This is a genomic window from Mesorhizobium sp. WSM1497, from assembly GCF_001672455.2.
GTDB classification, from domain to species: Bacteria; Pseudomonadota; Alphaproteobacteria; order Rhizobiales; family Rhizobiaceae; genus Mesorhizobium; species Mesorhizobium ciceri.
This window is the reverse complement of record NZ_CP021070.1, coordinates 4,026,635-4,251,593: the sequence shown is the minus strand read 5'-3', so window position 1 is coordinate 4,251,593 and position 224,959 is coordinate 4,026,635. Positions and strand designations below refer to the sequence as shown.

The following is a 224,959-nucleotide window of genomic DNA, read 5'->3' as shown; positions in this document are numbered from 1 at the left end:
CACGCTGATCTCTTTCGTGACAACGCGTTGTTTGATGGTGGTCAGCTAACCGGCGTCTTTGATTTCTACTTCGCCGGATGCGACGCCTTCCTTTTCGATATTGCTGTGTGCCTCAACGACTGGTGTGTCGATGACTGCACCGGCCGCCAAGACAGTGAGCGAGCAGCCGCTTTCTTAGGCGCTTATGGGTCCGTTCGAGCGCTTGCACCAGCCGAACGCATATTGCTTCCCGCGATGCAACGCGCTGGAGCATTTCGCTTTTGGCTATCGCGTCTGTGGGATCTGTACCAGCCTCGGGAGGCTGCAATCCTCAAAGCGCACGATCCAAGCTACTTCGAGCGTATGTTATGCGTGCACAGGGGAGAAATCGTATGAGCAAGGCTGCGAAGATCATCAGTGGAAGCGAAGGCAGGATGGCACCGTCTCTCAACGACCACGTTCGCGAGCTGCTTTCGCAGATCGAGACGGAGGGCCTGTACAAACGCGAGCGCGTCATCACCTCGTCCCAGTCGTCCGAGATCGAGGTTGGCGGCCGCAAGCTGCTCAATTTCTGTGCCAACAACTATCTCGGCCTCGCCGACAGCGAAGAGCTGCGTGAGGCGGCGAAGGCCGCGCTCGACCGATACGGCTATGGCATGGCGTCGGTGCGATTCATCTGCGGCACACAAGAGGAACACAAGCAGCTCGAGGCAAAGATATCGAGCTTCCTCGGCATGGAAGACACGATCCTCTATGGTTCCTGCTTCGACGCCAATGGCGGCCTGTTCGAGACGCTGCTTTCGGAAGAGGATGCGATCATCTCCGACGCGCTCAACCATGCCTCGATCATCGACGGCGTGCGGCTCTCCAAAGCGAAACGCTTCCGCTACACCAACAACAACATGGAGAGCCTCGAGGAAGAACTGAAAAAGGCTGAAGGCAGCCGCTTCAAGCTCATCGCCACCGACGGCGTCTTCTCGATGGACGGCATCATCGCGAATTTGGCGGGCGTCTGCGACCTCGCGGAAAAATATGATGCAATGGTGATGGTGGACGACAGCCACGCTGTCGGCTTCGTCGGTGAGCATGGCCGTGGCACGCCGGAATATTGCGGCGTCGAGGGCAGGGTGGACATCATCACGGGTACGCTGGGCAAGGCGCTGGGGGGTGCCTCGGGTGGCTATACGGCGGCGAGCAGGCCGGTGGTTGACTGGCTGCGCCAGCGCTCACGGCCTTACCTCTTCTCCAACACACTGATGCCAGCGATCGCGGCAGCGTCCCTCAAGGTGTTCGACATCATCGAGAGGGGCGACGGGCTGCGTGAACGTCTCTACGAGAACGCGCAGCGCTTCCGCTCCGGGATGGAAAAGCTCGGCTTCACATTGGCCGGAGCTGACCACCCGATCATTCCGGTGATGATCGGCGATGCTGCGCTGGCTTCGCAGATGGCCGACATGCTGCTTGAGCGCGGCATCTATGTGATCGGCTTTTCCTTCCCGGTCGTGCCCAAGGGCCAGGCCCGGATCAGGACGCAGATGTCGGCGGCCCATTCGGCAGCCGATATCGACCGGGCAGTTGCAGCGTTCGGTGAGGTCGGCCTCGAACTCGGAGTGATTGGCTGATGTCCAACATGATGCGCGCACTCGTCAAAGCCAAGGCCGAACCGGGCATCTGGATGGAAGAGGTGCCGGTGCCGGAAATCGGCCCTAACGACGTGCTGATCAAGATCAAGAAGACGGCGATCTGCGGCACCGACGTGCATATCTACAATTGGGACCAGTGGGCGCAAAAGACGGTGCCGGTGCCGATGGTGACGGGCCATGAATTCGTCGGCACCGTTGCCGATTTCGGCGCAGCGGTCACCGAATACAAGCTCGGCCAGCGCGTGTCGGGCGAAGGCCACATCGTCTGCGGTCATTGCCGCAACTGTCGCGCCGGGCGAGGGCATCTGTGCCGCAACACGCTCGGCGTCGGCGTCAATCGTCCGGGCGCCTTCGGTGAGTATCTGGCTATCCCGCAGCACAATGTCGTGCCGATCCCCGATGATGTGCCGGACGAGATCGCCGCCATCTTCGATCCGTTGGGCAATGCCGTGCACACCGCACTCTCCTTCGATCTGGTCGGCGAGGATGTGCTGGTGACCGGTGCCGGGCCGATCGGCATCATGGGCGCGCTCGTCGCCCAATGCGTCGGCGCGCGAAAAGTCGTCATCACCGACATCAATCCGGTGCGGCTGGCGCTGGCGAAAAAGCTCGGCGTCCAGCATGTCGTCGACGCGTCCAAGGAAAAGCTGCGCGATGTCATGCCGGCACTCGGCATGACCGAGGGTTTTGATGTCGGCCTCGAAATGTCGGGCGCAGCCCCCGCCTTCCGCGACATGATCGACACCATGAACAATGGCGGCAAGATCGCCATTCTGGGCATCGCGCCGACTGGCTTCGAGATCGACTGGAACGAAGTCATCTTCAAGATGCTGCATCTCAAGGGCATCTACGGCCGCGAGATGTTCGAGACCTGGTACAAGATGATCGCCTTGGTGCAAGGCCCGCTGGATGTCAGCGGCCTGATCACGCACCGCATCGGGATCGATGATTTTCAGACGGGGTTTGATGCGATGCGCAGTGGCAGTTCGGGCAAGGTGGTGATGGACTGGTAGGCGGCGGTCAGGACTAGTCTCGAGAGGCGCGATCTACGGCATGAACTTCCGGGGCAACGCGTTTTCCGATTCCTGAGGATTTCCCACTCAGGGCTGCCGTGTGTGGTTGCGCTCGTACGGGGCCGCGGAGCTCTGTCGTATGGCTCTTTGTTCCAGTGCAGCCGCACCATCGAGGCGGGGACTTCTCGGTGCGAAGCTGATCAGCGGTCGGGCGTCTTGGCGCGGATCAGCACGTCAGCCATGTAGAGGTCCTGGAGGGAGATACCGGAGCTGTCGAAGACAGTGATTTCGGTATCGGAGAGGCGCCCGGACACACGCTTGGCAATGACGTCGCCGATTGGTGTTACTGTAAGCACGCCGGCGTCGATCTCGTCGCGCACGTGTTGGAACTCGCCGATCTGAACGGACTGGGAAAGCAGATCACAAAACAGATGTGCGTTGGGAAATAGTTCGCTCGGCAATTCGCGCTTGCCTGGAGCATCCGACCCCATGCTGACGATATGGGTTCCGGGTCCCACCCAAGCGGCATCGAATAGCGGTTCGCGTGAGGGTGTCGCCGTGACCACGATGTCGGCCGCACGCACGGCTTCTTCGGGCAAGGCAGCACGCGCCTGCAGGCCCCATTCGCCGATCTGATCGACAAAAGCGTCGCGCCGCAGCGAAGGCGGGGCCACCACCAACACGCTTTCGATTGCGCGAATGCGTGCCAGCGCCTTCACTTCGAAGCCCGCCTGGTTGCCGGCGCCGAATATCGCCAGAACCTTGGCCTGCTTGCGCGCAAGAAGATCAGCTGCAACCGCGTCGGCTGCGGCCGTCCTGTAGGCGTTCACCTTTCCGGCCTCGATTACGGCGCGGAGCCGTCCTGTATTGTGATCGAGCAGCACGATGGTGGAGTTGTGGCGGGGAAGGCCACGTGCGGGGTTGCCCGACCAGAAGGAGCCGATTTTCACTCCGGTCAGGTCGTTTGACGACCCGGATTTGATAGAGAAGGTATTGTTCGCCTCCTTTGTGCGCCCGATCACAGCAGGAAAGACCCAGCTCTGCCTCGATGCTGCTGCCACGAGAGCCTCCCGCGCCGCCTCGAAGGCAAGTTCATGCGTGACAAGGGCGGCTGACTCTTCTTCGCTGATGTAGATCATCCAAAACCCATGAGCATCAGGCTTCCATCGCTGGGGAGCATTGCGGCTATGTCATTGCAGAGCGTGAGATCACACCCATTGCGAACGGTGCGGATGTCGGCCGATCGCGGGGCAACCACGAGCTAGCGATTCCAGGTGCTAGATAGTCCTCGCCTGATTTGCGCAATTTGAGATGCCGAGGAACTGCTTAAAACGAACAATCCCGCTGAATTGAAAGGGCAAAACAGCATCGAAATCTGTCCGCCAGACGCGACTCTAAGGTGCGACTTCAATTCTGGATAAAATGACAGCGTTACACTTATGGCCATTGAGCATGACACAGACACCGTCAGCAACCCGATGGAGCTGATGAAATTGGAAACCCGTCATTTGCCGGGCGCGCTGAAGCTGTCGCAGGAGATGGGATGGCCCTATCGCCTTGAGGATTGGGAATTCGCCGCCACTGTCGGCAGGGGGCTGGTTCTCGAGCAGGCAGGGCAGGTGATTGGCACCGCCATGTCGTGGATTTACGGCAAGGCTTTTGCCGCCCTCGGCATGATCATCGTCACTGGCCCTGCGCAAGGCGGGGGCAACGGTTCGCGGCTGTTTGATGGATTGCTTGAGGCGGCGCAGGGTCGCAACGTGCTGCTCACGTCCACCGAAGAAGGGCTCGCGCTTTACAAGCGTCGCGGCTTCACTGCCTGGGGCACGGTGCTCCAGCACCAAGGCCTGCTGACCACTGCGGTGACGCGGGAGGGCGGTGACGGTGTGCGTCAGGCGACGATCTCCGACCTCGCCGCTATCCAGGCATTGGATGAACGGGCCACGGGCATGCCGCGACCATCGATGGTCGCGGCACTCGCCGATGTGGGCAAGGTCGTCGTAGTCGAACGCGACGGGCGGATTGCCGGCTACGCCATCAGCAGGAGGTTCGGCCGTGGCTATGTCATCGGCCCCTGTGCGGCCGAGAGTGACCAGGATGCGCGGCTTTTGATCTTGGCGCAGCTTTCCAAGCTTCATGATCAATTCGTTCGCATCGATATCTATGCCGAAGATGGTTTGGGCGATTGGCTCGAGAGCCTCGGCCTCCAGCAGGTCAGCTCGGCGACCGCCATGGTCAAGGGGCAGCGGCCTGTCTCCGAGGGCTCAGCCCATATGTACGCGCTGGCAAACCAGTCGTTCACCTAGGAAACGAGATGATGAACAAGATGGCGGCAAACCTGGCAGCGAGCGAGACGACTGAGACGATCGACGCCTTGATTACCCCATCGCTGCTTTTGGATCGCGGACGGCTCGAGCGCAATATTCAACGGCTGGCTGAGCGCGCCAAGGAGCTTGGCGTGGTGCTGCGCCCGCATATGAAGACGGCCAAAAGCATCGACGTCGCCCGATACGCGTTCCCTCGCGAGCCCGGTCCGATCACGGTCTCGACCATCGCCGAGGCGGAATATTTCGCGGACCACGGCTTTCACGACATCACCTATGCGGTTGGCATCTCGCCGGCTTCGGCCAGGCGCGCCATGGAGCTTTGTCGCCGTACCGGCGCTGATGTGAAGCTGTTGCTCGATACTGTGGAGCAGGCCGATGTCTTGGCCGACGCGCGCCAAGTCACCGGCATGACGCCATCGGTCTTCATAGAATTGGACTGCGATGACCATCGCGGCGGATTGAAGCCGGACGACCCGAGATTGCCCGACGTGGCCAGCAGGGTCGTCGCTGCCGGTGCCAAGCTCGTCGGGGCTCTCGCTCATGCAGGCGAATCCTATGGCTTGAACACGCCCGATGCGCTGGTCAGGGCAGCGGAGAACGAGCGTTCGGCCACCGTGCGCGCTGCTGAAATCTTACGCGCCCATGGCCATGCCTGTCCGATCGTCAGCGTCGGCTCGACGCCAACCGCGCATTTCGCCCAGGATCTCGAGGGTGTCACGGAATTGCGCGCTGGGGTCTACATGTTCTTCGATCTCGTTCAGCACGGGGTTGGCGTCTGCGACCGCGACGATATCGCGATTTCCGTATTGGCCACTGTGATCGGCTCCAAGCCGGAAAAGGGATGGGTGCTGGTTGATGCCGGGTGGATGGCACTTTCGCGCGACAGAGGAACCGCAAACCAGCAGATCGACCAGGGTTACGGTGTGGTCTGCGACGAGAAGGGGCGGGTTCTGGAAGATGTGATCGTGGCCCAGGCCAGCCAGGAACACGGTATTCTTGCAATGCGTGCCGGTTCTGGGAGATCCATGCCCGAACTGCCGCTCGGGTCTCGGGTCCGGATCCTGCCCAACCATGCGTGTGCGATGGCCGCGCAGCATGATTTCTACAGTGTCGTTAACGGGGACAGCCCCGGGATTGAAGCGCGTTGGGAGCGGATGCGCGGCTGGTAGGCGCGCAACTATGCCTTGGATGCCGCCCACTCAAATCAGCATTGGTGGTCAAGAAAATGAAGTCTACCTCTTACGGGCTAGATATGTCGACGCTGATGGGCAGCACCACGACTGATGTCATGGATGGGCGCCCTGACTTGAACCCCTGGAAGGATTTCAACTGGCAGGCGATCCCCGGCTATTTCGGGCGCCTCTGGTTCCTGCCGGTTCTGGGTGGCTATGACCGCATGAAGGGTCTTGTCGCGTGATGACACCCCTCGAACATCTGTCGCGCAACGGCCACCTGGACAAGTTTTTCATCGACGGTCAATGGGTCGAGCCGAGCGGCACCGCCAAGGGCGTCGTGGTGAACCCCTCCACCGAAGAGGTTGTGGCTCGGTTTCCGCTCGGAAACAGCCTTGACGTGGATGTGGCCGTTGCTGCGGCCCGCCATGCATTCGCCGCCTGGAGCCGGACCACGCCGGAATATCGTGCCGGTCTGCTCGATCGCCTGCAGGTGATGCTCGAGGCGCGGGGCGAACTGATGGCTCAATGCCTTACCCTCGAAATGGGCGCGGCGATCGGCTATGCGCGCAGCGCTCAGGTGCCGCTGGCGATCGCGCATGTTAAGGCTGCGCGTGATGTGCTGACAGCCTTTCCCTTCGTCAAGCAGCGGGGGCAAACCGCCATCACCCACGAACCGATCGGTGTCTGCGCACTGATTACGCCGTGGAACTGGCCGCTTTACCAGATCACCGCCAAGGTTTCGCCGGCGCTCGCGGCAGGCTGCACGGTCGTGTTGAAGCCGAGCGAGCTTTCTCCCCTGAACGCTCTGCTGTTCGCCGAGGCGATCGAGGAAGCCGGCTTCCCTGCCGGAGTGTTCAATCTGGTGCAAGGGGATGGCGCATGCGTGGGTGCTAGTCTGGCATCCCATCCGAATGTCGATATGATCTCCATTACCGGGTCCACCCGCGCGGGCATTGCGGTGGCCCAGGCGGCAGCGCCGACCATCAAGCGTGTCGCCCAGGAACTCGGTGGCAAGTCCCCGAACGTGATCCTGCCGGACGCCGATCTCGACCGCGCCGTTTCCCTGGGCATAGCCGCCGCCTTTCGCAATCTCGGCCAGTCATGCAGCGCTCCGACGCGCATGATCGTGCCACGCGAGCGGCTGTCCGAGATCGAGGCAATCGCCAAGAGGGTCGCGGCCCAGATCGTCGTCGGCGATCCTCTTTCGGAAGCCACCACTCACGGTGCGATCGCCAATCGTACCCAATTCGACCGAATACAAACCATGATCGACGTGGGCATTTCGGAAGGCGCCAGGCTCATGATCGGCGGACCGGGTCGTGCACACGATCTGAACGTCGGCCTCTACGTGAAGCCGACGATCTTTTCGGACGTGCGCACCCATATGCGCGTTGCCCAGGAAGAAGTTTTTGGGCCGGTCCTCTGCATTATCCCCTATGACACAGTCGAAGAGGCCGTCACCATCGCCAACGACACGGTGTACGGCTTGGGGGCCCATGTGCAAGGCGAGGACTTGGAGGTCGTCAGGGACGTCGCGTCGCGCATTCGGTCCGGTCAGATTCATCTCAACTACCCGGCCTGGGATCCGCATGCCCCGTTTGGCGGTTTCAAGCAGTCCGGAAACGGACGAGAATATGGTCTTGAGGGCATGCTGGAATATCTCGAGGTCAAATCCATCCTCGGCTACTTCTAGGTGGCATCCTAGCCGTGGCGCTGAGGCCGCGGCGGAGGCCATGATGTGGCTTCGGAAAGGCCGCTACCTCAACCGACACTGCTCGGTCCCGATCAATATCGCTGAGCGAGCCGTCTCTTGGAAACCCGAAGCCAGTCGTGATCCCACCGCCAGCAGGAAATATCCAAGCGCCGCGGCAAACAGAGGCTCGCTAACCCGAAACGTCTGAGCGCGTGAGGTTGGCTGCACCCATAGTTCGAAGACCGTGCGACGCCAATGCGGTCCCCTTCCGGAGCAGCGGGAGAGGACGGAAATCATGATCGGGTTTTGGACAGGCCAAGCGGTCGGCCGGCCTCTTGCTGTCGTTCCGGAATGGTCTGGATCGCACCTCTCCATATCTCGTCACAGTAGGCCGAGTGTTCCAAGGAAAGGGTAAAAAAACGCATAGAACTCGGCGCCCCGCAGAAAGGGCCAGAGCGGACCGTAGCGTATCGAAGAGAATCAGCCGCTGCCGGCTTTTGGAAGAATTGCAGCGGCGTGACGGGGCAGATACCTAAGGAAATCGGCAAGTTGTGAGATGCCTCGTGCAAAATCGCACGCGAACGTTCAGTTCCATCACGGAGCCGCCGACAACGGGCGGCTAGCGGTTCGCGTCAGATAGTCAACGGCTTTCGGCTATCCAGTCCTTGACTACACCAATGAGAGAAGGGTCTCCAGACCGGTTCGGCGCCGTCAGCAAAGCACAAATCTTCTTAAGCCAAACAGCGCCCTTGATCAGAGATCATGAGAAATCATCGGGGTCGATCGGAACGGAGAAGCCGACTTTGACACGGTCCATGATCACCGTGTCGCCGCGGGCGAAGTTTTCCACGATCGCCTGCAGCGCCATTTCATTGTCGTCGATCTTGACGAACCTCGCAGAGAATGTCGGCCGCCTCGATCATCTGGTGAGCGCGCCAGCGGCGCTCACCACCAACGATCATGAATTTGCCGTCGACCGGGCGAACCGTGATGGTCTGGATAAGGCCGCGCTCGCGGATCGATTCCGCCAGCTCGCGAAGCTTCACCGGGTCGAAATGCTTGCGCGGCTGGTCGGGGTTCGGGATGAGCTGGCTGAGGGGGATACGCTGGTGCGAGAAACGAAGCCGTGAGATAGAAATCTTGCCTCGGCGTGCTCGCTGCAGGTCAATTCGGCACCAAAGTTACCCACCAACAACAGCGCTCAAGGAAGCGGCAGCGGTGCATCACTCAAAGTCCGAAGGTAGGCAATGAGGTCGGCCCGCTTGTTCTCGTCCTTCAATCCCGGGAAAGACATCTCCGTGCCGGGCAACGCGAGCGCGGGATTCGAGATGAAGAGATTGAGTTCCTCAAAGCTCCAATTACCACCAGCGTCCTTCATAGCAGATGAATACTGGACATCCGCTTGTGAACCCTTCTGGCGCCCAACGATGCTCCACAGACTGACCTTTTTGGGTATCCTGACGCCCGGCGAAAGATGACAGGCCACGCAGGTGCTGTCGTATATTACTTTGCCCGATTGAGCGTTTGCTGAGGCAAGCCGTGGTGAAATCGGCGCGATGGCCGGTTTTGCGGCGCCATGACTGCGCAAATAGGCTGCGACGTCCTCGTGCCCTGCGACCTTGGCCAGATGTAGCGGGGGACTTCCATTCGATGTCAGCGCGTTAACATCTGCTCCGACTTCTACAAGATGGACGACGCATGGGAGGCAGCCATTTTCGGCAGCAACGTGCAGCGGCGTCTGCGCTTTCGTCACCCGATTTGGGTCGGCCCCGTTGTCTAGCAGCAGCTTGACGATGTCAGCATGGCCGCCCTTGTTGGCGGCGTAGAGCGGCGTTCGCTGCCAGCTGACAGGTAGGTTGACGTCTGCCCCATGCCTGATCAGCAGCGCTGCCAACTCGACATTCCCGGCTTCTGAGGCGATGTAAAGTGCCGTCACGCCGTCGATTTCGTTGACATCGAGGCCCTTGTCCAAGGCGGCAGTGACCGCTGGCAAGTCGCCATTCTTGACTAGATCACCCAATCTGCTCGCTTGCGCGGGCAGGGCCAGAAGCCAAAGGGCACACGAACCCCATAGCATCCATTTGCGTCCGGGCTTAACCATTGCATCCTCCCTGAGGCTGCTCGTCTCGACCATACAAATTGACCTGCAATCTAACCCAAAGCAGAGTGTGAGTACACGCTAATGTACCTAGTATCGGCTTGGACGGTGGTGGTGATGCCGATGTTCCTGGCCAATGTCATTGCCTTTTCCCACCAAATTAATGGCCTGCTCTCGGCGCTTGAGCCGGAACGGGCCAGGGACAAACGGTAACTAGCTAAAATCGCAAGACGACCGAAGGACCACGTCGGCGATAGCAGCGGACGCGACGTCGACCATGGCGCCAGCAACTACGGCAAACCCCTCTCCAACCCCGCCGGCGGCGGTGCGGTTGCTCCGCACTGGTTGATCACAAGGCGGAAATACAGCGTTCCAGCCGTTGGAGTCGCGACTTGCAGGAATGAATCTTATAGCCGACCTCGGTAGCCCTCCTATGGCTTATCTTCGCCATGTAAACAAAAAGAGAACGACGCGTCGAGTATGCTCTTGACGGGAGAGGAATATGTTCCTTATTTCAGCGTGATCTGGAGCAGCAAGGGGACCAAGGCTCGGCGTCAATCGCGCTGGCCGGCGAAGCTATGGCAAAGACAGCGGAAGACAATTTTCGGATCGAGGTCTGGGATCGCGAAGAGCAGGCTTTGGCGGAAACCATTTCGCGTTCTCCCGATTCAGCGGTGAGTCAGGCAGCCTGGCAAGCCGCTATCCGGCGCCGGCCAGGCATGTTGCTGATCCACTACAACAGTCGCCATGTGATGGAGAAAATCCTGACGCCGGGCGAGGTGAAGATCCCGCCGCAGACCATCATTGATGGCAGTGTCCATGCCGGCCTCGATGTGGCGCTCGGCGATCTTCGCGAATGGCATGTGTTGCGGGCATGGTGCAGATCCTGTTCGCACCATGCAACGGTAAAGCCTGCCGGGCTCATCAAGCGCTATGGAAAGGACGCTCTGTTCAGTTCGGTCGAGCGAGCGCTTTTCTGCACGAGCTGTAACAGAGGCGGGCCTGTCCGGCTCGAAATTCACAAGCTCCCACGTAATTGAGCAGAGCCGAAGGCAAGACCTGACCAATTCTTTCAGGCAAACTCGCCCCGTATCGGCCGATCCTATCGTGCCAATTAGCGGCGAGACCGTCGAGACGAGGAAATGCGCGCGAACGATGCCGGCCGCTTCCATCCTGAATGCAAACCATGCGGACCGCCGCGGACGGGGACAGTCGGTCCCGCGTCCCGTCCTGCGGCCGGCGCTATGCTGACGCTCCTACGGCTGTCCCGTTCACCGCCCGCAGCGGGGGCGAATTTCCTCCGTCCTGCGCGCGACAATGTCCGCTGTTGCCGACGCGCGCAGGACTGCGGCTTATACGCCGTTCTTCCTTAGAGCGCCGACGGTCGCCGGCGCGTGGATGGTTGAGCATGGAACTGAATCCCAAGCAGGGTGTTGAATCGAACCATGTATCTCAGTTCCGCATGTCGCCTGTAGATGGCACCCTAAGCATCGGCAAAAGGCGCACACGGCGCAGAGACTCAGAATCTGTTCCTGCATATCCGCTGCCGGGGTTTCGGCCATTCCAGCTCTGCACATTGACAGACCACATACCGGTGGGCGGGGATTGGCTCTTCGAGATGAAGTTCGACGGCTATCGTGCCCAGGCCGCCATCTCCGGCTCGAATGTCGTCGTCTATACCCGCAATGGCCACGACTGGACCCGGCAGTTCAAGGTGATCCTGCCGCCACTTCAGAGACTGACCAAGGGCTCGGTACTGATCGATGGTGAAATCGTCTCCATCGACAGCCAGGGCCGCACGAACTTCTCCATGCTGAAAACCGGCATTGCCGCGGGTCTGCCGCTCAAATTCTACGCCTTCGACCTGCTTGAATTGGATGGCCAAGATCTGTCGAACCAGCCGCTCCTCGCGCGCAAGGAGCGGCTGGAGTCCCTGCTGGGCACTCGCCTGCCAGAGGACTGCCTGCAATTCTCCAGCCACATCGTCGACCAGGGCAAAAGGGTGTTCGACGCCATGTGCGAGGGCGGCCACGAAGGTATCATCGCCAAACGCGCCGACAGCTCCTACGTCGGCGATCGCACCAGGAGTTGGCTCAAGATCAAGTGCACGAAGCGACAGGAATTCGTTGTCGGCGGCTATCGCCCGAGTGACACAGGACATGGCATGGCCTCGCTTATCCTCGGCACTTACGACAATGGCAAACTCATCTATCGCGGCCGTGTCGGCACGGGGTTCTCCGCGGCGATGCGCAAGGACATCCTGGCGAAGCTCGAGAAGCGCCATATTGAGAAACCGGCTTTCGCTTCTGTTCCGAGGGACATTGCCCGCCGTGCTCGGTGGGTGAGGCCCGAGCTTGTCGCCGAAGTCACCTATGCCGAAGTGACACCGGACGGCAGCTTGCGACATCCAAGCTTTGAGGGCATGCGCGAAGACAAGCCAGCCGACCAGGTCGTGATGGAAATGCCGCAGACGCCGGCAACTCTTGGCTCCGCCAATCTCGATCCGGGAATCGGCAAGGAGATCGCCGCTGCTGTCGGCGTCCAGCTGACGCATCCGAACAAGGTTATGTATCCCGGGACCAAGGTGACCAAGGCCACGCTCGCCGCCTACTACGCCGTGGTCGCCGAGAAGATGCTGCCGCACATACTGGATCGGCCGCTGTCGCTGGTGCGCGATACCGACGGCGACCTACAACAGACCTTTTTTCAGAAGCACAGACTGCCAGGCATGCCCAAGGCCATCCATGACGGCCAGTTGGCGAAGATGTCCGGTAAGGAAAGCCGCATCTTGTGGGTCGATGACCTGGCTGGGCTGATCGCAGGCGTCCAGATGAACGTGCTCGAATTCCACATCTGGGGAAGCCTGCGCCAGCAGCCGGATCTGCCGCACCGCATGATCTTCGACATCGACCCCGACGAGGACTTGGGCTTCACTGCCGTCAAGCAGGCAGCCCTCGACATTCGGGGCATTCTGGAAGCGCTTGGACTGCAGTCGTGGCCGTTGCTGTCCGGCGGCAAGGGCGTTCATGTGGTCGTGCCGCTCGTCCCGGAGGCAGACTGGGACGAGGTCAAGAGCTTCTGCCAAGACTTCGCCGAACTATTGGCCCGTACAGATCCGTCACGCTTCGTCGCCAACATGAGCAAGGCGAAGCGCAAGGGCCGAATGTTTCTCGATTACCTGCGCAACGGCCAGGGCTCCACTGCAATCTGTCCCTGGTCGACTCGGGCACGCGCGGGGGCGTCGTGCGCGGTGCCCGTCAGTTGGGAGGAGTTGCCCACCTGCGAAAGCGCCAACGGTTTCGATGTTTTCGCCGCCGCCGCGCGGGCTCAGTTGCCCGAAGCCTGGGAGGGCTATTTCGACGTCGAACAAACGCTTACCGACCGCATCCGACACGCAGTCCGGGAACAATAACCATACCAGAGGGTCGCCGACATTTGCCGATTTGGCGCGGACCGCCTGTGCCCAAATTCGAGAGCGTCCTCCCTTTGCGGGAGGCCCTCGCAAAGCCGTCTAGAGTGAGAGTACGGACCGGTTGCCGAGACGGGTTGAGAGCTGGAGGAGGGCCTCCGGCGCCCGTCGCGGAGAACCGCGATGTCCAGACATTACGCTCGCGCCGGCGCCGACCGGGCAAGCCTTCATCGCCGAGCTGGAGGGTGGGCGCTTTCCCTGGGTGCAGCCTTGGGGCACGACGGCGACGAAAGCTCCTCTCGCTATGCCGGCCAACGCCGCGACCGGCCGCGCCTATTCCGGGATCAATGTGCTAATCCTGTGGGGTGCGGTCATCGAGCATGGCTTTCCCGTCCAGAGCTGGCTAACCTTTCGCCAGGCGCTATCGCTGGGCGGCCATGTCCGCAAGGGCGAACACGGGACCACTCTCGTCTATGCCGATCGCTTCATCCCTGACGACGAGAAGAATCGCGCGCGGGAAACCGGCGAGGCGGCACATGCCATACCTTTCCTGAAGCGCTTCATCGTGTTCAACGTGGCGCAATGTGAAAATCTGCCTGACGATCTGGCCGTGGCTCCGCCTGCACCAGAGCCTGGACTGATCGAGCCGGCCGTCGACGCGCTGATCAAGGCAACCGGGATCGATTTCCGCATCGGTGGCGATCGCGCCTATTATGCTCCGGCGCATGACTATGTTCGGGTGCCGCCGCCGCAGGCCTATTTCGAGACCATCGACTGGCACCGCACCGCCCTGCACGAGCTCGGGCATGCTACCGGCCATGCCTCCCGCGTCGGCCGTGACCTCAGCGGCGCCTTGGGCACCAAGAAATATGCTTTCGAGGAACTGGTCGCCGAGATGAACGCAGCCTTTTGCTGCGCCTCGCTTGGCATCGTGCCGACCGTGCGCCACGCCGACTACCTGGCCTCCTGGCTTCAGGTTCTTCGCGAAGACAACCGCGCCATCGTGCGTGCCGCCTCCCAGGCCAGCAGGGCGGCTGACTGGCTGCTCTCCTTCCTGCCGCAACCTGACGGGACATCCAGGACGGGCCCAGGGGAGGTCGATGAGACCGATATCGACAGGAGGGCGGCGTGATCCTCCTCACGTGCCTCGGATCTTCCGTGTGCGGCGCGGTCCGTAGAGTGAGAGGGCTGTGCCGGTCTTTGTGACGGGTTTGGAGGTCGAGAGAGTCTCGGCCGCCCGTTGCGGAGATAATCAAGATGGCTACCGTCAAGCAGAAGATCACCCTCAACGCTTCGCGCGACATCCCGTTCAACAAGCTGATGCTGAGCCAGTCCAACGTCCGGCGCATCAAGCGCGGGGAAACGATCGAGGACCTCGCCGCCTCGATTGGACGGCGCGGCCTGCTCCAGAGTCTCAACGTCCGGCCAGTGTTGGATGGTGAGGGCAACGAGACCGGCATGTTTGAGGTGCCGGCTGGTGGCCGCCGCTATCGCGCCCTTGAGCTGCTGATCAAGCGGAAGCGCATGGTCAAAACCGAGCCTGTGCCTTGCGTCGTCACCAACGCCGATAGCGAGGTGCCGATCGAGGAGGATTCGCTGGCCGAGAACTTCCAGCGTGAGGGTCTCCATCCTCTCGACATGTTCCGTGCCTTCCAGACCCTGCACGATCAGGGCGCGAGCCACGAGGAGATTGCGGCACGCTTCTTCGTGTCCGCGACCTTTGTCCAGCAACGCCTGCGGCTCGCGAAGGTCTCGCCCAAGCTGCACGATATCTACGGGCAGGACGGGATGAAGCTCGATCAGCTCATGGCCTTCACCGTGGCCGACGATCACGCCCGTCAGGAACAGGTCTGGGAGGCGCTCGAACATTCGTGGTCGAAGGAGCCGCATCAAATCCGGCGCATGCTGACCGAAACCACGGTGCGGGCAAGCGATCGCCGTGCGCTGTTCGTCGGTGTGGAGGCCTATGTCGCAGCCGGCGGCGTGATGCTGCGCGACTTGTTTGAGGCCGACAATGGCGGCTGGCTGCAGGACCCTGTGCTGCTTGACCGCCTGGTCTGCGACAAACTGAAGTCGATCGCAGATGAGATCGCCGCCGAAGGCTGGAAGTGGATCGTGGTCGATGTCGATCTGCCTTATGGCCACGGTCACGGCCTGAGGGCGCTCGCCGGCACGCCCACCGATCTGACCGAAGCGGAGCGGGCACAACGTGAAGCGCTGCGCAAGGAATACGATCGGCTGGAAGCCGAGTATTGCGAAGCCGACGAACTCCCCGACGAGGTCGATCAGCGCCTCGGCGAGATCGAGTCCGCGCTCGAGGCCCTTGAGAGCCGGCCGATGATCTACGATGCGGCCGAGATCGCTCGCGCCGGCGTGTTCATCAGCATCGATCGTGATGGCAATCTCGTCATCGATCGGGGCCATGTGCGCCCCGAGGATGAAGCGACACAGGCAGTCGGCGGCGACTCCGCCCAGCCCTGCGGTGCGACCGGGAGCGAGGATGGCAGCGACGATCTTTCCGTTCGCGGCCCCACCATCACCATCGGCGCGCAGGCGTCCGAGCCCGAGGAGGATGAGGGCGACACCATCAAGCCGCTGCCCGAGCGCCTGGTCATCGAACTCACCGCCCATCGCACGTTGGCGTTGCGCAATGCCGTGGCCGAGAACCAGCATGTGGCCATCACAGCACTCTTGCATCGGCTCGTCCTCGACACATTCGGTCAGCGTTCCGCGACGGGCTGCGTCGAGGCGTTTATCCGGCATGTCCACCTGCCGGCGCAGGCTGCCGACCTCAAAGACAGCCCAGCGGCCAAGGCGGTCGATGAGCGCCATGCGGCTTGGAAGGGCGACATCCCGCTCGGTGACGACCAGACTCTGTGGATCTGGCTCGAAAGTCTCGATGAAGCCAGCCGGCAGGCGCTGCTGGCACACTGCGTCAGCTATGGCATCAACGCCCTGTTCGAACGGCCCAACCCCTATGGCAGCGGCGTCTCCCAGCGCGGGCTGGATCAGCGGCTGCGCGAGGCCGATCGGCTGTCTCTTGCCACCGGGCTCGACATGGTGGCTGCGGGTTGGCGCCCAACCGTCGCAAACTATCTCGGCCGGGTCACCAAGTCCCGGATCCTCGAAGCCGTGCGTGAGGGCGCTGGCGAGCAGGCGGCCCAGCTCATCGATCATCTCAAGAAGGGCGACATGGCAAAGGAGGCCGAACGCCTCCTGGCCGATAGTGGCTGGCTGCCTGAACCGCTCCGTCTGACCGCTCACGACGCACCGGCCATGCAGCCGGACAAGGGCGAGGAGGGTGACTTGCCCGAATTCCTCGCCAGCGATGATGAAGACGACTCGGTGGCAGCCGATGAGGTCACCGCTCACGCGGTCGCAGCCGAATAGCACCTATCGACAGCGCGGCTCCGGTCGCGACGTTCCCCTTCACCTCACGGCCCGGCTCCCAGCCGGGCCATTTTCGTTTCAGGAGATATGTCCATGTCAGCCCACATCGTCTACGATAACGCCCCGCTCGGTTCGCTCATCCGCTATTCGGACGGTGCGCCGAAGCCGCCAGCGCGCTTCACCCGCAAGCTCGCGGACTGGGAGCGCCGCAACGGTCTCGGCCGGCTGGTCCGCAAGTCACCCCCGCGCGACCATCCGACCTACAGCGCTCCTGCCTCAATCACGCTCAACGAAGGGAATTTTTCCTCCGGCGGCATCATGCTCGTGACCACTATGTGCATCCACTCGCTCAATAGCGCGCTCAGCTTCGAGATCGTCGAGCGGCCCGCGATCGGCATGGTCCGGGTCCTGCATCAGATCGCCGACCACGACGAGTTGCTGCACCTCGCCGAGAGCCGCGATGCGGCCGAACTCTGGACGGCCAAGACCGGATACCGCAATGCGCGTCTTGAAGACATCACCGCCGACGAGGTCGGCGCCGATGTGGTCGAAGGGCGGGCGGCGGCCTGACTCGCGCGGCGTCACACCGCACACCCAAAGCGTCGATCCTTCCACCATCGTGGCCCGGATTCGGACGAGTGCCGGGTGCTTTTCAGGATCAGCACGACGACCGCAACGGTTTCCTGCGGAAGTCGAAGCCTGACGGCGGAACATGATTGAGATCGGTTGATAAACCGGCAAGCGCTCCACCTCATGGCGGGGCGCTTGTTTCATTTTGGCTTCGGCCGGCGCCTGAGAGGGAGAGGTAGGCCGGGATGGGTTTGAATCCGCGCGGTCCAGAGAGAGCGCCGCGCGGCTCGATCCTGTCCCCGCTCTCCCGAGGTTCAAATCATGACCATGATCTCGCCCGCCGTCGCGGCTCCCGCTGCCGCGTCGATCCCACTAGCCCAAGCCGGTGCGGCCGCAAGCATCTTCGCTGCGGCCGGCCTTTTACTTCCCCATCTCGAACGCGGCGAGCGCATTGACGCGCCAAAACTGCGCGCGGCGATGGAAGCCGCGTTCGGGGCTTCCGATGCAGCCGGCGCCTGGGACTGGAAGCAGGCTTACGATGCCTGCGAAGCCGCGACGGTCCTGTTCCTTCGCAAGTATGGAAAGTCGCTGTTCCGCAAAGCCGCGTCTCCGGCTCTCCGGCTTTCCGCATTGTCGAAGATGGCCGGGCTCATGCCAACGCATACCCGCCGATCCGAAGAGGCGCAGACCTTCCAGCAGTTCTCGACCCCCATCCCGCTCGGCCTGGTCGCGGCCACAGCCGCCGCCATTACGCCGGCCGACCGAGTGCTGGAGCCTTCCGCCGGCACCGGGCTGCTGGCCATCCTGGCCGAGATCGCCGGCGCCTCGCTCGTCCTCAATGAGTTTGCCGAGACGCGCGCGGCACTTCTCTCCTTCCTCTTTCCCGCGGTCTCCGCCAGCCGCTTCGACGCCGCCCAGATCGACGACCATCTCGATCCCGGTGCCGTGCCGAGCGTGGTGCTAATGAACCCGCCGTTTTCTGTCATGGCTAACGTCGAGGGCCGCATGGCCGACGCGGCCTGGCGGCATATCACCTCGGCGCTGGCGCGCCTTGCGCCCGGCGGGCGGCTGGTAACAATCACCGGTGAGAACTTCGCGCCCAACCATCCGGCCTGGACTGCCGCGTTCACGCGCCTGCAGGAACGTGGGCGCGTCGTCTTCTCCGCCGCCATCGACGGCTCGGCCTACGCCAAGCATGGCACGACCTTTCCGACACGCCTCACCGTCATCGACAAGCTCCCGGCGGACGATCCCACCGTCTTCGCGGATGCTCCCGGCATCGCTCCGGATGCGGCGACGCTCCTCTCGTGGATTGAGGAGCGCCTTCCCGGCGGCCGCAGGTCGCAATGGCCGCCGTTTCCAGCGCGGCATCGGCGGTCGCCGCGCCCCAAACCGTGCATGGCTATCCCACACGTGCGGCGAGAACCACGCCACGCATGTCGATCGCCGGACCGGAAGCCATCGACCTCGTCTATGAGGCTGTCGACGGGCAGGCGGCCGAGGACGGCCAGATCAGCGACGCCATCTATGAGGCCTACGGGCTTCAGGCGATCCGCATCCCCGGCTCTCGGGCTCACCCCACCCAGCTCGTTCAATCGGCGGCCATGGCCTCGGTGGCGCCACCCAAGCCGAGCCATCGGCCGCGCCTGCCGAAGAACGTCCTTGACCTGCTCTCGGACGCGCAACTCGAGACCGTCATCTATGCCGGCGAGGCCCACACCGAATATCTGGCCGGCGCCTGGACCCTCGACGACACTTTCGACGTGGTGAGCGCCGCAGCCGACGACGCAGCAGGTACCGTTCGCTTCAGGCAAGGCTTCATGATTGGCGACGGCACCGGTGTAGGCAAGGGCCGCGAGTCTGCCGCAGTAATCCTCGACAATTGGATGCATGGCCGTCGCAGGGCGGTCTGGATCTCGAAGTCCGACAAGCTCATCGAGGATGCGCAGCGCGACTGGTCCGCGCTCGGCATGGAGCGCTTGCTGGTCACCCCGCTCTCCCGCTTCCCGCAGGGCAGGCCGATCGTGCTGCCGGAAGGCGTCCTGTTCACCACCTATGCCACGCTACGTTCCGAAGACCGCGGCGAGAAGGTTTCGCGGGTCAAACAAATCGTCGAATGGTTGGGTCCGGATTTCGATGGGGTCATCATTTTCGACGAGGCGCACGCCATGCAAAACGCCGGCGGCGGCAAGGGCGAACGCGGCGACGCCGCTCCCTCCCAGCAAGGCCGTGCCGGCCTGAGGCTCCAGCACGCCCTGCCGAATGCCCGCATCGTCTATGTGTCGGCGACTGGCGCCACGACCGTGCACAATCTCGCCTATGCCCAGCGGCTCGGCCTCTGGGGCGGCGAGCATTTTCCATTCTCGACGCGCGCCGAGTTCGTCGAGGCGATCGAGGCCGGCGGCGTGGCGGCCATGGAGGTGCTGGCACGCGACCTCAGGGCACTCGGCCTCTATACGGCCCGCTCGCTTTCCTTCAACGGCGTCGAATACGAGCTGATCGAGCATGAGCTGACGCCGGAACAGATCCGCATCTATGATGCCTATGCCGACGCCTTCGGCATCATTCATAACAATCTCGATGCGGCCATGCAGGCGGCCAACATCACCGGCAGCACCGGCACGCTCAATGCCCAGGCCAAGTCGGCCGCGCGCAGCGCCTTTGAAAGCGCCAAGCAGCGCTTCTTCGGTCATTTGTTGACCAGCATGAAGACGCCGACCCTGATCCGCTCCATCACCCGCGATCTGGAGGCGAGCCATGCGGCGGTTGTCCAAATCGTCTCGACGGGCGAGGCACTGATGGAACGGCGGCTGGCCGAGCTGCCGACCGAGGAATGGAACGACGTCCGAGTCGACATCACGCCGCGCGAATACGTCCTCGACTATCTCGCCCATTCCTTTCCGGTGCAGCTCTATGAGCCCTTCACCGACTCCGAAGGCAATCTGTCGTCGCGTGCGGTCTACCGCGAAGGCCAGCCCGTCGAGAGCCGCGAGGCGGTCGCCCGGCGCGACGAGCTGATCGGCAAACTCGCCAGCTTGACGCCTGTCCCCGGCGCGCTCGACCAGATCGTCCAGCATTTCGGGGTGGACATCGTGGCCGAGGTCACCGGCGGCTCGCGCCGCATTGTCCGCAAGGGCGAGCGCCTTGTCGTTGAAAACCGCGCCGCGTCAGCCAACCTCGCCGAGACGCAGGCCTTCATGGATGACCAGAAACGCGTTCTGGTTTTTTCGGACGCGGGCGGGACGGGGAGGAGCTACCACGCCGAACTGTCGGCCCGGAACACGCGGCTGCGTGTGCATTACCTGCTCGAAGCCGGCTGGAAGGCCGATATCGCGATCCAGGGCCTGGGCAGCACGCATCGCACCAATCAGGCGCAGCCGCCGCTCTTCCGGCCGATCTCGACCAATGTGAAGGCGGAAAAGCGCTTCCTCTCGACGATCGCGCGGCGGCTCGACACTTTGGGTGCGATCACCCGCGGCCAGCGGCAGACCGGCGGCCAGGGCCTGTTCCGGCCTGAGGAAAATCTGGAAAGCCACTATGCCCGCGATGCGCTACGGCAACTCTATCTGCTGATCGTACGCGGCAAGGTCGAGGGCTGCTCGCTCGAGCGTTTCGAGGCGGCGACGGGTCTCAAGCTGATGGATGCCAATGGCATCAAGGACGAGTTGCCGCCGATCACCACCTTCCTCAATCGCCTGCTCGTACTGACCATTGCGCTGCAGGGCGTGCTGTTCGGTGCCTTCGAGCAATTGCTGGCGTCGCGCATCGAGGGCGCGATCGCGTCAGGCACCTACGACGCGGGGCTGGAGACGCTGCAGGCAGAAAACTTCGTCGTCACCGATCGGCAGGTGATCTACACCCATCCGCGCACCGGCGCCGAAAGCCGCCTGCTCACAATCACCGAACGCAAGCGCAATCGGCCCGTCACGCTCAATGCGGCGCTCGATCATCTCCGCGATCCGCGTGCCGTACTGCTCATCAACGAGCAATCAGGCCGCGCCGCCGTGCAGATCCCGACCCCCAGCGTCATGCTCGACGATGGCGAGGTCGAGCGACGTGTCCGCCTGATCCGGTCGATGGAAGGCCAGAACATGCCGCTCAAGGCCATGGGCGAAACACGCTGGGTCGAGGCCGACCGCGAGGCTTTCTCAACTGCCTGGGCGGCCGAAATCGCCGGGATGCCGGAGTTTTCGGACTCGGTCTTGCACATGGTCACCGGCCTGCTGCTGCCGATCTGGAAACGACTGCCCAACGAGACGACCCGCGTTTATCGACTTCGGACCGACGAGGGCGAGCGCCTCATCGGCCGCCGTGTCTCGCCGGCATGGGCGGCCAAGGGCTCTGCGACGAACGTGGTTACGCTATCGCCGGAGCAGGCTTTTGCGGCTCTAATGGACGGCCGGACCATCCTCGATCTTGCCGAGGATCTCCAGCTCCGCCGCAGCCGTGTCATGGGCGCATGGCGCATCGAACTGTCGGGCTTCACCGACACGATGCGCGAGCGCCTCACCGCCTACGGTCTCTTCCACGAGATCATTTCGTGGAAGCTCAGGATGTTCGTGCCGATCGACGCTAGCGGGCTCGCCGTGCTGGAGCGCGTGCTCGACCGCTTCCCAATCGATCGGGTCAGTGAGCGGGAGGCTGCATGATTGCGCGTCACGCTGCATGATTGCGCGTCACGCTGCATCCGACCTCGCACACCGCCTCGGCGAACACGCCGAGGCGGTGTGCCGCCACTACCTCTCCAATGGCTGTCGCCAAGGCAACTATTGGACCGTTGGCGACGTCCGCAATGCGCCGGGCCGCTCGATGTTCGTGCGTCTGCAGCCATCCCCGAAGGGACCGCCAGGCAAATGGACCGACGCCGCTACCGGCGAGCATGGCGACCTGCTCGATGTCATCCGCGAATCCCTCGGGCTGGTCAATTTCCGGGACGTCGCCGACGAGGCGCGCGTGTTTCTCGCTATGCCAGATGCCATGCCACCCCGACCGGCCGAGCCGATCACGCGGGTCCCCATTGGATCTCCGGAATCGGCTCGCCGACTGGTCGCCATGTCGAAGCCCATTATCGGCACCGTCGTGGAAACGTATTTGCGTGGACGTGGCATTACGACTTTGCACGGAACCGCAGCCTTGCAGTTCCATCCACACTGCTACTACCGGCCAGACGATCATGGACCGACCAAGACCTTGCCCGCGATGATCGCCGCTGTCACCGACCTCGATGGACATCTGACCGGCGCGCACCGCACCTGGCTCGCACCGGACGGCGCCGGCAAGGCACTTGTCGACACGCCGCGCAGGGCAATGGGTAATCTCCTCGGTCACGCCGTCCGCTTCGGCGATTGGCTGGCGCAGCCTGCGCGCGGAATTCCGGCCGGGGAGTTTTGCACATCCGCTGCTCGAAACGATGTCGGAAGCTGACGATTCCGGCCGTGCCCTGTTTTCTGGTGTGCTCGCCCAATGCAGGTCGGACGGTGCGGATCTGGAGTTTTCCATCAACGGGAAGCAGGTGGATCCACTTTCAGCCGAAGTCTGGGCTGTGCCTTGGGGAGAGGTCTCCCTGGCTCTCCGTCGCGGTATGCTTGCGATCAACACCGGCGATGACGCCCAGGATGAGGCACTGCTGTTTCAGTGGACGGCGCGGCTCGCAGCCGCCGTGCTTGCCCTTCTGCCGCTAGAGCCCATAGAGGAACCGGAGAATCCACTCGGTTTGCCCGAAGGTGCCGTGTCACGGATTGAAGTGAACAGGTACGAGCGTGACCGCCGCAATCGCGCAGCTGCCCTCGCCATTCATGGCCTGAGTTGCAAGGCCTGTGAGCTGGATATGTCGAAACGGTATGGGGCTGCCGCAGCCGGCTTCATCGAGGTTCACCACACTACACCGGTGTCTACTGTCGGGGCGGGCTATATTATCAACCCTAGGACCGACCTGCTGCCGCTCTGCCCGAATTGCCACGGGGTCGCTCATCGCAGGACGCCGCCTTATTCCCTGGAAGAGATCCGTCTGATGCTTGCCACCCAGAAAGCCCAGACAGGCGTCGGATAGCAGCGCGGCGCTCCTAACGGGGGATGGCCTTCTGGTACAGTCGCGAGACAGGTACGTCTCCGGCCGACTTGACCAGATTGCAAGGCTCACACAGCAACTGAAGATTGGTCACGTCATTGGCTCCAAAACGGGCCAAGGCCACGATATGGTCGTATCGCTCCGTGTCGAGCTGGTTGATTATTGCTGCCAGGCTTTTCTTACAGGTACGGCATTCGCCCTTGTCCCGGTGGAAAATCGCCAGGCGTGCCCATACGGGAATGGCCGTTCGCTTCAGCCTGCCAGCGCGCGTGGTTAGTGCCTCGCCGCAGGCCGCATATTCAATGTAATCAGCGCAAAGCTTGTTGAATGACTGGAGAAAGCCCACGTCGTTAAAGAGGATATGGAAAACCTCGTCGGTGATCTCGTCGATGGCATCGTGAAAGCGGTCGGATTCGGCTGTGAAGGCAGAAAACGTGTCGGCGTCTTCCAGGGAGCCTGGGGGGCAGACATCATAGACTGCCAGGAATCGCTGCAGAGCGGACATCGCCATCCTCCCGCTCGACATCCTCATAAATGATGTCGAGCGAGATGCACCGGATGAACTCGTGGAGGTTGGTGTATTTCTTAAACGGGCGCATGAAAAATTCGGTTTTCAGATCGCCCATTATCTCCTCGATCCCGCGCAGGTAGGCGCTGTGCGACGACACGATGTTGAAGATAGCGTTCGCGAAATAGTAAACGCTGAAACCACGCGCCTCATAGTACCCGTTGCCGCCTCTCTCCATGGCGTCTACCTGTCCTGACGGCCGCTCACCAGATGCACGAAATCATCAAGCGACATAAGCCATGACCGCTGGCTGTCGCGGTAGGTCTCGTGAAGCTTTGCTGGCAGCACGAGCTGCAGCTTCTCGGCCTTCATCTGGTCGGTCTGGTTCTCGGAGATGGCGGGTTCCAGTGTAAGCAGGTGCTTTTCAGGGATACGCATTGCCTCCGGAAGCACCTGGCGCCAGCGATCTTTTAAGGTGGACTTGGAAGCGAGCATGGTCAGCAGGGCAGGGGGAAAGCCGGGATCATGATACTCGACATGGCCAGGGAACAGGAAGTCCGGCTTGTTCCGGTTCTCTGTCTCCGCACCACGGGAAAACCGGATCGAGCGTGCCTGAAACAGCGCTTCCAGATGGTGCTCCAGCGACTGTCCTGCCCGGGATTTCCTGCGGTTCTGCACGCTGAGCGAGAACGCAAGAAAGCCATCGACATCGGCGCTATCATCGCCACCGACAAACCCGCTACGCAGTCGCCCGGCGACAATATGGCGTTCGAGGCGCCTGAACAGGAGCTCTTCCCGTTCGAGCCACGCCATGAGAACCGCGTCCGGATTGTCCATCGGAGAGACGCGGGTAAGAGAAGCTCGTGCCAGTTCGGAGAATTCTCTCGTTCCGGGGAATTTCGTACCGAATTTTTCAATGAGCGTATCAAGCTCGTCAGTGTCGGGTCAAGCTCTATGCCCAGTTCGTCGAGGATGTAGCGGGCGGCGAAGTCCAGGGTGGCGGAGTGGTCCTGCGTGATCTCGCGGCCGGTAAATTGGAGCTCCGGCTGGTCTTCGAGACCGAAGAGCCAAAGCAGCTGGCTCTGCACGGTACTTTCAGCGGGCGTGACGATCGCCATTGCCGTGCCGTCGCGGCGCAGGGCAACAAAAAGCGTATCACCCTCTTTCATCAGGTCAGTCACGTCGTTCGTATAGTAGTAGAGATGGTATTCGGTGCGTGTGGCATGCCGCCTTCGCGCATCGTACCAGCTCAGCATGCTATCAGCCGCGACACCCTCCTGCTCTTCACCAAGCCAGACGAAACGCGTCGGGATTTTTTTCCTGTCATCATCACCCATGAGCCTTCGCAGGGTACGGGAACTGTTAAATTCATGCTGGTGGGAACCTTCTGGCGACGTTTCCACCATGCTCAGCCGCTTTACGGCTACGCCTTCGAAGTAATCGGAGAGCAGGCCGCGTCTGATCACTCCACCCCCCGGATTGTGAGCCGGGACTGCCCGGACTCAAGCCAAGCTGCACACCGCACTATAAGGTCCGCAAAGGGCAGGGCGGTCCTGCCGCGTAAGGCGCATTCCCAGACAACACCACAGCGCCAGCCGTTTTCTATTAGTGCACGCTCGGAGGTTTCATCCCGCTGTCGGTTACCGGCAATCTTTTCACGCCAGAATTCTGGCCGTGTCGCAGGCAGCCTGAAGAGATGGCAGTCGTGTCCGTGCCAGAAACAGCCGTGAGCGAACAGGACGGCACGCCGGCGAGGAAACACCATGTCCGGCCGGCCGGGCAATCTTCGATCATGCAGTCGATAGCGGAATCCACCAGCATGAAGAGCGAGCCGCAGCATCATTTCCGGCTTGGTGTTGACACCCTTGATGCCAGCCATCATCCGGCTGCGCACCTCGGGCGAAACGATGTCAGCCATGTGCCGCTAGGATCCTATCGGCGTCGGGTCGGGTGACGCGGCGGACCAGTGGCGAAGGACCAGCCGTCGGCGCGCGGCCCAGCGCCGTTTCAAGGTAAGGACGAATGGCTTGGGCGACAAACTCGACAACCGGCACCACTACGGCGTTACCGAACTGACGATATGCCTGCGTGTCGGACACGTTGATGCGGAACGGCCGGCCGGGGCGCTCAAAACCCATAAGCCTTGCGCATTCCAGTGGTGTCAGACGCCGCGGCCGTTTGCCGGGCTGTTCAATCAAGACCTCGGATCCATCCTTGTAGTAGCGTGCCGACAGGGTTCGGGAAACGTCATTCGGGCCGAACAGGCTAAAGCCGAAGCCGTTGCCTGCAGCACGGTGCTTCTCCTTATACGCCTGCAGGTATTCCCAAAGCCGCGGGGTCAGGGTGTACTTCGGGTCGACGTCTTCATGATCCTCCAGGATGGTCCGCAACTTTGGCCCCGAGCCCGGTTTCGGCAATACCAGCGCTTCGAAATCGAAATCTGTCGGCTCTCTGAATCCGACGATAAAGATGCGCTCCCGTTTCTGGGGCACCCAAGGCTCCGAGCTGATGACACGATGCTGGACGTGATAGCCCAGCTCGTTTCGGAGGACGTTGATGATGGTGGCAAACGTGCGTCCCTGGTCATGGCTCTCCAGGTTTTTGACATTCTCCAGGACAAACGCAGCTGGCCTGTGGTGCGCAATGATCTGCGCGGTATCGAAAAACAGGGTGCCCTGCGTATCGCACAGAAAGCCGTGCGGACGGCCTAAGGCGTTCTTCTTCGATACACCGGCGATGGAGAACGGCTGGCATGGAAAACCGGCCAAGAGTACGTCGTGCTCGGGCACCTTCTCGGGATTCTTTGAATACTCCCTAACGTCGCCGCCGATCGCGTGATTGTCCGGAAAATTCAGCGCGTAGGTCTTCTGGCAGCCAACGTCCCATTCCGAGGTAAACACGCAGCGGCCGCCGATGCTTTCAAAACCCATCCGGAGGCCGCCGATACCGGCGAAGAGGTCAATAAACCGGAACCCGGCCGGGGATTTGTCGACAGTTGCTAGCCGCTGACGGGCCACCTCCTTGAGGGTTCGCATTGCGAGCCTGCTTGGCTCGCTCTTGCCTTCCTCGTAGCGATAGACGCTCCGAAGGCCTACCTCAAGGAGGGTTGCTGCCTCTTCTTTGGTCAGGCCTGCCTGCTCACGAAGTCTGGTGAATTCTGTACGTTTCATGCGCATGAGTGTCCGATTCGTTGCTGTGTCAATTTTTGACACTTTGGCACCGGATGTCCTAATGGGCAATGAACTTTGTTCCGTTTATGTTCCCTATTGACGCAGATATCACACGTTTAAATTTCTGGCTGCTGCCTGGCTGGGGAGTGACCCGCCAGCTGCTTTCCGCCTGCCTTCGAAGCTGAAGGTTTATTGTCCCTTCTCGCATCGATCAAAACCACGTCAGGATGGTCGGTGAGCTTCAGGTCCTTCAGAACGCTTTTCACCTTCGCCATCTCCGAGACGTTGAAGTAAATTATGGCCTTAATGGCCTTTTTGGCGTCGCTGGCAGCCTGATAAAGCTCCACCTGATTCTCGAGGTTTTTCTTCAACTTGGTATTCTTGGCGAGCTTCATCTCGACCAAGGTTTTGTCGTTGCGGCCCCTGCTGGCTTTGAAGTCCACGGGGCCTCGGCCGTCATTGGCCTCGGCACCAAAATCTGAAGGTGTTCCGAACCACACCAGTCGGTAAAGGACGTGCAGGTCCTTCTCCCGTTCGATGGGCTTTCCCTCATCGTCATAAAAAAAGCGATGGCTTGTTCTCGATCACGTCTTTCAAATAGGCAAGGCGTGCGTGGGCTTCCTCGTAGGTTGATTTCCCGACACCATAAAAATTGGTGTTGGCCACCAAGAGGGATTGAAGCGCCTGGAGCTGCTCGATGAACAGATATTCGATCGCCAGAACTTTTTCGGCGCTCACACCGGCCGCCTCATCCCCGCGTTGCTCCTTGAGCTTGATGTAGTAGTCGATGATCTGCGGGTACTGCCGCATCGTCGCCACCACGGCCTCGGCGCGTTCCTGCTGGGTGGGCTCCTTAGCCTTCTTGCCGCGCTCCGGAGGGCGCCGTTTGAGAAGCGCCTCGAAGTAGTTAAATACGGCGGCTCTCAACTGCACATCGGGAATTGCAGTGGGAACCTCCTCGAATCCGCTGATGAAGTCGTCTTTGTTGATCCAGTTTTCGTCCCGGGTGAGCATGTCTTTCGGGGTCAGAAGCACAAAGTCGCCGTCGACCCATGGCAGTCGATATTTGGCGCGCATCCAAGCCTGCATACTATAGTCGAATCGAGCGCGTTCGACCCATACTTCCCGAACCGCCTCGGCTGGGAGATGGGCTGCGGCAAACGCCTCAGTGTATTTGCAGAGGAAGTCCTTGATCAGGTTTGTCGTAAAGTCGCTGATGTTGTCCCGGCCGACACCATCGGCCACCAAACACACTTTCTCAAGGTGGCTGCTTTCCGTGATCTTTTCGTCCCCGAAATCGGAGAAGATCACGTTGAGGTTGGAATGCAGGCCTCGAGCAAACTTGATCCCCAGCCCGGCGCCGTCGTTTCCGGATACGGAGAACCCGAGCCAATTCTGCTTCACTTCCTTGAAGCAGTACCAGTTGAGCAGATTGCCTTCCGTGACCGGACCTCCGGCAGCCCTGTCGCGAAGAAACACCAGATAATTGATGATTTCCTCGTGAAGAGCCACGTACTCCGGCTTTTCACTATGGAAAAGTAGGAAAGGGTCGATGAAAAGCGGCAGGTCGTTGACGACGGAAATGTTGAGAGCGCCGTATTCCTCAAATACTGCTTCATCAACGCCAAAATAGTCGCTTATGAAAGTAGCCACTGATTTGATCCCCCGCTTCATAGTACGGCCCGGCGGGGTTCAAAAACAACAACTATCCGAGTCAGGCCGCTACCTTGCGGTAATAGGTGTTCCAAGCCAATCGAATGTCGACAAATGCCCATTCCCCGTCGCCGGCGCATTGCGAACAATCTCATCCGATCCTAAATAACTGACCAAGGGCAGCGGGAGGATTCAGCCAATGGCCGATGAGATTATTTCTGGCCGCGAGTTTGCGAGCCTTCCTTCCGAGCCGGATGCGAAATTCGCCGCACTTGAGGAAATTTGCCGTCGCAACATGAATGCCATGATAACGGGGGAAAGTCCCGAGCACTATGATCGGGGGATCAGAACTCAGTACATGGCTGTCATAGCGGCTGCTGCCGAAGAGCTGGGGTTTGTGGGCTTTCCCTACCCATCTGACATGCAAAATCCCATGGAAGAGTTTGATGATTTCCTGTTGAAGGCGACCGCCACGACAACACGAATTCGTCTTCGCAGCACGGTGGGAGCCCCGGAAACTTCAGTTCGCTTGGCGAGCAAAACAAGGGGACGCATCGAGCAGCAGCTTAACAAGCTGCGTCAGATTATATCGGCCGGCGATCTACCCGAAGACCGTCGGAAACGACTACTCCGCAAGCTGGACGAACTATCGGTGGAACTCTCTCAGCCGCGCGTTAGTTTTGCGAAGGTCTTGGCAGTCATTGCTGCAGTCAGCGTCGGCGTCGGTGGGGCCACCGGTTTCCTAGCTGAGGCGCCGCAGGCCATTGCTACTATCACAAGCTTAATCGGCGCCGACAAAGAGGCAGAAGACGCTGAGACCACGAGGCTTGGACCTCCGCCATCACCCAAGGCTCTTCCTGCGCCAGCCAGGCAGATCGCCCCTCCGGCGGTCAAGCAAAGAGAGCTTGATGATGAGATCCCGTTTTGAAGTTGTTTCAAAGCAGCGCGATTGTAGCCGCAGCCATCCATCAGAGGCGTTCAACGCCGCCCGAGATTGCGGACTGATACCGTCACTCGCGTCAACTATGCAGCCCTCGCTGCTTTGATAGTGTGGAGCATTTCCGGCTTGAGGTGCGTATAGCGCCGCAACATCTTCCAATCCTTGTGACCAGTAACCAGCGCCACTTGTTCAATCGTGAATCCAGCTTCGAAAAGGCGGCTCGTGCCCTCGTGACGCAAGTCATGAAAATGAAGATCGTGGATTCCCAAGTCAGCACATCCTCGACGGAAGGCAGTTCCAACTGACCGATGGTTGAACGGGAAAATTCGATCGTCGTCATTGCTGCGCTTTGTCCGCCGCTCTTCAACGATGGCCCACGCATCATAGCCATTGGCTGCGAACAGCGGTATGCGCTGATTGTTGCCGTTCTTGTATCGAGGGTCCTTCCTGTCGCGGACAAGGAGCATCCGCGTGCGAGATTCCAAATCGGACCAACGCGCCTTGCAGATCTCTTCTTGGCGCATCGCGGTTGCGACAGCGAACTGAATGATCTGGCTAATCGGTGCAATCTGGCGAGGGTTTGCCTCGAAGTGAGCGATGAGACTGTCGAGTTCATCCTGTGTCGGTCGTCTATCTCGCTGTTGGCCTTTGCCAACGAGACCGAGCCTGGTTAGGGCGACACGCGCGAAATCAACCGGTTCGACCTTGACGGGCAGGCCGTGCACCGCAGCGGCGTGAGTAAGAACAAGTTTTATAAAGCCGATGTCGATACCGAGGGTCATCGGTCCAGCACCTTGGGCGGCGCGGTCACGACCAAAACGAATGAGCCGTTCGCGATCGAGTGCTGCTAGGTTGCACTTCCCCAAATGACGTTGGAGCATATCGAGGGCCGCGGCCTTGGAGCGGCGAGGGGACTTGCCTACATCGCACATGTCGTCGATATGAAGGTCTATAAGTTCGCCGAAGGTTTTCAGGCGCGCTATGCGGGACTTGGTGGGCGTCTCTCCGCGATCGACCTGGCGCTCGGTTTCGTTTGCCCAGCGCCGTGCGTCGTCTCGGCGCAGGAAGGTCTCGCTGACGTAGCGACCTTTGCGCCGGACCTGGACGCGCCAGGAACCAGATGAGAGCTTCGTGTAGGTGGCCATTTTTCGTGTGCGCTCCGTGTGCACTGAGAGATCGAAACGTGGCGAAAAGGGTCGTATTCTGGCGTAAATTCGTGTGCACTTGGTAGGTTCTAACGATTTGATGTTAAAGAAAAAATGATGAAAAATCAAGATCATAGAGTGGCCGTGGCCCCGATGATGGACTGGACGGACCGGCATTGCCGGTTCTTCCACCGCCAGTTGACGAGCCATGCGCTGCTTTACACCGAGATGGTGGTGGCCGACGCCGTCATCCATGGCGCACGCGAGCGTCTGCTCGGCTTCGATGCGTCAGAACATCCGGTCGCGCTGCAGCTCGGCGGCTCGGATCGCGAAAAACTTGCCGAGGCGGCGCGCATCGGCGAGGCCTTTGGCTATGACGAGATCAACCTCAATGTCGGCTGTCCGTCAGACCGCGTCCAGTCGGGCACGTTCGGCGCCTGCCTGATGAAGGTGCCGGACCTCGTTGCCGGCTGTGTCGCGGCGATGAAGGCGGCGGTGACAATTCCCGTGACCGTCAAATGCCGCATCGGCGTCGACGAGCAGGATCCGGAGCCGGCCCTCGATGCGCTGGCGGATGGGGTTTTCGACGCCGGCGCCGACGCATTGTGGGTGCATGCGCGCAAGGCGTGGCTGGAAGGGCTGAGCCCCAAGGAAAACCGTGACATCCCGCCGCTCGATTACAACAGGGTTTATCGGCTGAAGGCTAGAAAACATATCGAATTCATTGGCATCAATGGCGGCATTCAGACGATCGAAGAGGCGTTGGCGCATCTGGACCATGTCGATGGCGCCATGCTTGGCCGCGCCGCCTACCACACACCCGGCATTCTGGCTGGCGTCGATGCCGCTTTCTACGGCGTCCAGTCCGAGCCGTTCGATTTCGCCGCGCTGATCGATACGATGGCGGACTATGCGGCACGTCATATCGAGCAGGGTGGGCGGCTTGGACATGTCACCCGCCACATGGTCGGACTGTTCCATGGCTTGCCCGGCGCGCGCCGCTATCGGCAGATCCTGTCCACCGACGCGACAAAACCCGGCGCCGGCCCGGACGTGCTGAAGGCGGCTTTCGCGGCCGTCGAGCTCGGCGGAGCGGCAGCCGAAGCGGCTTGAGATTCGGGGATCAGTCCCTGAGGATCATGCGGTCGCCGCGCACGTCAAAACCCGACAATGAACCGATGAAGTTCATGCCGAGCAGGCTCTGGCTGAGCATGCCGGGTGCGGCGATCATCACCGACATATCCCTGCGCGTGATGCCGCCGATCGCAATCTGATCGGTTTTCACGGCCGCGGCGCGTGCCATGCCGTTGGCGGTCGAAACCGGTATGGTGTAGTTGAGCGCCGCTGGATTGAATCCGGCGGCTTGTGCGTCTTCGGACGTCAGCACGGTGCTGGTCGCGCCGGTATCCACCACGGCCCGGACCGGGTTGCCGTTGATCAGGATGCGCGCTTCGAAATGGCCGTTGTCCGCCTTGTCGAGCGTCACCGTGGCGTGGCCGTCCTCGACGCCAAGCGCAAGCGGACTGCCGGGAACAAGGCCCGCGGTCACCCGGCTGGCGACATCCTGCAGTTCGTAGCGATACTGGTAACCGGCGATCAGCGCGAGCGCGATGGCCGCCCAGGCGCCTAAGTTGCGGGCCATGGCGCCCAGGGGTCGGCCCGAGCGAAGCAGGCCGGCGCCGATAAGGGCGCCAAAGGCGCCGAGCCAGATCAGCCGGCTGAAATCGTTGTTCTCCACGCCGAGGGTGCTGCCGGCGGAATCGTTGAGCATGAGCAGGACTGCTCCCACCCCGATCGCGGCCATCAATATCCAGAACAACCGGCTCATCCGCACCTCACGACAGCGCGTCGCGTTCGCGCGCCATGCGGGTGCGGCGCGTTTCCCGGCGCGGCCGGCGCTCGACCGTTTCCAGCCGGGCCGGCAATTCAGCCATGACGCTGCGGCGCGTTTCCGGCGTCATCCCGATCCAAGCGCCGATTTCCTCGCGCGTGCGGCCGCACCCGAAACAGAAGCCGGTTTTCATGTCGATCGAGCAGACCAGGATGCACGGGGATTCGATGGCCGTCATGACTTTCTCTTGGGCTTCCATCCGCAATCCCTTGTTCCACCTCCACATGGTGCAACGGCAAAGCCAATGCAAGCCCTCGCGATTGCGCCCTGCGGGGCCGGCTTTGCGGCAAATGCAGGCCCATCATCCCAGAGGTTGTGCCAACCCCGCAAGGCGGCTATGCCGCTTACCAACTCCAGGGAATGATCGATAACAAGATGACCAGCGCACTGCCTTTCGACGATTTTCGCAACCTATTGGCCAATCTGCCGGCGGCCGACACGGCAGCCGAGACCCGCGTGCGCACGCTGTTTGCCAAGGCCGACAAACCAGGCGATTCGCTTGGCCGCATCGAAGACATCGCCGCCTGGCTGGCCGTGTGGAGCGGGCGGGCTCCGCCCGCGGTGACAAGACCGCTGATGGCGGTCTTTGCCGGCAATCACGGCGTCACGCGCCACGGCATCTCGCCACGGCCAGTGGCGGCGACCGCCAACGCGGTCGAACTTTGCGCCGCCGGAGGTGCCGCGATCAACCAGATCTGCATTGCCTACGATCTCGGGCTGAAGGTCTTCGATCTTGCCCTGCACATCCCGACCGCCGACATCACCGAAGAGGCCGCGCTGGACGAGCGTGGCTGTGCCGCCACCATGGCCTTCGGCATGGAAGCGATCGCCGGCGGCACCGACCTTTTGTGTCTCGGCGATCTCGGCGTCGGCAACTCCACCGTCGCCGCCACCCTGTTTGCGGCGTTGTTCGGGGGCAGGGGCGCCGATTGGATCGGCCCGGGGTCAGGCGCCGATGCGGCGATGCAGGCACGCAAGGCGGACGTGGTCGATGCGGCGCTGGCTTTTCATGGCGGCCATCTCGGCGACCCGCTCGAGGCGCTGCGCCGGGTCGGCGGCCGGGAATTCGCGGCGATCGCCGGTGCCATCCTGGCCGCGCGGATGCAGAAGATCCCGGTGCTGCTCGACGGATTGGCGGCGACGGCAACCGCAGCGGTACTGCATGGCGTCAATCCCGCCGCGCTCGACCATTGCCTGCTGGCCAGCCTTTCGCCAGAACCCGCGCATGCACACGCCGCCCAACGGCTCGGGCTGCGCCCGTTGCTTGATCTGGGCATCAGCCATGGCGAAGGGGCAGGAGCCGCCCTTGCCGCGGGTCTGGTCAAGGCCGCCGCGCTGACCAGTTCGGGCATGGCTGCGGCGGTACGCGATTAGCGTCTTGACCTGCTAGCGCCGGAGATTGGGAATACGATAGACGACGGCGTTGTATTTTGGGTTGGAGCGGCTGCCGACTATTACGCCTCCAAGGCGTTCCGCTATTCTTCTGCTGGCCACGTTCCTTTCGGCAACCGGATATTCGAAGCAGTCCGGTTCGAGCGCCTCGGAGGCCCACTCCGCGACAGCAGCAATTGCCTCTTGGCCAATGCCGTTTCCTTGAGCGTCCTCTCTGATCCAGATCCCGAGTTCGGGACACACGGTCTTCGCTGCATGAAGGCCGACAAGCCCCAGACAGCGAGCGTCCGCCAAGGCACGCACAACAAAGTGCAAATCCGATCCGTCCTGGATTGGCGCCAGCCAGGATCGCCATACTTCGGCAAAGGCCGCCAGTGATCGAGGTGGCTCCCACTGCATGAAACGGGTGATGGCGGGAGTGATGGCGACAAAGAGGTCTTCAGCGTCGTCGGCTGTAAACAGCCTCAAGCGAAGGCGGTCCGAGTTGATGTCTATGCCACCGACCATGCCAGTCACCTTCTGCCATCGTGGGGTGCCGTCCTTCTTGCTGGCCATCGACACAGTCCGCCGCGACGCCTACCGCCGTCGAGCCGCCACCGCTGCTGTCGGCAGTGCTGGCAATTCCTCCATCACCCGGCTCAGCGGGAAGATGGCGATCGCCTCGGTGCCTTCGCGCAGCTTGGAATGAAGTTCGAACTCGCCGCCATGCATGGCGAGCAGCCCTTGCACGATCGGCAGGCCAAGCCCGGTGCCTTGCTCGGCGCTCTTGATGGCGATGGAGCCCTGGCCGAAGGCGGAAAGCACAATCGGGATCTCGTCTTCCGGTATGCCCGGGCCATTGTCCTTGATCGAAATGTATTGTCCGCCGCCCGCCGTCCAACCGACACGGACACGGATTTCGCCGCCGGTGGCGGTGAATTTTATCGCGTTCGACAGAAGGTTGAGCGTGATCTGCCGCACGGCCCGTTCATCGGCGAACAGCCGAGGCAGCTCGTGCTCGAAATCCTGGACGACACGGATATCCTTGTTGCGCGCTCTCAACTCCATCATGTGACAGCAGTCCTCGACGATACCAAGCAGCATCACCGGCTCTTCATTGAGCTGGTAGCGGCCGGCCTCGATGCGTGACAGGTCGAGAATCTCGTTGATCAGGTCGAGCAGATGCTGGCCGGATTCGTGCACGTCATGGGCGTAGTCACGATAGGTGGGATTGCTCATCGGTCCCAGCACCTCGTTCGACATCACCTCGGAAAAACCGAGAATGGCGTTGAGCGGCGTGCGCAATTCGTGGCTCATCGAGGCGAGGAACCGCGATTTCGCCAGATTAGCGTCCTCGGCCCGCCGCCGCGCTTCGTCCGACATCGATTTCGCCGTCTCCAGTTCGGCGATCAGCGCATCCTTTTCGGAGCGGAACGACAGCATCATCAGGGACGAGTGGTTCAGATGACGGGCCACATAGGCGAAAAACGGCAGCGACACGACCAGCAGCGCGGCCATGATCGCCTCGACCGGCATCCATAGCTTGGCGCCGGCATAGGCGTAGAGCGCCACGGGAACGGCAAAGGTCGCCAGCAGCGCGCCCCGCAGAGACGAGGTCATCACCGCGGTCGCCGCCATGGCGAACAACAGCACCACGGCCTTGACGATGTGGAACGGATCGACCTCGCAGACGCTGCAGCCAAGCCACACGAACCAAGCCCAGCCGAGACCGCACAGGAAATGGCCGATCAGGAATTCCCGCCGTGCTTGCAAAGGGTTGAGCTCGGAAGCTTCAGTGCGCTCGATGCGCCGCGCCATGAAGGCAACGATAGTGTAGCAGGTTAGCGTGAACAGCGCCCAAAGCCCGATCTCATTGCCGATTCCGGCCAGCCGGCCACCCGCGGCAATCGCCAGCACGAGAAGCGGGATGGCGATGGCGCCGCTTGTCATCGCTCGGGCATGCAGCTTCAGCAGTTCGCGATCGAAATCGGGATTGCCGGCCTGCTGCGAAAGACGGTCACGCGTCTTGCGCACCGCGCGCGCGACATCGCTGTTGCGATGGCGTTTCCTGCGGTCCACAATGAACTTGTCCGCTGTGTTCGAGCGTTGCAAGGGCATCAAAACTTCAATTTATGCGAGCAGCGGTTTCCAAGTGTTAAGCTACGTTCGAATGATTAACCAACCGTTTGCCATATGAGCCGTTCATGGTCGCCGAGGCCGCGCCGGCGATACGTTGCGCGCCCCAGAAGCCTGTGGCGCCGGCTGGTGGATTACGGGCTTGCCGTCATCATCCTCGGACTGCTGATCCTGCTGGCGGCCCGCCTCGACCGGGTGGAGACACGCAAGACGCAAGGCGTGGCAATCATCAACGACGGCGATTCGATCACGCTTGGCACCGAGCGTATCCGCATGCGCGGCATCGATGCTCCGGAATATACGCAGACCTGCCGCAAGAACGGCGCGGACTATTCCTGCGGCACGCTTGCGCGTCAGTCGCTCGTTCGCCTGATCGCCGGCAAGCCCGTCTCTTGTACCGGCTGGCAGCGTGATCGTTATGGCCGGCTGCTCGGCGACTGCACCGCCGGCGGCAAGGATCTCAACCGCGCGCAGGTCGAGGCGGGCTGGGCGGTTGCCTATGGCGACTTCGAGAGCGAGGAAGCCATCGCCCGCGCGGCAAAGGCCGGCATCTGGGCGGGAACGTTCGATCAGCCGCAGAATTGGCGAGACAGCCATCACGGCGAAGTCGTCGAGAAGAAGCACGGCACACTGGCGTCGATCGGCGATGCCGTGCGCGAGATTTTTCGCTTCTGGTGATGCGCATCCTGGAACTGGAACCGAGGACGAACAGGAGGATGGAATGAAGCTCTTCGACGGTGGCCGGGCGCCCAATCCAAGGCGGGTCCGCGTTTTCCTGGCCGAGAAAGGCATCGAGGTTCCGCAGGTGCCCATCGATATGGGCGCGTTGGAACACAGGCAACAGGCGGTCAGCTCGCGCAACCCCTTGCAGCGTCTGCCGGTGCTGGAGCTCGACGACGGCACCGTCATCACCGAATCCGTCGCCATCTGCCGCTATTTCGAGGAGCTGCATCCCGAACCGGCCCTGTTCGGGCGTGGCGCACTCGGCAAGGCGCAGGTCGAGATGTGGCAGAGGCGGATGGAGTTCAATTTGCTCAGCTGCGTCACGCAGGCCTTCCGGCACATCCATCCGGCCATGAAGGAATGGGAAATCCCGCAGGTCCCTGAATGGGGTGAGGCCAACAAGCCGAAGGCCGTGGCGTTCCTCAGGCTGCTGGACGGCGAACTGGGCAGCCGGGAGTTCATCGCCGGTGACAGCTATTCGATCGCCGACATCACCGGCCTGATCGCTGTCGACTTCATGAAGCCGGCACGCATCAAGGTACCGGATGAGTGCGCGAATGTGTTGCGCTGGCATCAAGCCGTTTCCAGCCGGCCGAGCGCATCAGCCTGAGAATGACTGCCGAACTCGAAAACCTCGTCGCCAGGGTCCGCGCCTGCCGCATCTGCGTGGAAAATCCGGCCGGCAAGCCGTTGCCGCATGAGCCGCGACCAGTGCTGCGCCCATCATCCACCGCCCGGATCCTGATCGCCAGCCAGGCGCCCGGCACCAAAGTGCATCTGTCGGGCATGCCGTTCACCGACGCTTCCGGCGACCGCCTGCGCAGCTGGCTTGGCGTGACGAGCGACGAATTCTACGACATCGAAAAATTCGCCATCGTCCCGATGGGTTTCTGCTTTCCCGGCCAGGATGCCAAGGGGGGAGATCTGCCGCCGAGGCGCGAATGCGCGGCGGCCTGGCGCGCACCTTTGATGGCCTCTATGCCACGGATCGATCTGGTGCTGACGATCGGTATCTACGCGCAGTCCTGGCACATGGGTGCGGCGCGCCGGCCCTCACTGACGGAAACGGTCATGGGCTGGCGCTCCATCTGGGAGAATTCCGTCGGTCCGAAAGTGCTGCCGCTGCCGCATCCCTCGTGGCGCAACACGGGCTGGCTGAAGAAGAATCCGTGGTTTGAAATGGATTTGCTGCCTTTTCTGCGTTCGGAAATCCGCTATCGCCTCGGCTGACCTTCCAGCAAGAAATCACTCGCTTTTTGCCCGATCAGCAGAATTTCTTTCTTGTGAAAGGCCTGGATAAGGCAGAGTATAGGCATTCTATTCCTTTGGGAGCACGATATGGATCGCCTCGATAGAAAAATTCTCCGCCTCTTGCAGGAGGACGCGACACTCGCGGTCGCCGATGTCGCCAAGAAAGTCGGGCTGTCGACGACGCCTTGCTGGAGACGCATCCAGAAGCTCGAGGAAGAGGGCGTCATCAAGCGGCGCGTTGCCATTCTCGACCATGAAAAGGTCAATGTGCGCGTCACCGTCTTCGTGTCGATCCGCACCAATTCGCATAGCCATGAATGGCTGCGGCGTTTCTCGGAAGTCATCCAGGAGTTTCCCGAGGTGGTCGAGTTCTACCGCATGAGCGGCGACGTCGATTATCTCCTGCGCGTCGTGGTGCCCGACATCGCCGCCTATGACGCCTTCTACAAACGGCTGATCGCCAAGATCGAAATCCGTGATGTGTCGTCGTCCTTCGCCATGGAGCAGATCAAGTACACGACCGAAATCCCGCTCGACTACATGGTTCTGGACAAGGAATCGGGTGCCAACGCTGCCTGAGCTGAACGTCACATTAAGTCATCCCGCTTAGTTCTTCTTTTTGTTGAGGAAACTCCAGGGTGAGTTCACCGGCAGCGTGATCGTATCCGGCACGGTCTCGACGCTCACCACATCTGCCTTGCGCACGCTGTAGCCAGACTGGATGATGCTGACGCCGTCGAGGATGAACAGCTGGCTCTTCTCCATGTCCGGCTTCAGCGCGCCGGTGACCGCTACAGGCTGATAGGCCTCGGACATCTTGTAGGGATGGGCCGGCGTAACCAAGACAATCTGGTTGGGCGGCGGCGTCGGCATGTGACTGCAGGCACCCGTCCAGGGTACCAGCAGGAACTGATAGACAAGATCACCGTCGCGATCGACCGGCAATGCGTAGCCGGCTAGCTGAATGCTTTTGTCCTGAAGATTGACGGACAGCGTTTCGCCATGGTCGGGCAATTTTGCCGCGATCATCGGCAGCCCGACGTTTTCGGCGGCGGATTGCGTAGCCGGACGCAGATCCTTCCAGAATATGTGCGCAGTCTCGGCCGAGGCATCGGCGGCAGCGGACACAAACAAAGCGGCAGCGAGCGCCAGGGTTGATTTTAGAGGATTGCTCATCGGCCGCTTCCTTTGAGCCTCAAGTAAAGACGCCGCTGCCAAAGACGTCAACGCTCGAGGCACATCACATGTCGGCAGCCACTTCACATGTCGGCGAGATCCTGACATGGCGGAACGCGCGCCGTCAGCCTTTCCTGGCGGCGATCCGCGCGAGCGTCTCGGCATTGGTCAGCTCCCTTACGGCGTCCTTGCCGATCCAGCGCGCCGTCTTGTCTGCCGACTGCGCCAGTCGTTCGGCGACAGCCAGGGCGGCACAGTGCATGTTCATCGATCGCTTACCGATCGACCGAAGCGCCCAGTTCACGGCTTTCTTCACGAAATTGCGGCTGTCGTTCGCGTGCGTTTCGATGATCGGCAGGAAGGAGAGGAAGGTCGCCCCTGGCTCCTGCTTCCGGTGGACGACAGACCAGGCCATCATGGCGAAGGCCGTGCGCCGAACGAACTCCCGCTCGTCGGCCGCAAACTCGGCGATCAGTTCTTTCCAGGCGTCCGTATCGACAAAGAGATCCGAGACGCCGTCGACGATGTCCCAGGAGTCGAAACTAGCCGCCCATCGCCTTGCATCTTCAGCAGAAAACCGTTTCGGGTCAGCTGTGACGGAGGCAATGAACTGCGCCTCCATGATGCCGGTGTCCCACAGCTCGAAGGCGCGCTCGTGGTTGCGTTTGATCTTCCTGGCGATCTGCCGCTGCATACCGTGCGAGATGCCAAGTGCACGGTCGATCTTGATGCCGTAGCGCAACATGCCGAGGCGGTTCTGCTCGGATCCGATGGCGCGAAGATGGGCGACGATTTCCGCGGCACTGGATTGAGGCGAGAGCTCTGCCACGGCAGAGACCTATTTTTCGAGACGGGCGAGCAGCGAGGACGTGTCCCAGCGCTTGCCGCCCATCGCCTGCACATCCTTGTAGAACTGGTCGACGAGTGCGGTGACCGGCAGTCTGGCGCCATTGCGGTCGGCCTCGGCCAGGCAGATGCCGAGATCCTTGCGCATCCAGTCGACGGCGAAGCCGAAATCATATTTGCCGGCGTTCATCGTCTTGTGGCGGTTCTCCATCTGCCAGGAGCCCGCGGCGCCCTTGGAAATCACCTCGATCACCTTCTCGATGTCGAGCCCGGCCTTCTTGCCGAAATGGATGCCTTCGGCCAAGCCCTGGACGAGACCGGCTATGGTGATCTGGTTGATCATTTTGGTGAGCTGGCCGGCACCGGCCGACCCCATCAAGCCGACCATGCGGGCAAAAGCGTCGATGACAGGCTTCGCTTTGTCGAAAGCGTCCTGCTCGCCGCCGACCATCACGGTCAGCACGCCGTTCTCGGCGCCGGCCTGGCCGCCCGAGACCGGCGCATCGAGAAACGAAAACCCGCCGGCTAGCGCCGCCGCCGCCAGCTCGCGAGCGACCTCGGCCGAGGCGGTGGTGTTGTCGATGAAGACCGAACCCTTCTTCATCGATTTGAAGGCGCCTTCCGGACCGGTCGTCACCGAACGCAGATCGTCGTCATTGCCGACACAGGAGAACACAAAATCCTTGCCCTCGGCGGCCTGCGCAGGGGTCGCCGCCAGGCTACCGCCATGCTGGCCAACCCATTGCTCGGCCTTGGCCTTGGTGCGGTTGTAGACGGTGACGTCATGGCCGCCCTTGTTCTTCAAGTGTCCGGCCATCGGATAGCCCATCACGCCAAGACCGAGAAATGCCACAGATGCCATGAGCTTGCCCTTCAGAATGGAAACGGAATTTGCTGCGAAAGCTCTAGGCTCTGCGCTCAATTCGTCAAGACGCGTATAGCCTGATCGACTGGTGCAGCCGAATTGAAAATCGTCAGCGTTTCAGGTGAACGGTGATCCGGCGCTCGATCCATTCGACGCCATGCCGCAAGATCTCGACCATCACCAGATAGACGAGGGCGACCCAGATATAGGCCTGGATGTCGAACGAGTTGGCGAAGGCGAGCTTGGCATTGCCCATCAGATCATAGACCGTGATGATGGCGACGATGGCGGACGCCTTGACCATCAGGATCAGTTCATTGCCATAGGGCCGCAAGGCAACGATCAGGGCTTGCGGCAGGATGATCTTGCGCAACGTCTGCAGTTTATGCAGGCCAAGCGAGGCCGCCCCTTCCCATTGCCCTCTTGGCACGCTCTCTATGGCGCCGCGCAGGATCTCCGCCTGGTAGGCGGCCGTGTTGAGCGCAAAGGCAAAGACGCCGCAATTGAACGCGTCCTTGAAAAAATCCCAGAGGCCGACCGACTGGAGTTCGACGCGGAACGAGCCCAATCCGTAGTAGACCAGATAGGTCTGGACCAGCAGCGGCGTGCCGCGGAAGAAATAGACGTAGCAATAGGCGAGGCCGGACAGGATCCGGTTGCTGGACATGCGCCCGTAAGCGACGGGCACCGACAGGATCGCGCCGAGTACCATCGATATGGAAACCAGCGCCAGCGTGACCCCAAGCCCGCTCAGATAAGCCGGCGCATATTTGGCAAAGAAATCGGGATTCCAGGCAAGGAAGAGATAGCTGACGATGCCGATACCGAACAAAATCCATAGGCCCACCAGCGCGTAACCGGCGATACGCCTGCGCGGCCAGCCGCGCGCCCGTGGCGGCGGACGTTCGACCATGGTGGCCGTGGCGCTCATCGCTGCGCCTCCCGCCGGCCAAGCGAGCGCAGGATCGCGTTGGTGGCGAAGGACGACAGGACGGCAAGGCCAAGAAAGACCAGCGAGGCGACGCCGAAGAACAGGAAAGCGTGCTTGGTGACGCGGGCCGCAATGCTGGCATTGCGCAGCGTCTCGGCCAGGCCGACGACCGACACCAGCGACGTGTCCTTCAGCAGGCTGAGCCAGCAGTTCTCCAGTCCGGGAAACGCGATGCGCAGCAGCTGCGGCACGATCACCTTGCGCATGGTCAGCCAGTTCGAAAGACCGATGGCATAGCCGCCCTCATACTGGCCTTTGGGAATGGCGCGGAAGGCGGAAAGGAAAACCTCACTGGCATAGGAGGAGAAGATCAGTGCAAGCACGATCATGCCGGCGACAAAGCTGTTGACGTCGATGGTGACGTCAGGCCGGAAATACCTGACGAGATGCTGCAGCAGGATCGGCATGCCAAAAAAGAACAGGAAGAGCGTCACCAGTTCCGGCAGGCCGCGAAAGACCGTGGTGTAGATGTTGGCGGCAAGGCGCAGCGACGGTTCTTCGGACTGCTTGGCGAGTGCAATGAAAAAGCCGATCGTCAATCCGATGGGCAGCGTGGCAAGCGCCAGCGCAATGGTGATCAGTGCGCCATAGGCAATATCGTCAAGCCAGCCTTCAGGTCCCCAACTGAGAAGTGTCCATATGCTCTGGGCTGGCATCGACCGGTCTTATCCCCACGGCATTCCCAAGACGAATAGAAAGACGGCGGGGAAATTCCCCGCCGTCTTGACCTGGCTTATCAGGACTCGGCGCCGTAGACGTCGAACTTGAAATACTTGTCGTTGATTTCCTTGTATTTTCCATTGGCGCGAATGGCGGCGATGGCCGAATTGAGCTTGTTGACCAGGTCGGTTTCGCCCTTGCGTACGGCAATGCCGGCACCAGGCCCGAAAATCTCGACCGGCTGCGGCGAAGGTTGGCCGAGGATCTTGCAGCAGGCGCCGTCAGGCGAGTCCAGAAACTGCTGCAGCACGACGATATCGTCCTCGATGGCGTCGAGACGACCATTGGCAAGATCGGCCTGCTCCTCGGGGCTGCTCGGATAGCCCTTCACGGTGCTGTCGGTGTAGGTCTTCGAGGCATAGTTGAAATGCGTGGTGGTGGTGGCGACGCCGATGGTCTTGCCGGCGAGATCTTCCTTGGTCACGCCTTTCAGCGTGCTGTCCTTCGGCACGGCGATCGCCGAGGGCGTGTTGTAGTATTTGTTCGAGAAGTCGACCTTCTCCTTGCGCTCCGGCGTGATCGACATCGAGGCGACGATGGCGTCGAATTTACCGGCCTGGAGGGCTGGAATGATGCCGTCCCAATCCTGGGCGACGAAGGTGCACTTGACCTTCATCTCATCACAAAGCGCCTTGGCGATGTCGATATCGAAGCCCACGAGCTGGCCATCGGCGGTAAGGTTGTTGAAGGGCGGGTAGGCGCCTTCGGTGCCGATCCTCAGGGTCTTTTCCTGGGCCTGGGCGACGCCGAGCGTCAGCAGCGCGGCCGATGCGGCAAGCGCGATACGCAGTGAAATACGCATGATGGTCCTCTCTTTATGGTCCCGGCCGTCGTTCCGAACGGCTCTGTGGGGCGGTGCTTTTGACCGCCCGCTGGCGCGATACTCCCACTCTTTCCAAGAAAAAAGCAACTGCAAAACCATAAAAATGGGCAAGGCTATTCTGCCGTTGCGTCAGCGCTCAAGCAACGAGCCCGGTGGTGCGCTCGATGAAGTCGGCTATCGATTTTGCATCGTCGAGATCGAATACCGGCAGCAGCTCGCCTTCAATGGCAAAATCGGCGGCAACAGCGACGATGTTGGGATCCCCCGCCGAAAGCGGCGTACGGTCCTTCGCATCCAGCCGGCGGGTTTCGATCTTGCTGTGGGCTTCGCGCTTGTAGCCCTCGACCAGCACGAGGTCGCAAGGGGCAAGCCGCGACAGGACAGTCTCCAATGTCGGCTCATCCTCGCCGCGCAGCTCGTGCATCAGTGCCCAGCGAACGCCGGAGACGATCGCGACTTCGGTGGCGCCGGCCTGCCGGTGGCGAAAGCTGTCCGCGCCAGGTTTGTCGATGTCGAAGTCATGGTGGGCATGTTTCACCGTCGACACCTTCCAGCCGCGCCGGACCAATTCGCTGACCAACCTCTCGGTCAAAGTCGTCTTGCCGGAATTCTTCCAGCCGGTGATGCCGAAGACACGTCTGTTCATGGCTTGATGCTCTGCAACAGACGCTCGGCAGACACAAGATCGTCCGGCTCGTTGATGTTGAAGAAAGGGTCGATCCCCGCCGATGGCGGAACCGGGAACTCCACCTCGACAAAACCGTGCCGGTCGATGAAAGCCGAAACCCGCCTGATATCTTCATCGACCAGAAAGTGCCGCAAGGCATCGCGGCAGCCGATCGGCCACAGCGCGAAGGTCGGATGCCGCTTGCCGGCCGAGCGGGCAACGGCAATAGAACCGGGGCTTTGATCGGCGGCCCCTGCCAGACGCTCGACAAGGTCCAACGGCAGGAAAGGCGTGTCACCGGCAGCGCTGACGATCGCCTTGCAAGACCTGTTGGCCGCGGCCCATTCGAGGCCGGTCAGGATTCCGGCGAGCGGACCGGCAAAGCCGGGCACGCTGTCGGCAAGCACCGGCAGTCCAAAGCGCAGGAATCGTGCAGGGTCGCCATTGGCGCTGAGCGCCATCGATTCTATTTGCGGGGCGAAGCGCGACACGACCTGGTCAAGCAGGCAGCCATCGCCAAGCGGCAACAGGCTCTTGTCGCCGCCGCCCATCCGCCTCGACTGGCCACCGGCCAGAACAATCCCCGCAATGTCTCGCTTCATGCCACGAAGCCTGTACGCCAGCCGTCGGAAATCACAAGAACCTTCAATGATCTGGCTAGATTCCGTCCGGAACCATGCTTGGCCCCGTGCTTTCGGCGACGATCTTGCGCCGGCCGACGACCCGCTCGCGGTAGAGCGCATAGAGGCCGGAGCCGATGATGATGGTGGCGCCGACGATCATCGGCAGATCGGGAATGTCCGCGAAGATGAACAGGCCAAGCAGGATCGACCAGATCAGAGCCGTATAGCGGAACGGCGCGATGAAGGAGATGTCGCCCGCCCGCATCGCCATGATAATGAACTGGTAGCCGATAGTCACCAGCACAGCAGCCAGGGCCAGCAGGGCCGTGCTGTTGCCCGTCATCGGCGTCCAGCCGCCCATTGCCGGCAACAGCGCCGCGCCGACGATGGTCATGGCAAGCGCGGTCGCGGTCGACACCAGCAATGTCGGAATGGCCTTGGGGATCCGCTTGGTGGCGAGATCGCGCACCGCGCAGCAGGCGACGCTGGCCAGCGCCGACAGCGAGTAGACGCTGAACCCTTCGAAGCCCGGCCGCACGATGATCAGCACGCCGGCAAATCCGATGGCGATGGCCAGCCAACGCCGCCAGCCGACAGTCTCGCCAAAGACAAGTGCCGCTCCCATCGTCACCGCCAGCGGCAGCGCCTGCAGCACCGCTGAAACATTGGCGATCGGCAGATGGGCGAGGGCGACGAGGAAACTCACCGTTGCGCCGGCCTCGCTGATCACGCGCAAGGCGACCAGAGGCTGCAGCATCGAGCCCGGGCGAGCGAGAGCGCCGCGCTGCCAGGCCAGCAGGCCGACGAAAAGCGAAGCGAAAGCCCCACGGATCAACATGACCTGCGCCATGTTCATCGATTGCGACGAGTATTTGGTGATGGCGTCGTTGAGGGTGAAGCCGGCCATCGCCACCATCATGAACAACGCGCCGCGAAGATTTGGAGACAGGGGCAAGACGGCTACCGGTTCTGCTAATACATATCGCCCAAAAGTGACCTCGGTTTGGGGAAACGACATGCATAAGAAACAAAGACCTGAAGCGCGTGGCTGAATCCGTTCAAACGCGACGCGCTTTAGGCAGCAAGCCTGTAACAGTCGGGCATGAAACAGCAACAGCAAAGGACTGGGCCACAGCCTTGTTTGTGGCCCGGAATATCGCTGCGATGGCGAACTTACTTCTTCGGCGTAAGCACCTCGGTGCCATTGCCTTCCTTGCCGGCGATCGTCCAAAGACCGTGCAGCGAACCGTCCGCCGCCACCTTGTAGACGACGAGGCCAATATCCTTGTCCATGACATAGCCGGCGGAGAAGGCATCATCGTTGCGCATGCAGATGCCGTCGGAAGATGAGCCACCAGTTTCCCAATGGATCGCGCAGGTCGTCCCGCTGGTCAGCGTGATGGTGGCTTCGCCGCCATAGGCCGAGCCGTCGAAATTGGTGCCGGCGACCGTATAAGTGCCGCCGATCGACTGCGCCGCCGCGGGCACGGCCGCGAGGCCAAGCAGTGCCAGAAAAAGAACGAGTTTGCGCATGGTGTATCCCCCTGTGAGCGAAGAGCAGCTTCCAGGGGAAGGCTAGGCTGGAACAGACTGGCCGTAAATCCGGCTGCGGTTCGCGAACAAGACTTTTTCTGGGGTGTGGTCCGAAACCGTCATGGCCCCTTGAGACTGCCGGCGATGGCGCCGACCAGCGGATCGTATTTCGACTTCAGCGCCGGCGGGTAGTCGACCCAGACCGTACGGATGATACCGTCTTTCCCAAACAGACGTCGCTCGTAGAATATCTTTCCATCCCTCAGGCCCGACAGCGCGGCCCAGTCCTTTCCGGCCTTGCTGTAGGTGACCTTGTAGCCCGGCTCCTTGCTCGCCTTCTCCGCCGCGACAAAGCCTTTCGGCGTGTCGTCGTCGACGTTGAGGATGCCCGAGCAGATCAGGCTGGCGCCATCGGCGCTCAGCCATTGCTGTCCGTCGCCATTGTCGGGCTCCGGCTGGCGATCGGTGAAGACGTCGTCGGGAAAGGTGCAGACAGTGCCGAAGCGATCGTTCACATAGGTGAACGGCGCGGCAACCGCACTGGTTGCTGCCATTGTCGCAATGACCAGGAATGAAGAGTGCAGCCGCATGCTCGCCTCGAAGTCATGATCCCGAAGCGATATTGCATGAATTTCACGGAAAGATCAGCCGCCAGTGACGCTCATGTGGCGCGACACCGATGGGCGGCTGGTGCGGCGGTCGATGATGAAGTCATGGCCCTTGGGCTTGCGGCCGATGGCTTCGTCTATTGCTTCGGCGACCAGCTCGTTGCCTTCCGAGGCGCGCAAGGGCGCGCGCAGATCGGCGGCATCTTCCTGGCCGAGACACATATAGAGGGTGCCGGTGCAGGTCAGCCGGACGCGGTTGCAGCTCTCACAGAAATTATGCGTCATCGGCGTGATGAAGCCGAGCCGTCCGCCGGTCTCGGCGACCTGGACGTAGCGCGCCGGGCCGCCGGTCTTGAAGGGAATGTCGGTCAGCGTGAACTGGCGTTCGAGCGACGCGCGCAGCAGCGACAGCGGCAAATACTGGTCGGTTCGGTCGGCATCGATCTCGCCCATTGGCATGGTTTCGATGACCGTCAGGTCCATGCCGCGGCCATGCGCCCAGCGCATCATCTCGGGCAGCTCGGCGTCGTTGAAATCCTTCAACGCCACTGCGTTGAGCTTGACCTTGAGCCCGGCCGCCTGCGCGGCATCGATGCCTTGCATGACCTTGTCGAGATGGCCCCAGCGGGTGATCTTGTGGAATTTGTCGGCATCGAGCGTATCGAGCGAGACGTTGATGCGCCTGACGCCGCAATCGGCGAGTTCGGCGGCAAAGCGCGACAGCTGCGAGCCGTTGGTGGTCAGCGTCAGTTCTTCCAGCGCGCCGCTTTCGAGATGCCGCGACAGCTGGCGCACCAGATGCATGATGTTCTTGCGCACCAGCGGCTCACCGCCGGTCAGCCGCAATCGCCTGACGCCCTTTTCGATGAAAACCGTGCACAGCCGGTCGAGCTCTTCCAGCGACAGCAGGTCCTTCTTCGGCAGGAAGGCCATGTCCTCGGCCATGCAATAGGTGCAGCGGAAATCGCAGCGGTCGGTAACCGACACGCGGAGATAGCTGATCGTGCGGCCGAAAGGATCAATCATGTCCATGCTTCAAGCGCTTCCCGTGGCCGTGAACGGCTTCGTTATATACCGCTATGTGATACGATCCGGCCTGCTGTTCAAGATAGCGCCTCTCGATCTTTGGTAACATCTCTCAGCCGACATCGCATGTCGGTCGGTCTCATCAGACCTTTTCCCGTTTGGCGAAGCGGCGTAGGGAAGGGCGGATGACACGGGATCGAACAGCATGACCGCACCGAAAGAACTCAGGGTTTCCAAGGACCGCAAACTTCTGTCCGTCACCTTTCCCGACCACCATCCGTTCGAACTGCCGGCGGAACTGCTGCGCGTCGCCTCGCCATCGGCCGAAGTGCAGGGCCATTCGCCGGATCAGCGGGTGACGGTCCCCGGCAAGCGCAATGTGGCGATCCTGAAGATCGAGCCGGTCGGCAACTACGCCGTGCGCATCACCTTCGACGATTTCCACGACACCGGCATCTTCACCTGGAATTACCTGCATACGCTCGGCCACGAGAAGGATGCGCGCTGGGAAGCCTATCTCGCGGAGCTTGCGGAAAAGGGATTGAGCCGGGACCGCTAGATTGATTCCTCTCGCTGTCGTCAAAACGTCATCGAGATGGCGCAGCGCCGGCAAAGGTTTGGAGGCGAAAACATGTCCGTCATCACCACGGTCGAGCAGCTCGAGGCACTCTATGGCGTTCCAGGCGAGGCCTCGCTGGTCAAGGAACTCGACCACATCATTCCCGAATACGCCGCCTTTATCGAAGCCTCGCCCTTTGTCGCACTGGCGACCAGCGGACCGGAGGGGCTGGACTGTTCGCCGCGCGGCGATCTCGCCGGCTTCGTGCGCATCCATGATCCGAAAACGCTGATGATGCCGGACCGTCGCGGCAACAACCGCGCCGATTCGCTGAAAAACATCATCCGCGACCCACGCGTCGGCCTGCTGTTCCTGGTGCCGGGCTCCGGTACGACGCTGCGCGTCAATGGCCGCGCCCACATCACAACGGATACAGCGCTGTGCGCGTCATTTGCGGTGGACGGCAAGGCGGCGCGATCGGTAACCGTCGTCGACATCGATGCGGTCTATTTCCAATGCGCCCGGGCCATCGTCCGCTCCGAGCTCTGGAACCCGGCAAGGCATGTCGAGCCGAAGTCGCTGCCGACGCCCGGACAGATCCTGGAAATCACCAGCCGCAAGAACATCGACGGCGAAACCTACGACAAGGAATGGCCGGAACGGGCGAAGAAGACGATGTGGTAGGGTTGGGCTGAAGGGCGCTCAAGCCTCATTCAGCACATCATAGATCTTGCGCATCTGCTCACCGATCATGTCGCATTGCTCCGGCGTCGACTGGCTCATCGCCTTCTCGATCAGCGCCATATGCACTTTCAGCGCCTGCATCAGCAGCGCCTCGCCGGCCTCGGTGAGCGCGAGCCGCAGGATGCGCTTGTCCTTCTCGTCGCCTTCGCGGCGCAGCAGGCCACGCGCTTCCAGCTGCGGCAACAGCATGGTGATGTTGGAGCGGCCGACGAGCAGCTTGCGGGCAAGATCGTGCTGCGACATTCCGGGGTGGCGATAGAGGTTCATCAGCACGTCGAGCTGCGCCGGCTTCAAATCGAGCGGCGCAAGTTTCACCGCCAGCGTGCGCTCAAGCACATGGCAGGCGCGCGCCACCGCGACCCAGTTGCGGAAACGCGGGTTGTCCCAAGGCAGCTCTTGTTTATTGTTCATCTTTGAACTATTATGTTCATGCTTGAACGTATGGATGGATTCTCACTATGGCATCATTCGGGCTGAAGGTCATCCGGGGCGTGTTCGGTGCGGCAGAGCGTGTCGCGCCGCGGCTCAGCGGACGCGCGGCGTTCGAATTGTTCTGCCGCACCCCGAATGTCAAGGCGCTCAGCGATGGCGAGCGCCGCGCTGTCGAGCGTGCGGCGGGGTTCATGACCGAGGCGCGTCATCACCGGCTGAAGACCGCGACCGGCTGCGTCATGGTGCACGAGTTCCGGCCCGAGCCGGGCAGGGCGGCCGTCGGCACGGTGCTCGTCGTCCATGGCTGGCGCTCGCGCACCGAATATATGCGCGCCTTGATCGAAGGCTATCGCGCCGCCGGCTACAGGGTCGTTTCGCTCGACCTGCCTGGCCACGGCCAGTCGCAGGGCCGGCGCCTGAACATGGTCAATGCGGTGGATGCGGTGCGGGTTGCCGGCGAATGGTTCGGCCCGTTCGCGGCGGCGGTTGGCCATTCCTTCGGCGGCGCCGTCGCCGCCAATGCCATCGCCGGTTCGGTCAAGAACATCCCGCCGCTGGCGGCGGGACGCCTGGTGCTGATCGCGGCGCCAAGTTCCCTGCCGGCGATCTTTGCCGACTTCAGTCATATGTTGAATGTCGGCCCGCGCTCGCAAGCCGCCATGGCGGACCGGGTCGAGCATCTTTCCGGCCGGCCGCTGCACGAATTCACCGGCGACCGCCAGCTCGCCCAGGCACCGGTGCCGACCCTGGTCATCCACGCGCCGGACGACCGCGAAGTCTCGGCCGATCACGCAAGGCGCTATGCCGGTGCCGGCGGCCATGTGCGGCTCTACTGGGCCGACGGGCTTGGCCATCGCCGCATTCTTGCCGACAAGGGCGTGGTCGAACGCGCGGTCGGCTTCGTGACGCATCGCGAGCCATTGCTGCTGCATTGAGCGGCGGTCGAGATTATTTCTTCTTCTCGCCGGGTTCGACCGGCAGTCCGGCGGCCTTCCAGGCAGTGTAGCCGCCAAGGATGTGCTTGACCGGCGAAAGCCCCATGTCCTGCGCCGTCTTTGTGGCCAGGGCAGAGCGCCAACCGCCGGCGCAGAAGAACACGAAGCTCTTTCCCGAGGCAAAGAACGGCTTGTGGTAAGGGCTTTCGGGGTCGATCCAGAATTCCAGCATGCCGCGCGTGACATGCTTGGCGCCCGGAATCCGGCCGTCGCGTTCCACTTCGCGTGGATCGCGCAGATCGACGAAGATGGTGTCTTCATCGTCGAGCAGCCCGGCCGCTTCCTCCGGCGAAACCACCTCGATCACGGCGTTCGCCTCGTCCAGCAGCTCGCGATAACCCTTTTTCACGCTCTCGTCCCTCCCGGCCTTGCTGGCGGATTTCGAGCACACCAGCCGGCGTTTGTCACGCCGCGTTGCCGCCGGCCAACGTCTGCCAGGCAGCCATGGCCCCGGCAACCGTCGCCAGCAGGGCAGCGTGCGAGGCGCCGTCTCGCGCCTGGATCGACATGCCGTGCTGGACCGTGGCGAAGAAGGTCGCGGCAGCGCTCGCGTCGAAATCCGCCGGCAATTCGCCTTCGGCAATACCGCGCTCCAGACGTTTTTGCAGGGCGGTGTGGTTTTCGGCACGACGGCGGCGCAGATCGTCGCAGATGGCGCCGCGGCTCGAATCCTGATGCAGTGCGCCCAGCGTGATCAGGCAGCCCTGCGGGCGATCGCTCTGCGCATAGGCTTTCGCCGTCAGGCAAAGGAATTGTTCGATCGCCTGCCGCGCGGTCGGAGCCTCGTCCAATGCCAGCCAGATGTCGGCACCCTCGGTGTGCGAGTAAAAATCCGTCGCCTCCAGGAACAGCGCCTCCTTGCTGCCGAAGGCAGCGTAGAGGCTGGGCGAGTTGATGCCCATGGCGGCGGTCAGCTCGCTCATCGATGCGCCTTCGTAACCACGCGCCCAAAACACCTGCATCGCGCGGCGCAGGGCTCCGGTTCGATCGAAGGTGCGGGGACGGCCTCGTTCCGACATGACGCTCTTTCTGTGTTGATCGATACATAATTTAGTTGACGCCAGCGGGCAAGGCTGACAGATATTTATGTATCGATCATTACATAAAAGGAGAATTCGATGTCTTCCAGCAAATTGAACGGCAAGGCCGCGCTCGTCACCGGCGGCAGTCGCGGCATCGGCGCGGCGATTGCGCGGAGGCTGGCGGCCGATGGCGCCAGCGTCGCGCTGACCTATGTGCATGGCGAGGAACAGGCCCGCGCCGTCGTCGCCGAGATCGAGGCCAAGGGCGGCCGCGCCATCGCGATCAAAGCCGACAACCGCGATGCGGTCGCCCTAGACAAGGCAGTCGACGACGCCGTAACCGCCTTCGGCCGGCTCGACATCCTGGTCAACAGCGCCGGCATCTGGCGCGCCGCCCCAATCGACACGCTGTCGCTCGCCGATTTCGACGAGACCATGGAGGTCAATCTCCGGGCCCCGTTCATCGCTTCCAAGGCCGCGGCCGCCCATATGGGTGAGGGCGGCAGCATCATCTCGATCGGCAGCAACCTTGCCGAGCGGGCGACCGACGGCAGCCTCACGGCCTATTCAGCCAGCAAGGCGGCGCTGGTCGGCCTGACCAAGGCGCTGGCGCGCGACCTCGGCCCGCGCGGCATCACCGCCAATGTCGTCCACCCCGGTTCGACCGACACCGACATGAACCCGGCCGACGGCCCGCATGCCGAGCATCAGCGCCGGAAGATGGCAACGCCGCGCTTCGGCAAGGCCGACGACATTGCCGGCATGGTCGCCTGGCTCGCAGGCCCGGAAGGCCGCTTCGTCACCGGCGCTGCCCTGACCATCGATGGCGGCGCCAACGCCTGATCCCGCGGGGATTCCGGCTGGGGCGGAACCACCCTCCGCTCCAGCCGTCACGATCTTGTGAAACCGTTCTGCAACAGGCTTTCCAAAATTTATGAAAGCTTAACGAAATCGGTATGAATCAGTATAGTCGCGCCTTACATCCGCCATGCGGTGAGCGGGACGATCTAGCGTGCGGAACGGGAACCGGCTGCGGCCGGAGCGGGTGATCCATGAAATTCCTCGGAAACAAAGCAACCGTGATGCCGCTGGTGGCAGTCACGGCAACGCTGGCTTTCGGTGTACCCCACGCAGGCGCGCAGGGACTCTTCGACATGCTTTTCGGCGGCGGCGTCAGGCATGCGCCGAAAGGCGAGTTTCCGCCCCCGCCACCGAAGAACAAGCCAAAGCCGAAAGTGTCCGGTGGCGGCGGCGGCAATGTGAAGATCAGCAGCCCGTCCTACTACACCTACAAGGCCGACCGGCTGGTTCGCGTCGACTTCTCGGCATTGGCCGCGACGCCGGCGCCGGCGACACCGCAGGACGCCGCCTTCGTCCCGTCGGTTACGGGTGCCGCGTTTCGTGATGCGGTTGCCAGCTTGGGCGACTACGAACTCTTAGCCGAGCCCGATATCGCCAAGGCGCTGATCGCGTACTACTCGGCCAATCCGGATTTCATCTGGATAAGCGGAACGAGCCTCAACAGCCGTGCGCAGGATGCGGTGCGGGTGCTTGGCGAGGCTTCAAGCTATGGCCTCACGCCCTCCGACTATACGGTCGAAGTGCCCGCTGCCGGCGCATCGACGACCGATGCCAATGCGCAACTGAAAGAACTCGTCCGTTGCGAGATGGCGCTTTCGGCGCGTGTGCTGCGCTATGCCCACGACGCCCAGAACGGCCGCGTCGATCCCAACCGCATGACCGGCTATTATGATTTCCCGGCCAAGCCGCTCGATCTGCAAGGCGTGCTGAAAACGCTGGCGCATACCCAGCAGGTGCGCACCTATCTCGAATCGCGGCACCCGCAGAATGCGGAATACCAGGCGCTGCGCGTCGAACTGGAAGCGCTGCAGGCCAGTGCGGAAAACGAAATCGTCGTCGACCCCAAACTGCTGCTGAAGCCGGGCGAAACCAGCCCCGAACTGCCGAAGCTGCTGACCCTGATCGCGCGCAATCTCGACGACGAGATGGGCGGCGCCTATGGCGAGGTCCTGTCCAGGCTGGCCACCAGCGACGTCTATGATCCGGAATTGGTCCCGGTCATCAAGGCCGTGCAGCAGAAGGCAGGCATGAAGGGCGACGGCGTCATCGGCCCGCGCACCGTCGCGACGCTGGCCGGAACATCCAAGGCCGACAAGCTGCTGAAGGTGGAAGTGGCGCTGGAGGAACTGCGCTGGCTGCCCTCCGATCTCGGCAGCCCGCGCGTCTTCATCAACCAGCCGGCCTTCACCGCGAGCTACATCGACAATGGCGAGGAAAAGCTCAAGACGCGTGCCGTCATTGGCCGGACCACCAACCAGACCTCCTTCTTCTACGACCAGATCAAGCAGGTCGATTTCCATCCCTATTGGGGCGTGCCCCAGTCGATCATCGTCAACGAGATGCTGCCGAGATTGCGCAACGATCCGGGCTATCTCGACCGGTCCGGCTATGAGGTGACGGATTCGCGCGGCAAGCGCATTCCTTCGTCGGCGGTCAACTGGGGCGCCTATGGCTCGAACATCCCCTACAGCGTGCGCCAGCAGCCGAGCGAGGCCAACGCGCTGGGCGAGTTGAAGATCCTGTTCCCCAACAAGCATGCGATCTACATGCACGACACGCCGCAGAAATCGTTTTTCCAGCGCGATATGCGCGCGCTCAGCCATGGCTGCGTGCGGCTGCAGGATCCGCGCGGCATGGCGGCGGCGGTGCTTGGCACCTCCGTGGACTATATCGCCGAGAAGCTGAAGCACGGCCACGCGACCGAGAACGTGACACGCACGATCCCGGTCTATGTCGCCTATTTCACCGCATGGCCCGATCTGTCGGGCAAGGTCGAATATTTCGGCGACGTCTACGACCGCGACTCGCGGCTGAAGCAGGCCCTGGATGCCACGGAGGCGGTTCGCTCGCCTTCGAGTTGATTTAGCGCTCGAACAGTGGCCGTCGGAAGCCGGCGTCGCGCCCGGCGATCAGCCAATAGAGCAACCCGGCGACAAGGCCGGCAGCGGCAATGATGCCGATGTCGACCCAACGCTCCGGGTCCATGTCCTCCGGTGCGCTCGGCCAGATCAGGGCGAAGCCGCCGACTGCGGCGCCAGCGCCGAAAACCATGTGCAGCAGGACATTGCGCAGCGAGAAGAACTCTGCGATCAGCGCGAAGATCAACGTTTGCAGCGCGGTCACCACGATCGTCAGGAAATAGACGAACATGCCGAGCGGCGGCACCAGCAGCACCGCGATCGGCGAAACGCCCATGACGTCGAAATAGTTGGGCGCATTGGGCAAGGAACTGAGCACGCCATAGATCACCGCCACGGCGATCAGGCCGACCAGCACCGATACGAAGTAGCCGGCCAACATCATCAATATGCGCTTCATCACGTGCTTTGCCGTCGCCATCCCCATCCCCCAATGCGGCGCCCGGAGCTATTCCAGGGAACGACAGTCAGCCATCAAAGCACGACTGACGCAAGGGGAGGCGCCCGCGCCAGGGCGATCGCCGAAGTTAGCGCCGGGAGCCTGTGACGCAGCCGAGAACGAATTCGCGTCGGAGCGTCCCTATTTCGGCTCCGCCGTCACAGGATCATAGGTGATTTCGACCTTCGCCTTGTCCGCCGTGTAATAGGTGACGGTGTAGGCGCCGCTGTCCCAGTCGACCTCGTCCACATAGCGAAAGCCGTCGCGCTGCTCGACCTTGGCGATGATCTCCGACAGCTTCTTGGCATTGGGCGGCGGCAGCGGCTTGTCGTCCGCGGCCAAGGCCGGCGCGACGGCGAAAAGAACGGCGACGCTGGTCGCCAGCAGAAATCTGGACATGGCTTTCCCTCAAGTTTCGTCGGGGAGAAACTCGCTGGCGTACCGGTTTGTTCCGCGGGTGGAATGCGTGCCGATTCAGTCCACCGGTTTGCAGCTGCCCGAACGAGGGGCCGCTGCCCGCTTGACTTACGCGGCGCGTCGTTGAGCGGGGTGGAGACCTGAACGGGTTCGGCGAGGGTCGACGGCGGTCACGATGCTGTGGTGGTGATCGCAATAGACGCGATCCGCCGAAGTTGGCCCGGCACAAAAACGATAACCGCCGGGTACCGACCGGTCTTCGCTTACCGGGAAGCGGCACTGATAGACGCCTAGCTGAATGAGGGGGACGTCTTTCGAAATTGGTCTGACATTTTCAGGCATGGTTTTTCAGGTTCCTGGTTCATAGCCATTGCCGGCTGACGGCCGCTGTGCGACCGCGTCAAAGCGAGCTTCTCTCGTTTTGGAGGGCTGTGGATCACCATATGGTGTCGATCGCAGCGTCAATGAAGCCCGAAACCCTGCTTTCGCAAGCCAATGATTGCGACTTAAGGCCACACTTACCGCTGGGAAGGCGGGCTCGGCAGCGAATACATTTTGTCAGCAGACAGTGTGGTCGCGTCCCGGAGCACCTCTGCGAACCGCTTCGCCAGTGCTAAAGTGTGCCTGCACTCACCAAACTGCAGGGATATGAGGCATGCCCGAAATCACACGCCGTACACTTCTTGCGTTCACCGCCGTGGCCTCGGTTGTTGAACCGACGTTTGCCGAAGCGGAAGGGGCCTCACCCGAATTGCGGGCGCTGATCGGAGCCCATGAAGCCAGCTATGTCGGGCTTCACAGGGTTGTTCATCAAGCGGGCAGCAGCAGCCACGATCGCAAGAGGGCAGACCGGATTGAACAGGAAGCATTGCTTGCCATCTGCTCCTATCCTGCGATCAGCCGAGGCGACCGCCGGGCTAAGGCGGATTACCTGTTGACCGCTGAGGCTCGGGGTGAACTCGACCTGGGAGAGCACATGCAGGCCATCCTGCACTCGATGAAGAACTGATCGCGGCTCGATGAGGCGCAGTGCAGAGCTTGGCCCCATCGACAGGAGTTCATGCGCTCGGCTATCTCGCCACCTTCCGGTGAGCGGCCTGTCGGGCCAATGGCAGGTGAGGCTCGATGAAGCCCCGTGCCGGTGCAGAAAGCCCGAGCGCTGGAACCTGAACGCTGCTTCGTCTACTGCGCCGACGACCGCATCGGATCTCGAGCAGATGAAGGCCCGAAACGGCTCCGACGTTTGCCAGTTCCAGAGCTAAACGAGCTACAGTAGCGCCTTGAACTTCGCCCAGAAGAATTTTGGCGGGAAGGGGCGGGGTGTAGCTGCTAGGTGTCTGGCTTGGAGTACTTTCAGGACGCGTGAAACATCGCCGATCATTTATGCCTTGTTGAGGAACCGTTGTGCTGACATTTTCAATCGATCACCCAAGGTTGTAAGCCGAAATGAGCCCCAGAAACGGGTATATGTGAAGGCAAGAACCGCAGTACAAACGGCCACGCATGAGAACAATATGGTCTGGTAACGCAGAAGCTCGGCCTTTCCGGTTTCGCTCATCGGCAAAAACCCCAGCAGGTTCGGAAGTAGGAAGCCGATAGCGACGGCAAAGATGCCGAGAATAGCAAGAGACTGCACCCTTGTTTGGCCCGCCCTCCGCAATGCACTGTAGCGTTCAACCACGCCAATCCGCGCCAAGCGTTCAAGCCCGTGTTGTTCGGCTTGGTGGCGAGGTATTGCCCAGCCTGACCCGGTGTTGAGCAGGAGGATGGCATCACGACGCTCCATGGCTTTGAGCGCCTGCATCATTTCCTGAATATCGTCTCCATCGCGATAGATTTCGCTCAAAAGGCCTTCCCAAAGCGCGGAGAGTTCCTTGTCGCGCTCAGGTTCAATCTTCTCGGCGCCCTCAGCCCACTCCTCTGCATATTCGAACTGCCGCTCTGTTGGACCATCGGAGTCGAGATCAGGCGGGTCGAGGCGCAGCACTCTGTCCCTATGGTGTATAAGGTTTCGGGTCTTCTTGGCCTTGCGCCGGGCAACCCATTCATCCGTCTGTTCGCCCCAGTAATTGCCAAGCGAAGTCGCAGCCGGAGTTAAAAGAGCTGTGAAGGGCTTAGTGTTCACGACAGATGTGACGGCACCCAATGCACCGATGACCGGCATTCCGCCGCCACTTTCTTCCGGTTCGTTCGAATCCGCCATAGACTTATCCCCCCTGGTGCAACCTACCTGCGGGCTCCGCCGACAGCAATACAATGGCCGCATCAGTATTTCGCAAACAAAAGCGGTCGAGGTCCTTGTGGAGGGCTGGCATGGCAACCCTGCCGAATAGGGCAGGAATATATTCCTGCCGTGGTCCTGAGTGTCAATAGCTAGAAATTGCCATTCTTGACCAGCAATGCCGCTGTCATCTTCTCCAGTCGACTCTTTCGACCGTCGACCAAATCCTTGAGCATCTCCTGCAAAATCTCGAAGCAGTTGATCAGGGTTTCGAACTTTGCCTTGCCTTGGTGGCTGCCAAAGTTTCCGACGTTGCGCATGGCGTTGAACGCGTCCTTGTGGCCCGGCTTCTTGTCTTCCAGGTATTCGATACGCTGAGCCAGCGTCATATCATAATCCCGGCCCTTGTTGTTCACGCCCATGTAGGGGACCTCGAACTGGTCAAGCAAGCGTTCGAGGAAGATCCGAATACGGTTGGCGCACGACGCTGGGTCCACCCACAGCAGCTCGAATGCCTTCCGGAGATGGGCGGCGCATTCCTTGCTAAGCTTCGGGGATAAGGGAAATACTGGCGGGGCAGGGTACATTTGAGTGGGCGAATAGTAGGTGGAGTTGTAGCTTACCATCTCCCCCAAATCCTCCTCGTACTGCTCGTGATGTGCATGGGTAACCCGCCCGCAGACAGCCACAACCTCTCCGCAGACCTTGTTCCCGCACACTAAAAGGCAGATGAAGCGCTCCGTTACCCACTCCGGTTCCCAGCTAGAGTCAGATTGCTCGGCCCTAGAATATGCGGTTTCCAGCGTTCGGCGGCTGTCTTTAAGCAGAGCAAGTTGCCCTGACCTACATCGCGGGCAGGGGAATTTTGGAAATGCGCTGTAGTAGGGACGCCAAAGATTTCGTTCCACGGGTCACCAAATTCTGATCGAGCGCTCCTGCATAGAACAGTTGCCGTCCACCATCCAGCTAGCAGGGCTATTGTTGGTGCGAGGCAGGCCATGTGCAAGCCAGGCTCGCCAAAAGCTGAGAAGTTGGCAGCGGACCTTGCCCGGGCTTTCCAGGGCGGCATGGCCGATGAACCTGCTCATAGCGGCGCGCCCGCGTTCGGGACCTTAGGCAGGCAGGCTGACCAAGCGCCGCTGGCGTTCCAACACATTGTGTCAGATCGCCGGTCTGACATCCGACAAGAAGTTGCCCGAGATCGTCACCGTTCGGCAGGCGTTCGTTCAGATCTTGATGTCCAACGGAGTTGGGCGATCGCTATCCGTACCGCCTCGACCAGTGCCTCCGTGCGCTGACGGGTGTCAGCGCCTTTCCAGTCAAGATTCCGCACTAGGCCGAGGTCATTTTCGAGTTGCGCGCCGGTGCCGATTTTCAGGGAGTTCTGTTGAAACCAATTCATCCCGAGGGTTAGATGGTGGGCGATGCAGGGATTGAACCTGCGACCCCACCCGTGTGAAGGGTGTGCTCTCCCGCTGAGCTAATCGCCCGCTCGTTGCCCGAAGGCCAAGCGAGCCGCGATATAAGGGAGGCGGGTGCGGTAAGTCAAGGCGGTGTCGGGCGTTCCGACGAGGATCGGATTGTCGGCCTATTCGGCCTTGTCTTCGACGGAGATGCTGATCGCTTCCTTATAGCCAATCGATATAGATTCTTGCGAAGAGGACCCCCACCCTAACCCTCCCCACAAGGGGGAGGGAAGCTGCCGCGCGCCTTTTCACTATACTTGGCGTCCAACTTCGGTGGTTTGCCGAGATCAGCGCCTGCGAGAGTCTCCCTCCTCCTTGTGGGGAGGGGTTAGGGGTGGGGGTATTCGTAGGGCGAAAAACTTCTGCACATTTGCCATTGGCTTGTGCGCTTTCCGATCAGCCTCCAGCGGCAGCGATCAGCCTTTGCGCCAGTTCCAGCGTCAGCGCGTCGAAATGCGAGATCACCGCCGAGGGCTCGAACTCGCGGACATGGCGGTCGGTGTAGCCGAAATCGACCGCCACCACCGGGATGCCAGCGGCTTTCGCCGTGTCGATGTCGGTTTGCGAATCGCCGACCATCAGCGCGCGGTGCGGGTCGCCGCCGGCCAGCTTGATGGTCTCGATGAGATGGCGCGGGTCGGGCTTGCGGAAGGCGAACGTGTCCTGTCCGGCGATCGCCGCGAAATGCCTGGTCAGGCCGAGTGCCTCGATCAGCGCCAACGAGTTGGCTTCGTATTTGTTGGTGCAGATGGCGAGGATATAGCCGGCCTCCTCGAAGCGCGCGATCGCCTCGATGACACCGGGGTAGGGGCGTGACTTGCCGGGGATGTTCAGGGTGTAGTGGTCGAGGAAGAGTTTCAGCAGCCGGTCGTGCTCCTCGACGGCAAGCGATCGCTGATGGGCGGCGTGCGCCCGCTCGATCATCACCCGGCCGCCGTGACCGACAAAGCGCCTGAAGCCGGCTTCGTCGACCGCCGCGATCTCGCTGGCGGCCAGGCTGTGGTTGAGGCTGTCGAGCAGGTCCGGCGCTGTGTCGATCAGCGTACCGTCGAGGTCGAACACGATGATCGGTCGGGTCATGGTCTGTCCTGGGGCAAGTTTCTACAGGGGCAGGCGATAAAGGCTGCGGCGCGTCAAGGCAAGCGCGGGGCCAGTTCGTTCAGGCGGGGGCTGCTTATCAGGCCGGGCATTCGCGGCTGGACGCCGCTATGAAAAAAACCGCCTCGACGGCGGGCTGTTGGCGCAAATCAGCACCATAGGCAAAAATGTAGCATAGCTGCGCTCACCCGTCAAGGAAATAATTCCTATACTGAGCATCACCTGGAGAAGCGCCGTCCAGGGCTTTGACCGGATCGGCAAAAATGCTACGAGCCCGGCAGCGAATTTCCGGGGCAATAACCGACATGGATGCAAGGCAGTTGAAGGTCGAAGCCGCGCGGGCAGCACTTGCCCATGTGAATGACGGCATGCGGCTCGGCATCGGCACCGGCACAACGGCCGAGGAGTTCGTGCGGCTGCTTGCCGAAAAGGTCGCAACCGGCATGACCGTCATCGGCGTACCGACTTCGGAGCGCACCGCGTTGCTCTGCCGCGAGCTTGGCGTGCCCCTGTCGACGCTGGAGGAAACGCCAGAGCTGGATCTCACCGTCGACGGCGCCGACGAAGTCGACCCGGAACTGACCCTGGTCAAGGGCGGCGGCGGCGCGCTGCTGCGCGAGAAGATCGTCGCCGCGGCGTCCCAGCGCATGATCGTCATCGCCGACCGCTCCAAGATGGTCGAGACGCTCGGCCGTTTTCCCCTGCCGATCGAAGTCAATCCGTTCGGCCTGCGCGCCACTGAAATCGCGGTTGCCGCGGCGGCTGAAAAGCTCGGTCTTTCCGGACCGGTCACATTGAGGATGACGGGCGGGCAGGCTTTTGTTACAGACGGCGGCCATTTTATCCTCGATGCATCTTTTGGCCGCATTCCGGATACAAGAGCGCTTTCGAATGCTCTCCACGCCATTCCGGGCGTGGTCGAGCATGGTCTTTTCATCGGGCTGGCTTCAGCGGCCATCATCGCCGGCGGCGACGGTATCCAAACCGTCCATGCCGCCCGAAAACCAGGGAGTTCTACCGATCATGACGTTGCATAACCGGGTTCGCAGCCTTTCCGTCCTTCTGGCGGCCTCGGCCGTTTTCGCCTTCTCGTCGCCGGCGTTTTCGCAGGATGTCACGGAAGCGCACCTGAAGGCCGCCCGCGCGGCGGTCGCTGCGATCCACGCGACCGACCCGTTCGACAACATCCTGCCGCAGGCAGCCGCGGCGCTCGAATCGCAGCTGATCCAGAAGAACCCGGACATGCAGGAACTGATCGGCAAGACCATCAACGAGAAGGCTCTGGCGCTGGCCTCGCGCCGCGCCGACCTCGAGAAGGAAGCAGCACTCGCCTACGCGAAAGTGTTCTCCGAAAAGGAACTGACCGACATCGCCGCCTTCTACAATTCCGATTCGGGCAAGAAGCTGCTCGATAGCGGCCCGACGGTAACCCGCGAATTGGTCAAGGCAGCCGACATCTGGCAGAACGGCCTCGGCCGCGATCTCGCCCAGCAGGTCGGCGAAACGCTGGCCGCAGCCGCCAAGGCAAAGGCGCAGGCAGCACCTGCCGCGCCCGCCGACGGAGCCGCCGCTCCGGCCGATGGCGCAGCGCCCGCCGACGGCGCGGCCCCCGCGGACAACAACTGACCCCGCATTTTTCAAATGGCCTTGCGGCCTACTGCGAAAGCCCGGCCTGTCCGGGCTTTTCTTTTGCCGTTTTGCGGCCTACCTGTCTGACACATTTCTGAAGCCTGGGAGCCGCGTCATGGCCGGTTACGACTACGATCTTTTCGTCATCGGCGGCGGCTCGGGCGGGGTGAGGGCGGCGCGCGTCGCCGCGGCACTCGGCAAGCGTGTCGGCATCGCCGAGGAATACCGCTATGGCGGCACCTGCGTCATCCGCGGCTGCGTACCGAAAAAGCTCTACGTCTATGCCTCGCAATTTCCCGAGCACTTCGCCGACGCCGCCGGCTATGGCTGGACGGTGCCGGAAGCCAGTTTCGACTGGCAGACGCTGGTCGCCAACAAGGATCGCGAGATCAGCCGGCTGGAGGCGATCTACGTCAGGAACGTCGAGGGCGCCGGCGGCGAGACCTTCCACTCGCGCGCCATGATCGTCGATCCGCATGTCGTGCATCTCCTGGGTGAGGATCGCACCGTCACAGCAGACCAGATCCTGATTGCCACCGGCGGCCGCCCGGCGGCGCATCCGGCGCTGCCCGGCCACGAACATTGCATCTTTTCCAACGAAGCTTTCGACCTCAAGGAGTTGCCCAGGGCGATCATGATCGAGGGCGGCGGTTACATCGCCGTCGAGTTCGCCAACATTTTTCATGGTCTCGGCGTCGACACGACGCTGGTCTATCGCGGCAAGGAGATCCTCAGCCGGTTCGACATGGACCTGCGGCGCATGCTGCACGAAACCATGGAAAAGAAGGGGATAAGGATCCTTTGCCATTCCGTGTCCGAATGGATCCGGAAGCGGCCGGACGGCCGGCTCGATGCGCTGGTCAGCGGCGGCGAGGTGCTGACCGTCGACCAGGTGATGCTGGCCATCGGCCGCATTCCCAACACCGAGAATATGGGCCTGGAAGGCATCGGACTGGAGATGACCAAGACCGGCGCCATCGCCGTCGACCAATACTCCCGTACCAACGTCGACAACGTCTGGGCGATCGGCGACGTCACCAACCGCGTGCAGCTGACGCCGGTGGCGATCCATGAGGCGATGTGTTTCATCGAAACCGCCTTCAAGGGAAATCCGACCGCGCCCGATCACGAGACGATCGCGACCGCCGTCTTTTCACAGCCCGAGATCGGCACTGTCGGCCTGTCGGAGGACGACGCCGTCAAACGCTTTTCCGACATCGAGATCTACCGCGCCACATTCCGGCCGATGCGGCACACCCTGTCCGGGCGCGACGAGAAGATGCTGATAAAGCTGGTGGTCGATGGCGCGTCGAAGAAAGTGCTTGGCGCCCACATATTGGGGCCGGACGCCGGCGAAATGGCGCAGCTTCTTGGCATCCCGCTGAAGGCCGGCCTGACCAAGGGCGATTTCGACCGTACGATGGCCGTGCATCCGACGGCGGCGGAAGAACTGGTCACCATGTACAAGCCGACCTATCGCGTGAAGGACGGCGAGCGGGTCGATTGACGGCAAAGCCGGTTTGAGGAACTCCGCCGCGGCAAGGACATGCCACGGCGGAGATGGTTGCTACAGCAGCGTGCCGCGCAGGATCACCAGCGCCACCGAGAAGTAGATCACCAGCCCGGTGACATCGACCAGCGTGGCAACGAACGGCGCCGATGCGCTGGCCGGATCGAAGCCGATGCGCTTCAAGGCGAACGGCAGCATCGACCCCGACAGCGAACCGAAGGTGACGATGCCGACCAGTGCAGCACCCACCGTGGTGGCGATCAGCGGCCAGTGCGGGCCATAGTCGTAGAAGCCCATATACTGCCAGAGCGCGATGCGGCAGACGCCGACCACGCCGAGCATGGCGCCCAGCACCAGGCCGGTGGGCAGCTCGCGCAGCGCCACCCGCCACCAGTCGCCAAGGCCGATCTCGCGCAGCGCCAGCGCACGGATGACCAGCGAGGTCGCCTGCGAGCCGGAATTGCCGCCGGAGCTCATGATCAGCGGGATGAACAGCGTCAGCACGATCGCCTTCTCCAGCTCGCCCTCATAGCTCTGCATGGCGTTGGCCGTCAGCATCTCCGAGATGAACAGCGCGCACAGCCAGCCGCCGCGTTTCCTGATCATGGCGAGGAAGCTCATCTTCATGTACGGCTCGTCCAGCGCCTCCATGCCGCCGAAACGGTGCACGTCCTCGGTCGTCTCCGCGATCATCGTATCGATGATGTCGTCGATGGTGACGATGCCGAGGATCTTGCCATGGTCGACGACCGGAACGGCGAGCAGATCGTATTTGGAGATCGTCTGCGCCAGCGTTTCGCGATCGGTCAGCGGGCCGACCGTCACCGGAAGATGATCCGGCGCCACCGTCATGATCGAATCGTCCGGCTCACCGGTGATCAGCCGGCGCAGACCCGTCGAGCGCACAAGCAGGTGCGTCTGCGGATCGACGATATAGATCGCATAGACGGTCTCGCGCGTCCGCTCCACCTTGCGGATGTAGTCGAGCGTTTGCCCGACGCTCCAGTCCGAGGGCACGCTGACGAACTCCGTCGTCATGATCGATGCGGCACTGCCTTCGGGATAGCCGAGGATGGAGAGCAGCGTTGCGCGCAGCGGCGGCGCAAGTCCGCCGAGCAGCTCGGAACGCGCCGGCTCGTCGAGCTCGCGCAAAATGTCGGCGGCACGGTCGACCGACATGGCGGTGAGCAGCTTGCCCGCCTTGGCGCGCGGCAGCGCCTCCATGAGTTCCGACGCGCCGTCGAGTTCCGGCTGATCGAAGATCTCGACCAGACGTTCGAACGTCACTTCACAGAGCAGTTCCGTCGCGGTCTCTCGAGGCTCCCTGTTCAGGGCCTCGACAATGTCGGCGACGTGATCGTTGGCTAGGATACGGGCAATCGCGACGGCCTCGTCGCTTGCCACCGTGGTAAATTCGTTCATGGCTCACTCCTTGCCGTCCGGCAGGACATGAACCATGTGAGGTCACGTCAGGGCGGACGGCTGTTGCGTTCGACTGTGACTGTCGCCAGGCATGGCGCGGTGACCTTTCTGCTTGCGGGTTCGCGTTTGATTGTCTGCAAGCTGGCGCAACATAGGAGCGCGCCTTGCCGTGTCAATCGCGGTGAGGAGGGAAAATGCCGACGAGCGGGCAAGATCGCGAGACTGTGATCACCGGCCGCCGTTCGACTAGGCAGACCGGGGTGGAATAACCGTTATTTCTGCTTCAGCCGGCGCGAGAAGCGCAGCCACTTGTCTTCGACCGGCCTTGGGACCGGCCTTGGCTGCACGAGAATGGTGGTGAGTTCGGCGGGCAGGGTCGGAACCAGCGGCTTCTTGGTGGCGACGCCGTCGGCGATCGCGACGATGCTGTGATAGAATTCGCTGCCCGTCATCGATCTCGGCGCCACCGCCTCGTGCATGACGCTGATCACCGTGACATCGGGGCAGTTGTCCTTGATGGCCTGGTGGAAGGCGACCTTGCCATCGGGGTCGAGCGCGCCGGTCGCCTCGTCGAGGAACAGCAATCCCGGCTGCTGCAGCACGATGCGGGCCACCACCAGCTTCTGTTTCTGGCCGCCCGACAGAACCTGGTCCCAGCTTTTGCCTTCGCGGCTTTCGTCGGCCATGTGCTCGATAAAGTCGCCGAGCCCCGCCTTGTGCAGCGCCGACGCCACCTGCGCATCGCCATGGTCGTGCTCGGAGCCGGGCAGGCAGACCAACTGCTTCAGCGACACCGGCTGCAGCTTGACCTCCTGGGCGGCATAGAAACTCTTGACGCCCTCCGGGAAGACGATGGTGCCGCGGCCATATGGCCACAGGCCGTTGATCGCCTTGATCAGCGAGGTCTTGCCGCAACCGGACTCGCCTTTCAGGAAAGTCCATTCGCCGCGCCGGAAGCGCAGATTGGCGGCGCTGAGAAAGGGCGTCGCGTCCTCGCCCTGATGCGCCAGTTCGAGCTTCTGGATGGTCAGGCCGAAAACCGGGTTCTGGCTGGCATAGTGGAAGTCGGAGCGGCCGGTCTGGCTGTAGAATTCCTGCGGATGCTGGACATTCTCGATCGCATTGGCCAGCTCGGTGACACGCTGGCTGTTGGCGCGCAACGTGGCGATGGCGGGCATGACGTGGATGAACCACGAACACTGGCCGATCAGCGAATTGACCAGTTCGGAGCCGGTTATGTAGCCCTTGAGGTCGAGACCGTTGTGGATGAACGGCACCAGGCCCGGTCCGTAGGCGACAATGCGGGCACCGATGAAATTGTAGATCAGCTCGAACGACATATAGACGGTGTTGACGATGTTCAGCCGCGTCCAGGTGCCGTCGATGTCGACATAAAGCCGGCCATGCATGGTCCTTTGCACGCCTTCGCCCTGAGACGCCGCGACATGGAAGGAGCGGCGCAGGAATGTCGTCAGCTCGCCGCGATAGCTGCCCTCGGCCTGCTGCATCCTGACGTTGAGGCGCTCGAGCAGGCCGCCGAGCTTGACCGCGATCCAAGTGTTCAGCGGCACGTAGGTGGCGACGGCCAGGAAGGCGAGGATGGCGCTGCCATAGCTGCCGAGGAATTCCAGCCCCTTCACCTCGACGGAGTTTTCGAGCAGCTTCTGGCCGACGAAATAGAGCGATGTGGCAACGCCAAGCACGCCCATGGCGAGCCCGATGGCGCCACCGGTCATGTCCTTGATGGATTCCTGGACGCGCTGGTCGATGTTGTCGGGGGCCGGTGCGCCGCTGCCGGTCGACGCGTGCTGGGCATGGAAATGCGTATGATTGCCGTCCAGCAGCGCTTCATTGAAGCGGCTGTCCAGCCAACCGCGCCATTTGCGGTGCAACGTCGCCGAGACAAGGTTGCGGATGCCGGTGAAGCCAGCGTCCTTGAGTACGACCAGCAGCACGAGGACGCCGGCATTGACCAAAAGCGAGCGAAGCGGCGTGGTGTTGGCGGCGTCATGGAAGAAGGCGATGGAATTGACCAGTTCGCCCGAGGCTTCGGCGAACCAGACACCGGCCTTGCTGGACAGCGCCGTGAGCAGCGCGATCACCAGCGTCAGCGTCCAGGCTTCCTTCCAGCGGTCGGAAACCCAGTAGGCCCGCATCAGGCCCCAGAAGCTGCGCATCGACGACACCGGCGTCAGAAGCGATCGCCCTGCGGCATCGCGAGGTGTTTTTTCCGGTACTGACTCTTGCGATGGTCTACCGACCCGAATCACTATCCCGCCCAAACCTTTTTTCTTTTGTTACGGATGGTAACACCAATTGATCATTTTCCATTAATTTAAAACCGGGCCGACCGGATTGCCCCGGCAGCCGTTGCCGTGAGGCAACAGATTACATGCTGAAATATAGCGACAACAGTCGACAAAAATCCGGATATTGCTTTTAATTTCATGTGCTTGATATATCGAGGCGTGGCGTTGGCACGGCTTCCCCTAGGGAAGGCTTTCACACGGTTTCGTGAACTCGAAATCATATCGAGCGACCGGTTTTCTCACTGTGGACGGCTCAAAGAGCTCGAAAATCTGCGGCTCGTGACTCGCCAGGATTGCCGTGGTCATCCCTGCCGGGGGCAGGAATTGACGAGAGAATCGATCGAGCGGCGCGTTCCGTCTTGTCGGATCGGCTGAGGGACTGCGTTTGACAATTCATCCGCCTGGGATTGAACCTTGCCCGGCATCGGCGACACTCATGCATGTCCGGTTCTCCAATAAGGAAGCTCCCAATGCTTGCACGCGCGGCCGCAATCCTGTCCCTCTTTGCCTTTGTACCTTTGGCGCATGCCGGCGAGCAAAGCATTCCGGCCAGCGCCGAGGGCCAGATCGAGTTCAACACGCCGTCCGGCAACATCGGCTGCATCTACACGCCCAAAGGCGGCACCGGCACCTATGAGCCGAGGGATGGCGGCCCGGAACTGAGCTGCTCGCGCGTCGAGCCGAGCTACCTTACGATTATCCTGGGTCCGAAGGGGCCAGCAACGCTGATCAAGAACCCAGGCGAGCAGGGCTGCTGCAGCGATGTCGATAAGCTTGGCTACGGCAACAGCTGGAGCGCCGGGCCGTTCTCGTGCCAGTCGTCAACCAAGGGACTGACCTGCACGGCCACGAACGGCCATGGATTTTTCATCAGCAAGGCCAAGGCGACGGCGAAGTAACGTCTGCCGCTGTCGCGGAGAGGAGAGGCCGGCCGGCCTCAGCCGGCCTTGTCCAGTTCGCCGCGCGCCTTGGCGGCCGCCACCTGGCGAATGGCATCGGCCAGCGTATCGGCATCCTGCGCGCCCATGACGGCGTATTTGTCCTCGAGCAGGAAGCACGGCACGCCAGAAATGCCCATGCGCGACGCGGTGGCGATCTCGGTGCGCACCGCCTCGACATCGGCCTCGGTCGGCAAAAGCGAGGCGACCACGGACGCATCCATGCCGGCCTCGCGCGCCGCCTCGACCAGCACGGCATGATCGCCAATGTTGGCGCCTTCCTCGAAATTCAGCTGGAACAGCCGCCGTACAAGCCTGTTCTGAATGGCTTCGCCGGCGGCCCCTGCCCAGCGGATCAGCCGGTGCGCATCCAGCGTGTTCGGCGCCACCTTGATGGCGTCGAAGGCAAAGGAAATGTCTTCCGCTTCGCCCAGCGGCTCGATGCGGGCGTGAATTTCGCGGATGCGCTCGTCGCTGCCGAATTTTGCCAGCATGTATTCGCGCCGGTCCTTGCCTTCGGGCGGAATGGTCGGATCGAGCTGGAACGGCCGCCAGCGGACATGCACGTCGACATCGCCGACGGCGGCGATTGCCCTGTCGAGCCGCTTCTGGCCGATGAAGCACCAGGGGCAGACGACATCGGACACCACATCGACGGTGATGGCGTTCAATTCGCTCATCTCGATCTCCTGATCCCTCAGTTGGGTTTGCGCCACCATGTTGGCAGTTGATATCCGAATATGGGCGTCTTTTGCGGATGTTCCAGGTAGTTCCAGTAGGCGATCCATTGCTGCGTGTTGTACTGCATCGGCACCATGTAGTTGCCGGAGATCAGCAGCCGGTCGAGAACGCGAACGGCGGCAACATAATCCTCCTTGGAGCGGGCGCGCAGCATCGCCTCGATTGCCGCGTCCACAGCCGGATCGGCGACGCCGGCGAGATTGAACGAGCCTTCCGTCCGGGCGGCAGTCGAACTCCAGCGCCCGCTCTGCTCAATGCCGGGTGACAACGAATTGTTGAAGCCGCTCGATCCGACCAAGACCTCGAAATCGAAGCGCTGCTTGCGCGACTGGATCTGATCGCCGTCGAGGCTGCGAATGGTGAGATTGATGCCGATCTTCTCCAGCGTGCGCTGGTAGATGCCGGCAAGGCGCTCCTCGTCCTGCGAAGCGGTCAGGATCTCGAAGCCGAAGGGTTTGCCTTCGGAATCGAGCATCGTTCCGTTCTGCACGTGGTAGCCGACACTTTTCAAAAGATCGAAAGCTGCCTTCAAGACGCGCCGATCCTGGCCCGATCCGTCGGTCACCGGCGGCCGCCATGTGCCGTCCATGACATCGGCCGGCACGCGGCCGGAGTAGGGCGCCAGAAGCGCTTTCTCCCTGTCGTCGGCCGGATGGCCGAGCGCGGAAAGCTCGGAATTCTGCCAGTAACTCATCGTGCGCGTGTATTTGCCGCCGAACAGGTTCTTGTTGGCCCATTCGAAGTCGTAGAGCATGCCGAGCGCGCGCCGCACGACCGGGTTGGCGAATTTCGGCAACCGCGTGTTGAACAGGAAACCGGTCACCACCGGCGGAATGCCGGTGTCGAAGGTTTCGGCGATCACGTCCCCCTTGTGGAAGGCCGGAAAATCGAGATCGCGCTCGCGCTTCACCGGATCGCTGTCGTCATCGATGGCGCAGAGGCCTTTCTTGAACGCTTCGAGCTTGGCGTTGGCGTTGAGGAAATACTCGATGGTGATCTGGTCGTAATTGTCGAAACCGCGCTTGGCGGGGACATCCTTGCCCCAATAGTCCGGGTTGCGCTTGAAGACGATGCGCTGGCCTGGCTGCACCTGCGCGATCGTATACGGACCGCTGCCGATCACCGGCTTGAGCGTCGTCCTGTCGAAAGTCTCCTTGTCGAAGGCGTGCTTCGGGATGATCGGGGTCAGCGCGATGATCAGCGGGAATTCGCGATCGGCCTTGTCGTTGAAGGTGAAACGCACGCTGTGGTCGCCGGTCTTTTCGAGCTTGGCGACCCTGGCCATGCGGTCGCTGTAAGGCGGGCGGCCTTTGTCGGTGTAGACATCATAACTGAACAGCACGTCCTCCGGCGTCACCGGCTGACCGTCCGACCATTTGGCCCTCGGATTGAGATGGAACTCGATGCTCTTGCGCTCCGGATCCATGTCGGCGCTGTCGGCCAACAAACCGTAGAGCGTGAAAGCCTCGTCGGCATTGCGCTGCATCAACGGCTCGAAGACCAGATTGCCGAAGATCGTATCCATCATGCCGCGCGCCGTGGTGCGCAGGCTCTTGAGGATGAAAGGGTTGAGATTGTCGAAGCTGCCGACGACGCAATAGGTGATCGAGCCACCCTTCGGCGCGTCGGGATTGACGTAGTTGAAATGCGTATAGTCGGGCGGCAGCGCCGGCTCGCCCTGCATGGCGATGGCGTGCTTCGGCTCCGATGCGGCCGGCTGATGCGAAAGGGCGAGAAACGATATCGCGGTGATCAGCCAAACAAGAACGCGGCCCATGACCGTCTCCTTACTGGGCGGCTTGATGATTCGGACTGCACCCTAGCATGGCGCCACCGCGCTCCGGCCAGATACATCAGCCCAAATCGCACGGCCCAAATCGCACGGCCAAGAATCGCAGGCGCCGGGCTGGATTCGGCCTCGCTTGCAGTGTAACACGCCCTCCGAAGTCATTCTGTTGCCTCATTTCGGCAACAGGTAGCTGGACCACACGGCACGAAGAAGCCGGTCCCGGGATCATTTGAGAGGAAGTGCACGACATGACGAGCCTGAACAGCAACGCGTACCGCCTGTCGGTCATGGCCGCTGGCGTGGTCGGCTTTCTCGGCGCAGGACTTCCCGCCGCTTCCGCACAGCAGCAGCAGCAGATTCCGCAAGGCTGGTTCAAGGCCTGCACCAAGCAGGAAGATGTCGACATCTGCAACGTCCAGAACATCACCACTGCCGGCAATGGCCAGCTGGTCACCGGCGTCAGCCTGATCGAGCTCAAGGGCAAGGTGAACCGCAAGGTGTTCCAGGTGACGGTTCCGACCGGCCGTCTGGTGCCTCCCGGCATCGGCCTGCAGATCGACACCGGCAAGGCGCAGAAGCTCGACTATGTGATTTGCTTCCCGGATCGTTGCGTGGCCGAAGTGCCGCTGACCGATCAGCTCGTCGCGGCATTCAAGAAAGGCCAGGCGATCACGCTGACTTCCGTCAATTTCCAGAACCAGCCCAATCCGATCAAGATCGCCCTGCAGGGCTTCAGCGGCGCCTATGACGGCCCGGCGCTGCAGCAGTCGGACATCGAGGACAGGCAGAAGAAGCTTCAGGACTTCGTCGCCAAGAACAACCAGGATTTCGCCAAGAAGCTCAAGGAAGAGCAGGACAAGGCGAAGACCGCCAACTGATCGGCCGATATCGCCGAGCCAACAAAAAAGCGGGGTTCATGCCCCGCTTTTTTTGTGATTGTCTTCCAGTAGGCTAATGCGTGGACTGCCGTTTCGGCTGGTAGCCGCCGTCCGGCCTCTTGTCGAACATCTCTTTGATCTGCGGATGCCGGACCGGCTCACCCGACTGATCCTCAAGCAGATTCTGCTCGGAGACGTAGGCGATGTATTCGGTCTCCGAATTCTCGGCGAGCAGATGATAGAAAGGCTGATCCTTGCGCGGCCGCACGTCGGCGGGGATGGCTTCGTACCATTCGTCGGTGTTGGCGAATTGCGGATCGACATCGAAAATGATGCCCCTGAATGGAAACAGCCGGTGGCGAACCACCTGTCCGATTGCGAATTTGGCTGTTTTCATCGTACTCACCACTCAATTCCTTGAGCTTATTTGGCGCAGACCGCGCATCAATTCAATCCCGAGGCGCTTGACGCCCTATTAAGCAACGGGCTAGCCCGGCGCCAGGGTTTCGGACCAGCATAAAAATGTCTGACGTCATCGGTCTTGTTCTTCCGTTCTTCGGCTTGATTTTTGTCGGGTTTCTGGTGGCGCGCATCACCAGGCAGCCGCTGGACGCGCTCGGCTGGATGAACACGTTCATCGTCTATGTCGCGCTGCCGGCACTTTTCTTCCAGCTGCTTGCCAAGACGCCGTTTGAAGACCTGACGGAATGGCGCTTCATCTTCGGTTCGGTCGTCTCGACCTTCATGATATTTTCCTTGATGTTCATGGGGTCGGTCCTGACGTCGCGCGGCGAGATAGCGCAATCGACCATCAAGGCGCTCGCGGCTGCCTATTGCAATATCGGCTATATGGGGCCGGGGCTGGCGCTGCTGGCCTTCGGCGAGGAGGCGGCTGTGCCGGTCGCCTTGATCTTCTGTTTCGAGAACATCATGCATTTCGCCATCGCGCCCATGATGATGGCGCTGTCTGGCGACGAGAAGACCACTCCTCTCCGGCTTGCGCTCGGCGTCGTGCGCAAGATCGTGCTGCATCCGTTCATCATCGCAACCACCCTGGGTGTCGGCGCCGCCTATATCGGCTTTCGACCGCCCGTGCCGGTGGAGCGATTTCTAGAATATCTTTCCCGTGCGGCCGCACCTTGCGCGCTGTTTGCCATGGGCGTCACGCTGGCGCTCAGGCCGCTCAATCGCGTCCCGCATGAGATGGTTCCGATCGCCGCGCTGAAGCTGATCCTGCACCCGTTGCTCTGTTATGTCGTGCTGAGCTGGATCGGCAATTTCTCTGAGACATGGGTCTTCTCGGCGGTGCTTCTGGCCGCATTGCCGACCGCCACGAACGTCTTCGTCATCGCCCAGCAGTATGGCGTCTGGGTACAGCGAGCGTCGGCCAGTGTGCTGATCACAACCTGCCTGTCGGTCGTGACCGTTACCGGGCTGCTCTACCTGATCCGGCACAATATCCTAGCGCCGGACCTGTTTCCCTAATCCGCCGGCAAGCGCGGCAAAACCACTGCCGGGACGAAGCCCCTCGCGCATGAAAAAAGCCCGAAGCGGCGCGAAGCCTCCGAGCACGCCGAGCCCGGCAACGCGGGCCATCTGCGCCGGCAGCATGTCGGAAAGCAGCGACATGTTGAGCAGGTTGACCGCGCTGCTGCGCGCCAGAATGTCGGGGCGGCGCTTGAAATCGTAGGCTGCAAGCGCCTTGGCTGCGCCCGGATCGGATCGATTTTCACATGCGATTCCAATTAGATCGTCGACGTCTCTGATGCCGAGGTTGAGGCCTTGCGCACCGATCGGCGGAAACACATGGGCGGCTTCGCCGACCAGCGCCACCCGATCCCTTGCGAAACGCAGCGGCGTCACCGCCGATAGCGGGTAGATCTGCCGGCCCGGCTCGACAGCCACCCGGCCCAGCATCGACTGCATCTGCTGTTCGACCCGCTGAGAAAGTGTCGCATCGTCCAGCGCGGCGAGCTCGGTCGCGGTCTCGGGCTTGACCACCCAGACCAGGCTGGAGCGATTGCCGGGCAGCGGGACCTGCGTGAACGGACCGGTCTCGGTGTGGAATTCGGTCGAGGTGAAGGCGTGGTCGCCGCTATGGCCGAAATTGAGGACGAGAGCTGCCTGCGGATAGGAGCGGGCCGAAGTCGAGATGCCGGCTGCCTGGCGCGCTGGTGACAACCGCCCATCGGCGGCGACCGCCAGCGCTGCGTCGACCGTGCTGCCGTCGGTCAGGACGGCACGGACGTGCTCGGCATCGAGATGCCAGTTCGCCACCATCGACCTCAGCCAGTCGATGCCGGCATGCGCGGCAACGGCGCCGGCGAGTGCCGGGGTGAGGACGCTGTTGGGAAGGTTCAGCCCGAATTCATCCTCGTCGATCTCGCTGGCACGGAAGGTGACGACCGGGCTGCGGATCAGCCGGCTGGTGGCGTCGACGATGCGCATCACTTTCAGAGGCGCCGCCTTGGATATGACGGCTTCGAGCACGCCGAGCCGGTCGAGCACTTTCAAGGCAGGGTTCATCAGGGCCGTCGTGCGACCATCGGGGGCGGTAACCTCCGGCCCGACCAGTGTCACCGGGAAACCTTCGGCGGCAAAACCCAGTGCCGCGATCAGCCCTGCCGGCCCCGTGCCGGCAACCAGTATCCGCGCAGTTTGCTGATGCTCCAAGATCGGCTTCCGGCTTGCAATGCGAGGCGGTCCACCCGACCTGCCGTTCGATCAGCATATAGGTCAGATCATGCCGCTTGATCAACGCGGCGATTCGGCCCATTCGGATGTCATGACCGGTCAGCAGGACGACTTCAGCCATCTCGACCGCGCCGGCCGCGCCGTGGCCGGCATCGCGCGCAATCCCCGGGTGACGGTAAACGTCGTTGTCGGCGCTTGCATCCTGCTTGCATGGCTGTCTCTTGCGGCGATGGCAATCCGCGGGGCTGAGACAGGGATTGCGGGCGTCGGCGCCCCTGGCGACACGATCCTTCGCAGCCTGCCGCAACTGCCGCTGCCCTATTTCCTGGAACGGTTCTTTGTGCTGTGCCTCTCACCGGTGCCTTTGGACGCAGGTCTCGGCTTGCGGGCCGGCGCGCTCGTTTCGATGTGGTTCCTGATGGCGATCGCGACGATGCTGCCTTCGGCGGCGCCGATGATACGCACCTATTGCGAGATCGCTGACACGGCACGCATCAAGGGCGAACCGGTCGTTCACCCGCTGCTGCTGGTCGCCGGCTATCTCAGCGTCTGGCTCGCCGCTTCAATTGCGTTCGCGGCGCTGACCTTGGCCGTCCATGCATTCGCTTCGTCAGCCGGGATTCTCGATCCGGTCGTCGGCATTGCCGGTGCGCTCGCTCTGCTGATTGCCGGCCTCTACCAGTTCAGCGGCCTGAAGGAAGCTTGCCTGAAGAAATGCAAGAACCCGTTCTCGATCCTTTTCGCGAGCTGGAGCGCAAGGCCCCTTAACATCTTTCGGCTCGGTGTCGCGCAAGGTCTGTGGTGTCTGGGCTGCTGCTGGGCCTTGATGCTGGTGATGTTCGCCGTTGGCATCATGAACGTTTTCTGGATGGCGTTGATCGGCCTGTTCACCCTGATCGAAAAACAAACGGCCAGCAGGGTTCCAACCCGGCTGGCCGGTGCGATACTGCTTGTCTGGGCAGCCGCGCTGCTAGTAGTCTCGCTGTGAGTGGGGGAAAATCGATGGCAGACCAGAGCTGGGCGATGAAGGGAGAGCTCGTACTCTCCTGCAATTGCACGGTTTTTTGCCCTTGCGTGCTCTCGCTTGGCAATCATCCGCCGACCGAAGGCTATTGCCAGACATGGGCCGGGTTTCGCATCGATGCCGGCCATTTCGGTGAGGTCGATCTGTCCGGGCTCAATCTTGGGCTGATCATGGAAATCCCAGGCTATATGAGCCGCGGCAACTGGACCGCGGGCCTGTTCATCGACAGCCGCGCCTCTGTCTATGCGGTCAAGGCGCTGACAAAGATCTTCACGGGCAAGGCAGGTGGAACCACATCGCTGCTCTCAATCCTCGTCGGCAAATTCCTCGGTGTCGAGCAGGTGCCGATCACCTATGAGACGCGTGACAAAACGCGTATCTTCCAGATACCCAGGATTATCGACGGAGCGGTCACACCCATCCAAGGCAAGGACCGTGACAAGGATACGGTGATCAGCAATTCGGAATACTGGATCGCGCCCGAGATCATCGTGGCCAGGTCCGACAAGAGCAAGATGCGGGCTTTTGGCCGCAACTGGAATTTCGCCGGCCGTTCGGCCGAAATCTGCAAGCTGGATTGGCGGGGCCCGTGAGCAAGAACACAACGGCCAGGAATTTGGCAGCACGAAAAGCCGCCAAAAAGATCACGGACCGGATTCCGCGCCCGAAGAAGAAGGTCACCTGGCCGCAGGCGAGGGCGTTCTCCGTCCACCTTTTGACCGCCTCGGGGTCGTTCCTGGCCTTCCTGTCGCTCGTGGCGGCAAGTGAAGAGCGCTGGACCGCAATGTTCTGGTGGCTCGGGCTGGCCCTGTTCGTCGACGGCATCGATGGGCCGATCGCACGCAAGCTCGAGGTCAAGGAGATCCTGCCGACATGGTCGGGCGAACTGCTCGACAACATCATCGACTACGTGACCTACGTGCTGATCCCGGCCTTCGCGCTCTATCAGCGCGGCTTCATGGGCGAGGGCCTGTCATTCCTGTCGGCGGCGATCATCGTCGTTTCCAGCGCCATCTACTATGCCGACACCGGCATGAAGACGAAGGAGAATTTCTTCAAGGGATTCCCGGTGGTCTGGAACATGGTGGTGTTCACCCTGTTCGTCATCGAGCCCGGACAATGGGTTTCGTTCGCGGTGGTGGTGGTGGCCGGCGTCCTGACTTTCGTGCCGATCAACTTCATCCACCCGGTGCGGGTGGTGCGGCTGCGGCGCATCAACCTTGGGATGACCCTGTTGTGGTGCGCTTTCGGCGCGCTTGCCCTGGCCCAAGCGGCACTCGCCGCCTTCTACGATCAGATCGGCGTGCTGGGCGAGCAGGTCAGCACCTTCACCAAGATCGGCATCACCATCACCGGGCTTTATCTTGCCTGCATCGGTGGCATCATGCAGTTCTTTCCCAATCTCGGTGCCAAAAAGGCCTGATCGGCCACTCCCACAGGGAGCCTGGCCCCACAAGCCTAGCCCACAGGAAGCCTAGCAATGTCCAAAGCGATCCGCATTCATGCCAATGGCGGCCCGGAAGTTCTGACCTATGAGGACGCTGATCCCGGCCAGCCTGGATCCGGGCAGATCCTGGTCCGGCACACCGCGATCGGCCTCAATTTCATCGATGTCTACCATCGCTCCGGTCTCTATCCGCCACCCGGCGGCTTCCCGCTCGTGCTAGGCAGCGAAGCCGCCGGCGTGGTGCTGGAGGTCGGCCATGGCGTCGACTGGCTGAATCCGGGCGATCGCATCGCCTATGCCGTGACGACGGGGGCTTACGCGCAAGAACGCGTCATCGATGCCAGCCGCGTGGTCAAGGTTCCGGATGGCATCAGCGACGAACAGGCCGCAGCGATGATGCTGAAGGGCATGACCGCGGAATATCTGCTGCGGCGGACGTTCAAGGTGAAGGCCGGCGACACGATCCTGTTCCATGCCGCTGCAGGCGGCGTCGGCCTGATCCTCGGCCAATGGGCAAAACATCTCGGCGCCACCGTCATCGGCACCGCCAGCTCGTCCGACAAGATCGAGCTCGCCAGGGCGCATGGTTTCGATCACGTCATCAACTACAAGGAACAGGATTTCGTCGCCGGCGTCGCCGCCATCACCGGCGGCAAGAAATGCGATGTCGTCTACGATTCGGTCGGCAACGACACGTTTCCGGCTTCGCTCGACTGCCTGCGGCCGCTCGGCATGTTCGTCAGCTTTGGCCAGTCCTCGGGACCTATACCGCCGTTCAGCATGTCGTTGCTGGCACAGAAGGGCTCGTTGTTCGCAACAAGGCCGACACTGTTCGTCTACAACGCAAAACGCGAGGACCTCGACGCTTCTGCTGCCGCCCTGTTCGAGGTCGTGCTCAGCGGCGCGGTCGAGATCAAGATCAACCAGCGCTACGCGCTGAAGGACGCCGGCAAGGCGCATTCCGACCTCGAGGGCCGCAGGACCACAGGGACGACCATTCTCATCCCTTAGTTCGTTCTGCCTTGCTATCCCTTGAATTTCCGCTGAAATTCTTGAAGCTCTTTCAAGACGTGTGCCGCTTTCCGATGAGAGCCGGCCGCGCCTACCATGCCTGCGGGAACACAGAACATGTCTGGCTAACCAGATGGGAGGCACTGTGAGTGCAAATCAGGACGGCACGAACCTGCTTGAGGTGCGTGGCCTCACCAAGATATTCGGCACGCTGACGGCGTGCGATCATATCGATCTCGACATCGCCAGGGGTGAGATCCACGCCTTACTCGGCGAAAACGGCGCCGGCAAGTCGACGCTGGTCAAGATGCTTTTCGGCTCGCTGGAGCCCAATGCCGGCGAGATCTTCTGGAACGGTCAGGCCGTCAGGATTTCCAGCCCGGGCGTCGCGAAAAAGCTCGGCATCGGCATGGTGTTCCAGCATTTTTCGCTGTTCGAGGCGCTGACCGCGGCCGAAAACATCGCGCTGTCGCTGGACGACGGCTCACCGATCAGCAGCATCGCTGCGAAGGCGAGGGCGCTTTCCTTCAGCTATGGCCTGCCGCTCGACCCTGAATCGCTGGTCGGCGACCTGTCGGTGGGCGAGCGCCAGCGCATCGAAATCATCCGCTGCCTGCTGCAGACGCCGCAGCTCATCATCCTGGACGAACCGACCTCGGTGTTGACGCCGCAGGAAGCCGACAAGCTGTTCGAGACGCTGGAGCGCCTGCGCTCGGAAGGCAAATCCATCCTCTACATCTCGCACCGGCTCGAAGAGGTCAAACGCATCTGCGACCGCGCCACCGTGCTGCGCCACGGCAAGGTGGTCGGCCATTGCAATCCGCGTGAGGAAACAGCCTCTTCGCTGGCGCGAATGATGGTCGGCAACGAGGTGCAGGCCGTGGTGCGCGCGCCGGTCGAGGGCATCGACAAGGCGCAGCCGCTGCTCGAAATCCGCAATCTCAGCCGCAAACCGGCAACGCCGTTCTCGATCCCGCTCAGGGGCATCAACCTGAACGTCCGCGCCAGCGAGGTGATCGGCATCGCCGGCGTCGCCGGCAATGGTCAGGGCGAGTTCTTCGAATCCGTTTCAGGCGAAGTGCTGCAGCAGGATGCCGCCTCGGTGCGCATTCGCGGCAAGGATTCGGGAAGCCTCACCATCACCGGACGACGCCTGCTGGGCGCTGCCTTCGTGCCGGAGGAACGCCTCGGCCACGGTGCCGCACCGCGCATGAAGCTTTCCGAAAACCTGCTGCTGTCGCGCCATGCCACCGACGGCAAGGCGTTCGTCGGTTCCGGCGGAATGGTCAAGAGCGCCGCCATCCAGGCCGCGTCCCAACGCATCATCGAGGCGATGGACGTGCGCAAGAGCGCGCCGGATCCGGAGGCCGCGGCTCTTTCGGGCGGCAATCTGCAGAAATTCATCGTCGGCCGCGAACTCGACCGCCGGCCAAGCGTCATGGTGGTGAACCAGCCGACCTGGGGCGTCGATGCGGGCGCTGCCGCCCACATCCGCCAGGCCTTGATCGAGTTGTCGCGCAGCGGATCGGCGGTGCTGGTGATCAGCCAGGATCTCGACGAGCTGTTCGAGATATCGGATGCGATCGCGGTCATGCACAATGGCGAGTTGTCGAAGCCGATGCCGATCGCCGAAGCGACCTTCGAGAAGGTCGGCTTGCTGATGGGTGGCGCCGAACCCGGTCACGCCGAACACACGTTGGAGACGGCATGATGCGCCTCGAACTCGTCAAACGCCCGCAGCGCTCCATGCTGTTTTCGGCCCTGTCGCCGTTCATCGCCTTCGCGCTGACCATCATTGCCGGGGCCGTCATGTTCGCACTGCTCGGCGTCAATCCGCTGACTGCGTTCAACATCTATTTCATCGAGCCGATCAGCCAAATCTGGCAGTTGCATGAGCTGGCGATCAAGGCCGCGCCGCTCATCCTGATCGCCGTCGGCCTGTCGGTTTGCTACAAGGCCAACATCTGGAACATCGGCGCCGAAGGCCAGTTCATCCTCGGCGGCATCGTTGGCTCGATGCTTCCAGTACTGTTTCCGCAGTTCGAAGGCCCGCTGGTGCTGCCGTTGATGCTGTTGCTCGGCATGGTCGGAGGTGCGGCCTATGCGGCGATCCCGGCTCTGCTCAAGACGCGCTTCGGCACCAACGAGATCCTGACCAGCCTGATGCTGGTCTATGTCGCGCAACTTTTCCTTGACTGGCTGGTGCGCGGCCCCTGGCGCGATCCGCAGGGCCATGGCTTCCCGCAGACCATCCAGTTCAACGATTCGGCCGTGTTGCCGGAACTGATGCCGGATGCCGGACGGGCAAACTGGGGTTTTGTCTTCGCGCTGGTCGCCGCGGTGCTGGTCTGGATCCTGATGAGCCGCATGCTGAAAGGTTTCGAGGTGCGCGTGCTGGGCTCGAGCCCGCGGGCAGGACGCTTCGCCGGCTTCGGCCTCAACCGGATGGTGTTCTTCGCCTTCCTGCTGTCGGGCGCGCTGGCGGGACTTGCCGGCATCTCGGAGGTCTCGGGCGCCATCGGCCAGCTGCAGCCCGTCATTTCGCCCGGCTACGGCTTCACCGCCATCATCGTGGCGTTCCTCGGCCGGCTCAACCCGCTTGGCATCGTTGCCGCCGGACTGGTGCTGGCACTGACCTATCTCGGCGGCGAAGCAGTGCAGAGCGCGCTCGGCATCTCCGACAAGGTGGCGCGGGTGTTCCAGGGCATGCTTTTGTTCTTCGTGCTCGGCTGCGACACGCTCATCCACTACCGCATTCGCCTGGTCGGCCTGGCGCTGACCAAACCGGAAGGCGTGGCCAAACTCGAAGCCGCACCGAAGCTGAAGGAAGCCCGTTGATGGACATCACCGTAAACATCCTTCTGACCATCGCCACCGCGGCAACGCCGCTGCTGATCGCGGCAATCGGTGAGCTGGTGGTCGAGCGCTCCGGCGTACTCAATCTCGGCGTCGAAGGCATGATGATCATGGGCGCCGTCGGCGGCTTCGGCGCAACCTATCTCACCGGATCGCCCTGGATCGGCCTTTTGGCGGCCATTGCCATGGGCGCGGTGTTCTCGCTGCTGTTTGCCGTCATGACGCTGTCGCTGGCCACCAATCAGGTGGCGACCGGCCTGTCGCTGACGCTGCTCGGCCTTGGCCTGTCGGGCATGATGGGCACCAGCTTCGTCGGCCAGCCCGGCGAAAGGCTGCCCAACCTCGACATTCCCGGCTTGACGGAAATCCCTGTGGTCGGCAGGCTGCTGTTTGGCCAGGATCCGATCTTCTACATTTCGATCGCGCTGACCGCCGCCGTCATGTGGTTCCTGTTCAAGACCCGCACCGGGCTGACGCTGCGTTCGATCGGCGACAGCCACACCTCGGCGCATGCGCTTGGCATCAAGGTCATCCGCTACCGATACCTCGCGGTCATCTTCGGCGGCGCCTGTGCCGGTCTCGCCGGCGGCCATCTCTCGCTGGTCTACACGCCGCAATGGGTGGAGAACATGAGCGCCGGCCGCGGCTGGATCGCGCTGGCGCTGGTGGTGTTCGCCTCCTGGCGGCCATGGCGGGTGCTGGCCGGCGCCTACATCTTCGGCGCGGTGTGGATCGGCCAGCTTCATGCACAGGCTTTTGGCATTCCAGTGCCCTCACAGTTCCTTTCTTCGCTGCCCTATCTGGCAACCGTCGTGGTTCTCGTTCTAATCTCGCGCAACAAGCGTCTGACGATGATGAACACGCCGGCTTCCTTGGGGCAGCCATTCGTTCCGGATCGTTGACAACAAAAACAAACGGGAAGCTCCAAGGCTAACTCAGAGAGGTAACACGATGAAAAAACTGCTTATTGCCCTGATGACCACGACCGCCGCCATGTCGCTGGCAGCGACGGCCGAGGCCGCGGACAAGCTGAAGGCCTGCTGGGTCTACACCGGCCCGATCGGCGATTTTGGCTATTCCTACCAGCACGACCAGGGCCGTCTCGAAGTGGAGAAGGCGCTCGGCGACAAGGTCGAAACCGCCTATCTTGAAAACGTCTCGGAAGGCCCCGACGCCGACCGCGCTTTCGAGCGCCTGGCACGCGAAGGCTGCAAGATCATTTTCGGCACCTCCTTCGGCTTCATGGACCCGGAAGTGAAGGTCGCCAAGAAATTCCCGAAGGTGATGTTCGAGCACGCCACCGGCTACAAGACATCTGACAATCTCGGCATCTACAATGCGCGTTTCTATGAAGGCCGTTATGTGCTCGGCCAGATCGCCGCCAAGGAATCGAAGGCAGGCGTTGCCGGCTACATCGTTTCCTTCCCGATCCCGGAAGTGGTGATGGGCATCAACTCCTTCATGCTCGGCGCGCAGTCGATCAACCCGAACTTCAAGGCCAAGATCGTCTGGGTGAATTCCTGGTTCGATCCGGGCAAGGAAGCCGACGCCGCCAAGGCGCTGTTCGACCAGGGTGCCGACATTATCGTCCAGCACACCGATTCGACCGCTGCCCTGCAGGTGGCCGAGGAGCGCAAGCTGCACGGCTTCGGCCAGTCCTCCGACATGATCAAGTTCGCGCCGAACGCGCAGCTGACCTCGCTTACCGACGAATGGGGTCCCTATTACATCAGCCGGGTCCAGGCAGCCCTCGACGGCACCTGGAAGCCGGACAATGTCTGGCTTGGCATCAAGGACGGCGCGGTCAAGCTCGCCCCCTACACCAACATGCCCGACGACGTGAAGGCGATGGCGGAGGCCACCGAGAAGAAGATCGCCGGCGGCTGGAACCCCTTCACCGGGCCGATCGCCAAGCAAGACGGCACGCTGTGGCTGAAGGATGGCGAAGTCGCCGATGACGGCACGCTGCTCGGCATGAATTTTTATGTGAAGGGTGTCGACGACAAGCTGCCGCAGTAAGCAGCGCAAGAGATCGAAATGAGGAGGGCGCCGCGAGGCGCCCTTTTTCATTCGGCGGGCTGCGCTCCGGCTGAGACGCGACGAAACCGTGCCAGGCCAGCATCGACCGCGCGGCCGAGCCAAATCCTCAGCAACCGCTGTGCGGGTCGTTCGCAGGCGCGCCAGATTGCCCACGAAACGAAAAGCATAAGTGCGCCGCAGCCAAAGGCGGCAAACCATTTGCCGATAAGGGGCGTTGCCGCATTGATGACGAGATAGCCGATGTCCTGGTGCAGCAAATAGAGCGGATAGGTCAGCCCGCCCAGCGCCAGGGTGAGCCCCGACGCCCTGATACGGCCGCGCAGCAGCACCGCACCGATCAAGGCCGCGTGCATGACGACGTTGGCGATGACCAGATTGGCCGACGAAACGGCAATGCCGTAGTGGCCAAGCATCCAGTGCTGCGTCACCGACAGCGTGCCGCAGGAGATCAGGAACGCGGCGGCAAGCAGCAGCATTGCAGGCAGTGAACGGCCATGCGCATGCAGGTGGTGGACCAGCACGCCGGCGGCGAAGAACGGTCCAAACTCGGTGATGAACAGCAGCCTGGCGGCACCGCTGCCGATGAAGAACTCGTTCAAGGCCGAGATCGCCAGCCAGATCAAGATCAGCTCCAGCTTGCGTTTCTGAAACAGCCCGGTGAGCAGCGCCAGCGTCACCCAGCCGTAGAACACCAGCTCAAGAACGATCGACCAGTAGACGCCGTCCATGAAGGGCTGGCCGAACGCCGGCGCGAACATCGACAGATTGGCGGCATACTGAACGAAAGAGGCCGAAAGCAGCGGCGACCCGGCAAGGAAGACAATCGCGAAGGTGATCGTCATGCAGAGCAGGAAGCCCGGATAGAGGCGAACGAACCGCGCGACCGCAAACTGGTCCCAACTGCGGTTTTCCGCCGACCAGGCAATGACGAAACCGCTGATCAGGAAGAACAGATTGACGCCGAGATAGCCGTAGAGGGCGAACGGTGCCGCAAGCGGATAACCCTCAGCCAGAATGCCCTCGGCAGCCGCGCCGCGAAAGAAATAGTGGAAGAACACGACAGCCATCGCCGCGACCAGCCTGAGCAGGTCCAGCGTCGCAATGTAATTTTGTTCCGCAGGTCTGGTGTTCATCCGCATTTCCCGCATCTACGGTCGGCAAACCATAGAGCGGATCGCGGCTGAGCGGGTTAAGAGGCCTAGATTATCGCCAGATGTAGTAAATTTACGCGGAACGAGGCGTCAGACCGCCGAACCATAGAGGTCATAGGCGTCGGCACGGTCGATCTTGACGGTGACGATATCGCCTTGGCGCAGCGGACGACGCGACTGGATGTGCACCGAGCCATCGATCTCGGGCGCGTCGTATTTGGTGCGGCCCTGTGCCGATGTGCCATGCGCCTCGTCGATCAGCACCGGGAGGCGCTTGCCGACTTTTCTGGCCAGCTGTGTCGCCGAAATCTTCTGCTGACGCTGCATGAAGCGGTGCCAGCGCGCCTCCTTGATTTCCTGCGGGACCTGTTCGAGACCGAGATCGTTGGAGCGGGCGCCGCGGACCGGCTCGTATTTGAAGCAGCCGGCGCGGTCGATCTTGGCTTCATCGAGCCAGTCGAGCAGCATCTCGAAATCGTCATCCGTCTCGCCGGGGAAGCCGACGATGAAGGTCGAGCGGATGGCCAGATCCGGACAGACCTCGCGCCAGCCGCGAATGCGCTCGAGCGTCTTTTCGCCATGCGCGGGCCGGCGCATGTTCTTCAACACCTGCGGCGAGGCATGCTGGAACGGGATATCCAGGTAAGGGAGGATCTTGCCCTCCGCCATCAGCGGGATGACGTCGGCGACATGCGGGTAGGGGTAGACATAGTGCATGCGCACCCAGATGCCGAGCTTGCCCAGTTCCTCCGAAAGATCGAGGAATTTTGCGCGCACTTCACGGTCGCCGAACATCGACGTCTGGTACTTGATGTCGATGCCGTAGGCGCTGGTGTCCTGCGAGATGACCAGAAGTTCCTTGACGCCAGCCTTGGCCAGTTTCTCAGCCTCACGCAGCACATCTGCCGCCGGCCGCGAGACGAGGTCGCCACGCAGTGCGGGAATGATGCAGAAGGTGCAGCGGTTGTTGCAGCCTTCGGAAATCTTGAGATAGGCGTAGTGGCGCGGCGTCAGCTTGACACCCTGCGGCGGCAGGAGATCGATATAGGGATCGTGCGAAGGCGGTGCGGCCTCATGCACCGCGGCCATCACGCTCTCATAGGCCTGCGGCCCGGTGATCGCCAGCACATTCGGGTGCTTTTCGCGAATGACGTCCGGCTCGGCGCCCAGGCAACCGGTGACGATCACTCGGCCGTTTTCCGAAAGCGCGGAGCCGATGGCGTTGAGCGACTCGTCTCGGGCGGAATCGAGAAAACCGCAGGTGTTGACGACGACGAGGTCGGCGCCGTCATGCTTGCGCGCGATTTCGTAACCTTCGGCGCGCAGGCGCGTGATGATGCGCTCCGAATCCACGAGGGCCTTCGGGCATCCAAGACTGACAAAACTCACGCGGGGAGCGGACATAGAGGGTTTCCGGGCTTTTCAGGATTGCCGGCGCAGTACCACACTTATTGCGGCATTGGTATGGGCAGGCCCGCGATGCGGCAAAACGCACGGCGGTCTTGCTTCGACGGAGTGAAGACGCGGATGTCCGCCAGCTTCAGCCGACCACGTTGTTCACATGTGGCCAGACCTCCACCGCGCCACGATAGACCATGTCCAGCGCGACATAGAGTATGATCAGCAGGCCGACATAGGCGATCCAGCGGTGGCGATGCAGCAGCTTGGCAATGAAGGTCGCAGCCAGCCCCATGAGCGCGATCGACAGCACAAGGCCGATGACCAGCACCGGAAAATGATCACGCGCCGCTCCAGCCACCGCCAGCACGTTGTCGAGCGACATCGACACATCGGCGACGACAATCTGCAAGGCAGCCTGGCCAAGGGTCTTGCGCTTCGACTTGCCGGCGACTGCTTGGTCACTGTTGAGGTCCGAATTCGACAGCGCCTCGGTCGCTTCCAGCTCATCGGCATGTGACGTGCGCAGCTCGCGGTACATTTTCCAGCAGACCCACAGCAGCAGGATGCCGCCGGCCAGCAGCAGGCCGACGATCGCCAGCAGCTTGACGGTAATTGCGGCAAAACCGATGCGCAGCACCGTTGCCGCAATCACGCCGATGAGGATCGCCTTCTTGCGTTGGTCAGCCGGCAGGCCGGCAGCGGCAAGGCCGATGACGATCGCATTGTCGCCGGCCAGCACGAGGTCGATGGCGATGACCTGGAGCAGGGCGGTCAGGCTGGCAGCGCTGAAAAAAATGTCCATCGACCGGAAGCCCTTGCTGATTTTGCCGAGTGTTCGTCGATTACCCAGAGGCCCTAACTTGGTGGTCCCTTGGCGTCAAGGGATCACGCGTGGCGCCATCACCGAAGCATCGTTACGTCAAGCCGGATCCAATGCTCGCGGCACTCGCCGACAGCCAGGCAAAACCATGGCCGATCGCCAATCAATCGTAGAGATTATACTTTGCCCAGTCGGCTTCCGGAATCTCGTCGCCGATCCGGTAGCGGAGTTGCAAGACTTCCATATGGTCCGGCCCGGTCTGGCACTTGAATTTCAGCCTGTACCACTGCCCCTTGCTGCGAAACGCAGCACCCGGGCTCTTGATTGCATCGGCGCCCATCTCGGGCGTGGCAAAGGCGTAGGCGACGACGCGATCGGCTTTGAACTTGCGATCGTCATGGGTGATGCGGTCGAGCACTTCGGCGTCGCAACGCTGTTCAAGGCGAGTTTGGGGATCGAGTTTCATCAGTCCGGCGCGCAATGCATTGTCCATTGCGCTGGCTGGAAAACTCAGTGTCACTGACGCCAAGGCGGTCATGCAGAGCTTCTTCATGGGCGGGACAAGCAACATATTTTGTCGGAGAAATCAACCGAGCGGACCGCCTCGGACGCTGCGGGAATCTTCAATCATATGGCTGCTGCGTTCAAAATTGCGTGTCGGGATTCGTCGTGCGATGCCTGCGGCCAACGGACCAAAGAGGCACGGCCGGCATCGGTAAGATCGTAGAGGCCGCGGTCGACGCGCGCGAACCAGCCATAGACATTGTGCTGCAGGATCTTGGGCGCGATCGGCGTCACCGCCTTCAGATCTCGCGGCCGCCTGGGGCCATCCACCATGGCGGCAGCGCAGGCGAGGGCGCTTTGGCGATAGGCGGTCATGATCGGATTGCGCGATCCTCCTCCGGCAACGGGATCGCCGCGACGGCGCTGGTGCTCATCGACCAGGCGGGAGCGCCGGCGGGCATTTTTGCGCGGCGCCAGCGCGATCGGGCTGAGAAGCACCTCGACCCGGTCCGTCGCGGTCACGCCAAGCAAGCCGAAGCCAAGCCGGCGGCAGAGATTGCGGAACCTGGCATCGCTTTCGCGTCCCTTGCCGCGAGCCGACATGCGCGCGGCCAGCCACACCTCGTCGCAGGCCGCCGCACGATCGACACCTTGCAGCACCAGTTCGAGATTGAACTGCAGCTTCAACTCGCAGATGACGACAACCGGCGGCTCCCCCTCGCGCAACGCAACAACATCGCAGCCGTCGATCTCGCCTTTGACGACAAAGTCGAGGCTTTCGAGGAACCGCTTCACCGGCGCATAGAGTGAGGTCTCGTTCATGGCGCAAGGTTTAGCCGATTCGAGACGAAAAGCCTTCCGGTGGTTCGGCGTTCTGCGGCTCGAAAGGGGACCGGTGTGGATACCGCAACGCCGGGCCAGCCGTCAGGCTTCGGCGTTCGGCACCGCCCGGTTCGGCAGCTTCCTGCGGCGCAGGAGCGGATAGCCGATCTGGCCGAAATAGGTGGAAGGGATCGGATCGTCGACGCCGTACTTCTCCGGCACCTTGTCACCGGTGGGATTGTAGGTGCCGAACAGCACGTCGAGGAAAGGCAACTGCCCGGCGAAGTTCTTGTCATAGGCTTCGCGCTGGTTGGCATGGTGCCAGCGATGGAACTGCGGGCTGGCGATCAGCCACCTCAAGGGGCCGAACGGAATCCGCACGTTTGAATGCACAAGCAGCGTATGTCCAAGGTAGAGAGTCGAAAAGACGGCGATCGACGCTTCCGAGAAGCCGAGGAAAAAGATCGGCGTCAGCGATATTGCCTTTGTGACGATGGCGTCGACGGGATGATTGTGGAAGGCCCCGAGCCAGTCGAGTTCCTCAATGCCGTGGTGAACGGCATGGAACTTCCAAAGCGCCGGGATTTTGTGAAAGGCCCGATGTGTCCAGTAGACGCCGACATCGGTGATCACGATGATTTCGGCAACCTGCAGCCAGACGGGCTGGCCGCAGACGGCATGCGTTATCGCTTGCGGGACCAGGAGTGCAGCGGCACCGAGCGCGCCTGCCGCCATCATGACGATGGCCAGCTTTATGATGAAGCCGTTGAACAGCAGATAAATCAGATCGACAGCGAAGCCCTTGCGAAAGATCTTCTGCGGCCGCTCGGCAAACAGATGTTCAAACGGAATGAAGATCAGGGCGCAGATCAAAAGTGCCTTGATGCCAAAGATATCCATCGATTCGCCTCAGTTGCCGGTCTGCCAGCGCGCGACTAGCGCTTCAGCCTTAAGCAGAACCACATCTCCCTTTCCAAAGGCTGAAGTGGTCTTCCAATAGTGCTCTTGCCCACTGGAGCTCAATTTTTGGAGATCGAGGGAACCTGTCTGCGAAACCGAAGTTCGATTCAAAGCTTGGTTTACAGCCGAGCGGTCTCGAGGCAGGGGCCCGTCATTGCTGATCGGTGACGGGCCTTCGCCGTGCCGATCGATTCCCGAGCGGGGCCGCCTCAAGCACCCGACTAAAGTCCGATGCCGAAGCGCAAAGGTCCGGCCTCTGAAACAACACGGCCTCTTCGACATCGGGAATGTGACCGTCGATCATCGTCCCCTCATCGTCGGTTGGTTGATTGCCCGCCACGACCCCCTTGGCGTGGCGGGCACCCATTCACGGAGAGTGTATGCAGCCTGGTGATATCATTGCGAACGCGTGTACAGCCGGGTTGGTCATCGTGTTGGTGGCAGTCGTGCTCCTGATTTTCGGGGCGCCGCTCTGGCCTGAACGAACGTCCGGATGATAATCATCCCGCCCGTCCATCGGATGACCACCGCCGCCATCAACAAAGCGGAGCCCGACCTTTCAACCAAGTTTGATTTGAGCATTGTGCGGCCAAGACCGCTTACCGATGAAGGGGCATGAGGGTTGCCGAGGACAAGTTATTGAAGCTACGGTCGCTCCTCATCGTTCCTCGCCACCGATCCCATCGTCGGAAGCTTGGCGTATTTGTCGAACAATGCCAATTTCTTCGGATAGGTGAGGTGTGTGAGGTGATGGCAGCCGGAGCAACGATGTTGAGCGGCAGACTTAAACCAGCGCCCAGACTTTACGAAGCCCAATCCGCACTCCGAGCATCGGAATTCCATCTCAACCGAATGTAGGCTCTCAGAGAGAGGCATCTTGTTTTTCCTACAGCCGCTTGAACTCGGCAAGGCCCAGCCGTATCCGCTGGCCTTCCGCGAATGCGAGCGCGAAAGATTTAAGTTCGAATGAGCGGGTAACTTCCTGGTCTTCCTCGACCATGCGGACGAACCATTCGCCACAGGCTTCGACCACTTCAATACAAGGTGAGACCTTGCCATTGGGCAGCACTTATCCATTACAGCCTCCATAGAAAGCAATGGGCAACGTCAATTAAAACCGTCTGATGTCGCACTTTGCAATAACAAAGGCTTGTACGGAAACGGACCAATGGTTCGTCGCTTGCTCAAGACAGGTGCGACCCGAAGCAGCTATCCATTCATGACATCAGGTTCGACGAGGAATGATGATGCGATCAAGTCGTCGCCAGCAATCTGGCCGCGACCGTCCTCCATAACGGCTGCAACCTTTTGGAAGGTTTTCATTTCGCCTCAGTTATACGTGCTGCCCGCATTTTTGCCTGGAGATCAGCCAGGCGGGCCACGAGCGCTTGCGACGTCTCGTCTTCAAGGTTCATCATCTTCATTGGTCCGGTTGAGTAAGTGATTGACGTGGGTTCGGTGCGCCGGCCACTCAAACACAGCTCAAACGTTCCCTTTATGGGCTTCGGCCTCAACAACGATGGGACCAAAGCCCCCCAACCAACGCAATGGTCCTACATCCGGATTAATCGGAACGCTTGGCTAAAAGGACTGTTGTGTTGGTCGTGAATCGGCACAGCTACGTCCCTTCCTGTGCTGAAAGGACCCGGGAGCCGCTCCGGTAGGGACTTCAGTCTAAATTGAGCAATCGCTAATATGCCTATAACCTAGGCAGCGCGGGGGATGATCCCTAAGAGCTATCCCGCAATGGCCGGTGCGGCCCACGCTTCCCAACCCAAGCATCACCCGCACCGGCCATTCTTTTGGGTCTACGGCTGGGTAGCGCCATCTGGACTCAGATCGGCAAGAGGCGCATTCTCCCGGTGAGAGAGGGGCGCGGGCAACCGTCGGGACTATTAGGATAATCGGCACAATCGCGCACGGTATCGCCGCAGGCGACATCGCTCGGACGACACGCCGTTATGGGCAAAAACTCCTTGCTGGCGGAACAATTCTAGCTGGCTTGCTTGCCTTTGAATTTGGACCCACCGCTGACGCAGCTTTGTGCCGGCAGGCTCGATCTCGCTGGCTGAACTCCTACGCCGCTATGACATGGCACCGGACCACACGATGAGCCGGGAGGAAGTGAAGGCCGCCTACGCGGCGTAAACTTCGTCAATGCTGCTTGGCCGCTGCCTTACGGTGGCGGGCCTTTCTATTCTTGGTGTTGAACGATGTAGCTATTGCTGATGGCGTTGCTCCCAACACCGCGCGTGACAACAACGGTGGTGTACCCGGCGGGCAGTGAACCGGTGACAGTCTCGTCGACAGGATGGCACCGTCCGACGATTTCACCGTTTGGCGCACCTGCGAGCCTGTCTTTCAGAGATGCCCGACACGCGTCAAGCGACGCATATGTGGTCGGCGCGGCTTCAATGGGCTTGCAGACGGCAGCCTGGCCTGGGCTGCAAGAGAGTAAAAGCAATACGGCTGCGGTTGCCGGGTCCATTGTCGAAGCTCCACTGAGACGAGCCTCAACGCGGATCGACGGCCTTTGTTGCACAGGCGCCACGGCGGCGGCCCGCTGCCGAGAGGTGGTGGGGCCTTTCATTTAGCTTCGCCGGCTTACGGCAAGTGTTTTTACAGGTCCCCACATGCCGCCTGTAAAGCTGTCGGAATCTGCGATCTGCAAGACGTTTGGCAGGTCTCTTTGATATGTTTCTCCGAACCAACCATCGTACTCGATCTGAATGGGAAACTCAGCCTGTGGCATCCAAAAACTTTGGCGCGGGTCTCTATGGGTTAGACCAAAAGAGCATGACGTCCGCGCACCATTTTGCAGGAGCCGGATCACGCTCGTAGGTTCGAAACAAGCCAACCACAGGGCCTTATTTTCTTCATTTGCCCCGGCGCCAAGCGCCGCCTGCAACGCTGTCTGATCGCTAACGAGGAGCTTGATATTCTTTGCCGGGATCGATCCGGAGTTTAGGATGACAAGGTCGTATGCGATCGCATCGTTCCCGCCGTGGTGCGTCTCGACCATTGCCGTCACGATCGGCCGAAACTGACGATACCAAAAGAAGATGGAAAAACCTAAGGCCACCACTGAGACGATCAGCGCAACTGCTGCGACTGCAAGATTGAGCAAGTCTCCGGTTTCGCCCATTAATAATCCCCCAAGCCACTGGAATGTCACACGGGCCGGCCGACAGCCCAGGAACCGACCGGATTAATATGGTTTCACAGTTCGTCCGAAACGAAATTTAGAAGCAAGCCTTCGCGCTCTCAATGGTGCTGGCGCTGGAGACGCAGTCGGACACACGCCGGGCCTTGGTTTGAGCATCCTCTAGGTCGGACAAGCCGATGCCTTCTCAGTCCGCGCGTCTTCATAAGTCGAGTTCAAGGAGTTGAATTTGTCGACGAGATCGTTGCTATTTCTGACCTCTGCATCGTAGGTGTCGACCACGTCGTCGAGCTTCGATTTGCAGACAAATCCTTTGTAATCGCAGGTGTAAGCATCGAAGCAGACCGAGTCCTTACGAACGCAGGTAGCGTTGCTGTTGCAGACGACGGCGCCATAATCCAGGCAGGCCGGCTCACCGAACGAGCATGAGAAAGATTGGCCTGCCGAAGTCGGGCCTGCCCAAAGGCTGAGCGCCAACAGCGCACCCGTCGAGATGATAGCCCGCGACATTGATCTCCCCCCAAGATCTCTGAATTATTTAGCACATGGCCAAGCAGCTAGCGTGTCGCCCGGACGTGCCGATACTCGCAGGAACGAGACCGAAAGCAAGGCGCAGGTAGAAGCCGCTGCCTCAACTCACAGTGGCGGGGCTTTCTTCGGGCGGCGGCGGGCGGGCCAGACCCCACGACAGGCGAAGCATTTTGTATATTATCTTTGAGACCTCGAAAAAGGCCTCGCAGACCTCGAAATACTCCGCTTCGTTCCGGTTTGCATCCCTAGCCGACAGCATGAAATGAGCCGTCCTTGTGTTATCGTCAACGCGGGCTATGGCTGTCCAAAGATGGCGGAACGACAAATGAACGAAGTCAGACGTTTCGGCGTAAACCTTGTCGATCCAGGGGTATTGCATCGACAGATGCTTCCGAAGGTAGGCGTCTGTTAGGCGCACCTGCTTTCCATCTTCCAATGTGGTCAGTCTGTCGAACTGCACCTGATTGGCCATGAGGCGTCCCATACTGTCTTCCCGGTCTTGAATAAGGGGCAGGGCGTGAATTCGCATGGCCGTGTCAATTTGAGTTCGCAGGAGGATCGTCGCTGATGGGAAGTTCTTGCCCTCGATCATCTTCCGAAACCCGCGCGACTGAGAAAGAGTGCGCTGGCCTGCCCCCAACAGGAACATGTGGGTAAGATACATGGATCCGGGCGTGAAATCCTGGTTGGCCGTTTTTATAAATTCGCGTTCCTGCCCGTGAATGGCAGTCAGCCGATTCTTCAGGGTGGTCATTCGAGCACTCTTCGCGTGATGCGCAATTCTGTACGTAAGATCAATAAAACGGAAGATTATCCAAGTAAATCAAGGCAATATGGCGGAGGAAGTGGGATTCGAACCCACGGTGAGCTTGCACCCACGCCGGTTTTCAAGACCGGTGCCTTAAACCGCTCGGCCATTCCTCCATCGTGGTTTTTCAACCATTTGGGCAGCGCGGGGCCAACTCGTTTGGCCTGTGGCACCGGATTGGCACCGAAGGCGCTCCCGGCTGGTTCACGCCTCATTCCTGTAAAGCGGCATTGAGGGCTGCGTCAACCACCACTGTGTCGGTTCCTGCCGTCCTGGCAGGCTCTGAGTTTGTCGGAATCGAGCACCGGAACTCGCTATCCCATTGGTGCATGATGAAGAAGGAGCCCGCCGACTGGCGATGTACAGGTTTGCGCGCGAACACAACCGAGGGCGCGACCTACCGACCAAGCCATCCTCGGAATTGGGCGGAGGGAATCCCTACGGGTCAGCCTCTTGGGACAGCTGCGGTATCCCGCAGATTTAACTTTCGCCAAGGGAACAGCTACTGGTGAGGAAGGCCGAAGCTGCAAATCGGCTCCGGCCTGTACGGTCCTCAGTCTTTGCAATTTTCGTCCGCCTTTGCCGCCGCGGCCTTATCACCGTGCTGCTGCGCCTCGATATCCTGCTGTGAGGTTGCAAGGTTTTTGTCGCCGCCGCCTTCAGCGCCCGCCAATGGCATCGTGGTGCCATCCTTGGCGGCTGGCTTGTTCGCGTTGCCCATGGCCTTCGGAGTCTCTAAAGGCGCGTGGGTTCCATCTTTCGAAATACCGGCGGTCTGTCCGGCATCGGTCCCGGTGTTCGAAGCTGACTTGTCCGGACATGCGGCGATCGCAGACCCGGCAGAAAGCGACATCGCGATCGCGACCATCAATGAAGTCATTTTCATCATGCTCGTCCTTCTGTTCGAGTGCCCTGCGGATGAAACTAGCGGCGCATTTCTTTGTTCCGGCGGTCGGTCCGCTGCCCGACAAAGCCCGGTCAACCGGCAGACACGGCGGGCAGGAGCGAAGCCAGGCTTTCTGTGGCAGAGGGCATCACATCTCTCGCGTGGAAGCACGAAAACCGTTACTTTTCAGAGAGCTCTTACGGTGGAGACGCCACAATCTTGCCCGGTTGCAGCCACAATCGGTTAATACCGTGATAAGCAATTCCTGCGCACAAAGGATCGGGGTTTTAAGCGTCGTTGGTATTGTCGGGTGAGTGTTTTGGCTCCTCTGGTGGTTGAACGCGACGCCTTGAGTTGAGACTGAAGGGGACATCAGGAAAATGCAGGCTGTGACGCCACCGCGTCTTCGTCGCGCTGCTACCGTCGCGTTGTTCGCCATGTCGGCCGCCTTGCTGGCCGCCTGCGCGTCGCAGCCTGAGCCGAAAGCGATGGTCAACAAGAAGACCCGCTCCAAGGAGTATTTCGCCGAATCCGAATATGGCGTGAAGGCAAGCCCGCGTGTGATCTCCCGGAACGGGCGCATCCAACGTGGCGGCGGCAGGGATCAGCTTGGCAAACCCTATCAGGTCCGCGGCAAGTGGTATTACCCGAAGGAAGACAAGCGTTACGCCAAGGTCGGCCTCGCCTCCTGGTATGGCGATGCCTTCCACGGCCGGCTTACCGCCAATGGCGAAGTCTATGACATGACCCATCTGACGGCGGCGCACCCGACCATGCCGCTGCCAAGCTATGCCCGCGTCACCAATCTCAAGACCGGCAGTTCGGTCATCGTTCGCGTCAACGATCGCGGCCCATATCACGAAGGCCGCATCATCGACGTATCGGAGCGCGCTGCCCAGATGCTTGACTATGCCAACACCGGCACCGCTCAGGTAAAGGTCGAATATGTCGGCCGCGCGCCGCTCGACGGCGATGACGACCAGTATCTGATGGCCTCCTATCATCCCGGCAACAGGGCGCCGGACCCGTCGGATGGACTGCCGACCGGCGTCATGGTCGCCATGAACGGGCCGTCGCCAAGCCTGCCTGCCGGCACTGCTGCCGTGCCGTTTCCGGGCCAGTTGACCGATTCCGGTTCTGTCCAGCCGATCATGTCGACGCAGTCGTCGGCCTATGGCGATCTGGCGCTTCCGGATTTCGGCCCGATCGTGCCGGAGCGTCCGCAGATCAATCTGCCGCCGCAATCGCCGTTTGCCGTGGCCTCGCTGTCCTATGCCGACGAGCGGGTCGAACGCACCTCAAATGCCTTCGCCGCGATGGGTGGCGACGGCATGTCGCCGGCCGATGTGCTCCAATCATGGAAACGGCAGCCGCCAACGGCCGGTCCGTCCACTGACTACGTCGCGGCTGGTTCGTTCGAGGATGCAGCGGAGGCCAAGCGTGTTGCCGCTCAGCTTGCCGCATACGGCAAGATCGAGATCCAGCGTTCGGAACTCGATGGCGAGGATTGGTATTCGGTCAATCTCTATCCCGATGGCCACCGCAATCTCGATGATTTGCTGCAGGCTGCCTGGTCGCATGGCGCGCCCGATGCGCTGGCTGTGCGCAACTGAGCGCAAGCCTGATGGGATTTCCGCTGCGCGGTTGATCCGCCGCGCAAAAAGCCTGATACTTTTCACGGGCTTGCCGGCGGTGCCGGCCAACGGGTCGAACATCATGCAATTTCGCTTGCTCCCGCCTCTCGCCGGACTTCTGGTTTTTGGCTTGCTGCTGTTTTTCCAGGCTCCGGCCGGTGCACAGCTGTTCGAGACCAAGGCCGCGCAGGCCTTCATGATCGATGCCGAGACCGGGACGGTGCTGTTTTCCAAGGAGGCCGACAAGCCGATACCGCCGGCCTCGATGGCCAAGCTGATGACCATGGAAGTGGTTTTCAACGCCATCAAATCGGGCCGCCTGAAGCTCGACGATACGTTCGTGGTCAGCGAGAACGCCTGGCGCAAGGGTGGCGCGCCTTCGGGAACATCGACGATGTTCGCCAAGCTCAAGTCGTCGATCCGGCTCGAAGACCTGATTCAGGGCGTGACCGTGCAGGCGGCCAATGACGGCTGCATCGTCATCGCCGAAGGCATGTCGGGATCCGAAGACAATTTTGCCGTGCAGATGACCGAACGCGCCCGCCAGATCGGCCTCAAGACGTCGACTTTCGTCAATTCGACCGGCCTGCCGGCGGATGGCCAGCAGACGACCGTGCGCGAACTGGCGCAGCTCGCCCTGCACCTGTGGCGCGATTATCCGGATTTCTATCGCTATTTTGCCCAAAAGGATTTCACCTGGAACAAGATCTCACAGAGGAACCGCAATCCGCTGCTGGCGATAAACATCGGCGCCGACGGCCTGGCGGTCGGGGCGAGCGAGGCAGCCGGCTTCGGCATCGTCGGTTCGCTCAGCCACAATGGTACCCGGGTGATCGCGGCGATGAGCGGGCTGGCCTCGGACAAGGAGCGCGCCGAGGAAGCGCGAAAGCTGCTCGACTGGGGTGTCCGCTCCTTCGAGAAGACTGAAATTTTCGCCAGGGGCGAGGTGGTTGGAGAAGCCCAGGTTTTCGGCGGCGCCAAATCCGGGGTGACGCTGAAGGCAAAGGGACCGATCGACATCTTCCTGCCGATCACCAACCGCGACAAGCTGACGGCCAGGATCGTCTATGACGGCCCGGTTGCAGCACCGGTGGAGGAGGGGCAGCCGGTGGGTGCGCTGCGCGTCTGGATCGGCGATACGCTGAGCCAGGAGACGCCGCTTTTCGCAGCCGAATCGATCGGCGTCGGCACGCTGCCGCAGCGCGCGCTCGATGCCGTCAAGGAACTGGCGGTCGGCTGGCTGCGCTAACGCATGTCGCTCAAAACCAGCCATGGTTTTGGGGAACGGCATGCATAAGGGCAAAAAATCGACGGCATGGACGTTTGACCCAACGCGGACTATCTAGAGCGCTACAATCCCATTCAGCCATGGACAAGAAGGCCTCTCGGTTGGCACGCGGTTTTTTCATCACCTTCGAAGGCGGCGAGGGGGCAGGCAAGTCGACGCAGATCGAGCGGCTGGCCAGGAAGATGCGCGCCAAGAAATACGACGTGCTGCTTACCCGCGAACCCGGCGGCTCGCCGGGCGCCGAAGCGGTCAGGCATGTGCTGCTGTCGGGCGCAGCCGAACCGTTCGGGCCGAAGATGGAAGCGCTGCTTTTCGCCGCCGCGCGGTCCGATCATGTCGAGCAGGTGATCCGGCCGGCGGTCGAGCGTGGCTCCATCGTGCTTTGCGACCGCTTCCTCGATTCCTCACGCGTCTATCAGGGCGTCACCGGCGGCATCGATCCGGCGTTCATGGATGCGCTGGAACAGGTCGCCATCAACGGCATGATGCCGGACATGACGCTGATCTTCGACATCGACCCAGCGGAAGGCCTGAGGCGCGCAACGCTGCGGCGCGGCGCCGAGGCAGTCGCCGACCGTTTCGAAAAGGAGACGCTGGCGATCCACCGGGCCCGCCGCGAGGCGTTTCTGGCGATCGCCAAGGCCGAGCCGGAGCGCTGCATCGTCGTCGACGCCGCCGCCGAGCCCGACGCGGTTGAGAACGTCGTCACCGCGGCGGTGTTCGCGGCACTGGCGGCGAGAACGCCGGCACGCGACAGGCAGGCGACGCCGGCATGATCTTCGAGCGCATCGCACCCGAACAGCATGACACGCTCGACGGCGTGCCGGAGCCCTCCGAAACGCCCCTTCTGGTCGGGCACGGCCAGGCTGCAGGCGTGCTCACCGCCGCCTATCGCGCCGGCAAGCTGCCGCATGCGCTGATCTTTTCCGGGCCAGTCGGCATCGGCAAGGCGACGCTCGCCTTCCACCTTGCGCATCATCTGCTGAAGCACCCGGATTTCGCGCAGGCGCCGGAAAGCCTTGCCGCTCCCGATCCGGCGTCGTCGCTGTTTCGCCAGATCGCCACCGGGGCGCATCCTTCCGTGCTGCACCTGACCCGGCCGCTGAACGACAAGACCAAGAGTTTCAAGACGGTCGTCACCGTCGATGAGATCCGCAAGGTCAGCCGCTTCCTGTCGCTGACCTCGCATGACGGCAGCTACCGGGTCGTCATCGTCGACCCCGCCGACGACATGAACACCAATGCCGCCAATGCCTTGCTGAAAAATCTTGAAGAGCCGCCGGCACGGACGCTGTTCATCCTGATTGTCCACGCGCCGGGCAGCCTGCTGCCGACGATCCGGTCGCGCTGTCAGGTGGTGCGATTGACCCCGCTCGACGCCGACGACCTGATGACGGTGCTGGAAACGACCGAGCCGGCGCCGCCTGAGGATCCGGCGGCGCGCGCGGCACTGGCCGAGCGGGCAGGGGGCAGCGCCCGCAACGCGATCCTCTTGACGCAGTATGGCGGGCTGGAGATCGCTTCGACGCTCGACGCTCTGGTCACCGGGAGAAAGAGCGATGTCGGCGGCGCGTTCCGCCTCGCCGAAGCCGTGGCCGGCCGCGATCAGGCGATCCAGTTCGATATCTTCAACCGCCGGGCGCTAGACCTGTTGTCGGACACGGCAAGTCAGGCAGCACTGGCTGGCGATCTCGCACGAGCCAAAACGCTGTCGGACACTTGGCATGAGGCGCTGGACGCTATATCTGAGACCGATACTTACAATCTCGATAAGAAGCAGCACGCCTTGATCATGATCGACCGCCTGAATTCTGCAATGCGAATGTGACTGGGTTTCCTGGATCGGGATGGCAAATGCTGCCTCGATACGATATCCACCGCCACGCCTTTCCATTCAGACATTCATGACGGTTCATTCATGTCACGCGACAAATTCTACATCACCACCCCGATCTTTTATCCGAACGGCAAGCCGCATATCGGCCACGCCTATACGGTCATTGCAACCGACGCCCTGGCACGCTTCCAGCGCCTGGACGGCAAGGACGTCTTCTTCCTGACCGGCACCGACGAGCATGGCCTGAAGATGCAGCAAACGGCCGAGAAGGAAGGCATAACGCCACTGGCGCTGGCCGACCGCAATTCGGCGATTTTCCGCGCAATGACCGAGGCGATGGGCGGCTCGAATGACCAATACATTCGCACGACCGAACCGCGCCACTACGAATCCTGTCAGGCGATCTGGAAAGCGATGGCCGCCAATGGCGACATCTATCTCGACCGCTATAGCGGCTGGTATTCGGTGCGCCAGGAAGCCTATTTCGACGAGAGCGAGACGACGCTCGGCGACGACGGCGTGCGCCGCGAACCGCTTGGGTCGCCGGTCGAATGGAACGAGGAAGAAAGCTATTTCTTCCGGCTTTCCGCCTATCAGGACAAATTGCTGGCGCTTTATGAGAGCCAGCCCGACTTTGTCGGTCCGACCGAGCGCCGCAACGAGGTGCTCAGCTTCGTCAAGTCGGGGCTGAAGGATCTGTCGATCTCGCGCACGACCTTCAAATGGGGCGTGCCGGTGCCAGGCGACGACAAGCATGTGATGTATGTCTGGGTCGACGCCTTGACCAACTACATCACCGCCGCCGGCTATCCCGACACAAAGGCCGAGCAATGGCACTATTGGCCGGCCACGCACATCATCGGCAAGGACATTGTCCGCTTCCATGCGGTCTATTGGCCGGCATTTCTGATGTCGGCGGGCATCGAGTTGCCAAAGCGCGTCTTCGCGCATGGCTTCCTGTTCAACCGCGGCGAGAAGATGTCGAAATCTGTTGGCAACGTCGTCGATCCATTCGCGATGGTCGAGCACTACGGTCTCGACCAGGTGCGCTACTTCTTCCTGCGCGAGGTGCCGTTCGGTAACGATGGCAGCTACAGCCATGACGCGATCGTCAACCGCACCAATGCCGATCTTGCCAACGGCCTCGGCAACCTGGCGCAGCGCTCGCTGTCGATGATCGCCAAGAACTGCGGCGGCGTGGTGCCGCAGCGCGGCGAGCTGACGGATGCAGACAGAGCGATCCTGGATCAGGCCGCCGCCGCGCTCGACACCGCGCGCAAGGCGGTCGCCGAGCAGGGCATCCATCTGGCGCTGGCAGCGATCTTCGGCGTGGTGGCGGAAGCCGATCGCTACTTCGCCGGCGAGGCACCATGGGCGCTGAAGAAGACCAACCCGGCGCGCATGGAAACGGTGCTGTGGACGACCGCCGAAGTCGTGCGCCGCGTGGCGGTGCTGTGTCAGCCCTTCACTCCGGGCTCGGCCGCGAAACTGCTCGACCTGCTGGCGGTGCCGGCGGAGAGCCGCGATTTCGCGCATGTCCACGCGGACCATGCGCTGGTGCCGGGTACTGCGTTGCCGGTGCCGGAAGGCGTGTTTCCGCGTTACGTCGAACAGCCGGACGCGAACATCTGATGCTCGTCGACAGCCACTGCCATCTGGATTTTCCAGATTTCGCCGAGGAGCGGGCGGCCATCGTCGCCCGCGCTTTAGCCGCCGGAATTGGCCGTATGGTGACGATCTCGACACGCGTGAAGCGTTTTCCGCAAGTACTTGAGATCGCTGAAACTTTCGACGAAGTCTATTGCTCTGTCGGCACTCATCCGCACAATGCGGCCGAAGAACTGGATATCACGGTCGAGGAGCTTGTGCGGCTATCCGCGCACCCGAAAGTAGTGGCCATCGGCGAGGCCGGTCTCGACTATTTTTACGACAAGGCGCCACGCGATGCACAGGCGCAAGGCTTTCGCAATCACATCGCCGCCGCCCGTGAAACGGGGCTGCCGCTGGTCATCCATTCGCGCGATGCCGATGCCGACATGGCTGATATTCTCGAGGACGAAACAGGGAAGGGCGCCTTCCCCTTCATCCTGCATTGCTTTTCTTCCGGGCGCCGGCTTGCCGAGGTGGGCGTCGCTCTCGGTGGCTACGTGTCGTTCTCGGGCATCCTGACCTTCAAGAATTCAGCTGAGTTGCGTGCCATTGCCGCCGATGTCCCGCATGCCCGATTGCTGGTCGAAACCGATGCGCCCTATCTGGCGCCCGTGCCGTTTCGCGGCAAACGCAACGAGCCCGCCTATGTCGCCCATACCGCCAAGGTGCTGGCCGAAACGATCGGGGTAAGCGAAGCTGAAATCGCCGATCTGACCACAGATAATTTCTTCCGGCTGTTCGGCAAGATGCCGCGGCCTGCAGAGCAAAGTGCCTGAACGATGACTGACCGGCTGCGCCTCACCATTCTCGGCTGCGGCTCGTCCCCAGGTACGCCGCGCATCACCGGCGATTGGGGCAATTGCGACCCCGACAACCCCAGGAACCGGCGCACCCGTGCCGCCGCGCTCGTCGAGCGGATCGCGGCGAACGGCAGCCGAACGACTGTCGTCATCGACACGGGGCCGGATTTTCGGCAGCAGATGCTGCTGGCCGGCGTTAAACGTGTCGATGCGGTCGTCTATACCCACCCGCATGCCGACCATATCCATGGCATCGACGATCTGCGCGGTTTCGTCCTCGATCAGCGCCAGCTCATCGACGTCCATGCCGACAGGGCGACGATGCTTCGGCTGCGGGAAGCGTTCGGATACTGTTTCGAGACGCCGCAAGGCAGTTCCTATCCGCCGATCGTCAGGCCGCATCTCATCGACCACACCAGGCCGGTGGTCGTTGAAGGAGAGGGGGGTACCCTCACCCTCGAGCCGCTGCCGCAGATCCACGGCGACATCGTATCGCTCGGTTTCCGCATTGGCGATCTCGCCTATTGCCCCGACATCAGCGACTTTCCGGAACCCACCGCCGAACGGCTGGGCGACCTCGACGTGCTGATCATCGACGCGCTGCAGTACCGGACGCATCCAAGTCACCTGTCGCTTGGCGAAGCGCTTGAATGGATCCAGCGGCTGGCGCCGATACATGCGGTGCTGACACATATGCACGTGCCGCTCGACTACGTCTCGGTGATGGCCGAGACACCAGCCAATGTCGAACCCGCCTATGACGGCATGGTTATAGAAATCCCTTATGAATCAGCACGATGCGAATAGAGCTTCATGAGGGCTTTCGGCTCCTTGGTGCAAATATCAGCAGCGTTCCGATCCGCTCGTAGCCCATCCGAGGATAAAGCAGCGCCCCGGCATGGGTTGCTGCCAGCACCGAGTACCTTGACCCGCGCGCGTGATCGTCGTGCAACATTTTCGATATCAAAGCCTGACCAATGCCGCGACGCCGGTGCGACGGCTCGACATACATGCTCGAACACCAGGTGGCTCCCACGGCATCCAGGCTGCGAACGCGCCCAACGATGTCGGCGCCGTCGATTGCCACATACTGGCGGAACGGCGCGGTATCGCCGAGCAAATCGTCTGGGATCGGCTGCCGGCGGATGATCTTTCCCAACTGTGCCGCCCGTTCGGCCGTCTGCACGCGTTCGACCGAAGCAACCGATGGCGGGTTCGGAATCCGGTGCAATCGGTGGACGAAAAAGCCTTCGGTCCGCAGCAGCCGGTAGCCGAGAGCTTTGTAGGCGGTTCGTGTCGGCCCGTCCGGATCGTCGTTCGCGATCACAACGGAAATGGCAAAGCCCGGCCGTGCATGCTGCCGCACGACGGCATCGGTCTCTTGAGCGGCGACGTCATGGACGACCCATTCTTCGCCGCGGTAATCGCGAGGATTCTTGCGTTCGGCATCGCGCATCAGCCACAATGGTCCAACCCGGCTGGCCTCGTAAGGAAAGGTGCGGCTCCTGTCAGCGCTGAAGCCATGCACGAACACTTCGATTGCCGCTTCGATCTCGCTGTTTGCCATCTTCATTTCGACAGCCTAGCGTTGGCGATCCGCTCAAGGCAATACGCCACAATCGGCTCAAGCCTATGAGAACCAGCGGCAATTTACAGTTCTTGGCCCATGCGTTAGTTCCATAATCTATCTTATGCGACTTTTGGATACGGCGAGCGGCATGGATGCGGCGGTCCCCGACTTCACTTTCCAGTTCCCTTGGAGGCTTCAGCCTGGAGAGACGTCAGGCTTGCAAACATCGGCTCGATATTGTGAGCGCGCAGCCGTCGGCAGCGCGCTCGACTCTTTGTTCGAACGATCGGGTCAATCGGAGCGACTATTCCAGAATAACGGTGGCCTCCACCTCGAAAAGCATGGGATCGATTGCAAGCTTGGGAACGGGAACCAGAGTCTGCGCCGGCAGCGCCTCGCCGAACATGTCCTTGACGTTCCTGGTCAACACCTCGAGCTTGGACATGTCGTGGTCGACCACGAAGACCGTGAGCTTCGCCACCTGATCCGGCCTGGCGCCGATGCCCTCAAGCGCAGCATGCAAATTTGCGTAGGCCTGCTTCACCTGGACGGCGAAATCCGGTGACAAGGCTCCTGTGCTGTCTTGGCCGCCCTGCCCGGAGATGTAGGCGATCCGAGCTCCGAGCGGTGCGATTACGGCGGTGCTGTAGCCATTCGGCGACGGGTCGTAGAGCGCCTGTGGATTGACAATAGTCAGCTTGAACTCGTTCGCCGGCGACGCAGTGGGGACTGCAATGGTCATGATGATTAGCCCTCCGATAAGCAGATGCTTGATTGCGCGTGACATGGTTTTTCGCTTGGCTCCGCAGCCTGCGAGCAACCCTACCCTGGCGCCTGCAGATTGAACTTTAACCTAATCGCTACGTGAATCGTGCGATGTACGAGTCATCGTATGGTGCGTCGTACGAGTCAATCGTTCAAGATCGACATTTGTCGCGTTGCCGGTCAAAATCGATGTTCTGAAAAAGCGAGGACGACGGATGGTAGCCAAACGCAGCGGCGCCCGGAGCAAAGGAGATCAACAGAGCGTGTCGCTCCAGCCCGTGCAGCAAGCGAGCAGCGAGCCGCCGCTGTCTCGAGAGCGTATCGTGGCGACCGCGGTGGAACTGCTGGACGCCCAGGGCATAGACGGATTGACAATGCGTCGGCTGGCCGATCGCCTCGGCTCGGGTGTGATGAGTCTATATTGGCACGTCGACAACAAGGAGGATGTCTTTGATCTAGCAGTCGATTCGGTGCTCGAACATCGCGGATCGCCTGAAACAGGTGAGTCTCCGGACTGGCGCGGAGACGTCGTTCATATGCTCGAAGACTGGCGCGCCAGAATGTTGCGCCATCCTTGGTCGGCATCGCTGTTGCCGCGCCGGGCGCTCGGTCGGAACATTCTCGGTCGCCTGGAAATGCTGAGCAAGACCTTGTCCAGAGCCGGTGTTGCGGACGCGGATCTGAACGCCGCGATATGGTCGCTCTGGAACTATGTGATGGGCGCTACCCTCACCCGGGCAAGCTTCGACCTCTCGGAAGAAGACAGGGCAGCCGCACAGCAGCGTCTTACACATCTCAGCGAACACTACCCGACAATCGAACGCTCTCGTCTGCTGTTGGACAACGATTGGGATGGCGCCTTCCGAAGAGGCCTCGACTTCCTGCTCGACGGCCTCTCGCCAAGATAGAATTCCGGCGCTCCGCCCGGAGCAGACCGGATGGCGCTGCTTTGCGCATGCCAGTTTGACGCAAGTGCTTCCCAGTCCACATCGTCACGTTTGGCTCGCCGCCAGGGCGGCGCAGCAGCGGGCAAGCCCCAGGTGCTCTATCCCGTCGCGGCGTGGCTGGTGCGGCTGCATTGCAGCTGAATTGTTGCAGTTGGCGATGTCGTCGCCACGCATTGCCAACCGCTGGTCGGAATCCTCTCTGCAGTCGATCTTTTGCGCAAACCTTTTTGGCCGACATGCGTTGTTTTCTCTCCAAGCCAAGGAGACGATCATGCAGATGAAGTCGGAAATAGCCGGTGAAGCGGCCAAGCAGCGCCATATCCAACGTGGCATCGATGCCAAGGACAAATCGAAAGGCGATGGGAAGCTTCAAGGCGCCATGCAGGCTGGCGCCCGCGAATATCCCGAGCCCCCCTTCCCTGAGCAACATCAGCCCAAACCGGGACATGAATGGGCCATAGAGCCGGCGCCGCTGTACGATGCGCCTTACTATCTCGGATCGAAAAAACTCAACCAAAAGGTAGCGCTCATCACGGGCGGCGATTCGGGCATCGGCCGCTCGGTGGCGGTGTTGTTCGCCCGCGAGGGCGCCGACGTCGCGATCGTCTATCTGGCCGAGGACAAAGACGCTGAAGAGACCAAATCCGCGGTGGAAAAGGAGGGACGACGCTGCCTCCTTGTCAAGGCCGATGTCAGCGAACGCAGCCACTGCCACAAGGCGGTCATGGAGACCGTTGAAAAATTCGGCCGCATCGACGTGCTGGTCAACAATGCTGCGTTCCAGATCCATTCCAGCGACTTCGGCGAGCTCACCGAAGAACATTTCGACACGACGTTGAAGACCAATCTTTACGGCTATTTTCATATGGCGCAGGAAGCGGTGCCGCACATGAAACCCGGTTCGGCGATCATCAACACCGGTTCGGTAACCGGTATCGACGGTTCAAAACAGCTGGTCGACTATTCGATGACCAAGGGCGGCATTCATGCTTTCACGCGGGCCCTGTCGGGCAATCTCATCGGCAAGGGCATAAGGGTGAATGCGGTAGCACCGGGTCCGGTGTGGACGCCGCTCAATCCGTCGGACAAGGAAGCTGACGACGTCTCGAAATTCGGCGCCGACACGCCAATGAAACGACCAGCGCAACCGGAAGAGCTCGCGCCGGCCTATGTGTTCCTCGCTTCGCCGCATTGCTCGAGCTACATCACCGGCGAGATCTTGCCCGTCGTCGGAGGGTACTGAGGATGGCCGAACCGAAATCCGCAACGAAGGAGTAGGATGGATGGGCCGTCTGCTTTTCATGGTGGCGTTCGCTTGTGTAGCGTATCGCATCTACACGGAAACCGCAGGGTCTGCTCGGCATGTGCCGCAGGATGACGGTGAGCGCTGCGCAAGCAATCAGCGGCACTGGGCGTCGACCCGTCTCGCTGACGGGATGGAACCTACCGGCAATCCGGCCGGCCGAGTTACCAGCCGGCCGGATTGCAGCCTTATTCGGCTGCCTGCAGGTTGATCTTGCTTTCGGCCATTTCGGTGAGCTTGCGATCTGTCGCCTGTTCTTCCTTGAGATTCTTGGCCAGCACATTGGCGCAGTCGGTGCGGCCAAGCTGCTTGGCCCAGGCGATGAGCGTGCCGTAGCGCGTCATCTCGTAGTGTTCGACGGCCTGCGCCGAAGCAATCAGCGCCGCGTCGAGAACCTCCTTGTCATCGACGTCACCGCTCACATCGTCGGCCTCCTCGAGAATGCCGTCGATTGCCGGACAGTTGACCTCCTTGGCCTTGACGCCATGCAACTCAAACACCTGTTCGACGCGCTCGACATGGCCTCTCGTCTGATCGAGGTGTTTTTCAAATCCGGCTTTCAATTGCGGGTCGGTTGCCTTGTCGATCATCTTCGGCAGCGCTTTCTCGATCTGCTTTTCGGCGTAATAGATGTCGCGCAGCGTGTGCACGAAGAGATCGTCGAGTGTCTTGATGTCCTTCGAAAAGAAGCCCATGGCCTTACCTTTCATTGCGCTTGGTGTGGATTTCGGAGACGGGGTTTGCGCCGCCAACAAAGACCGGGACGGTTCCCGGCTTCTCTGGTCAACGTGCCGGCACCGAAGGAGTTCCTGATTTCCGAGGGCGACCGTTCCCCCTTCTCCAAGACCTGCGATCCGGTCGGCGGGGAGCCTTTGTCTCGATCACACGTTCTAGTCGCAGAGCAATCGGAACCGAGAAGGGTTGGCGGAATGTATTTCATTGCATTGGCGACTGACTATGACGGCACGCTGGCTCATGATGGGGTCGTCGCCAAGAAAACGCTCACTGCGCTTGAGCGGTTCAAGAAAAGCGGCCGCAAGCTGGTTCTCGTCACCGGGCGTGAACTGCCCGATCTCAAGGGCGTCTTTCCCGAGCTTAGCCTCTTCGACAAGGTCGTCGCTGAGAATGGCGCGATGATCTACACGCCGGCCAGCGAGGAAGAGCGGGTGATCGCCCCGCCGCCCGAGCCCAAATTCGTCGCCAGGTTGAAGAGGCAGGGCGTCAAGCCGCTTTCGGTCGGACGATCGATCGTCGCGACCTGGGAACCGCATCAAGCGACCGTGCTTGAGGTCATCAAGAAGATGGGGCTCGAACTGGAAATCATCTTCAACAAGGGCGCGGTGATGATCCTGCCGAGCGGCATCAACAAAGCCACCGGGCTCGCCGCGGCCCTTCAGGACCTTCGACTTTCGCCGCACAACGTCGTCGGCGTCGGCGACGCCGAGAACGATCATGCGTTCCTGCAAGCCTGTGGCTGCAGCGTCGCCGTCGACAATGCAATTCCGGCGGTCAAGGATACAGCCAACCTGATCATGCCTGGCGCCCGAGGCAAAGGCGTGGAGCAACTGATCGCAAAGCTGATAAAGCGTGATCACGCGATAGTGCCGAAGCGCCATGACGGCATCGTTCTTGGATCATCTGGCGGCGATGATACCTACCTGTCGCCGAGCGACACGATCCTCATTGCCGGGAGTTCCGGTATCGGTAAATCCACCTTGGCCACCGCGCTGACCGAACGCTTCGTCGAAAGCGGCTTTCAATTTTGTGTCTTCGACCCCGAAGGCGACTATGATGGCCTCGAAGGCGCCGTTCGCCTGGGAGACGGCTCAAGCGCGCCGACAAAGGCGCAAGTGCTCGATCTGATCGCCAAGGCCGACAGCAATATAGTCGTCAATGGACTGGCCCTGCGGGTCGACGAGAGGCCGGATTTCTTTGCCGACCTGCTGCCTGGCCTCAGCAGTTTCCGCCGGCGCACCGCGAGACCGCACTGGCTCGTGATCGATGAAGCGCATCATCTTCTGCCCAAGCGGCGCGACGATACGCGGGCGGTTCTGTCATTGGAATTGCCTGGCACAATCCTGATCACCGTTCACCCCGAGGCGATCTCGACAGACGCCTTGCGCCTGGTGACAGCCATCATTGCGCTTGGCCCCAAGGCAAAGGACGTCGTGAAGGTCTTCTGCCGTGAAACCGGCATTGAGCCGCCGAAGGTCATCCCCAGCCCGAAAGGTGCGCGCGTGCTGTTCTGGCGGCCGCAGGCAGGCAAAAAAGTCAAGACGGTCAAAGTGGTCGAACCACGTCAGTCACTCAAGCGGCACAGCCGGAAATATGCCGAAGGCCAGCTCGACGAAGCCGGCAGCTTCTATTTCCATGGCCCTGAGAATGCGATGAATCTCAGGGCTCACAATCTGATGATCTTCGCTCAGATCGCCGAGGGCATAGATGACAAGACCTGGGAGTTTCATTTGCGTACCGGCGACTATTCCAAATGGTTTCGGCATCAGATCAGGGACAAGGACCTGGCGCGCGAAACCGCCGAGGCGGAAGAGGACAAGACCCTGTCGGCGGAGGAGAGCCGCAAGCGGGTGCTTGATGCCGTGCGCCGCCGTTACACGGCTCCCGCCACAGCCCCGGAGTGACACGCGAGAGCCAAGGCAATCAAGCCAGCGCTGCATGCGAAATTCTTCAGTCAGGCAACGCCGCCACCGCGACAATTTCAACGACGATGTCGGCTTGCGCAAGCGCGGCAACTCCGATCACCTCCGAAGGCGGCGGGTTGTTATAGCTGCAGTGCTTCGGGCAATGCTCGGCAAAGAACTCGTCCAGTACGTCGAGACGAAAATTGGGTGAACTCAGAACGCCGCCATCGGGAAATGGCCCCTTGATGAAGAAGGTCAGCCGGATGAGATAGTCGAGCGCGCTGCCGAGTTCTTCCAGATCTGATTTGATGTTCGCCAGAATTGCGCGCCACTGTGCCGCAGCATCGCCAGTGAATCCCCCTCCTCTCTTTCCGGTCGAATCATAATTTTCGGCGGTTGCCGTATTTCCGCAAAGGTAGACAAATCCCCTTGCTCCGGAGACGACCGTGCCTTTTCCCCACGGCATCAACCTTCCGTTTTTGAATTTCTTATGAGTTACGAGTTCCATGCTTCGTCCAGAACTCTTGATCGTCAGCCTATCAAATCGTCTATTCTGATCGGCAGATCGCGAATGCGCTTGCCGGTGGCATGATAGACGGCACTCGCCACGGCAGCAGCCGTTCCGACATTGCCGAGTTCGCCCAAACCCTTGACGCCGGCAGGGTTGACCTGATGGTCGATTTCGGGGACCAGGATAACGTCGACCTGTTTGATGTCGGCGTTGACCGGCACGAGATAGTCCTGCAGGTCGCGGTTGACGTAGCGCGCGTGTCGCTGATCGATTTCCGTCACCTCGTGCAACGCCTGGCCGATACCCCAGATCATGCCACCCATCAGCTGGCTGCGCGCGGTGCGCGTGTTCATGATGCGCCCGGCGGCGAAGGCCCCGACGATGCGCGGGACCCGGATTTCGCGTGTATAGCTGTTGATGCGCACTTCGACGAACTCGGCGCCAAAGGCATATTTGACCGAATCTTCGTCGTTCTCTCCACCATGAAATTCCGACTGTCCGGCATAGAGTTTGCTGAGGGCTTCAGGCGAAGAACCCTTCGGCGCAAACTCGGCATATTCCTCGATGGCGCCGACTTGCATAGCCTTGAAGACATCAGCCAGCTTTGCGGATTTGCCGGTCTCGGTGACGACCTCTTCGCCCTTCAAGTCCAGCTTCGCATTGCCCGAACCGGCCAGCGGAGCCCCCCTGCCCGCAGCGGCGGCGAACAGCTTTTCGCGTATCGCGTCGCAGGCTTTCATGACCGCCGAGCAGACACTGGCGGTCGAGATCGATCCGCCCGACACGGGAGCCGGCGGCAAGGCACTGTCGCCCATCTCGACGCTGATCTTGTCCATGCCGATGCCCAGTCTTTCGGCCGCCATCTGGCCGGCAATGGTGCGAACGCCGGTGCCGATTTCATGCGAGCCGCACTGGACTCGAACCTCGCCGTCGGCGGTGAGACGAACCCGGGCCGCGCAGGGCGCGGCGGCAGTCGGATAGATCGCCGTCGCACAGCCCATCCCGACCAGCCAGTCGCCGTCGCGCATCGAGCCGACCTTGGGATCGCGCTTCGACCAGCCAAAGGCCTCCGACGCCTGGTCGTAGCACTTGATGAGTGAGCGGCTGGAAAATGGCTTGCCTCCGATGGGCTCCTTCTCCGGTTCATTGATGCGACGAAACTCGACAGGATCCATGCCGAGGGCCACGGCCATTTCGTCCATGGCGTTTTCCAGCGCGTAGACATAAGGCGTCTCCGGCGGCGATCGCATGTAGCCAGGCGTGTTGCGGTCGGCATGAACCAGCGAAACATGCGTCAGAACGGCGCCGTAATTGTACATGCGCGCGGTGGCGGACGTGCCGCCGACGACATAAGGGTCGGGGCGTGACGTCACCTCCCAGGCCTCATGTCCGAACGCCGTGATGCGGCCGTCCTTGCCGGCGCCCATGCGGATCCGATGCCGCGTTTCGGCGCGATAGGTCTGCGTACCGAAGGCTTGCATGCGATTGACGACGCAACGAACCGGGCGGCCAATGCGTCGCGCCGCGACGGCAACGATAGCGGTGCGTGCCGTCATCGGCCCCTTGGAGCCGAAGGCGCCGCCGATATAGCGACTGACGATCCGCACATTGGCCGGATCGAGCTTCAGCTGGCGTGCCAGTTCCACCTTCCAGCCGGTAACGTTCTGGCTGGGCTCGTGTATGGTCAACTGGTCACCTTGCCATATTGCGGTGGTCGAAAACAGTTCGATCGGATTGTGATGCTGGGTCGGCGTCGAATATTTTTCGTCGATCTTTACCGTCGCATCCGCCCAGGCGGCATCGAAATCACCGGCCTTCGCATCCTCCTTGAACATAGGGTTTTTGCCGGCAGCCGGCTCCATCTTCACGCCCTTGGAATCAAAGCTGGCGGCGGGCCGTTCGTCCTCATAGTCGGCGCGGATCAACATTGCGGCTTCCTCCGCCGCCTCGAAGGTCTCGGCAACCACCAGAGCGATGATCTGACCGTCGTGAAAAACCGTCTTGTCGTGCAAAGGCCCGATCGAACTTGCGCCGGTGTTGCCGAATTTCGGCGTGTCGGTCTTGTCCATATCGTCATAGGTGACGATGTCCAGCACACCGGGTACGGCCCGGGCGTCTTTCGTGTGAAGTCCCGAAACCTTGCCCCGGGCAATGCTGCTGGTGGCAAGGGCACCGTAGGCGACGTTGGCCGTGACGATGTCGGCGGGATAGCCGGCCTGTCCGGTAACTTTTAGCCGGGCGTCAATGCGGACAACCGGATCGCCCTGGTTTTCCCTGGGGGCGGGTGCAGCTTGGTTCATGGCTCAGCCCTTCATATCCCGGGTTTCGAGCAGCGCCCGCACCAGCGTGCGCTTGCCGAGCGGTATCTTGAATGCGTTATGCTCGCGCGGTCTGGCATCGGCGAAGGCAGCCTCGGCAGCCTCTTGCGCCGCGGCTTCGTCAAGCACTTTGCCCTGTAGCGCGTCCTCTGCTTCGCGCGCCCGCCACGGCACCGTCGCCACACCACCAAGCGCAATGCGCGCACTCCTTACCGTCTCGCCATCCATGTCGAGCGCAACAGCCGCGGACGCCAACGCAAACGCGTAGGATTCGCGATCGCGAATCTTCAGATAGCGCGACCGGCTGCTCCACCGTTCGAGCCGCACTTCGATGGCGGTTATGAGCTCGTCGGCGGCGAGATCCGTCTCGATGTCGGGCGTGTCGCCCGGCCGTTTGTGCAGCTTGGCAAATGCAAGCGTGCGCCTTCCCCGCGGACCTTCGATCTCGACGGTGGCATCGAGCGCAACCAGCGCCTGCGCGAAATCGCCGTGATACGTGGCGATGCAGGCATCGCTCGTACCCAGCACGGCGTGTTGGCGATTGGACCCTTCCATCGCAGCGCAGCCGGAGCCGGGTTCGCGCTTGTTGCACGGCCAGGAAATCTCTCGAAAATACTCGCAGCGCGTACGTTGCAGCACATTGCCGCCCAGGCTCGCCATGTTGCGAAGCTGACCACTGGCGGCGAATTTCAGGCTGTCGGCAAGGGCCGGGCAACGCCGCCGGACGTCATCGTTGTCGGCTGCTTCACCCATGCGGACCAGTGCACCAAACCGGATCGTGTCATCGTTTATCCTGATCTGCCGCAAGGCCGGCTCGGCAAGAGTGTTGAGGTCAAGCAGTCGGTCCGGCCGCGCGACACCGAGCTTCATGTAGTCGGCCAGATTGGTGCCGCCGGCGATGAATCGCGTGTCAGCGCCGGTTGGCGGAACGCGCACGGCATCGACACGGGATGCCATGGCGATTGCAGCGGAGACGCTGGTTGGTCTTTCATAAACGAAGGGGCGCATCCTAGGCCCTCCTGATCTCGTCGCGCGCCTGGACGATCGCCGCAACGATGTTGGGATAGGCCGCACAGCGACACAGATTGCCGCTCATATATTCGCGAATGTCATCTTCCGACCCCGCATGGCCTTCGTTGATGCAACCGATGGCGGACATGATCTGACCCGGTGTGCAATAGCCGCATTGAAAGGCATCGTGGTCGACGAAGGCCTGCTGGACCGGATGCAGTTCCCCGTCCGTCGAGGCCAGGCCTTCCACCGTTGTGATCTCCCGCCCCTGGTTCATGACGGCAAAGCTCAAGCAGGACAGTGCCCGCTTTCCATCGATCAGAACCGTGCAGGCGCCGCACTGACCGTGATCGCAACCTTTCTTGGTGCCGGTCAGGCCGACGTGGTCGCGCAGAGCGTCAAGCAGGCTGGTTCGATTGTCGAGCGCGAGATTGTAGGTCTGTTTGTTGATACGCATTGAAACCGCCGACAAGTCGCGCGGTTCGGCTGGCTTTTCGGACGCTGGCTGGGCAGCTCTCGTCGGGGAATTCACAAGCGGCATCGCCGCCGCCGCCGAAACAGAGGCCGTCATGAACATGCGTCTGCTCAGGCCACTGGAAATCTTGGCATCGGAATCGGACATGGCTGGCTCCGGGCTGGCTGGGTCTCAAGCGGCCCAAACCAGTCGCGGAGGACAAAGTTCCCTCCTCACGAGCCTGTGATCCTTTTTTCTGTGGGCGGGATCGATGTAACCGGAACCTCACCTGTCGAGCGATGGTTGTGTGCCAAGAGCCGGTGTGTGCCAAGGGCCGGAAGGAGGCGATCATGAGCGATGGTCGGCATGACAAGGACGGTGACAATGGACCTGTGTTCTCTGCGGAGCAGGCGAGACAGGGCGAGATCATCCTGCGAACGCGCACGCGTCGGGTTATCTTCATAGCCGGCTTGGTCGGTATTGTGATCCTGGCCATCGCGGTCAGGTTGGCAATCGGCTGAACCAATTCCGCCAGGCGCGAAACCGTGCCCGGTCGCCAGGAACCTTTTACGACCAGTTGTCGTTGACTGGCCACGTCAAAACTCCTGGGAGTTCTCCCGTGGACGCGAAAACCCAAACCGAAGAACCTGAAACCGGCGACACGCACGCCGCGCCACGCAGGGCCACCTCAGAGGCGTCGCCAAAACACCGGAAAGACGCCGGTCAGGCCGACGGTCAGGAGCACAAGCAGGACAAGCAGGCCGGAGAACCAAAGCCCAGCCTGCTGAGCTTCCCTCGGCGGCACCCTTACATATCCATCGCCATCCTGCTCGCAGTGCTGCTGATTGCCGTAGGGCTGGTCTTGTGGTGGCTGGACGCGCGTCAGTATGAATCGACCGACGATGCTTTCATCGACGCCCGCACGGTGACGATCGGTGCCGAGATATCGGGTCGTATCACCGATGTCGCGGTCACCGACAACCAGTCTGTGAAAGCCGGCGACGTGCTCTTGCGCATCGACGACAGCGACTATCAGGCAAGCCTGGCGGAAGCCGACGCCGGTGTGGCCTCGGCGCAGGCCGAGATCGTCGATGTCGGCGCACAGATCGAAGCACAAAACGCCAAGATCGATGCGGCACAGAAGCAGGTGGCGCAGGCCCAGGCCGCGCTCGAGTTTGCCAAAGCGGAGGACAAGCGCAACCGTGAGCTGCTGGCCAAGGGAACCTCCACCCAACAGCAGGCGGAACAGGCCGCTTCTACCCTGCGCCAGGACCAGGCCGCCCTCGACAGCGCCGGAGCAAACGTCGCTGCCGCGAAAAGCCAGGTCACTGTTCTGCAGGCACAGACCAAGAGCGCGGAAGCAAAGCTCAATCAAGCCAAGGCCAGCCAGGAGCAGGCCCGCACCATGCTGTCGCGCACCATCATAACCGCGCCTGTCACCGGTCGCGCCACCAGTATCACGGCCGCCAAGGGCACCTACGCCCAGCCTGGTCAGGTGCTGATGATGTTCGTTCCCGACGAGGTCTGGGTGAAGGCTAATTTCAAGGAGACCCAGCTTGATCTGATGCGGCCGGGACAGCCCGTCGACATCGATATCGACGCCTATCCCGAAAAGAACTTCCACGGCCGCGTCGACAGCATCCAGGCGGGCAGTGGCACCGCCTTCAGCCTGCTGCCGGCCGAGAATGCCACCGGCAACTTCGTCAAGGTGGTGCAGCGCGTGCCCGTGAAGATCGTCTTCGACAGACCGCCGGGCGTGCTGCTGGGTCCAGGCCTGTCGGTGGTGCCGACAGTCAAGGTGAGATGAGCGCCGTCGAAATGGCTGGTGAACGGAGCGAAAGCCGGTCCGCCGCCGGCGGGCGCAATCCGTGGCTGATCGCCGTCGTCGTCTCGATCGCCACCTTCATGCTGGTGCTCGACACCTCGATCGCCAACGTGGCGCTGCGCAACATCGCCGGCAGCCTCGCGGCCGGGATGGACGAAAGCACCTGGGTGATCACCACCTATCTGGTCGCCAATTCCGTGATCATCCCGGTTAGCGGCTGGTTGGCCAGCGTCATCGGCCGCAAGCGTTACTACATGCTTTGCGTGGCGATCTTCACCATAGCGTCGCTGCTGTGCGGCCTGGCGCCCAATCTGGAAATGCTCATCGTCTTCAGGATCCTGCAAGGCCTCGGGGGCGGCGGCATGGCACCCAGCGAACAATCCATTCTCGCCGACACCTTTCCACCCGAAAAACGCTCCCAGGCATTTGCTCTTTACGGCATTGCCGTCATCGTCGCACCGACAGTCGGGCCGACCATCGGCGGTTGGCTGACCGACCATTTCTCCTGGCACTGGATATTCTTCATCAATGTCCCGTTCGGCATCATGTCGCTTGCCTTGGTGCAGTGGCTGGTGGTCGAGCCTGATGTGCTCGAGCGCGAACGGCAGGAACGGTTGAAGGGCGGCCTCAGAATAGACTGGGTCGGTTTCATCCTGGTCGCCACGGCACTCGGCTGCCTGGAGATCTTTCTCGATGAGGGCCAGCGCAACGACTGGTTCGCATCAGGTTTCATCGTGACCTTCGCGGCGATTTCGGCGGTCTCATTCCTGCTGCTGATCCCGTGGGAATTCAGTCACCGCGATCCGATCGTCGACGTCCGCCTGCTGTTCAGCCGCCAGTTCGGCACATCGTTCCTGGTGATGATGGCAGTGGGCGCCGTGCTGTTCAGCACCACCCAGTTGATGCCGCAACTGCAGCAGACCGCCTTCAACTATACGGCCACCCTGTCGGGCCTGTCGATGATGCCAGGTGGCATCGCAATGTTGATGCTTATGCCGATTTCCGGATTTGCCGGCGCCATCGTCCAGCCCAAATACCTGATCATGGCAGGCATGTCCGTCGTCGCTGTCGCGCTCTGGCATATGACATTGCTCACCCCGGACGTCAGTTTCGGCTTCTTTGCCTTCGCGCGCATCTTCCTGATGATCGGTTTGCCGTTCCTGTTCATCCCCATCTCGACGGCGGCTTACGTCGGTCTTGCTCCGCAGCAGACGAACCAGGCGTCGGCACTCATCAACGTTGCCCGTAACATCGGCGGAAGCATCGGCGTGTCGCTGTCCAACACGGTGATAGCCCAGAACGCGCAAATCCATCAGGCAAACCTCGTCGGCCACACGGCACAGTCGTCACCGGCCTACCAGCAGGTTCTGCGTCAGGCGACCGAGCACTTCGTGGCTCAAGGCTCGCCGATGATCGACGCAAAACAGCAGGCGCTCGGCTGGATAGGACAGTTGATAGCGCGGCAGGCCTCATTGCTCGCCTATATCGATGCCTTTCGGTATTGCGCGGTAGCGACCGCACTGCTCGTTCCCCTCGCCTTGCTGCTGCGCTCTCCCCGGCCCGAAAAGCGTTAGCTCGCGCCGCGGCGGTGTATGGCGCTGCCCCGCCATGCGGCTTCGGCTTCGCGAACTTCCGTTGGAACCAGCGCGTCGAGTCGACGTTCAGCCCTTGTGCAACAGGAGGAGCTGGCCATGCCACGAGGCGACAAATCGAAGTACACTGACAAGCAGGAGCGTAAAGCCGACCACATTGCCGAAGGTTATGAGAAGCGCGGGGTTTCCGACAAGGAGGCAGAGCGGCGCGCATGGGCAACCGTCAACAAGGACGATGGCGGCGGCAAGAAGGAAGGCGGTTCGGGCCGCGGCAAACACACGGGCCATCCGGCGGCGCACAAAGGCGGCAAAAGCGGCGGCAAGGCATCGGCATCACGATCTGCCGCAAGCCGATCGGAATCGGCAAAGAAAGCTGCAGCGACCCGCAAGCGCAATGCGGAACACCGTGCCCATTGATCTGACGGCGGCGCTCAATGGGGCCGAACGATGGAAGGACAGGGATGAAATCGCAGCTCGTCAATGAGATCGGCGGACAAAGGACATTTGTCCTGGTGCTCGACCCAGGCGAAGAAGCGTTCGCGGCACTGACCGCCTTCGCGGTCGACCAGAAGATCGGCAGCGCGTCCCTGACCGCCATAGGGGCTTTCGAAAAAGCCACCGTGGGCTGGTTTGATCCGGACGCGAAGACCTACCGCAAAATCCCTATCGACGAACAGTGCGAGGTTCTGAGCGCGATCGGCGATGTCGCACTGGGTGATGACGATAAGCCCAGCCTGCACGTCCATGCGGTGCTGGGATTGAGCGATGGCACCACCCGGGGTGGACATCTGCTTGACGGCATCGTTCGACCAACGCTCGAAATCACCCTGGTGGAAGCGCCCGGCCATCTGCGCCGCAGCAAGCGCCCGGATCTCGGTGTCGCGCTCATCGATCTGGACGATTGATCTCCAGCCGCTCTGGCTCGTTCTCAGGCCTTCTTGCTCCGCTCAGCAGGTGCTGTGTCCGGCGCCGCTTCCCACCCGAACACGCTGCGCCCGCCAAGCAGATGCGACTGGTCGAATTCTCCCGCGACAATTTCCTTCAGGCTGGGGCCGGTTGCGTATCGTTCGACTTGCCGCGACTGATCGTCGAGCCGCCTCAAGGCACCGATTTCCTCATCGCGACCGAGCTTTGCCTTTTGCACGGCCGACTTCAGAACCCCGATCGTCTCATCATAGACCTTCAGCGGCACTGGAAATGGATGCCTGTCCTTGCCGCCATGCGCCAGCGAGAAGCGGCCGGGATCGGAAAAGCGGCAAGGCGCGCCATGCACCACCTCGGCAACGAGGGCCAGCGCGCGCACCGTGCGCGCGCCGACGCCGGGGACCAGAAGGAGCTCGGCGAAATCGGTGGGACCGCGGTCTGCGGCGGCGGCGATATTGCCGTGAAGACGATGCATGACGACATCGCTTTCGCGAACGTCATGATGGGCCGGCATGACCAAATGCGGCAGCAGCGGCTGCTCCGATTCCTGCCGGCGCCTCGGCTCCGCGCAACGCTCCAATGCCGCAAGCTCGCCCAGGATGCGATCGGGTCCGAGCTCCTGCAAAAGGTTCAGTTGCCCTTGGCGCGACGCGTCGGCGCGCCTGTCGGTCAGGTTGACGATCTCGCCTTGATTGATGCCCTCGATGGCGGCATGCGGCTGGTCGACAAAACTCTTGAGCCCCTCGGAGAGCCAATGGTAGCGGCGCGCCACCTTGCTGTCACCGTTCATGCCTTGCTGCACCACGACCCAGCGACCGTCATCGGTGACGATGAAACCATGCAGGTAAAGATCGAAACCGTCCTGGACTGCGGCGCTGTCGACCTTGGCGACAAGACGGCTGACGGTGGCCAGGCCCGCTCCGTCAAAGCCGACGCGTTGGCCGATGGCTTCGAGTTCATGCGGGGTTTTTCGCGAATGCGCGCCGCGACCACCGCAGACATGAATGCCGAGCTCGCCGGAAAGCGGCGTGAGGCCACGCTTCAAAGCGCCCACGACGCTGGTCGTGATCCCCGACGAGTGCCAATCCATGCCCATGACAGCACCAAAGGACTGAAACCAGAACGGATGTGCCAGCCGCCGCAGCAGTTCGTCTCGACCATAGTGATGAATGATCGCTTCGCACATCACGGCGCCAAGACGCGTCATGCGGTCGCCGAGCCATTTTGGCACGCGCCCGCCATGGAGTGGAAGATCAGCACTTCCCGATCGTTGCGTCACGTCTGCTACCCGTTCTGGTGTCCGTTATTCTCTTAACAGATAGGCAGCCAAACCGCGCAAGGAAGCATGGACACTTTCCGCCGAGCCGAGTTAGCGAACGTCAAGTCCAGTTCGAGAGAACCGTTTCCATCTCAACCGTCTCGACCTGCTGCGCGAAACGTTGGTGGTAAACGGTCAGCAGTGCGTCGTGGGTTGCATCGGAAGAACTGCATAGCGCGTCCGTGACGAGAACCACGCGATAGCCGAAATCGATGGCTCCGAGCACCGTGGCCAGAACGCAAACATCCGTTTCGCCACCGGTGATGACGAGCGTATCGATGCCGCGCTCCACCAGGAAGGCTCTGAGGCGCCCTTCGAACCAGGGCGAGTAGATGTGCTTGTCGATGATCGCCGCTGGCGGGCAGTAGCCAGCTAAAGACGGCAACAGTTCGGTCATTTCAGGCCCGATCGTCTCGATCGTCTGTGAAGCCCAGCGCTCATAATAGCGCTTCCATGTGCCGACGCCCTGCCCCGGCTTCTTGGCTGGCAGGAAGCGTGTAAAGACCGTCTGCGGCGCGCGTCTTTCGACCAGCGTCTCGATCTGCGGGAGAACCCGGGTGATCCAGGGTGTTGCCCATTGAGACGGCTCGGCAAACAGCCGCTGCATGTCCACGCAGACATGCATGCATCGATCGCCCAAGGGACCGTATGCCAGCCCCGGCATCGACATCAGTGCGTCTCCGACCGGCCAAGCATTCCCTGACTCCTCATTTTGCCAGCAAAGACACGCAACGCCGCGCGCAAGCACTGGTTCCTGAGATAGCCAACAGGAACCGACGCAAATGACCGGCGTTTTCGCTGTGATGAATGGAGGTGCTCGCATGAGACCGCGCGAGAGGCGTTGGAGCCGCAAGTCAACCGGGGCGCCAAAATGGAACTGAGCGGAGGATGTCTCTGCGGCACGATCCGCTTCCGCGTTGGAAGCGAACCGAGAGTGCATTACTGCCATTGTGATATGTGCCGGCGAGCGACCGGCAGTGCGTTCGCGGTTCTGGCCTGGGTGCCTTCCCAAAGCGTGACCTGGACCGATGCGACGCCGACCTATCGCAGGTCTTCGCCGATTGCCTGCAGGGGGTTTTGCTCCGCCTGCGGATCGCCGCTCAGCCTCGCCTATGACGCATCGCCGGGAGAGATCGCGCTTCATGTCGGAACGTTCGACGATCCGGCTCGCCTGGAGCCGCGCTACAATTATGGATCGAGGCAGCGACTTGGCTGGGTTTGCTGCGGAATGGACCTGCCGCACCACGACACCGAGGAGCGATGGTGAAACCATGTCTGAAGGGGAAGCCTGATGAGCATGTTTTACCGGGCGGCCAAGATTGCCGAAGAGGTCCACCAGGCACAGCGCGACAAGACCGGGCGACCTTATATCGAGCACTGTCGCCGTGTCGTTGACGCGGTCGAAACCAAGGATCAGAAGGTCGTCGCCTATCTCCATGACGTCCTGGAAAAGGGCGAAGGCTGGGACCGGACCAGATTGGAAGAGGCCGGTTTTGGCCCGACGATCGCGTCGGCCGTCGACGCCATGTCGCGCAGGGACGGCGAGGATTACTTCGCGTTCGTGCGACGAGCGGCATCGAATCCATTGGCGCTGCCGGTGAAGCGCGCGGATCTGGCGGACAATATCTGGCAGGCACGACAGGCCGGGGCATCAACCGTCAGATACGAGGAGGCACTACGCATCCTTGATGAAGAGTTTCCACGCGGTTAGCACCTGCCTTGAATTTCAGCTCGCGCCGATGAGAACGGGCCATCTACTCCATGACGTGGGGCGTATGCCTTCTGTCCTCCGCGGGCTCGACATCGATGCGCGCCTTTTCCGGATCGAATGCACCATGACGTGCAATGGCCCGCGCCGCGGTTTCAGGCGTCTCGTATGCCCACATGAAATCGTCAGCCGAGCTGCCCACGGCATGGACGCGCCAGTAGCTCGCGGTACCTTTCAAAGGGGAGCGGCTGGTGGTGTTCGTTTTTTCGAAAAGGTCAAAATAGATGTCTTCGAAAGGAATATAGAACACGGGCTCATGTCCTTCTTCCTGAAGCACTTTCGCCCGTTCCGTGGCAGCGACTATGGCGTCGGAAAATCGTACCGTCACCGTGCCCGCAAACGGTTCTATGGCCAACTGGCCAGCATGGTGTCTTGAGATTGCGCCTGAAGCTTGCATCCAAATTCTCCCTGGCTGCCGATTGATTGCGAGACCGCATTTCGGTTCGTCATGCATGGAGACGAAATGCGCGGCGATGCGTCAGGTTCCGGTCTTTACTATGGGGTCGATGGCGCCCCTCCTTCAGCGCTTGCCATGGCTATCGAGAAACGCAGCCAACATTCGCGAAACCTGATCAGAAGCCTCACGCGTCGGGAAGTGTCCGATGCCATCCAGCACCACCCGCCTGTAGAACGCGGTGAAATGCTCTTCGAGCCCCTCTGAAGACTGGGCAAACACAACGCGGTCGTCACCACCGTGAAGCGTCAGGATCGGCACGGTGATGATCTTGACCGTTGCTTGCCGGCGGGCGAGTTCGGCGTAACGCGGATCGGGCTCGGCCTCTTCCCACCGGACCCGATAGGAATGCAACGTCACATCCGCCCAGTCAGGATTTTCGAACGAGCTCGCAACGCCATCGAAAATGGCGTCGTCGAACCAGCCTAATGGACCCCAGCTGTCCCACTGATACCTGGCGAATTCCTTGCCGTTCTTTCGTACGAACTCGGCGCCCCGTGCGGTCGCCATGAACCATTGATACCAAAATGCTTTCGCCTGTTCGGGCGTCGGCGTTGCTGGTTTGCCTGGTTGCCAGCCGAGGGACAGCGCAGCGCAGCACTTGATGCGGTCCGGAAAAACCGACGCGAGCAGATAGGATATCCGAGCGCCCCAATCATGTCCGACAACTGCAAAGCGGCTGATGCCAAGCGCATCTGCAAAATCCAGCACATCCTGCGCCATCGCGGCAATCTCGCCCGAGCGCATGGTTTCTTTCGACAGGAACGATGTCGGCCCAAAGCCTCGCAACCAAGGGGAAAACGTCCGGAAGCCAGCTTCATGAAGGACCGGCGAAATACGAGCGTATGTCGTCGCGTCGTCGGGCCAGCCATGCAGCAGGACAACCGGGGCGCCGTCCTGCGGTCCACCATCGAGATAGGCGACGCGCAGCAGAGGTGTGTCGCAATGTGAGACGGAGTTCATTTGCTCTGAGGCACCGTAGCTGGCTGGTCGCCGCCAGTCGTGGGGCCTGGTCTGGCGGCCTGATCAACCTGTGGGTTCTTGTTGCTGGTGGCTTTCATCGGCTCGGTGTTGTTGTCGCAGGCGCCGAGCGCAAGGGCAGCGGCCAAGACCAGGAATGAAAAGAACCTCTTCATCGAAACCTCCTCTGGTTGATGCCCGGCAAACGAGGTTCCGCCAATTTGGTTGCCCGACCGGGGTCCTCAAGACGCCATGGGATTGCCGATCAACGCTTCGAGCTATTGGAATCGGCCGCAACTGTCGGGTCAGGCAGAACCGGGCCACGTTCAGTCTCCGAACCCTCAGCTTCGATCTCCTGCACGGCCCGATCCCAGTGCTCCTGCTCGCGGCCTACCGGCCGGCCCTCTTGTTCCCAGATTTCATAGGCCCGTCGTTTGATCTTTTCTTCCCTGCTGTCCATGGCTAGATCCTCCAATTTGTCAGTCTCAATTCCGGGCCATATTTTTTGTTCCTCCTCTGTCGGCAACAGCCGCTGCCGGATTTCGGGAAGGCCCTTGTGGATTGCATGGGATGACCGGCTTGGTAAATTTCGTACCGATATTTTTTCGTGACACACCTATGCTCGCAGTTTTATGAATCAGGCTATCGGCCAGCGCCGAGCACGTCCCTCTCCCATCCCACTGCCCGGCGCTCAAAGCCGGATCGCCCGTCGCATCGACATGGCGGGCTGTTGCTTCGATTGGAGGTGACGCTCATGCGGGAATTGCCGAAAGACATCGACGCCGATGTGGTCATCGAAATCAGCAAGCTGCTGGACGACAGCCCGCTTTTCGTCCCGGTGCGGGTTCATGAACTTGCGGCCAGGGTGAGGCAGAGGGTGAAGACCGGCCTGCCAGACCTTTCGATTGAAGAACTGATCGTGGAGATGGCCTCCGTACGTCAGCTGGCCATGGCCTTTGATCTGCCTGGATCGGAGAATGTCGTGCAAATCCCGGTGCGGTATCGCCGCTAGTACTGCGACATCAAACGCTCCATCCGGAGGTCAGAACAAGCGACGCCTCAAACATCTGCGCGCCGATCTCATCGCGTACCTTGACGGTTATCTTGACGAAATCGCGGTCGGGCATTTCGTCTTGGGCGACATCCTGCAAAATACGAATTGCTTCCGCTCTGGCTTGTTCCCGGGATTCGAACAGCTGCCCGTCATCGTCGGGTACCGCGCCGTCACCGTTTTGAAGATCAAAATAGTACCGTTTCATTTTTCCTGCCGCGCTGGAACATCTGGCGTTTCAATGATTCCGCTTCATGGTGGTTCCTGCCCGCTGGCCGTGCTGGTGACGACGTGGTCGTTCAACGCACCGCAGGGCGAAGCGCCGATATGAAAAGCACCAGCAACGCCAAGGCGTTGAGGCCTGCGGCGATGGCATGCGAATACTCCCATTGGCGCCGCAGCAGCTCCCAGTTTTCAGGGAGGACAGTCCAGTTCCGGGTCGCCTGATTGATTGGATAGGTCAGCGTCCAGAAGGCAAACTGCGTGGCGCCGATGCTTAGAAAGGCGACAACAACCAAGCCGAAAGATGCGCTCGCTCGATAGAGCAGGATCGCCAGGGCGGCCGTGGAGAGCAATGCTCCCAGCACCACGATGCCGAACAGGCTCCATCCATCATAGGCGCGCTGCGCAGCCAGATAGTTTGGCCCGTCGAGCTTCATCTTGTTGAACATAGCGAAGAAATGCGCGGCGGCCGGAGCGAAAGCCAGGGCAACGAAAATGAAGCTGACCACTCTCAGACTATAGATTGCCATGTCGGTCTCCTCTCCGGAGACAGCTAGGGCAATCGCCAAGGTTGAAAAGGTCGCTTTAACGGCGGCTTCCGCCCGCGATCGTATGATCTCAAGCGGGGTCGTTTTTTAGCACTCACGCATCTATCTCGGAACATTTTTTTTGGGTGCTGGTTCTACCCAGTGAAGGGACGAACCTTACCCAGGGAGATTTCCCATGAAACGTGTTCTCATTACCAGCATGCTGGCCATCGGGCTCGGCTGTGGAACGGCGGTGGCTCAGACACAACAGACCGAAAGCCAATCTGGCGCAGACGCCAACTGCGCTTCCGGGCAGGCTGACTGCCAGAACGGCTCCAAGATGGGCGAGCAGGCCCAGGGCAAAGCCAAGCTGAAGACCGACGAGCAGGCTCAGGGCAAGGCCGGCACCACCACCGACCAGCAGGCCCAGGGCAAGGCCAAGCTGAAGACCGATGAGCAGGCTCAGGGCAAGGCCAGCACCACCGACCAGCAGGCCCAGGGCAAAGCCAAGCTGAAGACCGACGAGCAGGCTCAGGGCAAGGCCGGCACCACCACCGACCAGCAGGCCCAGGGCAAGACCAAGATGCAGACCGACGAGCAGGCTCAGGGCAAGACCGGCACCACCACCGACCAGCAGGCCCAGGGCAAGACCAAGATGCAGACCGACGAGCAGGCTCAGGGCAAGGCCGGCACCACCACCGACCAGCAGGCCCAGGGCAAGACCAAGATGCAGACCGACGAGCAGGCTCAGGGCAAGGCCGGCACCACCACCGACCAGCAGGCCCAGGGCAAGGCCTCGACACAGGATACGACGTCGACCGGTTCCATCAACAACGTGACGGTGGAGCAGAAAACCCAAGTCACTCAGATTATCCGGGAGACGAAGGTCGAGCCTGTGTCCAATGTCAATTTTGACATCAGCGTCGGCGTCGAAGTTCCGCGGCACAAGGTCAGGCTGCATCGGCTGCCGGCTCGTATCGTCAAGATCGTTCCCGCTTACGAAAGCTACGAGTATTTCGTGCTTGCGGACGGTCGGATCGTCATCGTTGATCCGGATACGTTCAAGATCGTGCTGATTTTGACCTGATATGTCCGACGAGTGGTCCGCCCTCCAGAGGGCGGACCGTCATTGCCGGACTGCTATGGATTCAAAGCAACTCCGGAGAGAACCGCAAGCGGCAGGTGATACAATCCTGCCACCGCATGGCGGACTCGGCTAGAGACGGCCGAGCACAACCAGGATTATGACTATAAGCAGCAGAAGACCGAGGCCGCCGCCCCCGTAATAGCCGGTGCCGTAGAATGGCCCGCCGCCAAGTCCACTAAAGCCGCCAAGCAATGCGATAATCAGAATGATGATAAGAATTGTGCCGAGACCCATGACTTGCTCTCCTGTTTGCGGCTTCGCGCCGTGTAGACGGAGCGGCGGTCGCCGGCTGATGAGAATATGAACTCGCTACAAGCCTTCCTGTTCCCGATTGAGACCTCATCGACGCTGCAAGGTCTGGCCGCTCAAAGTTGTTTAGGCGAACAAAGGTCATCCCGAGACGCCCGAATAGCCCTGGTCTTTCAGCAATCCAGCGAGATGGGCGGCGTTTGAGGCTGCCATTTCGATCGCACCCGAGACTTTTTCCGGAGTTGCCGGCAGGTCGACATAGTTGACGTCCTCCATCGCCTCGCCAACCCAGTAGACCCCGCCATTGGCCGGGATGGTGAAGCCGACATCGTTCAATGCCTGAAAGCATTCCGCGTGGCAGTGATGCGCACCGTCCTCATTGCCGACGATGGCCACCAGGGCCACCTTTCCTGCTGCCGGCATTCGCCCTCTGTCATCCGTCTCCTCGAGAAAGGCATCCATCCGCTCCAGGACGCGCTTGGCCACACTCGAGGGCTGGCCAAGCCAGATCGGAAGCCCGAGCACGAAGATGTCGGCCGCCAGTATCTTCTTTCTGAGTTTCGGCCAATCGTCGCCCTCGCCCATGTCGGAGAGCACGCCGGGCTTGATATCGTGGCTGAGCGCACGCACGATCTCGCCCTTCACATCGTATTGCATCAACGCCGCCAGGACATCGGCGAGCAACCGATCGGTGGAGGATTTTTCCCTGTCGTTCGAAGGTTTGAGCGAGCAATTGAGTGCGAAGGCCGTAAGCGGCATGTGAATCTCCCTGCATTGTCCTAATTGCAAACAGCCGCGACGACTTCGCGACTGCCCATTCGCCCGTTGCGGGATCGCCCGGCATTCTAACGCCAGGGTTAAATGCTTGTTCCGCAGGCGGACCAACAGGGCCGGTGGATGGCCCCCTCCTCCCACTTGGTGACGGTCGAGCCGGCTCAGAAAGCGGGCTGGGTCCTTGAGCACAGACGTTGGAGAACGGACAGCGGCGAGCGACGCAGACTGAACTGGTGGGGCAACCTATTCGTTCGCTCTTCGTTTTCTTCTGAGTTCCCGAAAATGGATAGACGATGCTCGTCCAGGCCCTCGAAGCAGGCGATATGCAGCTGGCGGTATCCACGGCCGGCGATCCGCGCCGACCGGCCTTGATCCTTCTGCACGGCTGGCCCCATTCCCGGAAAATCTATGATGGCGTGATCGATGAACTCGGCACGCGGTACTTTACGCTGGCTTTCGATCTTCCGGAGATCGGTGAATCGCGTGGCACTCCGCCGTCGGCGGAAAAGAAGGTTCTTGCCGGTATTGTGATTTCAGCCGCCGAGGCGCTTGGGGCCAAATCCATCGTCGTTGCAGGCTTTGATGTGGGCGGCATGATTGCCTTCGCTGCTGCTCGCCATCATGGCGGTCGCATCGTCGGCGCGGTGCCGATGAATACGGTTATCCCCGGCCTTCATCCATGGACGAAGGTAGTCGCAAACCCGGGCATCTGGCACTTTGCGTTTCATGCGGTGCCTGAGTTACCGGAGTTGCTGGTGACGGGCCATCAACGCGCCTACTTCGATTTTTTCTTCGATCTGCTCGCCGGCCGTCCCGAAGCATTGACCAATGAAATGCGGGAGACGTTGACGCAGGCCTATGCGAGGCCGGAGGCACTTAAGGCCGGCTTTGATTGGTATCGCGCGTTCAAGCAGGATGCCGAGGCCAATGCCCCGGCGCGCATCGAAGTTCCGATCCTTTATATCCGCGGCGACGCGGATTTTGGATCGATCGACGATTACCTCGAAGGTCTGAGGATGTCTGGCGCAAAGAACCTGCAAGGTCACATGATCGCCAACTGCGGCGAATTCCTGCCGATCGAGGCACCGGCAGAATTCGTCAAGGCGCTAGTGGAATTCGCACCGAGATAGTGAAGCGATCCGCGTTATGCAGGTGCCTACTGGCTCGTGGAAGTTACGCGCCAGACCGTGTTCCCGACATCGTCGGCGATCAGCAGCGCGCCGGATTTGTCGACGGCAACGCCGACGGGCCGCCCGTGCGCCTTGTTGTCCTTGCCGAGGAAACCGGTGACGACGTCCTGCGGCTTGCCATCTGGATGACCGTCTTTGAACGGCACGAAAACGACCTTGTAGCCGTTGAAGCTCTTGCGGTTCCAGCTACCATGCTCGCCAACAAAGGCGCCGTTGCGATAGAGCTCCGGCAGGTTGGTTCCAGTGTAGAACGTCAAGCCCAGAGGTGCGACGTGGGAACTCAAGGCATAGTCGGGAGGGATCGCCTTGGCGACGAGGTCCGGCCGCTGCGGCATCACGCGCGGGTCGACATGCTGACCATAGTAGCTGTACGGCCAACCATAGAACGCGCCGTCCTTGACCGAGGTCATGTAGTCGGGAACCAGGTTAGGACCGAGCTCGTCGCGCTCGTTGATCACAGCCCACAGCGCGCCGCTCTGCGGCTCCCAACTCAGCCCGTTGGGATTGCGCAGGCCGCTCGCGAAAATACGATAGCGGCCAGTGGCCCTGTCGACTTCCCAGATGGCGGCCCGGTCCTTTTCCGCCTGGATGCCGTTCTCGGTGATGTTGCTGTTGGATCCGATGCCGACATACAGCCGAGACCCGTCGGGGCTGGCCACGAGAGACTTTGTCCAGTGGTGATCGATAGGTCCGCCGGGCAATGGCGTCAGCACGGCGCCCGGCGCGGTGATCTTGGTGTCGCCCGACGTGTAGGGATAACGCACGATGGCGTCGGTGTTGGCGACGTAGAGATCGTTGCCGACCAGGGCCACGCCAAAGGGCGAATTGAGATGATCGAGGAAGACCTCCTGGACATCGGGCAGACCATCGCCGTTCGTATCCCGCAGCAGGGTGATACGGTTGCTTCCTTCGGTGCCGCCGCCCGAGGTCGCCATCGACTCGATCCAGCCCATGATCAGGTCTTTCGGCCGCTTGATCGCGGCACCGGGCGGCGCCACGGATTCGACCACCAGGACGTCACCATTCGGCAATGTGTAAAGCGAGCGCGGATGCCTCAAGCCCTTGGCAAAGGCCTGGATTTGCAAACCCTTGGCGACGGTCGGCTCCTCGTCTTGTTTCCAACCGACGACCGACGCGACATGCATGGGCGGCACCAGATACTGAATAGGTTCAGGCAGCGTCGGGTTTGCTCCGACCTGATCGGTGGGATCCGGTTCGTTATCGCTGCATGCGGGCAGCGCCAAAATCGATCCGAACAGCAGACCGAGGCTCGCGATACGCCGGATATGTCTGGCGGAGACATTCATTCGACCACCTCCACTTGAGTGTGGCCGGAACTCCATCCCAGCAGTCCCAGCAAGAGGATAACGATCACGGCGACGGCGGACAGGATGAGCCCCGTCGGCACGACCGAGGTCCAGGCATCACGGCTGTGCACCAGTGCGTTGAAGAGCGATATGACGAGCACGACGAGGCTGCCAAGGAGATATGGCCATGCAGGCCCGGCTTGACGGGCAAGTCGGCCGGTAGACAAATCGACAAGTGCTGCAAGGACCGCGAGCACGCCTACAACCAGGCCGGCAAGGAGCAGCCAGGCGGAAAAATCTGCCCACATCATTTCAGCGCTTCGCCAATAGGCAACGTCGGTCAGCAATGTGCCGACGAAACATGCGTTTGCGACCGCCATCGGCGTTTTATGGAACGGACGCCTGGCTGCCACCAACACGGATCGGGCACGGGCCATGGACATTCTCCACCTTTGAAGCTGTACCTGTCCTCCAAACCAACTTGTGGTTGGGAGGTTCCCGGAACCGTTTTGCGTTCAAGAACTCGTGATGGCGCTGGCAATGGCACAGAACGGCTCGGCGCGCGATGCTCATGCGGAGTTGGCGCGCAATGTCCTCAAGGTGATCGAGTAGCGGTGCAGGTCAACCGCCGGAATGCTGTGCTCCCATTCCATGCGCGATGGTCCGGTCATGAGATACGCCGACCTTGGTTCGACGACGATGGTCCGGCGGTCCCATTTGGTGCCATTCTTCCGCCGGAGCCGGAAGCTGCAAGGCGCCAGCAACGAAACACCCGCAACGTCTTCGAAATGAGGCTTGTCTCGATGCCAGCCGATGCCGGCGCCGGGTCGGTATTCGTTGATCAACACTTGCGCGAAGGCGTTGGCGGGCCGGCCTGCCAACGCTGCGATCTTGTCGCGCAGGGACAGCAGGAAGTCAGGGATCGGCGGCGCCTCGACGACCTGGCGTCTGTCGTAGTCGTAACGCAGGCCAAAACCGACGACGCGCCGGTTTGCCAGATGGCCATGGAAATCGAACGCCTCGAACGGCAGGCCTTCCAGATGCCGGGCGAGTTCCGTTTCTTCTTGCGCCGTGATCAACTCGGGCTGATAGAAGAAACCTTCCGGCAGGTCGTCGGCAGCACCAAAGAGATCGTGCTGAAGCCCGGATGAGCCGGAGTCGAGTGTTTTCGATTTGGGTGTCGCCATCCCAGCTAAGATGGTGAAGGCCAGCCCGCCTGGCAATATCGGAACCTGGCCAGCCAATCTGCACCCACCCTGCGGACGTCACCCCAACGACGGACAGGGCCTGCCAATCCGGACTTTATCGAGGGACTGTATTCAACTCAGGATTTCGCGAGCATGCCTTGAACGCGACCGAGGGAGTTGCGTGCATGTACGTACGGTTCTTACCAAACCGTGAGCCTTCGTTGCCAGTTGCTTGTCGGCAACTAGATTGGCAACGCGGCATCCCCAAAACATGCCGCAGTGGCCGGCGCGGGTTTAGGCAACGGTGTCTCACCGGCATCATCGCGCCGGCCACTCGAAATGTCCTGTTGTCGGCTCAGTGGCGGAGAAGCCTCCGTTGGCCCGGCGCGCTCAAACGAGAGGCCGCTCCTGCCTCGCGGGATGCTTCGAGCCCAAATCTCCGACCAGCCGGCGGTACTGGGTTTCGGGTGGACCGTAAGAATCTCGCGCCAACGTCATGAGACCGTCTCGATCGCGGATCGTAATCTCTCCGCGGCGCGCTCGGATATAACCGTAACTTTCGATCATCTGGAGGCCGACGGTAACCCCCGGACGCCTCACACCAAGCATGATGGACAGAAATTCATGGGTTATCATAAGCCTGTCGCCGACAGTGCGGTCGCTGCACATCAAAAGCCATCTCGCCAGTCGAACTTCCAGGCTCTGCCGCGCGTTGATCGATGCCGTATAGCTTGTCTGAACATGGAAATATTGGACATAGCGCAACAGGAACGACCGCAATGTAGGGCTGTCCTCCAGGGCTTCGACGAAGGGGACAGCCTCTATCCGGAGAGCCTCGCATGTCGACTGGACGTAACAATCAAAGTTGGCCTGGTCGTCCCCCATGACCAGGGCCGAACCGGTCATTCCTTCGAACCCGATGATTCCGACTTCGGCTTCGGTCGCAGGCGAAGTCCTCGCCACTACCGAGGCCAGCCCGCTTTCCAGAAAATAGACGGCTTCGATCTTCTGCCCCGCGGTCTCCAGCGGCGCGCGCAACTCAAGAAAAACACTCGCCAGATGCGGACGTAGCCGCGCGAAATCGTCCGCGCTCATCCGGCGAAGCAATTCGCTCTTGGCTTGCAGTGTCTGGTAATCCACGAGACTCTTTTCCCTTGGGCAAGAGCACTGGGATCTCTTAGCCGGCCGCGCCCGTCGAACGAGCGGACGGTAACGAACCATAGACTTCGTCTCGCGCAGCACTAGACGGGCGGGCGCGTTGGTATGAAACCGACAGTTACTGCTGAAGACTCGAAGGCCTTGTTGGCTGACTATCTTTCGCCAGCAAACGAGCCTCCCGCAGGATAGAGGCGCGATCGAACCCGAGGAGCGATATGATTTCGCGTATCTGTTGTTCAGTGGCGCCTGTATCCCGCGCCAGCGCGGTCATCGCGCCCACTGGCAGACCGGGGTGCTCGGGCTCCTTCGCCGTGCAACACCATGCCTCGTGATGGGCAAGAGCGATGGTCACTCCCAAGCGTCAGCGCCCCAACTGTGCTGCTGACGATTTCCTTTTGTACGCTTCCGTACGGAGCTTTGCGAGTCAATTCGGACGGAGGCTGAGTTGAGGCTTCTAGCGTCCTTGCGTCGTCCGTCCGTCGCCCCCGGAATTGTTCGGAACGATTGCTCGGCTGAGAGGTTCAAATATTCCACCCAACAGGAGTCTCGAAAGATGGATCACACCAACCACGTACGCCTCACAAGCACCGAACTGACACCAGACATTCTCGAAGACGCCACGATTTACGACGCAGACGACAACAAAGTCGGCAGCGTTTCGCATGTGCACGGCTCAGGAGCCGCCAGTCAGGTCGTCATCGATGTCGGCGGCTTTCTCGGCATTGGCGCCAAGCCGGTGGCCGTTCCCGCAAGCCAGTTGGAATTCATGCGCGATGAAGACGGCGACGTTCACGCGGTGACGAACTGGACCAAGGATCAGCTCAAGAGCATGCCCGAGCATCACGATGCATGATTTCAAGGACTTCACCTTGAACGGGAGCGGCCACTCGGCCGCTCTCTCTTAGGCGCAACAGGGTGGACAGACGATGCGGCGCGAAACCGGAGCCTGCTTCTGCGGAGGGATCGCCGCAGCCCTGGACGGAGAGCCTTTCTGGATATGCTACGATCACGACGACGATTGCCGCCGGGCCATCGGAAGTCCGCTGACGATCTGGGTTGGTTACCGGCCGAAGCAATTTCAGCTCCTTAGAGGGACGCCGAAGGCCTTTTCCCAAACGCCAGGCGTCACCCGCACGTTCTGCCCAGACTGTGGAAGCTCGATAGGCTATAGCGACGAAGGCCTGCCGGACGAGTTCTATGTGACGATCGGCTTCTTTGACAACCCTGAAGGGTTTCGGCCGCAAGCCCATGCCTATTGGGACCTGAGGCTGCCGTGGATCGAGTTTGATGACAGCCTGCCACGCATCGACCGATATTCAAGGAAGCGCGACCCGAAGTTCGGCAACCCGCGCGACCGGTAGTCGCGGTGCGTGACGCCAGGATATCGGCGGAACCTGACGATCGCTAACGGGTTATTCGGGCAGACCTGTCGGGTGCGACCATGCCATCGACCGTGATCCGAAATGCGCAATACGATCCCGCCACCAGGATCCTGTCGGTCTGGTTTGTGCCGAGCGGCAGACGCTACGAATATGAGGATGTTGCACCGGCAACTTATGCCGCTTTCACCAAAGCTTCCTCAAAAGGCCGCTTCTTCAATGAGTTCATCCGCGACCGCCATCGGTACCGCCGCGTGGCGTGACAAGTTTGGACATGAGCAGGCGATGCACGGAACCTGACCGGCATCGTCTCGTTGACGTCTCGTCATCGAAGCAAGCCAGGCAACGACAGTGTTCATCTGGACATGCTCAGGTGTTCGCACCGGCAAGATCGATCGGAAAAGGCTTCAAGGGAGTTCAAGAGCCATGACGGCCAAGAAGCAGAAGACCGAAAGCAAGGACAAGAAGGCATTGCGCTTGGCAGAGACCACCGACGTCTCACCCAAGCAGGCCAAGGAGCTCATGCAAAAGCATGGCAAGGACAACCCCAAGGTCGAGAAGGAAGCCAGAAACTTCAAGGCGGAAGGATAGGATCCGCATGAGGCGACCTGTATGGCCCCTGCAGGTGATCGGCCAGGCAATTCGGGATTAAGGGGGTGCCCCGGCCTTTTCGGCCGCGAGCGCAAAAGGAAAGCGCAGCACCAGGTTGCGGTTCTCGTCAAAAATCTCGAAGGTCAATCCGGTACGCAGCGGCCTGCCATGCAGCAGCTCTTCGGCAAGGATTTCCTTCGCCGACGCCATCGCGTTTTCCTCAGCGCTCGCGAGATCAGAAAATTCCTGGCCCTCGGGATCCTCCTGCAAGCTTCCGCTCTCATCTCGAAGGTCGAAAAAGTACCTGGACATGCCGACTGAACTCCTGCTCATCGCGACGGTAGCATCGGAAGCGCCAGCCTCAGACTTCAGTGCCTGATGTCCCCGGATTGTCGAAGAGCACAGCGAGGCCATGCTCGATGGCGCAGGCCGCTATCAGATCATCGAAGGCCTTTCCGGAAAGCGGGCAACTTGGCATCACCTCTCGAATTGCGGTCCCGGCCTTGGCGGTAGAGATCACATCGTGGCGTTTCTTGCGTGTCTCGACATATTGCTCGACCAGGATTTTCAGGCGCCTCACCGCAACGTCGTCCGTAAACATGGATTCCTCAGCCAATGCCTGAAGTAAGGCTGTCGGCCTGATCATCGGCCGACGATCTCGGGGTTAGCCGGGATTGCTCGCACAATATTTCTATGGGCAGTTGGTTCCCCCGACCGCTTGCTTGGTAATTTTCGTACAGGGAATACCCTTGCCCGGGCTTTCATCGGGCCGAACCGACAGCCGATTTTCCGATGCCGAGGCGAGCGTTCAGGCTTGCATCACCATGCGGCTGTGACGTGCAACGACACTTTCCTCATCGGTCGCAATCACGCGTACTTCCACCTTGCTCTCGGGACGACTGAGGATCTCGGCGTGGGTGTTGTTGGCGCGATCTTCAAGCACCACGCCAAGCCAGGTCAATTTTTCGCATATGGCCTTGCGGATGGTCGCGGACCGTTCGCCGATGCCGGCGGTGAACACCAGGCATTCAAGGCCACCCATCGTGTTTGCAAGCGCCGCGGCCTCTCTCGCGGCGCGAAAGGCGAAAAGCGCCATCGCCTCTTGCGCGCGAGGATCATTGCTCGCTTCGAGCGTCCTCATGTCGCCGGAAATACCGGATACGCCGAGCAGGCCCGACTTCTCGTAGAGCATCGCCTGCAGTTCTTCCGCCGCGATGCCTCTTTCCAGCAGGAAATACAACAGCACGCCGGGATCGATGGCGCCGCACCGCGTGCCCATGACGAGGCCATCCAGGGCCGAAAAACCCATCGTGGTATCGATGCTTTTGCCCCCGTGCAGGGCGCAAAGACTTGCCCCATTGCCGAGATGGGCGACGATCGTGTGTTTCGCCGCGAAAATTGGCGATATCTCGCTGAGCCGCCCGGCGATGTATTCATAGGAGAGACCGTGGAACCCGTAGCGGCGCAAGCCTTGCTGTTCATACTGGCGCGGAAGGGCAAAGCGCCGCACGAGCGGATCGATCGTCTGGTGGAAAGCGGTGTCGAAACAGCCAACCTGTGGCAGGTCCGGTTGCAAGGCGGCTATTGCACGGACGGGCGCGAGACTGCGAGGCTGATGCAGCGGAGCAAGCGGCGTAAGTTTGTCGATGGCGTCGATGATGTCTGGGGTCAGACGGACAGGTTCGATGAACTCGCTTCCGCCATGCACGATGCGATGGCCGGCGCAGATCAGGTTTCTTTCCCCAATTTCGCCCTGCACCCAATTCAGCATCTCGCCTATGGCCGCGTCACGCCGCTTGTCGGCGGTGAGCGGACGATCGCACTGCACCGTTCCGTCGGCCGCTTTTGCGCGCAGTGTGGGTTTGTCGCCCAGGTCCAGCGTGCCGCGTGAAACGAGTTGCATATCCCGTGATGAGACAAGATCGTAAAGCGCGAACTTGATGCTGGACGAGCCGGCATTCAGCGCCAGGATCGACCGACGCGTCATTGGCGTACCTTTGTCGCGGCTTTGTCGGGCCAGCTCCATTTCTGGATTTCGGGCATGTCTTCGCCGTGCTCGCGCACATAGGCCTTGTGCTTCGCCAACCTGCCGTGGAGTTCGCCGGCAAGCCCTTCGGCCCTTTCGGCCAGTCCCGGCACGCGTTCGATGGCGGCGAGCGCGAGATGGTAGCGGTCGAGTTCATTGAGCACCACCATGTCGAATGGCGTCGTCGTGGTGCCCTCCTCGCGGAAGCCATGCACATGCATGTTGTCATGGTTGGCGCGGCGGTATGTCAGGCGATGAATGAGATAGGGATAGCCGTGATAGGCGAAGATGACGGGCCGTGTTTTCGTGAACAACGCGTCGAAGTCCCCGTCGGGCAGGCCGTGCGGATGCTCCGTGTTCGACTGCAATGTCATCAGATCGACAACATTGACGACGCGGATTTTCAGGTCGGGGATCGCGGAGCGCAGAATGTCTGTCGCGGCCAGTGTTTCCAGGGTCGGCACATCGCCGGCGCAGGCCATGACCACATCGGGCTCCTCGTGCTGAGGAACCGTGCCGGCCCATTCCCAGATGCCCGCTCCAGCTTTGCAATGCGCTCCGGCTTCTTCAATGGACAGCCATTGCGGTCCCGGCTGCTTGCCGGCGGTGATGACATTGATGCGGTTATAGGTTCTCAGGCAATGATCGGTGATCCACAACAGGGTGTTGGCGTCCGGCGGGAAATAGAGCCTTACCGTGTCGGCCTTCTTGTTGGCGACCAGATCGGCAAAGCCCGGATCCTGATGGCTGAAACCATTGTGATCCTGCCGCCAGACATGCGAGGTCAAAAGGTAATTGAGCGAGGCGATCGGCTTGCGCCAAGCGAGCTCGCCGGAGGTCTTCAGCCATTTGGCATGCTGGTTGACCATCGAATCGACGATATGAATGAAGGCCTCATAGCATGAAAACAGGCCATGGCGGCCGGTGAGCAGATAGCCTTCAAGCCAGCCCTGGCAGAGATGCTCGCTCAGCACTTCCATGACGCGACCATCACGGGAAAGATGGACGTCATAGGGCTCGATGCGCTCCATCCAGATCCGATCGGTGACCTCGAACACGTCGTCGAGGCGGTTGGAGGATGTCTCGTCCGGCCCCATCAGGCGGAAGTTTCGCGCCTCGGCATTGAGGCGGAACACCTCGCGAAGATAGCTTCCGCAAATCCGCGTCGCCTCGGCAATGACGCCACCTGGACGCGGCACTTCCAGGGCCAGGCTTTTCCAATCTGGAAGCATCAGATCGCGCTTCAGCAGGCCGCCATTTGCGTACGGGCTTGCGCCCATGCGCCTTGTCCCTGTCGGGGCAAGTGCCGCAAGCTCCGGCAACAGGTGCCCGCTTTCGTCGAACAGCTCTCCCGGTTCGTAGCTTCGCATCCAGTTTTCGAGGATCTTGCGGTGCTCCTCATTCCCTCGAGCGTTCGATACCGGCACTTGATGCGAGCGCCAGAAACCCTCGACTTTTTCGCCATCGACCTCCTTCGGCCCGGTCCATCCCTTGGGGCTGCGCAGCACGATCATCGGCCATTTCGGGCGTTGACCATGCCATCCCGGCGCCCGTGCCTGCTCCTGAATGGAACGGATGCGATCGAGCACCGTGTCGAGCGTCGCGGCCATGGACCGGTGCATGGCAAGCGGCTCGTGGCCTTCGACGAAGAACGGTTCGTAGCCATAGCCGGCGAAAAGGTCTCGCAATTCCTGATCGTCCATGCGGCCGAGGATCGTCGGATTGGCGATCTTGTAGCCGTTTAGATGCAGGATCGGCAGGACGGCGCCGTCCGACGCTGGGTTCAGGAACTTGTTGGAATGCCATGCCGCCGCCAGCGGACCGGTCTCGGCTTCGCCGTCACCAACGACGCAGGCAACCACCAGACCCGGATTGTCGAAGGCCGCACCGAAGGCATGAACCAATGCATATCCCAATTCGCCGCCCTCATGGATGGAGCCTGGCGTCTCGGGCGCGGCATGGCTTGGCACGCCACCGGGAAAGGAAAACTGCCGGAACAGTTTCCTGAGGCCGTCTTCGCCCTGCCCGATATCGGGATAGATCTCGCTATAGGTGCCCTCGAGCCATGTGTTGGCGACCATTGCGGGACCGCCATGGCCCGGGCCGCAGATAAACAGAACATCGAGGTCGCGTTCGCGGATAACGCGGTTCAGATGCAGGTAGAGAAAATTCAGGCCCGGCGTCGTGCCCCAATGGCCAAGTAACCGAGGCTTGACGTGCTCGGCCTTCAACGGTTCGCGCAACAGCGGATTGTCGAGCAGATAGATCTGGCCGACCGAGATGTAATTCGCGGCGCGCCAGTAACGGTCCATGAGGTCGATCCGTTCGTGGCCGATAGCCTGCGGCGTCGCGGCAGCCTTGTCGTTCATCGACATCTCCAGCTTTCGGTTCGCTGGTGATAACTGGGGCATCTTTGCGCTTGAGCAACCCCCGACTGCCGCCGTCCGGGACAGTGTCGCGACCCGAGCGGCCAAGAGACCGGTCGCTATCCCGCTGGAGCGAGCGGCTCTGTCCGCAAATAGGCGGGAACCTTGAAGTCCTCCAGCGGTTAGAAACTGGAATCGCGAAGGCCAGGTTCAAGGCAGCTACCGCGAAGGACAACCTCGAAGCGTTGCACCAAAGGGAGCTAAAAAATGCTCGATCTTCCTCGTGCCCGTGATCGAATGGTCAATATCCACGTCGGCCGGCGTGGCATCCATGACCGTGAAATTCTGCAGGCGATGCGCGAAGTTCCACGCGAGGCCTTCGTAGAACCCGGTTTCGAGGAATTTGCTTATGAAGACACGCCGCTGCCGATCGCCGACGGCCAGACCATATCGCAACCCTACATCGTCGCATTCATGATCGAAATGGCGGACGTCAAACCGGGTGACCACGTGCTCGAAATCGGCACCGGCTCGGGTTACGCCGCCGCGGTGATGAGCCGGATCGTCGAACAGGTCTACACCATAGAGCGTCATCCCGGTTTGGCAGAAACGGCGAAACGGCGGTTTGAAAAACTCGGCTATCGAAACATCGAGGTCCGGACAGGCGATGGCACCAAGGGCTGGCCGCAGGCGGCGCCGTTCGATGCCATCGTGGTGACAGCCAGCGGTCCCGGCGCACCGCTCGCCCTTCAGGAGCAACTCGATGTCGGCGGCAGGCTCGTCATTCCGGTCGGCGACGACCCCGATTTGCAACGCCTGCTCAAAGTCACCCGGACAGGTGCCGCAACCTACAGCGAGGAGGATTTCGGCGGCGTGCGCTTCGTCCCTCTCATCGGCGAGCAGGGTTGGTCGGAAAACGGCACCGTCACCAAGGTCGGTCGTCCACTTCGACATCCGCATCCAATCAGCCTGCCCGATATGATCGCGGCCGCGGCTGAACCGCTGCCCGATTTCGACGATCCGGCCTTCGGCGCATTGTTCGACCGGTTCGCCGACCGGCGCGTCGTTCTGCTTGGCGAGGCAAGCCATGGCACGTCCGAGTTCTACAGGGCGCGCGCGGCGATCACCCGCAGGCTTATCGAACGGCACGGCTTCACCATCGTCGCGGTCGAGGCGGACTGGCCCGATGCGGCGGCGATCGACCGCTACGTTCGCCATCGTCGGCCGCGAACAGGCGCCGGTGCGCCATTCCAGCGGTTTCCGACGTGGATGTGGCGCAACACCGATGTCGCGGCCTTCTCCGACTGGATGCGCCGTCGCAACGAGAAGCTAGAACCTTCGGAGCAAGCAGGGTTCTACGGCCTGGACATCTACAATATGAGCGGGTCCATAGGCGCGGTCCTCGACTATCTCGACCGGGTCGATCCCCAGGCAGCCAAGATTGCACGCGAACGGTATGGTTGCCTGACGCCCTGGCAACACGAACCGTCTACCTACGGCCGTGCGGTGCTCACCGCCGGCTATAAAAAATGCGAGAAAGCCGTGCTGGAACAATGCCGGGACTTGCTCGCCAGACAACTCGATTATGCAAAACAGGACGGAACCGACTTTCTCGACGCCAGTCAGAATGCCCGGCTGATCGCGTCCGCCGAACACTACTACCGGATCATGTACTATGGCGGTGCGGAGTCCTGGAACCTGCGCGACACCCATATGTTCGAGACCTTGGAACATTTGTTGGACGCCGGCGGCCCCAACTCCAAGGCGGTGGTGTGGGCGCACAATTCCCATATCGGCGATGCCCGCTTTACCGAGATGGGTGTCGTCAGGGACGAACTGAACATCGGTCAGCTCTGCCGGCAGCGTTTCGGCGATGAGGCAGCGCTAGTCGGTATGGGCACGCATTCCGGCACTGTAGCGGCCGCAAGCGACTGGGATGGCGAAATGGAGGTGAAGCAGGTTCGCGCGTCGCACGCCGACAGCTACGAACGGCTTTGCCACGATTCTCTCGTGTCGCGGTTCCTGCTCGACCTCGGGCGCGACAAGACGCTGCGTGAGCGGCTGCTGGAACGCAGGCTGGAGCGATTCATCGGGGTAATCTACCGGCCGGAAACCGAGCTGGGCAGCCACTATGCGGACGCTTCCCTGCCCCAGCAGTTCGACGCGTTCCTATGGTTCGACAAAACCGCGGCAGTGACGCCGCTTGGCCCGGAGCATGCAAGAACCGGCGTTCCCGACACCTATCCATTCGGGCTCTAACCGGCGCGCGCGGCGAGCCGATGAAGCAGAGCCCTGGAACCGGAACGGTTATCTGGCTTGCATTTTTAAACTGAAATCCCGTCGAAGGAGTTTTCTCATGACCGGAACCAAACATCCGAAATGGAAAAAACCCAGCGATGCCGACTTGGCGAACAATCCTGGTATCGGGACTTCCAAGGGAACGATCAAGGAAGGCGAAGAGTTCGAGCTTGAAGGCGAGAACACGGTCGAAGGCGATGTCGAGAACGACACGACCGCTGCTGGCGGGATCGATCCAAGACAAAAGATGCGGACCAACAAATAGCATGCCGTTGGCATCGCTGCGATCAACTTCCCCGGAAGGAGTGAACCATGCCACTTGCCCTCAGCAGCGCCGCCTTTGCCGAAGGCGGACCAATACCCGAAAGATATACACGAGACGGCAAAAACGTATCGCCGCCGCTGAAATGGTCTGGAGTACCGGACGACGCCAAAAGCCTCGTTCTCGTCGTTCAGGATCCTGATGCGCCGAGCGGAACGTTTGGTCATTGGGCGGTGTTCAACATCTCCGCGGAGACAAGGGAACTTCCCGAGGCGGAAAGCGGCAAGCCAGGTCCCGGTGCCCTTAGGCAAGCAACAAACGATTTTGGCAACGCCTATTACGACGGCCCTGAACCCCCGGTCGGACATGGCGTCCACCATTACCATTTCCGGCTGGCCGCGCTCGACACGCCGAGCCTTGCCATTCCGGCCAGCGCAGGCGTCGAGCGCATCTGGCGGGAGGCGCAGAAACACTCGCTCGAGCAGGCAGAACTCATCGGAACCTACGAACGCAATCCGTAAGTTGATGACCGAGGTGGCATTACCCTGCTGCTGCGCGGAACGGTTCTCCTCCTTGCCGGTTGTCTGGGAAAGGAGATGCCGCCATGTTTGGAGATATCATGTGGTTGGTCGTCGTTGCCGGCGGCCCATTGTTGCTGATCGTGCTGTTGGCCTATGCCGTTATCGCACGCCGCCGGCGTGGGCCCGCCGAACGAAGGGAAAGCGACCGGGCGACCGACCGGCTATACCAGGACAAGCGTTGATCCGCATCGCAAGATATCCGATCGGAAGACATCCAATCGGCAAGACATCCAATCGGCAAGACAGGGGATCGTAAGCCGCAGCGGGCGACGACGATCCCCAACTGGGTCAGCGCATTATCCTTTGCCGCAACCACGCAAAGAACCTGCCGCTGACGGCTGAGCGGACTCGCGTCGCAGCCCAGCGCGCTTTCATGGTTGAGCCGACGTGGCAATCGCAGACGATGTCGTGCAACTGCCAGTCGTTCAGCTCGAAAAAGCGCTTTGCCTCGCCGTAGGTATCGTCTTTCAAACCCGATGCGCGCAGCACGGGATCTTCGAAAGCAACCGAAATTGCGGTTCCCTCGCCCCGCATCATTGCACGTGCTTCGGGGTGCAGATGTTCGGTGCCTGCAAACGCGCCAAGGCATCGCTCGGGATTACGCTCCAGCAGTTCAGCCCAGCGCTCTATGCGCTGATTTCGTGTCATTGCGGAATATGCAGCCGACGATTCAATCTTGGCGACGGCATGCAGTTGGTCGAGTGTTTGATGTTTCATGGCCAGCTCCTGTTGAGGCAGCGAAGCGCCCACGCCTTCAAGGGAATTACCGCGCCGTAATGCTTCGACAAGAGCGCCAGGCTGGAGAATTCGACACAACCGGATTGGGCCGGCGGGATCATAAACACACGTGCTGCGTTCATCGGCGGGGGCTGCTTGTGACAAGCCGCTGATCCGCGACGGGATGCATCCATGTTCATCCAGCCAATCGACTATTTCCTTGCCGTCTGGTTCGCTCTTGCCGCCGCCTCGACGCTCTATGTCGGCTTCGATCAATACCGCAACAATCCCGAACCGGTGGTGATGAAATGGGGTTTCATCCTGGTGACCCTCTATATGGGTCCATTGGGGCTGCTGCTTTATGTGCTTGCAGACAAGGAGCCACGACCGGGCGAGCATGAAGACTTCACCAGGCCGCTGTGGAAGCAGGGCGTCGGTTCGACCATCCACTGCGTTGCCGGCGATGCAACCGGCATCATTCTCGCGGCGGTCATCACGGCAACGCTTGGCCTGCCGATGTGGCTCGACCTCATCGTCGAATATCTGGCGGGTTTCGCCTTCGGCCTGTTCATCTTCCAGTCGCTGTTCATGAAATCGATGATGGGCGGCACCTACTGGGAGAATGTGCGCAAGAGCTTCCTGCCCGAGTTCATCTCGATGAATTTCATGATGGCCGGCATGGCGCCCGTCATGAGCTTCCTGATGATGGGGCGCGACATGCGCGCGATGGAGCCGACCGAGCTCTTGTTCTGGGGCGTGATGTCGATCGGCGTCATTGCCGGCTTCACACTTGCTTATCCCGCCAATGTCTGGCTGGTCGCCCGCGGACTGAAGCACGGGTTGATGACGCAGCGCCCGCAGGCGGCCGAAATGAGCAGTCGAGAGCCGACCGCCCAGCAACAGCACGCTACGCATCATGCCCGCGCCGGCGATGATCGACGACAAGGCCACGCCAACACATCCCACAAATCCAAACGCAGCGGCCATCAGATAGAGACGGACGCCACGACGCCGCAGATAGCAGCCCTCGGCATGGTCTCGGTGCTGGCGCTGGCGATTGGCATGGCCGCACCGGCGAACTGGCTGAACCTGACGCTTTCGGCACGTGACGTCGGCGGGGCGATCATGCCGCAAGGCATGATCATGGGCCGCGACACGCCGGCGGAAGCCATGCGTGACATGGCTGCAACCGATCCGCATCGCGTCACGGCATCCTATGGCCTTGCCGCCAAGGGCGACCAGGAACTGCCATTCCGCCTGGAGAACGGCGTCAAGGTGTTCGACCTCAGGCCCTCAGTGGTCCGCTGGCAGATCCTGCCCAATGTCGCGGTCGACGCCTATGCCTACAACGGCCAGATTCCCGGTCCGCGCATCCACATTCGCCAGGGCGATAAGGTTCGCATCGACGTCACCAATGACCTGCCTGAGGAGACCACGGTGCATTGGCACGGCATGATCCTGCCGAACCAGATGGATGGGCCCGCCGAGATCACCCAGCCGCCGATCGAGCCTGGGCAATCCTATTCCTACGAATTCACCGCGACCCAGCACGGGACCTATTTCTATCATCCGCATGCCAAGCCGGACCGTACCCAGGCGCTGGGGCTCTATGGGGCGCTGATCATCGAGCCTGCCAATCCCGCCGACGAGATTCGGGCTGACCACGACTATGTGATCGAACTTCAGGAATGGCTGGTGCGCGATGGACTGACCTACCCTTCGATGCCGATGGAAGGCGGTATGCCGAACTTCTTCACCATCAACGGCAAGGCCTATCCCGCAACCGACGCCATCCCCATGAAGGTGGGCGAGACGCTGAAGGTGCGTTTCATCGGCACCAATAATGGCTTCGTCCATCCCATGCACATCCATGGCGGACCCTTCGAGGTCGTCGCTCGTGACGGTGAGACGCTTCCTCCCTCGGCGCGCTTTCTGGCCGATACGATCAATGTCGGGCCAGGACAGCGCTATGACGTCGTCTGGAAGGCACGGCGTCCAGGCAAGTGGCTCATCCATTGCCACATCCCGCATCACACGACGAACAACAATGTCGAGGAAAAGGGCGGCGGCGGGCTGATGGTCGTGATCGACGTCGGTTAGATCTGCCACCCCCCTGTGGATTTACCTGTGTCATCGGGGGGCGCGTTGTTGCGCGCTACTTCTTGATAATGGTTCCGTTGCGCAAGTCGAATGCTTCGGTACCGCGAGCCTGGCGGTAGAAATCATCCTGCAATTCACCCCATTCGCCGAGAAAGGCGCCGCAATTGCTGCAATGAATTGGCGTCGACTCGTTGGCGTCGTCGGGAATGTCCATTTGGATGGTCCCACAAGCCTTGCAATCGAGTTTGTCGTCCAGCCGTCGTCCCATTTCCCAATGATTGCGCATTTTCGACCATGAGCCAATTGTCGATTTCGTACCAAATCGCATCGACCATGGCTCATCGGTCAATCGCGAGAGTCAAAAAGGACGGCCAGACCCAGTTCCCGTGCCAGCTCGATGATCGTCTCCATCAATTCATCATCTGTATCCTGCAAATAAGGCGCGTCCCTGCGAGCGGCCTCTATCGCCGCTTTGACCGAAACGATGTCGCCGTATCGCGCACTTCGAAGCTCTTCTGCCAGAAACGCCTTGGCGGTACCGACAGGTCTTATTGCCCATCTGGCGATGCTCATGCGGCTCCCTCCCATGGTCACCTCAGCTTCATTTTGATCCTGTCCAAGGTGCAGATCAATCGATGGTACGATTCCGTACGGAGCTGCCCAACCGATTGGAGACAGCCGTGTGACGAACGCCTTGGCCAGGGTTTTCGGCGTCTCTCTGGGGTGAGTTGGGGCGAAATCGCCCGGTGGGACCGGCCTTGCGGAACCATCGCTCAGCATGGGGGTTTCTTCAAAATCTCCCTCGAAGAATGCAAGGAGCGACCATGCGCATGTTGACGATAGCTGTCGCGCTTTCCGGGGCGGTCACCATTCAGCCCGTCTACGCCCAAACTATCGGACCGCAGCTTCCCCAGGTGACGCCACCGCAGGGCGAAGCGCAGCCGGAGCTGGCGCCGCCCGATCCAGGCTCTGCCGGTTTGAATTTCACCGGCGTCGCCATTGTCGCCGTCGAGGATTTGCCGGACGAAATCAAGGCGCAGGCCGATGCCGTGATTAACCAGACCAGCGCCGAAGATTTGCTTCGCCTGCAAAGCTCCGTCGATGCCTCACCTCAGGCGACGTCGGCTTTGAGAGCGAATGGGCTCAATTCCTCGCAGGTTGTCGCTGCAAACATAGATGGCGATGGCACGCTGACGCTGATCATTCAGACGACGACTTGAGGCATCGAACCATACGCATCACTGAATCGACGAAATGCAGTCGCGGAGAGCAGCAATGGTCGAAGCCGCCGTTCGCAACTTCACCATCAATTTCGGGCCACAGCACCCCTCCGCCCATGGTGTTCTTCGGTTGGTGCTCGAACTGGACGGCGAGATCGTCGAGCGTGCCGATCCGCATATTGGCTTGCTCCATCGAGGCACCGAAAAACTCATAGAGCACAAGAACTATTTGCAAGCGCTGCCCTATTTCGATCGGCTCGACTATGTCGCGCCGATGAACCAGGAGCATGCGTTCTGCCTCGCCGCCGAAAAACTGCTCGACATAACAGTTCCAAAGCGTGGGCAGCTTGTCCGTGTTCTTTTTTGCGAAATTGGCCGGCTTCTGTCGCATCTCCTCAATGTCACGACCCAGGCCATGGATATCGGCGCCCTGACGCCGCCGCTTTGGGGATTTGCGGAGCGCGAGAAGCTGATGGTCTTTTACGAGCGCGCCTCCGGCGCTCGCATGCATGCGAATTACTTCAGAATCGGCGGCGTGCACCAGGATTTGCCTGCGAAGCTTCTCGACGACATCTGGGCTTTCTGCGATCCGTTCCTCAAAGTCTGTGACAACCTCGACGATCTGCTCACCGGCAGCCGCATCTTCAAGCAGCGCAATGTCGATGTTGGTGTGATCGGGCTGGATGATGCCTGGCGCTGGGGATTTTCCGGCGTGATGGTACGCGGATCGGGCGCGGCATGGGATTTGCGCAAGGCACAGCCATACGAATGTTACCCTGACATGGATTTCGACATCCCCGTCGGCAAGAACGGAGACTGCTATGACCGTTATCTCGTCCGTATGGAGGAGATGCGCCAGTCGGTGCGGATCATGAAGCAATGCCTGGAAAAACTGCGGTCATCCGAAGGCCAGGGGCCGGTCGCGATTCCGAACCAGAAGATCACGCCGCCGCGGCGCGCCACGATGAAACGCTCTATGGAAGCGACCATCCAGCATTTCAAACTTTATACCGAGGGGCATCGCGTGCCGGCGGGAGAAGTCTACGCCGCGGTTGAAGCGCCAAAGGGAGAATTCGGCGTTTATCTGGTTTCTGACGGGGGCAACGTCCCTTACCGGTGCAAAATACGTGCGCCATCTTTCGCCCATCTGCAGGCGATGGATTTCCTGTCTCGAGGGCACATGATCGCCGACGTTGCCGCGATCATCGGGTCGCTCGACATCGTGTTTGGAGAGATAGATCGTTAGTCCTCGGCAGGTTGCGCGCTTGCCCCGCGATGCAGAAATTCCCTCTCATGCGTGGACGGGAGGCTCTTCATTCTCGTCGGGGTTGGGCAGCGGAGTCTCGTCCGGAAGCGTTTCCGGTTCGGGTTCCTCGATCGGCTCCGGCTTCCATGTTGGAGGCGGCACGGGCATATCGCGATTTGGGTCTGGCTGTCTTGGCTGTGGCATCTAACTGTCTCCGTTCAGTCGGAACAACTCGTCCGCCGTGGCATGGTTCCTGGCAGAATACAGCCATCGAGATCGTTGCGCCCTCAAGGCAGGCGCACGTTGGTCCGCCCACGGATGCCGGCGCAAAAGTTGCAGATCGTTCGGAACCGGTCGGATTTTCGAGCCGTTGTCGTCGAAATCGACCAAGGAGAAGCGTGATGAAGGACAAGTCAGGAGATATCGACCATACATTGCCGCAGGTCGCCATCGACGATCAGCAGGTGCGACAGCTGGCCGCCACGACCGATTTGCCGTCCAGGCAGGCACGCGAACTGGTGCGCCGTCACGGCAATGATCCGCGGAAGCTGGAAGAGTTGGCGAGGTCGATCAACGCCACCAACTGAGTCCAGGCCAATGGGCATCGACGGCGCAAGCCGTTGGCATCAGATTTCCAGCAAGGCGTAGGGGCGGCCGCCAGGCTTGGCCACATGCATGGCGACGTTGTAGACCTTGGCTCCGCCAGGCGTTTGGCCTTCGTAAGAACCGCGATGTGCATGACCGTGCACGACAGCACTGACCTGGAATCGATCGATCGTTTCGGCCAGACGTGAAGAGCCCAGAAACGGAAATATTTCCAGCGGTTCTCCCGCGACGGTGTCGGCAATCGGCGCGTAGTGAAGGATCACCAGCGTGCGCTTGGCCCGCACCTGGCGCATCGCATTTTCAAGTCGCATTGCCTCGTTCACGCTTTCCGCGACCATCGTCTTGATCGCCGGTTCCCCGAATGAGCCGAGCATGCGTGACCCGAAGCCGCCTATGAATCCCTTCACGCCGACAAAACCGACCTCCTCGATTTCGACTGTCTGCCCGTCGAGGAGGTGAACATGCGCCTGCCGCAGGATCTTCGTGACGTCTTCCACCGCACCGGACTCGTAGTCATGATTGCCGAGGACTGCCACAACCGGAATCGAGCAGTTGCGCAGATCCTCGGCCAGCATCTCCGCTTCACGAGGCTTGCCGAGATTGGTCAGATCTCCCGTGAGAACGAGAATGTCCGCTTCGCTCGATATCTCGCCGAAGAGGTCTCGATACGAGTTTTGCGCATCTTCCCGGACATGGAGATCCCCGACCGCGGCAACTTTGAGCGCGCGTGCGCCGTCCTTGGGCGCGCTGCTCTTGACGGGATCAGCCATCACGGAATTCTCCCACACCACCGACGCCGGCGAAGCCCCATTCCTTGACGTCGATCTCGTAGTCGGTTTGCGAAAGCAGCCGCCCACGGCAGATCTTCATCCTTGGAGACGGCAATTGCCGTTGCTTGGCGAGGCGGTCGAGCAATTCATCGAGCAACCAGGCCGGGATATGATCCCGCTCGCTCGGATAGATCCATCTGAAATTGATAAGCTGCATCAACAGAACCTCCCAATGAACCTCCAGATAAGAAAGCAGCCGGTGCCAATCGATCTGATCGCCCGCCTTGAGAATCGTATGAGCGATATCGGCGCCGTCGTGTCGCCCTCTGTCCTGGATAAAGCATTTGGACCAGATGAGTTCGGTCGGGCCGATGATCCGCACCCTGCTGCCCAACAGCTCGGTTTGGCGGGCGTGTTCCAGCCACAGGTCGCCAACAGGCACCGTGCCGTTGGCCGAGCCGAAGATGACGTCGAAGAAATGCGTGCCCTTGAACACCTTGCCGAGCCACCGGTCGTCCTCGATTTCGACGGCATATCCAAGCTGCTTGAAATGGGCGAGGATCCGCGCGTAGTCGCCTGCCTTGCAGAAGATATCGAGGTCCTTGGTCTGGCGGGTGACACCCGTATAGGCGCTTACCGCGTAGGTCCCGGCGACCAGAAAGGGAATGTCGGTGGCGGCAAGCTCGCGGATTGCTTCGGTATAAAATACCTCCGCCTCGGCATTTTTGAGCGTCGGCGCCGCCTTTGCGTCAATCATGGGAAGCGAGACCAGAACGTTTTCAGGCAATGGGCCATTGGTCATGAAACGATGACTCCGAATCCGGCAACCGGCAGTCGCCCGCTGTGGTAACAACGTGAACCCCGCCTGGTTCCGCTACCGGGCGGCCAGCCAAAGGTTCATTCTCGTCACGTACTGGAAATTTCGGGATCGCGCCTGCCGATCCAAGCCCGGCCCAACGTCATCGCCGGCGCGCAAGTCTCTATGTCGCCTCGGAATCGGCCCATGCCGCCGCCAATGTCCCATTGGCCCAAATTTGAAACACCCCGTGGGTGCTCGATCTCGATCGTTTTAGAGTTTATTGGGCTTACCCAATCGGGTACAAAGCTGAAGCCGAGGCGCTTGATCTAACCGCACCCCGATCGGCGTGCGCCAAGCCATCATCAGGACCATCAAGGCATGACCCCCTCGCCTCCCTTTCTCGGCTTTCCCGACCGTCTTGCAGATAGCCGCGTGCCTCGTGCGGTGATCTTCGGGGCCGGTCACGGCAGCACCTATCCCGGCAAGGACAGCAGCGGCTATGCCTTGGCCGCCAACGCCATCCGTGCTGCCAGCCAGGACGATGCCGCGTTCGTCGAGCACTGGGATTTCGATCTTGGCGGCCCGCTGTTCGACGGCAAGCCGGACTCTTGCGTCGACGCCGGCGATATCTTGACCACCATGCATGACAATGCCGGCAACCGGGCCAGGATCGAGGCAAAAACGCGCGAGATCCTGACGTTGCCGGCTGTGCCGATCCTGATCGGCGGCGACTGTTCCATGACCATTCCCTTCCTCGCCGGCTTTGCAGAGCACGGGCCGGTCTGGGTCCTGCAGGTCGACGCCCATATAGACTGGCGCGACGAGGTTCATGGCGAACGCCACGGCTATTCGAGCCCGATGCGCAGGGCGAGCGAGATGCCGCATGTCGCCGGCATGGTGCAGGTCGGTCTGCGCAGCGTCGGCAGCGCGCGCATCACCGAAATCGAAGCAGCCCGGCGCTATGGCAGCCGCTTCGTGACCGCCCGCGAGGTTCATGCCCAGGGCGTCGAAGCCGCGCTCCGGCATATTCCGGAAGGCGCGCGGGTCGTCGTCACCCTCGACTGCGACAGCCTTGATCCAAGCATCATGCCGGGCGTGGCGGCGCGTACACCCGGCGGCCTCACCTACACGCAGGTAATCGACCTGATCGCCGGCCTCGGCAAACGGGCCAGGATCGCAGGATTCGACCTTGTCGAGTTCTATCCTCCGGTCGATATTGACGGCCTGTCAGCGCTGACCGCCGCGCGCCTTCTCGTCAATGTGGTCGGCACCGTCGTCCGGCAGGTTTGATGTCAAAATCCCGCTCTTCGCCGCAGAGCGGCCCAAAAGCGCGTGAGCGAGCTTGCGGTTGAAATGCCCTTTTTGATACCTGGGTATTCGATCCTGCCTCGTCCGACCGGCTCGTCGCTCCAGACCAGGTTGAAAGCAATGCCCTTGAGCCCAAGCTCCCCGATCCGGCGTACGATCGTCTCCTGCAGATAAATATCGGATATTCGCACCCCGTCGGCACGCTCGGGCAGCTTGAATATCTCGGTACCGCCGATTGCGTCCGCTCGAAGGACGAGGCTTTCGATCACCATGATGCCGCCATCGTCAAAGCGAACGATCTTTGAACGTTCCTCGTCCAGCGCATCGATCACGGTGGTGACATTGAAGAGCGATATTGGCTCGTCAGCAGGAAGCGGCAGGAATTCACCGTACGGTTCGAGGGTTGGCCGAAGCAATTTCGACGCCCTCGCCCGCAGGATGAGCACATGCTCGCCAAGCCATGGAAAATCTGAATATTGCCGGAGCGTACCGTCGTCGTGTTCGCGCAGGATCTCCATCCTGGGCGGATGCCATTGTGTCTGCTTCCGGCCGCAGAGCGTCGAAAACAGCTGGTAGTCGTCCGCCTGCCGAGGAAGGACCCATTCCTGTCCTTCGATCACGCTCAGGACATAGATGTTCATCCGGTCCCCCGCACATCATCGCCTTGTTAGGTTCGGCCTGCTGCGCTGCTCTTCGCGCGCGTTCTCACCGCTGGTCCGCGACGGCCATTTGCGGCACCGGCGGCAATTCGGGTGCATCCATCCCTTTGAAAGGGTCACGCCAGGCGTCGATGTCTTCAAGTCGACGGTACCAGCGGCTGACAGAGGGATAATCGTCGAGCGGCAGTCTGGCGGCGTCGTTGAACGGTAGGAAGGTCGCTATTCGAAAATCGGCATAGGAAACCGAATTGCCGACCAGCCACTGCCGCTCGGCAAGCACGGCGTCGAGTATTGCCGCAGCCGTATGGAATTGGTTCAGGCCCTCCTCCACCCGCTTCTGATCGATCGGGCCGATGCCGTACCGCTGTTTCGTCCCACGTTCGAAATGCACCGTGTCGCAAGCGAGTGCGAAGTGCTCCTTGCCCCAGCTGAGCCACCGGATCATCTCAGGTTCGTCATCGCCGGTGCGCCAGAAATCCGAATGCGCGTGGCGCGACAGCCTGCAGGCTATGGCGTCTGCCTCCCAGAGGCTCTTTCCCTCATCATCCACAAGGATGGGCAGTGAGAGGTTGGGATTTAACCGGCGAAATTTCTCCATTTGCCCGGCAGCGAATGGCGAGGCGAATTCGAAGTCCAGTTTCGTTTCGAGATAGCGTGCGACCGCGACCGCCAATCGAGGATTGGGATTGCGGCTGAAGTACAGCTTCATTGGGCACCGACGATCTGGGCGACCACGCAATAGTCGATCATGAGCAGCCTCTATGCAGCTTCGAAGTCAGCCCAAGCGCCCATGTATCCCAATGGATTGGGCTCGCCTTTCATCATCGTTTTTCGCCAAGCTTCCTGCTCGGCATTCATCAGAGCCAATTCCCAAACACAGGCAATAACAGGTCTCTTAACCGTGTCCATCGGTTCGGTTGCGGAATACAGCTTCCGATAGATGTGCTGACAAAGCACCGAACCCTGTATCCACCAGTGAGCTAAGATGGACACACCGAGCTCACCAGGATGAATGATCACAAAGCCCATGCCATTCTCGTCACCCTCGTCCGCCACACGCGGCAGAACCTCCTGTCGCACGAATGACTGCGCCAGAGTCGCCATGGGTTCGTCGATCTTTTTGTTGTCTGCGACGAGACCATAGACTTTGAGCTTGAGACCACCAATGTCCCATTGGCCCAAATTTGAAACACCACGTGGATGGTAGATCTCGATCGTTTCAGAATTCACTGAGCGCACTCCAATTGGCTATTGGCAGCAGACGTACCCGATAGCTCATCACGCGACTTGCACCCGGCGCGATCAGCATCAGGCCTGGTTTGTCGACAAAATCACCATCGAAATCCACCGGGCTTGCAAGGCCGTGCCAGGGTTCGATGCACAGGAACGGCGCGCCGCCCGGCTTTGACCAGACGCCCAACTCCCGAACCCCTTGCCAGGACATCTCGATCGCCGGGCCACGCTCGGCGGCATAACGCACGCTGGAGCTGGCGGGCTGGTCTATAATCACCGCGTCCTCGTCGAACAACCGCTCGGAGAGCGGGAGTATGTTGCCTTCGACAGGCGTCGGCTGCGGCGTTTTCAGCAGCAGTCCGTCCTTAAGGCGGCGGATCGGCGCCGGCTCATCATCGGCAAAGATCAGCCGGTAGTCCGTCTTGGCCTGATCCGGCTGCAAGGGCCAATTGAATGCCGGGTGCGCCCCGATCGATGCCGGCAGGAGCTCATCACCAGTGTTGGTGATGTCGAAAGTCACATCAAGCTGCTGGCGGACCAGCGTGTAGGTCACTTCAAGCCGAAAGGCGAACGGATAGCGCGCCCGGGTGTCGACATCGTCGGTGAGCACCAGCGTGCAGGATCGCGGTCCCTTCCGCGCCCAGGCAAACGACTTGTCGCGCGCGAACCCGTGCTGCGTCATTGGATAGGTCCGGCCGCGATGGCGCAGATGATCGCCCGCCAGCCGCCCTACGATCGGGAACAGCACCGGCGAGTGACGCCGCCATTCCGGCCCCGCCTGCCACAGGAATTCGAATCCGTGCGCATCTTGCAGCGAAATCAGTTCGGCGCCCTGCGCAACGATGGTCGCCGAGATACCGTCGCCATGAAGCGTTTGGCTGTCCTGTGCCACATTTCCTCGCGGGTCGTTGTTGAAGGCCGGCGCGGTGGGCAGACTAGCAAAAGCGCTTCGGGACTCAAGGTGCAGCCTGGTTCTGCAGGAACGAATTGTGGCCGGAGGATCTCCCTCCGGCCACCTCTCCGCATCAAGAGCAATAACCCTCGCTCTTGCCCACAGCGGATAGTCGTTATTCGCGTTCGCCGGTGAAATTCAGCAGCAGCTGGAAGATGTTGATGAAGTTCAGATAGAGCGAGAAGGCGCCGAAGACGGCAAGTTTCTGGCGCGATTCCGCGTCGAAATTCTCGGCATACTGTTCCTTGATCGTCTGCGTGTCCCAGGCGGTCAGGCCGATGAACACGGCGATGCCGATCACCGAGATGGCGAACTGCAGCGCGGTCGAGCCGAGGAAGATGTTGACGATGCTGGCGATCACCACGCCGATCAGGCCCATGATCAGGAACGACGAGAACTGGGTCAGGTCGCGCTTTGTCGTGTAGCCGTACAGGCTGGTGGCGCCGAACATGGTGGCTGCGATGAAGAAGGTGCGCGCGATGCTGGTTCCGGTGAACACCAGAAACACGGAGGCGAGCGAGAGGCCCATGACCGCGCAGAAGGCCCAGAACATCGCCTGGGCATTCGCCGCGGACATGGTCTGCATCTTGAACGAGAACAGCATGACGAAGGCGAGCGGTGCCAGCATCACCACCCATTTCAGCGGGCTGGAGAAGATCGGCACGTAGAGCGCCGGCGTCGATGAGATCATGAAGGCGACGAGGCCGGTGACCACCAGGCCGACACCCATGTAGTTGTAGACGCGCAGCATATGCTGGCGCAGGCCCTCGTCGAAGACGGCTCCGGTTTGGGCGCCGGCGGCGACGCGATATCCCAGATTGGGGGTGTTCATTTGCGTTCTCCTTTGTGGATCGATCAGTAGAGCGTCTTGGCGAGCGTCTCTGCGGCGCGGTCGAGGTCGTGGACCTCGCTTCGTCCGACCACCGCATAAGCCACATCGCCGATCTGGAAATAGGCCGATGAGATGTCGCCCGAGGGCGCGATCGTCGGCTTGACGACGTCGAAGGTTCCAGGCCGGATCGCAAACAGCGACACCAGCCCCATGTCTTTCGTCTCGACCGCCATCTCGACGCTCGGACCAAAGCGGGACGGATAGATCTGCACGTCGCGGACCTTCCAATCCTTGGGCAGCGACGGCATGACGATGGCGGTCGCGGCGCGAATCTCGCCGGCGTTGTAGTTGGGCGCCTCGGGCTGCGACGGCATGCTCTCGCGCACCAGCGTGGTCCTGTGGGCCCGCACTGCGTCGTCGACATAGGCGGGCGGCTGCGGCGAGGCGACGACCTTGGTCACCGACATCGGCCCGATGATACCGTTCGCCAGCCACCCGGCGGCGACGAAGACAGCAACCACCGCGGCGCGCTGCAGCACACCGAAGATGCGGCCGCGGGCAAGCCCCCTCTCCAGCCGCCGCGCGGCATCGGCGGTCGCGGGCCGTGCCATGCCTTTGGAGCCGGCAAGCGCCACGCGCAGTTCATCGCGGGTCCTGAGATCCGACATCACGCGCGCCGCCGCCTCCGGGCGAGCGGACAAGAATGCCTCCACCTCGATGCGGCGGGTGACGTCGATCTGGTCGTCGACATAGGCGTCGAGGTCGATATCCGTCACGGGATCGACAGTTGCGGTCATGAAGGGCCTCCAACGATCCTGAGGTGGTTTTTTGCCTTCGCCGGCTCCTCCATCTCGCGCAGTGCGGCGCGCGCCCTGCCGATGCGCGACATCAGCGTGCCGAGCGGCACGCCGCTGGCATCGGCGGCCTGCTGGTAGGAGAGGCCTTCGATGGCGACGAGGTGCAGCGCTGAACGCTGTTCTTCGGGCAGGCTGAAAAAAGCCTGGCGCACCTGCGCCAGGCGCACCGAATGTTCCTGTGGTGCCGGCGTGCTGCCGTCGGCCAGGTATCCAGCCTGTTCGACGCGCGACGCCTCGGACTTGCGGGACCGCATCCTGTCGATGAAGGTGTTGTGGACGATCGACAGCAGCCACGCGCGCAGGTTTCCGCCGGAGCGGAAGGTGCTGCGCCGCTCATAAGCGCGCACCAGCGCGTCATGGACAAGGTCCTCGGCGTCGGTGCTGTCGCGCGTCAGCGAGCGCGCATAGCGGCGCAGCGAACCGAGCTGTCCTATGATGTCAAAGCGTGGCATCGGCGGTTTCATGTCCTGTTTACGGAGCATGTGGGGATTTTAATCCCTGCCCTGCCAATTTTTTCCTTTGGAGGACATCGTTCGAATGCAACGATTGTTGCCGGCATCAATCTTATCATCGGCATCGCCACGATGTGCCATGCCCGGTGGATCGTGCCTACTTCACACGCCTCTTCTCCAGCTTCCGCGCCAGCGTCCGGCGGTGCATGCCGAGCCGTCGTGCCGTCTCGGAAATGTTGAAGTCGGCTTCCACCAGCGTCTCGTGGATGCGCTCCCATTCGAGGTTCTTTATCGAGGTTGGCCGCTCGGCGAGCGGCACCGAAGCATTGCCCTCGACCTGGCCGAAAGCCGCTTCAATGTCGTCTGTATTGGCGGGCTTGGCGAGATACTGGCAGGCGCCGAGCTTGATCGCCTCGACAGCGGTGGCGATGCTGGCAAAGCCGGTCAACACGACGATCCGCATTTCAGGATCGTGTTCGTGCAGCGCCCTGACGCACTCAAGGCCCGAGCCGCTGGCAAGCTTGAGATCGACGACGGCATATTGGAAGGCAACGGTGCCGATCAGCGCCTGCACGCCGTCGACGCTCCGGCAGCTATGCGTTTCGTAATCACGCCGTTCGAAAGACCGGCGCAGTGCGTTGGCAAAGGCGATGTCGTCCTCGACGATCAGCAGCGTGCGTTTAGTCGGCATTGTGCCCTCGCGGAGACAGAGCAGCCAGCGGCAGATGCAACGTAACCGAAGCTCCCCCCTCGGTTCTGTTTCTTACGGTGACGCTGCCCCCCAGCTTGCGGATGACATTGACGACCAGAAACAGGCCGAGCCCGCTACCTGGCCGGTTCTTGGTCGACGTGTAGGGCTTGCCGAATTCAGCAAGCATGGCTTCTTCAAATCCCGGTCCCGCGTCGACAACTTCGATGATGAGATCGTCCGCGTGGCGGCTGACGATCAAACCGACCCATAGAGGCGACGCTTCAAGTGCGTTGTCCAGTACATTGAACATCACCTGTTTGAGCGCGGGATCGGAGACGATCTCCTGGTTGGCGCCGAAACGCCTGGTGTATTCGAAACCTTGCGGCAGCCGTGTCGACTTCCATTCGGCCACCAGCTCCGCCAGAAAGGCATCGACGGAGGTGCGAACCGTGCCTTCGCCGCGCAATTCGCCCGACGACATCAGGATTCCCGAAACGATCTTCTTGCAACGGTCCAACTGGCCCTGCATCTCCCGGATTTCCTGCGCCAGATCCGGATCGGCCTCGAGAACCGGCATGCGCTGCCAGTCGTTGAGGATGACGGAAAGCGTAGCCAGCGGCGTGCCGAGCTCATGCGCGGCGCCAGAGGCGAGCAGGCCCATCCTGACGATGTGAGCCTCCTCCGCCGATTGCTGGCGCAAATCCGCAAGATGAGCGTCGCGGGTGCGAATGTTGTTCTGGACCCTGGTGATGAACAGCACCAGAAGCGTTGCCGCCAGGACGAAACAGATGAACATGCCCTGAATGTGCAGGCTGAACAGCCCGGCACCGTGTGCGGCGGGCAGGCTGATCTCACGGTAGAAGGTGGTCAGCGCGATGAAGCACGTGCTTGCAATGAGGACAAGCGCCCAGACCGACCATGTCTCCAGCAGTACCGCGCCCAGGATGACCTGGAGCAGGTAAAGCGAAATGAAGGGATTGGACGCGCCGCCGCTCAGGTAAAGCTGGACCGTCAACGCGGTGACGTCGAGCAGCAGTCCAAGAAACAGCTCGGTGTTGGTGATCGCGTCCTGGCTGCTGTGCCGGCGCAGGCTGGCGACGTTGAGAGCGATCAGCAGCAGGATCACCACTGCCATCGGCACCAGCGGCAGGCCGATGCCAAGCGCGTAGCGGACGAACAGGATCGTCACGATCTGACCGCCGACGGCGATCCAGCGCAGTTGGATCAGAAGCAGGAAATTCTGCTTGTTGGTCTTGTCGTGCAGCGTCATTGGGCCGGGAGGTCCCCAGCCCTGGCCAAGCAGGTCACTCAAGCGGGAGTCCGATCCAGGCGCTGGTTGAGCCGCAGCGCCAGCAGCGTGCATAGCGCTCCCGACAGCAGATAGGCACCGGACGAGATCAGCCCGAAATGGGCGGACAGGAACAGGGCGACAATGGGGGCGAAGCCGGCGCCGAACAGCCAGGCGAGATCCGAGGTCAGCGCAGCACCTGTATAGCGGTAGTTCTTTGAAAAATTCGAGGCGAGTGCTCCCGAAGACTGGCCGAACGACAGGCCGAGCAGGACGAAGCCCAACACCATGAAGACGGACTCTCCGACGAAGCCGCCATCGAGCAGCTGTGGCGCGAAACCGCTGAACACGGCAATGGCCACCGCCGAGCCTCCAAGCAATGGCCAGCGCCCGACCCGGTCGGCAACGACGCCCGAGATCGCGATTGCCGCCAGGCCGAAGAAGGCTCCGATCGTCTCGATGACCAGGAACCGTGCGGGTCCCTCGCGCGTAAACAGGAATATCCAGGACAGAGGAAACACCGTCACCATGTGGAACAGGGCGAAGCTCGCCAGCGGCGCGAAAGCGCCGAGCACGACAGTGCGCCCTTCGGCGCGCAACGTCTCGCGGACGGAAGTCGGCTCCAGTTCCTGGCCTTCGAACAGTTTGGTGTATTCCGGCGTCACCACGATGCGCAGCCGCGCGAACAGGGCGACGACGTTGATGGCGAAGGCGACGAAGAACGGGTAGCGCCAACCCCAGCTGAAGAAGTCTTCAGCCGACAGGTTGCCGACGAAATATGCAAACAGGGCACTGGCGACGATGAGCCCGAGTGGCGCGCCCAGCTGCGGGATCATCGCATACCAGCCGCGACGCTTTTCGGGGGCATTCAACGCCAGCAGCGAGGCAAGTCCGTCCCATGTCCCGCCCAGCGCCAGTCCCTGACCGATCCGGAACATGGCCAGCAGCCAGGCCGAAGCCGGGCCGATCTGGTCGTAACCGGGCACGAAGGCGATCGACACGGTCGAGGTCCCCAGCAGGAACAGCGCGATGGTGAGCTTGGCGCTGCGTCCGTAGGCGCGGTCGAGCGCGGTGAAGATCGCCGTCCCGATCGGCCGCGCGATGAAGGCAAGCGCGAAGATGGCGAAGGAGTAGAGCGTGCCGGTCAACGGGTCGGCATATGGAAATACGAGCTTGGGGAAAACGATGACGGAAGCGATCGCGTAGACGAAGAAGTCGAAGAATTCCGACGTCCTGCCGATGATGACGCCAACGGCGATTTCGCCGGGCTTCACCTCATGATGCCGCGCATTGATCCGTCTTGCGTCGGCTTCGATCTTCGAAGTTGGGCTCACAGCATTCTCCGTCGCCCCGCCGCGGTCTCATACGATCGCTTGCCATGTGCGCGGGCCAGATGCTTTGATGACGCCTGCCGCGTCATTGCGGCATTGGACAAATTGTCCAATGCCTTCATCGCCGCGGTACGGTTAGCACTGGGGGGAACAACCGACAGGTCATACATTGAGCCGTCTTCGTACCCTTTTCCTGCTGCCCCTGCTGGCATCGCTCGGCTCCTGCAGCATGGTCGTCCTGAACCCTGCCGGCGACGTCGCCGAGCAGCAGCGCGACCTGCTGATGGTGTCCACGGCACTGATGCTGATCGTCATCATACCGGTGATGGCTCTCACCATATTCTTTGCCTGGCGATACCGCCAGTCCAACCGCGAGGCGCGCTACGAGCCGGATTGGGACCACTCGACCCATCTCGAACTCGTCATTTGGGCTGTGCCGCTTCTGATCATCATCTGCCTGGGCGCGGTGACCTGGATGGGCACCCATCTGCTCGACCCCTATCGTCCGATCGGACGTGTAGCGGCCGGCAAGCCGCTGCCGCCGGACGTGCGCCCGCTTGAGGTCGAAGTCGTCGCGCTCGACTGGAAATGGCTGTTCATCTATCCGGAATACGGCGTCGCCGTGGTCAACGAACTGGCTGCGCCGGTCGACCGGCCGATCAGCTTTCGCATCACCTCCGCATCGGTGATGAACTCCTTCTACATTCCAGCACTGGCCGGCCAGATCTATGCGATGCCGGGTATGGAAACCAGGCTGCACGCCGTCATCAACAAGTCCGGCGACTATGAAGGGTTCTCTGCCAATTACAGCGGCGCCGGCTTCTCGGGAATGCGCTTCGCGTTCCACGGCCTCGACGATGCCGGTTTCCAGGCATGGATCGCGAAGGCAAAGGACAGCGGCGGCAAGCTCGACCGAAACGGCTATCTGGAGCTCGAACAGCCCAGCGAGAACCAACCCGTGCGCCACTATGCGACGGTGGATAGCGATCTCTACAAGGCGATCCTCAATATGTGCGTCGAGCCCGGCAAGATGTGCATGAGCGAGATGTCGCAGATCGATGCCAAGGGCGGTCTGGGAATGGCCGGCATCCGCAACACGCTTCCGCTGCTGTACGACAAGTTCGCCCGGCGCGGCACGATATTCGGCCCTGCCCCATCCTATGTCGCCAGCATATGCACGACCGAAGAAGCACTGGCCGCTTCGAAGGCTGATCAATCCGCCACGCCGATGACCTCGACGCCGATAGTCGGCGCTGGTCTGCAACGGCCACTGCCCCTGTCGATCCGACTGCCGTCACCTTCCGCAACCGGCACGCTTCGGTCGCCCTTCAACTCCTGAGGCGCCACGCAAGACATGTTCGACAATCCTGCTCTTCTCAAGGCGATCTTCGGCCGGCTTACGCTCGAGTCGCTGCCGCTGCACGAGCCCATCGTGGTCGCGACCTTCATAGTCGTCGCGCTGGGCGGCATCGCCCTCGTCGGCGCGCTGACCTATTTCAAGCTCTGGGGCTATCTGTGGCGCGAATGGTTCACCAGCGTCGACCACAAGCGCATCGGTGTGATGTACATGGTGCTCGGCATCGTCATGCTGCTGCGCGGCTTCAGCGACGCCATCATGATGCGGCTCCAGCAGGCGATGGCCTTCGGCGGTTCGGAAGGCTATCTCAATTCGCATCATTATGACCAGATCTTCACCGCGCACGGCGTCATCATGATCTTCTTCGTGGCGATGCCGCTGGTGACGGGCCTGATGAATTTCGTCGTCCCGCTGCAGATCGGCGCGCGCGACGTGTCGTTTCCGTTCCTCAACAATTTCAGCTTCTGGATGACGGTCGGCGGCGCGGTCATCGTCATGATGTCGCTGTTCGTCGGCGAATTCGCGCGCACCGGCTGGCTCGCCTACCCGCCGCTGTCGGGTATCGGCTACAGTCCCGATGTCGGTGTCGATTATTATATCTGGGCGCTGCAAGTGGCGGGCGTAGGCACGCTGCTGTCGGGCGTGAACCTGGTCTGCACCATCGTCAAGATGCGCGCGCCTGGCATGACCATGATGAGAATGCCGATCTTCACCTGGACCGCGCTCTGCACAAATGTGCTCATCGTCGCCGCCTTCCCGGTGCTGACGGCGGTGCTGGCCCTGCTGGCTCTCGACCGCTATGTCGGCACCAACTTCTTCACGAACGACTTCGGCGGCAATCCGATGATGTACGTGAACCTGATCTGGATCTGGGGCCACCCCGAGGTCTACATCCTGATCCTGCCGGCCTTCGGCATATTTTCCGAAGTGACCTCGGCCTTCTGCGGCAAGCGGCTCTTTGGCTACACCTCGATGGTCTACGCCACCATCGTCATCACCATCCTGTCCTATCTCGTCTGGCTGCATCACTTTTTCACCATGGGGTCGGGAGCGAGCGTCAACTCGTTCTTCGGCATCACCACGATGATCATTTCGATCCCGACAGGCGCCAAGATATTCAACTGGCTGTTCACCATGTACCGCGGCCGCATCCGCTTCGAACTGCCGATGATGTGGACAGTCGCCTTCATGCTGACCTTCACTGTCGGCGGCATGACCGGCGTGCTGCTCGCGGTTCCGCCGGCCGACTTCGTGCTCCACAACAGCCTGTTCCTGGTCGCGCATTTCCACAACGTCATCATCGGCGGCGTGCTGTTCGGCCTGTTTGCCGGTATCAGCTACTGGTTCCCCAAGGCATTCGGCTTCCGGCTCGATCCGTTCTGGGGAAAGATGTCCTTCTGGTTCTGGGTGGTCGGCTTCTGGTTCGCCTTCATGCCGCTGTACATCCTCGGCCTGATGGGCGTAACGCGCCGGCTACGCACCTTCGAGGATCCCTCGCTGCAGATCTGGTTCATCATCGCCGCTTTTGGCGCCTTCCTGATCCTGCTTGGTATCCTGTCCTTCCTCATCCAGATCTTCGTCAGCGTGCGCCGGCGCGAGCAGCTTCGCGACGACACCGGTGATCCGTGGGACGGGCGTACACTCGAATGGGCAACCTCGTCGCCGCCCCCGGCCTACAATTTCGCCTTTACGCCGGTCGTCCACGATCTCGACACCTGGGCGGACATGAAGAATCGCGGTTACCAGCGTCCGTTGACGGGCTTCCACGACATCCACATGCCGCGCAACACCGGAGCCGGCGTCATTCTGGCTGGGTTGAGCGTGGTGCTTGCCGTGGCGCTCATCTGGTACATCTGGTGGCTGGCGATCGTCAGCTTCGTTGCTCTGATCGGCTACGCCATCGCGCATACCTTCAATTACGACCGGGACTTCCACATTCCGTCCAGCGACGTCACCCGCGTCGAGGACGAGCGGACACGCCTGCTCGCAGCCACCAGCCAGGCGGGATGAGCACCATGGCACACGCCGACACGGTGATCGACGACACGATCTTCCACCTGGAAGACGACCACGGCCATGCCGAGAGCGGCAGCAGCACCATGCTCGGCTTCTGGATCTACCTGATGAGCGACTGCCTCATCTTTGCGATGCTGTTTGCAGTCTACGGCGTGCTCGGTGGCAACTACGCCGCCGGGCCCGCGCCGAAGGACCTGTTCGATCTTCCGCTGGTCGCGCTCAACACCACCATGCTGCTCCTGTCCTCCATCACCTACGGCTTCGCGATGCTGGAGATGGCGAAAGGGCGAGTGAGGCCGATGCAGGTGTGGCTGGTGATCACCGGCCTGTTCGGCCTCGCCTTTCTCGGCATCGAACTCTACGAATTCGCCCATTTCATTCACGAGGGGGCGACGCCGCAGCGCAGCGGCTTTCTTTCGTCGTTCTTCACGCTGGTCGGAACACATGGCCTGCACGTCACCTTCGGCCTGGTCTGGCTGGTGGTGCTGATGGTGCAGGTCTCCAGGCATGGGCTGATCGCCGCGAACCAGCGGCGCCTGATGTGCCTGAGCATGTTCTGGCACTTCCTCGACGTCATCTGGATCGGCGTCTTCACCTTCGTTTATCTGATGGGAATGTTGCGATGAGCGCCGGGCACCAAACAGACACCAGCAACCACAGCCACGCGCATCACGGCGTCAATCACGGCTCGCTGGCCGGCTATCTGACAGGCTTCGGCCTGTCCGTCGTGCTGACCGCCGTTCCCTTCTGGCTGGTCATGACCAACGCGCTCGGCAATCAGATGGCGTCGGCGATTGCCATCATGGCCTTCGCCGTCGTGCAAATCATCGTCCACATGGTGTTCTTCCTGCATATGAACACCAGGTCGGAGAGCGGCTGGACCATGATGGCGCTGATCTTCACCCTCATCCTGGTGATGATCGCGCTGACGGGCTCGCTCTGGGTCATGTACCATCTGAACGTCAACATGATGCCCGGCCATGACATGAGTCAGATACCCTGAGAGCGGGACCTGGCTTTGGACGAACAGGCGCGGACGACACCGCATCCGACTACAGGCGACGGCCAAAGGGTTACGCGTTCGAGATGGACGCTATTGATGCTTTGCCTTTGCGGAGCCATCGGCATCGCAGGGTTCTCGGCGCTCGGTATCTGGCAGCTGGAGCGCCGCGTCTGGAAGCTCGACCTGATCGAGCGTGTCGATCAGCGTCTCAAGGCAGTACCGGTGGCCGCCCCGGCGCCTTCGGCCTGGCCAGCGATCAACGCCAGGGATGACGAGTATCGCCGCCTCGTCGTCACGGGCCGGTTTCTCGGTGATCGCGAGACCCTGGTCCAGGCGGTCACCGATCTCGGCGGTGGCTTCTGGGTAATGGCGCCGTTCCGAGCGGATGATGGCTTCACGATTCTGGTGAACAGGGGCTTCGTGCCGACGGACAAGCGCGATCCGGCAACCCGCTTCGCAGGCAAGCCCTCGGGCGATCACACCGGAATTCACGGCCTGTTGCGCATCAGCGAACCGAAAGGCGGCTTCCTGCGCACCAACGATCCGGCTGCCAACCGCTGGTATTCGCGCGATGTACAGGCGATCGCCGCCAAGCAAGGCGTCGGGCAGGTCGCTCCTTATTTCATCGATGCCGATGCCACGCCCAATCCGGGAGGGTGGCCGGTCGGCGGCCTGACGGTCGTTTCGTTCCACAACAACCATCTGGTCTATGCCCTGACATGGTTCGGGCTGGCCTTGATGGTGCTGGGCGCGGTCGCCTGTCTGTTGCGGCAGGCTGTGAAAGACAGGCCCGGCGGGGGCTGACCGCTGGCCGAGGCAAAGCCGAAATTACACACGGAAGCGCTCATGCCGGCGCAGAGGATGGCGTGATCGCTCTGCTCGTGCCGGCTGGTCATTTCCGACGCGCATCAATGGGTTTCCCCTCAACCCTTATCCATGAGCGCGCAGGGCAGGCTTCCCAGCCGTCTCGGGCTGGAGCACCTAGCTAAAACCGCTGGCGAAACGCGACCGATTTGCGTATCACTCCGCCGCCATTGGAGCCCTATCGATGTTTGAGACCCTGCAGCCCGCCCCCGCCGACAAGATCCTCGCCCTGATCGGCCTTTATCGCGCCGACCCGCGTCCCGACAAAGTCGACCTCGGCGTCGGCGTCTACAAGGATCGCGACGGCAAGACGCCGGTTATGCGCGCCGTGCGCGAGGCGGAAAAGCGCCTGCTGCAGGCCCAGGACACCAAGACCTATCTCGGCCTTGCCGGCGATACCGGCTTCAACACGGTGATGGCCAAGCTCGCCTTCGGTCCGGGCGCCGACATGACGCGCATCCGCGCCGCACAGGCGCCTGGCGGCTCCGGCGCGCTGCGGCTGGTGGCGGAATTGCTGAAGCGGACGCGTTCGGACGCAACCATCTGGCTGTCGGACCCGACCTGGCCGAACCACATGCCGGTGATGCGCGCCGCCGGCCTGCAGATCCGTGAATACCCGTATTTCGACGCCGCGTCGGGTGCTGTTCGCTTCGACGACATGCTGGCGGCCCTGCGGACCGCAAAGAGCGGCGACGTCGTGCTGCTGCATGGCTGCTGCCACAACCCAACCGGCGCCAATCTGGATGCGGCACAGTGGGCAGCCGTTACCGATCTGGTCGTCGAGCGCGCGCTGCTGCCGTTCGTCGACATCGCTTATCAGGGCTTTGGCGATGGCCTTGAGGCCGACGCCCTCGGCTTGCGCCTGCTGGCGGCGAAAGTTCCGGAAATGGTCGTCGCGTCGAGCTGTTCGAAGAATTTCGCCGTCTACCGCGACCGCGTCGGCGCAGCAATGATCCTGGCCAAGGACGGCGCACAGGCAGATGTGGCGATGAGCCAGATGCTGTCGGCGGCGCGCGCCATGTATTCGATGCCGCCGGACCACGGGGCAGCAGCCGTACGCATCGTGCTGGAGGACGCCGCCTTGCGTGCAGACTGGGAAGCCGAGCTTGAAGAGATGCGGCTGCGCATGCTGAGACTCCGTGTCCAGTTCGCCGAAGCCCTGCGCCGGCAATCCAATTCCGACCGCTTCGATTTCGTCGCCAGCCATCGCGGCATGTTCTCCCGCCTTGGCCTCACCGAAGCGCAAGTCGAACGGCTGCGCGCCGAGCACGGCGTCTACATGGTCGGCGACAGCCGCATCAATGTCGCCGGCCTGCCCGAGGACGGCATGGACGACCTCGCCAAAGCGATCGTTTCTGTGCTCGACTGACGTGGCTCGCCTGTGGACAAGGCACTCTCGCCGGCTGACAGCGTTGGCCGCGCGGCCGGCCGCGCGATAGCATCAGCCCTATGACGCCATCGAAAGACATTTCGCGCCTGATCGAGATCATGGCGGCGCTGCGGGCGCCGAAGACCGGCTGTCCCTGGGATATCGAACAGGATTTCTCGACCATCGCGCCCTACACGATCGAAGAGGCCTATGAGGTCGCGGATGCCATCGCGCGCGGCGACCTCGACGATCTGCGCGACGAACTCGGCGATCTGCTGCTGCAGGTCGTCTACCACGCGCAAATGGCCGAGGAGGCCGACGAGTTTGCCTTCCCCGATGTGGTGCAAGCCATCACGACGAAAATGATCCGACGCCATCCGCATGTCTTCGGCGACGAAAAGGCCCGCAGCGCCGGCATGGCCAAGGGCATGTGGGAAAAGATCAAGGCAGAAGAGAAGGCAGAGAAACGAAGCGCCCGCCTCGCGCGCGGTCTCGATCCCGAAGACAATGGCAAGGGGTTTCTGGATAGCGTGCCGGTCGCCCTGCCCGCGCTGACCCGGGCGCTGAAACTTCAGGAGAAGGCCGCCCGCGTCGGCTTCGACTGGAGCGAGGCAGCACCCATCCTCGACAAGATCGAGGAAGAGATCGGCGAATTGCGCGAGGCGCTGGCCAAGGGCGACACCGCCTCGATCAAGGACGAGTTCGGCGACATGCTGTTTGCCGTCGTCAATCTCGGTCGCCACCTCAAGCTCGATTCGGAAGCAGCGCTGAGCGGCACCAACGAGAAATTCCGCTCACGTTTCCATTATGTCGAGCAGGCTTTGGAGAAAGCCGGCAACACGCTGGACAAGGCTGATCTGGCCGAGATGGAAGCGCTCTGGCAGGAAGCAAAGACCGCGAAGTAGTCTCTCTTTTCGGGCAACTCCCGACGGAAACCGCTATACACTTTTCCTGGAACTGCTCCGGATTATCCGTTGTTTTTACGACGCAATCTGTTTTCGATCTCTTCGCGCGCGCTTTGCGTGGCCTTCAGCGAGATGGTGGCGCTGCCGTCGTCATTGTCGCTTCGCGAAACCACATCGCCATTGCGGTAAAGCCAGTCGACAAGGCCGAACTGTGCTGGCTCGATCGTCACGGTGAGGTCTTCGAGTTCGCCCGCCATCCGCGTTTCGATGATCGCCTTCAGCGCATCGATGCCCTCGCCGGTCACCGCCGACACCGCAATCGGCGGCGCCTTGTTGGCATCGGCGCCGTCTGCAAGCAGCCGGGTCCGGTTGCCTTCGTCGAGCCGGTCGATCTTGTTCCACACTTCGATCACCCGCTTGGCATCACCAGCGTCAACGCCAAGATCTGCAAGGATACGCTCGACATCCTCGGCCTGGGCGGCCGTGTCCGGATCGGAAATGTCGCGCAGATGAAGCACGAGGTCGGCCTCGACCACCTCTTCCAGGGTGGCGCGGAAAGCCGCGATCAGATGTGTCGGCAGGTCCGAAATGAAGCCGACCGTGTCGGAGAGGATGATCGGCGTGCCATGTGGCAGGCGCACGCGGCGCAGCGTCGGGTCGAGCGTGGCGAACAGCATGTCCTGTGCCAGCACATCCGCCCCGGTCAGCCGGTTGAACAGCGTCGACTTGCCGGCATTGGTGTAGCCGACGATCGCCACCACCGGGAACGGCACCTTCCTGCGCTTGGCGCGGTGCAGGTCGCGCGTGCGCCGCACCGTTTCCAGCTCTTGCTTCAGCTTGATGATCTTTTCCTGCAACTGCCGCCGGTCGGATTCGATCTGTGTTTCGCCGGGGCCCCCAAGGAATCCGGCGCCGCCGCGCTGGCGCTCCAAATGGGTCCAGCTGCGCACGAGGCGGCCCTTCTGGTAGTTGAGATGGGCGAGCTCGACCTGCAGCGTGCCTTCCTTGGTGCGCGCGCGCTCGCCAAAGATTTCGAGGATCAGCCCGGTGCGGTCCAGCACCTTGGCGTTCAGCTCTTTCTCTAGATTGCGCTGCTGCACCGGGGTCAGCGGATGGTCGACGACGACCACTTCCGCATGTCCCTCTTTGACGATTTCCGCGAACTCGGCGACCTTGCCGCTGCCGAGCAGCGTCGCCGGGCGCGGATCGTTGACGGTCACCACCGCGGTGTGAATCAGATCAAGGTTGATGGCGCGGGCAAGGCCAACGGCCTCGTCGTGGCGCGCATCAGCCGAACGCATCAGCCGCGGGCGGTTGGTCTCGTCGTCGTTGCGCTGGTGGCGGGTAAGGACGGGCACAATGACCACGGCCCGGGTCGGGCCCTTGGCCTCAGTCCCGGGGTGATGCGCTGGTTTCCCGCGAACGGTGGCGTCCGCGTCTTTCTCACGTGCCAATCAGGCGCCCTGGCTTTCCTCGCCATCGAACATCTGAACCGGCTGGCTCGGCATGATCGTGGAAATGGCGTGCTTGTAGACGAGCTGGGAGTGACCATCGCGGCGCAGCAGGACACAGAAATTGTCGAACGAAGTGACCACGCCGGTCAGCTTCACGCCGTTGATGAGGAAGATGGTGAGCGGGTTCTTGCTCTTGCGAACTGAATTCAGGAACAGGTCCTGAAGGTTTTGCGATCGTTCCGCCATTGTTCTTGTCTTTCGCCGATCCCCTTCGGTTTGCAAGCCAATGCGCCAAATTAACGGGCGCATGTCAAGCTCGCAAACACCGTCTTGTCGTCAGTAACGACAAGCAGAACGAGATATATTGATGTTCATTCCACCTGTGCGGTTATCAGGCTGGACTTTTTTCCGCAATGTCAAAAAAGGCTTGCCGCAACGAAAGTGTTATTGAGCCGGGGTGCCCATTGGCGACCGTGTCGCCATCGATGGTCACCACCGGCATGGCGATCGTCGTTGCGGAACTGATGAACGCCTCGCGTGCCGTCTTGGCCTCGGCGACGGAAAAGCCGCGCTCCTCGATCTTCAGGCCAAGCTTGGCCGCCACTTCGAACATGGTCGTGCGGGTGATGCCGCGCAGGATGCCATGCTCGGCCGGCCTGGTGACCAGGACGCCGTCCCGGGTGACGATCCAGGCATTGGACGAGCCGCCTTCTTTTACGTTGCCTTCATCGTCGACGAACCAGGCTTCCTGCGCACCGGCTTCCTTGGCCTTCTGCTTGGCCAATACATTGGGCAGCAGCCCGACGGTCTTGATGTCGACGCGATCCCAGCGGTTCTCCGGCACGGTGATGACGGCGATGCCGGTCTCGGCTCGCTTCGCTCCAGCGGCAGGGTCAGCCTTCCTGGCGGTTACCACCAGCGAAGGCTTGGTGTCGGCGGAAGGGAAGACGAAGTCGCGGCTGGCCACGCCGCGCGTCACCTGCACGTAGACCAGGCCATTGGCGACGTGGTTGCGATTGACCACCTCACGCAGAATGAGCGGCAGCACGTGAGAGGTGACCGGCCAGGCGATCGACAATTCGGTCAGCGAACGGTTCAGCCGGGCCAGGTGGCGCGGCATGTCGACGATGAAGCCACGCGCCACTTCGCAGACCTCATAGACACCGTCGGCGAACTGATAGCCGCGATCCTCGATATGCACGGCAGCGTCGGCGTGCGTGACATAGCGCCCGTTGACATAGGCAATGCGCGGCATTGGCGACCCCTCAGAAATTCTCGGGCTTTCTTATGCGATTCCACCGCGGGCGTAACCGGCAAATGGTTGGACCACGCGCGGCGGCTGGACGCGCTCAGACGCCCAGGGACTTCAGCTTGCGATGCAGAGCGGAGCGCTCCATGCCGATGAACTCGGCGGTCTTCGAGATGTTGCCGCCGAACCGGTTGATCTGGGCGATCAGGTAATCCTTCTCGAACTGCTCACGCGCTTCGCGGAGCGGCAGCGCCATGATGTGTTGGTCGGATTGATTCGGGGTGCGCGGCATGACATCGCCGATCTCGGCCGGCAACAGATCAGCGGTGATCGGCGCATCGACGTCGTCGCCGCGCGCCAGGATCATCAGGCGCTCGACATTGTTGCGCAGCTGGCGAACGTTGCCTGGCCAGTTGTGAGCCTGCAGAACGGCCAGCGCGTCGTCGCCGATACGGCGCGGCTTGATGCCGGCTTGGCGGGCGATCTGCTTCATGAAATTGTCGACGAGGTAGGGAATATCCTCGCGCCGCTCGGCAAGTCCCGGCACAATGACCGGAACCACCGCCAGGCGATGGTAAAGATCCTCGCGAAAACGCCCGTCGGCAATCATCGCTTCGAGGTTCTGCGACGTGGAGGAGATGATGCGGACATCGACCTTGACCCGCTTGGTGCCCCCTACCCGCTCGAACTGCTGCTCGACGAGAACGCGCAGGATCTTGTTCTGCGTCTCGCGCGGCATGTCGGCCACCTCGTCGATGTAGAGGATGCCGCGATGGGCCTCCTCCAGCGCGCCGACCTTGCGCTCGACGCCATTCGATTCGGTGCCGAACAGCTCGATCTCCATGCGCTCGGGTGTGATGTTGGCGGCGCTCAGCGTCACGAAAGGTGCGCTCTTGCGCGCCGACAGCGTGTGGATGGCGCGCGCGGCCAGTTCCTTGCCCGAGCCTGACGGTCCGATGATCATCACGCGGCTGTTGGTCGGCGCGACGCGTTCGATGGTCTGACGCAACTGGCTCATCGCCGACGACATGCCGATCAGATCGAAGGTTTCGCCGCTGCGCAGCTTGAGGTCGGAAACCTCGCGCCGCAATTTCGAGGTCTCGAGCGCACGTTCGGCAATAAGGATCAGCCTGTCGGCCTTGAACGGTTTTTCGATGAAGTCATAGGCGCCGCGACGGATGGCGGAGACCGCCGTTTCGATGTTGCCGTGGCCGGAAATCATCACCACCGGCAAGGTCGGATGCATCGTCTTGACCTCGTCGAGCAGCGCCAGCCCGTCGAGACGCGAGCCCTGCAGCCAGATGTCGAGGAAAATCAGCCGCGGCGCGCGATCAGCTATAGCAGCGAGCGCACTGTCGGCATCGAATGCGGTGCGGGTTTCGTGACCTTCGTCGCTCAGTATGCCCGCGACGAGTTCACGGATGTCTTCCTCGTCATCGACGATGAGAATATCAGACGCCATTACCGACCTTTTCAGTTTCTCTTTCGTTTTCCGCCCTGCTTTCGCCGCGCGGAGCCGTTGCGGCCGCAGGCGGCAGGATGATGCTGATCATCGCGCCGCGCCCATCGTGGAAGTCCGCTGGAGCATCGTGTAGTTCCAGCCTGCCACCATGGTCCTCCACGATCTTCTTGACGATAGCGAGGCCAAGCCCGGTGCCCTTCTCGCGTGTGGTCATGTAGGGCTCGAGCAGCCGTTGGCGATTCTCGCGCGGCAGGCCTTTGCCATTGTCGATGACGTCGATTCGAATCGCACCATTCTGGCGCCCGGCCTGAATCCGGATTATGCCGTGCGAACCGTCCTTCTGTTCCAATCCGTCGATGGCTTCGGCAGCGTTCTTGATCACATTGCCGAAAGCCTGCGCCATCAGCCGGCTGTCGAACGTGCCCTTCAGCGGCTCGTTGCCGAACACGCGCTCGAAAGTGATGTCGGCGCGGCTGACCTCGACCAGGAACGAGGCCTCGCGCAGCGATTCGCGCAGATCTATGGCCTTCATCTCGGGCTTCGGCATGCGCGCGAAAGCCGAGAATTCGTCGACCATGCGGCCGATATCCTCGACCTGCCGGATGATGGTGTCGGTGCACTGGTCGAAAACCTCGCGGTCCTCGGTAATCACCTTGCCATAGCGGCGCTTGATGCGTTCGGCCGAGAGCTGGATCGGCGTCAGCGGGTTCTTGATCTCGTGGGCGATACGCCGCGCCACATCCGCCCAAGCCGACGAGCGCTGCGCCTGGACCAGGTCGGTGATGTCGTCAACCGTCACGACATAGGACTTTTCCTCCGAGCCGTCATCGCCGGCCTCGATGGTGATCTGAACGTTGAAGGTCCGCTCGGCGCCGGCGCGGTAGAAGGTCACCTGCTCGCGATAGACGGGTTTGCCGGACTTGCGGCCGATTTCGAAGACGCGGCCGACATGCGGCAGCACGGCGGAAAGGTTCTGCCCAAGGGCTGCGCTGGCGGATATGGCCAGCATCGCTTCGGCCGAGCGGTTGACGATGGTGACGATGCCGTAGGGATCGACGCCGATGACGCCGGCAGTAACGCCGGCAAGCACGGCTTCGGAGAAGCGTCGCCTCTCGTCGATCAGGTCCTTGGCCGACAGGATCTCGTTGCGCTGCGATTTCAGTTCGAGAAGCATCTTGTTGAACGTATCGCCGAGCGAGGCGACATCGCCATCCGAAGGCCTGACCGGAACCGCGACGTCGAGATTGCCGGTCGCCACTTCGTCGGCGGCGCCGATGAGCTGGCGAATGGGCCGCACCAGACGGTCGGCGACCGCAATGCCGGTCCAGATCGCGGACAGGATGATGATGAGGGTGAGCGAAAGATAGGGCAGCGCGAAGGCCACCTGCGAGGTGCGGCGGTTGTCTTCCAGCCCCCGATATTCATCGGTGTTGGACCTGACGATCTGCCGCGCCTTGATGACCTCCGGATCGACGAGGCGAATGGTATAGAGATATAGCCCTTCGATCTCGCGCAGCTTGACGATGGCGCCCATGATGTTGCGCGTTTTCGGCTCGATCAGCACCGGCTTGCCGTCGGCAGCGCTGGCCACGGCGCCTTCCGGCGGCTCAGGCATGGCAAAATCCGTGTCGGTCTTGGCGCTCATGACGAAAGAGCCGTCAGGTTTGATCAGCGCCGCATGAGCCAGCGAACGGCCCACGGCTTCCTTGTTCATCAGGTCGAGAAAGCCGGTACGATCAAGGCCGTAGAGTGTGCGTGACGCATCGAGATCATAGGCCATGGACAGTGTCGTACCCTGCAGGTTGCGGGCATTTTCCTGAACATAGGCGTCGGCGATCGACAGCGACGAATTGACGATCGTCTTGGTGCGGATCTCGAACCAGCGGTCGAGGCCGATGTCGAGCGTGATCGACGCGATGATGGCCACCATGATGGCCGGAATGGCGGCAACCAGGGCGAACATGGCGACAATGCGCACATGCAGCCGCGAAGCGGCCTTGCCATGCCGGCGCGCCATCAGGATGCGGTGCACCTCACGCCCGACCAGCGCGATAAGAATCAGGACGAAAGCCGCGTTGAGGGCAATCAACGCCAGCGTCGTCGACTCGTTCGGTGTGATCGGCGTGGCGCCAACGAGGATGGTGAACGAGATCGCCGCCGTCATCAGGGCGCCGACGACCGCGATCACGCCTGGCAGCGCAAGCAGCCGGCGCCCGTCACGAGCGCCGGGTTCGCTGAAAAGCGGTTGGTTTGTTGTCGGTGCCTGCGGGGCCATGTCGCCGTCTAGTGCCATGATTGCGTCGGATGTATGCAACGCATTGTGGCGATTATGCAACAAGTGTGACCGAGACGGAAATCTTTCGCGAGCCGATCCCCTGAAAAGAGCGCGGGCTCAGATCAAGGCTCAGCCCTGGCGCGACGATTTGTAGACGTTGACGCCGAGTTCGCGAATCTTCTTGCGCAGCGTGTTGCGGTTCAAGCCAAGCAGTTCCGCGGCCTTGATCTGGTTGCCGCGGGTTGCCGTCATCGAGGCCAGGACGAGTGGAAACTCGACCTCGGACAGGATGCGTTGATAAAGCCCGGCAGGTGGCAAATCGCCGGCAAACGAGGCGAAATAGCGTTGCAGGAAGTGCTCGACCGCCTGGCCGATCGACAAATCGTCGGGAATGAGGTTGCCGCCACCCGGCACCACGGGACGTTCGCCGGTCTTGAGCTCGGCCTCAATGACCTCGGCGGAAATCTCGTCCTGCGAATAGAGCGCGGCGAGCCTGCGAACCAGGTTTTCCAGTTCGCGCACATTGCCCGGCCACGGATAGCGCTTCATCAACTCGATGCCGCCTGACGAAATGCGCTTGGTCTGCAGGCCTTCCATTTCGCCGAGCTTGAAGAAGTGGCGGACAAGGTCGGGCACATCCTCGGAGCGCTCACGCAGCGCGGGCAGCCGGAGCGGCACCACGTTGAGGCGATAGAACAGATCCTCGCGAAAAAGCCCCTGGTTGATCAGGGTGCGCAGATCCTTGTTGGTGGCGGCGACGATGCGCACGTCGGTCTTGATCGGCGTGCGTCCGCCAACCGTCGTGTATTCGCCCTGTTGGAGGACGCGCAGCAGCCGCGTCTGCGCTTCCATCGGCATGTCGCCGATTTCATCGAGGAACAGCGTGCCGCCTTCAGCCTGCTCGAAGCGTCCGGTCGAGCGATTCTGCGCGCCGGTGAAGGCGCCCTTCTCGTGACCGAACAGTTCCGATTCGATCAGGTCGCGCGGGATCGCCGCCATGTTGATGGCGACGAAGGGGCCGCCACGGCGGCGGCCATATTCATGCAGCGCGCGCGCCACCAGTTCCTTGCCGGTGCCGGATTCGCCCGAGATCATCACCGTCAGGTCGGTCTGCATCATGCGCGCCAGCATGCGGTAGATGTCCTGCATGGCGGCCGAACGGCCGACCAGCGGCATTGCATCGGGCTGCTCTTCCGGCCGCGCATCGATCTTCGGCCGTCGCGGCTCGGAAAGCGCCCGGTTGACGATGTTGAGCAGTTCGGTCAGGTCGAACGGCTTGGGCAGATACTCATAGGCGCCGGTTTCAGACGCGCGGATCGCCGTCATGAAGGTGTTCTGGGCGCTCATGACGATGACCGGCAGTTCCGGCCTCGCCTTCTTGATGCGCGGCAGCATGTCGAAGGCGTTCTCGTCCGGCATCACCACATCGGTGATGACCAGATCGCCCTCGCCCGCCGCCACCCAGCGCCACAAAGTCGAAGCATTGGAGGTGACGCGCACCTCGTGGCCGACGCGCGAAAGCGCCTGGTTGAGGACAGTGCGGATCGCCGCATCGTCGTCGGCGACGAGAATATTGCCGCGAACGGTCATTTGCGGTCTCCTTCACCGTCTTCATCGGCGCCGTATGGCGCTTCTTTCCAGGCCGGCATCAGGATGCGGAATGTGGTCCCGCGCGGCGTCGATTCGCATTCGATGATGCCGCCATGTTCGCCGACGATTTTGGCGACCAGCGCCAGCCCCAGCCCCGAGCCGTTCGGCTTGGTGGTGATGAACGGGTCGAACAGGATCGGCAGGATATCTTCCGAGACGCCGGAACCATTGTCACGCACGCAAAATTCCAGCGGCAGCGACACGCGGTCCTGCGTGCCCGGAACGGAAACACGGATGCCTGGCCGGAAGGCGGTCGACAGCACGATCTCGCCCTGCGGGTCACTGCCGATCGCCTCGGCGGCGTTCTTGACCAGGTTGAGGAACACCTGGATCAACTGGTCGCGGTTGGCAAACACCGGAGGCAACGAAGGATCATAGTCCTCCAATATCTTGATTCTCTTGGCAAAACCGTTCTTGGCAATGGCCTTCACATGGTCGAGCACGACATGGATGTTGACGGGGTAGCGGTCGATCGGCCGCTCGTCGGAAAACACCTCCATGCGATCGACCAGCGACACGATGCGGTCGGTCTCGTCGGTGATCAGCCGCGTCAGCGCACGGTCTTCGTCGGAAGCCGACAGTTCCAGCAACTGGGCAGCGCCGCGGATGCCGGAGAGCGGGTTCTTGATCTCATGGGCAAGCATCGCCGCCAAGCCGGTGACCGAGCGCGCCGCACCGCGATGCGTCATCTGCCGGTCGATCTTGTCGGCCATCGACCGTTCCTGGAACATAACCACCACCGAGCCCGGAAATTCCGGTACCGGCGCGACATAGAGATCGACGACCTTCTCGATGCCGAGACGCGGCGACGACACGTCGACGCGATACTCGTTGACCGGTGCCAGGCGCTCGCGCACCTGGTCGACCAGCGTCAGCAGCGGGCTGCCGAAGGGAATGAGTTTTGACAGCGTGTTGCGTGCGAGCATGGTCGCGCTTGAACGAAAGAAGTCCTCCGCGTCGGCGTTGGCAAAGGTGATGAAGCCTTCCTCGCTGATCATGATCACCGGGCGGCGGATGGTGTTGAGTACGATCTGGGCGGCATCCGCCATTTCAGCGCCTTGGCCGGCGGCGGCGTTCATGCGGCACTCCGCAGGGTCAAAGGTTGCGGATCGCACGAAAACACATCGCGCAGCAAGGCAATGACGCGCGCGGGCTCGAATGCGGTCAGTATGGCCTTTCGGCTGTCGTCGGCGACGCCGCCGGCATGCCGATCAAGATACCAGCCAAGATGCTTGCGCGCCTGGCGCAGGCCGCTTTCGGCGCCGTAGAGCGCCAGCATATCCTCATAGTGGGCCACGATGTAGTCGGCGAGCGCCGTCGGGTTCTGTGGAATATTTGGCGTCGCTTCGCCTGTCGCTGCGGCCGCAATGCCACCTGCGATCCAGGGCGCGCCATAATGGGCACGGCCAATCATCACGGCGTCGGCACCCGATTGATCGAGAATGTCGGCCGCTTCCGCCGGCGAAGAGACGTCACCATTGGCGACGACCGGGATGGACACGGCTTCCTTGATGCGGGCGATGGCGCGCCAGTCGGCCTTGCCCTGATAGAACTGGCAGCGCGTTCGGCCGTGCACGGTCACCATGCTGACACCGGCCTGCTCGGCGCGGCGCGCCAGCATCGGCGCGTTGAGCGCGCCTTCGTCCCAGCCAAGCCGCATCTTGACCGTCACTGGCACCTCGACCGCGCCGACAACGGCGTCGATCAGCGACAGTGCGTGGTCGAGATCCAGCATCAATGCCGAACCAGCGTAGCCGCCAGTGACCTTCTTGGCCGGGCATCCCATGTTGATGTCGACAATGTCGGCGCCCTCGCCGGCGGCGATTCTGGCACCTTCGGCCATGTGCACCGCCTCGCGGCCGGCAAGCTGAACCATATGGACGGGCAGGCCGGAGTGGCGTATGCGCAGGTTGAAACCGGCCCTGCCCTTGGCGAGCTCGCCGCTGGCAACCATTTCGGACACGACCAGGCCCGCGCCATGCGCGTGGGCACGCTGCCGGAACGGCTCGTCCGTAATGCCCGACATCGGCGCGAGGAACACGCGATTGCGGAGTTTCACGCCGCCGACGTTAAGCGGCGCGGCCAATTTGGTCAAATTAACCATGCACAAAAACCAAGCATCTTCATTCGTTGCACATTCTCTAGCCATATCGGCCGCAATGTGCAACGCGGAATGACGCCACATTAAGGCGCAATTGGGAAAATGCTGGCCTTCGGGATTGGGTGTGGCCAAAGCGCCGCGCGCCCCGTGGGACCCGCAAAGGACGCCTTGGGATTCATATTTGACGCACGATCTTTGCCGAAAACCGATTACACTTTTCGGGATCGTGCGCTAAGCCAATCTGCAATGACTGACGCAAGTGAAAATCACGTTTCGAGTGCGGATGGCAAGGTCGCGGTGGTAATCGTCGCGGCCGGCCGTGGCGCGCGCGCCGGACAGGCCAACGGACCGAAGCAATATCAACACATTGGCGGCTTTGCCGTCATTGCACACACGCTGGACATTTTTCTGGCCCACCCGCGGACCGGCGAGATCGTCGTCGCCATTCATGCCGACGACCATGAACTGTTCCGGCAGGCGGCGGGCACCAACGCCGAGCGCGTTAGCGCCGTTATCGGCGGGGCGACCAGGCAGGAATCCGTCCGGCTCGGCCTGCTTGCCCTTAGAGACCACGCGCCGGGGCAGGTTCTGATCCACGATGCCGTGCGTCCGTTTGTCGATGCGGACCTGATAGATCGCACCATCGCCGCCATCGGCGAGCGCGAGGGCGCATTGCCCGCTTTGCCCGTCGCCGACACGCTGAAGCGCGAGTCGGCCTCCGGGGTGGTTGGCGAAACCGTTTCGCGCAGCGGTCTTCACGCGGCGCAAACGCCGCAGGGCTTTCCGTTCTGGCCCATCCTTGCCGCGCACGAGAAAGCCCATCATCTGGGAAAAATGGATTTTACCGACGATGCCGCGATCGCCGAATGGGCGCATATTCCGGTCAAGATCGTTCCGGGCTCGCCGGACAATGTCAAACTCACCTGGGCACGAGATATTGCCATGGCGGACCAGCGGCTTTCCGGCGAACGTGTGCGCTTTCCCGACATCCGGACCGGCAATGGCTACGACGTCCATGCTTTCGAGCCCGGCGACCATGTCACACTGTGTGGCGTCGCCATTGCTCATGACAAGAAACTGTCCGGCCATTCCGACGCCGATGTCGGTCTGCATGCTCTGACCGATGCGTTGCTGGCGACCTGCGGCGCCGGCGACATCGGCACGCATTTTCCGCCGTCCGACCCGCAGTGGAAAGGCGCTGCGTCGCGGATCTTCGTCGAGCATGCGGCAGGGCTGGTGCGCGAGCGCGGCGGCCGCATCGCCAATGCCGATATCACGTTGATCTGCGAAGCGCCGCGCGTCGGCCCGCACCGCGAGGCGATGACGGCAGCCCTGTCGCAGATGCTGGCAATTTCCGCGGATCGCATCTCGATCAAGGCGACAACCAACGAGAAGCTCGGCTTCGTCGGGCGCGAGGAAGGCATTGCGGCGATCGCCACTGCCAGCGTGGTGTTTCCCGGCGAGGTGCCGGAATGACCAACAGCGACCTGGCAAATGCCTTGCTGCAAGCCTGCCAGAAACGCGGCATCATGCTGGCAACGGCGGAAAGCTGCACCGGCGGCATGATCATCGCGGCACTCACCGACATCGCCGGCTCGTCCGCCGTGGTCGATCGCGGCTTCATCACCTATTCCAACGAAGCCAAGATGGACATGCTCGGCGTTTCCGCCGCCACGCTCGATGCGCATGGCGCGGTTTCGCGCGAGACTGCGATCGAGATGGCGACAGGCGCGCTTACCCGTTCGCGCGCCGGGCTGACCCTGGCGGTTACCGGGATCGCCGGGCCAGGCGGCGGTTCGGCGGAAAAACCGGTCGGCCTGGTCTGGTTCGGGGTTGCGCTGGACGGCCGACCGATTGTCGCCGAGCACCAACTCTTTGCAGACAAAGGCCGCGATTTCATCCGTCGCGAAACGGTCCGGCAAGCGCTGGAACTGGGCCTGCAAGCACTCGGATAGGATTATAAAACGTTGGGCGGGCGGACCCGAAAGCCGGATTTGCGGCTACGTTTTCGATTCCGGGCTGCTTTGCCCCAAGCGTGGCTCCGTCCCAGCCAGCAGCCGCTGAATGTTGGCACGATGGCGCACAACCACGTAGGTGCTGCCCGCAATCACCAGCAACCGATAGGCCAACGGTTGCTCCAGGCCACAGATGAGGGCGATCACGGTCAACGCCGCTACCATCGAACTCAGGGAAACTATCCGAGACGTAGCCAGCACAGCACCAAAAGCCGCCGCAGCCCCCACACCTACCGGCCAAGACAGAGCCAGCAACACGCCAAGCCCCGTCGCAGCGGATTTGCCACCTGTGAAATTCAACCAGATCGAACGGCCATGTCCAAGCAACACGGCAATTCCGGCCAGGCAAACAGCCCAAGGCACCCAGGCTTGCAGGTCAAGCGGGGTCGATGGCGTAACCAACGGCAACGTGATGAACCAGGGATAGAACCAGCGGGTAAAGACGATCGCCGCAGCACCTTTCAGCACATCCACCAGCAACACCCCCAACGCAGGCCATTTTCCCAAGACCCGCAAAACGTTCGTTGCCCCGGTGGATTTGGAGCCATGCTCCCGGATATCGATGCCCTTGAGCAGCTTCCCCGCCAGATAACCCGTGGGCATGGAACCGAAGAGATAGGCGATCGCCAGTCCAACGGTGCTCGCTATCCAGAAAAGCATGCGCAAGCCTCAAGACGGTTTTGTACCGTAGATGACGTCGGCGCGCTTCTCAAAGGCTTCGGCGAACATGCGGAAGGCACGATCGAACATGGTTCCCATGACCGCGCCCAGAATGCGGCTCTTGAACTCGTAGTCGATGAAGAAGCGGACGGCGCAACCGGCGCCGTCGGGTTCGAAACGCCAGACATTGCTCAAATATTTGAACGGCCCGTCGATGTACTTCACGTCGATGGTGTTCTCGTCGGGCTTCAGCAGTACCTGCGTCGTGAAGGTTTCACGGATCGCCTTGTAGCCGATGCTCATGTCGGCAAGGAGAACGGTACGCCCGTCACGCTCCTTGCGCGAGCGAACCGTCAGCGCTTCGCAAAGCGGCAGGAATTGCGGATAGGATTCAACATCGGCGACCAAAGCGAACATCTGCTCGGGTGTATGGGATACGCGTCGGGTGGCTTCGAATTTTGGCATGAAACCGGCTGATTAAGCTGATTTCTTGAGAATCGCTTCCCGTGCCGCACGCAGCTTGGCGAAATCGTCGCCGGCGTGATGCGATGAACGCGTCAGCGGGCTGGACGCCACCAGCAGGAAACCCTTGGTCCGGCCGATCGTCTCAAAGGATTTGAACTCCTCCGGCGTAACAAAGCGGATCACCGGGTGGTGCTTCTTCGACGGCTGCAGATACTGACCTATGGTCATGAAGTCGACATTGGCCGAACGCAGATCGTCCATCAACTGCAGGATTTCATTCCGTTCTTCGCCCAGCCCCACCATGATGCCGGACTTGGTGAAGATCGACGGATCAAGCTCCTTGACCCGCTGCAACAGCCGGATCGAATGGAAATAGCGGGCGCCCGGACGAACCGTCAGATAGTTCGACGGAACGGTTTCGAGATTGTGGTTGAAGACGTCGGGTTTGGCCGCCACGACGATCTCCAGCGCGCCGTCCTTGCGCAGGAAGTCGGGCGTCAGGATTTCGATCGTCGTCAGCGGCGTCGCCGCCCGGATGGCGCGGATGACCTCGGCGAAATGCTGCGCACCGCCATCGGCGAGATCGTCGCGGTCGACCGAGGTGATGACGACATGGGTAAGGCCCATCTGCTTGACCGCATGCGCGACGCGGGCCGGTTCATCCGGGTCAAGAGCGGTTGGAATGCCCGTGGCGACGTTGCAGAAAGCGCAGGCGCGGGTGCAGATCTCGCCCATGATCATGAAGGTGGCGTGCTTCTTTTCCCAGCACTCGCCGATGTTGGGGCAGCCGGCCTCTTCGCAGACCGTCACCAGCTTGTGCGACTTCACGATTTCGCGCGTTTCGGCATAGCCCTTCGACATCGGCGCCTTGACGCGTATCCAGTCGGGCTTGCGCAGGACATCCTGATCAGGCTTGTGCGCCTTTTCCGGATGCCGCAGGCGCGGTGCGTTGGCGATCGTATCGAGGACAGTGACCATCGGGAAACCTGGTTCATTGGCGAGCGCCAGTCAGGCGTTCGTTGTCATAACGTCATCTAGGACTTTTCGGCGCAAAGAAAAAGGCCGCTGCGGCGCATGCCGCAACAGCCTTTTTCGCATGGCAGCTCTTCAGGGATGTCAGCGGCGCACCAGGCGTCCCGCCCAGATCAGCAGGCAGGCACCGATAAAGCCGGTGATCAGATAGGCAATCCAGCCGACGCCGAACGGGCCAAAATTGAGAGCCTGCAGAATGGCGTTCAGTACGATCGCGCCGACGATGCCCATAACGATGTTCATGAAGATGCCGGTGTTGCTCTTCATGAACATTTCGGCGAACCAGCCTGCCAGGCCGCCGATGATGATGGCTGCTATCCAGCCGACGCCATTCAAATGCATATGCCTTCTCCTTGTGTGATGGATGAAAGTGCATCCGCAAACGATGTACCTTGCCGCCGGGTTCCATCTGTAGCAGCGCTTTCAATCTATCACGCGTTGAGCGCGCGGCCATAGGCGTCGAGCACGCTTTCCTTCATCATCTCCGACAGCGTCGGGTGCGGGAAGATGGTGTGCATCAGCTCTTCCTCGGTCGTCTCCAGGTTCATCGCCACGACGAAGCCCTGGATCAGTTCGGTCACTTCGGCGCCGACCATGTGGGCGCCGAGCAATTGACCGGTCTTCTTGTCGAAGATAGTCTTGATGAAGCCCTGATCCTCGCCGAGCGCGATCGCCTTGCCATTGGCGGCGAACTGGAAGCGCCCGACCCGGATATCCCAGCCCTCTGCCTTGGCCTTGGCTTCGGTCAGGCCAACCGAGGCGACCTGCGGATTGCAGTAGGTGCAGCCCGGAATCTTCAGCTTGTCGGTGGCATGTACGCCAGGAAAATCAGCGATCTTCTCGATGCACACGACACCCTCATGTTCGGCCTTGTGGGCGAGCATCGGCGGGCCGGCGACATCGCCGATGGCGTAGATGCCCGGCACATTGGTCTTGCCGTAACCATCGATGACGACGCAGCCGCGTTCGGTCTTCACGCCAAGCGCCTCGAGTCCGAGGCCCTCGATGTTGCCCTGCACGCCGACGGCCGAGATCATGCGGTCGGCGGTGATCTTCTCGACCTTGCCGTCTTTCATCTCGACATGCGCCGTGACCGAGTTCGTGCCCTTCTCGACCTTAGTCACCTTGGCTTCGAGGATGATCTTCATGCCTTGCTTCTCGAACTGCTTCTGCGCGAACTTCGAGACTTCGGCGTCCTCGACCGGCATCACCGCCGGCAGCAATTCGACCACCGTCACCTCGGCGCCCATGGTGCGGTAGAAGGAGGCGAATTCGATGCCGATGGCGCCCGACCCCATGACGAGCAACGACTTCGGCATCTCCTTCGGCACCATAGCCTCGAAATAGGTCCAGATCAGCTTTCCGTCCGGCTCGATGCCGGGCAGCGCGCGTGGCCGGGCGCCGGTCGCCAGGATGATGTGCTTGGCGGTAAAGGTGCCCTCGCCCTTGACGCCTTTCGGCACCGGCGGCTGTGGCTCCATCGGCTTCTTGGCCGTCTTGGACACGACGATCTCGCCCGCCTTCGAAAGCTTGGCCTCGCCCCAGATGACGTCGACCTTGTTCTTCTTCATCAGGAAGGCAACGCCGCCATTGAGCCGCAGCGACACCTTGCGCGAGCGGTCAACGACGGCCGATGTGTCCACGCTGACCTTGCCGTCGAGCTTCAGCCCGTAATCCTTCAGGTGATCCGAATAGTGCATGATCTCGGCCGAGCGCAGCAGCGCCTTGGTCGGGATGCAGCCCCAGTTAAGGCAAATGCCGCCGAGATGCTCGCGCTCGACGATCGCCGTCTTGAAGCCGAGCTGCGCGGAACGCACCGCGGTGACATAGCCGCCGGGACCGGAGCCGATGATGATGACGTCATAGTTCTCAGCCACGGGTTTTCTCCTTCACAATTCCAGCATGACGCGCACGACTGGTGTCAGCGCCTCGCCGATGTTTCGCGTATTTTCGGCGTCAAGATGAACACCGTCGAGAGGTGTGGTTTGCGCCACGCTGCCGGCGTCGAAGAAGCCGCAGCCGGCCTCATCGGCGAGCGCGGCATATTGCGGTGCCAAAAACTTCGAGGCGTCGTCGCCGCCGGCAAACATTTCCTTGAATTCGGCATTTTCGGTGCGACTGACGACAGGCGGCGAAACGATGAGGATCTGCGGCGCCGGCCAGTCGAACGGATAATCGTGACCGCGCACGATGTCGATCAACCGCTGGATGCCCTGCTTGGCCGCGACGGGATTGCCGTGGATCCACGGCTTCATGTCGTTGGCGCCGAGCATGATGACAATCAGGTCGATCGGCGCATGCGTCGTCAGCACCGTTGGCAGCAGCCTGGCGCCGTTGCGATCAGCACCGGCCAGGTGGTCGTCGAAGGCGGTGGTACGGCCATTGAGGCCTTCGGCGATAACTTCCACGCCACTGCCAAGGCCGGCCTGCAGCACGCTTGGCCAGCGGTCTTCCAGCGCATGGCGGCCACCTTCGGCATTGTAGCCCCAGGTCAGCGAGTCGCCGTAACAAAGAACCGTCTTCATGCACCCACCTGCGCGTCGATCAACCCACGCTTCACCCGCCATCCATGGGTTGTGACCGCCCGTTTCCGAGCAGCCAGTCCGGTGGCGAATCCGGAAATGATGAAAGCGAAGAGGCTGGTGAAGACTATCCGCACCGCCCTCTCGCTTCCCTAAACCAGCATGCCCATCGGGTTCTCGATCAGGCGCTTGAAGGCGACCAGCAGTTCGGCACCCAGCGCACCGTCCACGGCGCGGTGGTCGGTCGACAGCGTCACCGACATCACGGTGGCTATTCTGATCTCGCCGTTCTTGACCACTGCCCGCTCCTCGCCGGCGCCGACTGCCAGGATGGTCGCGTGCGGCGGGTTGATGACCGCGGCAAAATCCTTGATGCCGAACATGCCGAGATTGGACACCGCCGTGGTGCCACCCTGATACTCTTCCGGCTTCAGCTTGCGGCTGCGGGCGCGACTGGCGAGGTCCTTCATCTCGTTGGAGATGGTGGACAGCGTCTTTTCGTCGGCTTTGCGGATGATCGGTGTGATCAGCCCGCCGGGGATCGACACGGCAACGCCGACATCGGCGTGCCTGTGCTTGACCATGGCGCTTTCGGTCCACGAGGCATTGGCATCGGGCACCGCCTTCAGCGCCATCGCCATCGCCTTGATGACCATATCGTTGACCGACAGCTTATAGGCCGGAGCATCACCCTTATCGGTCTTCTTCACCGGGGCTGCCGCATTGATCTGCGTGCGCAGCGCCAGCAGCGCATCGAGCTCGCAGTCGAGCGTCAGGTAGAAATGCGGAATGGTGGTCTTGGCCTCGACCAGGCGGCGCGCAATGGTCTTGCGCATATTGTCATGCGGGACAAGGTCGTAGGAGCCCTGTTCGAACAGTTTCAGGACCTGATCGTCCGACATCGCCTTTACCGGTGCGGCAGGAGCAGCAGCCGGCACGCCAGCCGGAGCCTTGGCGGCAGGCGCCGCCTGGGCGCCGCCACCGGCAATGGCCGCGTCGACATCGGCCCTCACCACCCGGCCATGCGGGCCGGTGCCGGTCACGGCAGACACATCGACACCGGCTTCCTTGGCTATGCGACGTGCGAGCGGCGATGCTAAGGTGCGTCCTTCCGGCGACTGGCTGATCTCCCCCCTTGTGGGAGAGATGGCCGGCAGGCCAGAGGGGGGCGTCTCGCGCTGAGAGGACGGCGGGACAGCGCCCCCCTCTGTCGACTTCGTCGACAGCGCCCCCACGGGTGGGGAGATTGGCGCCTTGTCCTGCTTGGCCTCGGCTTTCGCTGGAGCAGCATCGCCCCCGCTTTTCGCGGCAGCGCCTGCATCCTCACCTTCGGCAGCGAGCACGGCGATCAGAGCGTTGACCTTGACGCCTTCGGTGCCGGCGGGAACGACGAGCTTTGCGACCGTGCCCTCATCGACAGCCTCGACTTCCATCGTCGCCTTGTCGGTCTCGATCTCGGCAATGACATCGCCCGGCGAAACCTTGTCGCCTTCCTTGACGAGCCACTTGGACAGATTGCCCTCTTCCATCGTGGGCGACAGGGCCGGCATGGTGATGTTGATTGGCATTTTGTCCTCCCGCCCGGTTCAGCGATATGTGACGGCTTTGACCGCCTCGATGACTTCGCCGACGTTCGGCAAAGCCAGTTTCTCGAGGTTGGCGGCATAGGGCATCGGCACATCCTTGCCGGCGATGGTGATGACCGGCGCGTCGAGGAAATCGAAGGCGCGCTGCGACACCTGGTTGGCGATATGGTCGCCGACCGAGTTCTGCGGATATCCCTCTTCGACAACGATCAGCCGGTTGGTCTTCTTGACCGAGGCGATGATGGTGTCGAGATCGAGCGGCCGGATCGTGCGCAAGTCGATGATCTCGGCATCGATGCCCAAGCCGCGCAGCTCGGCTTCCGCCTTGACCGCATAGGTCATGCCGATGCCGAAAGAGACGATGGTGACGTCCTTGCCGGTCTTGTGGATGCGCGCCTTGCCGATCGGCAGCACGAAATCATCCAGCTTCGGCACGTCGAAGGACTGGCCATAGAGGATCTCATTCTCGAGGAAGATGATCGGATTGGGATCGCGGATCGCCGCCTTCAACAAGCCCTTGGCGTCGGCGGCGGTGTAGGGCATCACCACTTTCAGGCCCGGAATGTGGCTATACCAGGCGGCGTAGCACTGCGAGTGCTGCGCGGCGACGCGTGCGGCAGCGCCGTTCGGTCCACGGAAAACGATCGGCGCACCCATCTGGCCGCCCGACATGTAGAGCGTCTTGGCGGCGGAGTTGATGATCTGGTCGATCGCCTGCATGGCGAAGTTGAAGGTCATGAACTCGACGATCGGCTTCAGGCCGGCCATCGCCGCGCCGACGCCGACGCCGGCAAAGCCATGCTCGGTGATCGGCGTGTCGACGACGCGCCGCGGCCCGAATTCCTGCAGCAGCCCTTGCGTGATCTTGTAGGCGCCCTGGTATTCGGCGACCTCCTCGCCCATGACGAAGACATCGCCGTCGCGGCGCATTTCCTCGGCCATCGCATCGCGCAGCGCTTCGCGTACCGTGGTCGAGACCATCTCTGTGCCGGCCGGAATGTCCGGATCGGCGGCGATTTCCGTCTTCGGTGCAGCAGCCACCGGCGCGGCAGCCGGTTTTGCGGCCTCCGCCTTGTCCTCCGCCGCGGCTGGAGCCTCTGCCTTTGCCGGTGCTTCCGCCTTGGCGGGAGCCGAGGACTTGCCGATATCGCCGGCACTTTCGCCGTCCTGCAGCAAAACGGCAATCGGTGTGTTGACCTTGACGCCTTCGGTGCCGGCGGCGATCAGGATCTTGCCAAGCGTGCCTTCGTCGACGGCCTCGACTTCCATCGTCGCCTTGTCGGTTTCGATCTCGGCGATGACGTCGCCGGCGACGACCTTGTCGCCCTCATTCTTCAACCACTTGGAAAGATTGCCCTCTTCCATGGTCGGCGAGAGAGCGGGCATGAGAATTTCGATCGGCATGTCCTTGCCCTCCCGTTACAATACGATATCGGTCCAGAGCTCGGACGGATCCGGCTCTGCATCGTTCTGGGCAAATTCGGCGGCGTCAGCGACGATGTCGCGGACCTCCTTGTCGATGGTCTTAAGCTCGTCCTCGGTTGCCCACTTCTTCTCGATGAGCCGCGCCTTGACCTGTTCGATCGGGTCATGGTCGGAGCGCATCTTCTGCACTTCTTCCTTTGAGCGGTATTTCGCCGGATCGGACATCGAGTGCCCCCGGTAGCGGTAGGTCTGCATTTCGAGAATGATCGGCCCGTTGCCGGCGCGGCACCATTCGGTCGCCTGGTCGCCGGCGGCCTTGACAGCGCGCACGTCCATGCCGTCGACCTGGATGCCGGGAATCTTGAACGAAGCGCCACGGTGCGAAAAATTGGTTTCCGCCGAAGAGCGCGACACCGAGGTGCCCATGGCATACCGGTTGTTCTCGATGATGTAGATCACCGGCAGCTTCCACAGCGAGGCCATGTTGAAGCTTTCATAGACCTGGCCCTGGTTGGCCGCACCGTCGCCGAAATAGGTCAGCGAGACATTGTTGTTGTCGCGGTAGCGGTTGGCGAAGGCCAAGCCCGTGCCGAGCGACACCTGCGCGCCGACGATGCCGTGGCCGCCATAAAAGTGCTTTTCCTTGGAGAACATGTGCATGGAGCCACCCTTGCCCCGTGACAGGCCGCCGCGACGCCCGGTCAGCTCGGCCATGACGCCGCGCGGCGACAGCTCCATCGCCAGCATGTGGCCGTGGTCGCGATAGGCGGTGATCATCTGATCGCCGTCGATCAGCGCCATCTTCATGCCGGTGACGACCGCTTCCTGGCCGATATAGAGGTGGCAGAAGCCGCCGATGAAACCCATGCCGTAGAGCTGGCCGGCCTTTTCCTCGAAACGACGGATGAGCAGCATGTGCCGGTAAGCGGCAAGCTCTTCGTCCTTGGTGAATTCGACAGGTTTGGGGGCCGAAAGCCCCGATTTGCCGTCGGATTTGGATTTGGCAGGCGCTTTTCTGGCGGCGGTGGCCATGCATCACTCCCTGTTGGCGTCTCTTCGTGGACATTAGAGCAGGATGAAATCTGCTCTGGGGAGATCAGCTCCTCCCCACCGATTTTTAGGGAGGCTAACACGCGTCAAAGCGTTGCGCCATGCCGAATTTGCATAGCTGGCATGCGCCTAAGCGATTAAAATCATTGAAAATATTGGTGATTATCTTGAAATCAGTTATTTTGCCGAGGTCGGCAACATAATGGTGATTTCGTCAGCTTGGGACAGATTGAGCGCCTTGCGCGCCTGCTCATCGAGCATGTCCTTCTCGAGCGTGCCTTCATGCATCAGCCGAACGCGGCGCTCGAGCTCCATGCGGCGCGCCTTGATCGCATCGAGCTGGCCCTGCAGCGCAACCGTCTGGGCTTCCAGCTGATATTTCGAGTAGATACCGAATTCGCCGTGATAGGCATGAAAGCCGAAATAGGCCAGGAACGCCACGCAAAGCGAGGGAATGATCAGCCGGCCGGTGTTTCTCTGCTTGTGCTGACGCGTCCACATCGCCCGATTCCTCTAGAGCATGATGCCGAAAAGTGTGAAGCGGTTTTCGGACGACATCATGCTCTATCTCTTTGATTTAGAGTCGGATTCAGATTTCAGGTCGAACAGACCTGAGATCATCCGGCTCTAGCCCGCGAACTCAGGCGGCTCACGATCTTTCTCGCCCGATTGTGCTTAACGGACGGTTACGGGTGACCTGTTTGGCGGCGCCGAAACGAAAAAGGGCGGGAATGCTCCCGCCCTTTTGTCCGGTATCGATGAGCCGGTGTTTCCGGATCAGCCCTTGACCACCGACTTGCCGGCGTAGCTTGCCTGCTTGCCGAGCTCTTCCTCGATGCGGATCAGCTGATTGTACTTGGCCATGCGGTCCGAGCGCGACAGCGAGCCGGTCTTGATCTGTCCGCAATTGGTGGCGACGGCGAGATCGGCAATGGTCGAATCCTCGGTTTCGCCCGAGCGGTGCGACATCACGGCGGTGTAGCCGGCCTTGTGCGCGGTCTCGACGGCGTCGAGCGTTTCCGTAAGCGAGCCGATCTGGTTGACCTTAACCAGGATCGAGTTGGCAACCCCCATGCGGATGCCGTCGCGCAGCCGCGCCGTGTTGGTGACGAACAAATCGTCGCCAACCAGCTGCGTCTTCTTGCCGATCAGGTCGGTCAGGTACTTCCAGCCTTCCCAATCGTCCTCGGCAAGACCGTCCTCGATCGAGATGATCGGATAGTCGGTGGCAAGCTTGGCCAGGTATTTGGCCTGGGCCTTGGGATCGCGCGTCTTTTTCTCGCCTTCATAGACGTAGTTGCCGTCCTTGAAGAACTCGGTCGCGGCGCAATCGAGGCCGAGCGCGATCTCGTCGCCCGGCTTGAAGCCGGCCTGCTCGATCGATTCCATGATGAAATCGAGCGCCACCGGAGCGCTTTTCAGGTTCGGGGCAAAGCCGCCCTCGTCGCCGACATTGGTGTTGTGGCCGGCATCCTTCAGTTTCTTGCGCAGCGTATGGAAGATTTCCGAACCCCAGCGGACACCTTCGCGCAGCGTCGGCGCGCCGATCGGCAGGATCATGAATTCCTGGAAATCGATCGGGTTGTCGGCATGCGCGCCGCCATTGATGATGTTCATCATCGGTACCGGCAGGAGATGCGCCTTGGTGCCTCCGACATAACGGTAGAGCGGTAGGCCGGCGGCATCAGCGGCCGCCTTGGCCACCGCCAGCGAAACGCCGAGAATGGCGTTGGCGCCAAGCCGGCTCTTGTTGGGCGTGCCGTCGAGCTCGATCATGGTCTGGTCGATATGAATCTGGTTTTCGGCTTCCATGCCGCCGATGGCCTCGAACAGCTCGCCGTTCACCGCCTCGACGGCTTTGAGCACGCCTTTGCCGAGATAGCGGGCGCCGCCGTCGCGCAGTTCGACGGCCTCGTGGGCACCGGTCGAAGCACCCGACGGCACCGCCGCGCGGCCCATCGAGCCGTCTTCGAGAATGACATCGACCTCGACGGTCGGATTTCCACGGCTGTCCAGGATTTCACGCCCGACAATGTCGACGATGGCGGTCATTTGCGATGTCCTCGATTGATCTGAAGAATGCCGCACGTCTTAGCCAAAGTGCTGCAAAAGGCAATCGGCCCGCTGGCAATTATTGCCGCGGCAACAGCGTCCGAACGATTCACGAAGCGCAAATCGCCGTCATCATAAGTCATGTACGGTCGGCTGACTTCCGGTTAAGGTGCAGCGCGCGGGGCGAAACAGGAGGAGTTTCGCCATGTCTCAGTTGAGCGGTATCGTGAGTCTGTTTCTGATCGCGGCGGCATTCCTGACGTCATGCGACAATCAGCAGTCGCCGCCGAAGGCGATGGCCCCCTTACACGTCAGCGAATAAGCCGGAATCCAAAGCGGCCCCGTCTCTCTCGACGGGGCCGCTTTGTCGTTGTTGTTAATGCCAGTAAGGCGTGACCTTGTAATAATTGTAGGATTCGTCGCGCGCCGCCTCGCCATCGGCACCGGTCAGTTCGTTGATCGAATAGGCCGGTGCCGCCATGAGTTGTTCCTTGGAAAACGGTACGACATAACCGCCCTTGTCCTCATCATAGTCGAGGCTTGCCCACGGAATGGCGTGATATTTCTCGCCGATACCAAGGAAGCCGCCAAAACCGATGACCGCGAACATGATCCCGTTCGTCATCTTGTCGAGCATCACATCCTCTATGCTGCCGATGCTTGTGCCTTCGGTGTTGTAGACCGATGTGCCGATGACCCGCGAAGCGGCGATGGCTTGGGTGTGGCCAGTCTGGGTTGCCATGATTGTGCTCCTCATTGTGGTTTCGAACCATAATTGGACAATGAGGGGCGCGGGCGAAGGTTCCCGACTTTTTCGGCGTCGACCGATCACTCCGCGAGGATGAAGGTAACCTTCATGTTGACGCGATAAGCAACAATCTTGCCGTCCTGGACGACGATCTTCTGGTCCTGGATCCAGGCGCCCTCGACGTTCTTCAGCGTTTTGGATGCGCGCGCAATTCCCTGTTCGATGGCGTCCTGAAAGCTCTTCTTCGACGACGATGTGATTTCGGTGACGCGGGCGACAGACATGGCTTCCTCCTGCCAAAACGCTCATTTGCCGGTCGAGCGTACAGGCGGCTTGCGCCGTCCACAAGCATCGGCGGTCGACAGAGGATATCTCCGGCCTAGAGACCCTTGGCGATGCGGTCGAATGCCATCAGCCGCTCGAGTAGGGCGGGCATGTCCTTCAACGGCAGCATGTTGGGGCCGTCGGAAGAGGTCGAGTTGTCAGGATCCTGATGGGTCTCGATGAAGACGCCGGCAACGCCGACAGCGACGGCCGCGCGCGCCAGCGTCTCGACAAAACGACGTTCACCGCCCGAGGAACCGCCCTGCCCGCCCGGCTGCTGCACCGAATGGGTCGCATCGAAGATCACCGGCGCGCCGATCTCTGCCATGACAGGCAAAGCGCGCATGTCGGAGACCAGCGTGTTGTAGCCGAAAGAAGCACCGCGCTCGGTGGTCAGCACATTGGCATTGCCGGATCCGGTGATCTTGGCGACGACGTTCTTCATGTCCCAGGGGGCAAGGAACTGTCCCTTCTTCACGTTGATGACCTTGCCGGTTTTCGCCGCGGCGACCAGCATGTCGGTCTGGCGCGACAGGAAAGCCGGAATCTGCAGGACATCGACATGCGGCGCCACGATGGCGCACTGCTCCTCGGTGTGGACATCGGTCAGCACCGGGAGCGAAAATTCCTTGCGCAGTTCGTCGAAGACGGGAAGTGCCGCGTCCATGCCGGCGCCGCGCGTCGCCGACAGCGAGGTGCGGTTGGCCTTGTCGTAGCTGGTCTTGTAGACGAGGCCTATTCCGAGCCTGCCGGTCAGTTCCTTCAGCGCGCCGGCCATGTCGAAAGCGTGCTGACGCGACTCGAACTGGCACGGGCCGGCGATCAGCGACAGAGCCGCCTTGTTGTCGAAGACGACATTGCCGACAATTACCGCTGAATTGGGCGCGACGGGCTTGTTCATTTGGTCTCCCGGAAGATGAAAGCCGCGCCCTGTCCGGGTGCAGGCTGCACGACAATATCATTGCCCGCTATATCGTGTTGGATAGAATTGGCCGCAAGCAGCCTCGATGTCACATCGGCGTTCCGAACCGAAAAGACCACCGCTGCGAAGCGTAGATCTGTCGGCGCGCCGGCCGGCAGGCCAAAGCGCGCGGTGAAAGCCGCGCGGTCAAGCACGCTCAAATCTGCATTCGGCAGGGAAAACATGCCGCCCTGCCTTTCGGCGGCCGGATTGTCCACCGTGACAGAAATCAACTCATGCTGCTTTCCAGGCGCATCGCTGACCGCCAAGATCTCGACAATTCCGGTCGCGCCGTTGGCGTGGGCCTGCAAAGCCGCGCGGTCGACATCAGGCGCGTTGACCCGCTCGCAGGCAAACAGGAAGGCGTCCGTGGCTTCGGCTCCGGCCGCGAAAGCGAGCTTGAACGATGCGATGTCGCTCTTGCCGGCTGGGTCGGTGAAAGCGCGCGAAAAACCCAGCATGTCTCCCGCCGAGATGCCGGCATCGACATAGCGTGCATGGTCGGCATCGGCATTGCCCGTACCTAGAACAATGGCGGAAAACCCCTCGTCGCCGTTGCTGTCGCGATAGGCGCGATCACGCGTGACGAAGACATTGCCGTCCGCGATAGCCTTTGCCGCCACCTGCTCGTCGCCGACCGCCAGCGGTTCGAGATACGTGCCGTCGGCCAGGAAAACACAGCAGTTTTCCGTTCCGAAGGGATGGATGCCGGTCGGGGCCACGACGAAGCCAAGCGCGGCGAGCCGGGCTCGCGCCACCTCAAGGCTCTGCGTTGGCAGCACCAGGTGATCGAGCGGATGAGTGCCAGTGATGGTTCGGGTCATGCAGCCGCGATGTGCATCATTCCGCAAATCGGTTCAAGACTTGATCGCAATCCCGGCCATTTCGCCCCCGCCAGTTCACCGGACGTCGAAAAAGGCACCAGTTGGGACAAAGCCTCGATCAGCTTCCGGCAACGACATCGGCGGAATAGCGCAGTTCGCGCATCGGTTTGACCTTGCTGGTGGTCTGCGCATAGAGCGGGTGCGCCTTGTAGGCGGCCAGCGCGGCGTCATCGGCGAACTCCGCATAGACGACCACGTCGACCTCGTCCGACAGCGGATCCACCTTGGTGTTGAGCGTGACCTCGAACAGGCTGGAATGAGGAATGTTGCCGAGCGCCAGCAAGCCGGTGCGCACCGCCTCGACATCCTCTTTTCGCCGCGCGCTGAAGAAAACGATATGCCGGATCAACCCCGCCTCCTCGATCAAAATGCTGGGGTCTTTTGTGACGGCAGGACGTTGGCGTCAATCGACTAGGATGTCGCGGCTGCCGCCACTGGAGTTAAGCTCTGCCGGTAACATATCGCACAACATGGCTAAGCTCTCTCACTGTTGTGTCGAGATAGCGGCCCTGATTGTACATGCCATCCCAGATCAGGAAAAACGCGATGGCGGCAATGACGATTACATAACGCATGGCTAGATCTATCGCACGAGCAATTCTGCGACCATAGGCGTTTTTTGCGCGCTCGGCCTTTGCTGTGCAAAAAAGCGGATTCTCGCTGGCGCAAGCATTCCGCGTGGCACAGCCCCGCTTGCGGCCTGCCTCTTGAAGTTTCGCCGCATGACGTGGAAGATCGCCGCAGGGATTCACTGGGAAGCGCTAAAGCTCTGGTAAAAGAGCGCGTGTTTCATTCGAGCCCGCCCGTCACTGAGCCGGTCAGCGCCCGGGACCGGCAACGGCGTTCGAAGCTGGCGAATGATCCAAGAGAACCGTGGCTCGGCAATCTGCCCCGACACCGCGGAAATCCAGGGGGCACGAGATGGCACAAAAGGAACTATTTGGCGCAGCATTGAGCGACGCGGTCAGGCTCGATGAGTTCAATTTCGCCGAGATCGTCAAAGGTCTGCCGGCGAAAGCGCGCATGGTGCTGTCGGCGGCGATGAACCTGCCGCGCGGTTCACTCAAGGTGAGGCTGCCGGACGGCCGCGCCGTCCTCGTCGGCGGCAAGGGACCTGGCCCAGATGCCGAACTGGTGCTGAAGAATTGGCGCTTGCCCGGCCGCGCCTTTTCCGGCGGCACGATCGGCGTAGCCGAATCCTACATGGACGGCGATTGGGAAAGCCCTGATGTGACCAGCTTCCTGGAGCTATTCGTGGTCAATTCGGTCATTGGCGAGCGTATCGCGGGCGGCACCAGTTGGCTGATCAACACCGTCCAGCGCATCCGCCACTGGTTCAACCAGAACACCCGCACCGGTTCGAAGCGCAATATCTCGGCGCATTACGACCTCGGCAACGCCTTTTACAAGCAATGGCTCGATCCGAGCATGACCTATTCCTCGGCGCTCTACACGACCGGCGCCAACGACCTGGAAAGCGCCCAGGCCGCCAAATATCGCGCGCTGGCGAAAGACACAGGGATCGGCCCGAAGGACCGTGTGCTGGAAATCGGCTGCGGCTGGGGCGGCTTCGCCGAATTCGCCGCGCGCGAGATCGGCTGCCGCGTCACCGGGTTGACGATCAGCCGCGAGCAGCACGATTTTGCAACGGCTCGCATCGCCAAGGCTGGCCTTGCCGACAAGGTCGACATCAAGCTGCAGGACTATCGCGACGAAACCGGCACCTATGACCGCATCGCCTCGATCGAGATGTTCGAGGCGGTCGGCGAGAAATACTGGCCGGTGTTTTTCGGCAAGATGAAGGCTTGCCTGAGACCCGGCGGCACCGCCGGCCTGCAGATCATCACCATCAACGAAGCCGCCTACGACACATATCGCGCAAGGCCGGATTTCATCCAGCGCTATGTTTTCCCGGGTGGCATGCTGCCGACACCGTCGATCCTGAAGACACTGGGCAAGGATCATGGCCTTGCCCATCTGCGCGAGCGCGTGTTTCCGGATGACTATGCGCGCACGCTTGCCGAATGGCGCCACCGGTTCTGGGCGTCATGGGAGAAGATCGTCCCGCTCGGCTTCGACGACCGCTTCAAGAAGCTCTGGGAGTTCTACCTGCACTATTGCGAGGCCGGATTCCGCGCCAGCTACATCGACGTCCGCCAGGTGGTCTACAAGGCGTAGTCGACACGTTCTTCGATTTCATTGCCGCCGACCAGGCGATATCGAGGATGATCTCGATATCGCCGCCCGGTCGCCGTCAAAAAGTCCGATCGCAAAGCAGGATGCCGCGCAGGACGGACGAATCGGAAATCACTTGATGCGCAAACGGACGATCTTCTTCGGCATCATCGTTGTCGCCGCGGCGGGCATCTGGCTCAACAACACCTCGCTGTTGTCGAGCCGCCCCGCCGGCAAGCCGGAAGTGCTTGCCCATCGCGGCCTTGCCCAGGACTACGCACGGGAAGGCATGACGGGTGAGACGTGCACGGCCAGTCGCATGTTGCCGCCGCGCCATGCCTACCTCGAAAACACGATCCCCTCGATGGAAGCAGCCTTCGCGCTGGACGCTGACGCGCTCGAACTGGATGTTCACCCGACGACAGACGGCAATTTCGCCGTCTTCCACGACTGGACGCTGGATTGCCGCACGGAAGGCAAGGGAGAAACACGCAACCATTCCATGGCCGAGTTGAAGACCCTCGATGTCGGCTATGGCTATACGGCGGATGGCGGCAAGACCTTTCCGTTTCGCGGCAAGGGTATCGGCATGATGCCGTCGCTGGATGAGGTTCTGGCGCACTTCCCGGCCCGCCGCTTCAACATCAACGTCAAGAGCAACGATCCGGGCGAAGGCGAAAAGCTGGCCGCACGGCTTGCCATGCTATCGCCGAACGAGCGCTTCTATCTCTCGGTCTATGGCGGCGACAAGCCGATTGCCGCAGTCAAGGCAGCACTGCCGGACATGCATACGCTGAGCCGCGCGTCGCTGACGCAATGCATTCTGCGCTATGCCGCGCTTGGCTGGAGCGGCTATGTTCCAGATGCCTGCCGAAAAGGTACCTTGCTCATTCCCGTCAACATCGCGAAATGGATGTGGGGTTGGCCGAACCGGTTTCTCGATCGCATGCAAGGCGTCGACAGCCGCGTCTATCTGCTCGGCCCGTACACCGGCGGCGACTTTTCGCAAGGGCTGGACGATCCCGAACTGATCAAGCAGCTGCCGAACGGTTATTCCGGCGGCATTTCCACCGATGCGCTGGATCTCGTCATGCCTGACATCAAGGAACGTTTCACCCAGCCGGCTCAATCCACGCCATAAGGCCGGGACTCGAGCCGACCCGAACCACCTTCAAAGCAGGATGCGGTATTTCGCGAAACCTGCCTCGCCCTCGCCTGCCGGCTCGATCTTCAGCGATTTCAGCTGCGCAATGAAATCCTTCCTTGGCGCCGGTTTCGAACACGGCGCTGGTTCCAGGCAGCGGCGCGAACGACCAGTTGTCGTCCGCGGAGGGGTTGATTGTACCTTCGCTGACGATGTAGCGAACGATGACGTCGCGATTGGTGTCCGGCGCTTCGTAAATGATCTTCGAGGCGTTGATGTCGGGGAAATTGCCGCCGCCGCCGGCGCGGTAGTTGTTGGTCGCGACGACGAATTTCTGTTTGGGGTCAATCGGTTTTCCATCGAAACTCAGGTCGACGATGCGATTGACGCCAGCGTTAGCCAGCCCGCCCTTGGCATCGTATTTCGGCGGCTGCGACAGGTCTATTTTATAAGTGACGCCGTCGATGACATCGAAATTGTAGGACGGAAAATCGGTGTTGATGAGGGCCTGGTCGGCCTTTCCCGGCTCGATCCGGTTGAAGATCCCGGCCGACATTTCCAGCCATTCCTTGACCTGCGCACCGGTGATTTCGACCGCACGCACGGTGTTGGGATAGAGATAGAGGTCGGCGACGTTCTTGATGGCGATATCGCCGGCGGGCACGTCGGTATAGTAGTCGGCGCCGTTGCGCCCGCCGGCCTTGAACGGAGCGGCCGCCGACAGCAGCGGCACATCCTTCCATTGCGTGTTCGTCAGAATATCCCTGAGGTACCAGGTCTGCGCCTGGCTGACGACCTGCACCGACGGATCGTCGGCGACCAGCGCGAAATAGGAATAGAGCGGCGCGGAGGTCTTGCCAACGGGGCGGCGCACATAGGCCAGTGTTGCCTGGTGGTCCTGCTCAAGGGCCGCGATGATCCGCTTGTCGTCCGGGACAGTCGGTTTGTTCTTATTGTCGACGCGTTCGAAGATCGGCCGCGCCTCGGAGGTGGCGGAAACGACCTTCCATTTCGACCCGTCGCGTTCCAGCATCAGGTCGATCAGCCCCATATGCGAGCCCCAGAAGCCGCCCATGACGGCGGGTTTGCCCTGCAGCGTGCCCTTTTTGCGTGTCGACACCATCGAGCGACTGGAAATCCTTCTTGCCGGGGAACACCAGATGCTGGTGCCCGGTGAACACCGCGTCGATGCCGGCGACGCCGGCGACGAAGAACGAGGCGTTCTCCATCATGTCGCCGTGCTTCACGTCGATGCCGGAATGCGACAGCGCAATGACGATGTCGGCGCCCGCCTCCTTCATCTGCGGCACCCAGGCCTTGGCCGCCTCGACGATGTCGCGCGTCTTGACGTTGCCTTCGAGGTTCTTGAGATCCCAGACCATGATCTGCGGCGGCACGAAGCCGATGATGCCGATCCTGATCGGCTGCTCGGCGCCCGAACCGTCCTTGATCTTCTTGTCGAGGATGACATAGGGCTTGAGATAGAGCTTGTCGTCGCGCGGGTTCGCGGCAAGCTCCGTGCCGCGGATCAGGTTGGCGCAGACGAAGGGAAAATTGGCGCCGGCCAGCACCTTGTCCAGGAACGACAGGCCATAGTTGAACTCGTGGTTGCCCAGCGTCGAGCACTCGTAGCCGAGCAGGTTCATACCCTTCATGATCGGATGCAGGTCGCCGTCCTTCAGGCCCTTCTCATAGGCGATGTAGTCGCCCATCGGATTGCCCTGCAGCAGGTCGCCATTGTCGATCAGCATCGAATTCACCGCTTCCTTGCGCACGGCGTCGATCAGGGAGGCCGTGCGCGACAAGCCCAGCGTGTCGTTCGCTTTGTCGGCGTAATAATCGTAAGGCAGCACGTTCACATGGATGTCGGTGGTCTCCATGATCCGGAGATGCGCCTGGTTGGCCTGTGCGCGAGCGGAGAAGGGATGAAGCACGATCAGCGCCCCTGTAGCTGCGGTGCCAGCGAGGAAATCGCGGCGGGAGACGGGATGGAGCAGTTGCGACATGTTTTCTCCTCATCGACAACGTGACACGCCCTGCCCCGAAGCGAACTTCGCGCCGAAATCGGCTCAAGTCCATTCAAGAAGTTGCGTGCATCGGAAGGTCAGTCGACCAGCAACAGATGACGTGCGGATGAACGGTGCCGGTGAGGAAATCAGCCCTTGTCGTCGTCGCCCTGGGTGATCAGCCGCGCGCTGCGTTGCCCCGTCGCGTAGATCCATAGCCAGCTCAGCGAAACAGCAAGCCGGTTGCGAAAGCCGATCAGGAAATAGATGTGGGCCACTCCCCACAGCCACCAGGCGAGCCAGCCGGTGAGCTTGATCCAGCCGAAATCGATGGCGGCGGCGCGCTTGCCGATCGTCGCCAGATCGCCGGCATGCATGTAGTGGAAAGGACGCGCGGTCGTGTCGCCGCCGAGCCTGGCCTTGATGGTGGCCGCAACGTGTCGGCCCTCCTGCTTGGCGGAAGGCGCCACGCCGGGAACCGGCCGCCCGTCTGGCCGCAGCACATGAGCGGCGTCGCCGATGACGAAGATCTCCGGGCTGCCACGCACACTTAGATCGGGCTCGACCAGCACCCTGCCCGCGCGGTCCGCCTTCGCTCCCAGCCATTCAGCGGCTGGCGAAGCGGCAACGCCGGCTGCCCACAGGATCGTTCGGGCGGCCAGTTGCTTATCGCCAAACACGACACCTTCTGCGTCGCAGCGCGTGACGGCCCGGCCGAGCTCGACCGTCACGCCGAGCCGCTCGAGCGCTTTGCTGGCATAGTCGGAAAGTTTCGGCGCGAAATTGGCCAGAATGCGGTCGCCGGCCTCGATCAGCACCACGCGCGTCTGCCGCGTGTCGATGTTGCGGAACTCGCCGCGCAGCGTGTCATGCGCCAACTCGACGATGGTGCCGGCAAGCTCGACGCCGGTCGGCCCGCCACCGACAATCGCAATTGTCAGCAGCGCCTGGCGCTTGGCGGGATCAGCCTCCCGCTCGGCCTGTTCGAAGGCCAGGAGAATTCGCCGCCGAATGGTGGTGGCGTCCTCCAGCGTCTTCAGGCCAGGCGCGAACGGCTCCCATTCGTCATGGCCGAAATAGGCGTGGCGGGCACCGGTGGCGAGCAGCAGCGTGTCGTAGGCGACCGCGCTGCCGTCATCGAGCAGCACGCGCTTGCCGGCGCGATCGACACCGGTGACATTGGCGAGCAGCGTCGTCACATCCTTGCGGTTGCGCAGGAGGTGGCGGATCGGCCAGGCAACCTCGGAGGTGGCCAGCGCCGTCGTCGCCACCTGGTAGAGCAGCGGCTGGAAGAGGTGATGGTTGCGCTTGTCGATCATAGTGATGCGCACGGGAGCGCCGGCAAGCGCACGGGTGAACTCAAGGCCGCCGAAACCCGCGCCGACAACGACGACATGATGCCTGGCTTCGTTCATTTCGTTCACCTTGATAGCAAGATTGCCTGTCCTGCATGTAGGTATTTTTGTGCAATGCAACAACAGATGGCCAGTGCCCGAGACTCGTCGTTGCATGTCGTGAATGCACATGTTGTATCGTATCGCGAGGTATAGCGTCATCGAACACGCGATGAGGTGAGGCATGGCCAACGATCGTGACGACGATGCTCCGGCGCAGTATTCTTCGCCGCCCTGTTTCATGCACGAACTCGATACGGAATTCCGTGCGCCTTCGAGCGACTGGACCGATGTGAGACGCTGGCGCAAGGCTGAGCGCGAACGCCTGATCGCCGCGCGTCTTGCTGTTTCGGCCGACGCGCGAACGGTAATGTCGCAACGCATCGCCGATGGCCTCGACGCGGTAATCGGCGAGATCGCCGGCCGCATGGTCAGTCTCTACTGGCCGTTTCGCGGCGAGCCGGATTTGCGGCCTTGGATGGCGTCCATAAACGAACGCGGCGGCCGCACCGCCCTGCCCATCGTCATCGAGAAGGGGCAGCCGCTGATCTTCCGCGCCTACAAAGCAGGCGACCGGCTGGAGAAAGGTGTCTGGAACATCCCGATCCCGGCCGAGGGCGATCCGGTGCTGCCGGACATCGTCATCTCGCCGATCGTCGGCATCGATCCCCTGAACTACCGCCTGGGTTATGGCGGCGGTTTCTTCGACCGTACGCTGGCAGCGATGCCATTCAAGCCACTGGTCATCGGCGTCGGCTACGAGCTGCAGCGCATCGCGACCATCTACCCGCAGCCGCACGACATTCCGATGGATCGGGTGGTAACGGAGGCCTAGGCCATTTCCGGCTTCATGCCCATGGCGGTCCTGTCGACGATTTCGCGTAGCGCAAAGGACGAATTGATCTTGGTCACATGCGGCATCGCCGACAGCCATTCCTTGTGGATGCGCTCATAGTCGACGAGATCCTTCGCCGCGATCCGCAGGATGTAGTCGTATTCGCCCGACATCAGGTGACAGGACAGCACGTTCGGGCAGCGCTTGATCGCCGCCTCGAAATCCGACAGCGTCTTCTCGAACTGCCCCGACAGCGATATGTGCACGATCGCCGTCATCTGGTGGCCAAGTGCCGCATTGGAAAGCCGGGCGTGGTAGCCGCGAATGGTTCCGGATTTCTCCAGATTGTCCAGCCGGCGCGAACAGGCCGACTGCGACAGGCCGACCTTCTCGGCCAGCGCCGCATTGGGTATCCTGCCATCCTTCTGCAAAGCCTCGAGAATGGCGATATCGATCCTGTCGAGCGGCATTATTCGTGAATCCTGCGAATATCTTGCTGTTTCGCGCAACGATTATCGAAACCGGCCGGTGGGCGCAAGCGCATTCGCAAACACCTGCGCAACGATTCGTGGTTCACTCCAGCCATACAGGGAACGAGCCCAAAAGGGCCGGATCAGGAGAAGAAAATGCGCGTCGGCTGCCCCAAGGAAATCAAGAACCACGAATACCGCGTCGGCCTCACCCCCGGCTCGGTCCGCGAATATGTCGCCCATGGCCACGAAGTGCTGGTCGAGACCGGGGCCGGTGCCGGCATCGGCGCCGATGACAACGCCTATCGCGCCGCCGGCGCCACGATTGCCAAGACGGCCGCCGAGGTGTTCGCCAGGTCGGACTTGATCGTCAAGGTCAAGGAGCCGCAGCCCAGCGAATGGGCGCAGCTTCGCGAAGGCCAGATCCTGTATACCTACCTCCACCTTGCTCCGGATCCGGAGCAGACCAAGGGCCTGCTTGCGTCCGGCGTAACGGCAATCGCCTACGAGACCGTGACCGACGACCGTGGCGGCCTGCCGCTGCTGGCGCCGATGTCGGAAGTTGCCGGACGCCTGTCGATCCAGGCCGGCGCCACGGCGCTGCAGAAGGCCAATGGCGGCCGCGGCGTGCTGCTGGGCGGCGTGCCCGGCGTGCTGCCCGGCAAGGTCACCGTTCTCGGCGGTGGCGTCGTCGGCCTGCACGCGGCCAGGATGGCGGCGGGCCTTGGCGCCGACGTCACCATCATCGACCGCTCGATCCCGCGCCTGCGCCAGCTCGACGATCTCTTTGCCGGCCGCGTCCACACTCGTTACTCGACTGTCGAGGCGCTGGAAGAAGAGTGTTTTTCAGCCGACATCGTCGTCGGCGCGGTGCTGATCCCGGGTGCCGCCGCGCCAAAACTGGTTTCGCGCGAAATGCTGTCGGGCATGAAGAAAGGCTCGGTGCTAGTCGATGTCGCCATCGACCAGGGCGGCTGCTTCGAGACCTCGCACGCCACCACCCATGCCGAGCCGACCTATGAGGTCGACGGCGTCATCCACTATTGCGTCGCCAACATGCCGGGTGCCGTGCCCGTCACGTCGGCCCACGCGCTCAACAACGCGACGCTTCACTACGGCCTGCAGCTCGCCGACAAGGGCCTGAAGGCGCTGGTCGACGATCATCACCTGCGCAACGGCCTCAATGTCCACAAGGGCAAGATCACCAACCGCGCAGTTGCCGAGGCGCTCGGCTACGAACTGGTCGAGCCGAAAGCGGTACTCGCCGCCTGATTTTCGCGAAAACAGCTCCTTTCAATCCAGCCCGCCGGTTCCATGCCGGCGGGTTTTTTCTTGCGAGCCTGTTTTTCAGGCAAAGCATGGCGTCGAAAGATGTGACGCAACGGCACTTTGCTCATCATTGTTGCATATTTGTCATTCCCGTGCCGGCCGGTTCCCTGCTAGAGACATTCTGGGTTTACTCATGGGGTACGGGCATATGTTCATTCGCACATCCGCGAAATCTTTTCTTCTTGGTGCTGTTTCTGCTGTGGCTTTGATATCTGCTGCTCACGCAGCAGACGTCGTGCAGCCGGTAGAAGAAGCTGCCGGCTTTAACTGGAGCGGTGCTTATGTCGGCATCGGCGGCGGCTTTGGCGCCAGCGTACACAAATTCAGCGTACCTAGCCTAGACTTCAATGGCCTTGGTGGAAATGGCGTCTTTGGTGAATTGACGGCAGGCTACGATTACATGGTTTCGGAGCGTTTCCTGCTCGGTGGTTTCATTGACGCAAATCTGAGCAACATTGGTCCCTCATTGAGCATTGCAGGCGGCGATGTCGATCTGACAAACTCTTATGGCTTCGATGTTGGCCTGCGTGCCGGTTACCTGCTCAATCCGAATACGCTGGGCTATGTACTCGGCGGGTACACCTGGCAGCATTTCAAACTTGACGGATCGGGCGCCGCGGACGGCTTGGAATTTTCGCAGAACCGCAGCGGCTATGTGCTCGGCGTTGGCATGGAAACCGTGCTGCGTGGCAACTGGACATTGAAGACCGAATATCGCTACGCGGACTACGGTGACAAGTCGGTACTCGATCTTGGCGATGCCTCTCTCGATATCGAGCCTTCCACCCACACCTTCCATATCGCGGCAAACTATCGCTTCGGCGCGCAAAATGGTGGCGGCACGTCCTTTGCCGCCCCGGCTTACGATTGGACCGGCTTCTATGCCGGTGGTGCGCTCGGTGCCGGCACGATGGTGCATGATCTAAACCTCAATCTTGGGTTGGGTGCTAGCGGCGAGCTCAACGGCATTGGCGGCGAAGGCGTGTTCGGCGAGGCGAGCGTCGGCTATGATCATGATTTCGGCAGCTGGGTCGCTGGCGTTCAGTTGGATGCCCGTTATTCCGGCATCCAGACCAAGCTCGATCTCGGCCCCGTTTCCATCAAGGGCGATGCCGACTACGGCTTCGATGCTCTCGCTCGAATCGGTGCCAAGGTCAACGAATCAACGCTGGCCTATGTGCTCGGCGGTTACAGCTGGCAGCACTTCGATCTGCATGCGGAAGCGCCCGGTGGTGGTAGCGCTGACATCTATGATTGGGGCTCAAGCGGCTTCTCGATCGGTGGCGGCTTGGAAACTGCCGTTTCCAGCAATATGACCGTCGGTTTGGAATACCGTTATTCGCAGTATCAGAAGGAAGACTTCGGCTCGGGCGGCATTCTCGAGGACACCCCGTCTTTCCAGACCGTGCGCCTCGGCGCGAAGTACAAGTTCAACTAAAAGGCCCTCCAGCCAAACAGTTGCAGCCCGTCGGCCATGCCGGCGGGCTTTTTTCTTGCGTGGAATACGTCTGCTCCAAACGCAGGCAACAAAAAAGCGGAGCCAAAGCCCCGCTTCCTCGATGTCGAGATTTGCCGCCGGTTCATCCGCGGTCGGCAAATCGATCGACAATGGCTTTCTATCGCGACTATGCGACGGGAGTACGACAGCTGTTTCCAGCGGCTAATCTCAGCCTCAAGCGCGCTCGATGCGGCACTGGTAGCAATTGTTGCGCGCCGAGCGGACATGGACGTAGGCGATCTCGTCGCGTTCCAACAAGGTCTTGGCCCGCCTGGTGATGTCTCCGGTCGGGACCACGCCGCCGCTGCCATAGACGATACGGTCATCCCTGCCATAGCCGCGCACGATGTAGTCGGGGCTTTCGAGAATCTCGGGCAGCGCCTCGCCCTCGGCAGCGCGGTCGCATGCCTCGGCATGCAGGAAGATCGGCCCGGTTTCGGCATAGGGCTGAAGCTGCGGGAATGGCCTGTATGCCAGAACAAGATAGGCATCGCCGGCTCCTATGTTCTTCAAACAATGCCGGCAAGGCATGCCGTCACCATCTGAGACCTTTCGCTCGGGCGTTTGGCCATAAGCATCGACGCCACCACGCTGCAGCGTCCTGACAGCTTCGGTCGGCAAAGCTTTGAACTGGATGGTCATGGAAAAAATCTCCGGTGTCGTGATTGGAAATTATGTTCTTGAACCCTCGCCGCCCACCCGATTCCTGCCAAATGTCGAAAAGCCGATCGCCCCTCGGCGATCGGCTCTCATCAGATTCCTGTCAAAGGCGCCGGCTAATTAAAATTCGGAGCTGCGACTCAACGGATGAAATCGTCGAAGCGGCGCAGCGTCACCCGGCGATTCTGCCAGTTTTCGTTCTGCGTCTGCACCAGCAAAAACTCCTCACCGTAACCAACCGTTTCCAGTGCATGGCCGGGCACCCTAAATTCGCGCACCAATGTGCGCTTGAGCGAAGCGGCGCGTTGTTCGGACAGGGCCTGGTTCGACTGGAAGGAGCCGACGGCGTCGGTATGGCCCTCGATCAGCACGCGGGCGCCGGGATCGCGGCGCAGGATTCGCCGCAGCGCGTCGGCAATAGTCTCGATCTTGTCGTATTGCGAGTTGGCAATAGCCGCCGAACCGAAGGCGAAGTTGATCGACTGGATATCGATCGAGCGGGCCATGCGACGCAAATCCGGGCGCCGCTTGAATTCCCGGATGGTGACGCGCTCGTTCGGCCGCAATTTCACACGCGGTGCCGCCTCGAGCTTCCGCTCGATCGTCGCGGCCGAAGGCGTTGTCGCCTGGGCTGCGGCCAGGCTTGGCATGGCAATCGCCGCGATCAGCGCGGCGGCAAGTGTACGGCGGGTCAGCATGTCTTCGTCTCCTTCGGCCTTGGCCGCATTGATGGTGCGGGCAACATGCCAAAAGCAGCCTGAAGGGCCGATGAACGACAGGTTCAGATTCGAGCTGGTGTCAGCTTCCGGCTAGGGCCGCATGACGCTGGCCGCGCGCTCGGCGAAAGGCAGCGGATGCACGATTTCCTTCTTTTGCGCCACCGGTGCAAAGCCGAGCTTCTGGTAAAGCGGCAGAGCCGCCGGATGATCGAGCGTGCAGGTCTGCACCGTCACCCGCTTCGGCCCATGCGACCATGCGGCAGCGATCGCGGAGCCCAGGAACCAGCGGCCGATGCCTTGTCCCGTCGCATGTTCCATCATGCCGAAATAGGCGAGCTCGACTTCTTCCGGCAGATGCGGCTTGAGATCGAAGAAGCCGGCGGGTGCGCCGTCGAGATAAAGGACCCTGATGTCGCGATCCTCGCGATGAATGCCGGCGGCAAGCTCGTCGTCATCCAGCCTCAGCACATTGACCCAGTGCCATTTGCGCCCCACCCGGTCCATCAGATAGCGGTAGAAATGCAGCGGAATGTCCTTGGTCTTCAGCAGCGCGATCTGACGGTTGTAGGGCACCGGCGGCGAATAGGCCGGCGGCACATGCATCTCGAGAAACGTCACCGTGACGTCAATATCTTCCAGCGCGCCGTTTTCCATCGTCTTCATTCCTTGCCGATCACAACGGGGCCGGTCACGACAGGCGTGTCGGAAAGCCCGCCCCACTCCGTCCATGAGCCGTCGTAAAGCCTGTTGTTGGCATGGCCAAGCGTTTCCAGCGCCAGCGTCACCACCGCTGCGGTAATGCCGGAGCCGCATGAGGTGACGACAGGTTTCGACAGATCGATGCCGGCCTCCTCGATCGCCTTGCGCAGGCGGTCCTTCGACAGCAGCTCGCCATTTTCCGACAGCGCCGAATAGGGCAGATTGCGCGCGCCAGGCATATGGCCGGAGCGGATACCCGCGCGCGGCTCAGGTTCAGTGCCGGTAAAGCGGCCCGGCCCACGGGCGTCGGCGATCTGGCTTGCCTTGGTGTCGACGATCCGGCGCATGTCGGCGAGGCTGGCGACGCGCCCGGAGTCGAAATCGGCATGAAACACGCTTGGCGCGATCTTCGTCGGCTCAGCCGTCACCGGTCTGCCGGCGGCTTTCCAGCCATCGAAGCCGCCATCCAGAATATAGGTCTGGAAGACGCCCATGACCCTGAACATCCACCACGCCCGGGGCGCCGAGAAGAAACCCGGACCATCGTAGACGACGATGGTGTCATCGGCCGAAACGCCCATGGCGCCGACATACTGGGCAAAATGCTGCGGTGACGGCAGCGTATGCGGCAAGGGCGAATCCGGATCCGAAACCGCATCCTGATCCAGAAATCGTGCGCCCGGGATGTGGGCCGAATCATACTCGCCGCGCGCATCGCGCTTCTGCGCCGGGAGATACCAGGATGCGTCGATGATCGTCAGGCCCGGCTCGCCGAGACGTTGCTGCAGCCAGTCTGCGTCGACGGTGAAGGGGCTGTCCTCGGCCATTTTGTGCTCCTGCTCGCCTTTTGGCGATCACTGTCTGTTCAGTTTGCCGGCATCGGCCCAAAGCGGATGCGGAAGCGCCGGTTTTCACGGCCCTTCTTCTCGATCTTGCCGATGTGGATTTCGCCGACTTCGCCAGTGCTCTTCACATGGGTGCCGCCGCAGGGCTGGCTGTCCACCGAGGCGTTGTCGCCGATACAGACCAGGCGGATCTTGCCGGTGCCGGCCGGCGGCCGGACGTTCTTGGATTTCACCAGGCCGGGATTGGCGGCCAGTTCCTCGTCACTGATCAGCCTGACAAAGATCGGATGATCGGCCCGCACCAGCTCCATCAGCCCGGCGGTGATGTCCTCCTTGGTGAAGCCGGCATCCGGAGCGTCGAAGTCGACACGGCTGTCGTCCTCGGAAACGGCGGCACCGGTGATTGGAAACGGACAGACGACGGTGAGCAAATGGCAAGCCGCATGCATGCGCATCAGGAGATGCCGGCGTTCCCAGTCGATGGCCAGCCTCACCGTCTCGCCGACCTGTGGCACCGCTTGCTCAGGCGCCGGCACATGGATGATCTCGTCCTTGGTCTCGCCGGTGAGGGTAGCGGCAATGGCGATGCGGCTGCCGTCCGCGCGTTCGAGACACCCGGTATCGCCCGGTTGGCCGCCCGAAGTGGCGTAGAAGATCGTCCGGTCGAGGATGATGCCGCCGCGGTCGTTGACGGCAACGACTGTCGCATCCGCCGTCCGCAGATAGGCGTCGTCGCGAAACAGGGCATCCGTCCTGTTTGCCATCACGCGACCTTTTCGAACGGCACCGAAATTGTGCTCTTCAGCTCCATCCAGCCTGGCACCGGCAGTTGCTTCTCGCGCAGGAATTCCGGGTTGAACAGTTTTGACTGATAGCGCGTGCCGTAGTCACAAAGAATGGTCACGATGGTGTGGCCGGGACCCAATTCCCTGGCCAGGCGGATCGCGCCGGCAATGTTGATGCCGGTCGAGCCACCGACGCAAAGCCCCTCTTCCTGAATCAGGTCGAAGACGATCGGCAGCGCATCCTCATCGGGGATCTGGAAGGAAAAATCCGGCGTAAACCCTTCGAGATTGGCGGTGATGCGCCCCTGCCCGATGCCTTCGGTGATCGAGCTGCCTTCGGACTTCAGCTCGCCGCTGGTGTAGAAGGAGTAGAGCGCGGCCCCCAGCGGGTCGGCCAGCGCGATCTTCACATCCTTGCTTTTCGCCTTCAGCCCAAAGGCGACGCCGGCCAGCGTGCCGCCGGAACCGACCGCCGAGACAAAGCCATCGACCTTGCCGCCGGTCTGGCTCCAGATTTCCTCCGCTGTGGTGCGGATATGGCCGTCACGGTTGGCAACATTGTCGAACTGGTTGGCCCAGATGGCGCCGTTCGGCTCGGTCCGCGCCAGTTGCTCGGCCAGCCGCCCCGACAGTTTCACGTAATTGTTGGGGTTCTTGTAGGGCACGGCAGGCACTTCGATCAGTTCGGCACCGAGCAGCTTGATCGTGTCCTTCTTCTCCTGGCTCTGTGTGTCGGGAATGACGATGACGGTGCGATAGCCGAGCGCCTTGGCGACCAGCGTCAACCCGATGCCAGTGTTGCCCGCCGTTCCCTCGACGACGACGCCGCCGGGCCTCAGCAGCCCACGCTGCTCGGCGTCGCGGATGATGAACAGGCCGGCGCGATCCTTGACCGACTGGCCCGGATTCATGAATTCGGCCTTGCCCAGGATCTCGCAACCGGTTTGTTCCGAAGCTTTGTTGAGGCGGATCAAAGGCGTGTTGCCGATCGCGTCGATCACAGAACGGGGCATTCAGGATTCCTTGTGTAGGTGCGCCGAAACCCTAGAAACCCGAAGCTGCAGTTTCAAGGCAAGAATTTGTCTGGTCCAGTCGCATTTGCGGTACTGTAGTTGCGTCAGCGCTTCCCGAAACCGACCTCTTGCGCCACAGCTCATTTTCCGGCTGACGTTGAAAAGCAGCTTTTCATTCGATTTCTTCATCGCTAGAGCAAAGCACCAACAAGTCGACAGGGCGCAGCATGACACTCTACCGGGCCAACCCGAAGCACGGCGTCGCCTGGATCACGGGCGGATCGAGCGGCATCGGCCGTGCCCTGGCCAGGGATCTTGCTTCCCAGGGCTATGCCGTCGCGGTGACGGCGCTCGACGACGATCCGATCGACACGCTTGTCGTCGAGACCGCGCAGATGCCGGGCAGCGTCACGGCCTTTCCCTGCGACGTCACCGACGAGCCGCGCATGGCAAGGACCGTCGCTGCGATCGAGAAGGAGCTCGGTCCCATCGTGCTCGCCATCTTCAATGCTGGGAATTACATTTCGACGCCGGGGGAGAATCTTGTCGTCAACGACTTTCGCCGGTCCTTCGAGGTCAATTATTTCGGCATCATCAACGGTCTCGTGCCCGCGGTCGAACGCATGCGTGTGCGGGCGCGCGGCCATGTCGTGCTGGTCGGCTCCGTGACGTCCTATTTCGGCTGGCCGACAACGGCCGCCTATGGCGGCACCAAGGCGGCCATCAACATCCTGGCCGAGTCGCTGAAGTATGATTTCGACAAGATGAACGTGCGTATCCAGGTGTTCAATCCTGGCTTCATCGACACCCCGCTGACCGAGAAGAACATGCTGCCGATGCCGGGACTGATGCCGGTCAGCCGTGCGTCGCGCCGCATGGCGCGGGGCATCAAATCGGGCGGCTTCGAAGTCCATTTCCCGCGCCGGACAAGCTGGCCGCTGAAACTGCTCGCCCTGCTGCCGAGGCCGCTGTGCAGAGGGTTTATCAGCCTGATGACCAGTTGGAAGGCGCGGCCTCTGCATTACGACCGCAAGCCGCCGATCGAATAGGACGCCTGCGAAATTGGCAGGCTCCCCGTTTTCGGGCCGCCGTCGCCATGGTTGAGACAAGTGCCGCGTGGAGTCTGCGATGGGGCGACGGATCGTGCTTGCTGTGCTGGGCCTTATTGCCGTTCTCGCACTGGCCTTCGTGTTCGGCCCGCGCGTTCGCGTCGACACCACGATCCGTTTCGATCCCTCGCTCATCGGCGACGATCCGCAGGCCTATGTGGCAAAGGCGGAAGCCGCCATCCCCGGAATCCGAGACGGGCTGGAGAAGGAGATCGTCTGGGCCGATCCGTTGGTGCATGCCAGGACCCCGCTATCGATCGTCTACATCCACGGCTTTTCCGCATCGAAGGGCGAGGTCCGCCCGCTGCCTGACGAAGTGGCGGAACAGCTTGACGCCAATCTCTTCTACACACGGCTTACCGGTCATGGGCAGGATGGCGCGGCGATGACGCAAGGCAGCATCAATGCCTGGATCAACGACTATGAGGAGGCGCTCGCCATCGGCCGGGCGATCGGCGACAAGGTGATCGTCATCTCGACTTCGACCGGCGGCTCGCTGGCGGTCTGGGCGGCAACGCAGCCCGGTGCGTCGGACGGGGTGGCGGCGATTGCGTTCATCTCCCCGAACTTCGGCGTCAAGACTTCGGGCGCCGAGATCCTGACCATGCCGTGGGGCAAACAAATCGCCAGGCTGGTCGCCGGCAAGGAACATAGCTTCGTGCCGCGCAACGCGCTGAATGAAAAATTCTGGACCACCCGCTATCCAATCGAAGCAACCTTGCCGATGCAGGCGCTGACCGAGCTTGCCTATGGCGCGCCGGTGGAGAAGGCGACCGTCCCTGCTTTGTTCATCTTTTCTGATTCGGACAAAGTGGTGCGGGCCGACCGCAGCCGCGAGATTGCCGGGCGCTGGGGCGCGCCGCATGAACTGGTTCCGGTCGACGACACTGGCGACCCGGACAATCACGTCATTGCCGGCGACGCGCTGTCGCCGTCGACCACGGCGTTTCTGGCGCAAAGGATCGCCGTCTGGATCGAAGCGGTGGTGAAGTAGGCCGACGAAAAGGGGCGACCGAAGCATCGCTTCGGCCGCCCTTTTCTTGTTTCGTCTCGGCAATCAGCCAGCCGAAGCTTGACTGACTGCAGCGCGGTCTGGCTTACGCGGCCCGCGCAGCCGGACGCTTACCGCCGAAGCGGCGCTTGTTGTTGCCCTTGAAGGCCGGCTTGGCGCCGTCCGGCTTGCGCTCGCCGGCGAAGGCCGGCTTGTCGCCGAAGCGCTTCTTGCCAAAGCCGTTGCCCTTGTTCTCGCCACCGGGCCGCCTGCCGTCGCGACGGCCATTGCGGTCGTTGCGGTCGTTGCGGTCATTGGCCGGCTCGAAGCGCTCGTTCTTTTCTGCCGGATTGCGCAGCGGATCGGGGCTGCCGAGATGGTCGGCAACGATCGGCAGCTTGGTGCGGATGATGCGCTCGACCTGGCGCAGCTTGCTGTTCTCGGAAGGATCGCAAAGCGTGATCGCGATGCCGTCCATGCCGTTGCGGCCGGTACGGCCGATGCGGTGGACGTAGCTCTCGGCTTCATCAGGCAGATCGAAATTCACGACATGGCTGATGCCGGGCACGTCGATGCCACGCGCCGCGATGTCGGTCGCCACCAGAATGCGCACCGAGCCGTCGCGGAAATCGTTCAGCGCTTTCTGGCGGGCGTTCTGCGACTTGTTGCCGTGAATGACGGCGGCCTTGAAGCCATCGCGCTCGAGGTCCTTGGTCACCCTGTCGGCACCATGCTTGGTGCGCGAGAAGATGATGACGGACTTCATCGCCTCATCGGCGAGCATCGTCGACAGCACCTGGCGCTTCTGCTTGGTGCGGGCAAAGACGACGCCTTGCACGATCTCGGCCGCTGCCGTGCTTTGCGGCGCGACTTCGACGCGGATCGGGTTCTTCAGCAGGCCCTTGGCCAGTTCGGCGATTTCATTGGGCATGGTCGCCGAGAACAGCACCGTCTGACGATCGGGCGCGGTCGCCTTGGCGATGCGCTTGACGTCGTTGATGAAGCCCATGTCGAGCATGCGGTCGCCCTCGTCGAGCACCAGCCATTTGGTGTCGGCAAGTATGAGGTCGCCCTCACGCACCAGGTCGGTCAACCGGCCGGGCGTTGCGATCAGGATATCGACGCCGGGCGCAACCTTCTTCACCTGGCTGAAGCGCGAGACGCCGCCAAGCACGAGCGCGGTCGAGACATGCGCGCCCTTGGCGAGGATCTTGATCGTATCCTCGATCTGCACGGCGAGTTCGCGCGTCGGCGCCAGGATAAGCGCACGCGCCGTCTTCGGCCGGCGCTTGGTGCCGAGTGCGATGATCTTCGACAGGATCGGCAGAGCGAAGGCCGCGGTCTTGCCGGAGCCGGTCTGGGCGATGCCGAAAATGTCACGGCCTTCCATCTGCGGCGGGATAGCCTGCGCCTGGATAGGCTTCGGCTCGGTGAAGCCGGCGTTGTGGGTGGCCTTGAGCAGCGCGCCCGTAATACCCAGTGCCGCGAAACCGGTGAGTTCCGCAGTGTTGCTACCGGGCAAAGTGTTTTCGTTGGTCAAAATAATCTTCTTTCACGCGGCTTCTGGCCGCAAACATCGATGGCGGCAGGGCGCAACCTGCCGTCGAACAAATTTTCATGAAACGACAAGGCGGGCGGACGGGTTCGTCCACTCGGCTGCGCTGTCGTGCCCGCAGGCATCATGCCACGGGGCTTTTTCGCCGCTTTGTGATTTACCGGAAAAAGGGCCGATATACCGGAAAGAGGGAAAACAGACGCAACCAGTCTCATTCGTCGAGAAGGCCGGATAAGTCCCGGCCCAAGCGCCTATGCCGCCGCATATGGCCCAGTTCGCCACCAAATGCAAGGGGCGTCATGCTGCAGCGCAGCAAAATCCACGGAGCAAGCGGCGCTTGCGCTCGCTTGCCGGCACGATTACCACGAAATGCCGCTGGCTTGGGAGGTAATCGATGAAGGACGTGCTGAAGGAACTCGAGCGCCGCCGCGAGATCGCCCGCATGGGTGGTGGCCAGGCCCGCATCGATGCCCAGCACAAGAAGGGCAAGCTCACCGCGCGCGAACGCATCGAGGTGTTTCTCGACGAGGGCTCGTTCGAGGAGTTCGACATGTATGTCGAGCACCGCTCGACCGATTTCGGCATGGAAAAGACCAAGATCGCGGGCGACGGCGTCGTCACCGGCTGGGGCACCGTCAACGGCCGCCCGGTCTACCTCTTCGCCAAGGATTTCACCGTGTTCGGCGGCTCGCTGTCGGAAGCGCATGCCGAGAAGGTCATCAAGGTGCAGGAGATGGCGCTGCGCAACCGGGCGCCGATCATCGGCCTCTACGATGCCGGCGGCGCGCGCATCCAGGAAGGCGTGGCAGCACTCGGCGGCTATGCCGAGATCTTTCAGCGCAACGTGCTGGCCTCAGGCGTCATCCCGCAGATTTCCGTGATCATGGGACCGTGCGCCGGCGGCGACGTCTATTCGCCTGCCATGACCGACTTCATCTTCATGGTGCGCGACACCTCCTACATGTTCGTCACCGGGCCGGATGTGGTGAAGACCGTGACCAACGAGACGGTGACCGCCGAGAGTCTCGGCGGCGCCTCCGTCCACACGACGAAATCGTCGATCGCCGACGGAGCCTATGACAATGACGTCGAGGCGCTGCTGCAGATGCGCCGGCTGGTCGACCTGCTGCCGGCTTCCAACACATCGGAGCTTCCCGAGATCGAATGCTACCAGTCGGTCACCGACCATGATTTGTCGCTCGACCGGCTGATTCCCGATAACGCCAACAAGCCCTACGACATCAAGGAGCTGATCCTGAAGGTCGCCGACGAAGGCGATTTCTTCGAGATCCAGCAGAGTTTTGCCAAGAACATCGTCACCGGCTTTGGACGCGTCGAGGGCCGCACGGTCGGCTTCGTCGCCAATCAGCCGATGGTGCTGGCCGGCGTGCTCGATTCCGACGCTAGCCGCAAGGCGGCGCGCTTCGTGCGCTTCTGCGACTGTTTTTCGATCCCGATCGTCACCTTCGTCGATGTCCCCGGCTTCCTGCCGGGCACGGCGCAGGAGTATGGCGGCTTGATCAAGCATGGTGCGAAACTGCTGTTCGCTTATGCCGAGGCCACTGTGCCGAAGATCACCGTCATCACCCGCAAAGCCTATGGCGGCGCCTATGACGTGATGGCCTCAAAACATCTGCGCGGCGACATGAATTATGCCTGGCCAACGGCGCAGATCGCGGTGATGGGCGCCAGGGGCGCGGTCGAGATCATCTACCGCAAGGACATCAGTGACGCCGAAAAGATCGCAGCTTATACAAAGGCTTACGAGGATCGCTTCCTGTCGCCTTTCGTCGCTGCGGAGCGCGGATATGTCGATGAGGTGATCATGCCGCATTCGACCCGCCGCCGCATCGCGCGGGCACTGCGTATGCTGCGCAACAAAGACATGCAGAACCCCTGGAAGAAGCACGACAACATCCCGCTGTGAGGCGCCGGCAACTCACTCCTCTTCCGCCGCGCCGAACCCCGCCCCCATGGTGGCGCGGACGGGACTGCCCCAAGGTGTCGCGTGATTGTCGATGCGCATCTGGAAGATGAAATAGGTCGGCGAGCAGAAGCCGATGCCTTTCACTTTGCCGATGCCGGGCGTGTCAGGCGGCAGCGACTGGCACATATAGTCCTCGCGGCAGAAATGATCGGCCGAACAGGCCGGCCGGTTGCCGCGATTGACGGCGCCGCCAAGGCATTGGTCGAAATTGTTGGTGGCCACGCAGATGTCGAATTTCTTGCCGCCGACCAGCCCGCAAATCTCGTTCGGCATCGGCTTGCCGGCTTTGAAGGCCGCGAAGGAGCGGTCCTTGTCGTCGCAGCCGCGATAGGCGATGCCGCCAGGCACGCCGATCTTCGGCGGTCGGCAGGTGTAGGCGGTACGGGAAATGTCCGAGGCGAAGGCCGCGAACTGGCCCGATTTGCTGTAGCGGTCGTTGAAAGGCTGCGCCGCATTGCTGGCGATCGAGCCGGTCAGGCAGGGATGACCGGAAAACAGTTTTTCGCTGTCTTTCGGCAGCAGGCATTGCGCCAGTTTCGTGTGCACGCCCGAAGCGGCGGCCAGCGGCGTGCAGACGGTGCCGCCGCCGCATTTCCAGGTCGCACCGAAGCGGTCCGCATCTTCCGGCATCAGGCACGGCATGGCCATCTCGGCCGGCGCGTAGTCGACCGCGGCGTCCGTCCAGGCTGCCGGCGGCGCAAAGGAGAGCGGACGGAAGCGGTTTGGCTCCCTGCCCTCAGCTGTAGCGCGCAGCCAGGCCTGGCGGCGCGGGATCTCGGCATGAAGATGCGGCGAGATGCCGACCTCGATGCGGTTGAGCGGCGATGTCGTCTTGTCGTCAAGGCCGATGAAATGGAAGCCGGCAGTGGAACCGGCCTGATGGCAACCCTGGCAGGCGCCATTGTCCAGCCGCTCGACCAGCGCTTCCGGCGTGCGCACCAGTTTCAGCGTGGAATAATCGAGCGATGCGAATTCATTGGGCTGGAACAATTGCGTAAACGGATGATTGGCCTGCCGCGCACTGCCGAAGGTCGACCATGAGATGATCTTTCTGGCCAGGAACTCGTCGGGAATTTCATAGACGCCTTCGTCAACCGCCGGCAAATTGGCGCCGACATAGACGGCGAGCCGTGCTTTCAGCGCCGTGTCCTGCGAGAGCCGTGCGGTGTCGGGCGTGTTCTCCAGCGGCTTCTCGCTGATAGCAGCGCCATCGATGCCGAATACCCGCATGAGATAGGCAGCTTGCCCGCCGAACTCGGTTTCCTGACCGGACGGGAAGCGCACCACCTGCGCGTTGAGCTCCAGCTGCTTGAAGGCCAGCCCGGCCTTCTCCAGCGGCCCGCCGGTCAGCCAGCCGGCATCGACGGCCTCGTCAAGCTGTGGCGTCCAGCGCCCGGCAGTGCCGACGCAGCCGCCATCGGCATCGGGGGCGGCGCTGTAGACGGCATTGAAATTGAACGGCAGGCGCGACGCCAGCAGCTTGCCGTTTTTGCGAAAGCTGTAGGCCAGGCGGTAGATGAAGCGCACCTCGCCGCAGCTCCTGTCGCCTTGCAGCACCGCGAAGTCGCGACGATCGAGCCGGTTGACGTCGCCGACCAGCCGGAAGCGCGCGGCGTCGGTCTTCAGCCAGCGCATGTCCATGATGCGGCCGACATTGCCGTCGGTGACTTCGTAGAGCGTCCGGCCGCCGGCTTTCATATCGGCACGCAGTGCCGCAACATCGGAGGCAACCGTTTCGACGATGGCATGATAGGCCGGCGCCTCGTCGTAGAGCGTCTTCAGACCGTCCTCGCCGTCGACCCCAAAAACGTCGGCGAAACCGAAACCCTTGGCATCGAGTGCGGCGAGCACTGCCGGATCGTCGACGATCGTCACAGGACCTTCGGCGCGCGCCGTCGGCACCATCAAGACGACGATGAGGGTGGCAAACAACAGAGCGAGTGCACGGCTCATTCAGGCAGCCATGCGCGCGTCGAAGAGTTCGCGCAACACCGGCACCAGCGCCAGCGGCAGGTCCTCGGCGATCAGACCGGGTCCGAACCGGCTGCCGGCTTCGGCATGCAACCACACCGCCGCGCAGGTGCCCTCGAAGGGCGGCATGCCTTGCGCCAGCAAACCGGCAATGATGCCCGACAGCACGTCGCCTGACCCGGCTGTGGCCAGCCACGGTGCACCGTTGGAGTTGATCGCCGCTTTGCCATCGGGCGCTGCTATGACCGTGTCGGCGCCCTTGTAGACGATGACGGCGTTGGCCCGCGCGGCGGCCGTTCGCGCCTTGTCCAATTTCGACATGGTTTTGTCCCCGGCGATATCAGGGAACAGGCGGCCGAATTCGCCCTCATGCGGCGTGACTATCAAGGCAGGCGCATTCGGCTGACGGGCAGCTTCGAACAGCGCCTGAGGCTGATGGGCCAGCGACGTGATGGCGTCGGCATCGAGCACCATCGCACCGGCGTAGCTTGCAGCCGTCGATGTGCGTGCTTCCTCCTCCAAAGCCTTGATCAGTTGCAGGGCGAAATCGCCGATCTTGGGCTTTGGCCCGAGCCCCGGTCCGAACACCAGCGCCCCGGGATGGCGCACCGTTAGAAATTCCTGCACCTCCTCGAGCGAGCCCGCCTCGCGCAGCATGATCGAGGTCAGGTGAATCGCGTTCACCTGCATGGCATTGGGCGGCGACAGCACGGTGACCGCCCCTGCCCCGCTTCTGGCGGCGGCCAGCGCCGACAGCCGCGCCGCGCCCGTAGCACTGGGACCGCCGGAAAAGACGCCGACATGGCCGCGCTTGTATTTGTGCGCATCCACCGCCGGCACGGGAAATTCCTGCAACCACAGGTCCGGCACATTCTCGAAGGTCGAGACGGCGAGCTGGGCGATAATGCCGTCGCCGATGCCGATATCGGCGAGCACGATCTCACCGCATTGCCCGCGCCCCGGCAGCATCAGGTGGCCAGGCTTTTTCCGCGCGAAGGTGATGGTGACCTCGGCACGAAACGCCCTGCCCAATATGTCACCGCTCCTTCCAGAGACGCCGGACGGCAGGTCGACCGCGACCACGGGCAGGCGCAGAGCTGTCAAGGTATCGATGGCTTTCGCGGCGTCGCCGGACAGCGGCTTCGACAGCCCCGCCCCATAGAGCGCGTCGATCACGATCGAGCCAGGCTTGGCGTCAAAGTCAGACAGCGGCCGGGGCTTGATCGGGCATTCCGCGGCGGCGAGCGCCGCATCGCTTTTCGGCTTCGGCGCGCCGGATGCCCAGACCGATGTGCCGACGCCGCTGCCGGCCAGGATGCGGGCAACGACATAGCCATCGCCGCCATTGTTGCCGGGCCCGCACAGCACATGGATGTGCTTTGCCGAGGGGTAGCGCTTGAGAACCTCGGCCGCGACCGCTCCACCAGCGCGCCGCATCAGACCGATGCCGTCGGCTGGGCCGGCGGCAATCGTCAGCCGATCGGCCTCGCTCATTTCGGCCGGGGAAAGAAGTTCGTTGCTCATGGATTGCCGATCCGCATGCGATCAAGCATTGTCCGATTTCGATCCTAAGCAAACAAGGGGGAGTTGCCGAGATCTGCAGCCATAACGTTGGCACGAAAGCATCGCGGGCAGAAAATTGCCTGGGGGATAGGCAATATGCCCGATTTTTGTGCGGACGTGGGTGCTGGCGCTGTGTAGGCTCTGGCAGTCCATGCCGCTTCCGGTGCAGCGAATGACGCGAATTTGCATCCCGGTGCGGCGCGGCTTTGAAATCTTATGAGACCGCTTAGAATCCGCTGAATTGGCACAGTTCGTGCTTGATGGAGGCGCAAGCGGGGGGTCACAACCCGTTTTTTTGGCAGTGGAGGCCACTTTTTACATGAAAAAGATCGAAGCGATCATCAAGCCATTCAAGCTCGACGAAGTGAAGGAAGCGCTTCAGGAGGCCGGACTGCAAGGCATCACCGTCACCGAAGCAAAAGGCTTCGGTCGTCAGAAGGGTCACACCGAACTCTACCGCGGCGCCGAATATGTCGTCGATTTCCTGCCCAAGGTGAAGATCGAGGTCGTGCTTGGCGACGACGCGGTCGAAGGTGCGATCGAGGCCATCCGCAAGGCGGCCCAGACCGGTCGTATCGGCGACGGCAAGATCTTCGTTTCCAATATCGAGGAAGTCGTGCGTATACGCACCGGCGAAACGGGCATGGACGCGGTCTGACCGACCGCGCCATCCTCCCGAAAAACGTCATCATCAAAAAAAGTCATCACACAGGGATACATGACATGACGACAGCCAAAGACATCATGAAGCAGATCAAGGACAACGACGTGAAATTCGTCGACCTGCGCTTCACGGACCCGAAGGGCAAGCTGCAGCACGTGACGATGGATGTCATCGAGGTCGAGGAAGACATGTTCGCCGATGGCGTGATGTTCGACGGCTCGTCGATTGCCGGCTGGAAGGCCATCAACGAGTCCGACATGGTGCTGATGCCCGATCCGGAAACGGTCCACATGGACCCGTTTTTCGCGCAGTCGACCATGGTCATCCTGTGCGACATCCTCGATCCGGTTTCGGGTGAATCCTACAACCGCGATCCGCGCGGTACGGCCAAGAAGGCCGAGGCCTACATGAAGGCCGAAGGCATCGGCGACACCATCTTTGTCGGCCCGGAAGCCGAATTCTTCGTGTTCGACGATGTGAAGTACAAGGCGGATCCCTACAACACCGGATTCAGGCTCGACTCCACGGAACTGCCGTCGAACGACGACACCGATTATGAGACCGGCAATCTCGGCCACCGTCCGCGCATCAAGGGCGGCTACTTCCCGGTGCCGCCGATCGACAGCGCGCAGGACATGCGCTCGGAAATGCTGACCGTGCTCGCCGAGATGGGCGTGCGCGTCGAAAAGCATCACCATGAGGTGGCGGCGGCTCAGCACGAACTCGGCATCAAGTTCGACGCGCTGGTGCGCAACGCCGACAAGATGCTGATCTACAAGTATGTCGTCCACCAGGTCGCCAACGCCTACGGCAAGACGGCAACCTTCATGCCGAAGCCGATCTTCGGCGACAACGGCTCGGGCATGCACGTCCACATGTCGATCTGGAAGAACGGCAAGCCGACCTTCGCCGGCAATGAATACGCCGGTCTGTCGGAAAGCTGCCTGTTCTTCATCGGCGGCGTCATCAAGCATGCCAAGGCGATCAACGCCTTCACCAACCCGCTGACCAATTCCTACAAGCGCCTGGTGCCGGGTTACGAAGCGCCGGTTCTGCTCGCCTATTCGGCGCGCAACCGCTCGGCGTCCTGCCGTATCCCGTTCGGCTCGTCGCCGAAGGCCAAGCGCGTCGAGGTCCGCTTCCCCGATCCGGGCGCGAACCCCTACCTCGCCTTCTCAGCGCTGCTGATGGCCGGCCTCGACGGCATCAAGAACAAGATCCATCCCGGCCAGCCGATGGACAAGGACCTCTACGACCTGCCGCCGAAGGAGCTGAAGAAGATCCCAACCGTCTGCGGCTCGCTGCGTGAAGCCCTGCAGAGCCTCGACAAGGACCGCGGCTTCCTGAAAGCCGGCGGCGTCTTCGACGACGACCAGATCGACAGCTACATCGAGCTGAAGATGGCCGAAGTGATGCGCTTCGAAATGACCCCGCATCCGGTCGAGTACGACATGTACTACTCCGTCTGAGATTCAATCTCGGTCCAAGATTAGCTATAATGCTCAAGCCCTTGAAAGACGTCCCTCTTTCAAGGGCTTTTTGCTGCGCTCCATAGGAATTGCCAGCCGACCGGCATGCCTCGCCTGCACGGCAGCCGCGCATGGACAGCCGTATCCGCCTTTCGTCTTCGACGATCATAGGATGCCCGGATTCTTGGACCTACGGTCCATCGGAGCGGCCGGCTTGAGCGCGTCGCTTCAATCACAACTCGGCGGTGTTCAGTAAATGATCAAGGGAGGCGGCTCGGTCGCCAACTTCGGAGCCAGGAGCGAGCGGAGCACTGTCTCAGGCTACAGTGACCGCTCGTCCGGCGCCCACGCCAATGCCGCCGTTCAAGAAAACCCCGCCCGTCCGAACAGCATTGCGTGACGTAACCCCAAGGCCTGCGAATACGCATGCCGTAGCGTGATCTGTCAACGCCGCCAGCCGGGTGGCGAATGACCGATTCCGTTGTATGAACAGATGCTTATGGAAGATCCATCGCCCCGGACAAGGGCTGGAAAAGGCGGTTTTCCGGGCTTTCTGGCGAGTGATCGCCGCAGACCCGCACGGCTGCGGCCGGAACTCACGGGCGATTAGCGACCGCCGGAACTGCCTGACTTTTTCTGGGTATGTTTTACCGGGAATGCAGTCCGCCGGGTAACGGCCAAAAAAGAACCCCGGCGCGAAACGCCGGGGTCCTCTTGTCATACAGTCCGAAACACTTACGCGGCGGCTGAAACCTGAGCGCTTGCCGGAACCGAGGCGATCGTCTTCAGGATTTGCGAGGCGATCTGGTAGGGGTCGCCCTGCGAGTTCGGACGGCGGTCTTCCAGATAACCCTTATAGTCGCTCTTGATGAAGGAATGCGGCACGCGGATCGAGGCGCCACGGTCGGCAATGCCATAGCTGAACCGGTTCCACGGCGCGGTCTCGTGCTTGCCGGTCAAACGCTTGTCGTTGTCCGGGCCGTAGACGGCGATGTGATCCATCAGGTTCTTGTCGAAGGCCGCCATCAGCGCTTCGAAATAGGCTTTGCCGCCGACTTCGCGCATATAGGCGGTCGAGAAGTTGGCGTGCATGCCAGAGCCGTTCCAGTCTGTGTCTCCGAGCGGCTTGCAGTGGTATTCGATGTCGATGCCGTATTTCTCGGTCAGGCGCTGCAGGAGGTAGCGGGCCATCCACATCTGGTCGGCGGCCTTCTTGGAGCCCTTGCCGAAAATCTGGAATTCCCATTGGCCTTTGGCCACTTCGGCGTTGATGCCTTCGTGGTTGATGCCGGCGGCGAGGCAGAGGTCGAGATGCTCCTCGACGATCTGACGCGCGACGGAGCCGACATTGGAATAGCCGACGCCGGTGTAGTACGGGCCCTGGGGTGCGGGATAGCCGCTCTCGGGGAAGCCGAGCGGGCGACCGTCCTTGTAGAAGAAATATTCCTGCTCGAAGCCGAACCAGGCGCCCTCGTCATCGAGGATGGTGGCGCGCTTGTTTGAGGCATGCGGCGTGACACCATCGGGCATCATGACTTCGCACATGACCAGCACGCCGTTGGTGCGGGCGGGATCCGGATAGACCGCAACCGGCTTCAGCACGCAATCGGAGCTGTGCCCTTCGGCCTGCTGGGTCGAGGAACCATCGAAGCCCCACAGCGGCAGCTGCTCGAGTTCAGGGAATTCGGCGAATTCCTTGATCTGCGTCTTGCCGCGAAGGTTGGGGACCGGGGTATATCCATCGAGCCAGATATACTCGAGCTTGTATTTCGTCATTCTAGCCTCTCGTTGCTTGATCACCGAACACTGAACGGCGTCGACATGCGTCTGCCGTCAGCAGCTGGCCTGCCGCACACTTAAAATGCAATTCGTGTGCCATTCTTGGTCCGGAGGGTGCGACAAAATTGACGCGGCATCCACCGGAAGTCGGTGAGCCGCCTAAGCAATGCGCCCGGATCCATCACGGTCCTTATTTGCACAAATAGTGTGCAAATGCTGATCTTTTCATAGGCATATTGCCTAACTTGATTGCAGACCTTATCTTCGGGCCAAGTTGAATCGAAAAGGTTCGGCGGAAGAAAGGAATCCGGCAATGGAAGTCATTTCCACACGACCGTCGGCCAAAATTTTGATGTTCCCGGCGGCAGCACGCCTCTCTGCCTCAAATTTGAGCGGAAAGGCTAAGTTTGCGGCAGAGCTTGCCTCGCTGCGTGGTGCCCGCGCGGATTTCGGCGACGGCTGGTACCATGAGGCAGCCATCGAGGAAGAGGCCCGGGGCCGCAAGAGCTGACACAAAGGGCAGCAGCCCTCGCCAACGAATTGGCCTGAAAAGAAAAAGCCCGGCGCGATCGTTCGCGCCGGGCTTTCTTTTGAACGCTGGGGCTGCCTACTCCTTGGCGTGCAGGTCGGTGCCGAGCGTATCCTTGACGAAGATCATGCCGATGACCAGCGTTATAGCCGCGATCACCACCGGGTACCAAAGGCCATAGTAGATGTCGCCTTTGTAGGCGCTGAGCGCGAACACGGTTGCCGGCAGCAGTCCACCGAACCAGCCATTGCCGATGTGATAGGGCAGCGACATGCCGGTGTAGCGAATGCGGGTCGGGAACATCTCGACCAGGATCGCCGCGATCGGCCCGTAGACCATGGTCACGAACAGCACCAGGATGAACAGGATGCCGATCGTCATTGGCCAGTTCACTGCTGCAGGATCGGCGAACATGGCGAACGCGCCGCCGCCTGGAATGTTGTAGACGGTGACTTCGGGTGCGCCCGCTGCCTCATCGGTGGTCAGCAGCTTGTCCTTGACCGCCTGGTCGATCGGCACCGTCGCCTTTTCACCGGCACGGATGGCAGCGGCGTCCAGCTTCAGTTCCGGGTTGGCGGCAACAAACGCATCGAGCTTCTGGTCCGCAACCTTGGCTGCCGCGCGCTTCAGCGGATAGCCGCCGTCCTGCAGCGACATATTGACGGCCTTGATGAAGGCCGCTTCCTTGGCCTTGGCCTGATCACCGGCGGCGATGGCGTCATAGGACTCGACCGTCTCATTGCCGATTTTGACAGATGCGGGTGTGCCGGCGGCAGCCGTCGACACCACGTCATAGGGAACCGAGTTCTTGGTCAGGAACGAAGTCGCGATATCGCAGGATGTCGTGAACTTCGCCGTGCCAACCGGATTGAACTGGAATTTGCAGTCGCCCGGCGCCGCGGTCACCGTCGCCCTGGTGTTCTGCTGCGCCGTGGCGAGTGCCGGATTGGCAGCCCATGTCAGTGCCTTGAACAGCGGGAAGGTGCAGACAATCGCCAGCGCAAGGCCCGCCATGATGATCGGCTTGCGGCCGATCTTGTCGGAGAGCCAGCCGAAGACGACGAAGAAGATCGAACCGACCGCCAGGGCGACCGCGATCATGATGTTGACCGACTGCGCGTCGACCTTGAGCACGTTGGTCAAGAAGAACAGCGCGTAGAACTGGCCATTGTACCAGACCACGGCCTGACCGGCTGTGAGGCCGAGCAGCGCCAGCAGTGCAATCTTGGCGTTCTTCCATTGGCCGAAGGCTTCCGTCAGCGGCGCCTTGGAGCCCTTTCCCTCATCCTTCATGCGCTGGAAGGTCGGGGATTCGGAAAGCGAAAGCCGAATCCAGATCGAGATGCCGAGCAGCAGAAAAGACACGATGAACGGAATACGCCAGCCCCAGGCAGCATAGTTTTCCTTGCTCAATGAAGCCTGTACGATCAAGATCACAACCAGCGACAGGAACAGGCCGAGCGTCGCGGTGGTCTGGATCCACGAGGTGTAGTAGCCGCGCCGGTTGTCCGGCGCATGTTCGGCGACGTAAGTGGCCGCGCCGCCATATTCGCCACCCAGAGCCAGGCCCTGCAGCATGCGGAGGATGATCAGGATCACGGGAGCGGCGATGCCCAAAGTGGCATAGCCGGGCAGCAAGCCGACCAGGAAGGTCGATAGGCCCATGATCGTCATGGTGACAAGAAAAGTATATTTACGGCCGACAAGGTCACCGATGCGGCCGAACAGCAGTGCGCCGAACGGGCGCACAAGGAAGCCTGCGGCGAAAGCCAACAGCGCGAAAATGTTGCGGGTCGCTTCCGGAATGGCTGGGCTGAAAAAGGTCGAACCGATGAACACCGCCAGCGAGCCATAAAGATAGAAATCATACCATTCGAAAACGGTGCCGAGCGAGGAAGCGAAGATGACTTTCTTCTCTTCCCGCGTCATGCCGCGGCTTGTTCCGCCGGCGGTCGATGCTATTGCCATTGCGTTATCCTCCCGTGAGACCCGTTCTCAATGCTGCGCGACACTGTCCGCGTTCTCCTCCGAGCACGGACTCAACGACAGCCATTCGGGAAAAATGACAGAAAGCGCCCGCCAAAGGCAGCGCGTCTTTGGGATTATGACTTTGGTATTAGGTGCGCTGCGGGATGAAACCGGGCGAGTTGGGAAACCCCTAGCCCTTGAGCGCTTGCAGCAGGCCGGCGGCAGCCATCATGTCGCGCTTGCGAGCCGCGCGGCGGGCAACGGCCTCCGCATCCTGCCCCCAATGCTCGATCTGCCAGTCCTCGTCGACATGAGCAGCGGCCCAGGCAGCCTCAGCGTCGATCTCGCCGAAATCGACAGCCAGCGCCAGCAGCGCCGAACCGGTCAGCGACGTCATCACATGGATGGCGGCGAGCCGCAGCGGCTCGGCGCGCTGGGCAAGATGGCTGCCCAGCACGGCGATGGTCTCGCGCGGCTGCTCGACATGGATGATGCCCTCGGCCAGATTGAAGCGGGCTCCGAGCGTCCTCGCCCAGTCGATCACCGGATCCCAATGCTGGTTCTGCCGCTCCACCAGCCCTTGCGGCGCGTCGGCGCGATAGCAGGTGAGATCGGATGAGGCAAAGCGCAGGATATCCTCCAGCACCGCCTGCGGGTCGCTGGCGACGCCATCGATGGCCGTGTTGACGAGGCGCATCACCGGCATCTTCACCGGATCGATGGTCTCGCTTTGGGCGGCGAACTCGTCGGCGACGAGCGCGGCTGCTGCCTCGGTCGGCAGCACCAGCAGCGCCTTGCCCGGCGTCCGCACCGGCTTGCCGTCGAGATGCACGGCAATGCCATTGTCGACAGGTGCCACAGAGGCGGCCTTGTAGAAGCGTTTGGGCAGAGGCGTCTTCATCTGGATCTGGGCGCGGCGCACAGGATCCGGGTCGGAGAGATACTTGCCCGCTTCGAGGTCGTTGAGGATGTCACGCATGAAGGTCTCTCTTACACCGGCGTCAGCTTGCGCGCCGGCCGGTTGACGATGATCAGGCCGGCGGCAATCAGGCCAAGTGCCAGGAAAATGCGCATGGTCAGCGGCTCATTCAAGAACATGGCTCCGCACAGGACGCCGAAAACCGGCGACAGGAAGGTGAAACTGGACAAGCCTGACGCCGGATAGCGCCGCAGCAGCCAGAACCACAGCACATAGGTGAAGGCGACGATGTAGACCGCCTGGAAAAGCAGCGCCAAGGTCGGCAGCACGGTCGGGTCGCGAACGGGCGGGCCGGCGAGAGGCAGCACCAATACGCCTACGATCGCTGCCCCGGCGAGCTGGTAGAGCAGCAGCTTCTCGGCGCTCGCCTCGACCAGCTTCGACCGCTTGATGAGGATGTTGGTCAAAGCCCAGAAGAATCCGGAGCCAAGGCTCAGCAGATCGCCGAACAGCATGTCTCCGCCGCCGCCAAGCTTGTCGGAAAACACCGCGGCAAGGCCGGCAAAGGCCAGCAGCAGGCCAAGGAATTTTCTCAACGTGATCTGCTCGCCGAGCAGGAAATGGCCGCCGAGCAGCATCCAGAACGGCATGGTGTTGACCAGCAGCGTGTTGCGGGCAACGGTCGTATGCTCCAGGCCGACATAAAGGCAAAGGAACTCGATGCCGAAAAGCGCGCCAACCACGATGCCGGCGAGCAAGGTCCCGTCGCGCGTGAAAAGCGCGATGCCGCGCCACCGGCACCAGGCAAAGACACACATGCCGCCGATGATCGAGCGCGCGATCGACAGGAAAACCGGATCATAGCCAGCGTAGGAGATCTTGGCGGCGACGTAATTCAGCCCCCAGGAAAAGGTCAGCCCGACCATGATCGCGGCGGCGGCCAGGTCGACCGTGTCGCGCCGGTCGAGCGCGTCGGTGGCGCCGCTCACGATCAGTCCTCCGCGCTGGCGTCGTCGAAGCCGATCAGGTTCCAGCTCTGGCGCATATGCGGTGGCATTGGCGCCGTGACATCGATGACGCCCTTGTCGGGATGCGGAATGATGATGCGGCGGGCGTGCAGATGCAGGCGGTTTTGAATGCCCCCGGGAAAGTCCCAGTTGGTGTCGGCCTCGAAATATTTCGGATCGCCCAGGATCGGGCAGCCGATGTAGGCGGCATGGACGCGAAGCTGGTGGGTGCGGCCCGTATAGGGCTCCATTTCAAGCCAGGTCATCGTCTGCGCCGCCTGCTCGATGATGCGGTAGTAGGACACAGCGTGGTCGGCGCCCTTTTCGCCATGCGCGGCGACCCGCACGCGGTCACCGTCCGGCGTCGGCTCCTTGATCAGCCAGGTCGAGATCTTGTCCTCGCGCTTGGGCGGCACGCCCTTGACCAGCGCCCAATAGGTCTTCTTGGTCTCGCGGGCGCGAAACGCTTCCGAGAGCTTCATGGCGGCCAGTCGGGTGCGGGCGACGACCAGCACGCCCGAAGTGTCGCGGTCAAGCCTGTGAACCAGTCTGGGCTTCTCGCCCTTCTGGTTGCGCCAGGCCTCCAGCATGTCGTCGACATTGCGGGTGACGCCCGAGCCGCCCTGCACCGCAAGGCCCGCCGGCTTGTTGAAGACGAAAACCTTAGGGTCTTCATGGATCAGCATTTTCGACAGGACATCGGCATCGCCCTGGTTGCGGATCGAGTGGCCGGTCAGCGCACTCTCGCCCTTCTTGTCAACCTCGAGCGGTGGGACGCGAACCATCTGGCCGGGCTCGACACGGGTGTCGGCCTTGACCCGGCCGCCGTCGACACGGATCTGGCCGGAGCGCAGAAGCTTCTGCAAATGGCCGAAACCAAGGCCCGGGAAATGGGTCTTGAACCAGCGGTCGAGCCGCATGCCCGCCTCGCCGGCTTCCACCGTGATCTGTTCAACGCCTGCCATGTTTTTTGTCGCTTATCCGTTTCCCGAGCGAAGCTCGGCCTGTTCTTGGCGCGGCAATAGCACTAAGGCAGGCTTCTTGCGAGCCAAAGTCCCAGAAACAGGGCGATAATGGCGCCAATGACGCTGGCAAGGGCATAACCCAGCGCAGGCAGCGTGGCTCCCCGCTCCCACAGCGTCGCGAAATCGAGCGAAAAGGCTGAGAAGGTGGTGAAGCCGCCAAGAATGCCGGTGGCAACGAACAGCCTGACCTCGTTCGATCCGCCACGGCGCATCATGGAGGCGATGAACAGCCCCATGGCGAAGGAGCCGATGACGTTGATGGCCATCGTGCCCCAGGGATAGTTAGGGCCGACAAAACGCAGCGCGCCGATGTTGGTAAGGTGACGAATGCCGGCACCGATGCCGCCACCGACGACGACGAGAAACAGATTGAACATGACCGTTTACTGCCCCCGCAGGGCTGCCCGGTCAATCCCTCGTTGTGGGCGCAACCGCACGGACCAGCCGAGCTCGTCACCACTCAGGCGTTGCCCATCCCGGATATTTTTTCCTGAACTCGTTATAGAGGTCATCGATCTCCGTTTTGCCGATAGGGCGCGCCTGTTCGTAGAGGTAGCCCTTGACGTCGCCGGACAGCTGGTACGCCGCGATGCGCCTGTATGCTGCGCCGATGCCTTTGCCCTCGACAATGTATTGGTCCGGTATCGAGACACAGAGCTGCGCACCCGGCTGCAGATGGGTAACGGGCGGATCGGTCACGACAACGTATTTGGACTTCAACG

At 61.5% G+C, this 224,959-nt stretch carries 228 protein-coding genes, 2 tRNA genes and 2 pseudogenes (2 of these 232 cut by a window edge); 96 read left to right on the top strand and 136 right to left on the bottom strand.

Going from position 1 to position 224,959, the window contains the following annotated elements; translation table 11 throughout:
* The 3 genes in view from A9K65_RS20860 to tdh are tightly spaced (at most 38 nt apart) and all read left to right on the top strand, a layout consistent with a single transcriptional unit that may run on beyond the window.
* Positions 1-375, top strand: partial view of a homoserine kinase gene (locus A9K65_RS20860; protein WP_064994342.1) — the 3' portion only. Its footprint begins 570 nt before the window's first position; only the last 375 of its 945 coding nucleotides appear in the window; the start codon falls outside the window, past its left edge; its stop codon occupies positions 373-375.
* Positions 376-413: 38 nt separating this feature from the next.
* Positions 414-1,601: a glycine C-acetyltransferase gene (locus A9K65_RS20855; RefSeq protein ID WP_064994352.1), complete on the top strand. Its 1,188-nt coding sequence runs from the start codon at positions 414-416 to the stop codon at positions 1,599-1,601.
* Positions 1,601-2,635, top strand: a complete 1,035-nt coding sequence (tdh, locus tag A9K65_RS20850; RefSeq protein ID WP_086081328.1) for an L-threonine 3-dehydrogenase — start codon at positions 1,601-1,603, stop codon at positions 2,633-2,635. Before A9K65_RS20855 ends, tdh begins: the two co-directional genes overlap by 1 nt.
* A gap of 200 nt (positions 2,636-2,835) precedes the next feature.
* Here tdh and A9K65_RS20845 read toward each other — a convergent pair whose 3' ends face one another.
* On the bottom strand, positions 2,836-3,774 hold the full coding sequence (locus tag A9K65_RS20845; protein ID WP_064993166.1) for an ornithine cyclodeaminase family protein: 939 nt from the start codon (positions 3,772-3,774) through the stop codon (positions 2,836-2,838).
* 339 nt (positions 3,775-4,113) lie between these two features.
* Here A9K65_RS20845 and A9K65_RS20840 point away from each other — a divergent pair, with 339 nt between their 5' ends.
* From A9K65_RS20840 to A9K65_RS36030, 5 genes are all read left to right on the top strand, one after another.
* Positions 4,114-4,941 carry a GNAT family N-acetyltransferase gene (locus A9K65_RS20840; RefSeq protein ID WP_348629572.1) on the top strand — a complete coding sequence of 276 codons (828 nt, stop codon included), beginning with the start codon at positions 4,114-4,116 and terminating at the stop codon, positions 4,939-4,941.
* An 11-nt stretch (positions 4,942-4,952) separates the two neighbouring features.
* Positions 4,953-6,131 (top strand): alanine racemase, encoded by a 1,179-nt coding sequence (locus A9K65_RS20835; RefSeq protein WP_064993224.1) that lies wholly within the window; start codon positions 4,953-4,955, stop codon positions 6,129-6,131.
* A gap of 56 nt (positions 6,132-6,187) precedes the next feature.
* Entirely contained in the window at positions 6,188-6,379 is a 192-nt protein-coding gene (locus tag A9K65_RS20830; protein WP_245321848.1) for a hypothetical protein, read from the top strand.
* Positions 6,376-7,830, top strand: coding sequence for an aldehyde dehydrogenase family protein (locus A9K65_RS20825; protein ID WP_064993168.1), 1,455 nt, complete (start codon positions 6,376-6,378; stop codon positions 7,828-7,830). The genes A9K65_RS20830 and A9K65_RS20825 overlap by 4 nt, the downstream gene beginning before the upstream one ends.
* Positions 7,831-8,645: 815 nt before the next feature.
* Entirely contained in the window at positions 8,646-8,960 is a 315-nt protein-coding gene (locus A9K65_RS36030; RefSeq protein ID WP_245321846.1) for a hypothetical protein, read from the top strand.
* A 71-nt stretch (positions 8,961-9,031) separates the two neighbouring features.
* On the opposite strand, the gene A9K65_RS20815 is transcribed toward A9K65_RS36030, so the two are convergent.
* Positions 9,032-9,931 (bottom strand): ankyrin repeat domain-containing protein, encoded by a 900-nt coding sequence (locus A9K65_RS20815; RefSeq protein ID WP_198327509.1) that lies wholly within the window; start codon positions 9,929-9,931, stop codon positions 9,032-9,034.
* A gap of 575 nt (positions 9,932-10,506) precedes the next feature.
* On the opposite strand from A9K65_RS20815, the gene A9K65_RS20810 reads away from it, so the two are divergent.
* The 8 genes and pseudogenes from A9K65_RS20810 to A9K65_RS20775 all read left to right on the top strand — a co-directional run bounded on the left by A9K65_RS20810 (position 10,507) and on the right by A9K65_RS20775 (position 23,346).
* Positions 10,507-10,968 (top strand): hypothetical protein, encoded by a 462-nt coding sequence (locus tag A9K65_RS20810; protein WP_064993170.1) that lies wholly within the window; start codon positions 10,507-10,509, stop codon positions 10,966-10,968.
* Between the two features lie 368 nt (positions 10,969-11,336).
* Entirely contained in the window at positions 11,337-13,340 is a 2,004-nt protein-coding gene (gene ligD / locus A9K65_RS20805) for a DNA ligase D (RefSeq protein ID WP_224674290.1), read from the top strand.
* A gap of 190 nt (positions 13,341-13,530) precedes the next feature.
* Positions 13,531-14,469, top strand: a complete 939-nt coding sequence (locus A9K65_RS20800) for a zincin-like metallopeptidase domain-containing protein (protein WP_064993226.1) — start codon at positions 13,531-13,533, stop codon at positions 14,467-14,469.
* A 125-nt stretch (positions 14,470-14,594) separates the two neighbouring features.
* Positions 14,595-16,727, top strand: a complete 2,133-nt coding sequence (locus tag A9K65_RS20795) for a ParB/RepB/Spo0J family partition protein (protein WP_064993172.1) — start codon at positions 14,595-14,597, stop codon at positions 16,725-16,727.
* 93 nt (positions 16,728-16,820) lie between these two features.
* Positions 16,821-17,297, top strand: coding sequence for a hypothetical protein (locus tag A9K65_RS20790; protein WP_064993227.1), 477 nt, complete (start codon positions 16,821-16,823; stop codon positions 17,295-17,297).
* A 321-nt stretch (positions 17,298-17,618) separates the two neighbouring features.
* Positions 17,619-21,946: pseudogene (locus tag A9K65_RS20785) on the top strand (strawberry notch family protein).
* Between the two features lie 16 nt (positions 21,947-21,962).
* Positions 21,963-22,721 (top strand): hypothetical protein, encoded by a 759-nt coding sequence (locus tag A9K65_RS20780; RefSeq protein WP_348629571.1) that lies wholly within the window; start codon positions 21,963-21,965, stop codon positions 22,719-22,721.
* On the top strand, positions 22,708-23,346 hold the full coding sequence (locus A9K65_RS20775; RefSeq protein WP_064993173.1) for an HNH endonuclease: 639 nt from the start codon (positions 22,708-22,710) through the stop codon (positions 23,344-23,346). The genes A9K65_RS20780 and A9K65_RS20775 overlap by 14 nt, the downstream gene beginning before the upstream one ends.
* Before the next feature lie 13 nt (positions 23,347-23,359).
* Here A9K65_RS20775 and A9K65_RS20770 read toward each other — a convergent pair whose 3' ends face one another.
* From A9K65_RS20770 to A9K65_RS20745, 7 genes are all read right to left on the bottom strand, one after another.
* Positions 23,360-23,869, bottom strand: a complete 510-nt coding sequence (locus A9K65_RS20770) for an HNH endonuclease signature motif containing protein (protein WP_157678528.1) — start codon at positions 23,867-23,869, stop codon at positions 23,360-23,362.
* Positions 23,835-24,110, bottom strand: a complete 276-nt coding sequence (locus A9K65_RS20765) for a hypothetical protein (RefSeq protein WP_064993175.1) — start codon at positions 24,108-24,110, stop codon at positions 23,835-23,837. Before A9K65_RS20765 ends, A9K65_RS20770 begins: the two co-directional genes overlap by 35 nt.
* A 5-nt stretch (positions 24,111-24,115) precedes the next feature.
* Positions 24,116-24,709 carry a type II restriction endonuclease gene (locus A9K65_RS35670; RefSeq protein WP_198327507.1) on the bottom strand — a complete coding sequence of 198 codons (594 nt, stop codon included), beginning with the start codon at positions 24,707-24,709 and terminating at the stop codon, positions 24,116-24,118.
* A 625-nt stretch (positions 24,710-25,334) separates the two neighbouring features.
* Complete coding sequence (locus tag A9K65_RS20755) at positions 25,335-25,790, bottom strand: very short patch repair endonuclease (protein WP_064993176.1); 456 nt, start codon at positions 25,788-25,790, stop codon at positions 25,335-25,337.
* Entirely contained in the window at positions 25,783-27,042 is a 1,260-nt protein-coding gene (gene dcm / locus A9K65_RS20750) for a DNA (cytosine-5-)-methyltransferase (protein WP_064993228.1), read from the bottom strand. Before dcm ends, A9K65_RS20755 begins: the two co-directional genes overlap by 8 nt.
* A 116-nt stretch (positions 27,043-27,158) precedes the next feature.
* On the bottom strand, positions 27,159-27,485 hold the full coding sequence (locus tag A9K65_RS36025) for a hypothetical protein (RefSeq protein WP_245321844.1): 327 nt from the start codon (positions 27,483-27,485) through the stop codon (positions 27,159-27,161).
* A gap of 112 nt (positions 27,486-27,597) precedes the next feature.
* Positions 27,598-28,695, bottom strand: coding sequence for a hypothetical protein (locus A9K65_RS20745; protein ID WP_245321843.1), 1,098 nt, complete (start codon positions 28,693-28,695; stop codon positions 27,598-27,600).
* Positions 28,696-28,894: 199 nt separating this feature from the next.
* Here A9K65_RS20745 and A9K65_RS20740 point away from each other — a divergent pair, with 199 nt between their 5' ends.
* Positions 28,895-29,623: a hypothetical protein gene (locus tag A9K65_RS20740; RefSeq protein ID WP_064993177.1), complete on the top strand. Its 729-nt coding sequence runs from the start codon at positions 28,895-28,897 to the stop codon at positions 29,621-29,623.
* 95 nt (positions 29,624-29,718) lie between these two features.
* Here the strand turns inward: A9K65_RS20740 and A9K65_RS20735 are convergent, their stop codons facing one another.
* Complete coding sequence (locus A9K65_RS20735) at positions 29,719-30,780, bottom strand: site-specific integrase (protein ID WP_064993178.1); 1,062 nt, start codon at positions 30,778-30,780, stop codon at positions 29,719-29,721.
* Between the two features lie 114 nt (positions 30,781-30,894).
* On the opposite strand from A9K65_RS20735, the gene dusA reads away from it, so the two are divergent.
* Complete coding sequence (dusA, locus tag A9K65_RS20730) at positions 30,895-31,893, top strand: tRNA dihydrouridine(20/20a) synthase DusA (RefSeq protein WP_064993179.1); 999 nt, start codon at positions 30,895-30,897, stop codon at positions 31,891-31,893.
* Between the two features lie 10 nt (positions 31,894-31,903).
* Here the strand turns inward: dusA and A9K65_RS20725 are convergent, their stop codons facing one another.
* Both A9K65_RS20725 and A9K65_RS20720 read right to left on the bottom strand, forming a co-directional pair.
* Entirely contained in the window at positions 31,904-32,608 is a 705-nt protein-coding gene (locus tag A9K65_RS20725; RefSeq protein WP_064993180.1) for a TIGR02281 family clan AA aspartic protease, read from the bottom strand.
* Between the two features lie 7 nt (positions 32,609-32,615).
* Complete coding sequence (locus A9K65_RS20720) at positions 32,616-32,849, bottom strand: DUF1289 domain-containing protein (protein WP_024503316.1); 234 nt, start codon at positions 32,847-32,849, stop codon at positions 32,616-32,618.
* Positions 32,850-33,046: 197 nt separating this feature from the next.
* Between A9K65_RS20720 and A9K65_RS20715 the strand changes: the two genes are divergently transcribed.
* On the top strand, positions 33,047-34,045 hold the full coding sequence (locus A9K65_RS20715) for a nicotinate-nucleotide--dimethylbenzimidazole phosphoribosyltransferase (RefSeq protein ID WP_064993229.1): 999 nt from the start codon (positions 33,047-33,049) through the stop codon (positions 34,043-34,045).
* A gap of 12 nt (positions 34,046-34,057) precedes the next feature.
* Here A9K65_RS20715 and A9K65_RS20710 read toward each other — a convergent pair whose 3' ends face one another.
* Together A9K65_RS20710 and A9K65_RS20705 are read right to left on the bottom strand one after the other, a co-directional pair.
* Positions 34,058-34,618, bottom strand: coding sequence for a GNAT family N-acetyltransferase (locus tag A9K65_RS20710; protein WP_245321841.1), 561 nt, complete (start codon positions 34,616-34,618; stop codon positions 34,058-34,060).
* Between the two features lie 21 nt (positions 34,619-34,639).
* Positions 34,640-36,160 (bottom strand): HAMP domain-containing sensor histidine kinase, encoded by a 1,521-nt coding sequence (locus tag A9K65_RS20705; protein WP_024503313.1) that lies wholly within the window; start codon positions 36,158-36,160, stop codon positions 34,640-34,642.
* A 75-nt stretch (positions 36,161-36,235) separates the two neighbouring features.
* Here A9K65_RS20705 and A9K65_RS20700 point away from each other — a divergent pair, with 75 nt between their 5' ends.
* The 4 genes from A9K65_RS20700 to A9K65_RS20685 all read left to right on the top strand — a co-directional run bounded on the left by A9K65_RS20700 (position 36,236) and on the right by A9K65_RS20685 (position 38,731).
* Positions 36,236-36,856 carry a thermonuclease family protein gene (locus A9K65_RS20700; RefSeq protein WP_063167987.1) on the top strand — a complete coding sequence of 207 codons (621 nt, stop codon included), beginning with the start codon at positions 36,236-36,238 and terminating at the stop codon, positions 36,854-36,856.
* A gap of 43 nt (positions 36,857-36,899) precedes the next feature.
* Positions 36,900-37,511 carry a glutathione S-transferase gene (locus A9K65_RS20695; RefSeq protein WP_027161586.1) on the top strand — a complete coding sequence of 204 codons (612 nt, stop codon included), beginning with the start codon at positions 36,900-36,902 and terminating at the stop codon, positions 37,509-37,511.
* A complete protein-coding gene (locus A9K65_RS20690; protein WP_064993181.1) occupies positions 37,451-38,131 on the top strand; it encodes a uracil-DNA glycosylase family protein in 681 nt (226 codons plus the stop codon). The genes A9K65_RS20695 and A9K65_RS20690 overlap by 61 nt, the downstream gene beginning before the upstream one ends.
* 108 nt (positions 38,132-38,239) lie before the next feature.
* On the top strand, positions 38,240-38,731 hold the full coding sequence (locus A9K65_RS20685; RefSeq protein WP_006205209.1) for an Lrp/AsnC family transcriptional regulator: 492 nt from the start codon (positions 38,240-38,242) through the stop codon (positions 38,729-38,731).
* A gap of 27 nt (positions 38,732-38,758) precedes the next feature.
* On the opposite strand, the gene A9K65_RS20680 is transcribed toward A9K65_RS20685, so the two are convergent.
* The 12 genes from A9K65_RS20680 to moaA all read right to left on the bottom strand — a co-directional run bounded on the left by A9K65_RS20680 (position 38,759) and on the right by moaA (position 48,036).
* Positions 38,759-39,328, bottom strand: a complete 570-nt coding sequence (locus A9K65_RS20680; RefSeq protein WP_024503310.1) for a DUF3299 domain-containing protein — start codon at positions 39,326-39,328, stop codon at positions 38,759-38,761.
* Between the two features lie 124 nt (positions 39,329-39,452).
* A complete protein-coding gene (locus A9K65_RS20675) occupies positions 39,453-40,157 on the bottom strand; it encodes a DNA alkylation repair protein (protein ID WP_064993182.1) in 705 nt (234 codons plus the stop codon).
* A gap of 9 nt (positions 40,158-40,166) precedes the next feature.
* Entirely contained in the window at positions 40,167-41,036 is an 870-nt protein-coding gene (locus tag A9K65_RS20670; RefSeq protein WP_024503308.1) for an NAD(P)-dependent oxidoreductase, read from the bottom strand.
* 112 nt (positions 41,037-41,148) lie between these two features.
* Positions 41,149-41,970, bottom strand: coding sequence for an ABC transporter permease (locus tag A9K65_RS20665; RefSeq protein WP_024503307.1), 822 nt, complete (start codon positions 41,968-41,970; stop codon positions 41,149-41,151).
* Complete coding sequence (locus A9K65_RS20660) at positions 41,967-42,686, bottom strand: ABC transporter permease (RefSeq protein ID WP_024503306.1); 720 nt, start codon at positions 42,684-42,686, stop codon at positions 41,967-41,969. The genes A9K65_RS20665 and A9K65_RS20660 overlap by 4 nt, the downstream gene beginning before the upstream one ends.
* A gap of 80 nt (positions 42,687-42,766) precedes the next feature.
* Positions 42,767-43,552 carry an ABC transporter substrate-binding protein gene (locus tag A9K65_RS20655; RefSeq protein WP_013531705.1) on the bottom strand — a complete coding sequence of 262 codons (786 nt, stop codon included), beginning with the start codon at positions 43,550-43,552 and terminating at the stop codon, positions 42,767-42,769.
* A 157-nt stretch (positions 43,553-43,709) separates the two neighbouring features.
* Positions 43,710-44,219, bottom strand: a complete 510-nt coding sequence (mobB, locus tag A9K65_RS20650) for a molybdopterin-guanine dinucleotide biosynthesis protein B (protein ID WP_064993183.1) — start codon at positions 44,217-44,219, stop codon at positions 43,710-43,712.
* Complete coding sequence (mobA, locus tag A9K65_RS20645) at positions 44,216-44,842, bottom strand: molybdenum cofactor guanylyltransferase MobA (protein WP_013531703.1); 627 nt, start codon at positions 44,840-44,842, stop codon at positions 44,216-44,218. Before mobA ends, mobB begins: the two co-directional genes overlap by 4 nt.
* 55 nt (positions 44,843-44,897) lie before the next feature.
* Positions 44,898-45,818, bottom strand: a complete 921-nt coding sequence (locus A9K65_RS20640) for a DMT family transporter (protein WP_064993184.1) — start codon at positions 45,816-45,818, stop codon at positions 44,898-44,900.
* 218 nt (positions 45,819-46,036) lie between these two features.
* Positions 46,037-46,396, bottom strand: coding sequence for a hypothetical protein (locus tag A9K65_RS20635; RefSeq protein WP_064993185.1), 360 nt, complete (start codon positions 46,394-46,396; stop codon positions 46,037-46,039).
* Positions 46,397-46,515: 119 nt separating this feature from the next.
* Positions 46,516-46,986 carry a hypothetical protein gene (locus tag A9K65_RS20630; RefSeq protein ID WP_064993186.1) on the bottom strand — a complete coding sequence of 157 codons (471 nt, stop codon included), beginning with the start codon at positions 46,984-46,986 and terminating at the stop codon, positions 46,516-46,518.
* A gap of 54 nt (positions 46,987-47,040) precedes the next feature.
* A complete protein-coding gene (gene moaA / locus A9K65_RS20625) occupies positions 47,041-48,036 on the bottom strand; it encodes a GTP 3',8-cyclase MoaA (RefSeq protein ID WP_013531699.1) in 996 nt (331 codons plus the stop codon).
* 199 nt (positions 48,037-48,235) lie between these two features.
* Between moaA and A9K65_RS20620 the strand changes: the two genes are divergently transcribed.
* Together A9K65_RS20620 and A9K65_RS20615 are read left to right on the top strand one after the other, a co-directional pair.
* Positions 48,236-48,589: a DUF971 domain-containing protein gene (locus A9K65_RS20620; RefSeq protein WP_013531698.1), complete on the top strand. Its 354-nt coding sequence runs from the start codon at positions 48,236-48,238 to the stop codon at positions 48,587-48,589.
* A 72-nt stretch (positions 48,590-48,661) separates the two neighbouring features.
* Positions 48,662-49,273 carry a pyridoxamine 5'-phosphate oxidase family protein gene (locus A9K65_RS20615; RefSeq protein ID WP_064993231.1) on the top strand — a complete coding sequence of 204 codons (612 nt, stop codon included), beginning with the start codon at positions 48,662-48,664 and terminating at the stop codon, positions 49,271-49,273.
* Between the two features lie 18 nt (positions 49,274-49,291).
* Here A9K65_RS20615 and A9K65_RS20610 read toward each other — a convergent pair whose 3' ends face one another.
* Complete coding sequence (locus A9K65_RS20610) at positions 49,292-49,744, bottom strand: MarR family transcriptional regulator (protein ID WP_013531696.1); 453 nt, start codon at positions 49,742-49,744, stop codon at positions 49,292-49,294.
* A gap of 47 nt (positions 49,745-49,791) precedes the next feature.
* On the opposite strand from A9K65_RS20610, the gene A9K65_RS20605 reads away from it, so the two are divergent.
* Entirely contained in the window at positions 49,792-50,700 is a 909-nt protein-coding gene (locus A9K65_RS20605) for an alpha/beta fold hydrolase (protein ID WP_064993187.1), read from the top strand.
* Positions 50,701-50,713: 13 nt separating this feature from the next.
* Here the strand turns inward: A9K65_RS20605 and A9K65_RS20600 are convergent, their stop codons facing one another.
* Positions 50,714-51,109 carry a rhodanese-like domain-containing protein gene (locus tag A9K65_RS20600; protein ID WP_013531694.1) on the bottom strand — a complete coding sequence of 132 codons (396 nt, stop codon included), beginning with the start codon at positions 51,107-51,109 and terminating at the stop codon, positions 50,714-50,716.
* A 55-nt stretch (positions 51,110-51,164) separates the two neighbouring features.
* Complete coding sequence (locus A9K65_RS20595) at positions 51,165-51,779, bottom strand: TetR/AcrR family transcriptional regulator (protein ID WP_064993188.1); 615 nt, start codon at positions 51,777-51,779, stop codon at positions 51,165-51,167.
* 99 nt (positions 51,780-51,878) lie between these two features.
* On the opposite strand from A9K65_RS20595, the gene A9K65_RS20590 reads away from it, so the two are divergent.
* A complete protein-coding gene (locus tag A9K65_RS20590) occupies positions 51,879-52,625 on the top strand; it encodes a 3-oxoacyl-ACP reductase family protein (protein WP_064993189.1) in 747 nt (248 codons plus the stop codon).
* A 209-nt stretch (positions 52,626-52,834) separates the two neighbouring features.
* Positions 52,835-54,724, top strand: coding sequence for a murein L,D-transpeptidase (locus tag A9K65_RS20585; RefSeq protein WP_064993190.1), 1,890 nt, complete (start codon positions 52,835-52,837; stop codon positions 54,722-54,724).
* 1 nt (position 54,725) lies between these two features.
* Here A9K65_RS20585 and A9K65_RS20580 read toward each other — a convergent pair whose 3' ends face one another.
* Positions 54,726-55,208 (bottom strand): hypothetical protein, encoded by a 483-nt coding sequence (locus A9K65_RS20580; RefSeq protein ID WP_063167997.1) that lies wholly within the window; start codon positions 55,206-55,208, stop codon positions 54,726-54,728.
* 153 nt (positions 55,209-55,361) lie between these two features.
* A complete protein-coding gene (locus tag A9K65_RS20575) occupies positions 55,362-55,619 on the bottom strand; it encodes a PepSY domain-containing protein (protein WP_013531689.1) in 258 nt (85 codons plus the stop codon).
* Between the two features lie 673 nt (positions 55,620-56,292).
* Here A9K65_RS20575 and A9K65_RS20570 point away from each other — a divergent pair.
* On the top strand, positions 56,293-56,646 hold the full coding sequence (locus tag A9K65_RS20570; protein ID WP_064993191.1) for a hypothetical protein: 354 nt from the start codon (positions 56,293-56,295) through the stop codon (positions 56,644-56,646).
* Positions 56,647-57,018: 372 nt separating this feature from the next.
* Here the strand turns inward: A9K65_RS20570 and A9K65_RS20565 are convergent, their stop codons facing one another.
* From A9K65_RS20565 to A9K65_RS20550, 4 genes are all read right to left on the bottom strand, one after another.
* Complete coding sequence (locus A9K65_RS20565; protein ID WP_157678525.1) at positions 57,019-57,840, bottom strand: hypothetical protein; 822 nt, start codon at positions 57,838-57,840, stop codon at positions 57,019-57,021.
* Positions 57,841-58,010: 170 nt separating this feature from the next.
* Positions 58,011-58,484: a DUF4145 domain-containing protein gene (locus A9K65_RS20560; RefSeq protein WP_157678522.1), complete on the bottom strand. Its 474-nt coding sequence runs from the start codon at positions 58,482-58,484 to the stop codon at positions 58,011-58,013.
* A gap of 789 nt (positions 58,485-59,273) precedes the next feature.
* Positions 59,274-59,348 (bottom strand) — tRNA-Val (locus A9K65_RS20555).
* A gap of 372 nt (positions 59,349-59,720) precedes the next feature.
* Positions 59,721-60,404 carry a phosphoglycolate phosphatase gene (locus A9K65_RS20550; RefSeq protein ID WP_064993194.1) on the bottom strand — a complete coding sequence of 228 codons (684 nt, stop codon included), beginning with the start codon at positions 60,402-60,404 and terminating at the stop codon, positions 59,721-59,723.
* Positions 60,405-60,727: 323 nt separating this feature from the next.
* On the opposite strand from A9K65_RS20550, the gene rpiA reads away from it, so the two are divergent.
* The 3 genes from rpiA to gor all read left to right on the top strand — a co-directional run bounded on the left by rpiA (position 60,728) and on the right by gor (position 63,558).
* On the top strand, positions 60,728-61,459 hold the full coding sequence (gene rpiA / locus A9K65_RS20545) for a ribose-5-phosphate isomerase RpiA (protein ID WP_024503288.1): 732 nt from the start codon (positions 60,728-60,730) through the stop codon (positions 61,457-61,459).
* Positions 61,446-62,048 (top strand): DUF2059 domain-containing protein, encoded by a 603-nt coding sequence (locus A9K65_RS20540; RefSeq protein WP_013531665.1) that lies wholly within the window; start codon positions 61,446-61,448, stop codon positions 62,046-62,048. Before rpiA ends, A9K65_RS20540 begins: the two co-directional genes overlap by 14 nt.
* Positions 62,049-62,166: 118 nt before the next feature.
* Complete coding sequence (gor, locus tag A9K65_RS20535; protein ID WP_064993195.1) at positions 62,167-63,558, top strand: glutathione-disulfide reductase; 1,392 nt, start codon at positions 62,167-62,169, stop codon at positions 63,556-63,558.
* A gap of 60 nt (positions 63,559-63,618) precedes the next feature.
* Here gor and mgtE read toward each other — a convergent pair whose 3' ends face one another.
* Both mgtE and A9K65_RS20525 read right to left on the bottom strand, forming a co-directional pair.
* Entirely contained in the window at positions 63,619-64,983 is a 1,365-nt protein-coding gene (mgtE, locus tag A9K65_RS20530) for a magnesium transporter (protein WP_064993196.1), read from the bottom strand.
* Between the two features lie 272 nt (positions 64,984-65,255).
* Positions 65,256-67,160, bottom strand: a complete 1,905-nt coding sequence (locus A9K65_RS20525) for an ABC transporter ATP-binding protein/permease (RefSeq protein WP_024503285.1) — start codon at positions 67,158-67,160, stop codon at positions 65,256-65,258.
* Between the two features lie 602 nt (positions 67,161-67,762).
* Between A9K65_RS20525 and A9K65_RS20520 the strand changes: the two genes are divergently transcribed.
* Entirely contained in the window at positions 67,763-68,191 is a 429-nt protein-coding gene (locus A9K65_RS20520; RefSeq protein WP_024503284.1) for a hypothetical protein, read from the top strand.
* Between the two features lie 38 nt (positions 68,192-68,229).
* Here the strand turns inward: A9K65_RS20520 and A9K65_RS20515 are convergent, their stop codons facing one another.
* Together A9K65_RS20515 and A9K65_RS20510 are read right to left on the bottom strand one after the other, a co-directional pair.
* Entirely contained in the window at positions 68,230-68,910 is a 681-nt protein-coding gene (locus A9K65_RS20515) for a DsbA family protein (protein WP_064993232.1), read from the bottom strand.
* A gap of 17 nt (positions 68,911-68,927) precedes the next feature.
* Positions 68,928-70,748, bottom strand: a complete 1,821-nt coding sequence (locus A9K65_RS20510) for an extracellular solute-binding protein (protein WP_064993197.1) — start codon at positions 70,746-70,748, stop codon at positions 68,928-68,930.
* A gap of 260 nt (positions 70,749-71,008) precedes the next feature.
* On the opposite strand from A9K65_RS20510, the gene A9K65_RS20505 reads away from it, so the two are divergent.
* Positions 71,009-71,638: an invasion associated locus B family protein gene (locus A9K65_RS20505; protein ID WP_013531658.1), complete on the top strand. Its 630-nt coding sequence runs from the start codon at positions 71,009-71,011 to the stop codon at positions 71,636-71,638.
* A 73-nt stretch (positions 71,639-71,711) separates the two neighbouring features.
* On the opposite strand, the gene hspQ is transcribed toward A9K65_RS20505, so the two are convergent.
* Positions 71,712-72,035, bottom strand: coding sequence for a heat shock protein HspQ (gene hspQ, locus A9K65_RS20500; RefSeq protein WP_027161605.1), 324 nt, complete (start codon positions 72,033-72,035; stop codon positions 71,712-71,714).
* A gap of 125 nt (positions 72,036-72,160) precedes the next feature.
* Between hspQ and A9K65_RS20495 the strand changes: the two genes are divergently transcribed.
* On the top strand, positions 72,161-73,123 hold the full coding sequence (locus tag A9K65_RS20495) for an AEC family transporter (protein WP_064993198.1): 963 nt from the start codon (positions 72,161-72,163) through the stop codon (positions 73,121-73,123).
* On the opposite strand, the gene A9K65_RS20490 is transcribed toward A9K65_RS20495, so the two are convergent.
* The gene (locus A9K65_RS20490; RefSeq protein WP_063172148.1) at positions 73,100-74,311 is read right to left on the bottom strand and encodes a UbiH/UbiF family hydroxylase; all 1,212 of its coding nucleotides are present in this window, start codon (positions 74,309-74,311) and stop codon (positions 73,100-73,102) included. The two genes, A9K65_RS20495 and A9K65_RS20490, sit on opposite strands and share 24 nt — an antisense overlap.
* A 70-nt stretch (positions 74,312-74,381) precedes the next feature.
* On the opposite strand from A9K65_RS20490, the gene A9K65_RS20485 reads away from it, so the two are divergent.
* The 8 genes from A9K65_RS20485 to A9K65_RS20450 all read left to right on the top strand — a co-directional run bounded on the left by A9K65_RS20485 (position 74,382) and on the right by A9K65_RS20450 (position 82,689).
* Positions 74,382-75,320 carry a DUF2182 domain-containing protein gene (locus tag A9K65_RS20485; RefSeq protein ID WP_084015658.1) on the top strand — a complete coding sequence of 313 codons (939 nt, stop codon included), beginning with the start codon at positions 74,382-74,384 and terminating at the stop codon, positions 75,318-75,320.
* A gap of 14 nt (positions 75,321-75,334) precedes the next feature.
* On the top strand, positions 75,335-75,949 hold the full coding sequence (locus A9K65_RS20480; RefSeq protein WP_013531653.1) for a DUF1326 domain-containing protein: 615 nt from the start codon (positions 75,335-75,337) through the stop codon (positions 75,947-75,949).
* A gap of 23 nt (positions 75,950-75,972) precedes the next feature.
* Positions 75,973-76,779, top strand: coding sequence for a phosphatidylcholine synthase (gene pcsA / locus A9K65_RS20475; protein ID WP_024503276.1), 807 nt, complete (start codon positions 75,973-75,975; stop codon positions 76,777-76,779).
* Positions 76,780-76,836: 57 nt separating this feature from the next.
* Positions 76,837-77,814 (top strand): quinone oxidoreductase, encoded by a 978-nt coding sequence (locus A9K65_RS20470; RefSeq protein WP_064993199.1) that lies wholly within the window; start codon positions 76,837-76,839, stop codon positions 77,812-77,814.
* A 133-nt stretch (positions 77,815-77,947) separates the two neighbouring features.
* Positions 77,948-79,525, top strand: coding sequence for an ABC transporter ATP-binding protein (locus tag A9K65_RS20465; protein ID WP_064993200.1), 1,578 nt, complete (start codon positions 77,948-77,950; stop codon positions 79,523-79,525).
* Positions 79,522-80,652, top strand: coding sequence for an ABC transporter permease (locus tag A9K65_RS20460; RefSeq protein ID WP_013531649.1), 1,131 nt, complete (start codon positions 79,522-79,524; stop codon positions 80,650-80,652). Before A9K65_RS20465 ends, A9K65_RS20460 begins: the two co-directional genes overlap by 4 nt.
* On the top strand, positions 80,652-81,572 hold the full coding sequence (locus A9K65_RS20455; RefSeq protein ID WP_024503273.1) for an ABC transporter permease: 921 nt from the start codon (positions 80,652-80,654) through the stop codon (positions 81,570-81,572). Before A9K65_RS20460 ends, A9K65_RS20455 begins: the two co-directional genes overlap by 1 nt.
* A 49-nt stretch (positions 81,573-81,621) precedes the next feature.
* Complete coding sequence (locus A9K65_RS20450) at positions 81,622-82,689, top strand: BMP family ABC transporter substrate-binding protein (protein ID WP_064993201.1); 1,068 nt, start codon at positions 81,622-81,624, stop codon at positions 82,687-82,689.
* A gap of 47 nt (positions 82,690-82,736) precedes the next feature.
* Here the strand turns inward: A9K65_RS20450 and A9K65_RS20445 are convergent, their stop codons facing one another.
* From A9K65_RS20445 to A9K65_RS20365, 12 genes are all read right to left on the bottom strand, one after another.
* The gene (locus A9K65_RS20445) at positions 82,737-83,843 is read right to left on the bottom strand and encodes an acyltransferase (protein ID WP_063168007.1); all 1,107 of its coding nucleotides are present in this window, start codon (positions 83,841-83,843) and stop codon (positions 82,737-82,739) included.
* 108 nt (positions 83,844-83,951) lie between these two features.
* The gene (gene rimO, locus A9K65_RS20440) at positions 83,952-85,265 is read right to left on the bottom strand and encodes a 30S ribosomal protein S12 methylthiotransferase RimO (protein WP_064993202.1); all 1,314 of its coding nucleotides are present in this window, start codon (positions 85,263-85,265) and stop codon (positions 83,952-83,954) included.
* 136 nt (positions 85,266-85,401) lie between these two features.
* Positions 85,402-86,064, bottom strand: a complete 663-nt coding sequence (locus A9K65_RS20435; protein WP_013531644.1) for a TerC family protein — start codon at positions 86,062-86,064, stop codon at positions 85,402-85,404.
* 181 nt (positions 86,065-86,245) lie between these two features.
* The gene (locus A9K65_RS20430) at positions 86,246-86,653 is read right to left on the bottom strand and encodes a DUF930 domain-containing protein (RefSeq protein ID WP_032808257.1); all 408 of its coding nucleotides are present in this window, start codon (positions 86,651-86,653) and stop codon (positions 86,246-86,248) included.
* A gap of 56 nt (positions 86,654-86,709) precedes the next feature.
* Positions 86,710-87,408: a DUF2161 domain-containing phosphodiesterase gene (locus A9K65_RS20425; protein ID WP_024503270.1), complete on the bottom strand. Its 699-nt coding sequence runs from the start codon at positions 87,406-87,408 to the stop codon at positions 86,710-86,712.
* A gap of 102 nt (positions 87,409-87,510) precedes the next feature.
* A complete protein-coding gene (locus A9K65_RS20420; protein ID WP_064993203.1) occupies positions 87,511-88,308 on the bottom strand; it encodes a sterol desaturase family protein in 798 nt (265 codons plus the stop codon).
* A 946-nt stretch (positions 88,309-89,254) separates the two neighbouring features.
* Positions 89,255-89,437, bottom strand: a complete 183-nt coding sequence (locus A9K65_RS20400; protein ID WP_064993205.1) for a hypothetical protein — start codon at positions 89,435-89,437, stop codon at positions 89,255-89,257.
* 1,521 nt (positions 89,438-90,958) lie between these two features.
* The gene (locus tag A9K65_RS20385; protein WP_064993206.1) at positions 90,959-91,513 is read right to left on the bottom strand and encodes a hypothetical protein; all 555 of its coding nucleotides are present in this window, start codon (positions 91,511-91,513) and stop codon (positions 90,959-90,961) included.
* Between the two features lie 180 nt (positions 91,514-91,693).
* Positions 91,694-92,041, bottom strand: a complete 348-nt coding sequence (locus A9K65_RS20380) for a hypothetical protein (RefSeq protein WP_064993207.1) — start codon at positions 92,039-92,041, stop codon at positions 91,694-91,696.
* A gap of 121 nt (positions 92,042-92,162) precedes the next feature.
* Positions 92,163-92,816, bottom strand: coding sequence for a hypothetical protein (locus tag A9K65_RS20375; protein WP_064993208.1), 654 nt, complete (start codon positions 92,814-92,816; stop codon positions 92,163-92,165).
* 80 nt (positions 92,817-92,896) lie between these two features.
* Positions 92,897-92,986: transfer RNA gene (locus tag A9K65_RS20370), tRNA-Ser, on the bottom strand.
* Between the two features lie 437 nt (positions 92,987-93,423).
* A complete protein-coding gene (locus A9K65_RS20365) occupies positions 93,424-93,759 on the bottom strand; it encodes a hypothetical protein (protein WP_013531580.1) in 336 nt (111 codons plus the stop codon).
* 377 nt (positions 93,760-94,136) lie between these two features.
* Between A9K65_RS20365 and A9K65_RS20360 the strand changes: the two genes are divergently transcribed.
* The 7 genes from A9K65_RS20360 to A9K65_RS20330 all read left to right on the top strand — a co-directional run bounded on the left by A9K65_RS20360 (position 94,137) and on the right by A9K65_RS20330 (position 101,772).
* Entirely contained in the window at positions 94,137-95,369 is a 1,233-nt protein-coding gene (locus tag A9K65_RS20360; RefSeq protein ID WP_064993209.1) for a septal ring lytic transglycosylase RlpA family protein, read from the top strand.
* Positions 95,370-95,472: 103 nt separating this feature from the next.
* On the top strand, positions 95,473-96,639 hold the full coding sequence (locus A9K65_RS20355) for a D-alanyl-D-alanine carboxypeptidase family protein (protein ID WP_064993234.1): 1,167 nt from the start codon (positions 95,473-95,475) through the stop codon (positions 96,637-96,639).
* 140 nt (positions 96,640-96,779) lie between these two features.
* Positions 96,780-97,454, top strand: a complete 675-nt coding sequence (tmk, locus tag A9K65_RS20350) for a dTMP kinase (RefSeq protein WP_064993235.1) — start codon at positions 96,780-96,782, stop codon at positions 97,452-97,454.
* Positions 97,451-98,506 (top strand): DNA polymerase III subunit delta', encoded by a 1,056-nt coding sequence (locus A9K65_RS20345; protein WP_064993210.1) that lies wholly within the window; start codon positions 97,451-97,453, stop codon positions 98,504-98,506. Before tmk ends, A9K65_RS20345 begins: the two co-directional genes overlap by 4 nt.
* Before the next feature lie 90 nt (positions 98,507-98,596).
* A complete protein-coding gene (metG, locus tag A9K65_RS20340) occupies positions 98,597-100,147 on the top strand; it encodes a methionine--tRNA ligase (RefSeq protein WP_063172156.1) in 1,551 nt (516 codons plus the stop codon).
* A complete protein-coding gene (locus A9K65_RS20335; RefSeq protein ID WP_063172157.1) occupies positions 100,147-100,941 on the top strand; it encodes a TatD family hydrolase in 795 nt (264 codons plus the stop codon). Before metG ends, A9K65_RS20335 begins: the two co-directional genes overlap by 1 nt.
* Positions 100,942-100,944: 3 nt before the next feature.
* Positions 100,945-101,772 (top strand): MBL fold metallo-hydrolase, encoded by an 828-nt coding sequence (locus tag A9K65_RS20330; RefSeq protein WP_063172158.1) that lies wholly within the window; start codon positions 100,945-100,947, stop codon positions 101,770-101,772.
* A gap of 4 nt (positions 101,773-101,776) precedes the next feature.
* Here the strand turns inward: A9K65_RS20330 and A9K65_RS20325 are convergent, their stop codons facing one another.
* Together A9K65_RS20325 and A9K65_RS20320 are read right to left on the bottom strand one after the other, a co-directional pair.
* The gene (locus tag A9K65_RS20325) at positions 101,777-102,538 is read right to left on the bottom strand and encodes a GNAT family N-acetyltransferase (RefSeq protein ID WP_064993211.1); all 762 of its coding nucleotides are present in this window, start codon (positions 102,536-102,538) and stop codon (positions 101,777-101,779) included.
* 301 nt (positions 102,539-102,839) lie between these two features.
* The gene (locus A9K65_RS20320) at positions 102,840-103,322 is read right to left on the bottom strand and encodes a RidA family protein (protein WP_063172160.1); all 483 of its coding nucleotides are present in this window, start codon (positions 103,320-103,322) and stop codon (positions 102,840-102,842) included.
* A 193-nt stretch (positions 103,323-103,515) separates the two neighbouring features.
* Here A9K65_RS20320 and A9K65_RS20315 point away from each other — a divergent pair, with 193 nt between their 5' ends.
* Positions 103,516-104,208: a TetR/AcrR family transcriptional regulator C-terminal domain-containing protein gene (locus A9K65_RS20315; RefSeq protein ID WP_064993212.1), complete on the top strand. Its 693-nt coding sequence runs from the start codon at positions 103,516-103,518 to the stop codon at positions 104,206-104,208.
* A 310-nt stretch (positions 104,209-104,518) separates the two neighbouring features.
* Positions 104,519-105,490, top strand: a complete 972-nt coding sequence (locus A9K65_RS20310; protein ID WP_024505521.1) for an SDR family oxidoreductase — start codon at positions 104,519-104,521, stop codon at positions 105,488-105,490.
* A gap of 248 nt (positions 105,491-105,738) precedes the next feature.
* On the opposite strand, the gene A9K65_RS20300 is transcribed toward A9K65_RS20310, so the two are convergent.
* Positions 105,739-106,245, bottom strand: coding sequence for a ferritin-like domain-containing protein (locus tag A9K65_RS20300; RefSeq protein WP_013531567.1), 507 nt, complete (start codon positions 106,243-106,245; stop codon positions 105,739-105,741).
* A gap of 234 nt (positions 106,246-106,479) precedes the next feature.
* Here A9K65_RS20300 and A9K65_RS20295 point away from each other — a divergent pair, with 234 nt between their 5' ends.
* Positions 106,480-108,189 carry an HAD family hydrolase gene (locus A9K65_RS20295; protein WP_063168016.1) on the top strand — a complete coding sequence of 570 codons (1,710 nt, stop codon included), beginning with the start codon at positions 106,480-106,482 and terminating at the stop codon, positions 108,187-108,189.
* Positions 108,190-108,235: 46 nt separating this feature from the next.
* Here A9K65_RS20295 and A9K65_RS20290 read toward each other — a convergent pair whose 3' ends face one another.
* Genes A9K65_RS20290 through A9K65_RS20275 form a run of 4 tightly spaced genes read right to left on the bottom strand, consistent with a single transcriptional unit; the run spans position 108,236 to position 112,651 of the window.
* On the bottom strand, positions 108,236-108,697 hold the full coding sequence (locus A9K65_RS20290) for a RidA family protein (RefSeq protein WP_064993213.1): 462 nt from the start codon (positions 108,695-108,697) through the stop codon (positions 108,236-108,238).
* A 23-nt stretch (positions 108,698-108,720) separates the two neighbouring features.
* Positions 108,721-111,000, bottom strand: coding sequence for a xanthine dehydrogenase family protein molybdopterin-binding subunit (locus A9K65_RS20285; RefSeq protein WP_064993214.1), 2,280 nt, complete (start codon positions 110,998-111,000; stop codon positions 108,721-108,723).
* Positions 111,001-111,003: 3 nt separating this feature from the next.
* The gene (locus A9K65_RS20280; protein WP_064993215.1) at positions 111,004-112,026 is read right to left on the bottom strand and encodes a xanthine dehydrogenase family protein subunit M; all 1,023 of its coding nucleotides are present in this window, start codon (positions 112,024-112,026) and stop codon (positions 111,004-111,006) included.
* A gap of 1 nt (position 112,027) precedes the next feature.
* On the bottom strand, positions 112,028-112,651 hold the full coding sequence (locus tag A9K65_RS20275; RefSeq protein ID WP_064993216.1) for a (2Fe-2S)-binding protein: 624 nt from the start codon (positions 112,649-112,651) through the stop codon (positions 112,028-112,030).
* A gap of 182 nt (positions 112,652-112,833) precedes the next feature.
* On the opposite strand from A9K65_RS20275, the gene A9K65_RS20270 reads away from it, so the two are divergent.
* From A9K65_RS20270 to A9K65_RS20250, 5 genes are all read left to right on the top strand, one after another.
* The gene (locus tag A9K65_RS20270) at positions 112,834-113,004 is read left to right on the top strand and encodes a hypothetical protein (protein ID WP_013531561.1); all 171 of its coding nucleotides are present in this window, start codon (positions 112,834-112,836) and stop codon (positions 113,002-113,004) included.
* Positions 113,005-113,102: 98 nt separating this feature from the next.
* A complete protein-coding gene (locus A9K65_RS20265) occupies positions 113,103-114,290 on the top strand; it encodes an HlyD family secretion protein (RefSeq protein WP_064993218.1) in 1,188 nt (395 codons plus the stop codon).
* A gap of 11 nt (positions 114,291-114,301) precedes the next feature.
* Positions 114,302-115,882: a DHA2 family efflux MFS transporter permease subunit gene (locus A9K65_RS20260; protein ID WP_084015664.1), complete on the top strand. Its 1,581-nt coding sequence runs from the start codon at positions 114,302-114,304 to the stop codon at positions 115,880-115,882.
* 117 nt (positions 115,883-115,999) lie between these two features.
* On the top strand, positions 116,000-116,317 hold the full coding sequence (locus A9K65_RS20255; protein WP_013531559.1) for a hypothetical protein: 318 nt from the start codon (positions 116,000-116,002) through the stop codon (positions 116,315-116,317).
* Positions 116,318-116,361: 44 nt separating this feature from the next.
* Positions 116,362-116,805 carry a PPC domain-containing DNA-binding protein gene (locus A9K65_RS20250; protein ID WP_027161655.1) on the top strand — a complete coding sequence of 148 codons (444 nt, stop codon included), beginning with the start codon at positions 116,362-116,364 and terminating at the stop codon, positions 116,803-116,805.
* A gap of 23 nt (positions 116,806-116,828) precedes the next feature.
* Here the strand turns inward: A9K65_RS20250 and A9K65_RS20245 are convergent, their stop codons facing one another.
* Together A9K65_RS20245 and A9K65_RS20240 are read right to left on the bottom strand one after the other, a co-directional pair.
* The gene (locus tag A9K65_RS20245; protein ID WP_064993220.1) at positions 116,829-118,103 is read right to left on the bottom strand and encodes a DUF763 domain-containing protein; all 1,275 of its coding nucleotides are present in this window, start codon (positions 118,101-118,103) and stop codon (positions 116,829-116,831) included.
* 100 nt (positions 118,104-118,203) lie between these two features.
* Positions 118,204-118,812 (bottom strand): cysteine hydrolase, encoded by a 609-nt coding sequence (locus A9K65_RS20240; protein ID WP_013531556.1) that lies wholly within the window; start codon positions 118,810-118,812, stop codon positions 118,204-118,206.
* A gap of 201 nt (positions 118,813-119,013) precedes the next feature.
* On the opposite strand from A9K65_RS20240, the gene A9K65_RS20235 reads away from it, so the two are divergent.
* Both A9K65_RS20235 and A9K65_RS20230 read left to right on the top strand, forming a co-directional pair.
* The gene (locus tag A9K65_RS20235; protein WP_027161657.1) at positions 119,014-119,409 is read left to right on the top strand and encodes a GFA family protein; all 396 of its coding nucleotides are present in this window, start codon (positions 119,014-119,016) and stop codon (positions 119,407-119,409) included.
* Between the two features lie 24 nt (positions 119,410-119,433).
* Positions 119,434-119,853, top strand: coding sequence for an HD domain-containing protein (locus A9K65_RS20230; protein WP_027161658.1), 420 nt, complete (start codon positions 119,434-119,436; stop codon positions 119,851-119,853).
* A 43-nt stretch (positions 119,854-119,896) separates the two neighbouring features.
* On the opposite strand, the gene A9K65_RS20225 is transcribed toward A9K65_RS20230, so the two are convergent.
* From A9K65_RS20225 to A9K65_RS20210, 4 genes are all read right to left on the bottom strand, one after another.
* Entirely contained in the window at positions 119,897-120,307 is a 411-nt protein-coding gene (locus A9K65_RS20225; RefSeq protein ID WP_064993221.1) for a DUF427 domain-containing protein, read from the bottom strand.
* A gap of 123 nt (positions 120,308-120,430) precedes the next feature.
* Positions 120,431-121,327, bottom strand: a complete 897-nt coding sequence (locus tag A9K65_RS20220) for an alpha/beta hydrolase (protein ID WP_064993222.1) — start codon at positions 121,325-121,327, stop codon at positions 120,431-120,433.
* Positions 121,324-121,500 carry a hypothetical protein gene (locus A9K65_RS20215; protein WP_013531552.1) on the bottom strand — a complete coding sequence of 59 codons (177 nt, stop codon included), beginning with the start codon at positions 121,498-121,500 and terminating at the stop codon, positions 121,324-121,326. Before A9K65_RS20215 ends, A9K65_RS20220 begins: the two co-directional genes overlap by 4 nt.
* 89 nt (positions 121,501-121,589) lie before the next feature.
* A complete protein-coding gene (locus A9K65_RS20210; RefSeq protein ID WP_013531551.1) occupies positions 121,590-121,784 on the bottom strand; it encodes a DUF2934 domain-containing protein in 195 nt (64 codons plus the stop codon).
* Positions 121,785-122,078: 294 nt separating this feature from the next.
* On the opposite strand from A9K65_RS20210, the gene A9K65_RS20205 reads away from it, so the two are divergent.
* Positions 122,079-122,336, top strand: coding sequence for a hypothetical protein (locus A9K65_RS20205; RefSeq protein WP_013531550.1), 258 nt, complete (start codon positions 122,079-122,081; stop codon positions 122,334-122,336).
* Between the two features lie 10 nt (positions 122,337-122,346).
* On the opposite strand, the gene A9K65_RS20200 is transcribed toward A9K65_RS20205, so the two are convergent.
* Together A9K65_RS20200 and A9K65_RS20195 are read right to left on the bottom strand one after the other, a co-directional pair.
* Positions 122,347-122,583 (bottom strand): hypothetical protein, encoded by a 237-nt coding sequence (locus tag A9K65_RS20200; protein ID WP_064993223.1) that lies wholly within the window; start codon positions 122,581-122,583, stop codon positions 122,347-122,349.
* Between the two features lie 91 nt (positions 122,584-122,674).
* On the bottom strand, positions 122,675-123,127 hold the full coding sequence (locus tag A9K65_RS20195; RefSeq protein ID WP_013531548.1) for a membrane protein: 453 nt from the start codon (positions 123,125-123,127) through the stop codon (positions 122,675-122,677).
* A 193-nt stretch (positions 123,128-123,320) separates the two neighbouring features.
* Here A9K65_RS20195 and A9K65_RS20190 point away from each other — a divergent pair, with 193 nt between their 5' ends.
* Positions 123,321-124,211, top strand: coding sequence for a DUF1236 domain-containing protein (locus A9K65_RS20190; protein ID WP_086081324.1), 891 nt, complete (start codon positions 123,321-123,323; stop codon positions 124,209-124,211).
* Between the two features lie 129 nt (positions 124,212-124,340).
* On the opposite strand, the gene A9K65_RS20185 is transcribed toward A9K65_RS20190, so the two are convergent.
* A complete protein-coding gene (locus A9K65_RS20185) occupies positions 124,341-124,505 on the bottom strand; it encodes a DUF3309 family protein (RefSeq protein WP_013531546.1) in 165 nt (54 codons plus the stop codon).
* A 156-nt stretch (positions 124,506-124,661) separates the two neighbouring features.
* On the bottom strand, positions 124,662-125,279 hold the full coding sequence (locus tag A9K65_RS20180) for an NAD(P)H-dependent oxidoreductase (protein WP_064994304.1): 618 nt from the start codon (positions 125,277-125,279) through the stop codon (positions 124,662-124,664).
* A gap of 308 nt (positions 125,280-125,587) precedes the next feature.
* Between A9K65_RS20180 and A9K65_RS20175 the strand changes: the two genes are divergently transcribed.
* Positions 125,588-126,424: an alpha/beta hydrolase gene (locus A9K65_RS20175; protein WP_064994303.1), complete on the top strand. Its 837-nt coding sequence runs from the start codon at positions 125,588-125,590 to the stop codon at positions 126,422-126,424.
* Between the two features lie 26 nt (positions 126,425-126,450).
* Here the strand turns inward: A9K65_RS20175 and A9K65_RS20170 are convergent, their stop codons facing one another.
* The 4 genes from A9K65_RS20170 to A9K65_RS20155 form a co-directional block, all read right to left on the bottom strand.
* The gene (locus tag A9K65_RS20170; RefSeq protein WP_024505222.1) at positions 126,451-127,791 is read right to left on the bottom strand and encodes a sorbosone dehydrogenase family protein; all 1,341 of its coding nucleotides are present in this window, start codon (positions 127,789-127,791) and stop codon (positions 126,451-126,453) included.
* Positions 127,788-128,228 (bottom strand): DUF2231 domain-containing protein, encoded by a 441-nt coding sequence (locus A9K65_RS20165; protein WP_050580528.1) that lies wholly within the window; start codon positions 128,226-128,228, stop codon positions 127,788-127,790. The genes A9K65_RS20170 and A9K65_RS20165 overlap by 4 nt, the downstream gene beginning before the upstream one ends.
* 132 nt (positions 128,229-128,360) lie before the next feature.
* Entirely contained in the window at positions 128,361-128,978 is a 618-nt protein-coding gene (locus A9K65_RS20160) for an alpha-ketoglutarate-dependent dioxygenase AlkB (protein ID WP_032809461.1), read from the bottom strand.
* A 390-nt stretch (positions 128,979-129,368) separates the two neighbouring features.
* Positions 129,369-130,118: a Crp/Fnr family transcriptional regulator gene (locus tag A9K65_RS20155; RefSeq protein WP_082827402.1), complete on the bottom strand. Its 750-nt coding sequence runs from the start codon at positions 130,116-130,118 to the stop codon at positions 129,369-129,371.
* A gap of 571 nt (positions 130,119-130,689) precedes the next feature.
* Here A9K65_RS20155 and A9K65_RS20145 point away from each other — a divergent pair.
* The 4 genes from A9K65_RS20145 (at position 130,690) to A9K65_RS20130 (ending at position 132,106) form a co-directional block, all read left to right on the top strand.
* Complete coding sequence (locus tag A9K65_RS20145; RefSeq protein WP_013531539.1) at positions 130,690-130,989, top strand: PRC-barrel domain-containing protein; 300 nt, start codon at positions 130,690-130,692, stop codon at positions 130,987-130,989.
* 73 nt (positions 130,990-131,062) lie between these two features.
* On the top strand, positions 131,063-131,497 hold the full coding sequence (locus A9K65_RS20140; RefSeq protein ID WP_013531538.1) for a GFA family protein: 435 nt from the start codon (positions 131,063-131,065) through the stop codon (positions 131,495-131,497).
* Positions 131,498-131,577: 80 nt separating this feature from the next.
* A complete protein-coding gene (locus tag A9K65_RS20135) occupies positions 131,578-131,778 on the top strand; it encodes a KTSC domain-containing protein (protein WP_013531537.1) in 201 nt (66 codons plus the stop codon).
* A 163-nt stretch (positions 131,779-131,941) separates the two neighbouring features.
* Positions 131,942-132,106, top strand: a complete 165-nt coding sequence (locus A9K65_RS20130) for a hypothetical protein (protein ID WP_013531536.1) — start codon at positions 131,942-131,944, stop codon at positions 132,104-132,106.
* Between the two features lie 57 nt (positions 132,107-132,163).
* Here A9K65_RS20130 and A9K65_RS20125 read toward each other — a convergent pair whose 3' ends face one another.
* From A9K65_RS20125 to A9K65_RS20110, 4 genes are all read right to left on the bottom strand, one after another.
* Positions 132,164-132,376, bottom strand: coding sequence for a hypothetical protein (locus A9K65_RS20125; protein WP_063168031.1), 213 nt, complete (start codon positions 132,374-132,376; stop codon positions 132,164-132,166).
* A gap of 91 nt (positions 132,377-132,467) precedes the next feature.
* Positions 132,468-132,707 carry a hypothetical protein gene (locus tag A9K65_RS20120; RefSeq protein ID WP_013531534.1) on the bottom strand — a complete coding sequence of 80 codons (240 nt, stop codon included), beginning with the start codon at positions 132,705-132,707 and terminating at the stop codon, positions 132,468-132,470.
* Between the two features lie 207 nt (positions 132,708-132,914).
* Entirely contained in the window at positions 132,915-134,093 is a 1,179-nt protein-coding gene (locus A9K65_RS20115; protein ID WP_064994306.1) for an acetate/propionate family kinase, read from the bottom strand.
* Positions 134,090-136,501 carry a phosphoketolase family protein gene (locus A9K65_RS20110; RefSeq protein WP_064994305.1) on the bottom strand — a complete coding sequence of 804 codons (2,412 nt, stop codon included), beginning with the start codon at positions 136,499-136,501 and terminating at the stop codon, positions 134,090-134,092. Before A9K65_RS20110 ends, A9K65_RS20115 begins: the two co-directional genes overlap by 4 nt.
* A gap of 264 nt (positions 136,502-136,765) precedes the next feature.
* On the opposite strand from A9K65_RS20110, the gene A9K65_RS20105 reads away from it, so the two are divergent.
* The 4 genes from A9K65_RS20105 (at position 136,766) to A9K65_RS20090 (ending at position 139,821) form a co-directional block, all read left to right on the top strand.
* Positions 136,766-138,757 carry a protein-L-isoaspartate(D-aspartate) O-methyltransferase gene (locus A9K65_RS20105; protein ID WP_013531531.1) on the top strand — a complete coding sequence of 664 codons (1,992 nt, stop codon included), beginning with the start codon at positions 136,766-136,768 and terminating at the stop codon, positions 138,755-138,757.
* A 97-nt stretch (positions 138,758-138,854) separates the two neighbouring features.
* A complete protein-coding gene (locus A9K65_RS20100) occupies positions 138,855-139,061 on the top strand; it encodes a hypothetical protein (RefSeq protein ID WP_013531530.1) in 207 nt (68 codons plus the stop codon).
* Between the two features lie 47 nt (positions 139,062-139,108).
* Positions 139,109-139,579: a YbhB/YbcL family Raf kinase inhibitor-like protein gene (locus A9K65_RS20095; RefSeq protein ID WP_013531529.1), complete on the top strand. Its 471-nt coding sequence runs from the start codon at positions 139,109-139,111 to the stop codon at positions 139,577-139,579.
* Positions 139,580-139,662: 83 nt separating this feature from the next.
* On the top strand, positions 139,663-139,821 hold the full coding sequence (locus A9K65_RS20090; RefSeq protein WP_013531528.1) for a hypothetical protein: 159 nt from the start codon (positions 139,663-139,665) through the stop codon (positions 139,819-139,821).
* 106 nt (positions 139,822-139,927) lie between these two features.
* Here A9K65_RS20090 and A9K65_RS20085 read toward each other — a convergent pair whose 3' ends face one another.
* Positions 139,928-140,356: a hypothetical protein gene (locus tag A9K65_RS20085; RefSeq protein WP_013531527.1), complete on the bottom strand. Its 429-nt coding sequence runs from the start codon at positions 140,354-140,356 to the stop codon at positions 139,928-139,930.
* Positions 140,357-140,548: 192 nt separating this feature from the next.
* On the opposite strand from A9K65_RS20085, the gene A9K65_RS20080 reads away from it, so the two are divergent.
* Positions 140,549-142,456, top strand: a complete 1,908-nt coding sequence (locus tag A9K65_RS20080; protein WP_064994302.1) for a DUF4396 domain-containing protein — start codon at positions 140,549-140,551, stop codon at positions 142,454-142,456.
* 55 nt (positions 142,457-142,511) lie between these two features.
* Here A9K65_RS20080 and A9K65_RS20075 read toward each other — a convergent pair whose 3' ends face one another.
* Positions 142,512-142,670: a hypothetical protein gene (locus tag A9K65_RS20075; RefSeq protein ID WP_013531525.1), complete on the bottom strand. Its 159-nt coding sequence runs from the start codon at positions 142,668-142,670 to the stop codon at positions 142,512-142,514.
* Positions 142,671-142,801: 131 nt separating this feature from the next.
* Positions 142,802-143,029: a hypothetical protein gene (locus tag A9K65_RS20070; RefSeq protein ID WP_013531524.1), complete on the bottom strand. Its 228-nt coding sequence runs from the start codon at positions 143,027-143,029 to the stop codon at positions 142,802-142,804.
* Positions 143,030-143,214: 185 nt separating this feature from the next.
* On the opposite strand from A9K65_RS20070, the gene A9K65_RS20065 reads away from it, so the two are divergent.
* The 3 genes from A9K65_RS20065 to A9K65_RS20050 all read left to right on the top strand — a co-directional run bounded on the left by A9K65_RS20065 (position 143,215) and on the right by A9K65_RS20050 (position 145,509).
* Positions 143,215-143,676 (top strand): hypothetical protein, encoded by a 462-nt coding sequence (locus A9K65_RS20065; RefSeq protein WP_244514301.1) that lies wholly within the window; start codon positions 143,215-143,217, stop codon positions 143,674-143,676.
* Positions 143,677-143,731: 55 nt separating this feature from the next.
* On the top strand, positions 143,732-144,922 hold the full coding sequence (locus A9K65_RS20060; RefSeq protein WP_063168035.1) for an NADH-quinone oxidoreductase subunit D: 1,191 nt from the start codon (positions 143,732-143,734) through the stop codon (positions 144,920-144,922).
* Positions 144,923-145,323: 401 nt separating this feature from the next.
* On the top strand, positions 145,324-145,509 hold the full coding sequence (locus A9K65_RS20050) for a hypothetical protein (protein WP_013531520.1): 186 nt from the start codon (positions 145,324-145,326) through the stop codon (positions 145,507-145,509).
* A 39-nt stretch (positions 145,510-145,548) separates the two neighbouring features.
* Here A9K65_RS20050 and A9K65_RS20045 read toward each other — a convergent pair whose 3' ends face one another.
* Entirely contained in the window at positions 145,549-146,298 is a 750-nt protein-coding gene (locus tag A9K65_RS20045) for a metallophosphoesterase (protein ID WP_013531519.1), read from the bottom strand.
* Positions 146,291-147,100, bottom strand: a complete 810-nt coding sequence (locus A9K65_RS20040; RefSeq protein ID WP_063168036.1) for a nucleotidyltransferase family protein — start codon at positions 147,098-147,100, stop codon at positions 146,291-146,293. Before A9K65_RS20040 ends, A9K65_RS20045 begins: the two co-directional genes overlap by 8 nt.
* A gap of 375 nt (positions 147,101-147,475) precedes the next feature.
* Between A9K65_RS20040 and A9K65_RS20035 the strand changes: the two genes are divergently transcribed.
* Positions 147,476-148,387 (top strand): agmatinase, encoded by a 912-nt coding sequence (locus A9K65_RS20035; RefSeq protein ID WP_064994301.1) that lies wholly within the window; start codon positions 147,476-147,478, stop codon positions 148,385-148,387.
* A gap of 2 nt (positions 148,388-148,389) precedes the next feature.
* On the opposite strand, the gene A9K65_RS20030 is transcribed toward A9K65_RS20035, so the two are convergent.
* The 10 genes from A9K65_RS20030 to A9K65_RS19985 all read right to left on the bottom strand — a co-directional run bounded on the left by A9K65_RS20030 (position 148,390) and on the right by A9K65_RS19985 (position 156,703).
* Positions 148,390-149,046, bottom strand: a complete 657-nt coding sequence (locus A9K65_RS20030) for a DUF1629 domain-containing protein (RefSeq protein ID WP_064994300.1) — start codon at positions 149,044-149,046, stop codon at positions 148,390-148,392.
* A gap of 64 nt (positions 149,047-149,110) precedes the next feature.
* Positions 149,111-149,773: a glutathione S-transferase family protein gene (locus tag A9K65_RS20025; protein ID WP_064994299.1), complete on the bottom strand. Its 663-nt coding sequence runs from the start codon at positions 149,771-149,773 to the stop codon at positions 149,111-149,113.
* Positions 149,774-149,823: 50 nt separating this feature from the next.
* Positions 149,824-150,294, bottom strand: coding sequence for a hypothetical protein (locus A9K65_RS20020; RefSeq protein ID WP_027163485.1), 471 nt, complete (start codon positions 150,292-150,294; stop codon positions 149,824-149,826).
* Entirely contained in the window at positions 150,284-151,189 is a 906-nt protein-coding gene (locus A9K65_RS20015; RefSeq protein ID WP_064994298.1) for an aldose 1-epimerase family protein, read from the bottom strand. The genes A9K65_RS20020 and A9K65_RS20015 overlap by 11 nt, the downstream gene beginning before the upstream one ends.
* A 175-nt stretch (positions 151,190-151,364) precedes the next feature.
* Positions 151,365-152,081 (bottom strand): Bax inhibitor-1/YccA family protein, encoded by a 717-nt coding sequence (locus A9K65_RS20010; RefSeq protein ID WP_013531512.1) that lies wholly within the window; start codon positions 152,079-152,081, stop codon positions 151,365-151,367.
* A gap of 23 nt (positions 152,082-152,104) precedes the next feature.
* A complete protein-coding gene (locus tag A9K65_RS20005; protein WP_013531511.1) occupies positions 152,105-152,878 on the bottom strand; it encodes an anti-sigma factor in 774 nt (257 codons plus the stop codon).
* Positions 152,875-153,390 carry a sigma-70 family RNA polymerase sigma factor gene (locus A9K65_RS20000; protein WP_224674198.1) on the bottom strand — a complete coding sequence of 172 codons (516 nt, stop codon included), beginning with the start codon at positions 153,388-153,390 and terminating at the stop codon, positions 152,875-152,877. The genes A9K65_RS20005 and A9K65_RS20000 overlap by 4 nt, the downstream gene beginning before the upstream one ends.
* Before the next feature lie 157 nt (positions 153,391-153,547).
* Positions 153,548-154,081 carry a response regulator transcription factor gene (locus tag A9K65_RS19995; protein ID WP_024505205.1) on the bottom strand — a complete coding sequence of 178 codons (534 nt, stop codon included), beginning with the start codon at positions 154,079-154,081 and terminating at the stop codon, positions 153,548-153,550.
* Complete coding sequence (locus tag A9K65_RS19990; protein ID WP_013531508.1) at positions 154,071-155,393, bottom strand: ATP-binding protein; 1,323 nt, start codon at positions 155,391-155,393, stop codon at positions 154,071-154,073. Before A9K65_RS19990 ends, A9K65_RS19995 begins: the two co-directional genes overlap by 11 nt.
* Positions 155,390-156,703, bottom strand: a complete 1,314-nt coding sequence (locus A9K65_RS19985) for an MFS transporter (RefSeq protein WP_024505203.1) — start codon at positions 156,701-156,703, stop codon at positions 155,390-155,392. The genes A9K65_RS19990 and A9K65_RS19985 overlap by 4 nt, the downstream gene beginning before the upstream one ends.
* A 166-nt stretch (positions 156,704-156,869) precedes the next feature.
* Between A9K65_RS19985 and cyoA the strand changes: the two genes are divergently transcribed.
* The 7 genes from cyoA to mazG all read left to right on the top strand — a co-directional run bounded on the left by cyoA (position 156,870) and on the right by mazG (position 164,214).
* Positions 156,870-158,039: a ubiquinol oxidase subunit II gene (gene cyoA, locus A9K65_RS19980; protein ID WP_082827405.1), complete on the top strand. Its 1,170-nt coding sequence runs from the start codon at positions 156,870-156,872 to the stop codon at positions 158,037-158,039.
* Positions 158,040-158,054: 15 nt separating this feature from the next.
* A complete protein-coding gene (cyoB, locus tag A9K65_RS19975) occupies positions 158,055-160,067 on the top strand; it encodes a cytochrome o ubiquinol oxidase subunit I (RefSeq protein ID WP_024505201.1) in 2,013 nt (670 codons plus the stop codon).
* Positions 160,068-160,072: 5 nt separating this feature from the next.
* Positions 160,073-160,699 carry a cytochrome o ubiquinol oxidase subunit III gene (gene cyoC, locus A9K65_RS19970; protein WP_013531504.1) on the top strand — a complete coding sequence of 209 codons (627 nt, stop codon included), beginning with the start codon at positions 160,073-160,075 and terminating at the stop codon, positions 160,697-160,699.
* Complete coding sequence (gene cyoD / locus A9K65_RS19965; protein WP_013531503.1) at positions 160,696-161,076, top strand: cytochrome o ubiquinol oxidase subunit IV; 381 nt, start codon at positions 160,696-160,698, stop codon at positions 161,074-161,076. Before cyoC ends, cyoD begins: the two co-directional genes overlap by 4 nt.
* A 96-nt stretch (positions 161,077-161,172) precedes the next feature.
* A complete protein-coding gene (locus tag A9K65_RS19960) occupies positions 161,173-161,880 on the top strand; it encodes an SURF1 family protein (protein WP_032899651.1) in 708 nt (235 codons plus the stop codon).
* 244 nt (positions 161,881-162,124) lie between these two features.
* The gene (locus tag A9K65_RS19955; RefSeq protein WP_063172184.1) at positions 162,125-163,309 is read left to right on the top strand and encodes an amino acid aminotransferase; all 1,185 of its coding nucleotides are present in this window, start codon (positions 162,125-162,127) and stop codon (positions 163,307-163,309) included.
* 80 nt (positions 163,310-163,389) lie between these two features.
* Positions 163,390-164,214, top strand: coding sequence for a nucleoside triphosphate pyrophosphohydrolase (mazG, locus tag A9K65_RS19950; protein ID WP_064994297.1), 825 nt, complete (start codon positions 163,390-163,392; stop codon positions 164,212-164,214).
* Between the two features lie 62 nt (positions 164,215-164,276).
* On the opposite strand, the gene hflX is transcribed toward mazG, so the two are convergent.
* The 8 genes from hflX to dusB form a co-directional block, all read right to left on the bottom strand.
* Positions 164,277-165,668 (bottom strand): GTPase HflX, encoded by a 1,392-nt coding sequence (hflX, locus tag A9K65_RS19945; RefSeq protein ID WP_013531499.1) that lies wholly within the window; start codon positions 165,666-165,668, stop codon positions 164,277-164,279.
* Positions 165,669-165,914: an RNA chaperone Hfq gene (hfq, locus tag A9K65_RS19940; RefSeq protein WP_006202172.1), complete on the bottom strand. Its 246-nt coding sequence runs from the start codon at positions 165,912-165,914 to the stop codon at positions 165,669-165,671. It lies immediately after the preceding gene.
* A gap of 145 nt (positions 165,915-166,059) precedes the next feature.
* Positions 166,060-166,923: a D-amino-acid transaminase gene (locus tag A9K65_RS19935; protein WP_013531497.1), complete on the bottom strand. Its 864-nt coding sequence runs from the start codon at positions 166,921-166,923 to the stop codon at positions 166,060-166,062.
* 94 nt (positions 166,924-167,017) lie between these two features.
* A complete protein-coding gene (locus A9K65_RS19930) occupies positions 167,018-168,379 on the bottom strand; it encodes a sigma-54 dependent transcriptional regulator (RefSeq protein WP_064994296.1) in 1,362 nt (453 codons plus the stop codon).
* The gene (locus A9K65_RS19925) at positions 168,369-170,654 is read right to left on the bottom strand and encodes a PAS domain-containing sensor histidine kinase (RefSeq protein WP_064994295.1); all 2,286 of its coding nucleotides are present in this window, start codon (positions 170,652-170,654) and stop codon (positions 168,369-168,371) included. Before A9K65_RS19925 ends, A9K65_RS19930 begins: the two co-directional genes overlap by 11 nt.
* A 129-nt stretch (positions 170,655-170,783) precedes the next feature.
* On the bottom strand, positions 170,784-172,244 hold the full coding sequence (ntrC, locus tag A9K65_RS19920; protein ID WP_013531494.1) for a nitrogen regulation protein NR(I): 1,461 nt from the start codon (positions 172,242-172,244) through the stop codon (positions 170,784-170,786).
* Positions 172,241-173,383 (bottom strand): nitrogen regulation protein NR(II), encoded by a 1,143-nt coding sequence (locus A9K65_RS19915; RefSeq protein ID WP_013531493.1) that lies wholly within the window; start codon positions 173,381-173,383, stop codon positions 172,241-172,243. The genes ntrC and A9K65_RS19915 overlap by 4 nt, the downstream gene beginning before the upstream one ends.
* Positions 173,380-174,408 (bottom strand): tRNA dihydrouridine synthase DusB, encoded by a 1,029-nt coding sequence (dusB, locus tag A9K65_RS19910; protein WP_064994294.1) that lies wholly within the window; start codon positions 174,406-174,408, stop codon positions 173,380-173,382. Before dusB ends, A9K65_RS19915 begins: the two co-directional genes overlap by 4 nt.
* Positions 174,409-174,651: 243 nt before the next feature.
* Between dusB and A9K65_RS19905 the strand changes: the two genes are divergently transcribed.
* Positions 174,652-175,881 carry a bifunctional 2-C-methyl-D-erythritol 4-phosphate cytidylyltransferase/2-C-methyl-D-erythritol 2,4-cyclodiphosphate synthase gene (locus A9K65_RS19905; RefSeq protein ID WP_064994293.1) on the top strand — a complete coding sequence of 410 codons (1,230 nt, stop codon included), beginning with the start codon at positions 174,652-174,654 and terminating at the stop codon, positions 175,879-175,881.
* Positions 175,878-176,360, top strand: coding sequence for a CinA family protein (locus A9K65_RS19900; protein ID WP_024505192.1), 483 nt, complete (start codon positions 175,878-175,880; stop codon positions 176,358-176,360). Before A9K65_RS19905 ends, A9K65_RS19900 begins: the two co-directional genes overlap by 4 nt.
* A gap of 45 nt (positions 176,361-176,405) precedes the next feature.
* On the opposite strand, the gene plsY is transcribed toward A9K65_RS19900, so the two are convergent.
* From plsY to A9K65_RS19815, 16 genes are all read right to left on the bottom strand, one after another.
* The gene (gene plsY / locus A9K65_RS19895; protein ID WP_064994292.1) at positions 176,406-177,080 is read right to left on the bottom strand and encodes a glycerol-3-phosphate 1-O-acyltransferase PlsY; all 675 of its coding nucleotides are present in this window, start codon (positions 177,078-177,080) and stop codon (positions 176,406-176,408) included.
* A gap of 9 nt (positions 177,081-177,089) precedes the next feature.
* Positions 177,090-177,545: a type II toxin-antitoxin system RatA family toxin gene (locus A9K65_RS19890; RefSeq protein WP_013531488.1), complete on the bottom strand. Its 456-nt coding sequence runs from the start codon at positions 177,543-177,545 to the stop codon at positions 177,090-177,092.
* A 12-nt stretch (positions 177,546-177,557) separates the two neighbouring features.
* Positions 177,558-178,523, bottom strand: coding sequence for a lipoyl synthase (gene lipA, locus A9K65_RS19885; RefSeq protein ID WP_024505190.1), 966 nt, complete (start codon positions 178,521-178,523; stop codon positions 177,558-177,560).
* Positions 178,524-178,661: 138 nt separating this feature from the next.
* Entirely contained in the window at positions 178,662-178,919 is a 258-nt protein-coding gene (locus A9K65_RS19880) for a GlsB/YeaQ/YmgE family stress response membrane protein (protein WP_013531486.1), read from the bottom strand.
* Positions 178,920-179,008: 89 nt separating this feature from the next.
* Positions 179,009-180,454 (bottom strand): dihydrolipoyl dehydrogenase, encoded by a 1,446-nt coding sequence (gene lpdA / locus A9K65_RS19875; protein WP_064994291.1) that lies wholly within the window; start codon positions 180,452-180,454, stop codon positions 179,009-179,011.
* Positions 180,455-180,466: 12 nt separating this feature from the next.
* Positions 180,467-181,102 (bottom strand): SGNH/GDSL hydrolase family protein, encoded by a 636-nt coding sequence (locus A9K65_RS19870; RefSeq protein ID WP_013531484.1) that lies wholly within the window; start codon positions 181,100-181,102, stop codon positions 180,467-180,469.
* Between the two features lie 149 nt (positions 181,103-181,251).
* On the bottom strand, positions 181,252-182,667 hold the full coding sequence (locus tag A9K65_RS19865) for a pyruvate dehydrogenase complex dihydrolipoamide acetyltransferase (protein WP_086081323.1): 1,416 nt from the start codon (positions 182,665-182,667) through the stop codon (positions 181,252-181,254).
* Positions 182,668-182,685: 18 nt separating this feature from the next.
* Positions 182,686-184,089 (bottom strand): pyruvate dehydrogenase complex E1 component subunit beta, encoded by a 1,404-nt coding sequence (locus A9K65_RS19860; RefSeq protein WP_013531482.1) that lies wholly within the window; start codon positions 184,087-184,089, stop codon positions 182,686-182,688.
* A gap of 15 nt (positions 184,090-184,104) precedes the next feature.
* On the bottom strand, positions 184,105-185,142 hold the full coding sequence (gene pdhA, locus A9K65_RS19855; RefSeq protein ID WP_013531481.1) for a pyruvate dehydrogenase (acetyl-transferring) E1 component subunit alpha: 1,038 nt from the start codon (positions 185,140-185,142) through the stop codon (positions 184,105-184,107).
* A gap of 195 nt (positions 185,143-185,337) precedes the next feature.
* The gene (locus tag A9K65_RS19850) at positions 185,338-185,661 is read right to left on the bottom strand and encodes a septum formation initiator family protein (protein WP_027038975.1); all 324 of its coding nucleotides are present in this window, start codon (positions 185,659-185,661) and stop codon (positions 185,338-185,340) included.
* A 276-nt stretch (positions 185,662-185,937) separates the two neighbouring features.
* Entirely contained in the window at positions 185,938-187,212 is a 1,275-nt protein-coding gene (eno, locus tag A9K65_RS19845) for a phosphopyruvate hydratase (RefSeq protein WP_064994168.1), read from the bottom strand.
* A 376-nt stretch (positions 187,213-187,588) separates the two neighbouring features.
* On the bottom strand, positions 187,589-187,954 hold the full coding sequence (locus A9K65_RS19835) for a PRC-barrel domain-containing protein (RefSeq protein ID WP_024505095.1): 366 nt from the start codon (positions 187,952-187,954) through the stop codon (positions 187,589-187,591).
* Between the two features lie 86 nt (positions 187,955-188,040).
* Positions 188,041-188,244 carry a dodecin family protein gene (locus A9K65_RS19830; protein WP_013531476.1) on the bottom strand — a complete coding sequence of 68 codons (204 nt, stop codon included), beginning with the start codon at positions 188,242-188,244 and terminating at the stop codon, positions 188,041-188,043.
* A gap of 95 nt (positions 188,245-188,339) precedes the next feature.
* Complete coding sequence (gene kdsA, locus A9K65_RS19825; protein WP_013531475.1) at positions 188,340-189,185, bottom strand: 3-deoxy-8-phosphooctulonate synthase; 846 nt, start codon at positions 189,183-189,185, stop codon at positions 188,340-188,342.
* Entirely contained in the window at positions 189,182-190,069 is an 888-nt protein-coding gene (locus A9K65_RS19820; RefSeq protein ID WP_024505093.1) for a VOC family protein, read from the bottom strand. Before A9K65_RS19820 ends, kdsA begins: the two co-directional genes overlap by 4 nt.
* Before the next feature lie 118 nt (positions 190,070-190,187).
* The gene (locus A9K65_RS19815; RefSeq protein ID WP_013531473.1) at positions 190,188-190,478 is read right to left on the bottom strand and encodes a Dabb family protein; all 291 of its coding nucleotides are present in this window, start codon (positions 190,476-190,478) and stop codon (positions 190,188-190,190) included.
* 572 nt (positions 190,479-191,050) lie between these two features.
* Between A9K65_RS19815 and A9K65_RS19810 the strand changes: the two genes are divergently transcribed.
* Entirely contained in the window at positions 191,051-192,307 is a 1,257-nt protein-coding gene (locus A9K65_RS19810; protein ID WP_064994169.1) for a cyclopropane-fatty-acyl-phospholipid synthase family protein, read from the top strand.
* 136 nt (positions 192,308-192,443) lie between these two features.
* Complete coding sequence (locus tag A9K65_RS19805) at positions 192,444-193,445, top strand: glycerophosphodiester phosphodiesterase family protein (protein WP_027163378.1); 1,002 nt, start codon at positions 192,444-192,446, stop codon at positions 193,443-193,445.
* Positions 193,446-193,475: 30 nt separating this feature from the next.
* Here A9K65_RS19805 and A9K65_RS19800 read toward each other — a convergent pair.
* Positions 193,476-195,454, bottom strand: a pseudogene (locus tag A9K65_RS19800) (bifunctional 2',3'-cyclic-nucleotide 2'-phosphodiesterase/3'-nucleotidase).
* Between the two features lie 149 nt (positions 195,455-195,603).
* Positions 195,604-196,869 carry an NAD(P)/FAD-dependent oxidoreductase gene (locus A9K65_RS19795; protein ID WP_064994170.1) on the bottom strand — a complete coding sequence of 422 codons (1,266 nt, stop codon included), beginning with the start codon at positions 196,867-196,869 and terminating at the stop codon, positions 195,604-195,606.
* A 163-nt stretch (positions 196,870-197,032) separates the two neighbouring features.
* Here A9K65_RS19795 and A9K65_RS19790 point away from each other — a divergent pair, with 163 nt between their 5' ends.
* Positions 197,033-197,683: a 5-formyltetrahydrofolate cyclo-ligase gene (locus A9K65_RS19790; protein ID WP_084015898.1), complete on the top strand. Its 651-nt coding sequence runs from the start codon at positions 197,033-197,035 to the stop codon at positions 197,681-197,683.
* On the opposite strand, the gene A9K65_RS19785 is transcribed toward A9K65_RS19790, so the two are convergent.
* Positions 197,680-198,153 (bottom strand): Lrp/AsnC family transcriptional regulator, encoded by a 474-nt coding sequence (locus tag A9K65_RS19785; RefSeq protein ID WP_013531467.1) that lies wholly within the window; start codon positions 198,151-198,153, stop codon positions 197,680-197,682. The two genes, A9K65_RS19790 and A9K65_RS19785, sit on opposite strands and share 4 nt — an antisense overlap.
* Before the next feature lie 156 nt (positions 198,154-198,309).
* Here A9K65_RS19785 and ald point away from each other — a divergent pair, with 156 nt between their 5' ends.
* Positions 198,310-199,425: an alanine dehydrogenase gene (ald, locus tag A9K65_RS19780; RefSeq protein ID WP_064994171.1), complete on the top strand. Its 1,116-nt coding sequence runs from the start codon at positions 198,310-198,312 to the stop codon at positions 199,423-199,425.
* A 205-nt stretch (positions 199,426-199,630) separates the two neighbouring features.
* Positions 199,631-200,920 (top strand): outer membrane beta-barrel protein, encoded by a 1,290-nt coding sequence (locus tag A9K65_RS19775; RefSeq protein ID WP_064994172.1) that lies wholly within the window; start codon positions 199,631-199,633, stop codon positions 200,918-200,920.
* 234 nt (positions 200,921-201,154) lie between these two features.
* Here the strand turns inward: A9K65_RS19775 and A9K65_RS19770 are convergent, their stop codons facing one another.
* From A9K65_RS19770 to A9K65_RS19745, 6 genes are all read right to left on the bottom strand, one after another.
* Positions 201,155-201,622 (bottom strand): DUF1203 domain-containing protein, encoded by a 468-nt coding sequence (locus tag A9K65_RS19770; RefSeq protein WP_064994173.1) that lies wholly within the window; start codon positions 201,620-201,622, stop codon positions 201,155-201,157.
* 158 nt (positions 201,623-201,780) lie between these two features.
* A complete protein-coding gene (locus A9K65_RS19765) occupies positions 201,781-202,338 on the bottom strand; it encodes an OmpA family protein (protein WP_013531463.1) in 558 nt (185 codons plus the stop codon).
* Positions 202,339-202,449: 111 nt separating this feature from the next.
* Positions 202,450-203,013, bottom strand: a complete 564-nt coding sequence (locus A9K65_RS19760; protein ID WP_013531462.1) for a GNAT family N-acetyltransferase — start codon at positions 203,011-203,013, stop codon at positions 202,450-202,452.
* Positions 203,014-203,018: 5 nt separating this feature from the next.
* Positions 203,019-203,885: a 3-mercaptopyruvate sulfurtransferase gene (sseA, locus tag A9K65_RS19755; protein ID WP_064994174.1), complete on the bottom strand. Its 867-nt coding sequence runs from the start codon at positions 203,883-203,885 to the stop codon at positions 203,019-203,021.
* Positions 203,886-203,923: 38 nt separating this feature from the next.
* A complete protein-coding gene (locus A9K65_RS19750; protein ID WP_064994175.1) occupies positions 203,924-204,667 on the bottom strand; it encodes an alanyl-tRNA editing protein in 744 nt (247 codons plus the stop codon).
* Positions 204,667-205,701, bottom strand: coding sequence for a cysteine synthase A (locus A9K65_RS19745; RefSeq protein WP_064994176.1), 1,035 nt, complete (start codon positions 205,699-205,701; stop codon positions 204,667-204,669). The genes A9K65_RS19750 and A9K65_RS19745 overlap by 1 nt, the downstream gene beginning before the upstream one ends.
* A 227-nt stretch (positions 205,702-205,928) precedes the next feature.
* Here A9K65_RS19745 and A9K65_RS19740 point away from each other — a divergent pair, with 227 nt between their 5' ends.
* Both A9K65_RS19740 and A9K65_RS19735 read left to right on the top strand, forming a co-directional pair.
* Positions 205,929-206,750, top strand: a complete 822-nt coding sequence (locus A9K65_RS19740) for an SDR family oxidoreductase (RefSeq protein WP_024505081.1) — start codon at positions 205,929-205,931, stop codon at positions 206,748-206,750.
* 79 nt (positions 206,751-206,829) lie between these two features.
* Positions 206,830-207,804 carry an alpha/beta fold hydrolase gene (locus A9K65_RS19735; RefSeq protein ID WP_063168060.1) on the top strand — a complete coding sequence of 325 codons (975 nt, stop codon included), beginning with the start codon at positions 206,830-206,832 and terminating at the stop codon, positions 207,802-207,804.
* Between the two features lie 103 nt (positions 207,805-207,907).
* Here the strand turns inward: A9K65_RS19735 and A9K65_RS19730 are convergent, their stop codons facing one another.
* Positions 207,908-209,341 carry a DEAD/DEAH box helicase gene (locus A9K65_RS19730; protein ID WP_064994177.1) on the bottom strand — a complete coding sequence of 478 codons (1,434 nt, stop codon included), beginning with the start codon at positions 209,339-209,341 and terminating at the stop codon, positions 207,908-207,910.
* Between the two features lie 409 nt (positions 209,342-209,750).
* On the opposite strand from A9K65_RS19730, the gene A9K65_RS19725 reads away from it, so the two are divergent.
* Entirely contained in the window at positions 209,751-211,283 is a 1,533-nt protein-coding gene (locus A9K65_RS19725; RefSeq protein WP_064994178.1) for an acyl-CoA carboxylase subunit beta, read from the top strand.
* A 12-nt stretch (positions 211,284-211,295) separates the two neighbouring features.
* On the opposite strand, the gene A9K65_RS19720 is transcribed toward A9K65_RS19725, so the two are convergent.
* Together A9K65_RS19720 and A9K65_RS19715 are read right to left on the bottom strand one after the other, a co-directional pair.
* Complete coding sequence (locus A9K65_RS19720) at positions 211,296-213,296, bottom strand: hypothetical protein (protein WP_064994179.1); 2,001 nt, start codon at positions 213,294-213,296, stop codon at positions 211,296-211,298.
* Positions 213,297-214,838: a bifunctional ADP-dependent NAD(P)H-hydrate dehydratase/NAD(P)H-hydrate epimerase gene (locus A9K65_RS19715; RefSeq protein WP_064994180.1), complete on the bottom strand. Its 1,542-nt coding sequence runs from the start codon at positions 214,836-214,838 to the stop codon at positions 213,297-213,299.
* Positions 214,839-215,196: 358 nt separating this feature from the next.
* Here A9K65_RS19715 and A9K65_RS19710 point away from each other — a divergent pair, with 358 nt between their 5' ends.
* On the top strand, positions 215,197-215,535 hold the full coding sequence (locus A9K65_RS19710; protein WP_006205430.1) for a P-II family nitrogen regulator: 339 nt from the start codon (positions 215,197-215,199) through the stop codon (positions 215,533-215,535).
* A gap of 65 nt (positions 215,536-215,600) precedes the next feature.
* Positions 215,601-217,010, top strand: coding sequence for a type I glutamate--ammonia ligase (glnA, locus tag A9K65_RS19705; protein ID WP_064994181.1), 1,410 nt, complete (start codon positions 215,601-215,603; stop codon positions 217,008-217,010).
* Positions 217,011-217,745: 735 nt separating this feature from the next.
* On the opposite strand, the gene A9K65_RS19700 is transcribed toward glnA, so the two are convergent.
* Positions 217,746-218,786, bottom strand: coding sequence for a glutamine synthetase beta-grasp domain-containing protein (locus A9K65_RS19700; RefSeq protein WP_013531450.1), 1,041 nt, complete (start codon positions 218,784-218,786; stop codon positions 217,746-217,748).
* Between the two features lie 316 nt (positions 218,787-219,102).
* Between A9K65_RS19700 and A9K65_RS19695 the strand changes: the two genes are divergently transcribed.
* The gene (locus A9K65_RS19695; protein ID WP_063168063.1) at positions 219,103-219,300 is read left to right on the top strand and encodes a DUF2735 domain-containing protein; all 198 of its coding nucleotides are present in this window, start codon (positions 219,103-219,105) and stop codon (positions 219,298-219,300) included.
* A 96-nt stretch (positions 219,301-219,396) separates the two neighbouring features.
* On the opposite strand, the gene A9K65_RS19690 is transcribed toward A9K65_RS19695, so the two are convergent.
* The 6 genes from A9K65_RS19690 to A9K65_RS19665 form a co-directional block, all read right to left on the bottom strand.
* On the bottom strand, positions 219,397-221,286 hold the full coding sequence (locus A9K65_RS19690; protein ID WP_013531448.1) for an MFS transporter: 1,890 nt from the start codon (positions 221,284-221,286) through the stop codon (positions 219,397-219,399).
* Positions 221,287-221,476: 190 nt separating this feature from the next.
* Complete coding sequence (locus A9K65_RS19685; RefSeq protein WP_064994182.1) at positions 221,477-222,265, bottom strand: ATP12 family chaperone protein; 789 nt, start codon at positions 222,263-222,265, stop codon at positions 221,477-221,479.
* A gap of 11 nt (positions 222,266-222,276) precedes the next feature.
* Positions 222,277-223,194 carry a DMT family transporter gene (locus A9K65_RS19680; protein WP_024505073.1) on the bottom strand — a complete coding sequence of 306 codons (918 nt, stop codon included), beginning with the start codon at positions 223,192-223,194 and terminating at the stop codon, positions 222,277-222,279.
* 2 nt (positions 223,195-223,196) lie between these two features.
* Positions 223,197-224,177 (bottom strand): RluA family pseudouridine synthase, encoded by a 981-nt coding sequence (locus tag A9K65_RS19675; protein WP_024505072.1) that lies wholly within the window; start codon positions 224,175-224,177, stop codon positions 223,197-223,199.
* A gap of 62 nt (positions 224,178-224,239) precedes the next feature.
* Positions 224,240-224,614, bottom strand: coding sequence for a fluoride efflux transporter CrcB (gene crcB, locus A9K65_RS19670; RefSeq protein ID WP_063172204.1), 375 nt, complete (start codon positions 224,612-224,614; stop codon positions 224,240-224,242).
* Positions 224,615-224,690: 76 nt separating this feature from the next.
* Positions 224,691-224,959: the final stretch of a hypothetical protein gene (locus tag A9K65_RS19665; protein WP_064994183.1), read on the bottom strand. It continues 1,390 nt past the right edge of the window; the window shows 269 of its 1,659 coding nt (coding positions 1,391-1,659); the start codon falls outside the window, past its right edge — the gene reads right to left on this strand; the stop codon is at positions 224,691-224,693.

Coding starts and splice junctions, on each gene's coding strand:
- A9K65_RS20260 (WP_084015664.1), top strand. CDS start 114,302: ATGGCTGGTGAACGGAGCGAAAGCCGGTCCGCCGCCGGCGGGCGCAAT.
- A9K65_RS20275 (WP_064993216.1), bottom strand. CDS start 112,651: ATGTCCGATTCCGATGCCAAGATTTCCAGTGGCCTGAGCAGACGCATG.
- A9K65_RS20380 (WP_064993207.1), bottom strand. CDS start 92,041: ATGTCGCGGGCTATCATCTCGACGGGTGCGCTGTTGGCGCTCAGCCTT.
- ntrC (WP_013531494.1), bottom strand. CDS start 172,244: ATGACCGTTCGCGGCAATATTCTCGTCGCCGACGACGATGCGGCGATC.
- A9K65_RS19900 (WP_024505192.1), top strand. CDS start 175,878: ATGACCAACAGCGACCTGGCAAATGCCTTGCTGCAAGCCTGCCAGAAA.
- A9K65_RS20420 (WP_064993203.1), bottom strand. CDS start 88,308: ATGGATATCTTTGGCATCAAGGCACTTTTGATCTGCGCCCTGATCTTC.
- rimO (WP_064993202.1), bottom strand. CDS start 85,265: ATGTCCGCTCCCCGCGTGAGTTTTGTCAGTCTTGGATGCCCGAAGGCC.
- A9K65_RS20335 (WP_063172157.1), top strand. CDS start 100,147: ATGCTCGTCGACAGCCACTGCCATCTGGATTTTCCAGATTTCGCCGAG.
- A9K65_RS20465 (WP_064993200.1), top strand. CDS start 77,948: ATGGGAGGCACTGTGAGTGCAAATCAGGACGGCACGAACCTGCTTGAG.
- A9K65_RS20045 (WP_013531519.1), bottom strand. CDS start 146,298: ATGGCTGATCCCGTCAAGAGCAGCGCGCCCAAGGACGGCGCACGCGCG.
- A9K65_RS20025 (WP_064994299.1), bottom strand. CDS start 149,773: ATGAAGCTGTACTTCAGCCGCAATCCCAATCCTCGATTGGCGGTCGCG.
- cyoC (WP_013531504.1), top strand. CDS start 160,073: ATGGCACACGCCGACACGGTGATCGACGACACGATCTTCCACCTGGAA.
- A9K65_RS20775 (WP_064993173.1), top strand. CDS start 22,708: ATGTCGGAAGCTGACGATTCCGGCCGTGCCCTGTTTTCTGGTGTGCTC.
- A9K65_RS20525 (WP_024503285.1), bottom strand. CDS start 67,160: ATGCGCAGCTTCTGGGGCCTGATGCGGGCCTACTGGGTTTCCGACCGC.
- A9K65_RS20105 (WP_013531531.1), top strand. CDS start 136,766: ATGCTCGATCTTCCTCGTGCCCGTGATCGAATGGTCAATATCCACGTC.
- A9K65_RS19865 (WP_086081323.1), bottom strand. CDS start 182,667: ATGCCAATCAACATCACCATGCCGGCCCTGTCGCCCACGATGGAAGAG.
- A9K65_RS20235 (WP_027161657.1), top strand. CDS start 119,014: ATGGAACTGAGCGGAGGATGTCTCTGCGGCACGATCCGCTTCCGCGTT.
- A9K65_RS20010 (WP_013531512.1), bottom strand. CDS start 152,081: ATGAACACCCCCAATCTGGGATATCGCGTCGCCGCCGGCGCCCAAACC.
- A9K65_RS20635 (WP_064993185.1), bottom strand. CDS start 46,396: ATGCGCAAACTCGTTCTTTTTCTGGCACTGCTTGGCCTCGCGGCCGTG.
- plsY (WP_064994292.1), bottom strand. CDS start 177,080: ATGCTTTTCTGGATAGCGAGCACCGTTGGACTGGCGATCGCCTATCTC.
- A9K65_RS20835 (WP_064993224.1), top strand. CDS start 4,953: ATGAACAAGATGGCGGCAAACCTGGCAGCGAGCGAGACGACTGAGACG.
- A9K65_RS20115 (WP_064994306.1), bottom strand. CDS start 134,093: ATGACGCGTCGGTCGATCCTGGCGCTGAATGCCGGCTCGTCCAGCATC.
- A9K65_RS20710 (WP_245321841.1), bottom strand. CDS start 34,618: ATGGCCAGCAAGAAGGACGGCACCCCACGATGGCAGAAGGTGACTGGC.
- A9K65_RS20715 (WP_064993229.1), top strand. CDS start 33,047: ATGACCAGCGCACTGCCTTTCGACGATTTTCGCAACCTATTGGCCAAT.
- dcm (WP_064993228.1), bottom strand. CDS start 27,042: ATGAAACGTACAGAATTCACCAGACTTCGTGAGCAGGCAGGCCTGACC.
- A9K65_RS20050 (WP_013531520.1), top strand. CDS start 145,324: ATGAAGGACAAGTCAGGAGATATCGACCATACATTGCCGCAGGTCGCC.
- A9K65_RS20795 (WP_064993172.1), top strand. CDS start 14,595: ATGGCTACCGTCAAGCAGAAGATCACCCTCAACGCTTCGCGCGACATC.
- A9K65_RS20740 (WP_064993177.1), top strand. CDS start 28,895: ATGGCCGATGAGATTATTTCTGGCCGCGAGTTTGCGAGCCTTCCTTCC.
- A9K65_RS20480 (WP_013531653.1), top strand. CDS start 75,335: ATGGCAGACCAGAGCTGGGCGATGAAGGGAGAGCTCGTACTCTCCTGC.
- A9K65_RS20720 (WP_024503316.1), bottom strand. CDS start 32,849: ATGACGGCCATCGAATCCCCGTGCATCCTGGTCTGCTCGATCGACATG.
- lipA (WP_024505190.1), bottom strand. CDS start 178,523: ATGGTCACTGTCCTCGATACGATCGCCAACGCACCGCGCCTGCGGCAT.
- A9K65_RS20685 (WP_006205209.1), top strand. CDS start 38,240: ATGGATCGCCTCGATAGAAAAATTCTCCGCCTCTTGCAGGAGGACGCG.
- mobB (WP_064993183.1), bottom strand. CDS start 44,219: ATGAACAGACGTGTCTTCGGCATCACCGGCTGGAAGAATTCCGGCAAG.
- A9K65_RS19685 (WP_064994182.1), bottom strand. CDS start 222,265: ATGCGTGACATCCTCAACGACCTCGAAGCGGGCAAGTATCTCTCCGAC.
- A9K65_RS20575 (WP_013531689.1), bottom strand. CDS start 55,619: ATGTCCAGATTTCTGCTGGCGACCAGCGTCGCCGTTCTTTTCGCCGTC.
- A9K65_RS20070 (WP_013531524.1), bottom strand. CDS start 143,029: ATGAGCATCGCCAGATGGGCAATAAGACCTGTCGGTACCGCCAAGGCG.
- A9K65_RS20110 (WP_064994305.1), bottom strand. CDS start 136,501: ATGAACGACAAGGCTGCCGCGACGCCGCAGGCTATCGGCCACGAACGG.
- A9K65_RS20215 (WP_013531552.1), bottom strand. CDS start 121,500: ATGAAGAGGTTCTTTTCATTCCTGGTCTTGGCCGCTGCCCTTGCGCTC.
- A9K65_RS20120 (WP_013531534.1), bottom strand. CDS start 132,707: ATGTTTACGGACGACGTTGCGGTGAGGCGCCTGAAAATCCTGGTCGAG.
- A9K65_RS19890 (WP_013531488.1), bottom strand. CDS start 177,545: ATGCCAAAATTCGAAGCCACCCGACGCGTATCCCATACACCCGAGCAG.
- A9K65_RS19720 (WP_064994179.1), bottom strand. CDS start 213,296: ATGAGCCGTGCACTCGCTCTGTTGTTTGCCACCCTCATCGTCGTCTTG.
- A9K65_RS20680 (WP_024503310.1), bottom strand. CDS start 39,328: ATGAGCAATCCTCTAAAATCAACCCTGGCGCTCGCTGCCGCTTTGTTT.
- A9K65_RS20610 (WP_013531696.1), bottom strand. CDS start 49,744: ATGAACAATAAACAAGAGCTGCCTTGGGACAACCCGCGTTTCCGCAAC.
- cyoB (WP_024505201.1), top strand. CDS start 158,055: ATGTTCGACAATCCTGCTCTTCTCAAGGCGATCTTCGGCCGGCTTACG.
- A9K65_RS20145 (WP_013531539.1), top strand. CDS start 130,690: ATGGATCACACCAACCACGTACGCCTCACAAGCACCGAACTGACACCA.
- A9K65_RS19830 (WP_013531476.1), bottom strand. CDS start 188,244: ATGTCTGTCGCCCGCGTCACCGAAATCACATCGTCGTCGAAGAAGAGC.
- A9K65_RS19715 (WP_064994180.1), bottom strand. CDS start 214,838: ATGAGCAACGAACTTCTTTCCCCGGCCGAAATGAGCGAGGCCGATCGG.
- A9K65_RS19760 (WP_013531462.1), bottom strand. CDS start 203,013: ATGGAAAACGGCGCGCTGGAAGATATTGACGTCACGGTGACGTTTCTC.
- A9K65_RS20290 (WP_064993213.1), bottom strand. CDS start 108,697: ATGGAACTCGTAACTCATAAGAAATTCAAAAACGGAAGGTTGATGCCG.
- A9K65_RS20360 (WP_064993209.1), top strand. CDS start 94,137: ATGCAGGCTGTGACGCCACCGCGTCTTCGTCGCGCTGCTACCGTCGCG.
- A9K65_RS20510 (WP_064993197.1), bottom strand. CDS start 70,748: ATGGGCCGCGTTCTTGTTTGGCTGATCACCGCGATATCGTTTCTCGCC.
- A9K65_RS20300 (WP_013531567.1), bottom strand. CDS start 106,245: ATGGGCTTCTTTTCGAAGGACATCAAGACACTCGACGATCTCTTCGTG.
- A9K65_RS20135 (WP_013531537.1), top strand. CDS start 131,578: ATGCCATCGACCGTGATCCGAAATGCGCAATACGATCCCGCCACCAGG.
- A9K65_RS19740 (WP_024505081.1), top strand. CDS start 205,929: ATGACACTCTACCGGGCCAACCCGAAGCACGGCGTCGCCTGGATCACG.
- A9K65_RS20280 (WP_064993215.1), bottom strand. CDS start 112,026: ATGCGCCCCTTCGTTTATGAAAGACCAACCAGCGTCTCCGCTGCAATC.
- A9K65_RS20210 (WP_013531551.1), bottom strand. CDS start 121,784: ATGGACAGCAGGGAAGAAAAGATCAAACGACGGGCCTATGAAATCTGG.
- A9K65_RS20220 (WP_064993222.1), bottom strand. CDS start 121,327: ATGAACTCCGTCTCACATTGCGACACACCTCTGCTGCGCGTCGCCTAT.
- A9K65_RS19735 (WP_063168060.1), top strand. CDS start 206,830: ATGGGGCGACGGATCGTGCTTGCTGTGCTGGGCCTTATTGCCGTTCTC.
- A9K65_RS20345 (WP_064993210.1), top strand. CDS start 97,451: ATGATCTTCGAGCGCATCGCACCCGAACAGCATGACACGCTCGACGGC.
- glnA (WP_064994181.1), top strand. CDS start 215,601: ATGACGACAGCCAAAGACATCATGAAGCAGATCAAGGACAACGACGTG.
- A9K65_RS19935 (WP_013531497.1), bottom strand. CDS start 166,923: ATGCCGCGCATTGCCTATGTCAACGGGCGCTATGTCACGCACGCCGAC.
- A9K65_RS19870 (WP_013531484.1), bottom strand. CDS start 181,102: ATGAAGACGGTTCTTTGTTACGGCGACTCGCTGACCTGGGGCTACAAT.
- A9K65_RS20080 (WP_064994302.1), top strand. CDS start 140,549: ATGTTCATCCAGCCAATCGACTATTTCCTTGCCGTCTGGTTCGCTCTT.
- crcB (WP_063172204.1), bottom strand. CDS start 224,614: ATGTTCAATCTGTTTCTCGTCGTCGTCGGTGGCGGCATCGGTGCCGGC.
- A9K65_RS19820 (WP_024505093.1), bottom strand. CDS start 190,069: ATGACCCGAACCATCACTGGCACTCATCCGCTCGATCACCTGGTGCTG.
- mgtE (WP_064993196.1), bottom strand. CDS start 64,983: ATGAACGAATTTACCACGGTGGCAAGCGACGAGGCCGTCGCGATTGCC.
- cyoD (WP_013531503.1), top strand. CDS start 160,696: ATGAGCGCCGGGCACCAAACAGACACCAGCAACCACAGCCACGCGCAT.
- A9K65_RS20540 (WP_013531665.1), top strand. CDS start 61,446: ATGACGTTGCATAACCGGGTTCGCAGCCTTTCCGTCCTTCTGGCGGCC.
- A9K65_RS20435 (WP_013531644.1), bottom strand. CDS start 86,064: ATGGACATTTTTTTCAGCGCTGCCAGCCTGACCGCCCTGCTCCAGGTC.
- pdhA (WP_013531481.1), bottom strand. CDS start 185,142: ATGGCCACCGCCGCCAGAAAAGCGCCTGCCAAATCCAAATCCGACGGC.
- A9K65_RS20100 (WP_013531530.1), top strand. CDS start 138,855: ATGACCGGAACCAAACATCCGAAATGGAAAAAACCCAGCGATGCCGAC.
- A9K65_RS20855 (WP_064994352.1), top strand. CDS start 414: ATGGCACCGTCTCTCAACGACCACGTTCGCGAGCTGCTTTCGCAGATC.
- A9K65_RS19960 (WP_032899651.1), top strand. CDS start 161,173: ATGCTTTGCCTTTGCGGAGCCATCGGCATCGCAGGGTTCTCGGCGCTC.
- A9K65_RS20250 (WP_027161655.1), top strand. CDS start 116,362: ATGAAATCGCAGCTCGTCAATGAGATCGGCGGACAAAGGACATTTGTC.
- A9K65_RS20355 (WP_064993234.1), top strand. CDS start 95,473: ATGCAATTTCGCTTGCTCCCGCCTCTCGCCGGACTTCTGGTTTTTGGC.
- ald (WP_064994171.1), top strand. CDS start 198,310: ATGCGCGTCGGCTGCCCCAAGGAAATCAAGAACCACGAATACCGCGTC.
- A9K65_RS20725 (WP_064993180.1), bottom strand. CDS start 32,608: ATGAGCCGGTTGTTCTGGATATTGATGGCCGCGATCGGGGTGGGAGCA.
- A9K65_RS20765 (WP_064993175.1), bottom strand. CDS start 24,110: ATGGAGAGAGGCGGCAACGGGTACTATGAGGCGCGTGGTTTCAGCGTT.
- A9K65_RS20365 (WP_013531580.1), bottom strand. CDS start 93,759: ATGATGAAAATGACTTCATTGATGGTCGCGATCGCGATGTCGCTTTCT.
- A9K65_RS20130 (WP_013531536.1), top strand. CDS start 131,942: ATGACGGCCAAGAAGCAGAAGACCGAAAGCAAGGACAAGAAGGCATTG.
- A9K65_RS20810 (WP_064993170.1), top strand. CDS start 10,507: ATGGCAAAGACAGCGGAAGACAATTTTCGGATCGAGGTCTGGGATCGC.
- A9K65_RS20515 (WP_064993232.1), bottom strand. CDS start 68,910: ATGAGCGAATTGAACGCCATCACCGTCGATGTGGTGTCCGATGTCGTC.
- A9K65_RS19880 (WP_013531486.1), bottom strand. CDS start 178,919: ATGCATTTGAATGGCGTCGGCTGGATAGCAGCCATCATCATCGGCGGC.
- A9K65_RS20185 (WP_013531546.1), bottom strand. CDS start 124,505: ATGGGTCTCGGCACAATTCTTATCATCATTCTGATTATCGCATTGCTT.
- A9K65_RS20075 (WP_013531525.1), bottom strand. CDS start 142,670: ATGGACATTCCCGACGACGCCAACGAGTCGACGCCAATTCATTGCAGC.
- A9K65_RS20385 (WP_064993206.1), bottom strand. CDS start 91,513: ATGGGCGAAACCGGAGACTTGCTCAATCTTGCAGTCGCAGCAGTTGCG.
- A9K65_RS19725 (WP_064994178.1), top strand. CDS start 209,751: ATGAAGGACGTGCTGAAGGAACTCGAGCGCCGCCGCGAGATCGCCCGC.
- A9K65_RS20655 (WP_013531705.1), bottom strand. CDS start 43,552: ATGCGTATTTCACTGCGTATCGCGCTTGCCGCATCGGCCGCGCTGCTG.
- A9K65_RS19860 (WP_013531482.1), bottom strand. CDS start 184,089: ATGCCGATCGAAATTCTCATGCCCGCTCTCTCGCCGACCATGGAAGAG.
- A9K65_RS20790 (WP_064993227.1), top strand. CDS start 16,821: ATGTCAGCCCACATCGTCTACGATAACGCCCCGCTCGGTTCGCTCATC.
- A9K65_RS20695 (WP_027161586.1), top strand. CDS start 36,900: ATGAAGCTCTTCGACGGTGGCCGGGCGCCCAATCCAAGGCGGGTCCGC.
- A9K65_RS19925 (WP_064994295.1), bottom strand. CDS start 170,654: ATGGCCCCGCAGGCACCGACAACAAACCAACCGCTTTTCAGCGAACCC.
- A9K65_RS20755 (WP_064993176.1), bottom strand. CDS start 25,790: ATGGCTGACATCGTTTCGCCCGAGGTGCGCAGCCGGATGATGGCTGGC.
- sseA (WP_064994174.1), bottom strand. CDS start 203,885: ATGGCCGAGGACAGCCCCTTCACCGTCGACGCAGACTGGCTGCAGCAA.
- A9K65_RS19915 (WP_013531493.1), bottom strand. CDS start 173,383: ATGAACGCCGCCGCCGGCCAAGGCGCTGAAATGGCGGATGCCGCCCAG.
- rpiA (WP_024503288.1), top strand. CDS start 60,728: ATGGATGCAAGGCAGTTGAAGGTCGAAGCCGCGCGGGCAGCACTTGCC.
- A9K65_RS35670 (WP_198327507.1), bottom strand. CDS start 24,709: ATGGACAATCCGGACGCGGTTCTCATGGCGTGGCTCGAACGGGAAGAG.
- tdh (WP_086081328.1), top strand. CDS start 1,601: ATGTCCAACATGATGCGCGCACTCGTCAAAGCCAAGGCCGAACCGGGC.
- A9K65_RS20700 (WP_063167987.1), top strand. CDS start 36,236: ATGAGCCGTTCATGGTCGCCGAGGCCGCGCCGGCGATACGTTGCGCGC.
- A9K65_RS20670 (WP_024503308.1), bottom strand. CDS start 41,036: ATGGCATCTGTGGCATTTCTCGGTCTTGGCGTGATGGGCTATCCGATG.
- A9K65_RS20230 (WP_027161658.1), top strand. CDS start 119,434: ATGAGCATGTTTTACCGGGCGGCCAAGATTGCCGAAGAGGTCCACCAG.
- A9K65_RS19785 (WP_013531467.1), bottom strand. CDS start 198,153: ATGCCGCTCGACAGGATCGATATCGCCATTCTCGAGGCTTTGCAGAAG.
- A9K65_RS20240 (WP_013531556.1), bottom strand. CDS start 118,812: ATGTCGATGCCGGGGCTGGCATACGGTCCCTTGGGCGATCGATGCATG.
- A9K65_RS19850 (WP_027038975.1), bottom strand. CDS start 185,661: ATGTGGACGCGTCAGCACAAGCAGAGAAACACCGGCCGGCTGATCATT.
- A9K65_RS20460 (WP_013531649.1), top strand. CDS start 79,522: ATGATGCGCCTCGAACTCGTCAAACGCCCGCAGCGCTCCATGCTGTTT.
- A9K65_RS20295 (WP_063168016.1), top strand. CDS start 106,480: ATGTATTTCATTGCATTGGCGACTGACTATGACGGCACGCTGGCTCAT.
- A9K65_RS20315 (WP_064993212.1), top strand. CDS start 103,516: ATGGTAGCCAAACGCAGCGGCGCCCGGAGCAAAGGAGATCAACAGAGC.
- ligD (WP_224674290.1), top strand. CDS start 11,337: ATGGAACTGAATCCCAAGCAGGGTGTTGAATCGAACCATGTATCTCAG.
- eno (WP_064994168.1), bottom strand. CDS start 187,212: ATGACCGCCATCGTCGACATTGTCGGGCGTGAAATCCTGGACAGCCGT.
- A9K65_RS20090 (WP_013531528.1), top strand. CDS start 139,663: ATGTTTGGAGATATCATGTGGTTGGTCGTCGTTGCCGGCGGCCCATTG.
- hspQ (WP_027161605.1), bottom strand. CDS start 72,035: ATGAAAACAGCCAAATTCGCAATCGGACAGGTGGTTCGCCACCGGCTG.
- A9K65_RS19770 (WP_064994173.1), bottom strand. CDS start 201,622: ATGACCATCCAGTTCAAAGCTTTGCCGACCGAAGCTGTCAGGACGCTG.
- A9K65_RS19690 (WP_013531448.1), bottom strand. CDS start 221,286: ATGGCAATAGCATCGACCGCCGGCGGAACAAGCCGCGGCATGACGCGG.
- A9K65_RS20590 (WP_064993189.1), top strand. CDS start 51,879: ATGTCTTCCAGCAAATTGAACGGCAAGGCCGCGCTCGTCACCGGCGGC.
- A9K65_RS20770 (WP_157678528.1), bottom strand. CDS start 23,869: ATGTCCGCTCTGCAGCGATTCCTGGCAGTCTATGATGTCTGCCCCCCA.
- A9K65_RS20140 (WP_013531538.1), top strand. CDS start 131,063: ATGCGGCGCGAAACCGGAGCCTGCTTCTGCGGAGGGATCGCCGCAGCC.
- A9K65_RS20585 (WP_064993190.1), top strand. CDS start 52,835: ATGAAATTCCTCGGAAACAAAGCAACCGTGATGCCGCTGGTGGCAGTC.
- gor (WP_064993195.1), top strand. CDS start 62,167: ATGGCCGGTTACGACTACGATCTTTTCGTCATCGGCGGCGGCTCGGGC.
- A9K65_RS19805 (WP_027163378.1), top strand. CDS start 192,444: ATGCGCAAACGGACGATCTTCTTCGGCATCATCGTTGTCGCCGCGGCG.
- A9K65_RS20325 (WP_064993211.1), bottom strand. CDS start 102,538: ATGAAGATGGCAAACAGCGAGATCGAAGCGGCAATCGAAGTGTTCGTG.
- A9K65_RS20330 (WP_063172158.1), top strand. CDS start 100,945: ATGACTGACCGGCTGCGCCTCACCATTCTCGGCTGCGGCTCGTCCCCA.
- A9K65_RS19930 (WP_064994296.1), bottom strand. CDS start 168,379: ATGGCGTCTGATATTCTCATCGTCGATGACGAGGAAGACATCCGTGAA.
- A9K65_RS20630 (WP_064993186.1), bottom strand. CDS start 46,986: ATGCGGCTGCACTCTTCATTCCTGGTCATTGCGACAATGGCAGCAACC.
- A9K65_RS20225 (WP_064993221.1), bottom strand. CDS start 120,307: ATGCAAGCTTCAGGCGCAATCTCAAGACACCATGCTGGCCAGTTGGCC.
- A9K65_RS20620 (WP_013531698.1), top strand. CDS start 48,236: ATGACCGCACCGAAAGAACTCAGGGTTTCCAAGGACCGCAAACTTCTG.
- A9K65_RS20445 (WP_063168007.1), bottom strand. CDS start 83,843: ATGAACACCAGACCTGCGGAACAAAATTACATTGCGACGCTGGACCTG.
- A9K65_RS20255 (WP_013531559.1), top strand. CDS start 116,000: ATGCCACGAGGCGACAAATCGAAGTACACTGACAAGCAGGAGCGTAAA.
- A9K65_RS36030 (WP_245321846.1), top strand. CDS start 8,646: ATGATCACCGTGTCGCCGCGGGCGAAGTTTTCCACGATCGCCTGCAGC.
- A9K65_RS20270 (WP_013531561.1), top strand. CDS start 112,834: ATGAGCGATGGTCGGCATGACAAGGACGGTGACAATGGACCTGTGTTC.
- A9K65_RS20160 (WP_032809461.1), bottom strand. CDS start 128,978: ATGGCGACACCCAAATCGAAAACACTCGACTCCGGCTCATCCGGGCTT.
- A9K65_RS20195 (WP_013531548.1), bottom strand. CDS start 123,127: ATGGCAATCTATAGTCTGAGAGTGGTCAGCTTCATTTTCGTTGCCCTG.
- A9K65_RS20095 (WP_013531529.1), top strand. CDS start 139,109: ATGCCACTTGCCCTCAGCAGCGCCGCCTTTGCCGAAGGCGGACCAATA.
- A9K65_RS20815 (WP_198327509.1), bottom strand. CDS start 9,931: ATGGTTAAGCCCGGACGCAAATGGATGCTATGGGGTTCGTGTGCCCTT.
- hfq (WP_006202172.1), bottom strand. CDS start 165,914: ATGGCGGAACGATCGCAAAACCTTCAGGACCTGTTCCTGAATTCAGTT.
- A9K65_RS20320 (WP_063172160.1), bottom strand. CDS start 103,322: ATGTCACGCGCAATCAAGCATCTGCTTATCGGAGGGCTAATCATCATG.
- A9K65_RS20485 (WP_084015658.1), top strand. CDS start 74,382: ATGCCGCTTGATCAACGCGGCGATTCGGCCCATTCGGATGTCATGACC.
- A9K65_RS20735 (WP_064993178.1), bottom strand. CDS start 30,780: ATGGCCACCTACACGAAGCTCTCATCTGGTTCCTGGCGCGTCCAGGTC.
- A9K65_RS20180 (WP_064994304.1), bottom strand. CDS start 125,279: ATGCCGCTTACGGCCTTCGCACTCAATTGCTCGCTCAAACCTTCGAAC.
- metG (WP_063172156.1), top strand. CDS start 98,597: ATGTCACGCGACAAATTCTACATCACCACCCCGATCTTTTATCCGAAC.
- A9K65_RS19675 (WP_024505072.1), bottom strand. CDS start 224,177: ATGGCAGGCGTTGAACAGATCACGGTGGAAGCCGGCGAGGCGGGCATG.
- mobA (WP_013531703.1), bottom strand. CDS start 44,842: ATGAAGCGAGACATTGCGGGGATTGTTCTGGCCGGTGGCCAGTCGAGG.
- A9K65_RS20005 (WP_013531511.1), bottom strand. CDS start 152,878: ATGACCGCAACTGTCGATCCCGTGACGGATATCGACCTCGACGCCTAT.
- A9K65_RS20660 (WP_024503306.1), bottom strand. CDS start 42,686: ATGCCAGCCCAGAGCATATGGACACTTCTCAGTTGGGGACCTGAAGGC.
- A9K65_RS20035 (WP_064994301.1), top strand. CDS start 147,476: ATGACCCCCTCGCCTCCCTTTCTCGGCTTTCCCGACCGTCTTGCAGAT.
- A9K65_RS19810 (WP_064994169.1), top strand. CDS start 191,051: ATGGCACAAAAGGAACTATTTGGCGCAGCATTGAGCGACGCGGTCAGG.
- A9K65_RS20595 (WP_064993188.1), bottom strand. CDS start 51,779: ATGTCGGAACGAGGCCGTCCCCGCACCTTCGATCGAACCGGAGCCCTG.
- A9K65_RS20615 (WP_064993231.1), top strand. CDS start 48,662: ATGTCCGTCATCACCACGGTCGAGCAGCTCGAGGCACTCTATGGCGTT.
- A9K65_RS20605 (WP_064993187.1), top strand. CDS start 49,792: ATGGCATCATTCGGGCTGAAGGTCATCCGGGGCGTGTTCGGTGCGGCA.
- A9K65_RS20170 (WP_024505222.1), bottom strand. CDS start 127,791: ATGAATGTCTCCGCCAGACATATCCGGCGTATCGCGAGCCTCGGTCTG.
- A9K65_RS20470 (WP_064993199.1), top strand. CDS start 76,837: ATGTCCAAAGCGATCCGCATTCATGCCAATGGCGGCCCGGAAGTTCTG.
- A9K65_RS20205 (WP_013531550.1), top strand. CDS start 122,079: ATGCGGGAATTGCCGAAAGACATCGACGCCGATGTGGTCATCGAAATC.
- A9K65_RS20705 (WP_024503313.1), bottom strand. CDS start 36,160: ATGCCCTTGCAACGCTCGAACACAGCGGACAAGTTCATTGTGGACCGC.
- A9K65_RS20845 (WP_064993166.1), bottom strand. CDS start 3,774: ATGATCTACATCAGCGAAGAAGAGTCAGCCGCCCTTGTCACGCATGAA.
- A9K65_RS20040 (WP_063168036.1), bottom strand. CDS start 147,100: ATGACCAATGGCCCATTGCCTGAAAACGTTCTGGTCTCGCTTCCCATG.
- A9K65_RS19750 (WP_064994175.1), bottom strand. CDS start 204,667: ATGGCAAACAGGACGGATGCCCTGTTTCGCGACGACGCCTATCTGCGG.
- moaA (WP_013531699.1), bottom strand. CDS start 48,036: ATGGACATGATTGATCCTTTCGGCCGCACGATCAGCTATCTCCGCGTG.
- A9K65_RS20165 (WP_050580528.1), bottom strand. CDS start 128,228: ATGGCCCGTGCCCGATCCGTGTTGGTGGCAGCCAGGCGTCCGTTCCAT.
- A9K65_RS20570 (WP_064993191.1), top strand. CDS start 56,293: ATGCCCGAAATCACACGCCGTACACTTCTTGCGTTCACCGCCGTGGCC.
- A9K65_RS19695 (WP_063168063.1), top strand. CDS start 219,103: ATGGAAGTCATTTCCACACGACCGTCGGCCAAAATTTTGATGTTCCCG.
- dusB (WP_064994294.1), bottom strand. CDS start 174,408: ATGGTTAATTTGACCAAATTGGCCGCGCCGCTTAACGTCGGCGGCGTG.
- kdsA (WP_013531475.1), bottom strand. CDS start 189,185: ATGAACAAGCCCGTCGCGCCCAATTCAGCGGTAATTGTCGGCAATGTC.
- A9K65_RS20430 (WP_032808257.1), bottom strand. CDS start 86,653: ATGTTGCTTGTCCCGCCCATGAAGAAGCTCTGCATGACCGCCTTGGCG.
- A9K65_RS19710 (WP_006205430.1), top strand. CDS start 215,197: ATGAAAAAGATCGAAGCGATCATCAAGCCATTCAAGCTCGACGAAGTG.
- A9K65_RS19745 (WP_064994176.1), bottom strand. CDS start 205,701: ATGCCCCGTTCTGTGATCGACGCGATCGGCAACACGCCTTTGATCCGC.
- dusA (WP_064993179.1), top strand. CDS start 30,895: ATGATGAAAAATCAAGATCATAGAGTGGCCGTGGCCCCGATGATGGAC.
- A9K65_RS19795 (WP_064994170.1), bottom strand. CDS start 196,869: ATGAACGAAGCCAGGCATCATGTCGTCGTTGTCGGCGCGGGTTTCGGC.
- A9K65_RS20565 (WP_157678525.1), bottom strand. CDS start 57,840: ATGGCGGATTCGAACGAACCGGAAGAAAGTGGCGGCGGAATGCCGGTC.
- A9K65_RS20780 (WP_348629571.1), top strand. CDS start 21,963: ATGATTGCGCGTCACGCTGCATCCGACCTCGCACACCGCCTCGGCGAA.
- A9K65_RS20085 (WP_013531527.1), bottom strand. CDS start 140,356: ATGAAACATCAAACACTCGACCAACTGCATGCCGTCGCCAAGATTGAA.
- A9K65_RS20030 (WP_064994300.1), bottom strand. CDS start 149,046: ATGAACATCTATGTCCTGAGCGTGATCGAAGGACAGGAATGGGTCCTT.
- A9K65_RS19765 (WP_013531463.1), bottom strand. CDS start 202,338: ATGCTGACCCGCCGTACACTTGCCGCCGCGCTGATCGCGGCGATTGCC.
- A9K65_RS20190 (WP_086081324.1), top strand. CDS start 123,321: ATGAAACGTGTTCTCATTACCAGCATGCTGGCCATCGGGCTCGGCTGT.
- A9K65_RS19790 (WP_084015898.1), top strand. CDS start 197,033: ATGGCCAACGATCGTGACGACGATGCTCCGGCGCAGTATTCTTCGCCG.
- A9K65_RS20450 (WP_064993201.1), top strand. CDS start 81,622: ATGAAAAAACTGCTTATTGCCCTGATGACCACGACCGCCGCCATGTCG.
- A9K65_RS20175 (WP_064994303.1), top strand. CDS start 125,588: ATGCTCGTCCAGGCCCTCGAAGCAGGCGATATGCAGCTGGCGGTATCC.
- A9K65_RS20375 (WP_064993208.1), bottom strand. CDS start 92,816: ATGACCACCCTGAAGAATCGGCTGACTGCCATTCACGGGCAGGAACGC.
- A9K65_RS20495 (WP_064993198.1), top strand. CDS start 72,161: ATGTCTGACGTCATCGGTCTTGTTCTTCCGTTCTTCGGCTTGATTTTT.
- A9K65_RS20310 (WP_024505521.1), top strand. CDS start 104,519: ATGCAGATGAAGTCGGAAATAGCCGGTGAAGCGGCCAAGCAGCGCCAT.
- A9K65_RS20840 (WP_348629572.1), top strand. CDS start 4,114: ATGGAGCTGATGAAATTGGAAACCCGTCATTTGCCGGGCGCGCTGAAG.
- A9K65_RS20550 (WP_064993194.1), bottom strand. CDS start 60,404: ATGACCCGACCGATCATCGTGTTCGACCTCGACGGTACGCTGATCGAC.
- A9K65_RS20520 (WP_024503284.1), top strand. CDS start 67,763: ATGCTTGCACGCGCGGCCGCAATCCTGTCCCTCTTTGCCTTTGTACCT.
- A9K65_RS20505 (WP_013531658.1), top strand. CDS start 71,009: ATGACGAGCCTGAACAGCAACGCGTACCGCCTGTCGGTCATGGCCGCT.
- A9K65_RS20285 (WP_064993214.1), bottom strand. CDS start 111,000: ATGAACCAAGCTGCACCCGCCCCCAGGGAAAACCAGGGCGATCCGGTT.
- mazG (WP_064994297.1), top strand. CDS start 163,390: ATGACGCCATCGAAAGACATTTCGCGCCTGATCGAGATCATGGCGGCG.
- A9K65_RS20000 (WP_224674198.1), bottom strand. CDS start 153,390: ATGCCACGCTTTGACATCATAGGACAGCTCGGTTCGCTGCGCCGCTAT.
- A9K65_RS20560 (WP_157678522.1), bottom strand. CDS start 58,484: ATGGTAAGCTACAACTCCACCTACTATTCGCCCACTCAAATGTACCCT.
- A9K65_RS20060 (WP_063168035.1), top strand. CDS start 143,732: ATGGTCGAAGCCGCCGTTCGCAACTTCACCATCAATTTCGGGCCACAG.
- A9K65_RS19995 (WP_024505205.1), bottom strand. CDS start 154,081: ATGCCGACTAAACGCACGCTGCTGATCGTCGAGGACGACATCGCCTTT.
- A9K65_RS20580 (WP_063167997.1), bottom strand. CDS start 55,208: ATGGGGATGGCGACGGCAAAGCACGTGATGAAGCGCATATTGATGATG.
- A9K65_RS19775 (WP_064994172.1), top strand. CDS start 199,631: ATGTTCATTCGCACATCCGCGAAATCTTTTCTTCTTGGTGCTGTTTCT.
- A9K65_RS20830 (WP_245321848.1), top strand. CDS start 6,188: ATGAAGTCTACCTCTTACGGGCTAGATATGTCGACGCTGATGGGCAGC.
- A9K65_RS19835 (WP_024505095.1), bottom strand. CDS start 187,954: ATGGCAACCCAGACTGGCCACACCCAAGCCATCGCCGCTTCGCGGGTC.
- A9K65_RS19700 (WP_013531450.1), bottom strand. CDS start 218,786: ATGACGAAATACAAGCTCGAGTATATCTGGCTCGATGGATATACCCCG.
- A9K65_RS19905 (WP_064994293.1), top strand. CDS start 174,652: ATGACTGACGCAAGTGAAAATCACGTTTCGAGTGCGGATGGCAAGGTC.
- A9K65_RS20425 (WP_024503270.1), bottom strand. CDS start 87,408: ATGAACGAGACCTCACTCTATGCGCCGGTGAAGCGGTTCCTCGAAAGC.
- A9K65_RS20665 (WP_024503307.1), bottom strand. CDS start 41,970: ATGAGCGCCACGGCCACCATGGTCGAACGTCCGCCGCCACGGGCGCGC.
- A9K65_RS19955 (WP_063172184.1), top strand. CDS start 162,125: ATGTTTGAGACCCTGCAGCCCGCCCCCGCCGACAAGATCCTCGCCCTG.
- A9K65_RS20455 (WP_024503273.1), top strand. CDS start 80,652: ATGGACATCACCGTAAACATCCTTCTGACCATCGCCACCGCGGCAACG.
- A9K65_RS20200 (WP_064993223.1), bottom strand. CDS start 122,583: ATGAAACGGTACTATTTTGATCTTCAAAACGGTGACGGCGCGGTACCC.